Annotated in this window: 220 protein-coding genes and 1 pseudogene (2 of these 221 running past the window's edge); 97 read left to right on the top strand and 124 right to left on the bottom strand. The window is 64.8% G+C overall.

What is annotated here, in order from left to right:
- The 27 genes from rpsH to gatC form a co-directional block, all read right to left on the bottom strand.
- Nucleotides 1-30, bottom strand: the 5' end (the start) of a protein-coding gene (gene rpsH / locus FG486_RS13145; RefSeq protein ID WP_060979876.1) for a 30S ribosomal protein S8. It extends 366 nt beyond the left edge of the window; 30 of the gene's 396 nt are visible here — the first part of the coding sequence; it begins with the start codon at nt 28-30; the stop codon falls past the left edge of the window.
- Nucleotides 31-42: 12 nt separating this feature from the next.
- Nucleotides 43-348 carry a 30S ribosomal protein S14 gene (rpsN, locus tag FG486_RS13140; RefSeq protein WP_023837776.1) on the bottom strand — a complete coding sequence of 102 codons (306 nt, stop codon included), beginning with the start codon at nt 346-348 and terminating at the stop codon, nt 43-45.
- Between the two features lie 42 nt (nt 349-390).
- The gene (gene rplE, locus FG486_RS13135) at nt 391-972 is read right to left on the bottom strand and encodes a 50S ribosomal protein L5 (RefSeq protein WP_034515879.1); all 582 of its coding nucleotides are present in this window, start codon (nt 970-972) and stop codon (nt 391-393) included.
- Entirely contained in the window at nt 965-1,285 is a 321-nt protein-coding gene (gene rplX, locus FG486_RS13130) for a 50S ribosomal protein L24 (RefSeq protein WP_023837778.1), read from the bottom strand. Before rplX ends, rplE begins: the two co-directional genes overlap by 8 nt.
- A 2-nt stretch (nt 1,286-1,287) precedes the next feature.
- Nucleotides 1,288-1,656 (bottom strand): 50S ribosomal protein L14, encoded by a 369-nt coding sequence (gene rplN / locus FG486_RS13125; protein ID WP_023837779.1) that lies wholly within the window; start codon nt 1,654-1,656, stop codon nt 1,288-1,290.
- A 56-nt stretch (nt 1,657-1,712) separates the two neighbouring features.
- Complete coding sequence (rpsQ, locus tag FG486_RS13120) at nt 1,713-1,982, bottom strand: 30S ribosomal protein S17 (RefSeq protein ID WP_023837780.1); 270 nt, start codon at nt 1,980-1,982, stop codon at nt 1,713-1,715.
- A 10-nt stretch (nt 1,983-1,992) separates the two neighbouring features.
- Entirely contained in the window at nt 1,993-2,199 is a 207-nt protein-coding gene (gene rpmC, locus FG486_RS13115) for a 50S ribosomal protein L29 (RefSeq protein ID WP_023837781.1), read from the bottom strand.
- Entirely contained in the window at nt 2,199-2,633 is a 435-nt protein-coding gene (gene rplP / locus FG486_RS13110; RefSeq protein WP_031318020.1) for a 50S ribosomal protein L16, read from the bottom strand. Before rplP ends, rpmC begins: the two co-directional genes overlap by 1 nt.
- 30 nt (nt 2,634-2,663) lie before the next feature.
- Complete coding sequence (rpsC, locus tag FG486_RS13105) at nt 2,664-3,362, bottom strand: 30S ribosomal protein S3 (protein ID WP_023837783.1); 699 nt, start codon at nt 3,360-3,362, stop codon at nt 2,664-2,666.
- Nucleotides 3,363-3,365: 3 nt separating this feature from the next.
- The gene (rplV, locus tag FG486_RS13100) at nt 3,366-3,743 is read right to left on the bottom strand and encodes a 50S ribosomal protein L22 (RefSeq protein WP_060979874.1); all 378 of its coding nucleotides are present in this window, start codon (nt 3,741-3,743) and stop codon (nt 3,366-3,368) included.
- A complete protein-coding gene (gene rpsS / locus FG486_RS13095) occupies nt 3,743-4,018 on the bottom strand; it encodes a 30S ribosomal protein S19 (protein ID WP_023837785.1) in 276 nt (91 codons plus the stop codon). The genes rplV and rpsS overlap by 1 nt, the downstream gene beginning before the upstream one ends.
- A gap of 3 nt (nt 4,019-4,021) precedes the next feature.
- Nucleotides 4,022-4,858 (bottom strand): 50S ribosomal protein L2, encoded by an 837-nt coding sequence (gene rplB / locus FG486_RS13090; RefSeq protein ID WP_060979873.1) that lies wholly within the window; start codon nt 4,856-4,858, stop codon nt 4,022-4,024.
- A 30-nt stretch (nt 4,859-4,888) separates the two neighbouring features.
- Nucleotides 4,889-5,200, bottom strand: coding sequence for a 50S ribosomal protein L23 (locus FG486_RS13085; RefSeq protein WP_060979872.1), 312 nt, complete (start codon nt 5,198-5,200; stop codon nt 4,889-4,891).
- Nucleotides 5,193-5,819 (bottom strand): 50S ribosomal protein L4, encoded by a 627-nt coding sequence (rplD, locus tag FG486_RS13080; protein ID WP_066277227.1) that lies wholly within the window; start codon nt 5,817-5,819, stop codon nt 5,193-5,195. Before rplD ends, FG486_RS13085 begins: the two co-directional genes overlap by 8 nt.
- 6 nt (nt 5,820-5,825) lie before the next feature.
- A complete protein-coding gene (rplC, locus tag FG486_RS13075) occupies nt 5,826-6,584 on the bottom strand; it encodes a 50S ribosomal protein L3 (protein WP_066277313.1) in 759 nt (252 codons plus the stop codon).
- 252 nt (nt 6,585-6,836) lie between these two features.
- On the bottom strand, nt 6,837-7,148 hold the full coding sequence (rpsJ, locus tag FG486_RS13070; RefSeq protein WP_017670443.1) for a 30S ribosomal protein S10: 312 nt from the start codon (nt 7,146-7,148) through the stop codon (nt 6,837-6,839).
- A 139-nt stretch (nt 7,149-7,287) separates the two neighbouring features.
- On the bottom strand, nt 7,288-8,478 hold the full coding sequence (tuf, locus tag FG486_RS13065; RefSeq protein WP_060979870.1) for an elongation factor Tu: 1,191 nt from the start codon (nt 8,476-8,478) through the stop codon (nt 7,288-7,290).
- Between the two features lie 155 nt (nt 8,479-8,633).
- On the bottom strand, nt 8,634-10,709 hold the full coding sequence (gene fusA / locus FG486_RS13060; protein ID WP_181267813.1) for an elongation factor G: 2,076 nt from the start codon (nt 10,707-10,709) through the stop codon (nt 8,634-8,636).
- Nucleotides 10,710-10,969: 260 nt separating this feature from the next.
- Nucleotides 10,970-11,440 carry a 30S ribosomal protein S7 gene (gene rpsG / locus FG486_RS13055; protein WP_137775881.1) on the bottom strand — a complete coding sequence of 157 codons (471 nt, stop codon included), beginning with the start codon at nt 11,438-11,440 and terminating at the stop codon, nt 10,970-10,972.
- A 101-nt stretch (nt 11,441-11,541) separates the two neighbouring features.
- The gene (gene rpsL / locus FG486_RS13050; protein WP_017670439.1) at nt 11,542-11,913 is read right to left on the bottom strand and encodes a 30S ribosomal protein S12; all 372 of its coding nucleotides are present in this window, start codon (nt 11,911-11,913) and stop codon (nt 11,542-11,544) included.
- A 207-nt stretch (nt 11,914-12,120) separates the two neighbouring features.
- Nucleotides 12,121-13,389, bottom strand: coding sequence for a cyclic di-GMP phosphodiesterase (locus tag FG486_RS13045; RefSeq protein WP_082750958.1), 1,269 nt, complete (start codon nt 13,387-13,389; stop codon nt 12,121-12,123).
- A gap of 156 nt (nt 13,390-13,545) precedes the next feature.
- On the bottom strand, nt 13,546-14,175 hold the full coding sequence (locus FG486_RS13040; RefSeq protein WP_181267812.1) for a peptidylprolyl isomerase: 630 nt from the start codon (nt 14,173-14,175) through the stop codon (nt 13,546-13,548).
- Nucleotides 14,172-15,677 (bottom strand): Asp-tRNA(Asn)/Glu-tRNA(Gln) amidotransferase subunit GatB, encoded by a 1,506-nt coding sequence (gene gatB / locus FG486_RS13035; RefSeq protein WP_181267811.1) that lies wholly within the window; start codon nt 15,675-15,677, stop codon nt 14,172-14,174. Before gatB ends, FG486_RS13040 begins: the two co-directional genes overlap by 4 nt.
- Nucleotides 15,674-16,093, bottom strand: a complete 420-nt coding sequence (locus FG486_RS13030; RefSeq protein WP_181267810.1) for a type II toxin-antitoxin system VapC family toxin — start codon at nt 16,091-16,093, stop codon at nt 15,674-15,676. The genes gatB and FG486_RS13030 overlap by 4 nt, the downstream gene beginning before the upstream one ends.
- Entirely contained in the window at nt 16,090-16,383 is a 294-nt protein-coding gene (locus FG486_RS13025) for an AbrB/MazE/SpoVT family DNA-binding domain-containing protein (RefSeq protein ID WP_066277247.1), read from the bottom strand. The genes FG486_RS13030 and FG486_RS13025 overlap by 4 nt, the downstream gene beginning before the upstream one ends.
- A gap of 62 nt (nt 16,384-16,445) precedes the next feature.
- Nucleotides 16,446-17,930, bottom strand: coding sequence for an Asp-tRNA(Asn)/Glu-tRNA(Gln) amidotransferase subunit GatA (gene gatA / locus FG486_RS13020; RefSeq protein ID WP_181267809.1), 1,485 nt, complete (start codon nt 17,928-17,930; stop codon nt 16,446-16,448).
- 2 nt (nt 17,931-17,932) lie between these two features.
- A complete protein-coding gene (gatC, locus tag FG486_RS13015; RefSeq protein WP_066277326.1) occupies nt 17,933-18,220 on the bottom strand; it encodes an Asp-tRNA(Asn)/Glu-tRNA(Gln) amidotransferase subunit GatC in 288 nt (95 codons plus the stop codon).
- Nucleotides 18,221-18,385: 165 nt separating this feature from the next.
- Here gatC and FG486_RS13010 point away from each other — a divergent pair, with 165 nt between their 5' ends.
- Together FG486_RS13010 and ruvX are read left to right on the top strand one after the other, a co-directional pair.
- Nucleotides 18,386-19,498 carry a DUF3089 domain-containing protein gene (locus tag FG486_RS13010; RefSeq protein ID WP_181267808.1) on the top strand — a complete coding sequence of 371 codons (1,113 nt, stop codon included), beginning with the start codon at nt 18,386-18,388 and terminating at the stop codon, nt 19,496-19,498.
- Nucleotides 19,495-19,968, top strand: coding sequence for a Holliday junction resolvase RuvX (ruvX, locus tag FG486_RS13005; RefSeq protein ID WP_181267807.1), 474 nt, complete (start codon nt 19,495-19,497; stop codon nt 19,966-19,968). The genes FG486_RS13010 and ruvX overlap by 4 nt, the downstream gene beginning before the upstream one ends.
- Before the next feature lie 118 nt (nt 19,969-20,086).
- Here ruvX and FG486_RS13000 read toward each other — a convergent pair whose 3' ends face one another.
- Nucleotides 20,087-20,365 (bottom strand): ETC complex I subunit, encoded by a 279-nt coding sequence (locus FG486_RS13000; RefSeq protein WP_181267806.1) that lies wholly within the window; start codon nt 20,363-20,365, stop codon nt 20,087-20,089.
- A gap of 99 nt (nt 20,366-20,464) precedes the next feature.
- The gene (locus FG486_RS12995; RefSeq protein WP_181267805.1) at nt 20,465-21,271 is read right to left on the bottom strand and encodes an SDR family oxidoreductase; all 807 of its coding nucleotides are present in this window, start codon (nt 21,269-21,271) and stop codon (nt 20,465-20,467) included.
- Between the two features lie 198 nt (nt 21,272-21,469).
- Between FG486_RS12995 and FG486_RS12990 the strand changes: the two genes are divergently transcribed.
- From FG486_RS12990 to FG486_RS12980, 3 genes are all read left to right on the top strand, one after another.
- A complete protein-coding gene (locus FG486_RS12990; RefSeq protein ID WP_181267804.1) occupies nt 21,470-22,273 on the top strand; it encodes an ATP-binding cassette domain-containing protein in 804 nt (267 codons plus the stop codon).
- A gap of 195 nt (nt 22,274-22,468) precedes the next feature.
- The gene (locus FG486_RS12985) at nt 22,469-24,013 is read left to right on the top strand and encodes an ABC transporter permease/substrate-binding protein (protein WP_181267803.1); all 1,545 of its coding nucleotides are present in this window, start codon (nt 22,469-22,471) and stop codon (nt 24,011-24,013) included.
- Nucleotides 24,010-24,549 (top strand): aldo-keto reductase family protein, encoded by a 540-nt coding sequence (locus tag FG486_RS12980; RefSeq protein ID WP_066277281.1) that lies wholly within the window; start codon nt 24,010-24,012, stop codon nt 24,547-24,549. Before FG486_RS12985 ends, FG486_RS12980 begins: the two co-directional genes overlap by 4 nt.
- A gap of 3 nt (nt 24,550-24,552) precedes the next feature.
- Here FG486_RS12980 and FG486_RS12975 read toward each other — a convergent pair whose 3' ends face one another.
- A complete protein-coding gene (locus FG486_RS12975; protein WP_066277283.1) occupies nt 24,553-25,170 on the bottom strand; it encodes a DNA-3-methyladenine glycosylase family protein in 618 nt (205 codons plus the stop codon).
- Between the two features lie 105 nt (nt 25,171-25,275).
- Here FG486_RS12975 and FG486_RS12970 point away from each other — a divergent pair, with 105 nt between their 5' ends.
- The gene (locus tag FG486_RS12970) at nt 25,276-25,593 is read left to right on the top strand and encodes a 2Fe-2S iron-sulfur cluster-binding protein (RefSeq protein ID WP_023837808.1); all 318 of its coding nucleotides are present in this window, start codon (nt 25,276-25,278) and stop codon (nt 25,591-25,593) included.
- A gap of 14 nt (nt 25,594-25,607) precedes the next feature.
- Here FG486_RS12970 and FG486_RS12965 read toward each other — a convergent pair whose 3' ends face one another.
- Genes FG486_RS12965 through FG486_RS12955 form a run of 3 tightly spaced genes read right to left on the bottom strand, consistent with a single transcriptional unit; the run spans nt 25,608 to nt 27,068 of the window.
- Nucleotides 25,608-26,384, bottom strand: a complete 777-nt coding sequence (locus tag FG486_RS12965; protein ID WP_066277287.1) for a competence/damage-inducible protein A — start codon at nt 26,382-26,384, stop codon at nt 25,608-25,610.
- Between the two features lie 55 nt (nt 26,385-26,439).
- On the bottom strand, nt 26,440-26,835 hold the full coding sequence (locus tag FG486_RS12960; protein ID WP_181267802.1) for a type II toxin-antitoxin system VapC family toxin: 396 nt from the start codon (nt 26,833-26,835) through the stop codon (nt 26,440-26,442).
- On the bottom strand, nt 26,832-27,068 hold the full coding sequence (locus FG486_RS12955; protein ID WP_066277290.1) for a type II toxin-antitoxin system Phd/YefM family antitoxin: 237 nt from the start codon (nt 27,066-27,068) through the stop codon (nt 26,832-26,834). Before FG486_RS12955 ends, FG486_RS12960 begins: the two co-directional genes overlap by 4 nt.
- A 113-nt stretch (nt 27,069-27,181) precedes the next feature.
- Between FG486_RS12955 and map the strand changes: the two genes are divergently transcribed.
- A complete protein-coding gene (map, locus tag FG486_RS12950) occupies nt 27,182-28,006 on the top strand; it encodes a type I methionyl aminopeptidase (protein ID WP_181267801.1) in 825 nt (274 codons plus the stop codon).
- Here the strand turns inward: map and FG486_RS12945 are convergent.
- Together FG486_RS12945 and FG486_RS12940 are read right to left on the bottom strand one after the other, a co-directional pair.
- Nucleotides 28,000-28,299: a type II toxin-antitoxin system RelE/ParE family toxin gene (locus FG486_RS12945; protein WP_338401622.1), complete on the bottom strand. Its 300-nt coding sequence runs from the start codon at nt 28,297-28,299 to the stop codon at nt 28,000-28,002. The two genes, map and FG486_RS12945, sit on opposite strands and share 7 nt — an antisense overlap.
- A gap of 8 nt (nt 28,300-28,307) precedes the next feature.
- A complete protein-coding gene (locus FG486_RS12940; RefSeq protein WP_181267800.1) occupies nt 28,308-28,598 on the bottom strand; it encodes a type II toxin-antitoxin system ParD family antitoxin in 291 nt (96 codons plus the stop codon).
- 351 nt (nt 28,599-28,949) lie between these two features.
- Between FG486_RS12940 and FG486_RS12935 the strand changes: the two genes are divergently transcribed.
- Nucleotides 28,950-29,288: a P-II family nitrogen regulator gene (locus FG486_RS12935; RefSeq protein ID WP_060977474.1), complete on the top strand. Its 339-nt coding sequence runs from the start codon at nt 28,950-28,952 to the stop codon at nt 29,286-29,288.
- A 122-nt stretch (nt 29,289-29,410) separates the two neighbouring features.
- Nucleotides 29,411-30,823, top strand: coding sequence for a type I glutamate--ammonia ligase (gene glnA, locus FG486_RS12930; RefSeq protein WP_066277304.1), 1,413 nt, complete (start codon nt 29,411-29,413; stop codon nt 30,821-30,823).
- Between the two features lie 69 nt (nt 30,824-30,892).
- Here glnA and FG486_RS12925 read toward each other — a convergent pair whose 3' ends face one another.
- On the bottom strand, nt 30,893-31,315 hold the full coding sequence (locus FG486_RS12925) for a glycine zipper 2TM domain-containing protein (protein WP_082750961.1): 423 nt from the start codon (nt 31,313-31,315) through the stop codon (nt 30,893-30,895).
- A gap of 144 nt (nt 31,316-31,459) precedes the next feature.
- Here FG486_RS12925 and FG486_RS12920 point away from each other — a divergent pair, with 144 nt between their 5' ends.
- The 4 genes from FG486_RS12920 (at nt 31,460) to FG486_RS12905 (ending at nt 36,246) form a co-directional block, all read left to right on the top strand.
- The gene (locus tag FG486_RS12920) at nt 31,460-33,028 is read left to right on the top strand and encodes a peptide ABC transporter substrate-binding protein (protein ID WP_181267799.1); all 1,569 of its coding nucleotides are present in this window, start codon (nt 31,460-31,462) and stop codon (nt 33,026-33,028) included.
- Nucleotides 33,029-33,045: 17 nt separating this feature from the next.
- Nucleotides 33,046-34,509 carry an ABC transporter substrate-binding protein gene (locus tag FG486_RS12915; protein ID WP_181267798.1) on the top strand — a complete coding sequence of 488 codons (1,464 nt, stop codon included), beginning with the start codon at nt 33,046-33,048 and terminating at the stop codon, nt 34,507-34,509.
- 51 nt (nt 34,510-34,560) lie between these two features.
- Nucleotides 34,561-34,962 (top strand): DUF4112 domain-containing protein, encoded by a 402-nt coding sequence (locus FG486_RS12910; RefSeq protein WP_137775891.1) that lies wholly within the window; start codon nt 34,561-34,563, stop codon nt 34,960-34,962.
- A gap of 399 nt (nt 34,963-35,361) precedes the next feature.
- The gene (locus FG486_RS12905; protein WP_082751026.1) at nt 35,362-36,246 is read left to right on the top strand and encodes a LysR substrate-binding domain-containing protein; all 885 of its coding nucleotides are present in this window, start codon (nt 35,362-35,364) and stop codon (nt 36,244-36,246) included.
- A 163-nt stretch (nt 36,247-36,409) separates the two neighbouring features.
- Here FG486_RS12905 and FG486_RS12900 read toward each other — a convergent pair whose 3' ends face one another.
- Complete coding sequence (locus FG486_RS12900; RefSeq protein WP_060980099.1) at nt 36,410-36,862, bottom strand: peptidylprolyl isomerase; 453 nt, start codon at nt 36,860-36,862, stop codon at nt 36,410-36,412.
- 178 nt (nt 36,863-37,040) lie between these two features.
- On the opposite strand from FG486_RS12900, the gene mgtE reads away from it, so the two are divergent.
- Both mgtE and FG486_RS12890 read left to right on the top strand, forming a co-directional pair.
- Nucleotides 37,041-38,468, top strand: coding sequence for a magnesium transporter (gene mgtE / locus FG486_RS12895; RefSeq protein WP_181267797.1), 1,428 nt, complete (start codon nt 37,041-37,043; stop codon nt 38,466-38,468).
- On the top strand, nt 38,468-38,869 hold the full coding sequence (locus tag FG486_RS12890) for a DUF1489 family protein (protein ID WP_066278819.1): 402 nt from the start codon (nt 38,468-38,470) through the stop codon (nt 38,867-38,869). Before mgtE ends, FG486_RS12890 begins: the two co-directional genes overlap by 1 nt.
- A gap of 278 nt (nt 38,870-39,147) precedes the next feature.
- On the opposite strand, the gene FG486_RS12885 is transcribed toward FG486_RS12890, so the two are convergent.
- Both FG486_RS12885 and FG486_RS12880 read right to left on the bottom strand, forming a co-directional pair.
- On the bottom strand, nt 39,148-39,813 hold the full coding sequence (locus FG486_RS12885) for a DsbA family oxidoreductase (RefSeq protein ID WP_181267796.1): 666 nt from the start codon (nt 39,811-39,813) through the stop codon (nt 39,148-39,150).
- An 80-nt stretch (nt 39,814-39,893) separates the two neighbouring features.
- A complete protein-coding gene (locus tag FG486_RS12880) occupies nt 39,894-40,763 on the bottom strand; it encodes a 3-hydroxyacyl-CoA dehydrogenase NAD-binding domain-containing protein (RefSeq protein WP_181267795.1) in 870 nt (289 codons plus the stop codon).
- 88 nt (nt 40,764-40,851) lie between these two features.
- On the opposite strand from FG486_RS12880, the gene FG486_RS12875 reads away from it, so the two are divergent.
- Nucleotides 40,852-41,901, top strand: coding sequence for a DUF1176 domain-containing protein (locus tag FG486_RS12875; protein WP_181267794.1), 1,050 nt, complete (start codon nt 40,852-40,854; stop codon nt 41,899-41,901).
- A 3-nt stretch (nt 41,902-41,904) separates the two neighbouring features.
- Here the strand turns inward: FG486_RS12875 and FG486_RS12870 are convergent, their stop codons facing one another.
- Nucleotides 41,905-42,372: a GNAT family N-acetyltransferase gene (locus FG486_RS12870; protein WP_181267793.1), complete on the bottom strand. Its 468-nt coding sequence runs from the start codon at nt 42,370-42,372 to the stop codon at nt 41,905-41,907.
- Nucleotides 42,373-42,505: 133 nt separating this feature from the next.
- Here FG486_RS12870 and FG486_RS12865 point away from each other — a divergent pair, with 133 nt between their 5' ends.
- A complete protein-coding gene (locus FG486_RS12865; RefSeq protein ID WP_181267792.1) occupies nt 42,506-43,555 on the top strand; it encodes an isoaspartyl peptidase/L-asparaginase family protein in 1,050 nt (349 codons plus the stop codon).
- Nucleotides 43,556-43,584: 29 nt separating this feature from the next.
- Nucleotides 43,585-45,243 carry a thiamine pyrophosphate-binding protein gene (locus tag FG486_RS12860; RefSeq protein ID WP_181267791.1) on the top strand — a complete coding sequence of 553 codons (1,659 nt, stop codon included), beginning with the start codon at nt 43,585-43,587 and terminating at the stop codon, nt 45,241-45,243.
- Between the two features lie 169 nt (nt 45,244-45,412).
- On the opposite strand, the gene FG486_RS12855 is transcribed toward FG486_RS12860, so the two are convergent.
- Nucleotides 45,413-45,595: a CsbD family protein gene (locus FG486_RS12855; RefSeq protein WP_060980090.1), complete on the bottom strand. Its 183-nt coding sequence runs from the start codon at nt 45,593-45,595 to the stop codon at nt 45,413-45,415.
- Between the two features lie 58 nt (nt 45,596-45,653).
- A complete protein-coding gene (locus FG486_RS12850; protein ID WP_241695726.1) occupies nt 45,654-46,073 on the bottom strand; it encodes an EVE domain-containing protein in 420 nt (139 codons plus the stop codon).
- 72 nt (nt 46,074-46,145) lie between these two features.
- On the opposite strand from FG486_RS12850, the gene FG486_RS12845 reads away from it, so the two are divergent.
- Entirely contained in the window at nt 46,146-47,084 is a 939-nt protein-coding gene (locus FG486_RS12845; protein WP_181267790.1) for an isopenicillin N synthase family dioxygenase, read from the top strand.
- A 29-nt stretch (nt 47,085-47,113) separates the two neighbouring features.
- Here FG486_RS12845 and FG486_RS12840 read toward each other — a convergent pair whose 3' ends face one another.
- From FG486_RS12840 to FG486_RS12830, 3 genes are all read right to left on the bottom strand, one after another.
- The gene (locus FG486_RS12840; protein ID WP_181267789.1) at nt 47,114-48,007 is read right to left on the bottom strand and encodes a glycine-rich domain-containing protein; all 894 of its coding nucleotides are present in this window, start codon (nt 48,005-48,007) and stop codon (nt 47,114-47,116) included.
- Between the two features lie 171 nt (nt 48,008-48,178).
- Nucleotides 48,179-49,084, bottom strand: a complete 906-nt coding sequence (locus FG486_RS12835; RefSeq protein ID WP_181267788.1) for a hypothetical protein — start codon at nt 49,082-49,084, stop codon at nt 48,179-48,181.
- Nucleotides 49,085-49,174: 90 nt separating this feature from the next.
- Nucleotides 49,175-49,714, bottom strand: coding sequence for a hypothetical protein (locus FG486_RS12830; protein ID WP_181267787.1), 540 nt, complete (start codon nt 49,712-49,714; stop codon nt 49,175-49,177).
- Between the two features lie 275 nt (nt 49,715-49,989).
- Between FG486_RS12830 and rplU the strand changes: the two genes are divergently transcribed.
- The 3 genes from rplU (at nt 49,990) to FG486_RS12815 (ending at nt 51,483) form a co-directional block, all read left to right on the top strand.
- Nucleotides 49,990-50,454, top strand: coding sequence for a 50S ribosomal protein L21 (gene rplU / locus FG486_RS12825; protein ID WP_060980085.1), 465 nt, complete (start codon nt 49,990-49,992; stop codon nt 50,452-50,454).
- Nucleotides 50,455-50,483: 29 nt separating this feature from the next.
- Complete coding sequence (gene rpmA, locus FG486_RS12820; RefSeq protein ID WP_023839572.1) at nt 50,484-50,759, top strand: 50S ribosomal protein L27; 276 nt, start codon at nt 50,484-50,486, stop codon at nt 50,757-50,759.
- Between the two features lie 202 nt (nt 50,760-50,961).
- Entirely contained in the window at nt 50,962-51,483 is a 522-nt protein-coding gene (locus tag FG486_RS12815; protein WP_241695725.1) for a GNAT family N-acetyltransferase, read from the top strand.
- Nucleotides 51,484-51,668: 185 nt separating this feature from the next.
- On the opposite strand, the gene FG486_RS12810 is transcribed toward FG486_RS12815, so the two are convergent.
- The 4 genes from FG486_RS12810 to FG486_RS12795 all read right to left on the bottom strand — a co-directional run bounded on the left by FG486_RS12810 (nt 51,669) and on the right by FG486_RS12795 (nt 55,596).
- Nucleotides 51,669-52,154 carry a GIY-YIG nuclease family protein gene (locus tag FG486_RS12810; RefSeq protein ID WP_338401612.1) on the bottom strand — a complete coding sequence of 162 codons (486 nt, stop codon included), beginning with the start codon at nt 52,152-52,154 and terminating at the stop codon, nt 51,669-51,671.
- A 490-nt stretch (nt 52,155-52,644) separates the two neighbouring features.
- Nucleotides 52,645-54,099, bottom strand: a complete 1,455-nt coding sequence (locus tag FG486_RS12805; RefSeq protein WP_181267785.1) for an SPOR domain-containing protein — start codon at nt 54,097-54,099, stop codon at nt 52,645-52,647.
- Nucleotides 54,100-54,143: 44 nt separating this feature from the next.
- Nucleotides 54,144-54,851 (bottom strand): hypothetical protein, encoded by a 708-nt coding sequence (locus tag FG486_RS12800; RefSeq protein ID WP_181267784.1) that lies wholly within the window; start codon nt 54,849-54,851, stop codon nt 54,144-54,146.
- A 28-nt stretch (nt 54,852-54,879) separates the two neighbouring features.
- Complete coding sequence (locus tag FG486_RS12795) at nt 54,880-55,596, bottom strand: ParA family protein (protein WP_023839567.1); 717 nt, start codon at nt 55,594-55,596, stop codon at nt 54,880-54,882.
- Between the two features lie 277 nt (nt 55,597-55,873).
- Here FG486_RS12795 and FG486_RS12790 point away from each other — a divergent pair, with 277 nt between their 5' ends.
- A complete protein-coding gene (locus FG486_RS12790; protein ID WP_181267783.1) occupies nt 55,874-57,121 on the top strand; it encodes an SPOR domain-containing protein in 1,248 nt (415 codons plus the stop codon).
- A 36-nt stretch (nt 57,122-57,157) separates the two neighbouring features.
- Here the strand turns inward: FG486_RS12790 and FG486_RS12785 are convergent, their stop codons facing one another.
- The 3 genes from FG486_RS12785 to surE all read right to left on the bottom strand — a co-directional run bounded on the left by FG486_RS12785 (nt 57,158) and on the right by surE (nt 60,171).
- On the bottom strand, nt 57,158-58,207 hold the full coding sequence (locus tag FG486_RS12785; protein WP_181267782.1) for a potassium channel family protein: 1,050 nt from the start codon (nt 58,205-58,207) through the stop codon (nt 57,158-57,160).
- 9 nt (nt 58,208-58,216) lie between these two features.
- A complete protein-coding gene (locus FG486_RS12780; protein ID WP_241695723.1) occupies nt 58,217-59,314 on the bottom strand; it encodes a M23 family metallopeptidase in 1,098 nt (365 codons plus the stop codon).
- Between the two features lie 86 nt (nt 59,315-59,400).
- A complete protein-coding gene (surE, locus tag FG486_RS12775; protein WP_066277157.1) occupies nt 59,401-60,171 on the bottom strand; it encodes a 5'/3'-nucleotidase SurE in 771 nt (256 codons plus the stop codon).
- A gap of 267 nt (nt 60,172-60,438) precedes the next feature.
- Between surE and sseA the strand changes: the two genes are divergently transcribed.
- The 3 genes from sseA (at nt 60,439) to FG486_RS12760 (ending at nt 64,019) form a co-directional block, all read left to right on the top strand.
- Nucleotides 60,439-61,275, top strand: coding sequence for a 3-mercaptopyruvate sulfurtransferase (gene sseA / locus FG486_RS12770; protein ID WP_181267781.1), 837 nt, complete (start codon nt 60,439-60,441; stop codon nt 61,273-61,275).
- 186 nt (nt 61,276-61,461) lie between these two features.
- Nucleotides 61,462-62,694 (top strand): cystathionine beta-lyase, encoded by a 1,233-nt coding sequence (gene metC, locus FG486_RS12765; protein ID WP_181267780.1) that lies wholly within the window; start codon nt 61,462-61,464, stop codon nt 62,692-62,694.
- Nucleotides 62,691-64,019, top strand: a complete 1,329-nt coding sequence (locus tag FG486_RS12760) for a mechanosensitive ion channel family protein (RefSeq protein ID WP_181267779.1) — start codon at nt 62,691-62,693, stop codon at nt 64,017-64,019. Before metC ends, FG486_RS12760 begins: the two co-directional genes overlap by 4 nt.
- A 211-nt stretch (nt 64,020-64,230) precedes the next feature.
- Here FG486_RS12760 and FG486_RS12755 read toward each other — a convergent pair whose 3' ends face one another.
- From FG486_RS12755 to FG486_RS12735, 5 genes are all read right to left on the bottom strand, one after another.
- A complete protein-coding gene (locus FG486_RS12755) occupies nt 64,231-64,743 on the bottom strand; it encodes a tetratricopeptide repeat protein (protein ID WP_066282211.1) in 513 nt (170 codons plus the stop codon).
- Nucleotides 64,744-64,772: 29 nt separating this feature from the next.
- A complete protein-coding gene (locus FG486_RS12750; RefSeq protein WP_181267778.1) occupies nt 64,773-65,996 on the bottom strand; it encodes an RsmB/NOP family class I SAM-dependent RNA methyltransferase in 1,224 nt (407 codons plus the stop codon).
- Complete coding sequence (locus FG486_RS12745; protein ID WP_137776307.1) at nt 65,993-66,253, bottom strand: hypothetical protein; 261 nt, start codon at nt 66,251-66,253, stop codon at nt 65,993-65,995. The genes FG486_RS12750 and FG486_RS12745 overlap by 4 nt, the downstream gene beginning before the upstream one ends.
- Before the next feature lie 6 nt (nt 66,254-66,259).
- Complete coding sequence (gene guaB / locus FG486_RS12740) at nt 66,260-67,717, bottom strand: IMP dehydrogenase (protein ID WP_181267777.1); 1,458 nt, start codon at nt 67,715-67,717, stop codon at nt 66,260-66,262.
- 64 nt (nt 67,718-67,781) lie between these two features.
- Nucleotides 67,782-69,290 (bottom strand): M28 family peptidase, encoded by a 1,509-nt coding sequence (locus tag FG486_RS12735; RefSeq protein ID WP_181267776.1) that lies wholly within the window; start codon nt 69,288-69,290, stop codon nt 67,782-67,784.
- Nucleotides 69,291-69,372: 82 nt separating this feature from the next.
- On the opposite strand from FG486_RS12735, the gene FG486_RS12730 reads away from it, so the two are divergent.
- Nucleotides 69,373-69,549: a hypothetical protein gene (locus FG486_RS12730; protein ID WP_171007872.1), complete on the top strand. Its 177-nt coding sequence runs from the start codon at nt 69,373-69,375 to the stop codon at nt 69,547-69,549.
- 37 nt (nt 69,550-69,586) lie between these two features.
- On the opposite strand, the gene FG486_RS12725 is transcribed toward FG486_RS12730, so the two are convergent.
- From FG486_RS12725 to rpsM, 5 genes are all read right to left on the bottom strand, one after another.
- Nucleotides 69,587-71,719, bottom strand: coding sequence for a prolyl oligopeptidase family serine peptidase (locus FG486_RS12725; RefSeq protein ID WP_181267775.1), 2,133 nt, complete (start codon nt 71,717-71,719; stop codon nt 69,587-69,589).
- Nucleotides 71,720-71,815: 96 nt separating this feature from the next.
- Nucleotides 71,816-72,235: a 50S ribosomal protein L17 gene (gene rplQ / locus FG486_RS12720; RefSeq protein ID WP_066282224.1), complete on the bottom strand. Its 420-nt coding sequence runs from the start codon at nt 72,233-72,235 to the stop codon at nt 71,816-71,818.
- Between the two features lie 202 nt (nt 72,236-72,437).
- Nucleotides 72,438-73,490 (bottom strand): DNA-directed RNA polymerase subunit alpha, encoded by a 1,053-nt coding sequence (locus FG486_RS12715; RefSeq protein WP_023836213.1) that lies wholly within the window; start codon nt 73,488-73,490, stop codon nt 72,438-72,440.
- A 110-nt stretch (nt 73,491-73,600) separates the two neighbouring features.
- Nucleotides 73,601-73,990, bottom strand: a complete 390-nt coding sequence (rpsK, locus tag FG486_RS12710; RefSeq protein WP_023836212.1) for a 30S ribosomal protein S11 — start codon at nt 73,988-73,990, stop codon at nt 73,601-73,603.
- 73 nt (nt 73,991-74,063) lie between these two features.
- Nucleotides 74,064-74,432 carry a 30S ribosomal protein S13 gene (gene rpsM, locus FG486_RS12705; RefSeq protein WP_023836211.1) on the bottom strand — a complete coding sequence of 123 codons (369 nt, stop codon included), beginning with the start codon at nt 74,430-74,432 and terminating at the stop codon, nt 74,064-74,066.
- A 303-nt stretch (nt 74,433-74,735) separates the two neighbouring features.
- On the opposite strand from rpsM, the gene FG486_RS12700 reads away from it, so the two are divergent.
- Complete coding sequence (locus tag FG486_RS12700) at nt 74,736-75,809, top strand: succinylglutamate desuccinylase/aspartoacylase family protein (protein WP_181267774.1); 1,074 nt, start codon at nt 74,736-74,738, stop codon at nt 75,807-75,809.
- Between the two features lie 95 nt (nt 75,810-75,904).
- On the top strand, nt 75,905-76,987 hold the full coding sequence (locus tag FG486_RS12695) for a CBS domain-containing protein (RefSeq protein WP_181267773.1): 1,083 nt from the start codon (nt 75,905-75,907) through the stop codon (nt 76,985-76,987).
- A 674-nt stretch (nt 76,988-77,661) separates the two neighbouring features.
- Here the strand turns inward: FG486_RS12695 and FG486_RS12690 are convergent.
- The 6 genes from FG486_RS12690 to FG486_RS12665 all read right to left on the bottom strand — a co-directional run bounded on the left by FG486_RS12690 (nt 77,662) and on the right by FG486_RS12665 (nt 82,108).
- On the bottom strand, nt 77,662-77,982 hold the full coding sequence (locus FG486_RS12690) for a hypothetical protein (protein WP_181267772.1): 321 nt from the start codon (nt 77,980-77,982) through the stop codon (nt 77,662-77,664).
- Nucleotides 77,983-78,126: 144 nt separating this feature from the next.
- Nucleotides 78,127-78,717, bottom strand: coding sequence for a GNAT family N-acetyltransferase (locus FG486_RS12685; RefSeq protein WP_181267771.1), 591 nt, complete (start codon nt 78,715-78,717; stop codon nt 78,127-78,129).
- Nucleotides 78,718-78,756: 39 nt separating this feature from the next.
- Nucleotides 78,757-79,680 carry a PDZ domain-containing protein gene (locus FG486_RS12680; protein ID WP_181267770.1) on the bottom strand — a complete coding sequence of 308 codons (924 nt, stop codon included), beginning with the start codon at nt 79,678-79,680 and terminating at the stop codon, nt 78,757-78,759.
- Between the two features lie 146 nt (nt 79,681-79,826).
- Entirely contained in the window at nt 79,827-80,513 is a 687-nt protein-coding gene (locus tag FG486_RS12675) for a hypothetical protein (protein ID WP_181267768.1), read from the bottom strand.
- A 70-nt stretch (nt 80,514-80,583) separates the two neighbouring features.
- On the bottom strand, nt 80,584-80,967 hold the full coding sequence (locus FG486_RS12670) for a bactofilin family protein (RefSeq protein WP_137775418.1): 384 nt from the start codon (nt 80,965-80,967) through the stop codon (nt 80,584-80,586).
- Between the two features lie 28 nt (nt 80,968-80,995).
- Complete coding sequence (locus tag FG486_RS12665; RefSeq protein WP_241695720.1) at nt 80,996-82,108, bottom strand: M23 family metallopeptidase; 1,113 nt, start codon at nt 82,106-82,108, stop codon at nt 80,996-80,998.
- Nucleotides 82,109-82,444: 336 nt separating this feature from the next.
- On the opposite strand from FG486_RS12665, the gene FG486_RS12660 reads away from it, so the two are divergent.
- The 13 genes from FG486_RS12660 (at nt 82,445) to FG486_RS12600 (ending at nt 92,766) form a co-directional block, all read left to right on the top strand.
- Nucleotides 82,445-83,725, top strand: coding sequence for a glutamate-5-semialdehyde dehydrogenase (locus tag FG486_RS12660; RefSeq protein ID WP_181267766.1), 1,281 nt, complete (start codon nt 82,445-82,447; stop codon nt 83,723-83,725).
- Nucleotides 83,726-83,767: 42 nt separating this feature from the next.
- Nucleotides 83,768-84,070 (top strand): CopG family ribbon-helix-helix protein, encoded by a 303-nt coding sequence (locus FG486_RS12655; protein WP_181267765.1) that lies wholly within the window; start codon nt 83,768-83,770, stop codon nt 84,068-84,070.
- The gene (locus tag FG486_RS12650; RefSeq protein ID WP_241695806.1) at nt 84,070-84,354 is read left to right on the top strand and encodes a type II toxin-antitoxin system RelE/ParE family toxin; all 285 of its coding nucleotides are present in this window, start codon (nt 84,070-84,072) and stop codon (nt 84,352-84,354) included. The genes FG486_RS12655 and FG486_RS12650 overlap by 1 nt, the downstream gene beginning before the upstream one ends.
- Nucleotides 84,351-84,995 carry a nicotinate-nucleotide adenylyltransferase gene (locus tag FG486_RS12645; RefSeq protein WP_181267762.1) on the top strand — a complete coding sequence of 215 codons (645 nt, stop codon included), beginning with the start codon at nt 84,351-84,353 and terminating at the stop codon, nt 84,993-84,995. Before FG486_RS12650 ends, FG486_RS12645 begins: the two co-directional genes overlap by 4 nt.
- A 127-nt stretch (nt 84,996-85,122) precedes the next feature.
- The gene (gene rsfS / locus FG486_RS12640; protein ID WP_066279211.1) at nt 85,123-85,536 is read left to right on the top strand and encodes a ribosome silencing factor; all 414 of its coding nucleotides are present in this window, start codon (nt 85,123-85,125) and stop codon (nt 85,534-85,536) included.
- Nucleotides 85,537-85,566: 30 nt separating this feature from the next.
- The gene (locus FG486_RS12635; RefSeq protein ID WP_181267761.1) at nt 85,567-85,989 is read left to right on the top strand and encodes a 23S rRNA (pseudouridine(1915)-N(3))-methyltransferase RlmH; all 423 of its coding nucleotides are present in this window, start codon (nt 85,567-85,569) and stop codon (nt 85,987-85,989) included.
- Nucleotides 85,990-86,038: 49 nt separating this feature from the next.
- On the top strand, nt 86,039-87,205 hold the full coding sequence (locus tag FG486_RS12630) for a murein hydrolase activator EnvC family protein (protein WP_338401611.1): 1,167 nt from the start codon (nt 86,039-86,041) through the stop codon (nt 87,203-87,205).
- Nucleotides 87,206-87,444: 239 nt separating this feature from the next.
- Nucleotides 87,445-88,818, top strand: a complete 1,374-nt coding sequence (locus tag FG486_RS12625) for a S41 family peptidase (protein WP_422125055.1) — start codon at nt 87,445-87,447, stop codon at nt 88,816-88,818.
- A gap of 43 nt (nt 88,819-88,861) precedes the next feature.
- Nucleotides 88,862-89,368 carry a disulfide bond formation protein B gene (locus FG486_RS12620; protein ID WP_066279204.1) on the top strand — a complete coding sequence of 169 codons (507 nt, stop codon included), beginning with the start codon at nt 88,862-88,864 and terminating at the stop codon, nt 89,366-89,368.
- Nucleotides 89,365-89,913, top strand: a complete 549-nt coding sequence (locus FG486_RS12615) for a demethoxyubiquinone hydroxylase family protein (RefSeq protein WP_081097070.1) — start codon at nt 89,365-89,367, stop codon at nt 89,911-89,913. The genes FG486_RS12620 and FG486_RS12615 overlap by 4 nt, the downstream gene beginning before the upstream one ends.
- Nucleotides 89,914-89,985: 72 nt before the next feature.
- Entirely contained in the window at nt 89,986-90,582 is a 597-nt protein-coding gene (locus FG486_RS12610) for a hypothetical protein (protein ID WP_066279198.1), read from the top strand.
- Between the two features lie 103 nt (nt 90,583-90,685).
- Entirely contained in the window at nt 90,686-91,213 is a 528-nt protein-coding gene (locus tag FG486_RS12605) for a PH domain-containing protein (RefSeq protein ID WP_181267756.1), read from the top strand.
- The gene (locus FG486_RS12600; protein ID WP_181267754.1) at nt 91,210-92,766 is read left to right on the top strand and encodes a PH domain-containing protein; all 1,557 of its coding nucleotides are present in this window, start codon (nt 91,210-91,212) and stop codon (nt 92,764-92,766) included. Before FG486_RS12605 ends, FG486_RS12600 begins: the two co-directional genes overlap by 4 nt.
- On the opposite strand, the gene FG486_RS12595 is transcribed toward FG486_RS12600, so the two are convergent.
- The 8 genes from FG486_RS12595 to FG486_RS12560 all read right to left on the bottom strand — a co-directional run bounded on the left by FG486_RS12595 (nt 92,738) and on the right by FG486_RS12560 (nt 104,376).
- The gene (locus FG486_RS12595; RefSeq protein ID WP_241695719.1) at nt 92,738-94,678 is read right to left on the bottom strand and encodes a TonB-dependent siderophore receptor; all 1,941 of its coding nucleotides are present in this window, start codon (nt 94,676-94,678) and stop codon (nt 92,738-92,740) included. The two genes, FG486_RS12600 and FG486_RS12595, sit on opposite strands and share 29 nt — an antisense overlap.
- Nucleotides 94,623-95,876 (bottom strand): DUF3526 domain-containing protein, encoded by a 1,254-nt coding sequence (locus tag FG486_RS12590; RefSeq protein ID WP_181267751.1) that lies wholly within the window; start codon nt 95,874-95,876, stop codon nt 94,623-94,625. Before FG486_RS12590 ends, FG486_RS12595 begins: the two co-directional genes overlap by 56 nt.
- Nucleotides 95,873-97,321 (bottom strand): ABC transporter permease, encoded by a 1,449-nt coding sequence (locus FG486_RS12585; RefSeq protein ID WP_181267750.1) that lies wholly within the window; start codon nt 97,319-97,321, stop codon nt 95,873-95,875. The genes FG486_RS12590 and FG486_RS12585 overlap by 4 nt, the downstream gene beginning before the upstream one ends.
- Complete coding sequence (locus FG486_RS12580) at nt 97,318-98,037, bottom strand: ABC transporter ATP-binding protein (RefSeq protein ID WP_181267749.1); 720 nt, start codon at nt 98,035-98,037, stop codon at nt 97,318-97,320. The genes FG486_RS12585 and FG486_RS12580 overlap by 4 nt, the downstream gene beginning before the upstream one ends.
- 12 nt (nt 98,038-98,049) lie before the next feature.
- Complete coding sequence (locus FG486_RS12575) at nt 98,050-100,197, bottom strand: TonB-dependent siderophore receptor (protein WP_181267747.1); 2,148 nt, start codon at nt 100,195-100,197, stop codon at nt 98,050-98,052.
- 152 nt (nt 100,198-100,349) lie between these two features.
- Entirely contained in the window at nt 100,350-101,033 is a 684-nt protein-coding gene (locus FG486_RS12570) for a Fe2+-dependent dioxygenase (protein WP_181267746.1), read from the bottom strand.
- 9 nt (nt 101,034-101,042) lie between these two features.
- On the bottom strand, nt 101,043-101,822 hold the full coding sequence (locus FG486_RS12565; RefSeq protein ID WP_241695717.1) for an energy transducer TonB: 780 nt from the start codon (nt 101,820-101,822) through the stop codon (nt 101,043-101,045).
- A 154-nt stretch (nt 101,823-101,976) separates the two neighbouring features.
- Nucleotides 101,977-104,376, bottom strand: coding sequence for a TonB-dependent receptor (locus tag FG486_RS12560; RefSeq protein WP_181267745.1), 2,400 nt, complete (start codon nt 104,374-104,376; stop codon nt 101,977-101,979).
- A 381-nt stretch (nt 104,377-104,757) separates the two neighbouring features.
- Here FG486_RS12560 and FG486_RS12555 point away from each other — a divergent pair, with 381 nt between their 5' ends.
- From FG486_RS12555 to FG486_RS12540, 4 genes are read left to right on the top strand one after another with little or no spacing between them, the layout of a single operon-like run.
- Entirely contained in the window at nt 104,758-105,348 is a 591-nt protein-coding gene (locus FG486_RS12555; protein WP_241695716.1) for a PepSY-associated TM helix domain-containing protein, read from the top strand.
- A gap of 10 nt (nt 105,349-105,358) precedes the next feature.
- A complete protein-coding gene (locus tag FG486_RS12550) occupies nt 105,359-105,838 on the top strand; it encodes a DUF2271 domain-containing protein (RefSeq protein WP_181267743.1) in 480 nt (159 codons plus the stop codon).
- A 27-nt stretch (nt 105,839-105,865) separates the two neighbouring features.
- Nucleotides 105,866-106,807: a DUF4198 domain-containing protein gene (locus FG486_RS12545; protein WP_181267742.1), complete on the top strand. Its 942-nt coding sequence runs from the start codon at nt 105,866-105,868 to the stop codon at nt 106,805-106,807.
- Complete coding sequence (locus FG486_RS12540) at nt 106,804-107,805, top strand: FAD:protein FMN transferase (RefSeq protein WP_241695714.1); 1,002 nt, start codon at nt 106,804-106,806, stop codon at nt 107,803-107,805. The genes FG486_RS12545 and FG486_RS12540 overlap by 4 nt, the downstream gene beginning before the upstream one ends.
- Nucleotides 107,806-107,837: 32 nt before the next feature.
- Here FG486_RS12540 and FG486_RS12535 read toward each other — a convergent pair whose 3' ends face one another.
- Entirely contained in the window at nt 107,838-108,062 is a 225-nt protein-coding gene (locus tag FG486_RS12535; RefSeq protein WP_181267740.1) for a hypothetical protein, read from the bottom strand.
- Nucleotides 108,063-108,208: 146 nt separating this feature from the next.
- On the opposite strand from FG486_RS12535, the gene FG486_RS12530 reads away from it, so the two are divergent.
- Entirely contained in the window at nt 108,209-109,003 is a 795-nt protein-coding gene (locus tag FG486_RS12530) for a DUF1206 domain-containing protein (protein WP_181267738.1), read from the top strand.
- A 9-nt stretch (nt 109,004-109,012) separates the two neighbouring features.
- Here FG486_RS12530 and FG486_RS12525 read toward each other — a convergent pair whose 3' ends face one another.
- Nucleotides 109,013-109,804 carry a citryl-CoA lyase gene (locus FG486_RS12525; RefSeq protein WP_181267737.1) on the bottom strand — a complete coding sequence of 264 codons (792 nt, stop codon included), beginning with the start codon at nt 109,802-109,804 and terminating at the stop codon, nt 109,013-109,015.
- 113 nt (nt 109,805-109,917) lie between these two features.
- Between FG486_RS12525 and FG486_RS12520 the strand changes: the two genes are divergently transcribed.
- From FG486_RS12520 to FG486_RS12455, 15 genes and pseudogenes are all read left to right on the top strand, one after another.
- The gene (locus FG486_RS12520; RefSeq protein ID WP_181267736.1) at nt 109,918-111,069 is read left to right on the top strand and encodes a CaiB/BaiF CoA transferase family protein; all 1,152 of its coding nucleotides are present in this window, start codon (nt 109,918-109,920) and stop codon (nt 111,067-111,069) included.
- A gap of 65 nt (nt 111,070-111,134) precedes the next feature.
- Nucleotides 111,135-111,947 (top strand): IclR family transcriptional regulator, encoded by an 813-nt coding sequence (locus FG486_RS12515; RefSeq protein ID WP_060978367.1) that lies wholly within the window; start codon nt 111,135-111,137, stop codon nt 111,945-111,947.
- Nucleotides 111,948-112,187: 240 nt separating this feature from the next.
- Nucleotides 112,188-113,636, top strand: coding sequence for a TonB-dependent receptor (locus FG486_RS12510; protein WP_241695712.1), 1,449 nt, complete (start codon nt 112,188-112,190; stop codon nt 113,634-113,636).
- Nucleotides 113,637-113,648: 12 nt separating this feature from the next.
- Nucleotides 113,649-114,371 (top strand): annotated as a pseudogene (locus FG486_RS18205) (TonB-dependent receptor domain-containing protein); the annotation flags it as partial.
- A gap of 24 nt (nt 114,372-114,395) precedes the next feature.
- Nucleotides 114,396-114,998: an NAD(P)H:quinone oxidoreductase gene (wrbA, locus tag FG486_RS12505; protein WP_181267735.1), complete on the top strand. Its 603-nt coding sequence runs from the start codon at nt 114,396-114,398 to the stop codon at nt 114,996-114,998.
- 43 nt (nt 114,999-115,041) lie between these two features.
- The gene (locus FG486_RS12500; RefSeq protein WP_066280441.1) at nt 115,042-115,584 is read left to right on the top strand and encodes a VOC family protein; all 543 of its coding nucleotides are present in this window, start codon (nt 115,042-115,044) and stop codon (nt 115,582-115,584) included.
- A 3-nt stretch (nt 115,585-115,587) separates the two neighbouring features.
- Nucleotides 115,588-116,466 (top strand): alpha/beta fold hydrolase, encoded by an 879-nt coding sequence (locus FG486_RS12495; protein ID WP_181267734.1) that lies wholly within the window; start codon nt 115,588-115,590, stop codon nt 116,464-116,466.
- Between the two features lie 19 nt (nt 116,467-116,485).
- On the top strand, nt 116,486-117,622 hold the full coding sequence (locus tag FG486_RS12490; protein ID WP_181267733.1) for a cobalamin-independent methionine synthase II family protein: 1,137 nt from the start codon (nt 116,486-116,488) through the stop codon (nt 117,620-117,622).
- A gap of 99 nt (nt 117,623-117,721) precedes the next feature.
- Nucleotides 117,722-118,234 carry a (2Fe-2S)-binding protein gene (locus FG486_RS12485; RefSeq protein WP_181267732.1) on the top strand — a complete coding sequence of 171 codons (513 nt, stop codon included), beginning with the start codon at nt 117,722-117,724 and terminating at the stop codon, nt 118,232-118,234.
- Nucleotides 118,231-119,217 (top strand): FAD binding domain-containing protein, encoded by a 987-nt coding sequence (locus tag FG486_RS12480; protein WP_181267731.1) that lies wholly within the window; start codon nt 118,231-118,233, stop codon nt 119,215-119,217. Before FG486_RS12485 ends, FG486_RS12480 begins: the two co-directional genes overlap by 4 nt.
- Nucleotides 119,214-121,403, top strand: a complete 2,190-nt coding sequence (locus FG486_RS12475; protein ID WP_181267730.1) for a xanthine dehydrogenase family protein molybdopterin-binding subunit — start codon at nt 119,214-119,216, stop codon at nt 121,401-121,403. Before FG486_RS12480 ends, FG486_RS12475 begins: the two co-directional genes overlap by 4 nt.
- 95 nt (nt 121,404-121,498) lie before the next feature.
- Nucleotides 121,499-124,933 (top strand): response regulator, encoded by a 3,435-nt coding sequence (locus FG486_RS12470; RefSeq protein WP_181267729.1) that lies wholly within the window; start codon nt 121,499-121,501, stop codon nt 124,931-124,933.
- Complete coding sequence (locus tag FG486_RS12465) at nt 124,933-125,757, top strand: CheR family methyltransferase (RefSeq protein WP_181267728.1); 825 nt, start codon at nt 124,933-124,935, stop codon at nt 125,755-125,757. The genes FG486_RS12470 and FG486_RS12465 overlap by 1 nt, the downstream gene beginning before the upstream one ends.
- The gene (locus tag FG486_RS12460) at nt 125,754-126,320 is read left to right on the top strand and encodes a chemotaxis protein CheB (RefSeq protein ID WP_066278487.1); all 567 of its coding nucleotides are present in this window, start codon (nt 125,754-125,756) and stop codon (nt 126,318-126,320) included. The genes FG486_RS12465 and FG486_RS12460 overlap by 4 nt, the downstream gene beginning before the upstream one ends.
- On the top strand, nt 126,317-127,453 hold the full coding sequence (locus tag FG486_RS12455) for a hybrid sensor histidine kinase/response regulator (RefSeq protein ID WP_066278539.1): 1,137 nt from the start codon (nt 126,317-126,319) through the stop codon (nt 127,451-127,453). Before FG486_RS12460 ends, FG486_RS12455 begins: the two co-directional genes overlap by 4 nt.
- Nucleotides 127,454-127,468: 15 nt before the next feature.
- Here the strand turns inward: FG486_RS12455 and FG486_RS12450 are convergent, their stop codons facing one another.
- From FG486_RS12450 to FG486_RS12440, 3 genes are all read right to left on the bottom strand, one after another.
- Complete coding sequence (locus FG486_RS12450) at nt 127,469-129,121, bottom strand: DUF885 family protein (protein ID WP_181267727.1); 1,653 nt, start codon at nt 129,119-129,121, stop codon at nt 127,469-127,471.
- A gap of 27 nt (nt 129,122-129,148) precedes the next feature.
- A complete protein-coding gene (locus FG486_RS12445) occupies nt 129,149-130,318 on the bottom strand; it encodes a pyridoxal phosphate-dependent aminotransferase (RefSeq protein WP_181267726.1) in 1,170 nt (389 codons plus the stop codon).
- A 172-nt stretch (nt 130,319-130,490) separates the two neighbouring features.
- Nucleotides 130,491-131,813, bottom strand: coding sequence for a M24 family metallopeptidase (locus FG486_RS12440; RefSeq protein ID WP_066278542.1), 1,323 nt, complete (start codon nt 131,811-131,813; stop codon nt 130,491-130,493).
- Between the two features lie 348 nt (nt 131,814-132,161).
- Here FG486_RS12440 and FG486_RS12435 point away from each other — a divergent pair, with 348 nt between their 5' ends.
- A complete protein-coding gene (locus FG486_RS12435) occupies nt 132,162-132,683 on the top strand; it encodes a MarR family winged helix-turn-helix transcriptional regulator (protein WP_060978354.1) in 522 nt (173 codons plus the stop codon).
- A 201-nt stretch (nt 132,684-132,884) separates the two neighbouring features.
- Nucleotides 132,885-134,648 carry a tetratricopeptide repeat protein gene (locus FG486_RS12430; RefSeq protein ID WP_181267725.1) on the top strand — a complete coding sequence of 588 codons (1,764 nt, stop codon included), beginning with the start codon at nt 132,885-132,887 and terminating at the stop codon, nt 134,646-134,648.
- 7 nt (nt 134,649-134,655) lie between these two features.
- Here FG486_RS12430 and FG486_RS12425 read toward each other — a convergent pair whose 3' ends face one another.
- The 7 genes from FG486_RS12425 to FG486_RS12395 all read right to left on the bottom strand — a co-directional run bounded on the left by FG486_RS12425 (nt 134,656) and on the right by FG486_RS12395 (nt 146,090).
- Nucleotides 134,656-136,377, bottom strand: a complete 1,722-nt coding sequence (locus FG486_RS12425) for a DUF885 domain-containing protein (protein ID WP_181267724.1) — start codon at nt 136,375-136,377, stop codon at nt 134,656-134,658.
- A gap of 65 nt (nt 136,378-136,442) precedes the next feature.
- The gene (locus FG486_RS12420; RefSeq protein WP_181267723.1) at nt 136,443-137,744 is read right to left on the bottom strand and encodes an NAD(P)/FAD-dependent oxidoreductase; all 1,302 of its coding nucleotides are present in this window, start codon (nt 137,742-137,744) and stop codon (nt 136,443-136,445) included.
- 147 nt (nt 137,745-137,891) lie between these two features.
- The gene (locus tag FG486_RS12415; RefSeq protein ID WP_066278516.1) at nt 137,892-138,791 is read right to left on the bottom strand and encodes a bile acid:sodium symporter family protein; all 900 of its coding nucleotides are present in this window, start codon (nt 138,789-138,791) and stop codon (nt 137,892-137,894) included.
- 13 nt (nt 138,792-138,804) lie between these two features.
- The gene (locus FG486_RS12410; protein ID WP_181267722.1) at nt 138,805-139,284 is read right to left on the bottom strand and encodes a DUF3830 family protein; all 480 of its coding nucleotides are present in this window, start codon (nt 139,282-139,284) and stop codon (nt 138,805-138,807) included.
- 9 nt (nt 139,285-139,293) lie between these two features.
- Nucleotides 139,294-140,967 carry a DUF885 family protein gene (locus tag FG486_RS12405; RefSeq protein WP_181267721.1) on the bottom strand — a complete coding sequence of 558 codons (1,674 nt, stop codon included), beginning with the start codon at nt 140,965-140,967 and terminating at the stop codon, nt 139,294-139,296.
- 1 nt (nt 140,968) lies between these two features.
- Entirely contained in the window at nt 140,969-143,152 is a 2,184-nt protein-coding gene (locus FG486_RS12400; RefSeq protein WP_181267720.1) for a S9 family peptidase, read from the bottom strand.
- 139 nt (nt 143,153-143,291) lie between these two features.
- Nucleotides 143,292-146,090 (bottom strand): TonB-dependent receptor plug domain-containing protein, encoded by a 2,799-nt coding sequence (locus tag FG486_RS12395; RefSeq protein WP_181267719.1) that lies wholly within the window; start codon nt 146,088-146,090, stop codon nt 143,292-143,294.
- Nucleotides 146,091-146,612: 522 nt separating this feature from the next.
- Between FG486_RS12395 and FG486_RS12390 the strand changes: the two genes are divergently transcribed.
- Complete coding sequence (locus tag FG486_RS12390) at nt 146,613-148,337, top strand: DUF885 family protein (protein WP_181267718.1); 1,725 nt, start codon at nt 146,613-146,615, stop codon at nt 148,335-148,337.
- A 9-nt stretch (nt 148,338-148,346) separates the two neighbouring features.
- Here FG486_RS12390 and FG486_RS12385 read toward each other — a convergent pair whose 3' ends face one another.
- Both FG486_RS12385 and FG486_RS12380 read right to left on the bottom strand, forming a co-directional pair.
- On the bottom strand, nt 148,347-151,331 hold the full coding sequence (locus FG486_RS12385) for a sensor histidine kinase (protein ID WP_181267717.1): 2,985 nt from the start codon (nt 151,329-151,331) through the stop codon (nt 148,347-148,349).
- On the bottom strand, nt 151,321-151,956 hold the full coding sequence (locus tag FG486_RS12380) for a response regulator (protein ID WP_181267716.1): 636 nt from the start codon (nt 151,954-151,956) through the stop codon (nt 151,321-151,323). The genes FG486_RS12385 and FG486_RS12380 overlap by 11 nt, the downstream gene beginning before the upstream one ends.
- A gap of 303 nt (nt 151,957-152,259) precedes the next feature.
- Here FG486_RS12380 and FG486_RS12375 point away from each other — a divergent pair, with 303 nt between their 5' ends.
- The 7 genes from FG486_RS12375 (at nt 152,260) to FG486_RS12345 (ending at nt 158,585) form a co-directional block, all read left to right on the top strand.
- Nucleotides 152,260-153,090: an alpha/beta fold hydrolase gene (locus tag FG486_RS12375; RefSeq protein ID WP_181267990.1), complete on the top strand. Its 831-nt coding sequence runs from the start codon at nt 152,260-152,262 to the stop codon at nt 153,088-153,090.
- A gap of 4 nt (nt 153,091-153,094) precedes the next feature.
- Nucleotides 153,095-153,577 carry a DNA starvation/stationary phase protection protein Dps gene (dps, locus tag FG486_RS12370; protein ID WP_181267715.1) on the top strand — a complete coding sequence of 161 codons (483 nt, stop codon included), beginning with the start codon at nt 153,095-153,097 and terminating at the stop codon, nt 153,575-153,577.
- Nucleotides 153,578-153,602: 25 nt separating this feature from the next.
- Entirely contained in the window at nt 153,603-154,280 is a 678-nt protein-coding gene (locus FG486_RS12365; RefSeq protein ID WP_137775425.1) for a hydrolase, read from the top strand.
- 41 nt (nt 154,281-154,321) lie between these two features.
- Nucleotides 154,322-154,567, top strand: coding sequence for a DUF1427 family protein (locus tag FG486_RS12360; RefSeq protein ID WP_137775426.1), 246 nt, complete (start codon nt 154,322-154,324; stop codon nt 154,565-154,567).
- A 101-nt stretch (nt 154,568-154,668) separates the two neighbouring features.
- Complete coding sequence (locus tag FG486_RS12355) at nt 154,669-156,516, top strand: amidohydrolase (RefSeq protein WP_241695805.1); 1,848 nt, start codon at nt 154,669-154,671, stop codon at nt 156,514-156,516.
- 75 nt (nt 156,517-156,591) lie between these two features.
- Nucleotides 156,592-157,299 carry a YoaK family protein gene (locus FG486_RS12350; RefSeq protein ID WP_181267713.1) on the top strand — a complete coding sequence of 236 codons (708 nt, stop codon included), beginning with the start codon at nt 156,592-156,594 and terminating at the stop codon, nt 157,297-157,299.
- The gene (locus FG486_RS12345; RefSeq protein ID WP_181267712.1) at nt 157,296-158,585 is read left to right on the top strand and encodes an alginate export family protein; all 1,290 of its coding nucleotides are present in this window, start codon (nt 157,296-157,298) and stop codon (nt 158,583-158,585) included. Before FG486_RS12350 ends, FG486_RS12345 begins: the two co-directional genes overlap by 4 nt.
- A gap of 29 nt (nt 158,586-158,614) precedes the next feature.
- Here FG486_RS12345 and FG486_RS12340 read toward each other — a convergent pair whose 3' ends face one another.
- Nucleotides 158,615-159,034, bottom strand: a complete 420-nt coding sequence (locus FG486_RS12340) for a hypothetical protein (RefSeq protein ID WP_181267711.1) — start codon at nt 159,032-159,034, stop codon at nt 158,615-158,617.
- A 241-nt stretch (nt 159,035-159,275) separates the two neighbouring features.
- Here FG486_RS12340 and FG486_RS12335 point away from each other — a divergent pair, with 241 nt between their 5' ends.
- The 6 genes from FG486_RS12335 to FG486_RS12310 all read left to right on the top strand — a co-directional run bounded on the left by FG486_RS12335 (nt 159,276) and on the right by FG486_RS12310 (nt 168,193).
- Entirely contained in the window at nt 159,276-159,839 is a 564-nt protein-coding gene (locus tag FG486_RS12335; protein WP_181267989.1) for an RNA polymerase sigma factor, read from the top strand.
- A 36-nt stretch (nt 159,840-159,875) separates the two neighbouring features.
- Entirely contained in the window at nt 159,876-160,832 is a 957-nt protein-coding gene (locus tag FG486_RS12330; RefSeq protein WP_181267710.1) for a FecR family protein, read from the top strand.
- Nucleotides 160,819-163,242, top strand: a complete 2,424-nt coding sequence (locus FG486_RS12325) for a TonB-dependent receptor (protein ID WP_181267708.1) — start codon at nt 160,819-160,821, stop codon at nt 163,240-163,242. Before FG486_RS12330 ends, FG486_RS12325 begins: the two co-directional genes overlap by 14 nt.
- A gap of 117 nt (nt 163,243-163,359) precedes the next feature.
- Entirely contained in the window at nt 163,360-166,584 is a 3,225-nt protein-coding gene (locus FG486_RS12320; RefSeq protein ID WP_181267706.1) for an autotransporter outer membrane beta-barrel domain-containing protein, read from the top strand.
- 176 nt (nt 166,585-166,760) lie between these two features.
- Nucleotides 166,761-167,663: a beta-keto acid cleavage family enzyme gene (locus FG486_RS12315; RefSeq protein WP_181267702.1), complete on the top strand. Its 903-nt coding sequence runs from the start codon at nt 166,761-166,763 to the stop codon at nt 167,661-167,663.
- A gap of 191 nt (nt 167,664-167,854) precedes the next feature.
- Entirely contained in the window at nt 167,855-168,193 is a 339-nt protein-coding gene (locus FG486_RS12310; RefSeq protein ID WP_181267701.1) for a hypothetical protein, read from the top strand.
- A 21-nt stretch (nt 168,194-168,214) separates the two neighbouring features.
- Here FG486_RS12310 and FG486_RS12305 read toward each other — a convergent pair whose 3' ends face one another.
- Nucleotides 168,215-170,467, bottom strand: coding sequence for a TonB-dependent receptor (locus FG486_RS12305; protein ID WP_181267700.1), 2,253 nt, complete (start codon nt 170,465-170,467; stop codon nt 168,215-168,217).
- 167 nt (nt 170,468-170,634) lie between these two features.
- On the bottom strand, nt 170,635-171,777 hold the full coding sequence (locus tag FG486_RS12300) for an acyl-CoA dehydrogenase family protein (protein ID WP_338401610.1): 1,143 nt from the start codon (nt 171,775-171,777) through the stop codon (nt 170,635-170,637).
- A gap of 193 nt (nt 171,778-171,970) precedes the next feature.
- Here FG486_RS12300 and FG486_RS12295 point away from each other — a divergent pair, with 193 nt between their 5' ends.
- On the top strand, nt 171,971-172,594 hold the full coding sequence (locus tag FG486_RS12295; RefSeq protein WP_066274172.1) for a TetR/AcrR family transcriptional regulator: 624 nt from the start codon (nt 171,971-171,973) through the stop codon (nt 172,592-172,594).
- A 4-nt stretch (nt 172,595-172,598) separates the two neighbouring features.
- Here FG486_RS12295 and FG486_RS12290 read toward each other — a convergent pair whose 3' ends face one another.
- From FG486_RS12290 to FG486_RS12250, 9 genes are all read right to left on the bottom strand, one after another.
- Complete coding sequence (locus FG486_RS12290) at nt 172,599-173,738, bottom strand: CoA transferase (RefSeq protein ID WP_181267698.1); 1,140 nt, start codon at nt 173,736-173,738, stop codon at nt 172,599-172,601.
- Nucleotides 173,739-173,753: 15 nt separating this feature from the next.
- Complete coding sequence (locus tag FG486_RS12285) at nt 173,754-174,629, bottom strand: enoyl-CoA hydratase (protein WP_181267696.1); 876 nt, start codon at nt 174,627-174,629, stop codon at nt 173,754-173,756.
- A gap of 6 nt (nt 174,630-174,635) precedes the next feature.
- Entirely contained in the window at nt 174,636-175,100 is a 465-nt protein-coding gene (locus FG486_RS12280) for a VOC family protein (RefSeq protein WP_082750847.1), read from the bottom strand.
- Nucleotides 175,101-175,103: 3 nt separating this feature from the next.
- Nucleotides 175,104-176,069 carry an alpha/beta hydrolase fold domain-containing protein gene (locus tag FG486_RS12275; protein WP_181267695.1) on the bottom strand — a complete coding sequence of 322 codons (966 nt, stop codon included), beginning with the start codon at nt 176,067-176,069 and terminating at the stop codon, nt 175,104-175,106.
- Nucleotides 176,070-176,223: 154 nt separating this feature from the next.
- A complete protein-coding gene (locus FG486_RS12270; RefSeq protein WP_206678400.1) occupies nt 176,224-177,804 on the bottom strand; it encodes a long-chain fatty acid--CoA ligase in 1,581 nt (526 codons plus the stop codon).
- 232 nt (nt 177,805-178,036) lie between these two features.
- Nucleotides 178,037-178,966, bottom strand: a complete 930-nt coding sequence (locus FG486_RS12265; protein WP_137775454.1) for a YihY/virulence factor BrkB family protein — start codon at nt 178,964-178,966, stop codon at nt 178,037-178,039.
- 137 nt (nt 178,967-179,103) lie between these two features.
- A complete protein-coding gene (locus tag FG486_RS12260) occupies nt 179,104-179,343 on the bottom strand; it encodes a hypothetical protein (protein WP_066274187.1) in 240 nt (79 codons plus the stop codon).
- Entirely contained in the window at nt 179,343-183,587 is a 4,245-nt protein-coding gene (locus FG486_RS12255) for a translocation/assembly module TamB domain-containing protein (RefSeq protein WP_181267691.1), read from the bottom strand. Before FG486_RS12255 ends, FG486_RS12260 begins: the two co-directional genes overlap by 1 nt.
- Entirely contained in the window at nt 183,587-185,686 is a 2,100-nt protein-coding gene (locus tag FG486_RS12250; protein ID WP_241695710.1) for an autotransporter assembly complex protein TamA, read from the bottom strand. The genes FG486_RS12255 and FG486_RS12250 overlap by 1 nt, the downstream gene beginning before the upstream one ends.
- Nucleotides 185,687-185,984: 298 nt before the next feature.
- Here FG486_RS12250 and fdhD point away from each other — a divergent pair, with 298 nt between their 5' ends.
- The gene (gene fdhD, locus FG486_RS12245) at nt 185,985-186,800 is read left to right on the top strand and encodes a formate dehydrogenase accessory sulfurtransferase FdhD (protein WP_181267689.1); all 816 of its coding nucleotides are present in this window, start codon (nt 185,985-185,987) and stop codon (nt 186,798-186,800) included.
- Between the two features lie 64 nt (nt 186,801-186,864).
- Entirely contained in the window at nt 186,865-187,476 is a 612-nt protein-coding gene (locus tag FG486_RS12240) for a retropepsin-like aspartic protease family protein (protein WP_181267688.1), read from the top strand.
- Nucleotides 187,477-187,507: 31 nt separating this feature from the next.
- On the opposite strand, the gene FG486_RS12235 is transcribed toward FG486_RS12240, so the two are convergent.
- The 6 genes from FG486_RS12235 to FG486_RS12210 all read right to left on the bottom strand — a co-directional run bounded on the left by FG486_RS12235 (nt 187,508) and on the right by FG486_RS12210 (nt 193,212).
- Complete coding sequence (locus FG486_RS12235) at nt 187,508-189,796, bottom strand: FdhF/YdeP family oxidoreductase (RefSeq protein WP_181267687.1); 2,289 nt, start codon at nt 189,794-189,796, stop codon at nt 187,508-187,510.
- Between the two features lie 112 nt (nt 189,797-189,908).
- Nucleotides 189,909-190,409 (bottom strand): DUF3299 domain-containing protein, encoded by a 501-nt coding sequence (locus FG486_RS12230; RefSeq protein ID WP_066274199.1) that lies wholly within the window; start codon nt 190,407-190,409, stop codon nt 189,909-189,911.
- 10 nt (nt 190,410-190,419) lie between these two features.
- A complete protein-coding gene (locus tag FG486_RS12225) occupies nt 190,420-191,706 on the bottom strand; it encodes an ABC transporter permease (protein ID WP_181267686.1) in 1,287 nt (428 codons plus the stop codon).
- Nucleotides 191,703-192,359 carry an ABC transporter ATP-binding protein gene (locus FG486_RS12220; RefSeq protein ID WP_181267685.1) on the bottom strand — a complete coding sequence of 219 codons (657 nt, stop codon included), beginning with the start codon at nt 192,357-192,359 and terminating at the stop codon, nt 191,703-191,705. The genes FG486_RS12225 and FG486_RS12220 overlap by 4 nt, the downstream gene beginning before the upstream one ends.
- Nucleotides 192,360-192,375: 16 nt before the next feature.
- Nucleotides 192,376-192,699 (bottom strand): hypothetical protein, encoded by a 324-nt coding sequence (locus tag FG486_RS12215; protein ID WP_181267684.1) that lies wholly within the window; start codon nt 192,697-192,699, stop codon nt 192,376-192,378.
- A gap of 96 nt (nt 192,700-192,795) precedes the next feature.
- On the bottom strand, nt 192,796-193,212 hold the full coding sequence (locus FG486_RS12210; protein ID WP_181267683.1) for a MerC domain-containing protein: 417 nt from the start codon (nt 193,210-193,212) through the stop codon (nt 192,796-192,798).
- Nucleotides 193,213-193,292: 80 nt separating this feature from the next.
- Between FG486_RS12210 and FG486_RS12205 the strand changes: the two genes are divergently transcribed.
- The 4 genes from FG486_RS12205 (at nt 193,293) to FG486_RS12190 (ending at nt 196,310) form a co-directional block, all read left to right on the top strand.
- On the top strand, nt 193,293-194,528 hold the full coding sequence (locus FG486_RS12205) for a GTP-binding protein (protein WP_181267682.1): 1,236 nt from the start codon (nt 193,293-193,295) through the stop codon (nt 194,526-194,528).
- 3 nt (nt 194,529-194,531) lie between these two features.
- Nucleotides 194,532-195,098: a DUF1826 domain-containing protein gene (locus FG486_RS12200; RefSeq protein ID WP_181267681.1), complete on the top strand. Its 567-nt coding sequence runs from the start codon at nt 194,532-194,534 to the stop codon at nt 195,096-195,098.
- 103 nt (nt 195,099-195,201) lie between these two features.
- Nucleotides 195,202-195,906 carry an SDR family NAD(P)-dependent oxidoreductase gene (locus FG486_RS12195; RefSeq protein WP_338401609.1) on the top strand — a complete coding sequence of 235 codons (705 nt, stop codon included), beginning with the start codon at nt 195,202-195,204 and terminating at the stop codon, nt 195,904-195,906.
- On the top strand, nt 195,906-196,310 hold the full coding sequence (locus FG486_RS12190) for a VOC family protein (RefSeq protein WP_181267679.1): 405 nt from the start codon (nt 195,906-195,908) through the stop codon (nt 196,308-196,310). Before FG486_RS12195 ends, FG486_RS12190 begins: the two co-directional genes overlap by 1 nt.
- A 115-nt stretch (nt 196,311-196,425) precedes the next feature.
- Here FG486_RS12190 and FG486_RS18370 read toward each other — a convergent pair whose 3' ends face one another.
- The 7 genes from FG486_RS18370 to FG486_RS12145 all read right to left on the bottom strand — a co-directional run bounded on the left by FG486_RS18370 (nt 196,426) and on the right by FG486_RS12145 (nt 205,719).
- Nucleotides 196,426-198,243 carry an asparagine synthase-related protein gene (locus tag FG486_RS18370; protein WP_181267678.1) on the bottom strand — a complete coding sequence of 606 codons (1,818 nt, stop codon included), beginning with the start codon at nt 198,241-198,243 and terminating at the stop codon, nt 196,426-196,428.
- Entirely contained in the window at nt 198,244-198,906 is a 663-nt protein-coding gene (locus FG486_RS12180; RefSeq protein ID WP_181267677.1) for a lasso peptide biosynthesis B2 protein, read from the bottom strand. It abuts the gene before it with no gap.
- Nucleotides 198,907-199,234: 328 nt separating this feature from the next.
- On the bottom strand, nt 199,235-199,378 hold the full coding sequence (locus FG486_RS12175) for a hypothetical protein (protein WP_181267676.1): 144 nt from the start codon (nt 199,376-199,378) through the stop codon (nt 199,235-199,237).
- Between the two features lie 269 nt (nt 199,379-199,647).
- Nucleotides 199,648-202,758, bottom strand: coding sequence for a GAF domain-containing protein (locus tag FG486_RS18195; RefSeq protein WP_241695709.1), 3,111 nt, complete (start codon nt 202,756-202,758; stop codon nt 199,648-199,650).
- Nucleotides 202,759-202,931: 173 nt separating this feature from the next.
- The gene (locus tag FG486_RS12155) at nt 202,932-203,276 is read right to left on the bottom strand and encodes a hypothetical protein (RefSeq protein WP_181267675.1); all 345 of its coding nucleotides are present in this window, start codon (nt 203,274-203,276) and stop codon (nt 202,932-202,934) included.
- Nucleotides 203,277-203,511: 235 nt separating this feature from the next.
- Nucleotides 203,512-204,348 (bottom strand): hypothetical protein, encoded by an 837-nt coding sequence (locus FG486_RS12150; protein ID WP_181267674.1) that lies wholly within the window; start codon nt 204,346-204,348, stop codon nt 203,512-203,514.
- Nucleotides 204,349-204,447: 99 nt separating this feature from the next.
- Entirely contained in the window at nt 204,448-205,719 is a 1,272-nt protein-coding gene (locus tag FG486_RS12145; RefSeq protein WP_181267673.1) for a S8 family serine peptidase, read from the bottom strand.
- A gap of 127 nt (nt 205,720-205,846) precedes the next feature.
- On the opposite strand from FG486_RS12145, the gene FG486_RS12140 reads away from it, so the two are divergent.
- Together FG486_RS12140 and FG486_RS12135 are read left to right on the top strand one after the other, a co-directional pair.
- Nucleotides 205,847-206,290 (top strand): RNA polymerase sigma factor, encoded by a 444-nt coding sequence (locus FG486_RS12140; protein ID WP_241695708.1) that lies wholly within the window; start codon nt 205,847-205,849, stop codon nt 206,288-206,290.
- A complete protein-coding gene (locus FG486_RS12135; RefSeq protein WP_181267671.1) occupies nt 206,287-207,006 on the top strand; it encodes an anti-sigma factor in 720 nt (239 codons plus the stop codon). The genes FG486_RS12140 and FG486_RS12135 overlap by 4 nt, the downstream gene beginning before the upstream one ends.
- Here FG486_RS12135 and FG486_RS12130 read toward each other — a convergent pair.
- The gene (locus tag FG486_RS12130) at nt 206,993-207,628 is read right to left on the bottom strand and encodes a TetR/AcrR family transcriptional regulator (RefSeq protein WP_181267670.1); all 636 of its coding nucleotides are present in this window, start codon (nt 207,626-207,628) and stop codon (nt 206,993-206,995) included. The two genes, FG486_RS12135 and FG486_RS12130, sit on opposite strands and share 14 nt — an antisense overlap.
- Nucleotides 207,629-207,699: 71 nt before the next feature.
- Here FG486_RS12130 and FG486_RS12125 point away from each other — a divergent pair, with 71 nt between their 5' ends.
- Genes FG486_RS12125 through FG486_RS12110 form a run of 4 tightly spaced genes read left to right on the top strand, consistent with a single transcriptional unit; the run spans nt 207,700 to nt 211,780 of the window.
- Nucleotides 207,700-208,728 (top strand): phosphotransferase family protein, encoded by a 1,029-nt coding sequence (locus tag FG486_RS12125; protein ID WP_181267669.1) that lies wholly within the window; start codon nt 207,700-207,702, stop codon nt 208,726-208,728.
- Between the two features lie 11 nt (nt 208,729-208,739).
- On the top strand, nt 208,740-209,477 hold the full coding sequence (locus tag FG486_RS12120; RefSeq protein WP_181267668.1) for an SDR family NAD(P)-dependent oxidoreductase: 738 nt from the start codon (nt 208,740-208,742) through the stop codon (nt 209,475-209,477).
- 14 nt (nt 209,478-209,491) lie between these two features.
- Nucleotides 209,492-210,718: an acyl-CoA dehydrogenase family protein gene (locus FG486_RS12115; protein WP_181267667.1), complete on the top strand. Its 1,227-nt coding sequence runs from the start codon at nt 209,492-209,494 to the stop codon at nt 210,716-210,718.
- A 21-nt stretch (nt 210,719-210,739) separates the two neighbouring features.
- Nucleotides 210,740-211,780: an alcohol dehydrogenase family protein gene (locus FG486_RS12110; protein WP_181267666.1), complete on the top strand. Its 1,041-nt coding sequence runs from the start codon at nt 210,740-210,742 to the stop codon at nt 211,778-211,780.
- A 45-nt stretch (nt 211,781-211,825) separates the two neighbouring features.
- Here the strand turns inward: FG486_RS12110 and FG486_RS12105 are convergent, their stop codons facing one another.
- The 5 genes from FG486_RS12105 to FG486_RS12085 are packed head-to-tail and all read right to left on the bottom strand — an operon-like array spanning nt 211,826 to nt 218,122.
- Entirely contained in the window at nt 211,826-213,409 is a 1,584-nt protein-coding gene (locus FG486_RS12105) for a caspase family protein (protein WP_181267665.1), read from the bottom strand.
- 7 nt (nt 213,410-213,416) lie between these two features.
- Nucleotides 213,417-214,298: an OmpA family protein gene (locus tag FG486_RS12100; RefSeq protein WP_241695799.1), complete on the bottom strand. Its 882-nt coding sequence runs from the start codon at nt 214,296-214,298 to the stop codon at nt 213,417-213,419.
- Complete coding sequence (locus FG486_RS12095; RefSeq protein WP_181267663.1) at nt 214,298-215,779, bottom strand: trypsin-like serine protease; 1,482 nt, start codon at nt 215,777-215,779, stop codon at nt 214,298-214,300. Before FG486_RS12095 ends, FG486_RS12100 begins: the two co-directional genes overlap by 1 nt.
- Entirely contained in the window at nt 215,776-216,882 is a 1,107-nt protein-coding gene (locus tag FG486_RS12090) for a hypothetical protein (protein ID WP_181267662.1), read from the bottom strand. The genes FG486_RS12095 and FG486_RS12090 overlap by 4 nt, the downstream gene beginning before the upstream one ends.
- A 28-nt stretch (nt 216,883-216,910) precedes the next feature.
- Entirely contained in the window at nt 216,911-218,122 is a 1,212-nt protein-coding gene (locus FG486_RS12085) for a caspase family protein (RefSeq protein ID WP_206678389.1), read from the bottom strand.
- Nucleotides 218,123-218,339: 217 nt separating this feature from the next.
- Here FG486_RS12085 and FG486_RS12080 point away from each other — a divergent pair, with 217 nt between their 5' ends.
- Complete coding sequence (locus FG486_RS12080) at nt 218,340-218,969, top strand: OmpA family protein (RefSeq protein WP_277816981.1); 630 nt, start codon at nt 218,340-218,342, stop codon at nt 218,967-218,969.
- A 3-nt stretch (nt 218,970-218,972) separates the two neighbouring features.
- Here the strand turns inward: FG486_RS12080 and FG486_RS12075 are convergent, their stop codons facing one another.
- The 3 genes from FG486_RS12075 to FG486_RS12065 are packed head-to-tail and all read right to left on the bottom strand — an operon-like array spanning nt 218,973 to nt 221,468.
- The gene (locus FG486_RS12075) at nt 218,973-220,514 is read right to left on the bottom strand and encodes a DUF4384 domain-containing protein (protein ID WP_181267659.1); all 1,542 of its coding nucleotides are present in this window, start codon (nt 220,512-220,514) and stop codon (nt 218,973-218,975) included.
- A 24-nt stretch (nt 220,515-220,538) separates the two neighbouring features.
- Nucleotides 220,539-220,931 (bottom strand): hypothetical protein, encoded by a 393-nt coding sequence (locus tag FG486_RS12070; protein ID WP_181267658.1) that lies wholly within the window; start codon nt 220,929-220,931, stop codon nt 220,539-220,541.
- 36 nt (nt 220,932-220,967) lie between these two features.
- Nucleotides 220,968-221,468 (bottom strand): hypothetical protein, encoded by a 501-nt coding sequence (locus FG486_RS12065; protein WP_181267657.1) that lies wholly within the window; start codon nt 221,466-221,468, stop codon nt 220,968-220,970.
- Nucleotides 221,469-221,772: 304 nt separating this feature from the next.
- On the opposite strand from FG486_RS12065, the gene FG486_RS12060 reads away from it, so the two are divergent.
- The 5 genes from FG486_RS12060 to FG486_RS12040 form a co-directional block, all read left to right on the top strand.
- Nucleotides 221,773-222,090: a hypothetical protein gene (locus FG486_RS12060; protein ID WP_181267656.1), complete on the top strand. Its 318-nt coding sequence runs from the start codon at nt 221,773-221,775 to the stop codon at nt 222,088-222,090.
- 676 nt (nt 222,091-222,766) lie between these two features.
- A complete protein-coding gene (locus FG486_RS12055) occupies nt 222,767-223,645 on the top strand; it encodes a hypothetical protein (protein ID WP_206678388.1) in 879 nt (292 codons plus the stop codon).
- Nucleotides 223,621-224,220 carry a hypothetical protein gene (locus FG486_RS12050; protein WP_181267654.1) on the top strand — a complete coding sequence of 200 codons (600 nt, stop codon included), beginning with the start codon at nt 223,621-223,623 and terminating at the stop codon, nt 224,218-224,220. The genes FG486_RS12055 and FG486_RS12050 overlap by 25 nt, the downstream gene beginning before the upstream one ends.
- Nucleotides 224,221-224,231: 11 nt before the next feature.
- A complete protein-coding gene (locus FG486_RS12045; protein ID WP_181267653.1) occupies nt 224,232-225,338 on the top strand; it encodes a sel1 repeat family protein in 1,107 nt (368 codons plus the stop codon).
- 2 nt (nt 225,339-225,340) lie between these two features.
- Nucleotides 225,341-225,721: the 5' portion of a DUF4384 domain-containing protein gene (locus FG486_RS12040; RefSeq protein ID WP_181267652.1), read on the top strand. Its footprint extends 99 nt past the window's final position; 381 of the gene's 480 nt are visible here — the first part of the coding sequence; it begins with the start codon at nt 225,341-225,343; its stop codon lies beyond the right edge, outside the window.

Raw genomic sequence — 225,721 nt, 5'->3', positions numbered from 1 at the left:
CATATCGCCCAGAGGATCGGTCATTGCCATATCATCAAATCCTTACCAGCTGGACTTCGTAACGCCCGGGATCAGGCCCTTGTTGGCCAGATCACGCAGCTCGATACGGCAGAGCCCGAACTTGCGGTAATAAGCACGCGGGCGACCGGTGGTGTTGCAACGGTTGCGCACGCGCGTGGGGTTCGCGTTGCGGGGCAGCTCGGCCATCTTTAGCCGGGCGATCAGACGCTCGGTCTCATCCAGGCTGGTGTCTTCTGCCTTCGCACGGAGACGCGCATAACGGCCAGCATACTGCTTGACCATCTTCTTGCGACGCTCGTTCTTGTTGATGGAACTCAGTTTCGCCATGACTTAAGTTCTCGCCTTTCTAAAATGCGAGACGGAGGGCAATCAAGCCGCCGCCTTTTCCTGGGTTTCCTCAACCGGGAACGGGAAGCCGAAGAGGCGCAGCAGTTCGCGCGCTTCATCGTCCGTCTTGGCGGTCGTGGTCACGATGATGTCCATTCCACGCACAGCGTCGATCTGGTCGTAGCTGATTTCGGGGAAAATGATCTGCTCCTTCAGGCCCATGGCATAGTTGCCACGACCGTCGAAGCTCTTGGGGTTCAGGCCACGGAAGTCGCGGATGCGCGGCATCGCGATCGTCACCAGACGATCGAGAAACTCGTACATGCGCTCCTTGCGCAGGGTCACCTTGCAGCCGATCGGCATGCCTTCGCGCAGCTTGAACTGGGCGATCGACTTGCGCGCCTTGGTGATCACGGGCTTCTGGCCGGCAATCAGCTCCATTTCGGCAGCGGCGGTGGTCACCTTCTTCTTGTCCTGGCTGCCTTCGCCGACACCCATGTTGATGGTGATCTTTTCCAGCTTGGGAACCTGCATGGGGTTCTTGTAGCCGAACTTTTCCTGCATCGCCTTGGCGATGACGTCGTCATAGCGCTGACGCAGGCGGGGCACGTACTTATCAGCCATCGATCTTCTCCCCGGATTTCACGGCCACGCGGACCTTCTTGCCGTCGACCGTCTCGAAGCGAACGCGCGTGGGCGCACCGGTCTTCGGGTCGGCAACAGCGACCTTGGAAATGTGCAGCGGAGCCTCGACGCGGTCCAGGCCACCCTGGGGGTTTGCCTGGCTCGGCTTGCGATGGCGGACCATCACGTTCAGGCCCGAAACGACGACCTTGTCATCCTTCGGCATCACCTTGGTAACGGTGCCGTTGCGGCCCTTGTCCTTGCCGGACAGGACGACGACCTTGTCACCCTTTTTGATCTTAGCGCTCGCCATGATTACAGCACCTCCGGAGCCAGCGAGATGATCTTCATGTGTTTGCGCGCGCGCAGCTCACGGACCACCGGGCCAAAAATACGGGTGCCGATGGGCTCATCGTTCTTGTTGATGAGCACGGCAGCGTTGCTGTCGAAGCGGATGACGCTGCCGTCGGCGCGGCGCACGTCCTTGGCGGTGCGCACGATGACAGCGCGGTGCACGTCACCCTTCTTCACGCGGCCGCGCGGCGCGGCTTCCTTGACGGAGACGACGATGATGTCGCCCACGCCGGCGAAGCGACGCTTCGATCCGCCGAGAACCTTGATGCACTGGACGCGCTTCGCGCCACTGTTGTCAGCGACATCAAGATTGGATTGCATCTGGATCATGGATCCGTTTCCTTCTTGTCTGGCTTGCCGGAACCGGTCCGGCAGTTCCTAATGGCTTACGCTTCGCTCGAAGCTTCGGGCGCCTTGTGGGTGTTCACCCGATCCAGCACCTTCCAGGTCTTCAGCTTGGAAATCGGAGCCGTCTCCTCGATGCGGACGGTTTCGCCTTCCTTGAAGCTGTTGTTCTCGTCATGCGCGTGATACTTCTTCGAACGACGGATGATCTTCCCGTACAGCGGGTGCTTCACCTTGCGCTCGACATTCACCACCACGGTCTTGTCGCCCTTGTCGGAGACCACCGTTCCGGTCAGAACTCGTTTCGGCATATCGGCCTCCTTACTTTGCTGCAGTGCGAGCGCGCTCGCTCTGCAGGGTCTTGATGCGGGCAATCGTGCGACGCACTTCGCGGACGCGCGCGGGGCGCTCCAGCTGGTTGGTCGCGGCCTGGAAGCGCAGGTTGAACGCTTCCTTCTTCAGCGCACCCAGCTCAGCGGTCAGCTGATCGTCGGTCTTCTGCTGAAGGTCTTCGTAAATCTTGCTCATCACTCACCTCCCAGGTGCGACGTATCGCCCAGGCGCGCCACGACCTTGGTCTTGATCGGCAGCTTCATCGCAGCACGCTCGAACGCCACCGCGGCGATCGGACCAGGAACACCATCCAGTTCGAACAGGATGCGACCCGGCTTCACGCGGGCGGCCCAATATTCGACCGAACCCTTGCCCTTGCCCTGACGGACTTCGGCGGGCTTCTTGGTCACCGGCACGTCCGGGAACACGCGGATCCACAAACGTCCCTGACGCTTGATGTGACGCGTGATCGCACGACGGGCGGCTTCGATCTGGCGCGCGGTGATCCGCTCGGGCTCCAGCGCCTTCAGGCCGTACGACCCGAAATTGAGGCTCGTTCCGCCCGGCGCATTGCCGCTGATACGGCCCTTGAAAGCCTTGCGGAACTTCATTTTCTTCGGTTGCAGCATGATGCTCTACCTTGTCTGTCTGTTCTGGGCTCAGCGGGCCGGGCGGACGCCGGAAGTCTGCGCTTCCATCATCAGCCGGTCCTGCGCCATCGGATCGTGTCCAAGGATTTCGCCCTTGAAGATCCAGCACTTGATGCCGATGATGCCGTACGCGGTGAGCGCTTCGGCTTCGGCATAGTCGACATTGGCACGCAGCGTGTGCAGCGGAACGCGGCCTTCGCGATACTGCTCGGTGCGGGCGATTTCGGCGCCGCCGAGACGGCCGCCGCACATCACCTTGATGCCTTCTGCGCCCAGACGCATTGCCGACTGCATCGCGCGCTTCATCGCACGACGGAAGGCAACGCGGCGGATCAGCTGGTCGGCAATGCCCTGCGCGACGAGCTTGGCGTCGATTTCGGGCTTGCGGATCTCGACGATGTTGAGCTTGACCTCACCACCTTCGATCAGACCTTCCAGCGTCTTGCGCAGCTTCTCGATGTCCGCGCCCTTCTTGCCGATGATGACACCGGGACGGGCAGCATAGATCGAGACGCGGCACAGCTTGGCCGGGCGCTCGATGACCACCTTGGAGATCGCGGCCTGGGGCAGCGTCTTCATGATGTACTTGCGCAGCTCGATGTCTTCCTTGAGCAGACGCGCATAGTCGCGACCTTCGGCGAACCAGCGGCTGTCCCAGGTGCGGTTGATCTGCAGACGCAGGCCAATCGGATTGCTCTTGTGACCCATGGCTTACGCTTCCTCTTGTTCGCGCACGACGATGCGCAGGCGGCTGAACGGCTTCACGATGCGGCTGGAACGGCCACGAGCGCGGGTCATGAACCGCTTCATCGTGATCGCCTTGCCAACGCTCGCTTCAGCGACGACCAGCGCGTCGACATCGAGGTTGTGGTTGTTTTCCGCGTTAGCGATAGCCGACGCGAGGACCTTCTTGGCGTCGACAGCCATGGCCTTCTTCGAGAAGGACAGGATGTTCATCGCCTCTTCGGCCTTCTTGCCACGGATCAGGGCGGCCACGAGGTTGAGCTTCTGCGCCGAACCACGGATGGTGGTGCCGACGGCCAGCGCCTCATTTTCGCCCACGCGGCGCGGAGATTTTGCCTTGCCCATTAGCGCTTGCCCTTCTTGTCAGCAGCGTGGCCAGGGAAGGTGCGGGTCGGAGCGAATTCGCCCAGCTTGTGACCCACCATGTCTTCGTTGACCGCCACGGGAATGAATTTGTGGCCGTTGTACACGTTGAACGTCAGGCCGACGAACTGCGGCAGGATCGTCGAACGACGCGACCAGGTCTTGATCGGAGCACGGCCGCCAGCGTCCTGCGCCGCTTCTGCCTTCTTCAGCAGATACAGGTCGAAGAACGGCCCTTTTTTGATGGAGCGAGCCATGACTTACCTCTTCTTCTTCGCGTGACGCGACCGGATGATCATCTTGTCGGTCGACTTGTTCTTACGAGTGCGCATACCCTTGGTCGGCTTGCCCCACGGGGTCACCGGATGACGGCCACCCGAGGTGCGGCCTTCACCACCACCATGCGGGTGATCGACCGGGTTCTTGGCAACACCGCGCGTCAGCGGGCGCTTGCCCATCCAGCGCTTGCGACCGGCCTTGGCGAAGTTCTGGTTGCTGTTGTCGGGGTTCGAAACCGCGCCCACGGTGCCCATGCAGGCGCCGGGGATGTAACGCTGTTCGCCCGAGTTCAGACGGACCATCACCATGCCGCGGTCACGACCGACGACCTGTGCATAGGTGCCTGCCGAACGTGCGATCTGGCCCCCCTTGCCCGGCTTCATCTCCACATTGTGGATGATGGTGCCGACCGGCATCTGTGCCAGCTTCATGGCGTTGCCCGGCTTCACGTCGGTCTTTTCGCCGGCGATCACGGTATCGCCCACAGCCAGACGCTGCGGCGCCAGGATGTAGGCCAGTTCGCCGTCTTCGTACTTGATCAGCGCGATGAAGGCGGTGCGGTTGGGATCATATTCGATCCGCTCCACGGTGCCGGGGACGTCAAGCTTGCGACGCTTGAAGTCGACGATGCGGTAACGCTGCTTGTGACCGCCAGCGATGCCGCGCGAGGTCACGTGACCCTTGTTGTTGCGGCCACCGGTCTTGCGCTTGCCTTCGGTCAGCGCCTTGACCGGGCCACCCTTGTACAGGTCGCTGCGGTCGACAAGGATCAGACCGCGACGGCCCGGGCTTGTCGGATTATAGGATTTGAGTGCCATATCTGTATCCTGTCAGCTTGCCGACCGCGCTCAGACGCCGGTGGTGACGTCGATCGACTGGCCTTCGGCCAAACGAACAACGGCTTTCTTGATGTCGGTGCGGGTATAGGGACGACCCTTCCAGCGCTTGGTCTTGCCCTTCTGGACGAGGGTGTTGACACCCACGACCTTGACATCGAACAGCGCTTCGACCGCAGCCTTGATCTGCGGCTTGGTGGCGTCCTGGCTGACCTTGAAGACCACCGAGTTGCTTTCGCTGAGCAGCGTCGACTTTTCGGTGATGTGCGGGGCCACGATCACGTCGTAATGACGGGTATCGATGGTGTCGGATTTCTTAGCCATTGAACCGGGCCTCCAGCTTTTCAACAGCGGCGCGGGTCAGCACCAGCGTATCGTGTTTCAGGATGTCATAGACATTGGCACCGACGGCGGGCAGCACGTTCAGACCGATCAGGTTGGCCGAAGCCTTCTTGAAATTGTCGTTCACGGCATCGCCATCGATGAACAGGGCCTTCTTGCCCAGGCCGAGCTTGCCGAGCTGAGCGGCCAGCGCCTTGGTCTTGGCTTCGCCGAGATCCAGCGATTCCACGACGATCAGGCTTTCGCTGGCGACCTTCGAGGACAGAGCCATCTTCAGGCCGAGCGCGCGGACCTTCTTGTTCAGCGAGGGGTTGAAGTCACGGACGCGGGGACCGTGAGCCTTACCACCGCCGACGAAGATCGGGGCACGACGATCGCCGTGACGAGCGGTACCGCCGCCCTTCTGACGACCGAACTTCTTGCCGGTGCGCGCAACATCGCTGCGCTCGCGGGCCGCACGGGCAGTGCCGCGACGGTTTTCGAGCTGCCAGGTGATCACGCGGTGCAGAATGTCTGCACGCGGGGTCACGCCGAACACGTCATCGTTGAGTTCGATGTCGCCCTTGGCAGTGGCGTCGAGGGTTTGAACCTTGAGCTTCATGACCGATTAACCCTCCTGGCCGTCGGTTGCTTCCACAGCGGCCACGTCTTCAGCAGGCGTGTCGGCGGGAGCATTGTCGTTATTGCCCGCAGCAGAGCGGATCGCGGCGGGGTACGGAGCGTCGGCGTGGCGCGGAACCTTGACGGCATCGCGAACCATCAGCCAGCCGCCCTTCGAACCGGGGACCGAACCCTTGACGAAGATCAGGCCGCGCGCTTCGTCGGTGCGGACGACTTCCAGGTTCTGCTGGGTGCGCTGACGATCGCCCATGTGGCCGGCCATCTTCTTGTTCTTGAAGACCTTGCCCGGATCCTGACGCTGACCGGTCGAACCATGGGCACGGTGCGAGATCGACACGCCGTGCGAGGCGCGCATACCCCCGAAGCCCCAGCGCTTCATGGCGCCGGCAAAGCCCTTGCCCTGGGTGTGGCCGGTAATGTCGACCAGCTGACCGGGGATGAAGTGGTTGGCAGAAATGGTGGCACCCACGTCGAGGATCGCATCGTCGGCGACGCGGAACTCGGCCATCAGCATCTTGGGAGCGACTTCTGCCTTGGCAAAATGCTCGCGCTGCGGCTTGTTGACATTCTTGGGCTTGGCAGCTCCGGCACCCAGCTGGACCGCGACGTAACCGTCACGCTCCTGGTTCTTCACCGAAACCACCTGGCAATCTTCCAGCGACAGGACGGTGACGGGCACGTGCCGGCCATCTTCCTGAAACAGGCGGGTCATCCCGACTTTTTTCGCGATCACGCCAGTGCGCATGATCATTCTCCCAATAGAGGCCCGTCTGCGTGATTGCTCGCGGGCGTATCCAACGAAAAACCCCCAAGGCGTGAACCTTGAGGGCCAACCCGAATTTTGATGATCACCCCGTCCGGGTTGGCTTTTCCCCTCCTGCGAGCCGCGGGAGGAAAAAGACGGGGGACCAGAGCCGCAGCAATGGCTGCGCGGTATCCCTTAGGCCCCTGCCCTTTCGGGCAGAGATGCCCGGACCTGGGCCCGGGCGGACTGGCCTCAGGCCAGCTTGATCTCGACGTTGACGCCAGCGGCCAGTTCGAGCTTCATCAGAGCATCGACGGTGGCCGGGGTCGGCTGGACGATATCCAGCAGACGCTTGTAGGTGCGCACCTCGAACTGCTCGCGCGACTTCTTGTCGACATGCGGGCCGCGGTTCACGGTGAACTTCTCGATGCGCGTCGGCAGCGGAATGGGACCACGAATGAGAGCGCCGGTGCGGCGGGCGGTGTCGGCGATGTCGCCGGTCGCCTGATCGAGCACGCGATGATCAAATGCCTTGAGGCGAATACGGATATTCTGCGTTTCCATTACCACTTTACCGATGCGAAAGAGCGAAAAACAAACCGCCCCAGAAACCCGTTGATCCCTGGTGGGACCGAACGCCGGGGCGGCCTATAAAAATTCCATCTCCCGGACGAATCAGTTCCGTCCGGGAGATGGCCCTATATTACTTGGTGATCGTGCTGACAACCCCCGAACCGACGGTACGGCCACCTTCGCGAATTGCGAAGCGCAGACCCGGATCCATCGCGATCGGAGCGATCAGCTTCACGCCGATCGTCACGTTGTCGCCCGGCATCACCATCTCGGTGCCCTCGGGCAGGATCACTTCACCGGTCACGTCGGTGGTGCGGAAGTAGAACTGCGGACGATAGTTGGCGAAGAACGGCGTGTGACGGCCACCTTCGTCCTTCGACAACACGTAGACTTCTGCGTTGAACTCGGTGTGCGGCGTAACCGAACCGGGCTTGCAGAGAACCTGACCACGCTCAACTTCTTCACGGGCAACGCCGCGGACGAGAGCGCCGATGTTGTCGCCGGCTTCACCCTGGTCGAGCAGCTTGCGGAACATTTCGACGCCGGTCACGACGGTCTTGCGGGTGTCCTTCAGGCCGACGATTTCGACTTCTTCGCCAACTTTGACGATGCCGGTTTCGACGCGGCCGGTCACAACGGTACCACGACCCGAGATCGAGAACACGTCTTCCACGGGCATCAGGAACGGCTTGTCGACGGGGCGAGCCGGCTGCGGGATGTACGAGTCAACAGCAGCCATCAGCGCGTTGATCGAGTCCTTGCCGATATTGTCGTCGCGGCCTTCGAGAGCGGCCAGAGCCGAACCCTTGACGATCGGAATATCGTCGCCCGGGAAGTCGTACGAGCTGAGCAGTTCGCGAACTTCGAGTTCGACGAGCTCGAGGATTTCCTCGTCGTCGACCTGGTCGACCTTGTTCATGTACACGACCAGCGCGGGCACGCCGACCTGACGGGCAAGCAGGATGTGCTCGCGGGTCTGCGGCATCGGGCCGTCAGCAGCGTTCACCACCAGGATCGCGCCGTCCATCTGGGCGGCACCGGTGATCATGTTCTTCACATAGTCAGCGTGACCCGGGCAGTCGACGTGCGCATAGTGACGGGCTTCGGTTTCATATTCGACGTGTGCGGTCGAAATGGTGATGCCGCGCTCGCGCTCTTCGGGAGCCTTGTCGATGTTCGCATAATCGGTGAAGGTTGCGCCGCCGGTTTCAGCGAGCACCTTGGTGATGGCTGCGGTCAGCGTGGTCTTGCCATGGTCGACGTGACCGATGGTACCGATATTGCAGTGCGGCTTGGTCCGCTCAAATTTAGCCTTGGCCATTTTTTCCTACCTTCGTTCTTTACTATCTGTGGGATAGTCCGGGCCGCGCTCTGGCCGGACTGCCCAAAACTGTCAACACCCTAATGAAAGCCCGACGCGCCAGTCAGCGCGATTCGGCGGGCTAAGGTCGAGCGCCTATAGCGATTATGCCCGGCTTATGCCAGCTTCTCCTTGACCTCGGCCGCGACATTCGCCGGGACCTCGTCATAGTGAGAGAACTGCATCGTGTACTGCGCACGTCCCTGGGTGAAGGAACGCAGCTGGTTCACGTATCCGAACATGTTTGCGAGCGGCACGATCGCTTCCACCGCCTGCGCGTTGCCACGCGTGTCGGTGCCCTGGATCTGGCCGCGACGGCTGTTCAAGTCGCCGATGACGTCGCCCAGATAATCTTCCGGCGTCACCACCTCGACCTTCATGATCGGCTCGAGCGGCTTAATGCCGGCCTTCTGCGCAGCTTCGCGCATGGCGGCACGGCCTGCGATTTCGAACGCCAGCGCCGAGGAGTCGACGTCATGATACGCACCGTCATACAGGTCGATCTCGAAGTCGATGATCGGGAAGCCGACCAGCGAGCCCGAAGCCGCCGTCTCGCGCATGCCCTTCTCGACCGCGGGGATATATTCCTTCGGAATGTTACCGCCCTTGACCGAGTCGACGAACGTAATGCCCGATCCGCGCTCGCCCGGCGTCAGCTTGAACTTGACGCGGCCGAACTGACCCGAACCACCCGACTGCTTCTTGTGAGTATAGTCGATATCCACGGGCTTGGCGAGATATTCGCGGTACGCCACTTGCGGCGCACCCACGTTCGCTTCCACCTTGAATTCGCGCTTCATGCGGTCGACCAGGATTTCCAGGTGAAGTTCACCCATGCCCTTGATGATCGTCTGGCCGCTTTCGGCATCCGACGACACGCGGAACGACGGGTCTTCGCGGGCAAGGCGGTTGAGCGCCACGCCCATCTTCTCCTGGTCGGCCTTGGTCTTGGGCTCGACCGACAGTTCGATCACCGGTTCCGGGAATTCCATCCGCTCGAGGATGATCGGCGCGTTCGAAGCGCACAGCGTGTCCCCGGTGGTGGTTTCCTTCAGGCCCGCCAGAGCGACGATGTCACCGGCATAGGCTTCCGAAATGTCTTCGCGGCTGTTGGCATGCATCAGCAGCATGCGGCCAACCTTTTCCTTCTTGTCCTTGACCGAGTTGGTCACCGAGGTACCGGCTTCCAGCTTGCCCGAATAGATGCGGGCGAAGGTCAGGGTTCCGACGAACGGGTCGTTCATGATCTTGAACGCCAGCGCGCTGAACGGCGCATCGTCAGCCGGCGGACGGGTGTCCTTGGTCTCGCCGTCGAGCTTGACACCTTCCACATCGGGAATGTCGAGCGGCGAAGGCAGATAGTCGACCACGGCGTCGAGCAGCGGCTGCACGCCCTTGTTCTTGAACGCCGAACCACACAGCACGGGCACGAACGAGAAGTTCAGCGTACCCTTGCGGATCAGCTTCTTGATGGTGTCGGCGTCGGGCTCGTTGCCTTCGAGATACTGTTCCATCACCGCATCGTCCTGTTCGACGACGGTTTCGATCAGCTCGGCGCGCGCAGCTTCGGCGGCATCCTTCAGATCATCGGGGATGTCGGTATAGTCAAACTTCGCGCCCAGCGCTTCGTTCTGCCAGATGATCGCGCGGTTGTGCACCAGATCGACCAGGCCGATGAACGAGCTTTCGATGCCGATCGGGAGATACAGCACCAGCGGACGCGCGCCCAGACGGTCGCGGATCATGTCGACGCAGCGCTCGAAGCTCGCGCCGGTGCGGTCCAGCTTGTTGACGAAGCACATGCGCGGCACGCGGTACTTTTCCGCCTGGCGCCACACGGTTTCCGACTGCGGCTCAACGCCGGCCACGCCGTCGAAACAGGCGACCGCACCGTCGAGCACGCGCAGCGAACGTTCGACTTCGATGGTGAAGTCCACGTGGCCCGGGGTGTCAATGATGTTGATGCGGTGATCGTTCCAGAAACAGGTCGTCGCAGCCGACGTGATCGTGATGCCGCGCTCCTGCTCCTGCTCCATCCAGTCCATGGTCGCAGCGCCGTCGTGCACTTCACCGATCTTGTAGGACTTGCCGGTATAATAGAGAATCCGCTCGGTCGTGGTGGTCTTGCCCGCATCGATATGGGCCATGATGCCGATATTGCGGTACTTCTCCAGGGGATGGCTGCGTGCCATGATCTCAAACTCCAAGATTTGGGGGCGTAATTTGCCGCGCCCTATAATGAAGCCCCGGCGCTTTGACCAGCGCGAATTGGCTCATGACGGGATGCAGCTCACTCCCCTCTCCACCAACGGAAGAGGGCATCTCGAACAGGCCCGGACACGAACCTGCTCCTTAGTCAAAAGGGGGTGACGACACCGATATGGTGCGCCCTCCCCTTTTCGGCAACACACGGTTGCTGCGACCTCCCCCCCGTCAGGGGAGAGGGCACATATTACCAGCGATAGTGCGAGAAGGCACGGTTCGCTTCGGCCATGCGGTGCGTGTCTTCACGCTTCTTGACCGCATTGCCGCGATTGTTGGCGGCATCGAGCAGTTCGCCCGATAGACGCGCAGCCATCGTGGTTTCGCTGCGGTTGCGCGCAGCGGCGATGAGCCAGCGGATGGCGAGAGCCTGGGCGCGCTCGGGACGCACTTCGACGGGGACCTGGTAGGTCGCACCACCGACGCGGCGGCTGCGCACTTCGATGCCGGGCTTCACGTTGTTCAGCGCATCGTGGAACATCGGCAGCGGGTCGGCCTTGGCCTTGGTCTGCATGGTTTCCAGCGCACCATAGACGATGCGTTCGGCGACGGACTTCTTGCCGTCCAGCATCAGGTTGTTCATGAACTTCGAGAGCGTCAGATCCCCGAACTTGGGATCGGGAAGGATGACGCGCTTTTCCGGGCGACGACGACGAGACATAGGTAACTCCTGAAAAAGTTGGACCAATCAACAGGGGCAGATGGATCCCGGACAAGATCGCCTGTTGCGATCGTTCCGGGATGATCCGTCCCCCGGACGGATCACTTCGGACGCTTGGCGCCGTACTTCGAACGGCTCTGCTTGCGGTCCTTGACACCCTGGGTATCGAGGACGCCGCGCAGCACGTGATAGCGCACACCGGGAAGGTCGCGCACGCGGCCGCCGCGGATGAGCACAACCGAGTGCTCCTGCAGGTTGTGGCCTTCACCCGGAATGTAGGTGATGACTTCGCGGCTGTTGGTCAGACGGACCTTGGCCACCTTGCGCAGTGCCGAGTTCGGCTTTTTCGGGGTCGTCGTGTAGACGCGGGTGCAAACGCCACGCTTCTGCGGGTTTGCATCCATTGCGGGCACCTTGGACTTCGCCTTCTGGGGCACCCGGCCCTTGCGGACCAGCTGGTTGATCGTTGGCATGTTTCTCTTCACCTGGTTGGTAGAGTATGAGGTTACTCTGCCGCCCGATACGTGACCGTCATGCGATGGTGTCGCACGCCGATATGGTGGAGGCTCCGCCTGTTGCCCACCCGCACCTTGCGCCAGTGTTCTGCTTGGTTTCGGTCGATGCAGCCCTGAAGGCCCCGGCGATCGAAGCGCGGCCCTTAGCGGTGTTTGGCCGCGCGGTCAAGCCGCTGCGGAAAGGCCCTGCGCCTTGGCGAGCACCGAGGAGCGCAAGGCTGCCCAATCCTCGAAATGCCAGAAATCGGGGCGTTCGATGCCCAGAATCTGCGGCCCCTGGTCGGGCCGGACGATCAGCTCCTGCGGCTTGATCTCCTGCAGCCTCGACGTGCAATAGAAGGGCAGCACGCGGATCGCCATCAGTTCCTCGGGGCAATTGTCGACGATCAGCGCCAGGCGATGGTCGTTGAGCCTGACCAGCCCGCCAGCGGGATAGAGCCCCAGCGAATTGATGAACACGCCCATCAGCCGCTCGTCGAAATGGCCCTGCCACTGGCCCATCCGTCCCAGCGCCATCGCCGGGGTCCACGGGTCCTTGTAGGGGCGGTTGGAGGTCACCGCATCATAGACATCGCAGATCGCGCCCATGCGCGCGGCCATGCTGATCTCGTCGCCTGCCAGCCCGAACGGATAGCCGGTACCATCGATCTTTTCGTGATGATGCAGGCACACGTCGCGCGCCATGTCGGGCACTTCGGGATTGTCGCCGATCAGCGCATGGCCGCGTTCGGGATGCGTGCGGATGGTCGAGAATTCCTCGTCGGTCAGCCGCCCCGTCTTGTCGAGGATCATCTGCGGCACCGCCATCTTGCCCAGATCGTGGAGCAGCCCCGACATGCCCATATGGCGGATCGTGGTGTCGTCCAGGTCCAGCTTCCGCGCCATGTTGATCATCAGCGCGCATACCGCGACCGAATGCATATAGGTATATTCGTCCTTCGACTTCAGCCGGACGAGATTGGTCAACGCCTTGTTGTTGCGTTCCACCGACTCGCGGATCTCGTCGATCAGCGGCGCGACATCTTTGATCTTGATCGCCTGCCCCATGCGCGCGGCCTCGAACATCGCGCCGACCTGCTTCTTCGACTTCTCGACGATCCTGGCAGCGCGCTTGGCTTCCTGCTTGAAGCCGGTGCTCTTGGCCGCGACCGAAGGCGGGGTGTACCGCGCGGTCATGGGATTGGGCTGGGTCGCAAGACGACGGACCGGCTCGGGTTCCACCGGTGTCAGGCTAGGGCGATCGATCTTCGGGGCCGCGCCACGCTCGTCGTCGACGATCACGGCCTCCACCTTGCTCTGACGGATCTTGAGCAGGTCGTCCTCGTCTTCGAGCAGGAACTTCTTGCGCCAGAACGGGTGATCGAACCACGAGCCGACAAAGCCGTGGACGAACATCCCCAATTCTACCCGATCTGGCTTGATATGCTGAAGCATCCGCCCATCCGCCCCTGTGACAGCCCCCCTTGCAACAGGCCGGGCAAGCCGAGTTGCAAAGATTTCATCAGGTGTCTTGGCGGAAAAACATTAACCGAGAGTAATAGCCGGACGGCTCTGCGTGATTTTACACTCCCCGGTTTTGGGGGTGTTTCATTATGGAGCGGTGATGCGACGGGCGCTGGTGATGCGCACAGGGTTACCCGGCATCTCGCCGGCGAACACGCCGCTAACCGTCTTGGCCGGATCGATCGGCGTGTCGAGAATGCGCGTCAGCACCTCGCGCCCCTTCACCACCTTGGCAAAGGCTGCATAGCCGAGATTGTCGCCCGGCGCGGACGGATTGGCATCGAGTCCGGTCTGGGCGCCCAGCATGATCGTGAACTCGCCGCGCGCCGATCCTGGCTCAAACCGAGCGACGGACAGGACGCCATCGGTATGGCTGAGCCCGGTCTGGCTGGTCGGCTCGTGCGCGATCGGCGGCAGCATGCGCTTGGGATCGCCGAGACCGCCGAACTGGACGAAGCCGAAATCGTCAGCCGCCTTGACCACGCGATAGAAGACCACGCCGTCGAGCATCTTCTTGTCGACATAGGCGAGGAAGTTCTTGCCCGTGATCGGCGCGCGGCGCGTGTCCACCTCGACCGTCAGCGTGCCGACATCGGTGACGATCTCGACCAGCGGCAGTGGCGGCTGCGGCGCGGCATTGGCGGCGGGCGCATCCTGCGCGAACGCAGGCGCAAACAGCGCCAGCGCCGCCGCGATCAGCGCCAGCCAGCGCGTCACGCGCCCAGCGCCTTTTTCAGCTGCTCGTTGACCAGCTGCGGGTTGCCCTTGCCCTGCATCGCCTTCATCGTCTGTCCGACGAAGAAGCCGAACAGCGCTTCCTTGCCGCCCTTGTACTGCTCGACCTTGTCGGCATTGTCGGCGAGCACCTTGGCAATCGCAGCATCGATCGCGCCGGTATCCGAGGTCTGCTTGAGCCCGCGCTCCTCGACGATCTTGCCCGCCGGATCGCCGGTCTCGAGCATGATCTCGAACACCTGCTTGGCGATGGTGCCCGATATCGTGCCGCTGGCGACCAGCGCGAGCAGCTCTGCCCCCTCCGCCTGGCTGACCGGACTGTCCTCGATCGTCTTGCCCAGCCGGTTGAGCGCGCCGTAGAGCTCGGACAGCAGCCAGTTCGCCGCCGCCTTGGCGACGTCTGCCTCGGGCTTGTTCTGCGCCTTCGCGCATTCAGCGAGCAGCCCTTCGAACCAGCGCGCGGTTTCCGCCTCGGCGGTCAGCACCGCGGCATTATAGGCGGACAGGCCCAGCTCGCTCTCGTAGCGCTTGCGCTTGGCATCGGGCAGTTCGGGTAGCGAGGCCTTGCACTCGTCGAGAAACGCGTCGTCGAGTTCGAGCGGCAGCAGATCGGGATCGGGGAAATAGCGATAGTCGTGCGCGTCTTCCTTCGATCGCATCGAGCGCGTCTCGTTCTTGTCCGGATCGTAGAGCCGGGTTTCCTGCACGATCGTCCCTCCGCTTTCGAGCACGTCGACCTGGCGGTTCGCCTCATGCTCGATCGCCGCCATCACATAGCGCACCGAGTTGACGTTCTTGGTCTCGGTCCGCGTGCCGAATTCGTCGCCGGGCTTGCGCACCGAGACGTTGACATCGGCGCGCATCGAGCCTTCTTCCATATTGCCGTCGCAGCTGCCGACATAGCGCAGGATCGTGCGCAGCTTCTTGAGATACGCACCTGCCTCTGCCGGCGAACGCATGTCGGGGCGCGAGACGATCTCCATCAGCGCGACGCCCGAACGGTTGAGGTCGACATAGGACATGGTCGGGTGCTGATCGTGCATCAGCTTGCCCGCATCCTGCTCGACATGGATGCGCTCGATGCCGATCGTCTTGGTCGCGGCATCGGGGTTCTTCTCGTCGAGGCTGATCTCGACCGCGCCCTCGCCCACCAGCGGGTGATAGAGCTGGCTGATCTGATAACCCTGCGGCAGATCGGCATAGAAATAGTTCTTGCGGTCGAACCGCGACCAGCGGTTGATCTGCGCGCCGATCGCCATGCCGGTGCGCACCGCCTGGCGGATGCACTCCTTGTTGGGGACGGGCAGCATGCCGGGCATTGCGGCATCGACAAGGCTGACCTGCGCATTGGGCTCGGCGCCGAATGCGGTCGCTGCGCCCGAAAAGAGCTTGGCATTGCTGGTGACCTGCGCGTGCACCTCAAGGCCGATCACGACCTCCCATTCACCGGTGGCACCCTGGATACGATAGGTTGATTCAGTCATTCTGTGTCCGTTTCAGGCGTAATGAGAGGAACTGTAGGGAAATAGCTGCGATAGAAGCGCGGGTCACGCGTCAGGATGGTCGCGCCGATGGCTTGCGCGTGACCACCGATGAGGAAATCGGCGACGATGGCCTTGGGCATATCCGCCGGGCGAGCCCTGCGATAGGCCTGGAACGCTTGTCCGGCGATGAAGGCGGCTTGTGCGTCCAGCATTTCCACTCCAACCACCATCGCAATCAGCGCTTCCAGAAACGCCTCCAGTGAACCGAATTGCGGAGCCACCTCGGCTACCACTACCGGATTGACGACCACCTTTCCAACGCTGGCTGCTCGCTCAAGTTGGGCAAAAGACCAGTCGAACCAGTGGGGATCATGATCCAGGATATCGATCAGAACATTGGAGTCGATCAGGATCACGGCTCGTAGTCACCTCGCAGCTCGCGCATATACTCGTCTGTACTCAATCCGTCCGGATTGGGGTATTTGCCCGCAATCGCTCGCAAGCCTTCGCGCATCCGGCGACGCCGTTCTGCAGCGTCCTCGGGGCCAAAACCAAGCGGAGAGACGATGACCTGACCTGCCTCGTTCATGGCAACTTTATAGGGCTGACCGGGAACGAGTCCCACAGCGTCGCGCATTGCCTTGGGAATCAGGACCTGCCCCTTGCTGGTCATCGTGCCCGTTTCAATCTTGGTCTGTGCGTTCATCGCCTGCCTCCAGTGTTACCAAGGTAACACCTCGCATGACCATCATCAATCCTGCCGGGTCATCACCACCAGCGCTCGGGCCGCGCGGTGAACCCGGCGCGTTCCTCGATCGCAAGACCTGCATTGAGCACGCCCTGCTCGTCGAGCGGCTTGCCGATGATCTGCAGGCCCAGCGGCAAGCCCTGGCTGTCGAGACCGCCGGGCACCGACATCGCGGGCAGCCCCGCCAGCGAGGCGGGCACAGCGAACACGTCGTTCAGATACATGGCGATCGGATCGTCGCTGTTCTCGCCCAGACCGAACGCGGCGCTCGGCGCGGTCGGCGCGAGCAGCACGTCGCAATGCTCCCACACTTGCGCGAAATCGCGGGCGATCAGCGCGCGGACCTTTTGCGCCTGGGTATAATAGGCGTCGTAGAATCCAGCGGACAGCACATAGGTGCCGATCATGATGCGGCGCTTGACCTCGGGTCCGAAACCGGCGGCGCGGGTCGCGGCATACATGTCCTGCAGGCCTGCGCCATCGGGCAGGTTGCGCTGGCCGTAGCGCACGCCGTCATAGCGCGCGAGGTTGGACGAGGCTTCGGCCGGGGCGATGATATAATAAGCGGGCAGCGCATAGCGCGTGTGCGGCAGCGAGACCTCGACGATCTCCGCCCCGGCGTCGCGCAGCCATTCGGCGCCCTTGTCCCAGATCGCGGCGATCTCGGCATTCATGCCGTCCATGCGATATTCCTTGGGAATACCGACGCGCTTGCCCTTGAGATTGCTCGACAATGCGGCTTCCCATTGCGGCACCGGCAGGTCGAGCGAGGTCGAATCCTTGGGGTCGAAGCCGCTCATCGCCTCGAGCATGATCGCGCAGTCGCGCACGTCGCGCGCCATCGGGCCTGCCTGGTCGAGCGAGGAGGCAAAGGCGATCACGCCCCAGCGCGAGCAGCGGCCGTAAGTCGGCTTGATGCCGCTGATGCCGGTGAACGCGGCGGGCTGGCGGATCGAGCCACCGGTATCGGTCCCGGTCGCCGCCGGGCACAGCCGCGCGGAAATCGCCGCCGAGCTGCCGCCGGATGAACCACCGGGAGCCAGCGGTGCATTGCCGCCATCGTTGCGCCGCCAGGGCGAGATCACGTTGCCGAACGCGCTGGTCTCATTCGAGGATCCCATCGCGAACTGGTCCATGTTGAGCTTGCCCAGCATCCCTGCGCCCGCGTCCCACAGCTTCTGGCTGACGGTCGATTCATAGGTGGGCTTGAACCCGTTCAGGATCTCGCTCGCCGCGCGCGCCTCGACGCCCACGGTGCAGAACAGGTCCTTCATGCCGATCGGCACGCCGGCCATGATCGGCAGTTCCTCGCCTGCCGCGCGCTTCGCGTCGATCGCGTCGGCGGCCGCGAGCGCGTGTTCGGGCGTGTCGATCAGAAAGGCGTTGAGCGCCTTGGCCTCGGCGACATTGGCATTGAACGCGGTCGCGACTTCGCGCGCGCTGAAGGTTCCGGCGCGCACGCCGTTGCGGATATCGGCAACGCCGAGATCGGTAAGGTCGGTCATGGTTATTCGATCACCTTCGGAACGCCGAAAAAGCCGTGTTCGGCTGCAGGCGCATTGGCCAGCACCTTGTCGCGGATATTGCCGTCGGTGACGACATCCTCGCGCAGGCGCAGGGTGTTGGGAATGACGGCGGTCATCGGCTCGACGCCGGTGACATCGACTTCGCCCAATTGCTCTACCCAGCCCAATATGCCGTTGAATTCCGGCACCATGGCTTCGACCTCGGCGTCGGTCATCGCGATCCGCGCCAGGCTGGCGATCTTCTTGACGGTTTTGCTATCTACAGACATGCCCCAGCGGCTAGCACTGGCCCGCGCGGCCATCAAGCGGGCAAATGCTGCATTTGCGCAATCCGCGCGCGGGCAACACTTTGCTGGCAGTAACCGTAATCGGTTTCTATATGCGCCCCGAAGGCCCGCGTGTGCCCGCGCGCCTGCCCCGCCCCGGAGACTGTCTTGGCCCGCAAGTTCCTGTACCTGATCGCGACGATCATCTTCCTGATTGTCGCAGCTTTCGCTGCCTACCGCCTGTTTCCGCAGCAGATTTTTGCCGCAGCCTTCGTGCCCTCGGCTGAGTTCGTGAAGCCCGAGGCGGTCGAGACCAGCGCCTATGCCGATCCGAAGATGTGGTTCTCGCGCCCTGGCATCACCGGCGATGCCAATCCGGCGCTCTGGACCCCGGAAGGCGTCGAGGCAACCAAGACACCCAAGGTCGCGATCTTCTACATCCACCCGACATCGTACATGAAGCGCGCGCTGTGGAACGCACCGCTGAACGACAAGGAATCACAGGATCGCGCGCGCATCTTCCTGCGCAGCCAGGCGAGCGTGTTCAATGGCGTTGGCGAAATCTGGGCGCCGCGCTATCGCCAGGCCGCAATCGGCGCGTTCCTGACCACCCGGCCCGAAGCGCAAATGGCATTCGACGCCGCCTATTCGGACATTCTCGCCGCGTTCGACGAGTTCGTCGCCGAAATCCCCAAGGACATGCCGATCATCATCGCCGGGCACAGCCAGGGCGGCCTGCACCTGACCACGCTGATGCGCCAGCGCGTCGTCACCCGCCCGCTCGCCGACCGGATCGTCGCGGCCTATGTCATCGGCTGGCCCGTCTCGCTGACCACGGATCTGCTCGCGCTGGGCCTGCCGCCCTGCACCGACCCCGACCAGGCGAACTGCATGATCGGCTTCCAGAGCTTTGGCGAACCCGCCGAGCCGCAGCTGCTGCTCGATGCCTATGCCGCAAGCGTCGGCTTCGACGGAGAGCTGCGTGGCCAGAGCCCGATGCTGTGCGTCAATCCGATCACCGGGGTGCTCGGCGACGAGGCCCCGGCCGACCGCAACCTCGGCACGCTGGTGCCCAACGAGGAACTGACCGACGGCGTCATCACCCCTGCACTGGTCGGCGCGAAATGCGACGATCGCGGGCTGCTGCTGCTCGGCGGCGAACCGCAGCTTGGCCCCTATGTGCTGCCGGGTAACAACTATCACGTCTATGATTATCCGCTGTTCTGGGCGAACCTTCGCGCCGACGCGGAACGGAGGGTAGCCGCATTTCTGGCCAGGTGATCACCACGCACGCGGCGGATTTCCGCGCCGCGCTGCCCGCAGGCGGACGGCTCATCGGGCTCGATGTCGGCACCAAGACCATCGGCACCGCGTTCTGCGATGCCGGTTGGAGCTTTGCCACCGCTGCCAAGACGATCAAGCGCACCAAGTTCGGCGCGGACAAGGCGGCGATCGAGCAACTGGTGCGCGAGCAGGAAATTCGCGGGATCGTTATCGGCCTGCCGCTCAACATGGACGGGACGGACAGTCCGCGCACGCAGAGCACCCGCGCCTTTGCCCGCAACATCGCGGTGCTGGGACTGCCGGTGCTGCTCTGGGACGAGCGCTGGTCGACGCAAGCCGTCGAGCGCGCGATGATCGATGCGGACATGAGCCGCGCCAAGCGCGCCGAGCGCGTCGACAGCGCCGCGGCCGCGTTCATCCTGCAGGGTGCGATCGACGCAATGGCGGGCCAGAGTGATTTCGAGTGAAATGGAACATTTCACGGCTCGGAAATCACGGTAAACCAGGAATTCGGACCCTGTTCGCTGTTGATCCTTTCAAAAGCGAACAGGGTCTGAAATGCGCGCCCGCGTCGATCAACAAAAATCAGCGGAAATTGTCGGCATAGGCCTGGATCTTCAGGCGGCGTGGCGGCGTCTGCTCGATCCGCGCGGTAATGCCGTATTTCTCGGCATAGGCTTTCGCCGCCTCCAGATCGGGAAATTTCAGCACGACCTGCTGCTGCGTATCGCCAGAACCCGCCCATCCGGTGAGCGGATCGGGCTTCTTGGCTTCGGCGGGCTCGAATTCGAGCACCCAAAGATCGGTCAGCGCGCGGCCCGACTGCATGGCATTCTTGGGGCGCTGATAGATTCGTGCGGCCATTTTCTTGCTTCCGTCCCGGGAAAAAGGTGATGTGCGCGCCTTTGCTACACCGGGGCGGTGCGGGTCAAGGCCGAACGCCCTGCAGCGACGGCGCTCCTCTCATTCGCCGCGGCGCTGACGGGTCATGATGCCGCCGCGCTTGCGGATCGATCCGGGCATCCATTTCGCGGCAAAGGCCAGGCGCTTGGCGGTCGGGCCGACATAGCTGTGCACGTGCTTGGGATCGTGCACCGCGTTCCACGCGGCTTCGGCGACGATCGAGACCGGCGCGATCTCCAGCCCTGCCGCCGTCACGCTGTCGCGGCTCGACTGGTTGGTGCGCGCCACAGGCCCGTCGAGTAGCGGCGTGTCAATGAAGCTCGGCAACAGCGCGCGGACGCGGATATTGTCCGGCCCCCATTCGATGTCGAGCGCTTCGGAGAGCCCGCGCACCGCGAACTTGGTCGCCGAATAGACCGAAAGCCCCGCCGAGCCGTAGATTCCGCTCGCCGATGAGGTGTTCAGCAGGCACGATCCGGGCGTCGCCTTGAGGTACTTGTGCCCGATATGCGCGCCATAGACGACGCCCTTGAAGTTGATGTCGACAAGCTTCTCGATGTCATCCTCGCTATGCTCCTCGAGCAGCCCGCCAATGCCCACCCCGGCGTTGTTGAACAGCACGTGCAGCTTGCCGCCGCTCTTCTCGGTGAACGCCTCGAGCGCCTGGGTCCATTGCTCGCGGCTGCGCACGTCGAGGCTGTGGATCGACGCCATGCCCGCAGGCAGCATCGCGGCGGTCTCTTCCATGCCCTTCACGTTGACATCGGCCAAGCCCACGAACCAGCCGCGCGCCGCAAAATAGCGCGCCACCTCGCGCCCGATGCCCGAAGCGCCGCCGGTGATGAAAATGTACTTGGTGTCGGTCATGTAATTCAGGCTCCCCTCGCTCCCACTTTTCCGAGTTCCCGAGCGAAGTCGAGGGACGTATGCGCTAGCGATTGCGAGCACGTCCCTCGACTTCGCTCGGGACAGACGGAAAGCATTTATCACAGGACCTAAGCTCACCAATTCCCCCGCGCAAGTGGCTAGCCAGCGCCGCTTGCGCCCGCCTATAAGCGTACAGGCATGGCGACCTCCCCCTCCCCTTCCCGGCCGCAAGGCGCGCGCGGCCCTGCCGTAGCGTTCGAGGGAGTGCGCAAGGCCTATGGCGGCACGATCGCCATCGACCGGGTGAGCGCGCACATCCTGCCCGGTACATTCGTGGCGATCGTCGGAAGCTCCGGATCGGGCAAGTCGACACTGCTGAAAACCGTCAACCGGCTGATCGAACCCGATTCGGGCAAGGTGTGTATCGATGGCCTGGACGTCGGGACGCACGAGCCGCACCAGCTGCGCCGCTCGATCGGCTATGTCTTCCAGAATATCGGCCTGTTCCCGCACATGACCGTTGCGCAGAATATCGGCATCGGATCGCGGCTGGCGACACGAAGACGGCTCCCAGCCGCGCGTGTCGCCGAACTGCTCGATCTGGTCGACCTGCCCCGCGATTTCGCCTCGCGCCTGCCCGAGCAGCTTTCCGGCGGGCAGAAGCAGCGCGTCGGCGTCGCCCGGGCGCTGGCAGGCGAGCCGGGGCTGATGCTGATGGACGAACCGTTCGGCGCGCTCGACCCGGTGACGCGCGAGGCGCTGGGCGAACAATATCGCGCGCTGCACGACCGGCTGGGGCTCACAACGATCATGGTCACCCACGACATGGCCGAGGCGCTGCTGTTCGCCGATCGGGTGTGGGTGATGGCGAGCGGCCGGATCGTGGCGGATGCGAGCCCGGCCCAGCTGATCGCGGGCGGCTGCGGCGCGGAGGCCGAAGCGCTGGTCGCGGTGCCGCGCCTGCAGGCGGAGCGGATCACCGCGATGCGGGACGGGGTTTGAGCGTGGGGCTCGGGTTCGCGATCACGTCCCTCGACTTCGCTCGGGACAAACGGAGAGAGGTAGATCGGCCTTGCTTTCAAAGCTGGCGCACAAACTTTTCCGAGTTCCCGAGCCCTTCGGCTGGCTGGCAAGCCAGCCGCTCAGGGTGGACCAAGGTCGAGGGACCTATGCGCCACACGGTAGCGAGCTGATCCCATGCCGCTAGACTGGCCCCGTCTGATCGACCTTCTCGCGCAGCACGTGCAGCTCAGCTTTGCCGCGCTGGGGCTCGCGCTGCTGATCGCTCTCCCCCTCGCCATCTGGTCGGTACGCAACCGCACGGTCGCGAGCATCACCCTGGGTTTTGCCAGCCTCGTCCAGACCATCCCCGCGCTGGCCCTGCTGGCGCTGTTCTTTCCGCTGCTGCTCGCGCTCTCCACATTGTTCGGCGATGCGGTCTCGCCGCTCGGTTTTCTGCCCTCGCTGCTCGCGCTCACCCTCTATGCGCTGTTGCCGATCCTGCGCAATGCGGTGACCGGGCTGCGCTCGGTCGATCCCGCGATGATCGAGGCCGCCGATGGCGTGGGCATGACGAGCCTGCAGAAGTTGTGGCTGGTCGAGGCTCCGCTCGCCTCGACCACGATCATGGCGGGGGTGCGCACCGCCGCGGTGTGGACGATCGGCGCGGCGACGCTCTCCACCACGGTCGGCCAGCCGAGCCTGGGCGACCTGATCTTTGCCGGGTTGCAGACGCAGAACTGGTCGCTGGTGCTCGAAGGATGCCTCGCCGCTGCGGGGCTCGCGATCGCAGTCGACCTGCTGCTCGGGCTGATCGAGAGCGGCATCGCGCACCGCCGCCATGCGCGCATCTGGGGCGCCGGTATCGCCCTTGCGGTCGGCCTGGCGCTCGCGCTCTGGCCCGCGCCGCAGAGCGACAAGCCGGTGGTAACTATCGGCGCCAAGCGCTTCTCGGAGCAGTATATTCTCGCGCGGCTGATCGGGCGGCGGCTCGAGGCGGCCGGGTATGACGTGCGGTACCGCGAGGGCCTTGGCAGCGCGGTGGTCTATCGTGCACTCGCCAGCGACGAGGTGCAAGTCTATGTCGATTATGCTGGCACGATCTGGACCAACGAGATGCAGCGTCAGGACCCCGAGCCGCGCGCCGCGATGATCGCCGAGATCGCGCGCTGGGCGAAGGCGCAGCACGGCGTGCAACTGGTCGGGCCGCTGGGTTTCGAGAATACCTATGCGTTTGCGGTGCGCCCCGAGGATGCAAAGCGCCTGAATTTGGACAGCCTCGACGATGTCGTCCGCGTCGCGCCCGATTTCGTTTTCGGCACCGATGTCGAGTTTCTCGAACGCCCCGAATGGCAGATGGTGCAAAGAGCCTATCCGCTGCGCTTCAAGGGCCGCCGCGCGTTCGAGCCCACCTTCATGTACCGCGCGCTCTCGCTCGGCGAGGCGGACATCATCTCGGCGTTCAGCTCGGACGGGCGCATCGCCGCGAACGGCTTCTTGATCCTCAAGGACCCCAAGGGCGCGGTGCCGAGCTATGACGCGATCCTGCTCGCCAGCCGCTCCGCCGCTGCCGATCCGCGCCTCATCGCGGCGCTCCGGCCTCTGGTCGGCGCAATCCCGGTGGAAAAAATGCGTGAGGCCAATTATCGCGTCGACAGGGACAAGAACAAGCAAAGCCCCGCCGATTCGGCTGCCTGGCTCGACCGAGCCATTTCCGCGAAGACCGAGGACCAAAATCCATGATGATCAAGCGCCTGCTGCTGACTCTTTTCATCGCGCCGATGCTGATGTGCGCGAATGCGGCGCATGCTGCGGTGACCATCACCTTCTACAGCCACGAACTGGGCAGCCAGTTCCCGCACGCCTTTGCGACGCTCAAGGGCAAGGTGGATTCGACCGGAGAGGTGGTCGACACCAATGTCGGCTTTACCGCGACCAGCACCGGCCCCAGCATCCTGTTCGGCTGGGTCGAGGGCCGGGTGAGCGTGGTGAAGCCCAAATATATCGAGAGCAGCGCGCCGCATTTCAGCTATGAGCTCACCGATGCCGAATATCGCGCGGTGATGGCCGTTGCCGACAAATGGCGCAAGAAGCCGCAGAAGAACTACAATCTCAACAAGGCTAATTGCGTGCATTTCATCGGCGAGATCGCCACGGCGGCGGGCCTCAAGATCAACCCGAGCAGCAAGTTCTTCAAGAAGCCGACCAGCTTCCTCAAGGAGGTGACCGCGCTCAGCCGTGGCCGCCTGGCGAGCGGACGCATCCTTTACAAGGGGTGAGCGCTACAGCGCGGCGTTGTTGTAGCAATGCCAGGTGAGGATCGCGACCGCGCCGCGATGCGGTGACCAGGGGTCGGCGAGCAGCCGGGTTTCCTTTTCGGACGGGCGCGTTTCCAGACCCAGGATGCGGCCGATGCCCGCCTGCACCGCCAGATCGCCTGCGGGCCAGATATCGGGGCGGCCTTCGGCGAACAGCAGATAGATTTCCGCCGACCAGCGGCCGATGCCCTTGATCTTCACCAGATCGGCAATCGCCGCCTCGTCGTCCTCCGGCAGGTTGTCGAGATCGAGCCCGCCGCTCACCACCAGCTCGGCAAGCGAGCGGGCATAGCCCTGTTTCTGCCGCGACAGGCCGCAGGCGCGTAAGGACTCGAAATCCGCCGCGATCAGCGCATCGGGCGCGCAGCCGGCACCCAGCGCGGCTTCGAGCTTGTTCCACACCGAGGCCGCCGCCGCGACGCTGACCTGCTGGCCGACGATGGTACGCAGCAGCGTCGCATAGCCGCGATCGCGGATGCGGGTTTCAGGATAGCCGGCGATTTGGAGCGCGCGGGCGATCGCCGGTTCGCGCGCGGCAACGGCATCCAACCCTCCGGTCAGCTGCTCTGCGGTCAATCCCATAACTGCATCCTCATCCATTCTGCCGCTTGCAATCGCGCTTGGCGTTGATCATAGCAACCGCGTTCGGGGGGCCAATGCCCGTTTTCACTCTATTGGGGAGTTTCCATGCCAAAGCTGACCGTCATCAATCGCGCGGGCGAAGAGAGCACCATCGATGCCGATACCGGCCTGTCGGTGATGGAAGCGATCCGCGACAACGGCTTTGACGAACTTCTGGCGCTGTGCGGCGGCTGCTGCTCATGCGCGACCTGCCATGTCCATGTCGATGCCGCCTGGGTCGACAAGCTGCCCGCGATCAGCGCCGACGAGGACGACCTGCTCGACAGCTCGGACCACCGCAACGAGACCTCGCGCCTGTCGTGCCAGATCCAGCTTACCGACGCGCTCGACGGCCTGAAGGTCGCGATCGCGCCCGAGGATTGATCCGGGCGAATTGATCAGATGCCGCCGGGCGTGACCTCGCGCCCGGCCGCCTCCAGCGAGGCGGTCAGCTCTGCCGCGCAGGCATCGAGCGCGGCCTGGTCGACCGAGCGGATGACGAAATTCGCGCCGACCCGGCCTTCGCGGAAGAACGGATAGCTGCCGATCTGGCACTGATCGTGCGCGCGTTCGGTCGCGCCCAGCATGTCCGCCACTTCGCTTTCCGCAACCCAGCAGCCCAATGTCGCCGACAGCACCGGCAGACCGCCTTCGAGCGTGCCGGTGAGCGCATCGAGCATGCCGGCGGTGATGTGCGGCACGCCCGCCATCAGGAACAGGTTGCCGATGCGGATGCCCGGCGCGCCCGACATGCGGTTCTCGATCAGCTCCGCGCCATCGGGCACGCGCGCCATGCGCAGACGGCCTTCGGTAAGACCGCCGCGGGTTTCGTAATAGCGCTCCAGCACCGCCCGCGCGACCGGATGGATCACCACCTCGACGCCCAGCGCCCGGGCGATGGCATCGACGGTGATGTCGTCATGCGTGGGGCCGATGCCGCCGGTGGTGAACAGATAGTCGTTGCGGCTGCGCAGGATGTTCACCGCCTCGATGATCGCCTCCATGTCGTCGGCGACGACGCGCACCTCCTTCAGCCTTATGCCCTGCACGTTCAGCCAGGTCGCGACCTGCGCGACATTCTTGTCCTGGGTGCGGCCGGAAAGGATTTCATCGCCGATCACGATCAGCGCGGCGGTCCAGATGCGGGGGGTGGTAGCGGTGGCGTCAGCTGTCATGCGCCGGTGTTTAGCGCGTGCGCAAACCGGCGCAAGCGGTTCGTGCGCGCCGCCGTCATTCGCTCCAGAAGGTGCGGCAGCCGAGCGCCGCGAGCGCCGGATCGCGGGTGATGACGGTCAGATCATCGTGGATCGCCTGCGCCGCGATCATCCGGTCGAACGGATCGCGATGTTCGCCCGGAAGCGATCCGGCGAGCAGGCCATTCGACACGCTGACGCCAAGTTCAAGAAAGCCGTCTGCTCGCGCCAGATACTCGAATTTCTCGTATACCGGAATGGCGGCATCCCATTTGTCGATGCGGCATTTGGTCGCAACTTCCCAAGCAGACACAGCGCTCACGAAAATGGTGTTGCGTTCGTCCCCGATTTCCTCGGCCACCGGCTGTGGCAACGCCTTATCCCCAACCCACCACCAGACCAGAGCATGGGTGTCGAATAGATAATCGGTCATTCCCAGGCCCGGAGCTCTTCTTCGGGCAGAGGATCGAAGAAAAAGCTGTCCGGGATCGGCTGTGACAGCTTCAGCCGCCCCGGCCGCCGCTCCACCTTCACCTTTTCGAGCGGCACCAGCCGGGCATAGGGTTTGCCCGCCTTGGCAAGGATGATCTCCTCGCCGGCATGTGCACGGTCGAGCAGCTTGGAGAAATGCGTTTTCGCGTCATGGACGTTGACGATGCTGGTCATGACAGACGGTTAGTCCATTGATCGGACTAAGTCAATGGACTAAGCCCAGGCCCAACCCGCAGGAACGCGCAAGGGGTCGCCAAATCGCCGCCCCTGCCCTATATGGAACCACCATGAACCAGTATGTCCACGTTACCAATGCCGACACGCCGATGCGCGATGGCACGATCAAGCTGCACGGCCCCGAGGGCTTCGAGGGGATGCGCAAGGCGGGCCAGCTCGCCGCGCATGTGCTCGACGAGCTGACGAGCTTCGTCACCGAAGGAGTGACGACCGAAGAGATCGACGCCAAGGCACGCGAGCTGATGCTCGCTGGTGGCGGCATTCCGGCGACACTCGGCTATCGCGGTTTCACCCACAGCTGCTGCACCTCGATCAACCATGTCGTGTGTCACGGCATTCCGGGTGACCGCAAGCTCAAGGAAGGCGATATCGTCAATATCGACGTCACCCCGATCGTCGATGGCTGGCATGGCGATACCAGCCGCATGTTCCTGATCGGCGATGTCGGCGTGAAGGCGCGGCGGCTGGTCGATGTGACCTATGAGTGCCTGATGCTGGGCATTGAGCAGGCGCGCCCCGGCAACACGATGGGCGATGTCGCGCACGCGATCCAGTCCTATGCCGAAAAGCACCGTTATGGCGTGGTCCGCGATTTCTGCGGCCATGGCCTGGGCAAGCTGTTCCACGATGCGCCCGAAGTGGTGCATGTGGGTCGTCCCGGCACCGGGCCCGAGCTCAAGCCCGGCATGTTCTTCACCATCGAGCCGATGATCAATATCGGCAAGCACGCGGTTAAGATGCTCGAGGATGGCTGGACGGCCGTCACCCGCGACCGCTCGCTCTCGGCGCAGTTCGAACATTCGATCGGGATTACGGAGACCGGCTGCGAGATCTTCACCAAGAGCGCCAGGGGCCTCGATCGCCCGCCTTATTGATCGGGGATCGTGTCCAGCTCGGCAAATAGGGATGCTTGATCGCGCGCGCCATGCGCAACGCGAACAATAATCAGGTCGTCGGCACTGACCTGGTAATGGATCAGATATCTACCGACACCCCGACTACGCATACCTTCGACCAGATCATAGCGTGGCGCTCCAATCCCGGGCATTTCTGCTAGCTTGGCGAACAGCGATTGAAAGCGGTCTGTTTGCCGGTCCGCCGCGTCAGGATTGAACTCCGCCACATAGTCGTAGGCGTCGTCGATATCCTGGCTGGCTGCTTCGGAAATGACGATGTTCAGGCGCGTTGGGATAGCTCGCTCCTCTTGGCTTCCAGGCGAGCACGCCCACGCGCTTTCACGGCCTCAGGGTCCCACTCGAGGACCCGCCCCGCCTCAATATCGTCGATACCCTTCTGGATTTCGCGGCGCAGATGCTCCAGCTCGGCCTGCTGCATCTGGCGTTCGAGTTCCCAGCCCCGCAGGGCATCGCGGATCGCCTCGCTGATACTCGCGTATTCGCCTGCTTCGACGGCTGCATGCAGCAGCTTGTGATGCGCGTCGGTCAGGGTGATACTGGCCTTTTCCATGACAGTCCTTTCACTTTGGTACGATTATATCCTACCAGCGCGGCCGGAGGCAAGCCACACTCATTCCCCAAGCGCATGCCCAAAATTTGGGCATCGCCAAGCCCGCCTGCCCGCAATTCCATCACGGCCCGCAATAATATTGCACCGCACACAAGCTTTTGTGGCGGAATGCGTCTTGGCACGTTAATTGTTTGGTAGCAGTCAATGGGGGACTCGGGGGACCGCGCCGCGTGCAGGTTCTCAAAGCCTCATACAGCCATATCATGACGCAGCGGTTCGCCGCTGTGTTGCTTCCCACAACCGCCCTGCCCTTGCGGGCCAGGCGGAAGACGACAGGATGATCAGGGACTTATGAAGAAGATCGAGGCGATCATCAAACCGTTCAAGCTCGATGAGGTGAAGGAGGCGCTGCACGAAGTCGGCGTTTCGGGCATCACCGTGACCGAGGCCAAGGGCTTCGGCCGCCAGAAAGGCCATACCGAGCTTTACCGGGGCGCCGAATATATCGTCGATTTCCTCCCCAAGGTGAAGCTTGAGGTCGTGGTCGACGATGCGCTGGCCGAGCGCGTGGTCGAGGCGATCGCCGCCGCCGCGCAGACCGGCCGGATCGGCGACGGCAAGATTTTCGTGATCCCTGTGGAAACCGCACTGCGCATCCGCACGGGTGAACGGGATAACGACGCGGTCTGATCAACAGAACGCGCGCAACTCCAGGAGAGGCCTGCCCCGGCAAGGCCGCAACAATCAGATCAGTTCCACCCGAGGGGGGTCGCAAGGCCCGGATCGCAGATAGACGAAGAGGGAAAGCAACAATGGCAAAAACCGCCGCAGATATTCTGGCAATGATCAAGGAAAACGAGATCGAGTGGGTCGATGTCCGCTTCACCGATCCCAAGGGCAAGTGGCAGCACCTGACGATGTGCGCCGGCGTCATCGGCGAAGACGAGCTGGAAGACGGCCTGATGTTCGACGGTTCGTCGATCGAAGGCTGGAAGGCGATCAACGAATCCGACATGATCCTGCGTCCCGATCTGGACGCCGCCTATATCGATCCGTTCTCGGCCGACCCGATGCTGATCCTGTTCTGCGACATTGTCGAGCCGGGCACGGGCGAACTGTATTCGCGCGACCCGCGCAGCACCGCCAAGCGCGCCGAGGCGTATCTCAAGTCCACCGGCATCGGCGACACCGTCTATGTCGGTCCCGAAGCCGAATTCTTCATGTTCGACGATGTGCGCTTCTCGGACGGCTATAACGGCTCGATGTTCGCGATTGACGATATCGAACTGCCGACCAACACCGGCCGCAGCTATGACAGCGGCAATCTGGGCCACCGTCCACGCGCCAAGGGCGGCTATTTCCCGGTCGCGCCGGTCGACAGCATGACCGATGTGCGCGCCGAGATGGTCAGCACCATGCTCGAAATGGGCCTGCCCTGCGACAAGCACCACCATGAAGTGGCCGCCGCGCAGCACGAACTGGGCCTGACCTTCGGCACGCTGACCCAGACCGCCGACCGCATGCAGATCTACAAGTACGTCGTGCACATGGTCGCGCAGGCCTATGGCAAGACCGCGACCTTCATGCCCAAGCCGATCAAGAACGACAACGGATCGGGCATGCACACGCACATCTCGATCTGGAAGGAAGGCAAGCCGCTGTTCGCGGGCAATGGCTATGCCGGCCTGTCGGAAATGTGCCTGTACTTCATCGGCGGCGTTATCAAGCACGCCAAGGCACTGAACGCCTTCACCAACCCGACCACCAACAGCTACAAGCGCCTGGTGCCGGGCTTCGAAGCACCGGTGCTGCTCGCCTATTCGAGCCGCAACCGCTCGGCCTCGTGCCGCATTCCGTACGGCACAGGCGAAAAGGCCAAGCGCGTGGAATTCCGCTTCCCCGACGCGATGGCAAACCCCTATCTGTGCTATTCGGCGCTGCTGATGGCAGGTCTGGACGGCATCCAGAACAAGATCCATCCGGGCGAAGCCATGGACAAGAACCTGTACGACCTGCCGCCCGAAGAGCTGAAGGAAGTGCCGACCGTCTGCGGAAGCTTGCGCGAAGCACTCGACGCGCTGGCCGCCGATCACGACTTCCTGCTCAAGGGCGACGTGTTCCTGAAGGACCAGATCGAAGCCTATATCGAGCTGAAGTGGGACGATGTGATCCGCTGGGAAACGACCCCAAGCCCGGTCGAATTCGACATGTATTACAGCTACTAAGTTCGCGTAGCTGTCAGAGCCACGAAAGGCGCTCCGGGATCACCCGGGGCGCCTTTTGCTTTACTGCAATCAGCGGCAGCGCGCGCCGTTGCGGTCGATCGCCCGGCCAGCGGCAGCACCGCCCGCCGCGCCCAAGATCGTTCCCAGCGTGCGCGAATCGCCCGGCGCGATGATGTTGCCGAGAATGCCGCCCGCGATGCCGCCGACGATCAATCCGGTCGTCCCGTCCGGCCGGCGGCAGTAATAGCGTCCATCCTGCCCGCGATAGATGCGGTCGTTGCGCCCGAGGCGGCGCTCGCGATAGCGTCGGTCGTCGCGGTAGTAGCGTCCCGCGTCATAGCCACCGTAGCTCGGATCGGGCCGGTTCCAGTCGTACTGACGATACGATCCAAAGCCGCGATCATTATAGCCGGTCCCGGCACAGCCGCTTACCACGGTCGCCGCGATGAGCGCGGCGCCCAGCGACAGGCTCTTCCTGTTCAGCATGGTCATGATTTCCCTTGTGATGCGAATGAACAGGGGACGCGTCAGCGCGGCGATCCGTTCCCGCCCATGCGGCGAGCCGAGCGGACGCCAGTGCATGATCCGGTGCATTCGCGCTTCCCCCTGGCGCGCTTAGGCGGCAAACAGGCGGGAATGCGCGTGCTCCTCATCCTGCTGCTGTCTGCCCTGCTCGCGGCCTGTTCGGGTGCCAGGGCTCCGCAGGCCGCCGCGCCCGGGCCGGACCGCCTGGTCCGGCTCGCCGATGCCGAGATTCGCGGGCTCGACCCGCAGGTCTATTCGGACCTCGCCTCGCTGCGCATCGCGGCAGACCAGTTCGAAGGGCTGACCCGGTTCGACGGGACGGGCCAGACGGTGCCGGGGCTCGCGAGCGGCTGGCAGGTCTCGCCCGACGGGCTGATCTGGCGCTTTTCCTTGAGGCCGCGCCTGCGCTACTCCGATGGCTCACCGATCACTGCGAGGGTGTTCGCGCGCGGTTGGCAGCGGCTCAACGACAAGGCGACCGGATCGCCGCACACCGCCTTGTTCGACGCGATCCGATCCGTGGAGGCCGAGGGCGATGCGACGGTCGTCGTGACTCTCGCCGCCCCCTTCCCCCAGCTCCCCACGCTGCTCGCGCACCCGGCGATGGCAGCGCTGCCGCTCCACCGGGCACGGCCAGGCGCGGACTGGACCGCCGAGCGCCCGCTGGTGACCTCCGGCCCCTATCGCACCCGCGATTGGCGGTTGAACGACCGGCTGGTGCTCGAGCGCAATCCGAACTGGCATGGCGGCCGCGCCCCGATCGGCAGCGTGATCTGGAAACCGGTCGACGATCCTCTTGCGGGCATGCGGCTGTTCCTGGCGGGCGAAGCCGATATTTCGGGCGATTATCCGCAAAGCCGCCATGATTGGCTCAAGCAGCAGCGCCCCGGCGCGGTGCGCACCGGCGATTATCTGGGCAGCTATTATTTCACGATGAACACGCGCAAGCCGCCCTTCGACGACGCGCGCGTTCGCCGCGCGCTCGGCATGGCGGTGGACCGAGAATGGCTGGCGCGCGCGCTGCTGCCGATGGGTAATGCGCCCGCCTATGGCATCGTCCCGCCCACGCTGCAGGGCGGCGCGGCCGTACGGCCCGACTGGGCTCGGCTGCCGCTGCAGCGCCGCCAGGCCGAAGCCAGGCGGCTGCTCGCCGCCGCGGGCTTTGGCCCTTCGCGTCCGCTGCGCTTCGAAATCCGCATCAACTCGTCCGCCGAGCATCGCCGCATGGCGGTGGCGCTCGCGGCGATGTGGAAGCCGCTCGGCGTCGAGGCGAGCGTGCTCAACAGCGAGCCCGCGCTGCATTTCGCAGCGATGCGGCGCGGCGATTTCCAGATGGCACGCTCGGGCTGGATCGCCGACCTCCCCGCGCCCGAGAATTTCCTCGCGGTGCACCGGTCGGATGCGGGCGAGGTCAACTATTCGGGCTTTGACGATCCCCGCTATGATGCGCTGCTCGACCGCGCGATGGCCGAGCCCGCCCCTGCGCGCCGTGTCACCGCGATGCGCGCCGCCGAGGCGCGGTTGCTCGATGCCATGCCGATCATTCCGCTATGGTTCTATCGCAGCGGCGCGTTGGTCGCCCCGCGGGTCCGCGGCTGGATCGACAATCCAGGCAACATCCATCCGAGCGCGGCGTTGTCCCTGGCTCCGGCCCCTGCTATCGCGGCCAGGGGCAAGTGAGCGACGCGAGGCGAGGCATGACCGGCGCATGGAAAAAGGCCATTCGGGGTCTGATGGCTGCGGCGACGCTGGCGCTTGCGGCCTGCAGCAGCTCGGACAGTTCGCCGCTCGGCATCTCGATCATCGATCCGGCCAGCCGCAACAATCTCGATGCTGCCGTGCTGGAGCCCGGCTCGGCCTATGTGCGCGCGGCGACCTCGCAGGGCCTGGTCCGTCTCGATGCGCTGGGCAACATCGTGCCCGGGCTCGCCGAGCGCTGGATCGTCACCGATGACGGGCTCAGCTATATCTTCCGGCTGCGCAATGCCCGCTGGGAGAATGGCGACCCGGTGACCTCCGAGCATGTCGCCGCCGCGCTCAAGCGGCGTCTGCAGATCGAGGCAAAGAGCGCGCTCGGGGCCGACACGGCGGAGGTGCGCGACATCCGTTCGATGACTGGGCGGGTGATCGAGATCCGGCTGCTCGCGCCCCAGCCTGAATTGCTGCGCATCCTGGCGCAACCCGAGCTCGGCATCCGCCGCAACGGCAGCGGCACCGGGCCGCTGGCCGCGGATCGCCAGACCTATTGGACATTGCTGACCGAGCGTGTCGACGACTCCATGGGGCCGGATTCACGGCGCATGGTCCGCCCGCTCGAGGTCCGCACCGAACGCGCTGCCAGGGCGATCGCGCGCTTTGCCATGGGCGAGAGCGCGATGGTGCTCGGCGGGCGGTTCGAGCATCTGCCCTATCTCAGCGCAGCGGGCATTTCCGACAATGACGTGCGCGCCGATCCGGTCATCGGGCTGTTCGGGCTGCTCGTGGTCAACGGCAAGGGTTTTCTGGGTGACCCCGCCAATCGCGAGGCGATTGCGCTGGCGATTGATCGCGAGGCGCTGATGACGCCGCTGGGCATCGGCCAGTGGCAGGTGACCGCACGGATCGTGCCGCTGGGGCTCGAACGCTATCAGCCGCTGATCGGCGACCGCTGGACCGACCTCACCATCGAGGCGCGGCGCGATCTAGCGCGCGGGCGCATCGTGCGCTGGCGGCAGGCCAATGAAACGCTGCCGGTGCTGCGTATCGCCATGCCGCGCGGCCCGGGGTCGCGGCTGGTGTTCGGCCGCATCCGGCGCGACCTTCAGACGATCGGGCTCGATGCGCGGCTGGTGGCGCCAGACGCGGCGGCCGATCTGCGGCTGATCGACGAGGTTGCGCATTATCGCCAGCCCGGCTGGTTCCTCAACCAGCTCGCCTGCGCGGTGCGCCCGCTGTGCAACGAGGAAGGCGATGTGCTGCTCGCCCAGGCCCGGCGGGCGGTCGATCCTGCGGTGCGCATGGCCAAGATGGCCGAAGCCGAGGTCGCGATCACCTCGGCCAATATCTTCATCCCACTGGGCACGCCGATCCGCTATTCGCTGGTGCGCGGCAATGTCCCCGGCTTTGCCATCACCGCCGATGGCTGGCACGCCTTGCCGGACATGGTCGTCATCCCCAGATAACAGGCGCAAGGGGTGCGGAGGTGAAAGATGAAGACGATCCGGCCTGAACAGATGGAACAGCTGCGCGCGGCGATGCCCGCGCTGTCGAACGATCCGCAGGCGATCCGCCAGCGCGTCGAGATGCTGGAAATGATGCTGGAGCGCAGCTTCACGCTGCCCGGCGTCAATCGCAAGGTGGGGCTCGATTTCGTGCTCGGCCTCGTCCCTGTGCTCGGCGACGTGATCACCGGCGCGATGGGGCTGTACATCGTCTGGGAAGCGCGCAACCTGGGCATGTCGAAATTCCAGCTCGCGCGGATGGCGGCCAATGTCGGTTTCGACAGCCTGATCGGCGCGGTACCGCTGGTGGGTGATGCGTTCGACTTCTTCTGGCGTTCGAACACGCGCAACCTGAAGATCATCCGCAAACATCTCGACAAGCACCATCCGGCGACGCGCACCATCACCTTGTGATTCGCGAATCGTGATTCGGATACCATGGGCGTCACTTGCCGGTCAGCGCATATGACACCGCTTACCTAGAGCGACTGCAATCCTTTGCGGCGCCATCTCTTCGCAACTGCAAAAAAACCCCCGGAAATCAAAGGATTTGCCAAGCCCGATCGGCTGGGTTAGAGGCTGCGGCCACAGGCCATCCAGACACAAAAAAAGGGCCAGCCCGAAGGCTGACCCGATAAAGTTTTTAGGAGAGGATGCCTGAAAGGCATGATCAATATGGGTCAGGAGCCCTTATTGTGCAAGTGCGAAAAGATTGATTTGAGTTGCAAAGGATGCAACTGAGGTCGCGTAAAACCGCAGTCCGTCCATATTTGCAATTGCACATTTCCGCTGCACTGCAATAATGCGCGACACATGGCCATGCGACGTCTCCCTCCCCTGCGTTCCCTAGAAGCATTTCTGCGCGTGGCGCGGCTTGGCTCGGCCAAGGCGGCGGCGAGCGAGCTCGCACTTTCGCCTTCCGCGCTCAGCCGCCGCATCGGCGGGCTGGAGGATTTCGTCGGCAAGAAGCTGTTCAAGCGCCACAACCAGCAGCTGAAGCTCAACGAGGCTGGCGAAGCGCTCTATGCAAGTGTCGCGCCCGCGATCGACGCGCTGGCCGATGCCGTCGCCGCGCATATGGACGACAGCCGGGTTCTCAGGCTGCGGCTGGGCATGCTGCCGCTGTTCGGAAGCCAGCGGCTTGTTCCCCGGCTGGGCGAATTGCGGCGGCTCTATCCGATGCTGCATATCGACGTGGACACATCGGGCCATGCCGAAGCGCGGCTGGGCGACACGCTCGACGCGGCGATCATCCTGGCCGAACATCCCGATCCTGCGCTGCATTCGGTACGGCTCGACCGCAACTATGTCTACGCCATTGCCTCGCGCGAGCTGGTCGAAAGCATCGGCCCGCGCCCCGATCTGGCAACGCTCAACCGCCAGACCATCCTCGTGCACAACGAGATGGCGCATTCGTTCGATGCGTGGAAACAGGCGCTTGGCCTTACGGACCTGCACCCGCAATCGATCGACCATATCGACAGCGGCCCGCTGATGCTCGAAGCCGCCGCACAGGGGCTGGGCATTGCGATCATGCACGACGACCACCTCACCCGTTCGGGCGATGAACGCCTCACCAAGCTGTTCGACGTCCGTGTCGAGAGCCCGTACAGCTACTGGTTCGTCTGCAAGCCCCGCGCGCTCGAGACGCGCGCCGTGCGGCTGTTCCACGACTGGCTGGTCGAAGCGAATATCTGAAGCGGAAGTCCTCCCCTGCAAGGGGAGGGGGACCGCCCGCGAAGCGGGTGGTGGAGGGGAAGCGTAATCACATTCCTGCTCAAGGCATTCGCCCGAACGCTTCCCCTCCGTCAGCGCTGCGCGCTGCCACCTCCCCCGTGGGGGAGGATTTAGTAGTATGAGATCAGGCCACCGTCGCCGAGGCGATCACGCCGGGCTTGGCGGGCGGTTCGCCCTTGGGCAGAGCGTGGACATGCTCCATGCCTTCGATCACCTGGCCCCAGACGGTGTACTGGCGATCGAGGAAGCGCGCATCGTCGAGGCAGATGAAGAACTGGCTGTTGGCGCTGTTCGGATCCATCGTGCGCGCCATAGAGCACACGCCCTCGACATGCGGCTCGTCGTTGAATTCCTGTTTGAGGTCGGGCTTCTTCGAACCGCCAGTGCCGGTGCCGTTGGGGCAGCCGCCCTGCGCCATGAAGCCGGCGATGACGCGGTGGAACTTCACGCCGTCGTAAAAGCCTTCCTGCGCCAGTTCGACGATGCGCGCGACATGGTTGGGCGCCAGGTCGGGGCGCAGCTTGATGACGATGTCGCCGCCATCCTGGATGTGAAAGGTAAGCGTTTCGGCGGTCATGATAGGTCCTTTGCGGCCGGAGAAATGGGTGCCGCCGATATAGCGGCCGCCATGCGAATGTCACCCCTTGGCCGACGCGCCCGATCGGGATTGCTTTTGCAGGTGCGAAGCGCCAAACACGCGAAACGTTGCGGCGTCCCCGCGCGTTCCCCATCCACCCCGCAGACAGGAGCAGGCCATGACCGACCCGACCGACGCGCCTCTCCGTGAGCCCGACCTCGCTGAACCGGCTGACGCCAGCACCAGCCTGGACGAGGACAACCGCCTGCTGCCCGGCTTTGTCGACCAGGTGTGCGAAGCGCTCGACGCGGGCGATGACGAGGCGGCCTATGACCTGGTCGAGCCGCTCCACCCCGCCGACATTGCCGACCTTTTCGAGCTGGTCGAGCGCGACTATCGCGGCCCCCTCGCCCGCGCGATCACCGACCTGCTCGGCGCGGACGTGCTCACCGAGCTCAACGACTATGTCCGCGATGATGTGATCGACGCGCTGCCCGCCGCGCAGGTGGCGGAGCTCGCCGGCCAGCTCGAGACCGACGATGCCGTCGCGATCATCGAGGAGATGGAGGAGGAGGACCAGCGCGCGGTTCTGGCCGAGCTGGAACCCGCGGATCGCGCCGCGATCGTCGATGCGCTCTCCTTCCCCGAGGAATCCGCCGGCCGCCTGATGCAGCGCGATCTGGTCGCTGTCCCTGAGCACATGAATGTCGGCCAGCTGATCGATTATCTGCGCGAAAACAGCGACCTCACCACCGAGTTCTGGGAAATCTTCATCGTCGATCCGCAGCATCGCCCGGTCGGCACCTGCCAGCTGAGCTGGATCCTGCGCACCCCGCGCCATATCGCGCTTGCCGATGTGATGAAGCGCGACCAGACGCTGATCCCGACCGACATGGACCAGGAAGAGGTCGCGCTGCGCTTCCAGAAATATGCGCTGATCTCCGCCGCCGTGGTCGATGGCGCTGGTCGGCTGGTCGGCCAGATCACCGTCGACGACATCATCCACATCGTCCAGGAAGAGGCGGGCGAGGACATTTTCCGCCTGTCGGGCGCGGGCGACGGCGACATCAACGAGCCGGTGCGCGAGACCTACAGGACGCGCGTGCGCTGGCTGATCGCGAATCTGGGCACCGCGCTGGTCGCTTCGAGCGTCATCGGCTTTTTCGGCGGCGCGATCGAGCAGATGGTGGCGCTCGCGGTGCTGATGCCGATCGTCGCGGGCGTCGGCGGCAATGCGGGCACGCAGACGCTGGCGGTGACCGTGCGCGCACTCGCCACCAACCAGCTCACCGAATCGAACACCCGCCGCGCGATCCTGCGCGAGATGCGCATCGCCATGCTCAACGGCGCGACCATCGCGCTGATCGCCGGCACCGCGACCGCCTTGTGGTTCCATGACGCGCATCTGGGGCTGGTCATCGCTGCCGCGATGCAGACCAACATCCTGCTCGCGGGGCTCGCCGGGGTGGTCATCCCGGTGGTGCTGGAAAAGCTCGATCAGGACCCGGCAGTGGCAAGCTCGATCTTCGTTACCATGACCACCGATTCGATGGGCTTTCTCGCGTTTCTGGGCCTCGCCGTCGCGAGTGGCCTTGTGAGCCTGTAATGCCGCTGTCGATGACCAAGATCGCGTTCGGCGCGACCAGCGTGGGCTCGCTGCGCCAGTGGATCGAGAGCCATGCGTCGATCGGCGAGGCGCGGCTGACCACGCGCTATCTGCCCAAAAGGCACGAGGAAATGGTCGGGGGCTCGCTCTACTGGATTCACAACCGCGCGATCGTCGGCCGCAGCCCGCTGATCGGGTTCATGGACAATGGCCAGGGCCGCATCTGGATCCGCATCGAACCGCGGCTGATCGCGGTGCAATCCATCCCCCGCCGCGCGCACCAGGGCTGGCGCTATCTCGAAGCCGCCGACGCGCCTGCGGACCTCGGCGAGGGCATGAGCGAGGCCGAGGCGATGCCAGCGGAAATGCTCGGCGAACTGGCGCGGCTGGGGCTCGTCTAGGGGCTGCGAAGCTCTGCATTTCCCGTCACCCCCGCGTACGCGGGGGTCCCGCTTTAACTGGCAAAAGCCCAAGTAACGCGGGATTCCCGCATTCGCGGGAATGACGTGAAATGATGCGCAAACGAAAAGCCCTCCCCCTTGATGGGGGAGGGTTGGGTGGGGGTGGCGTTTCCGGATCATGCTCAGGTGCCAGAACGCACCAACACCCTCACCGCTGCGACTAGCCAGCAAGCTGGCAAGTCTCACTGCCTCTCCCATCGAAGGAGAGGCGGAATGTATCACGCCAGCGCCTTCTCCCGGACCTTGCGGATCACGTTGACGAAGGTTTCGGCCTCCTGCGCGCCGGGAACCAGGTACTTGCCGTCGAAGATGATCGCTGGCACGCCGCTGATACCCTGTTCGATCCAGTGGTCGAGATGCGCGCGGACCTCCGCCTCGTTGTCGGGATCGTTGAGCACCGCGCGGCCCTCGTCCGCATCGAGCCCCGCTTCGGCGACGATCGACAGCAGCACCTCCTCGTCGCTGACATCGCGGTTCGCCTGGAAATAGGCTGAAAACAGCGCCAGCTTGAGCCGGGTCTGCGCCGCGCTGCCATAGGTGTCGCCCGCCCAGGTGAGCAGCTGGTGCGCCTTGAACGTGTTGTAGATGCGCATGTCCGGGCCATAATGAAAGCCGAAGCCCAGCCGGTCGCCCAGATCGGTCAGCCGCTGGCGGTTGCTCGCGCTCTGCTGCGGCGTCGCGCCGTACTTGCGCGCGACATGCTCGGAAATCGCCTCGCCCTCGGGCGCCATCTTGGGGTTGAGCTCGAACGGGTGCCAGGTGATCTCCGCCTCGACCTCGTCGCCCACAAGGTCCAGCGCCTTTTCGAGCTGCTTGTAGCCGATGATGCACCAGGGACAGACCACGTCCGACACGATATCGATCTTGAGCTTGTGGGCGGTCATCAAAGGTCTCCGGGTTCTTGCAGCTGGCCTCCAGCCCCAATGTACCGCAAAGCGGCGGGGCTGTCAGCAAATGTTGACAGTCAGCGTGTCGGAACCGGGGTCTCGCCCGAATAGTCGTAGAAGCCGCGCTTCGTCTTGCGGCCCAGCCAGCCGGCCTCGACATATTTGACCAGCAGCGGCGCGGGGCGGAACTTGGGATCGCCGGTGGTGCTGTGCAGCACCTGAGTGATGCTGAGGCAGGTGTCGAGCCCGATGAAATCGGCCAGCGTCAGCGGCCCCATCGGGTGGTTGAGCCCCAGCTGCACCGCCGCGTCGATGTCCTCAATCGTCGCCACGCCCTCGCCCAGCGCGAAGCACGCCTCGTTGAGCATCGGCAGCAGGATGCGGTTGACGATGAAGCCCGGCGCATCATTGGCCTGGACCACGCGCTTGCCGATCCGCTCCGCATAGCCGCGCACCGCATCGACCGTGGCGTCCGAAGTAGCCAGCCCGCGGATCAGCTCGATCAGCCCCATGACAGGTACCGGGTTGAAGAAATGCACGCCGACAAAGCGCGCCGCATCGGGGCTGGCGGCGGCCATGCGGGTGATCGGGATCGACGAGGTGTTGCTCGCCAGGATCGCTTGCGGGCCGAGCACCTTGCCGACGGCCTCGAAGATCGCGCGCTTGATGTCCTCGCGCTCGGTCGCCGCCTCGATGACAAGGCCTGCCTCGGCCATCGGGGCATAATCGCCAACCGGCTGGATGCGGCCCAGCACCGCGTCGGCTTCGGCAGCGTCGAGCTTGCCCTTGTCGACCGCACGCGCCAGCTGCTTGCCGATGCCCGCCTTGCCCTTTTCCGCCAGATCGAGCGACACATCGGAGAGAAACACATGGTAGCCCGCCTGGGCGCTGACCTGCGCAATCCCTGCGCCCATCTGGCCTGCGCCGATGACTGCCACTTTATCCATGTTGCGCCTCTTTCTGCTGTTGCCGGAATCGGATAGGCGGGGCGCATAACCGAAGACCGCGAGTCTTGCTAGGAGCGATAATTCCAAGATGTTCAGCCCGTTTCTGCTGCTTGCCGCCGCCGCCGCCGCCGCCTCCCCCACTGGTCCCGTTCCCGGCGAGGTGAAGATCTTCAAGGACTGGTATGTCGCCTGCGACAATATCTGGTCATGCGAAGCGGGAACGCTGTCCGACGATGCATCCGAGCTGTTCACGGCGCAGGTCGTGCGCATCCGCCGCGAGGGCGGCCCAGATGCACCGTTCCGCATCGAGCTCACCCCGCACGAAGAGCAGGCCAAAGGGCCGGCTCGGCTGGTAATCGATGACGGCAAGCCGCACTCGGGCACGCCCGACAGCGAAGGCGACACCTGGCTCGACGAGGCGCAGTCGATGGCGATTGCGCGCGGCCTCGCCAATGGCAAGAGCGCCAGGGTGGTGCTCTCGGACGGCTCCGCGATCCCGATCTCGCTCGCCGGATCGTCGGCAGCGCTGCGCTATATCGATGCGATTCAGCAGCGCGCCGGCACTTCGGGCGCGATCGTCGCCACTGGCGCGAAGCCCGATACCGCGCAGCCGCCCGAAACGCCGCAATTGACCGCGCGCGCCGCGACCAGCCTGATCGAGCTGCCCGATCTCAAGGCCTATCCCAAGGTGGTCGCCGATAGCGGCTGCGAGTTCCGGATGGAGGGTGCCGAGGACAGCGTCGAGCCGCTCGGCCAGCATAACGGCAAGGATCTGGCGCTGGTGCTGATCGCCTGCGATTCGGGTGCATATAATTTCGGATCGGTGGTGATGATCGCCGAGCGCCCGATGGAAGACCCCGATGCCCGCTGGACCTTCCGCAACGCGAAGTTCGACGGCGAAACCGGCTGGGGCGACGAGGAACAGGTCGCACAGGTGGTCAATGCCAGTTTCGATCCCGCGACCGGCACCCTCTCCGAATTCGCCAAGGGTCGCGGCCTCGGCGATTGCGGCACGGCGAACAGCTATGCCTGGGACGGCGAGCAGTTCAGGCTATCCGAGCGCCATGAAATGGACGATTGCCGCGGCGCATGGGACTGGCCGCGCGTCTGGGTCGCGGAAGTCTCTGTCGTCCGGTGATGGTCACAGCGTGCGCGTCATGCACATGCTGAACGGGTCCTCGGTATAATCGCCAAAGGGCGGGCATTCGGCAAAGCCGTGCTTGCGATAAAGCGCGTGCGCCGCATGGAACGGCTCGGGACGCCCGGTCTCCAGGCTGAGCCGCGTGTATCCCCTCGCCCGCGCCTCGGCTATCAGATGCAGCAGCATCGCCTCGCCCAGCCCGCGCCGCAGAAACGCGGGATCGGTACGCATCGATTTCAGCTCGCCATGGCGCGCGTCGATCTGCTTGAGCGCCCCGCACGCCGCGAGCTGACCATCGACGCGCAGCGCATAGAAGGTCACGTCGGGCGCGCGCAGCCGTTCGACCGGAAAGGCATGGACCGAACAGATCGGCGAATGCTGGCGCATCTGATCGAGATGGTAGCGCAGCAGCGCGACGATATCCGCGCCGGTCAGATCGTCTTCCTCGATGGTGATTGTCTGCTGCATGCCTATCCCCCGGAACCATTCTCCCTGCCCGGACATTGCGATGGAAACCGCGCGCAATCCACAGAAAGTTGCGCGCCTCGCCAAAGCCGCCTAATCGCGGCAGCTCAATTCCCGCCTGATCCGGAGCCTCCCCATGTCGCATCCCTCGACTGAAACCACCGGCCACAGCGGCTGGTCGCTCGTCATCCATGGCGGATCGGGCCAGTTCGAGCGCGGCCGCCTGAGCGCAGAGGCCGATGCCGGTGCACGCTCCGGTCTCGACCGCGCGCTCGCCGCCGGGTCTCGGGTGCTTGCCGCTGGCGGCAGCGCGCTCGATGCGGTGCAGGCGGCGATCATCGTGCTCGAGGACGACCCACATTTCAACGCCGGGCACGGATCGGTCTATACCTATGAGGGCAAGATCGAGCTCGACGCGGCAGTGATGAACGGGGCTGACCGTGCCGCCGGCGCCATCGCCCGCGCACACCATACGAAGAACCCGATCCTGCTCGCACGCAAGGTGCTCGAGGACAGCCCGCACGTGATGCTCTCGGGCGAGGGCGCGGACCGCTTTTCGGCGGAATCGGGGCTGGTGCAGGTCGACAACGCCTATTTCGGCACGCCCGAGCGCAAGCGCCAGCTCGAGGAGATGAAGGCGAAGACCAGCGGCTGGTTCGATATCGACATGAAATACGGCACCGTCGGCGCGGTCGCGCGTGACGTGAACGGCCATGTCGCGGCGGGCACCTCGACTGGAGGGCTCACCGGCAAGCGCTATGGCCGGATCGGCGACTCGCCGCTGATCGGCGCGGGCACCTATGCCGACGACCGTTCGTGCGCCATCTCCGCCACCGGCGCGGGCGAATATTTCATCCGCGTCGGCGTGGCGCACGAAATCTGCACCCGCATCCGCCTGAAGGCCGAGGCGCGCGCCGATTTCCTCGCGCAAGAGGCCGAGCGCGGCGGCACGATCCTCGACGAAGCAGCGCGCGCCAGGCTGCTCGCCACCGCCTTGACGGCGGACGAGGTGCAGGAGATCGTCGACGCGGTGATGGCCGAGATGGTGGGCCTGGGCGGCACGGGCGGGCTGATCTATCTCACCCCCTGGGGCCATCAGGGCTATGCTTTCCGCACGCCCGGCATGTATCGTGGGATGGCCAGCAGCGACGGCGCGCGCAGCGTCGCGGTCTATGGCGACGAATGAGCAACGATAGCAGCAAGGCGAGGAACTTCATGACTGGCATTTCCCCCCGCACCGGCGGGCGCATTCTTGTCGACCAGCTGGTGGCGCAGGGCTGCGACCGCATCTTCACCGTGCCGGGCGAGAGCTTCCTCGCGGTGCTCGACGCGCTGCACGACGTGCCCGAAATCGACACTGTGGTCTGCCGCCAGGAAGGCGGCGTCACCTTCATGGCCTGTGCCGATGGCGCGATGACGGGACGGCCCGGCGTCGCCTTCGTCACGCGCGGCCCGGGCGCGACCAATGCCAGTATCGGCGTGCACGTCGCCATGCAGGACAGCAAGCCGATGGTGCTGTTCATCGGCGATGTCGACCGGGGGATGAGGGATCGGGAAGGCTTTCAGGAGGTCGATTTCCAGGCGATGTTCGCGCCGCTGTGCAAATGGGCGGCGCGGATCGACGATGCGGCGCGCATCCCCGAATATGTCGCGCGCGCCTTTTCGGTGGCGATCTCGGGACGCCCCGGCCCGGTTGTGCTCGCGCTGCCCGAGGACATGCTCAAGGACGTGGTCGAGGTCGCCGATCGCCCGCGCGTCACCCGCCCCGCCCAGCCGGTCTGCCCCAATGGCTTTGCGGTGCTGATGGAGATGCTCGCCGGCGCGAAGTCCCCGATTGCGATCATCGGCGGCGCCGACTGGAGCCCCTCGGCGCGCGCGAACTTTCAGATCTTCGCCGAGCGCATCGGCCTTCCGGTGGCCTGCGCCTTCCGCCAGCAGGACGCGTTCGACAACGCCTCGCCGGTCTGGGCGGGCAATCTCGGCTATGGGCCGAATCCCAAGCTGGTGGCGCGGGTGAAGGCCGCGGACCTAATCCTCGCGGTCGGCGCTCGGCTCGGTGAGGCTACGACCGACGGCTATACGCTGATCACGACCGAACATCCCGGCCAGGCGCTGGTGCATGTCCATCCCGATCCGGGCGAGCTCGGCCGCGTCTATCGCACCGACTTGCCGCTGTGCGCCGACATGGACGAGTTTGCCGAAGCCGCCGCGTTGTGGGATGAGGACGATGTGCATTTCGCAAGCGGCGCCGAGGCGCATGCCGAATGGCTCGCCTTTTCCGACCCGCAACCGACCGGCGCTGCGCTCGACCTCGGCCAGTGCGTCAAGGCGATGCGCGCCGCGATGCCCGCCGATACCGTCATCTGCAACGGCGCGGGCAATTTCTCGGGCTGGTGGCACCGCTACTGGCCTTATGGCGAAAAGCCCAGCCAGCTCGCCCCTACCGCGGGCGCGATGGGCTATGGCGTGCCCGCCGCCGTCGCGGCGGCGCTGCGGCTCAAGCACCGCAAGGTCGTGGCGCTGGCGGGCGATGGCGATTTCCTGATGAACGGTCAGGAACTGGCGACCGCGGTGCAATATGGCGCTGACCTGCTGGTGCTGGTGATCGACAATGGCGCGTACGGCACGATCCGCATGCACCAGGAGCGCGAATATCCCGCGCGGCTCTCCGCCACGACGCTGCACAACCCTGATTTCGCGATGCTCGCGCGCGCCTATGGCGGTTGGGCGGCAACGGTCGAGCGGACGGAGCAGTTCGCGCCCGCGCTGGCCGAGGCGCTAGCGCAGCCGGGGCTGAAGCTGCTACATCTCAAGACCGATATCGAGAATATCGCGGCGAGCGGCGCGACGGTGTCGGGACTGCGTGGGCGCTGACCCCAAGCGCCGCCCCCCCTCTCCCAGCTGCGGCTAGGCTCGCTAACGCTCGCCAAGCCTGCGCGACCCTCTCCCTCCCGGGGAGAGCGGAACAGCGCACAAAAAACCGGCTCTCCTGCTAGCGGAAGAGAGCCGGTCCTTTTGAATTCAGCGAGGCTGGATCAGAAGATCACACCTTGTCGCCGAATGCACCCTTGACGTCGCCGGCAAGCTTCTGGGTCTTGCCCTTGAGCTGCTGCGCTTCGCCTTCGGCTTCGAGTTCGGGGTTGTTGGTGGCAGCGCCGATGCCTTCCTTGACCTTGCCGGCCAGATCATTTGCGGTGCCTGCGGCCTTGTCCTTGAGTTCACCCATGATATTGCTCCTTCACTTGGCAAGACGGGGAGGCTTGCCTTCGGAGTACTTACGCAGGTTAGGAAGACGCGTTCCCCGCGAGGCGCAGGATTTCCCTCCATTCGTCGCATGTTACGCCAGCGACCGACAGGCGCGACTGGCGCAGGATCGCCATATCGGCCAGCTTCGGATTCGCCTTGAGCGCCTTGAGCGACACCGCGCGCTTCAGCGGCTCGACCGGCTGCACCTTCACCGCGACCCAGCGCCCGCTCTCGTCCTTGGGGTCGGTAAACGCAGGTTCGCTCACCCGCATGATCCCGACGACCTCCAGCCCGGTGCGCGAATGGTAGAACAGCGCCAGATCGCCCTCGCGCATGGCCTTCAGGTTGTTCGAGGCCTGCGCATTGCGCACCCCGTCCCACGTCCCCTCACCGTCGCGCACCAGATCGTGCCAGCCATATTCTTCGGGTTCGGACTTCATCAGCCAATATTGGGTCATGATTTTTCCCGCCTGAGCGCCTAAGTGAGCGCATCGCTCGACATTCGAGACTCAGCTATTGCGGACCGCATCATGATACAACTGCCCATTCTCTCGCTCACCGACGAACCTGCCGCGCTCGCGCAGAAGCTCGGCGACAGTTTCTCCACCTATGGCTTTGCGATGATCAAGGATCATGGCCTCGATCCCGCGCTGGTGCGCCAGGGCTGGGACAAGACCGCGGAATTCTTCGCGCTGCCCACCGAGGAGAAGCGCCGCTATTACGACAGCGAGGCCGGCGGCCAGCGCGGCTATACGCCGTTCGGCACCGAGATTGCCAAGGATGCCAAGGCGCATGACCTGAAGGAATTCTGGCATGTCGGGCGCGAGATCGATCCAGCCAGCCCGATCGCGCACACCATGCCGAAGAACGTCTGGCCCGAACGCCCTGAAGGCTTCCGCGAGACCTTCGAGCCGCTGTTCGCCGAGTTCGACCGGGTGGGCAACATCATCCTGTCGCGCATCGCGGTATATCTCGGGCTCGATGCGAACTGGTTCGAACCGGCGGTGCACGAGGGCAATTCGATCCTGCGCCTGCTCCACTATCCGCCCATGGGCGTCGGCACCGGCGAGGAAGGCGCGATCCGCGCCGGCGCCCACGAGGATATCAACCTCATCACGCTGCTGCTCGGGGCCGAGGAAGGCGGGCTCGAGATCCTGGCCAAGGATGGCTCGTGGATCGACATGCGCCCGCCCGAAGGCGCGCTGGTCGTCAATGTTGGCGACATGCTGCAGCGGCTGACCAACCATGTGCTGCCCTCGACCACGCACCGCGTGCGCAACCCTGCGGGCGACCGCGCGCGCTACAGCCGCTATTCGATGCCCTTCTTCCTGCACCTACGATCGGACTTCCCGATCCGCACGCTCGAAACCTGCATCACCGCCGAGCGCCCCAATCGCTACCCGGACGCGATCCTGGCCGACGATTATCTGCACGAGCGGCTGGTCGAGATCGGCCTGGTCAAGGCCTGAGCCTTTTTGACACTGCGCGCGGCGGGGATTCAGTCTCCGCCGCCGCATCCTCCGCAACCGCTGCTGCAGCCGCTGTCGCCGCCTGAGTCGCTCGCCGAGTCCCCGTCCCAGCTCGCCTCCGCGCCGCCGCCGCCGAAATCGCCGCCGCCCGCGACGAACGCCGCGCCGCCCGCTGCTGCAGCTGCGCCGCCTGCATCTGACCAGCCCTCGAACGACAAGCCGCTCGAGCTGTCCGAACTGTCATCGCCGCGCTTGCGACGATCCGCCTGCGCCTTGGGCACCATCAGGCGCCGCGCCGATCGCCACGACCAGCGCAGCAGCAATACCAGCACCAGGGCTGCGACCAGCAGGATGACGATCCCGATAAGGGCATCGAACGACTGGCTCGAACTGCTGGTGCGTGTGACTTCGCTGACCTTGCTGGCAGCGAGCGCGGTGCACGCCGCGAGCAGCGCCGCGCCGCCCGCCATCCCCGCTATCGACACCGCCCTGCGCGGCAGCAGATAGTGGCGGGTGCGGTCGACCCATTGATAGCGCGTGCCGAAGCGGATGTCCGACGGCGGCCAGATGTCGCGCGGCGGCTCCTCGCCGAACGTGTCGCGATAGCGCTGCAGCGTTTCGGCATAGAGCGCGCGATACTTGCGCCCCTCGGACGCGCCGCCGGCGGTCGGGCCGTGGTGCAGCGGCCGACCGATGATCCGCGCGCACAGCTCTTCCCAGTAATGCCGGGTATAGGCCAGGTGCAGATGCCAGGCCTGGTCGACCTGATCCGACGGGGTGACCTCGGTCGTGCCGGTCGCGGCGAGATAGAGAAAGCGGCGATATTCGGTCATCACCGCTTCCGCATGGCCGCGCGACCAGCCATTCTCGCGGGCCAGTCGCCGGGTGAACCCGAGCGCCGCGCCCGGGGGCTCGATACGCATCTGGGCAAGCGCCTGCCATATCGGATCCTCGACCATCACCGCCCTCCCCGCCGCTTTGGTGGGGCAAGGCTATCGAGTCCGGATCGCTGCGGCAATCATCAAATGTAAAACAAAAAGGAGGGCATCGCGCAGGCGATGCCCTCCCAGTTGGAGAGAGATGTAAACGAACGATCAGCGGCGAACGCGCGCGCGCGTCTCCAGATCGCCCAGACGACGGTCGAGATAGGCGCGCTCGTCGGCGCTGGGGTTGAGCCGCGCATAGGCGGCTTCCAGACGCGTCAGGTCCTCGTGCTCGACGCGAAGCTGCGCCTGGGCGCTGGCGGACAGGCCGCTCGCGGGCAGCGCGCGGGCGATGGCATCCAGACGCACACGCGGGGTCTGCATCGTGCTGCCGCCACCGGTCGAGGCCATGTCGCCGACCCGCGCATCGAGCGCTTCCAGCCGGGTATAAAGATCGTCGCGCTCCTGGTCGGTGATGCGGCCATCGCGCAGATAGCTCGCCTCCGTGCGCACCAGCGCCGCATAATCGGTCTTCAGCCGCGCGCCTTCGACACGGGTGATCCGGCGCGCGGAAACCTGCGCATCGACGCGCTGGTTGAACTCGGCCTGGCCGTCGGCAACCGAGATGCCGATGTCCGATTCATACTCGTCGCCATAGGCGCCATCGGCGATCACCTGGGTCAGGCGCGCATAGCGCTCGGCCAGGTCCTCGCGCTCCTGCACGGTGAAGCGGCGGTCGGCGCCATAGCGCGCCTCGAGCTGGACAAGATCATAATAGTCGCTCTTCAGCCGGTCGCCGGTGCGGCGGTCGATCTGGCCCGAGCGGATATCGGCATCGACCCGCGCCTCGAACTGCGCGCGCTGCGTGGCAAGCGGGGTGCGCCCGAACTGCCATTGCGCCTCGATCGACTGGGTCGAACCCGTGCGGTCACCGAACAATGCGCCGAAGATCGAGTTCAGTCGCTCCTGCTGGCGCGAGCGCTGCTGCTCCTGCGCGCCGGTATCACTCTGCGCGAACGCGGCGGTGCCGGTGAGCATAAGCGCTGCAGCGGCGGTGGCGGTATAAAGGGATTTCATGACTCTATTTCCTCGGTGAACGATGCACGCACTACGTGCCGCTTCACCGAGGGTTGCGACGAACCGAGCCCTCGCCCCTGTAAAATGCTGTCAGCTGGCGAGGCTGGCCTTGAGGTTGCCGATCACCTGATCCTGGCTTTCGAGCAGCGCCAGCACGTGCTGGCGCGCCTGTTCGATCTGGTCGCTGCCGCCCGGCTTCACCTCGCCTGCCGCCTCCTTCTGCAGCCGCGCGACATAAAGCTCTTCCAGATCGCCCAGGATCTGCGCGAGCTCGCGCCGCGGCGCATCGAGCGCGCTGATCCGCGTCTGCGCGACCGACCAGCTCTCGCTGCCCACCTCCTTGCCGCGCGCCGCGCCTGCCGCCTGCTGCGCTGCCGAGCGCGCCACGGCAAAATCCGCCTCGGCCTTGTCGGCACGCGCCAGCATGGCGGTCAGATCGCGCGCCAGCGCGGGGTCGGCGATGCTCTCGATCGGCGGCGGCGGCGCCTTGGCCTCGGCCGCGCGATCGCGCAGCTCGACCTCGCGCCGCTCGAGCGAGGGCAGCTCGGCCATGGGCTGCAGGCAGCCGGCGAGCAGCATGGGCCATGCAAGGACGAGCGAACGGACGAGCTTTGCCGGGGTGACTTTCATGGCCCAAGGCTCTAGGACAGCACGCAATCGCGGGCAACCGGCTTGCGGCGCGGTGCAGCCATCATCGGCGCGATCGGCCAAAAAAGCCGCTGCAGCGGTTGACAGGACCGGCGCTTTCACCTAACGGGCATGGCTTTCCGGCGCGGGACATCCCGTCGCAGGGCAGTGGTTTTCACTCTGCCGATTCGGGTCTGGCAACAGACAGGATGAAACAGATGATCGCCGCAAATTGCGTGCCCGGAACCCGATTGAAGCTAACAGAAACGAGACAACCCATGTTCGCTATCGTGCGCACAGGCGGCAAGCAGTATCGCGTTGCAGCCGGAGACAAAATCGCAGTGGAAAAGCTGGCCGGCGAGGCTGGCGACGTCATTGCGCTGAACGACGTTCTGCTCGCCGGTGACGGCGGCGAGGTCAAGGATGTGGCCGGTGTGGTCGTCTCCGCCGAGATCATCGCGCAGGCGAAGGCAGAAAAGGTGGTGATCTTCAAGAAGAAGCGCCGCCACAACTATCGCCGCAAGCTCGGCCATCGTCAGCAGCACACGATCCTGCGCATCGTCGCCGTGGGCGAGGAAGCCAAGAAGGCTGCGCCGAAGAAGGCCGCTGCCGCCAAGACCGAAGCTCCGGTCGAAGCTGCTGCCGAAACCCCCGCTGCCGAGGCTGCACCCAAAAAGGCTCCGGCCAAGAAGGCTGCCACCAAGAAGGCCGCTGACACCGATTCGTCGGCTGACAACGCCTGATCGCGCGCGAACCCAAGGAGTTTTGAGAAATGGCACATAAGAAAGCAGGCGGTTCGTCGCGCAACGGTCGTGATTCCGCAGGTCGTCGTCTTGGCGTGAAGAAGTTCGGTGGCGAGCCCGTCATCGGCGGCAACATTATCATCCGCCAGCGCGGAACCAAGGTCTATGCCGGTGCCAATGTCGGCATGGGCAAGGACCATACGCTGTTTGCGCTCACCGAAGGCCGCGTGAAGTTCCACGAAGGTCGCCTTGGCCGCAAATACGTATCGGTAGTCGCCCCGGCGATGGCGGAAGCCGCCGAATAACGGACGATCGATGACGGGTCGTCCTCTCACAGGGATGACCCCGGCCGGTGAAACACCCGGACCAGATGACAGGGAGATGGGGTCCGTCCCGTCTCCCTTTCTTTTTGTCTCCCTGTCACCGCGCTGACTCCAGCCTGTCATGTTTGGCTGGCATGGGCGCGGGTAACACAGGAGAGACATAATGTTTGCAAGAACGCAAAGATTGTTGCTGCGGCCGGTCTGGCCCGAAGATGCCGAGGCGCTGTTCGCGGCCATCAACGACGAGCGCATCGTGTGCAATCTTGCCCGCGCGCCCTGGCCCTATACCCCTGAAGACGCCCGCGAATTCGCCGCGCGCGCGCAGGACCCGTTCTGCCCGCATTATCTGCTCACCCTGCCGGGCGATGCCGGGCAGACGCTGATCGGCAGCTGCGGCCTCGGCCGTACCGATCGCGGCGAGGTCGAGATCGGCTACTGGATCGCGCGCGACCATTGGGGCCGGGGCTATGCCACCGAGGCCGCACGCGCGGTAATCGCCAATGCCTGGACGCTGGGGCACCGCAGACTGGTCGCCAGCCACTATATCGACAACCCGGCCTCGGGCGCGGTGCTGCGGCGGCTGGGCTTCGTCCCCACCGGCACCACCCGCCCCCGCTTCAGCGCCGGACGCGGCTATGAAGCGATGGCGCAGGAATATGCGCTGGAGAGCGACATGGCGGAGGTAGAACGACCGCTTGCCGCGTGAGGGGCGGGCGGTGAGTGGTGGGCGGCGAGCAGCGCCGCCCCGAACCCCGCCCCTGCCCCTGCTCCGTCACCCCCGCGAAAGCGGGCGCGCGCGCTGTGGGAGCGGGCTGGATAGAATCGGGTGGGTGCATGAACGACAGTTCAACCTGAGCCTGTCTCCGAGTTAAGCCACCCGCACACGCCCGCTCAGCCTGAGCTTGTCGAAGGCCCCGCGCCATCATCAGCGAAATTGCGCAACCCCCTTGAAAGCCTTGAAATCAAATCCCAATCCCCAGCAATCAGCGCCTCTTTCTTGGCTCGCGACCAGCCCTTGATCTGCCGCTCCACCCAGAACGCATCCTCGCGCGAGGGAAAATCCTCCGACCAGACCAGGTCAACAGGGCGTCTTTTCGCGGTATAGCCCCCGCAGGCACCGCTGGCGTGCTGGGACATCCGGTGTTCGAGATCATCAGTATGCCCGGCATAATAGCTGCCGTCGCTGCATCGCAAAAGATACGCGTAAAAGGCCATAGCCCAGAATAACGGTTTCGCGGGGCCTTCGACAAGCTCAGGCTGAGCGGAGATGGGGTGACTTTGGGACGGCGGAAGACAAAACTTGCCGTTCAGCAAATAAACCCATTGCGGACATTCACGCTCCGTGTTCAGATGGCTGATGGGCCGTTCGATACCCACCGTCTGCGGTATAGTGTTGGCTGCTTGCGTAATGCTTGCGGTTCTTTGGCTGCGCGCTGAAAGTCACCTAAGTCAGCTACAACAAGAAGTTCGTTACCCGCTTGATGCGCCGTTAGAGCGCAGAGCTTATCAAGCGAAAGCTCGTTCCGAACGTAGCAGTGTGAGTGAGATCGAAGCCCATCTTTTTCCTGTGACCGTTTCTTTCCCAGATCGTGATTGTGTGGAGTTGAGACCGCGCTGGGGCGTTAAGGGTGGCACGAGCATTTCATGCTTCTCGAACGAAACGGGTAAACTCCTTAGCCACGACAATATTGGTGAATGAACGGCAGCTGATTACCGAATTGCAGCCATCTCAACCTGCTGCACTGCGCCCCTCAACCGGACGTTGACAGCCGTCTAAAACCGTCCGCACGGCCTCAGCCCTCATTCGCCACACAAGCGGGATTCCCGCTTTCGCGGGGATGACGTGGGTTTGGCTGGCCCCCTCGCCTCAGCGGCGGGCGGCGATCTGGGTGCCGGCGGGCTTGGTGGACGTCGCGCGGGCGATGATGCATTCGCCGCCGCCCGAGCGGACCTGGGCGCACATCGCGCGGGCGCTCTTCTCGTCGGCAAAGCCGTTTGCGGTCAGGCGGTGCAGCGTGCGCGCGCCGACGGTGGTGGGCACGGCGACCTTGGAAAAGGCCGCGAGATCCTTGTGCTTGGCGCTATAGCCGACCCAGGCGCGGTTGGCATTGGCCGCGCTCGAGAATACGCCGAGCTGCACCGCGAACGCGCCATTGCTGACCGGCGAGAAGCTGGCCTTCTGGAAGACGGCGGGCGCAGGCGCGGCCTTGGCGGGCGCGGGCTTGGGAGCAGGCTTCGGCGCGGGGGCCGCGGCAACCTGAACCTTTTCCTGCTCGACGATCATCTGGCGCTTCGCGACCATTTCGCGGCGCAGCTTGCGCACCGCCTTGCGGCGATAGCTGGCGGGCAGCGGCTGGACGATCTCGCGCGCGGTGAGCAGCGGCGCGACGATCGCGCCCGAAGGTGCAGCGGCGACCGCAGGCGCGGCTTCGGCCATCACCGGCGCGGGCTCGGAGGCCGGAACCGACACCGACTCGACCCCGGCGAGTTCCATCGGCTTGTCTTCGACCGGCGGCAGCTCGATCGGACCGGCAGCGGGCGCCATCGCCTGCTGGCCGATTTGCGTCGCGACCTCGCCCATCGACGGGGTCGCCGACAGCGCAAGCATCACCGGCTGGCCTGGATCCATGGCTGCAGGCGTGACGCCCAGCACCGATGCAACGCGCTGGGCATGGGCGTCGGGATGCGCGATGCGCGCCCATTCGGCGATGCGCTGCTGCGCGACCTGCGGATCGAGATCCTGCCCGGCCATGATCTGCGCCTCGCGCCAGCGCCCGTCGAGCGCATAGGCAAAAGCGAGGTTCTGCCGTACCTTGGGGGCGTTATCTCCAGAGCGGATGAGTTGTGCGAGCACCTCCACGCCGGTCTTGGTGTCACCGGCCAGAGCCAGTGCCAGACCATAATCGCTCGCCGGAATGGTGTCGCGATGCTGCTCCAGCAGCGCCTGCGCGGCGTTGGTGCGGCCCTCGGCAACGTGCATCAGCGCCAGGCTGATCACCGTGCGCGCGCTCGCATCGCCGAGCGCCAGCGCATCGTCGAGCGACTGGCGCGCGGACGCGAAACGGCCATTGGCCAGATAGGCCTGGGCCAGCGTCTTGCGCAGCTCGGCATTGCGCGGGTCGAGCGCGACCGCGGCTTCGGCCTTTTCCAGTGCCTTGTCGGTCTTGCCCGCAGCCAGCGCCTTTTGCGACGAGGACGAAAGGCTTTGCGGACGGCCACCACCGCCATGCGCCGAACAGCTCACCAGCACGCTGCCGACCAGGATGGTCGATGCCGCCAGCTTGAGCGCCAGCGCCCGGTTGATCTTGGATCCGCTTGCCATAGCCCTGTTCCCTCTTCGTCGGCCCCGACCTGCCTGCGTTCGCCTCAAAGCGTCGCCGATCGCGTCACGCGACCCGCCAGGTCCTCTATTTCGGTCATTTTGGTTAACAATTCGTCAAGCGCCGCCGTGACCAGCTGCTGCGCGGACTGTCCGCTGACCGCGCTGGCCAATCGAAGCTTGAGATGACGGTCGGCATCGAGCCGCAGCGTGAAGGCCGCGCGGCGGGCCGAGGACTGGACCGCGGCGGCCACGACTTCCTGCATCACCGCCTGCTTGCGCTTGCGCTGGCGGACCGCAGGGACCGGCGCTGCGACCGGCTCGGCTACCGCGATCGCGGCCACGGGCTCGGGCACGGGCGCGATCTCGGGCTGGAGGTCCAGCTCGGGTGCGGCGACCGGTTCGGGGGCCGCAACGGGCTCGGCCAGGCGCTCGGCAATCTCGGCCTGCTGGCGCACCACATCGGGCACGACGGGCGCCATTTCAGGCACCGGCTCGCCGGGCACTGCATCGGGGATCGCGCCTGCAAGCAGGTTGCCATAATGCGGCGCGCGCTCCTCGTGCGCGGGATCGACATCATAGCCCATGTCGTTCCAGCCCAGATCGTCCTGCAGGCCATGCACGCCGGGCGTCAGCCCTGCGGTGCCGAGCGTGCCGAGACCGTCCATGCCCTGGCGGCGCATCGCGGGGCGCGCGGCCCCCTTGCGCGCGAGCAGGCCGGACGAGAGCGATGCCATTGGTTTGGGTTCGGCCATAAAGCTCATCCTTGCCCCCGTAACTGCATCACGATCCGGCCACGCGGCGACCGAAGCCGCCCATCGGGCGGATGGCGCCAGGCGCGACGGGCGCATTGGGCACGGCAAAGACGGTGCGGCGGAAATTCTTTTCCAGCCGGTCCGAGATATAGGTCCACAAGGCGCGCACCTCTCCGGCCGACTTGCCATTGGGGTCGACCTCCATGACCGTGCGGCCATCGATCATCGAGGCGGCAAAGTCCGTGCGGTGGTGCAGCGTCGTCGGCGCGACTGTCCCATGCTGGGACAGGGCGACCGCGGCTTCGGAGGTGATCCGCGCCTTGGGCGTGGCGGCGTTGACGACGAAGATCAGCGGCTTGCCCGCGCGCTCGCACAGGTCGACCGTCGCGCCGACCGCGCGCAGATCGTGCGGGCTCGGACGGGTCGGCACCACGATCAGCTCGGCGACCGAGATCACCGACTGGATCGCCATGGTGATCGCAGGGGGGGTATCGATGACGGCGAGCTTGAACCCCTGCTGGCGCAGGATCGCAAGGTCAGCAGGAAGCCGGGCGACCGTGGTCTGCGCAAAAGCTGGATATTCGGGCTCGCGCTCGTTCCACCAGTCGGCGAGCGAGCCTTGCGGATCGATGTCGATCAGCACCACCGGGCCATCGCCTGCCAGCTGCGCCTGCACGGCCAGATGACCCGAAAGGGTCGTCTTGCCCGATCCTCCTTTTTGAGATGCCAAAGCGAGTACGCGCACTCCAAACCCCCTGTCCGGTTCATTCGGTTAAGGGGAAAATGCGCGGAGGCAGCTAATTTTGAGTTAACACGGACCTTGCCATGGCGTCGGCAGGCCGGGATTTCGGGGCTTTGGAGCAGTCTTCAACCCGTCTTGATGCAGGCGTAAACGCTTTGCTAACGTGTCGGTAACTATAGCGGTTTACGCCAGCAAGGCCCGGTGCGCCCGGTTTGCAGCGGCATTTCCGCCCGATAAGGTCGGCACACGGTTTTACCATATGCGATGGAGCAAGACCCGCATGGCACGTTCGACAAAATTTTCCCGCAATTTCGCTGTCTTGGCTGCAGCAGCGGCGACTATCGCGCTGTCCAGCCCGGCGCTGGCCGATGTCAAGGCCGGGGTCGATGCCTGGGAACGCGGCGAATTCGCCAAGGCCGTCGAGGAATGGCGTGACCCTGCGGCCAAGGGCGATGCCGATGCGCAGTTCAATCTCGGCCAGGCCTACAAGCTGGGCCGCGGCGTGCCGATGGACCTCAAGCAGGCCGAAGCCTGGTACAAGAAGGCCGCCGATCGCGGTCATGTCCAGGCGGCGGACAATTACGGTCTGGTGCTGTTCCAGGACAATCGCCGCGAAGAGGCGATGCCCTATATCCGCGCCTCGGCCGACCGGGGCGAGCCGCGCGCGCAATATGTGCTGGGCACCGCGATGTTCAACGGCGACATCGCCGAGAAGGACTGGGTGCGCGCCTATGCGCTGATGACCCGTGCCTCGGCGCAGGGCCTTCCCCAGGCCTCGCGCAGCCTGGCGACGATGGACAAGTACATCCCGCTCGCCGAGCGGACCAAGGGCACGCAGCTTGCCGCGCAGCTCGAGCGCGACGCCGTGTCCGAACGCCAGAAGCTCGCGGGCGCCGCTGCTGGCCTGAAGGTCACCGATACCGCGACCGGCGCCACCGCGCCCGCCAAGCCGGTCGTCACCGCCGCCGCCAAGCCGGCACCGGCGATCGCCCGCCCCGCGACCGGATCGACGATCCAGACCACCGACCTTCCGCCTTCGCGTGCCACGGGCACGGTGATTCCCACCCTGCCCTCCAGCCCCAACAGCACCGCAGCGAGCGCAGGCGTCGATTTCGCGACGATGGGCACGCCCTCGGCGTCGACCCCGGCCCCGGCGCCCAAGCCTGCGCCTGCAACCGTCGCTGCGGCGCCCAAGCCCGCGCCTGCTCCCGTCGCCTCGGCCCCCAAGCCCGCCGCGCCGGTGGCGGCAGCTCCGGTTGCCGCCGCTGCGAGCACCGCGCCTGCCGTGGCCGCCTCCGGCGACTGGCGCATCCAGCTGGGTGCGTTCAGCGAAGAGGGCCGCGCGCGCACCCTGTGGAGCGGGCTCGAGCGCCAGAACCAGGCGCTTGCGGGGCTGCAACCCTATCTGGTCAAGGCGGGCCCGATCACCAAGCTGCAGGCAGGTCCTTTCGCCAGCCAGGCGGCGGCCAAGCAGGCGTGCGACAGCGTCGCGCGCAGCGGCCAGGCCTGTTTCGCGTTGAAGAAATGATGCGCCCTGCGGGTGCGGGCCGCGCGGTCCGGCCCGCTATTCGCCCGCCATGGTCACCGGCGGGCGGCCATCGCCTTGGGTGATGACGACGATCAGGTCGCCCGCACGCAGGCTGGCGCTTTCGTCGTCGAAAAAGCCATAGGGCTTGCCGCCGCGATAGATGCGCACGCCGATGCCGTCCTTGATGTCCTTCAGCGGGATGCCGATTTCCTCGGTCCGCACCGCGCGCTCGATCAGCACCACCCGCCCGCTCGACGAGGCCAGATCGGCGAGATAGCTGCTGATATGCGGCCCGCTGCACGATCCGGCGAGCAGCAGCCCGGCAAAGCTCACCGGATTGATCACCGTGCTCGCCCCGGCCTGACGCGCGAGCAGTTCGTTGTCGCCGGCGCGGATCACCACGCTGATCGGCACGTCCGGCGCGAGATGGCGGATGGTCAGCACGATCAGGATCGAGGTGTCATCGCGCCCCGCCGAGACGATCGCCGAACACGCCCGGTCGATATGCACGTCCTTCAGCGTCTCGTCGCGTGTCGCATCGGCATTCAGCACGTTGCAGCCCATCGTCTCGGCCTTGGCCAGCGATTCCTCCGACTGGTCGACCACGACGATGCACGAGGGATCGGTACCGCGCGCCACCAGTTCGCGCACCGCTTCCGACCCGCTGGTGCCGAAGCCCAGCACCACGATATGCCCCTTCAGGCGCTGCTGGATCCTGCTCATCTGCCATTTTTCCCATGTGCGCTTGATGACGAAACTATAGGCGGTGCCGACGAAGATGAAGATCACCGCGACGCGCACCGGCGTCACCAGCACCGATTCGATCAGCCGCGACCGGTCCGACACCGGGGCGATGTCGCCAAAGCCGGTGGTGGTGACCGAGATCATCGTGAAATAGACGACATCCAGAAAGCTAATATGATCGTCGTAATTGTCCTTGAGGCCTGCGCGATCGAGCCAGTGGATCAGGATGACGAACGCGATCAGGAAGAAGGCGACGCTCAGCCGCAGGGTGACGTCCGCCCAGACCGGCAGGCGCGCCGCGCGTTTCAGCAGCGCGCGTGGCTTGATCTCGGAATCGCCCATCCCTGTGGCTCAGCCGCGCGGCAGATATTGCAGAGGGTCGACCGGCTTGCGGTCCTTGCGCAGCTCGAAATGCAGCTTGGGCGTCTCGGCAAAGCCGCTCTGGCCCGCCGCGCCCAGCACCTGGCCAGCCTTCACCGCCTGGCCGCGCGTCACGTCGATCCGCTCGGCATGGCCATAGGCGCTGACCCAGCCGCCGCCATGGCTGATCAGGATCAGCCCGCCATAGATCGCGACCTCGCTGCCGGCATAGCTGACCACGCCGTCGGCCGCCGCGCGGAACGGCTGGCCGCGCGTCGCGCTGATATCGATACCGTTGCTGATCTGCCCCTTGCCGACCGGCCCGTAGCGCGTGAGCAGCGAGCCGCTGAGCGGCCAGACGAACTTGCCCGAAAAGCCCTTGGGCACATCGACGGGCACGCTGGCGGCCACCGGCGCGCGCGCGGGCTTGGCGGGCGGAACGGCCGTGCCTTCGGCGATTGCGGGCTGGCTGCCGGTGACGACATCGTCGATATTGACCACCAGCGCGCCGATGCGGCTGGGCTGCGTACCGGGTTTGGCGGGGGCCCTCGCGGCGGGTGCGGCAGCGGCAAGCTGCGCGCCCGCAGGAAGCTTGAGCCGCTGGCCGATACGCAGGATATAGGGTTCTTCAAGCCCATTCAGCGCGACGATGTCGCTCCACGCGACCTTGTACGCCTGGGCGATGGCGATGCCCGTCTCGCCGCTCGCCACCATGTGATAGCGCCCGCCGGGGATGGTGAGCTGCTGTCCTGGCCGCAGGATATAGGGCGCAGTGAGCCCATTGGCCGCCGCGATCGCTTCCGATCCTGCCCCGGTGCGGTTGCCGATGCCGCGCAGCGTATCGCCGGGCTGGACGGTATAGGTGGTGCCGATCACGTCTGCAGCATTGGGCGCAACGCTACGGCTTTCCCAGACCGGCGCATCGCTGCCGGCAACCGGCTCGGCCAGCGGCGGCGCAGCCGGCTGGCCGGCCTCGGTGATCTCGGGTTCCATCGATGTCGGCGTCATCCCACCCGGAATGCAACCTGCGAGGCCCAGCGCCGCCAGCAAGGCGAGCCGCGTTTCGATCTTTCCGTGTCCCCACACCATGCGGCCGTGTCTAGCATGGTTTGCCCGCTTTGCCACCGGGCAACGCAGGATTTACACCGGGCACGTCTGCCAAGGCGTTTCGCGCGTTACTCCGCCGCAAAGGTCTGGGTCAGCGCGGCGATCGACTGGTGATGCGTCAGATCGAGATGCAGCGGCGTCACCGCGATATAGCCGTCGGCCACCGCTTCCAGATCGGTGCTGTGCGCGGGGCTCGCTTCGGCTGCGCCCAGGCCGAACCAGTGATATTCGAACCCGCGCGGGTCGGTGTTGGTGACGATCTTCAGCCGCCCGTAGTCGCGAAAGCCCTGGTTGACGACCTTCACGCCCCGCACCCGATCGGCGGGCAGCGCGGGGAAGTTGACATTGACCAGCGTGCGCGGCGGCATCGGCTGGCTGATGAGCTTGCGCACCACGCGCTCGCCCCAGTGGGTCGCGGCGTCGAACGAGACGTCGAGCCCGGCGCCCTCGCGCGCATAGACCTGGCTCAATGCGATCGACGGAATGCCCGCAAGCGCGCCCTCCATCGCGGCGGAAACGGTGCCCGAATAGGTCACGTCCTCGCCCAGGTTCGCGCCGCGATTGACGCCCGACAGGATCAGGTCGGGGGGCGTGTCCTGCATCAGCCGCGCCACTGCCATCATCACCGCGTCGGTGGGCGTGCCAGTGACCGAAAAGTGCTTCTCGCCATGCTGGTGGACGCGCAAGGGACGGGTGATAGTCAGCGAATGGCCAGCGCCCGACTGCTCTTCCGAAGGCGCGACGATCCAGACATCGTCAGAGATCGCCCGCGCGATCCCGGCCAGCACGGCAAGGCCCGGCGCATGGACGCCATCGTCATTGGTCAGCAGGATGCGCATGAGGGGAGGTCTCCGGATTGCAGGGCTTCCCCCCCTAGCCCGAAGCGATCGGCTGCACCACCGCCTGATTCACGCGGATGCAACATATGCGAAAAATCGCACATACGCTTTCCGTTGCGACTCGACGTGTTCGCAGCAACGCGATAATGTCGATGGTGCAGCGCAAAAAACAGGCAATCCCGGCCGGGCAACCAGCCGGGTTTCACGTCTAAAAAGCCGGGAAATGCCGATAATCGGGCGCGCATTCGCAGAGGGAGAATATCCAAGATGGATTCGCTGGTTTCAACCGAATGGCTCGCCAACGAGATGGGCGCTTCGGATCTCCGCATCGTCGATGCGACCAAGTTCCTGCCCGATCATGGCCGCAACGCGCTCGCCGAATATGAAGCAGGCCACATCCCCGGCGCGGTATTCATGGACCTGGAAGAGCTGGTCGACAGCAACGCCGCAGTCGAGAACACCCTTCCTCCGGCCGAAAAGTTCGCCAGCCGCATGCAGTCGCTGGGCCTCGGCGATGGCAGCCGCATCGTGCTCTACGACGACAGCCCGCTGAAGTCCTCGGCGCGCGCCTGGTTCATGCTGACCATGTTCGGCGCGCACGCGGTCGCGATCCTCGACGGCGGCATCGCCAAGTGGAAGGCCGAGGGCCGCCCGCTCAAATCGGGCAAGGAAACGCTGCGTCATCGCCATTTCACCGTGTGGGAAGACCGCAAGAACGTCCGCACCAAGGCGGACATGCTCGCCAACCTGCACAGCAAGGCCGAACAGGTCGTCGACGCCCGCCCGACCGCGCGCTTCACCGGCGCAGAGGCCGATCCGCGTCCCGGCATCGCCTCGGGCCATATCCCCGGCTCGGTCAACCTGCCGCACAGCGCGCTGTTCAACGCCGATGGCACCTGGAAGACCGGCGATGCGCTCAAGGCCGCGTTCGAAGGCGCCGGCATCGATATCGAAAAGCCGATGGTCACCACCTGCGGATCGGGCATGACCGCCAGCGTCGTCGCCTTCGGCGCGCACCTGCTCGGCAAGACCGACGTGTCGCTTTATGACGGCAGCTGGGCCGAATGGGGCGCCGATGCCGATGCGCCCAAGGTGACGGGATAATCTTTCCGCCTCTCCCCTTCAGGGGAGAGGGCAACGAGACTTGGTGAGCGGCACGCGAACCTAGTCGCAGTGGGAGAGGGGCAAGCGTCGGCATCCAGCCGCCGCCCCTCTCCAACTCCGCCTAGCATGCTGCGCATGCAAGGCTGCGTATCCTCTCCCCTGAAGGGGCGAGGACAGGACCGACAGATGCCCAAGCCTCCTTCCTCCCCGCAATCGCCCACCACCCGCCTTGTCACCGGTGGCCGCCGCGTCGAGTGGACGGGGACCGCGGAGCAGCCGGGCGCGGTGGTCAATCCGCCGGTGTGGCGCGCAAGCACCCATCTCTATCCCGATACAGCCGCTCTCAACTCCGGTCCGCAAACCAATGAGGATGGACGCTTTTTCTACGGTCGCAGGGGTGCGCCGACGCAATGGGCATTGGCGGAGGCGCTGACCCAGCTCGAGCCGCAAGCGTATGGCACGATGCTCTACCCCTCGGGCGTCGCCGCGATCACCGGCGCGCTGCTCAGCGTGCTGTCGCCGGGCGACGTGCTGCTGATGACCGACAGCGCCTATGACCCTTCGCGCAGCTTTGCCGACGGGTTGCTGAAGCGCTTCGGCATCGAGACACGCTATTACGATCCGCTCATAGGCTCCGGAATTTCCAGCCTTGTCTGCGAACGCACCCGCGCGATCCTGATGGAAAGCCCGGGCAGCCTGACCTTCGAGGTGCAGGACGTGCCCGCGATCTGCGCGGCGGCGCGCGCGGCCAATCCGGACATCGCGCTGCTGATCGACAATACTTGGGCGACGGGGCTGTTCCTGCCCGCGCTGGAGCTCGGCGCGGACATGAGCATCATGGCCTGCACCAAATATATTGTCGGCCATTCGGACGTGATGCTGGGCTCGGTCAGCGCGACCGAACGCTGGTATCCGCGCCTTCGCCAGACCGCACAGGCGCTCGGCCATGTCGTTTCGCCCGACGATGCCTGGCTCGCGCTGCGTGGCCTGCGCACGCTCGACGTGCGGCTGCGCCAGCACCAGGCCTCGGCGCTGCGCATCGCGCACTGGCTGGCCGAGCAGCCGCAGGTCGCGCGCGTGCTGCACCCCGCGTTCCCCTCCTGCCCAGGCCACGCCATCTGGCAGCGCGATTTCAAGGGGTCGAGCGGGCTTTTCTCCTTCGTGCTGGAAGGCGGCACCGACATGGCGCGTGCGGCGCTGATCGACACGCTGGAGCTGTTCGGCATCGGTTACAGCTGGGGCGGGTTCGAGAGCCTGGCGATCCCGGTCGACCCCGCGCGTTGCCGCAGTGCGACGTCCTGGCCGCCCGCCGGTGACCGCAATGCGCTCGCCGTGCGGCTGCATATCGGGCTGGAAGACCCGGACGATCTGATCGCCGACCTTGCCAAGGGATTGCAGGCCTTTACCATGGCCGCATGACTGCAGGGATCAACGCACTGTTCATGCGCTGGGGCTGGATCGAGCGCCCCGACGACCTGCAATATATCGAGGGCATCCTGGCCGCGATGGTGGCGACCGCCGCGCTGGTCATCGGTTGGGCGCTCAGCCGCCTGATCTATCTGCGCCTTGCCGCCATCTGGGAGCGCCGCGCCGGCTATGAAAGTCAGCTCGCGCGCCGCCGCATCCGCGATATGGTGCGCCGCTTCACCACCGCGATGCTGATCGGCATGGCGCTCAACCTGTACGACTGGAGCCTGATCGCCTCGGTCGTGTTCGGGCTGACGCTGGCGATCTCGCTCGCGCTGTTCGTCAACGATCTTGTGCGCGGCGTGCGCATGCCCGACTGGCTGGGCACCTTCCTCGGCCTCGCCACGCTGATCTCGATCCTGGCGAGCATGTTCGGCGGATTGGACCCGATCACCACCGCGATGGACCGGGTGGGCTTCAACCTGGGCGCCAAGCGGTTCTCGCTGCTGTGGGTGGTGACGATCGCGATCACCATCCTGGTGCTCTACACCGCCGCACGCGTGGTCAACCGCATCGCCGGGCACATCATCGGCAGCAGCGACGGTCTGGACCCGACGCAGAAGCTGCTCGGGCAGAAGATCGCGGGCGTCGTCGTCATCGTGCTCGCCTTCTTCATCGGCATCGACACGCTGGGCATCGATCTGACCGCGCTCAGCTTCTTCTCGGGCGCATTCGGGCTCGCCATCGGCTTCGGGCTGCAGAAGACGATCGGCAACCTGTTTGCGGGCATCATCCTGCTGCTCGACCGTTCGATCAAGCCGGGCGACGTCATCGCGGTGGGCGACAGCTTCGGCTGGGTGAACAAGATCGGCGTGCGCGCGGTCTCGGTCATCACCCGCGACGGCAAGGAGCATCTGATCCCGAACGAGGACCTGATGACCACGCCGGTCGAGAACTGGTCCTATTCGGACCGCAACGTGCGCATGCGCATCCCGCTCGGCGTCAGCTATTCGAGCGACATGCAGCTGGTGCAGGAGCTGCTCTACCGCGCGGTGGACGAGGCCCCGCGCGTGCTCAAGGACCCCGCCCCGCGCATCTGGATGACCGAGTTTGCCGACAACAGCGTCAACTGGGAAATCCGCGCCTGGATCGCCGATCCCGAGGGCGGCATGGGCAATATCCGCGGCGACGTGCTGATGCGCGTGTGGACGCTGTTCAAGGAACACGGCATCGAGATCCCGTTCCCGCAGCGCGACTTGTATATCAAGGAGATGCCGGGCATGGCCAAGGCCGCGCCAGAAGACGCAGCGCCTCCACACATCCCCCGCTCAGCCTGAGCCGGTCGAAGGCTGCGCGCTGCCACCCGTCCCAATATTCACGTCATCCTGAACTTGTTTCAGGATCCATCGTGCAGCAAAAAGCCGAAGCCGCTTGGTGACAAATGGACCCTGAAACAAGTTCAGGGTGACGGTATAGGTCGTCAGGAAGGTTGGGCGCGGAGCCTTCGACAAGCTCAGGCCGAGCGGACGTGGGCCGGTATCCGGAAGATCAAGGCTGCTCGGTCACCGTGGGGGTCGAGGCCACCGCTTCGGCAGACAGTACGGGCTTGGCCGCGGCCTTGTCGATCGCGGCGAGCAGGCGGCCGGCTTCGGTGCAGGTGCTGGTGCACAGCGCCTCGATGCGCACCAGGTTGCGCCGCGCCTTTTCGACCGCGCCGCGCTGGATCATCGCTTCGCCCTGGCCGGCCAGCGCGGCGATATCGTTCGGATCGAGCCGCAGCGCCTCGCGATAATAGCGGATCGCCTTGCCCGGCAGGTTCTGCGCACTCGCCACCTGCGCCAGTGCGATATAGGCGGCGCGGTTGCCCGGATCGACCGCGAGCGCAGCTTCATAGAGGCTGTTGGCGTCGTCGAGCTTGCCGGCAGCCTGCACCTTCGCGCCTTCATCGACCAGCAGCTGCGACGCCGGATTGACCGCATAGCGGACCGGCTGGCCGATCCCGGTGCTCGAAACGGTCGCGAGAACGAGCGACAGGGCAATGGCGGCGGGCGCAAAACGCATGATAGTCTCCCAGGCAGAGCGTAAGGCTATCATGACCGCCGGGCTCTTGTGAAGAAAAAGCCATCGGTGCCGTCATGACGCGGGGTGAGCAGTCGGCCGGCGGCAGGCGCAGGGTCTGATGCGTCGCAAAGCCGTCCATCGGCTCCGATCAGGCGGCCAATCTGCATATCGGGATTGACGATAGTCCAGCCCTCCCGATCGCACAAGCCGCGCTCGGCCTGGCGTGGCCCCTCGTCGGGCAGCAGCGAACATACCGCATAGACCAAAGCCCCGCCGGGCCGCACCAGCCGCTGGGCGATCTCGATCAGCCGGGCCTGTTCGGCCGCCACGCGCGCGAGCCGGTCGGGGGTGAGCCGCCAGCGCGTTTCGGGATTGCGCCGCCACGTGCCCGATCCGCTGCACGGCGCATCGACCAGCACCAGATCGGCCTGGCCTTCGAACGGAGCGAGCCGCTCCCATTCGCGCTTCGGATCGAGCAGCAGCGGCTCGATCCGGTCGCGCCCGGCGCGCTTCCGGCGCGGCTCCATCGCCTGCAAGCGGTCGCGGCTGGTGTCCGATGCGATGATCCGTGCCTCGGGCAGCAGCGCGGACAGCGCCAGCGTCTTGCCGCCCGCGCCCGCGCACAGGTCGATCACCAGCGCCGGGGCCTGCTCGCCGAGGCACGTCTGGACGATTGCCTGGCTGCCCCAGTCCTGCACGTCGATCGCACCCGCTTGCCAGGGCGCGCTGTCGTCGACAGGCGTGTTGCCCGGCAGCCGCGCGGCACGCGGCAGCGCATCGCTGAATTCGATCTCCGGCCATATGGCGCGAAGTGCATCCGGATCGGTCCGCGCGGGATCGTAGCGCAAGTCAAGCGGCGCGCGGTCGAGCAACGCGGCCTTTTCCGCCTCATCGAACAGCGGCGGCAGCAGCGCCTCGATCCATGCGGGAATAACGCCACCAGAGGCCACCGGCTCATTCTCGGCGAGCGCCGCAGGCCCGTAGGTCGAACCATCGAACAGCTCGGCCAGCGCCGCATCCTCGCGCGCCAGCCCGGCCAGCGCAGCGCGGCCGTTCTGGGGCAACTCGCCGAAGCGCCGCACCGCGCGCCAGGCCAAGTCGCGCACCGCGCGCCGGTCGCCCGATCCCATATAGCGCCGCTCGCGGAAGAAATTGCGCGCCAGCGTGTCGGCGCTCGCCCCCTGGCCGCGTGCGGCACCGAGGATCGCATCGACCAGATCGATCGCCGCCTGGACGCGGGCCGCCGGGGTCATTCCCCCGCCTCTCGCCGCGCCTTCTCGGCCTCGGCATCGAGCTGGCGGAACAGCGTGTCGAACTCTTCGGAGCCCGGCACCGGCATGCAGATATGCGTTACGCCGTCGCGCCGGAGCGAGGCGACAAAGCCCGTCGCCGCGCGCTCGCATTGCTCGGCGTCGGCGAACAGCTGGTTGACCCGTTCGACCTCGACCCTGCCGGGCTGGCCCGGTACCGACCAGGCCAGGATCAGCATATAGGGGATGAGCTCGATCATCGCCCGTCAGCGGGTCGGATAGTTCGGGGCCTCGCGGGTGATCGTCACATCATGGACGTGGCTTTCGCGCAGGCCCGCATTGGTGATCCGCACGAACTCGGCATTGCGGCGCAGCGCCTCGATCGTGGGCGATCCGGTATAGCCCATCGCCGCCTTGATGCCGCCGACCAGCTGGTGGACGACGTCGCGCGCCGGGCCCTTGAACGGCACCTGGCCCTCGATGCCCTCGGGGACGAGCTTCAATTGGTCCTTGATGTCCTGCTGGAAATAGCGGTCGGCGCTGCCGCGCGCCATCGCGCCGACGCTGCCCATGCCGCGATAGCTCTTATAGGCGCGGCCCTGGTACAGGAAGGTCTCGCCCGGCGCTTCTTCGGTGCCTGCGAGCATCGACCCGATCATGATCGTCGACGCGCCGGCGGCGAGCGCCTTGGCCGCGTCGCCCGAGGTGCGCAGGCCACCATCGGCGACGATCGGAATGCCCGACTTGTCGGCCTCTTCCGCCGATTCCATGATCGCGGTGAGCTGTGGCACGCCAACACCCGCGACGACGCGCGTGGTGCAGATCGATCCCGGACCGATGCCGACCTTGACGCCGTCCGCCCCCGCATCGATCAGTGCGCGCGTGGCCCCGGCGGTCGCGACATTGCCCGCGATCACCTGGACATGGTTCGAATATTTCTTGATCGCCTCGACCGCGACCGCGACCATCTTGCTATGGCCATGCGCGGTATCGACCACGATCAGGTCGCATTCGGCATCGATCAGCGCCTTGCTGCGCTCGAGACCCGCCTCGCCCACGGTCGACGCCGCCGCGACGCGCAGTCGGCCTGCTGCATCCTTGGTCGCATCGGGGTTCATCACCGCCTTTTCGATATCCTTGACCGTGATCAGGCCGATGCAGCGATAGTCCTTGTCGACCACCAGCAGCTTCTCGATCCGGCGCTGGTGCAGCAGGCGGCGCGCCTCGTCCTGGCCGACATCGGCATGGACGGTGGCGAGATTTTCCGACGTCATCAGCTCGCGCACCGGCTGGGCCGGGTTCTCGGCAAAGCGCACGTCGCGGTTGGTGAGGATGCCGGCGAGCTTGCCCGAGGCTTCCACCACCGGAATGCCCGAGATCGCGTGCTGGCGCATCAGCGCCTGTGCCTCGGCGAGCGGGGCATCGGGGGTGATGGTGATCGGGTTGACCACCATGCCGCTTTCGAAGCGCTTGACCTGGCGCACCGCCGCGATCTGCTCCTCGATGCTCAGGTTGCGGTGGAGCACGCCGATGCCGCCCAGCTGTGCCATGACGATCGCCATGCTCGCTTCGGTCACCGTGTCCATTGCCGAGGACAGCACGGGGATGTTGAGGCGGATGCTGTTGGTCAGCCGTGTGGTCGTGTCCGCCTGGCTGGGCACGATTTCCGACGCTGCCGGGCGCAGCAGAACGTCATCGAAGGTCAGGCCAAGGGGGATGTCCATGCGGGTGCCACTTTCTTTCAGCGAATCTGGTTTCTGGTGGCGGCCCATGTAACCAAGCCGCGCGTCAATCGCCAGTGGTTGCGGGCTTATATTTCGATTCATCGGCAAAATGCCGGGTGAGCTCGACATGCAGATTGGCATCGTCCGCCGCGCCGCCCAGCGGCACCTTGTCGGTCAGCTCGTCATCGGGCTGGTGATAGACGGTGGTGAGGAACGCCTGGAGCAGCGCCATGTCGCTGAACGAGCCCCCCGCCATGATCGATTTGACGCCCTTGGCGCCCAGTGCCCAGCCGTCCTGGCGGCGGATGAAGGCATTGGCTTCCTTGTCGGAATCGACCTTGCGGCCAAGATCGGTCGCGATCCTGTCGACAATCTCGTCGAGCCCGTTCTCGCCGCGCCCGACCAGCGCCACCGGCGCCCCTGCAGGAGCGATCGCGACGGTATCGACATTGAGCGCGACCACGATGTCCTTCAAGGGCACCACCGGATGATCGGCGAAATAATAGGCGCCCAGCAGGCCGCGCTCCTCGGCAGTGGTGCCCATGAAATAGACGTCACGCTCCATCGGCGCGCCCCGCGCGAGCCGCTCGGCAACGGTGAGCAGCACCGCCATACCGCTGGCATTGTCGACCGCGCCGTTGCAGATGCGGTCCTCGGCCTCCTCGCTGCGGCAGATGCCGAAATGGTCCCAATGGCCGAGCAGCAGCACCGCGCCCGATCCGGGCTTGGCTCCGGGGATCTTGCCGATGACATTGTGGCTCTCGAACGCGCGCACCGTTGTGCTGGTGGCAAGGTCGAGCGTCACCGGCAGCGTCACGGGGGCAAAGTCTGGGCGGGCGGCATCGGCAGCGGTCACCCTGCCTGCGCGCAGCAAGGGTTCGCTGACATCGCTGCGCAGCACGCCACCGATCGGCGCGCTGACGTCGTCGCTGGCGAGCCGCATCGATCCGTTGGCGAGCTGGGCGCGCAGCCCGGCCCAGGGTGCACCATCGGGCGCGGTGATCAGCACCGCCGCAGCGCCTGCCTGGGCGAGCAGCTTCTGGCGATCGCGCAGCCCCGGCAGCTTGACCGCGCCCTCGAACTTGGGTTCGGCCGACAGCATCAGCACGATCCGCCCCTTCACATCGGCATTGAGCTTGCCGTCCGCGCCGACGCCATAGCCGACGAACAGCGGCTCTCCGGTCGCCCGGTCGGTCGGGTTGCGCCCCGAAAGCGCCACGCCGTCCTCGGCAAGCTTGAGCGGCTTGCCGCGCACGGTGGCGCTCACCGCCTGGGCATAGGGCTTGCGCTCGACCAGCGGCACCGGCTGGAACCAGGGATGCGTCGCATCATTGGTGCCCGAAACCAGGCCATAGCTCGCCCAGGTCTTCGCGAGATAATCGAGCGTCTTCGTCTCGCCCGCCGAACCGGGGCCGCGCCCTTCGAATTCGTCGCTGGCGAGCACCGCGATATGCGCGCGGACCTCACTCTCGCTGATCGGTGCGGGCTTGTCCTGAGCCTGGGCAGCGATGGGAAGGATCGAAGCCGCAAGGGCAAGGGCGGTCAGGGCGCGGTGCCGGAAGGTCTTTGTCATCCGCGGGTCATGGCGCAAAGCGCGCGGCTCGTGCAATATGGCCGCACACCGCCCCCGCATAATCCGGACGCCTGTTGCAAAAATGCCCCGCACCCGCCTGTCGATCTGCCAGCGCAAGCAGCGCTTTGCGAGCGAGGAAGAGGCCATGCGCGCGGCGATCGCAGCGACGATCGATCTCAGGCCCTATCGATGCGATCGCTGCGGGCGCTATCACCTGACCAGCAGGCTTAAGGGCAAGCGCCGCCTGCCCTTGGCGTAAAGGCGGGGGCCGGCGCCCGGCCAGCCCCCTGCCCCGTTCATTCGCCTGCGATCTTGAGCCCGGTGAAATGCGCCAGGAACGCGTAGATGTCCGACGATTCCTCGATAATCTTGTCGGTCGGCTTGCCCGAACCATGGCCCGCACGCGTCTCGATGCGGATCAGGTGCGGCTTGTCGCCGGCTTCGGTCGCCTGCAGCTTCGCGGTGTACTTGAAGCTGTGCCCCGGCACCACGCGGTCGTCGGTATCCGCCGTCGAGACGATCACTGCCGGATAATCGGCTTTGCGGATCGTGTGATAGGGCGAATATTTGATCAGCGTCCTGAAGTCCGCTTCCTTCGACGGATAGCCATAATCATCGACCCAGTAGCGCCCGGCGGTGAAGCGGTCGAAGCGCAGCATGTCCATCACGCCGACCGCCGCATTGGCCGCGGCAAACAGATCGGGCCGCTGGTTGACCACTGCGCCGACCAGCAGGCCGCCGTTCGATCCGCCCTGGATGGCAAGCTGATCCTTGCCGGTCACGCCTTCCTTGATCAGGAATTCACCCGCCGCGATGAAATCGTCGAACACATTCTGCTTGTTGGCGAGGCGACCGGCATCGTGCCAGGCCTTGCCATATTCGCCACCGCCGCGAATGTTCGCCTGCACGAACACGCCGCCCTGTTCTAGCCAGGCGAGCCGGGTCGGCGAGAAGCCCGGCGTCAGCGAGATGTTGAATCCGCCATAGCCATAGAGCAGCGTCGGCGCGGGACCGGTCACGCTCTTCTTCTTCACGATGAACATCGGCACCTTGGTGCCGTCCTTGCTGGCGTAGAAGCGCTGCTCGACGACATAATCATCGGGGTTGAACGCCAGCTTCGGCTCGGCCCAGGGCGTCACCGCGCCCGAGACCAGGTCATAGCGATAGATGGTCGTCGGGCGGTTGAAGCTCGAATAGGAGAAGAAGGTCTCCTTTGAATCCAGATCGCCCTGAAAGCCGCCGACCGAACCGATGCCGGGCAGCGGCAGATCGCCCGCCGGTTTTCCAGTGAGGTCGAACAGCTTCACGACATCGTGCGCGTCCTTGAGATAGTTGACCAGCAGCTTGCCGCCGATGACCGACGCGCCGTCGATCACCGCCTCGCCTTCAGGCACTACGGTCTGGATGCTGCTTTCATCGCCCGTCACCGGCATGGCCACCAGCTTGAGCCGCGGCGCATCCTTGTTGGTGACGAAATAGATCTTGTCGCCCGCCATGCCGGCCATCTGCCAGTCGTTCTTGAGCTCGGGCACCAGCACGCGGCGCTTGGCCGGGTTGGCGACATCGATCATCGTGAGGCGATAGCGCTCGTCGGTGCCCGAGGACGAGGTGACGAGCAGGAAGCTGCCGTCATCCGACAGTTCGGCGACATGGTTGAGCTTGGGCTCGTCTGGCGTCGCATAGATCAGCGGATCGGCGCTCTGCGGCGTGCCGAGCGCGTGATAGCGGATTTCCTGGTTGGTGTTGAGCGACTGGAACTCGCCTGCCTTGTCCGGCTCGGGGAAGCGAGAATAATAGAAGCCCTTGCCTGCCTTGTCCCATTCGAGGCTGGAGAATTTCACCCATTTGACCTCGTCCTCGAGCACCTTGCCGGTGGCGACATCGAGCACCCTGACCGTGCGCCAGTCGCTGCCGCCGTCCTGGATCGAGTAGATCAGCTTGCTGCCATCGTCGCTCGGCACCCAGGCGTCGAGCGCGGTGGCGCCATCCTTGGCCCAGGCATTGGGATCGATCAGGACGCGCTCGGCAGCGGTGGCGCTGTCCTTGACGTACAGCACCGACTGGTTCTGCAGCCCCGAATTGCGCGTGAAGAAATAGCGACCGCCCTTCTCGCGCGGCACGCCGGTGCGCGCGAAATCATAGAGCGCGCGCATCCGCTTGGCGAGCGCGGCGCGGCCCGGCAGCGTCTCGAGATAGGCATCGGTGACCTTGTTCTGCGCCTCGACCCAGGCGGCGACCTTGGGGTCGACGCGGACATCGTTCTCGAGCCAGCGATAGGGGTCTTCCACCTTCACGCCGAACTGCTCTTCCACCGTGTCGACCTTTTCGGTCACCGGATAGGCGATGGGCGCGTCCTTGGCGGAGGCGGGCACGGCAAGGGTCATGGCGACGGTTCCCAGCAAGGCAGCAAATATGGCGCGGTTGCGCATGTGGCGATCCTCTTAGATTGTTGATTGGACAAACGAAAACAGGCCGCGAACTTAGCATTCGCGGCCTGTCTGGCAATCCGGTTTCGTGTGATACTGTTACGCGTCGGCGTAATCGTCCTCGGTCATGACCGGGCCCGAATCCTGACCCTTGGCGCTGGTGTCGCGGTCGACCAGTTCGATGATCGCCATCGGCGCGGCGTCAGAGGCGCGGAAACCGGCCTTGAGCACACGGGTATAGCCACCGGCGCGGTCGGCATAGCGGGGTGCCAGCGTGTCGAACAGCTTGACCAGCTGGGCATCGTCCATCAGGCGAGCCATGGCGAGACGACGGTTGGAAAGGCCGCCGCGCTTGGCCAGCGTGATCAGCTTTTCGACATAGGGACGCAGTTCACGCGCCTTGGGCAGCGTGGTCTTGATCTGCTCGTGCTTGATCAGCGAGGCTGCCATGTTGCGCAGCATCGCGATACGATGGGCGCTGGTCCGCTGCAGCTTGCGCTTGCCTACTCCGTGACGCATTTCTTTTACTCCGTTCGTAAGGGGGCCGTTTCAGGTACCCCGGTCCTGGCAAATCAGGGTCTTGCCTTTAACCCATAAGCCCTCTCCCCTTCAGGGGGCGAGGGAGGAGCCGCAACGCGGCGGAGGAAGGGGGGAAATCGCCAACGCTGGCGCAGGCCCCTCTCCCAACCCTCTCCCCTGACGGGGAGAGGGCGATATCGGCTTAGCCCAGCAGTTCCTGTTCCAGCTTCTTGGCCATTTCCTCGATATTCTCGGGCGGCCAGCCGGGAATGTCCATGCCGAGGCGCAGACCCATGCTGGAGAGCACTTCCTTGATTTCGTTCAGCGACTTGCGACCGAAATTCGGGGTGCGCAGCATCTCGGCTTCGGTCTTCTGGACCAGATCGCCGATATAGATGATGTTGTCGTTCTTGAGGCAGTTGGCCGAACGCACCGACAGTTCCAGCTCGTCCACCTTCTTGAGAAGATAGCGGTTGATCTGGTTGGCATCGCCTTCTTCCGGAGCGGCCTGGCTGACCGAACCGGTAGTAGCGGTGGCAATGCTGTCCTCGAAATGGACGAACAGCGCCAACTGGTCCTGCAGGATGCGCGCGGCATAGGCGACGGCATCTTCGGGCGTCACGGTGCCGTCGGTCTCGATGGTCAGCGACAGGCGATCATAGTCCAGTTCCTGGCCGACGCGGGTGTTTTCCACCTTGTACGACACCTGGCGGATCGGCGAGAACAGCGAGTCGACCGGGATCAGGCCGATCGGCGCATCGACCGGACGGTTGGCGACGGCAGGGACATAGCCCTTGCCGGTGTCGCAGGTCAGTTCGATGTTCAGCGTCGCGCCGTCATCCAGGTGACAGATCACCAGATCCTTGTTCATCACCTCGATATCGCCCGAAACGGCGATGTCGCCCGCCTTCACCTGGGCAGGACCGGTGGCCGAAAGCTGGAGGCGCTTGGGGCCTTCACCTTCCATCTTCAGCGCGATCTGCTTCACGTTGAGGACGATGTCGGTCACGTCCTCGCGCACGCCGGCGAGCGAGGAGAACTCGTGCAGCGCGTTTTCGATCTTGATCGAGGTGATCGCGGCGCCCTGCAGCGACGACAGCAGCACGCGGCGCAGCGCGTTGCCCAGCGTCAGGCCGAAGCCGCGCTCGAGAGGTTCTGCAACAAAGGTTGCCTTGCGCTTGGGATCGCCGCCGCTCTTGACTTCAAGACCGTTCGGCTTCTTCAGTTCCTGCCAGTTCTTGATGTTGACAGTCATGGACTTCCCCTGAGTGTTGGGCGGGGGCGACGCTCATATGTCGCGCTTGGGAGCCCCGGCCGGAAATTGTTTGGGTGGCGCGTCCGCCACCCCGAACGACAGCCTGGGTGTCAGACGCGACGCCGCTTGGACGGACGAACCCCATTGTGGGGGATCGGCGTCACATCGCGGATCGAGGTGATGGTGAAGCCCACCGCCTGCAGCGCACGAAGCGCCGATTCACGGCCCGAACCGGGGCCCTTGACTTCGACTTCGAGCGTGCGGACGCCGTGCTCGGCTGCCTTGCGGCCCGCGTCTTCCGCACAGACCTGTGCGGCATACGGGGTCGACTTGCGGCTGCCCTTGAAGCCCATCATGCCGGCCGAGGACCAGCTGATCGCATTGCCCTGGGCGTCGGTGATGGTGATCATGGTGTTGTTGAAGCTGGCGTTGACATGAGCAATGCCGGCCGAAATGTTCTTGCGCTCGCGCTTTTTGAGCCTCTGCGGTTCGCGTGCCATATGTAATATCCTGGAATAAGGGGATTGCGGGAAAAGAAAACAAGGGCGGGACGCTTAAGGCGCCCCGGCGGCCTTATTTCTTCTTGCCGGCGATCGGCTTGGCCTTGCCCTTGCGGGTGCGCGCATTGGTGTGCGTGCGCTGGCCACGAACCGGCAGGCCCTTGCGATGACGCAGGCCGCGATAGCAGGCCAGGTCCATCAGACGCTTGATGTTCATCGCGGTCTGGCGACGCAGGTCACCTTCCACGGTGTGATCGGCGTCGATCGTTTCGCGGATCTGCAGCACCTCGGCGTCGCTCAGGTCCTGAACGCGGCGGGTGTGGTCGATGCCCAGCTTGTCGGCGATTTCCAGTGCCTTGGCGGGGCCAATTCCATGGATATAGGTCAGCGCAATGATAACGCGCTTGTTGGTGGGGATGTTCACCCCGGCGATACGTGCCACTTATTAAGTCTCCTGCTCCACAGGGCGCGGCACCTGCCGCAAGCCCCATCTCAACGCTTCAAAACCACAAAGCGCAAAAATCGCAGGCCTCGCATTTGGAACGATGCAAAGCCTGTTTTTAAGCCGCTCAATGAAAATGAAAGCCGCGCATAGGCGGAGTCGCCCATGCTGTCAAGCACGCGACAAGACAAAAGCGGAGCAAGGCGCGACAAAGTGTTTGCGCCTGCTGTCACACCGGCGTCATACTCACTGCCGGGGCTGCGCGCAAGCGGCACGCGGCATCTGCAGGACTAGGGGGGCTGCATGACCGACGAGACGCCACAACCGACCGCCGCGGCCACCGCGACGCCTTTCACCCTGGCGGGCGTGACGATCGACCCCGGCACCTCGGCGACCATCGCCATCCCGGTCAGCAACACCGCGACCGGGCTGCCGGCGAGCCTCTATGTCCGCGTGCTGCACGGCAGCAGGCCTGGCCCGTGCATCTTCGTCTCCGCCGCGATCCATGGCGACGAGATCATCGGCACCGCGGTAATCCAGCGCGTGCTCGCCAAGCTGGATCCGGCGACCATGGCGGGCACGGTGCTGTTCCTGCCGGTGGTCAACATCTTCGGCTTCCAGCAGCACAGCCGCTATCTGCCCGACCGGCGCGATCTCAACCGCTCCTTCCCCGGCAGCGCCAAGGGATCGCTCGCCGCGCAGCTCGCCAACAAGTTCCTGAAAGAGGTGATCTGCCATTGCTCGCTCGGCATCGACATCCACAGCGCCGCCGTCCACCGCTACAACCTGCCGCAGATCCGCATCGCACCCGATAACGAGAAGCTGCGCGAGCTCGCGATGCTGTTCGGCGCGCATGCGGTGATCGAGAGCCCGCTGCGCCCCGGCAGCTTGCGCGACATCGCGCGCGGCGAAGGCGTGGACATGCTGCTGATGGAGGCGGGCGAGGCGCTGCGCTTCGACGAGCTGTCGGTGCGCAGCGGCGTCAACGGCGTGCTCAACGTGATGGCGCATCTGGGCATGATCCAGCCGCACCCGGAGGCGACGACCGTCACCCTCCCCGCCCGCTGCCGCCGCGCCATCTGGGTCCGCGCACCCCGGGGCGGGCTGTGCACGCTCCAGCAGAAATCGGGCGACGCGGTGAAGAAGGGCGAGGTCATCGGCCGCGTCTCGGGCATATTCGGCGACGACGCCATGGAGTTCCGCGCCCCGATCGACGGCATCATCATCGGCCACGCGGTACTGCCCGTCGTCAACCAGGGCGACGCGCTGGTGCACATCGCGGAAGTGATGCGCTTTGGCGATGTCGAGCAGAGGGTGGATCAGATTACCGAGGCGCTGCTGAACGACCGGCTGCTGGATGAGGATGAGTTGATTTGAATTGAAATTAAAAAAATCTAATATAACAAGCATTATCGGTTCAGTCGTGAAACTCAGATACCGTTACCCGGAAATTCTTTAACTGGGATTTAAACATGATTCCGAAAGAGCTAAAATTGGTCAGCGAGTCGTTAAAAAAGGGACAGGCCGTAAATCCTGTAACGGTTCGTGAATTTTTGGCGTGGTTTGAAATGCAACGTCGGGGCGCAGCGAATGTTGAACGGATCAGATCTTTATTACGGCAGCTGGGGCTCTATACAATTCCTGACTTCAATGAGACATGGCTAGATGAACAAATCAGCTTTGCTAAATTAGAGATTGTTTCTGCAAAGGGATTATCAAAAGGGAGTAGTGCCGTTTTGGGCTGCGGCGATGCCGTTTCAATGGACACTACAAATGCTTTGCCAATGCAGTGGGAGCACAGAGAAGCTGGATATCGACTATCTCGGCTTGAAGCAGCTCATAAGGATGTAGTAAAAGCAAAACCTGAAGACGACATTGCAGCTATCATTACCAAAATGATGGTTCACGATTTCTCTCAAATCCCAGTCATGATTGGCAAAGAATTAAAAGGCGTAGTTACTTGGCCCACAATCGGATCGCGAGCTATACTTTATAAAATCGAGGGTCGCGCTGCAGATTTCATGCAACCTCCAAGTGTAATTGATGAGGACCGATCTATATTTGAAGCTATTTCTGCTGTTGTGAAAAGTGACTACGTCCTGGTGCGATCAAAGAACAAAGATATATCAGGAATTATAACAGCCGCCGATTTAAGTCTTCAGTTTAGAGTCCTTAGCGAACCTTTCCTATTAATTAGTCAGATTGAGACCCATTTGCGAAATATGATTGGTAGGACTTTCACTCACAGCGAGTTGCAAAACGACAAGGCCCCTAATTCGTCAAAGGCGATTAATGGCCCGGCCGATTTGTCATTTGGAGATTACGTGAGTATTCTTGATCGACCAACGAATTGGGAGAAATTTGGAATTAGATTAGACCGATCAGTTTTTTGCGAACAATTAAAGGCTGTGAATAAGATTCGCAATCAAGTGATGCATTTTGATACAGATGGACTTGAATTAGGTCATCTAGAAACACTGCGAGATTTTTCCAATTTTTTAGATCGAATCGAATCAATTGCACCTCATCAGCGGAAGGCTACCGAGAACCAATAAAATCCGCTAGTCGGAGATGGCATATCCGTGAACATTGATGGATTGCATCTTATCTGTTACTCGCCGCTTGTTCCTCTCGATAGTCCTTCAGAGCCTACGGGAAGGTTAGACGCGCTTGACATTTAAAACCAAATAGGCTACAAATCACCCCGTCCCCGCACCAAATCTGCCTGGTGTGGGATCACGGCACAGGTTCCTCGCATTTGCCGGGGGTTGGCGGGTCGGGGGATGGGGGCTTTCGCGAGGCATCCGTCCAGGGACCGAACCGAAGAGGCAGTCGGTCAGCGCGCGGGGCGCCTTCCTCCCCCGTGATATGCCGCCGAAAGCGCAAGATGGAAGGCAGTGTCTGGCGGAGCGAGGCTGTGAATCGACCGCCGCATGAGCCGCCGCTCATCCCTCCGGCCCCAGGCCGGACCACCCGGCCCGCCCCCCTTGCGCGCATTCCGCCCGCAGAGCGCCGGATTGTATCTGCAAATCCAACATTGTGTAACGGCTGAGGTCCGCGCGGGGCCTTCGACAGGCTCAGGCTGAGCTGGGGTGGGTGCGGCTTGCCGCGCGATGGAAATGGTGCAGGTAAACTCTGGCAAATCCTCCCCCAGCAAGCTGGGGGAGGAATTGATGCAGGCTGGCCCCAGCAAGCTGAGGGAGGATTTTTGCAGCACGGGGCCGTTAAATCACCGCTCGATCACGTCCATCGGATCGTCATCCCCCTCGTCCGCGAGTTCGCCGAGCGGGCTTTCCTCGTCGTCGTCGTTGCGCTCACCGGCGAAGGCGTCGGTGTCGATCCGGCCCGAGCTCACCATCTGTTCCATGCGGTCGACCAGATCGGGTTCATCGAGCGGCATGACGCTGATGCCGCTCGCCACCTTCTCGCTGTCCTCGCTGGGGTCGTCCTCGCGGCGCAGCGCCTGTTCGGCAACATCGTTCGCCTGCGGCTTGTCGCGCTGCGATTCGTTGATCGTGCCGAAACCGTTGTCATCGGGGATATGGGCCATGGGGAAATTCCTTCGTGCTGGGTCTGCCCAAGACTACCCGCGCGGGGGAAGAAGCGTTCCGGTGGAGGCGGGCTCGATGCAAAAGCCCTCCCCCTCGATGGGGGAGGGAATGGTGCGCTCTGCCCCTCCCCGTAGGAAGGACGTTCACCCGATCAGCGGCACGTGCGGGGCGCAATCCTTCGGGATCAGCCCGGTCAGACGCGGGTCGTCGAGCAGTTCGATCTCGCGCGCCGTGGCCGTGAACCCCTGCGCAATATAGAAGCCGAGCGCGCGCGGATCGTCGAGCGTGCAGGTGTGTACCCGGACGCGCTCGATCCCCGCGCGCCAGGCAAGGCCGAGCGCCTGGCCCATCAGCCAGCTGCCGAAGCCCTGTCCTGTGAGCTGCGGGATCAGGCCGAAGAACGCGATCTCGCACTGGCTAGGCTGACGGAAATCGAGCTCGAGCAGCCCGATCTCGATGCCCTTGGGATCGAGCACCGCGAAGATCTCGACCGCCGGGTCGGTGAGGATCGCCGCCAGCGCGGCATCGGCCATCACCAGGCGCGAGAACCACAGCCAGGGCTCGCCGACGCGGCGATAGAGCGTGCGATACTTGTCATTGTCCGGTGCCTTCCAGCGCTTCAGGCGCAGCGGAACCGGCCGCACCGGGCGCGGCCCCGGCCGGTTGCGCATTTCCAGATGCGTGACGATCGTGGCGATCTGCCCACGCTCGACGGGAAGGAAGCGCGAGCTCATGCCCGGCCCGCCTGGCACGCAGGCGGGCCGGAAAACGGATCAGAGCTCGGGCTCTTCATCGCCGCCCGAATCGTCTTCCTCGGGCTCATCCTCGGGCTCGTCCTCGGGCTCGTCCTCGGGTTCATCGGCTTCCTCTTCCTCAGGTTCGTCCGCCTCATCCTGGGCCTCGTCGGCCTCATCGGCTTCGTCTTCTGCCTCATCGGCCTGTTCTTCGGATTCCTCGGATTCCTCCGCCGACTCCTCTTCGGACGATTCCTCGCTGGCTTCCTCTGAGCTTTCCTCGGACGATTCCTCGGTCACCTCTTCGGAGGTCTCCTCGTAGCTCGACTCTTCCGACGTGATTTCGCTGACATAGCTCTCGGACGTCACCGTTTCCTCGATGATCGTCTCGCTATAGGTATATTCCTCGACAATGACCGTGCTGTATTCCTCGTAATAGCTGGCATAGCTGAAGGTCGGGGTCGAATAGCTGCTCCACGCGGCGATGGTCGCCAGGTCGATGGCCGCTTCGAACAGGTCGAGCGTGATCTGCGCGGCAGAGCTGTAGCGCTGGCCGCCGCGGTTGCCGCCGAACTGGAAGGCGCTGTCGCCTTTTTTCAGGAAATAGAGCACGTGCGTGTCGACATCGATCGGCTTGAGCACCCGCTTGCCGCGCACGTCGGTGATGATGTCTCCGGGCACGATCTTGTTCTTGGCGGCAATGCCCTTGGGATCAGTCGAGATGACGAGCACGCCATTGACCTTGGGCTTGATGCCGAACTGCGAGCGCACCGCCGGGGTCAGCTCCATCAGCGTTGCGTCGATGGCGCGCGAGACATAGGGCTTGGGCAGCTTGGCCGCCTGGGCAGCGGCAGGCGGTGCGGCTGCCACCGATATCACCGGCGCACCAAGCGCGAGCACGGCAAGGCCTACGCCGCACAGCAGCGTCTTGCGCGAAAAGCCGCGCGATCCAGACTTTTTCATGAATTCCCCCAATCAGGACCGGCGATGCGGGGGGTCGATTTTCCGGACCCGCAGCCCCCTGCGAATCGGCCCCGCGCCGGTGCGCCGACGTTGCACCAATGCCGCGTCCGAATCCAGCGGGAGTGCGTGCATTGCTGACAGGATTGTCAGCGGAAGACGCAGTTCACGCCCGACCAGAGGTTGGTCACTTTCGCCTTGGCGCCGGTGCCGTCGAGAATGCCTGAAAGGCCCGCGGCATTGAATTCGGTGCCAAGCGTGGTCTGCTCGATCTTCGCGTCATAGACATCGAGCAGTTGCGCGCGGGTCGAACCGATGCCGATGCCGCTGATCGTGGTGAGCTTGGGCACGGGCTTGCCGTCCTTGCCCTTCGCCGCAGGACTGTCCGCCGCATCGAGCGCCCAGCCGGCAAAGAGCCCGTCGAGCGCATAGAGCGTCAGCCCGTCCTTCCAGCTGAGATAGGCGAGCGGCCCTGCCCCGCATTCCGCGGCGCGGCCGGCCTCGGCGGGACCCTTGAGCTTTTCGGTCACCAGCTTGAGCTGATCGAGCGGCACGCCGAACGCAAGCGGACGGGTCGCGCCGCTATCGGGATCGACCAGGCGCAGCCCCTCGCCATCGAGGCTCATCACCGGCGGATGCTGCGCAGCCCCCGCCTCTGCAGCGATACCGCCCTGAGACAGGTCGATCTGCGGATGGCCCGGCGGCAGCTCGATCCCGGCATGCGGGTCGCCCTCGGCCGGTTTCTCCGCCGGTTGCTGGCACGCGGCAAGCAGGGCAGTGACAAGAAGGACGGTGGCGAGGCGTTGCGGCCTGAGGCTGCGGATGGGCTTGGTCATGGCCGCGATGATTACGCCAGCCATCGCCCAGCGCAAGGCGGCATTTGCGCCGCCCGCGTCCGGATGGTCCTCAGCCGCTGGAGAGCATCAAGGCCGGCTTGTCGTCGCCGCTCGCGATCTTTGGCGCGATGACCTTGCTCTTGTGGCGGAACTGGCCGTCGACATGACCTCCCTGTTCGATCGTGATCGTCTCGTAGCTGACATCGCCGGTGACATTGGCGGTGGCGGTGATGACCAGGTCGCGCGCGTCGACCGATCCGTCGACAGTGCCCGCCAGCCGCGCGGATTCAGCGGTGATCGCGCCATGGATGCTGCTGGCTTCGCCCTGGACCAGCGAGGCGCAGGATATGTCGCCTTCCACCCGGCCATCGACATGCAGATCGACCTTGGCCGAGATATTGCCGGTGATCACGACATCCGCGCCGATGACCGAGAAGGTGGAATGTCCGACCATGCTGCTTCCTGACCTGTTCGAGCGGGGGTTAGCGGGCGGCGTCGTCGGTCCGCTGTTCGGCGACGGCTTGGATCTTGAGAACATCGCGATTGGCCTCCAGAAACGGGCGCGGGTTCATGGCGCGGTCATTGTGGCGCACCTCGAAATGCAGGTGCGTGCCGGTGGAACGACCGGTGCTGCCCATGCCGCCCAGCCGCTCGCCCTTGTCGACCTTCTGGCCGACCCGCACGCCGATCGACGACATGTGCGCATAGCGGGTGACCAGGCCGTTGCCGTGCGCCACTTCGACGCAATTGCCATAGCCCGATTTCACGCCCGCGAAAACGATCTTGCCCTGCGCCGCGGCGAGAATCGGCGATCCGGGCGCGCCCTTGAAATCGATGCCGCTGTGCAAGGCGGCGGCGCCGGTGAACGGGTCACGGCGATAGCCGAAACCGCTGGTGATCGCGGGGGCCACAGCGGGCGTGCCCGACGGGATGGCGACGAGGCCGCGCTCCAGCGCGTCCATCCGCGCTAGCGTCTGGCCCAGAGTGGTGAAGCGCGGATCGAGCCGGGCATTGCCCGACCCCTTGAACGGAATGAACGGACCACCCTGTGCGCTGGCGCTGGCCCGGGCGACGGTCTCGGGATTGAGGCCGAACTTGCGGATCGCCTGTTCGGCATTGCGCGCGCGGACCGTGGCGGCGCGGGTAAGCTGTTCGACGAACGCGATCTGGCGCGCTTCCATCCGGGCGAGCCCGGCAGCTTCGGGCACCATCGCGCTGATCTTGCGCGCGGTCTGGGCAGCTTCATCGCTGCTGCCCTTGTCCATCGCACCCACCACCGCGCTGGCATCCTCGCCGGCGGCCTGTTCGCCGATATAGCTGGTGACGATATCCTCCAAAAACGCCTGGCGCTTTTCGAGGTCCTTGGCGACATCCTCGACCGAGGAGCGATAGGCCTTGACCCGGCTCGCCGAGCTTTCGATCTCCGCCTGGCGCTGCACCAGTGCCATGCGCTCCATGCTGATGCTGTACTGGCTTACCAGCATCGCGAGCGTGACGACCAGCCACAACAGCAACGCTGCGACAACGGCCCCGGCGACCGTCATCTGCAGGCGTGCAGAGACCTTGACGAATTTGATCTGTCCCTGTGACCGCATGAAAAATTCGCGATCAGGGAACCATAGCGCAAGCGCGTCCGTTACGCGCTTGCGCATCGTTAGAATGCGCATGCGACCCGTTCGACCCTTAAATTTAACCCCGCAGCGCCGCTAGCAAAGGGTCTGACGGATAGCGAATCGACTCCTCCGGCTTTGCCACGAATCGGACGAGTCGTGCGATGAGTTGCAACCTGGCGTGATTTTTCCGCAATTTTCCTGTCATTCCCCGTGCCAGAATCGTCTCAGCAAACGGTTGCGAGTCGTTTTTTTCCTATATTTGCGACGAACCGAGTCGCGGCTTGGAACCTTTTGCCCTGGCTGTTACACGCCGCAGCCATGATTCAAGCCGTTGCCAGCACCGCCAGCCCCTCGCCTCAGGACGTGATCGCCGCCTGCTGCTCCGCCGCGCGTGATGCCGCAAAGCAGCTGCGCAGCCTGCCGGACCCTGCCAAGGCCGATGCGCTGCGCGCCGCCGCAGCCGCGCTGCGCGAAGACGCCGCCGACATCCTCGCCGCCAATGCGCGCGACATGGCAGCGGGCGAAGCGCGCGGGCTTTCAGGCGCGATGCTCGACCGGCTGAAGCTCGACGAGGCGAGGCTCGCGGCGATTGCGAACAGCGTCGAGGCGGTCGCCGCCCTGCCCGATCCGGTCGGCGAGGAGATCGACCGGCGCACCGCGCCTGCCGGCATGACGCTGCGCCGGGTGCGCGTACCCATCGGCGTGATCGGCATCATCTATGAAAGCCGCCCCAATGTGACCGTCGATGCTGCGGTGCTGTGCGTGCGATCGGGCAATGCCGCGATCCTGCGCGGCGGCAGCGAGGCGATGCACAGCAACCGCGCGCTGCACGCCAGCCTGGCGCGTGGCCTTGCCTCGGCGGGCCTGCCCGAAGGCGCGGTACAGCTGGTGCCGACCCAGGACCGCGAGGCTGTCGGCGCGATGCTCGCTGCGGCGGGCGGAATCGACCTCATCATCCCGCGCGGCGGCAAGTCGCTGGTGGCGCGCGTCCAGGCCGATGCGCGCGTTCCCGTGCTCGCGCACCTCGACGGCATCTGCCACAGCTTCGTCCATGCCAGCGCCGACCCCGAGATGGCCCAATCGATCGCGCTCAACGCCAAGCTGCGCCGCACCGGGGTGTGCGGGGCGATGGAGACGCTGCTGATCGATCAGGACTATCCGCATGCCGCCCCTCTTCTTGCCGCGCTTGCCGATGCCGCATGCGAATTGCGCGGCGACGACATGACGATGGAGCTGGAACCACGCGCGGTCTCGGCGAGCGACGAGGACTGGGATACCGAATATCTCGACGCGATCCTGTCGGTCGCGTTCGTCGAGGGGCTGGACGGCGCGCTGGAGCATATCGCGCGGCACAGCTCGGGCCATACCGATGCGATCATCGCCAGCGACATGGCCGCCGCCAAGCGCTTCCAGGCCGAGGTCGATAGTGCGATCGTGATGGTCAACGCCTCGAGCCAGTTTGCCGATGGCGGCGAATTCGGCCTGGGCGCAGAAATCGGCATTGCCACCGGGCGGCTGCATGCGCGCGGCCCGGTCGCGCTTGAGGGGCTGACCACGTACAAATGGCTGGTCGATGGCGAAGGCCATATCCGCGCCTGAGACGCGGTTGCTGCAGCGACGTATACAACGTATACATGCGCAATGAGCAAGTCGCAGATCATCACCGCCCGGATCGATCCCGAGGTCATGGACCTGGTGGATCGTGTTGCGAAAGCGCGGGGCCGCAGCCGCTCGTGGCTCGCCGCGCGCGCGATCGAGAAGATGGTGCGCGCCGAGGTGGCCATGATGGACTTCATCCAGCAGGGCGAGGACGATATCGCCGCCGGCCGCTTCCTCACGCAGGAGCAGATGGAAGAGTGGGTCGCCAACTTGCGCTCCGAAGCCAAGGCCAAGATTGCCGAGCAGGACGCCAAAGCCCAGCAAGAGCAAGATACAGCTGCGTGATGCGCGTCACCTGGTCGCTGCGCGCGCAGGACGACTTCAACATCATCTATCGGCAGGCGCTCGACGATGACGCCCGATATGCGCTGAATTTGGTTAGCGCGCTTGAAAAGGCCATCGCCCGCTTGCCCGAATTCCCTCAAATCGGCGCGCCGGTCGGATCGGCCGATCACCGCAAATGGCGTCTGGGACGAACGCCGTTCCTGATCATTTATCGCGCAGGCGATCATGGCTTGCACATCCTGCGCGTCCTTCACGAGCGCCAGGACTGGAGTATCGAAGCATGAAGGGCCGTCCTGTCCGCACCGGCCTGATGGGCGGATCGTTCAACCCGGCGCATCGCGGGCACCGGGCGATCAGCCTGTTCGCGATGGAGGCCTTGGGGCTCGACGAAATCTGGTGGCTGGTGAGCCCGGGCAATCCGCTCAAGGACGGTGCGGCCGACATGGCGCCGTTCAAGGCGCGGCTCGCCTCGGCGCGCGGCATGACGCGGCGCTCCCGGATTCGCGCGACCGGAATCGAGACCGAACTGGGCACGCGCTACACCGTCGAGACGCTCGAAAAGATCACGGCGCGCTATCCGAAACGTGACTTTGTCTGGATCATGGGCGCGGACAATCTGGCGGGATTCCACCGCTGGAAGCACTGGCGCGGCATCGCCCGGCAAATGCCGATTGCAGTTGTCGCCCGTCCGGGATATGATGGCGCCGCCATTTCGGGCCCCGCAATGGCCTGGTTCGGGCATCGTGTCCGTCCCCGCAGCCAGGCAAGAGACTGGACACGATGGAGTTTGCCAGCGCTTGTGCTGATGCGCTTTCGTCCTGATCCGCGATCTGCCACGGCCCTGCGCCGTCAGGATCCCGACTGGTTTCTGGATTACGCCGACACAATCGTGCGCGATGCAGTAACCCGGCAGGTCTTTGCGTGACAGCCGGTCCAGCCACTCCGCCCGTCCTTCAGGACGTTTCCTTCAACCCGCCCCTTTCCCCCGTGCGCCATCGCAATTTTTGCGGTGCCGCATCCGTTTTACAGATGCCTGTGTGCAAGGAGTTCCATTGACCAACCTCTCTCAAGCCCAACAATCGGTCGCCAGCCCGCCCCCGTCGGCCACCGATCTGCAACTGGCCGAAGCCAGCAAGCTGCACGCGCTGGTGATGCAGTCGCTCGACGACGATCAGGCGCAGGAGGTGGTTTCGATCCCGCTCGCCGGGAAGAGCAACATCGCCGATTTCATGGTGATCGCCTCGGGCCGTTCGACCCGCCAGGTCGCCTCGATGGCGCAGAAGCTGGCCGAGCGGATCAAGGAAGCCGGGGGCAGCGCGCGGATCGAAGGGCTGACCAATGCCGATTGGGTGCTGATCGACGCGGGCGATGTCATCGTCCATCTGTTCCGTCCCGAGGTTCGCAGCTTCTACAATCTGGAACGCATGTGGGCCTTTGGCGACGCGCCCGAGGCTCCGAACGCCTGAGCCTGTAACAGGCCGGGGGGCTGAGCCAGCATGCGCCTGCACATCATCGCGCGCGGCAAGATCGGCCGGTCGCCCGAGGCCGAGCTGGTGCAGCGCTATGCCAAGCGCATCCAGTGGCCGCTCAGCATCACCGAACTGCCCGATCGCGGCGGCAGCGTGCCGCCCGCTCCGCAGGGTAGCCGCACGGTGATGCTCGACGAACTCGGCAAGCAGCTGACCTCGATGGAAATCGCCGAAAGGCTGGGCCGCTGGCGTGACGATGGCGTGCGCGAAACGCGCTTCCTTATCGGGGCCGCCGACGGCTTCGATGATGCCGAACGTGCCAATGCAGACCTGCTGATCGCGTTCGGCAAGGCGACCTGGCCACACATGATGGCGCGCGCCATGCTCGCCGAACAGCTCTACCGCGCGACCAGCATCCTGGCCGGCCATCCTTATCATCGCGAGGGCTGACGCTGTGCGGATGCGTCCCCTTGTCCTCGCAATGGTGGCAGGAGCCGCGGTGATTGCATCGCTGCCCGGCAGCGCCGCTGCCCCTGCCCGACCCGTCAATCTGCTCGAACAGGAGCGCACCGCACTCGCCCGCGCGCTCGCCGATGCGAAAGCCGCCGCCCGGCGCAGTGCCACGCTGGAAAAACAGGCCGACAGCGCCGTGGCCGAGGCAGACCAGGCACGCGCCGAAGCGCGTGTCGTCGCCTCGCGGGTGCAGCAAGCCGAAGCCGAGATTGCCGCCGCCGAGGCGCGGGTGAAGATCATCGCGACCTTGCAGCGCGCGCAACGGGCCAGGCTCGCCGCGCGCCAGCAGCCGCTCGCCCGGCTGACCGCTGCGCTGCAATCCATGGCGCGGCGGCCCACCATGCTCGCCCTGGTTCAGCCCGGGTCGATCGATGACCTGGTGCGCGTCCGTGCGGTGCTCGCCACCACGCTGCCCCGGGTCGAGGCGGAAACCGCCGCGCTCCGCAAGGACATCGCCCGCTCGCGCGATCTCGCGCGCCAGGCAAACCGCGCCGCCGCGCTGCAGCGCGAGGGTCGCCAGCAGCTGGCCTATCGCCGCGCCGAGCTTGTCCGGCTCGAGGCGCGCGCGCGCAACCGGTCGCGCGAGTTGGCGAGCACCTCGCGGCTCGAGGAAGAACGCGCGCTGGGCCTGAGCGAACGCGCGCGCGATCTCGACAGCCTGGTGGGCGATCTCGAGGCGAGCGCGGCATTGCGCCAGCAACTGGCGGCGCTGGAAGGCCCGGTGCTCCGACCGCCGCGTCCGCAAGCATCCGAAGTGATCGAGAACGCACCAGCGCCCGCGAGCAACGCCCGCCCTGCCTATCGGCTGCCTGCCGCGGGCGCGATCGTCACCGGCTTCGGCGAGGTCGCCGCCACGGGCGTGCGCTCGCGCGGGCTCACCCTCGCCACCCGGCCCGGTGCGCAGCTGATCGCCCCGGCGGATGGCCGCATCGCCTTTGCCGGAGCCTATCGCGGCTTCGGCCAGATCGTCATCATCGAACATGTCGGTGGCTGGACCAGCCTCATCACCGGCCTCGCACGGACGAAGCTCAAGGTGGGTGAGCGCATCGCGCAGGGCGATCCGCTCGGCCGCGCTGCCGACAACCGTCCGCGCATCACCGTCGAGCTACGCCGCAACGGGCGCCCGATCGACATTGCCGCCCTCCTCTCCTGACAGCGTCCGTTCACCGCGCAGCAAGCTTTCGCACGCACAACAGGCGTTGGTCGAAGCGCATCCGGTGCCGGTGGCAAAGCATCTGGCAATTGGGCGCGCGCAGGACTAGATTGCACATGCCGCGCCAGGGGTAAGCGCGAAGCACCTGCCTGGGGAATGCCGCTGCCGTCATCGATGGCCAGAATCGGCACGATCCGGGCCCGACATAGCCGGTTCAAGAACAAGGTTGCCATTCGATGATGAAATCCCGCCTCGCCCGAGCCTCTGCCATCGCGCTTGCGGTGGCCCTGGTGCCGATCACCACCTCGGCCATTTCGCAGGTCGAATCCGACACCCAGGCGGAGATCGCGAAATTCGTCGACATTTTCGAGCGGGTGAAGACCGATTATGTCGAGCCGGTCGATGACGACAAGCTGGTGCGTGGCGCGATCGACGGCATGCTCGCCGCGCTCGACCCGCATTCGAGCTATCTCGACGCGCGCGACTTCGCCAATCTGCGCACCCAGACCGAAGGCATGTACGGCGGTCTCGGCCTGTCGGTGACGATGCAGGACGGAGCGGTCAAGGTGATCGCCCCCACCCGCGAGACCCCCGCCGACAAGGCCGGGATCAAGGCCGGCGACTATATCACGCATCTCGACGGCAAGCTGATCTATGGCGGCACGCTCGACGATGCGGTCGACCAGATGCGCGGCGAGCCGGGCACCTCGATCAAGCTGACCATCGTGCGCGAAGGCCGCGACAAGCCGTTCGACGTGACCATCACCCGCGCGATCATCGACCTGAAGCCCGTGACCTGGGAGGTCAAGGACGATATCGGCATCATCACGATCGCCAGCTTCACCTCGAGCGTCGGCGAGGATGTGAACCAGGCGATCGCGGATATCGAGGCGAAGCTGGGCCGCAAGCCGGTCGGCTATGTGCTCGACATGCGCTCCAACCCCGGCGGGCTGCTCGACGAGGCGGTCGCGGTGTCCGACGTGTTCCTGCAAAAGGGCGAGATCGTTTCGCAGCGCGGCCGTCACAAGGGCGATATCGAGCGCTATTACGCCCGTCCCGGCGACAGCACCGGCGGCCTGCCGCTGATCGTGCTGGTCGATTCCGGCTCGGCCTCGGCCTCGGAAATCGTCGCAGGCGCGCTGCAGGATCATCGCCGCGCGCTGGTCATGGGCGAACGCAGCTTCGGCAAGGGATCGGTGCAGACGCTGCTGCCGCTGTCGCGCACCTCGGCGCTTAAGCTCACCACCGCGCGGTATTTCACCCCCTCGGGCAAGTCGGTGCAGGAAGGCGGAATCGAACCCGATATCGCGGTGCCGCAGATTTCCGACCCCGATTACAAGACGCGGATGAAGCTGCGCGAATCCGATCTGCGCGGTCATCTGATCAACGAGATCGGGCTGGACGACAAGGATCTGGAGGTCGACAAGCTCGACGATCCGCGCTTCTCGATGACGCCCGAGCAGCTCAAGGAAAAGGGCATCGAGGACTTCCAGCTCTATTATGCGCTCGCCACGCTGCAGCGCACGACGCTGGCCAGTTCGCGCCTTTCGGCAACCCGCCCGATCGCCGCGCGTTCTGCTGTCGGTGGACGTCCCGCAACGCGCCGGTACTGACCTCGCATCCTTTGCTGCACACCAATTTCGGGGGCTTGCTGACATGACTTCGCGCGCGCCGCGTATCGCCGCATGGCTGGCGTTCCTTCTGCCCGCATCGCTGCTGGGCGGAGCGCTGATCAGCCAATATGTGTTCGGGCTCTACCCGTGCGAGATGTGCTATTGGCAGCGCTGGCCCCATTGGGCGGCGCTGGCACTGGGCGGCATCGCGGTGCTCGCGGTCAAGCGGGTCGAGGGCCTGGGCGTTGCCATGGCGTCGCTCGCCGCGATCGCCATCGCGGTCAGCGGGCTGATCGGCGGCTTCCATGCCGGGGTCGAATATGGCTGGTGGGAGGGCCTGACCCGCTGCGCCACCGCCGCGCCGGTCGGCGCCACCACCGAGGACGTGCTCAATTCGATCATGGCCAATCCCCTCGTCCGCTGCGACACCGCACCTTGGTCGCTGTTCGGCATCTCGCTGGCGGGCTATAATTTCCTCTTGTCGCTGGCCGGGGCGAGCGCCATCTATCTGCTGCTGCGCCGCAGAAAGACCGGGACGATTGCCGCATGACACATGAGAACGAGCCGCTCCAGCCTGTCCGCAAGGAGCTTGACCTGTCGGAGATGATCCGGGTCAACCAGGCGGGCGAATATGGCGCGACGCGCATCTATGCCGGGCAGCGCGCGGTGATGGGCGATCATGTGCCCGAAGCGCGCGCCATCGCTGGCATGGCCGAGCAGGAAGAGGTGCACCGCGCGTTCTTCGACAAGCTGATGGCCGAACGCGGCGTCCGCCCGACGGCGCTGCAGCCCTTCTGGAATGTTGCCGGTTTCGGGCTGGGCGCGGTCACGGCATTGATCGGACCCAAGGCCGCCATGGCCTGCACCGTCGCAGTGGAAACCGAGATCGACCGTCATTATGCCGAACAGCTCGAGGAGCTGGGCGACAGCGACCCCGAGCTCAGCGCGGCCATCGCCAAGTTCCGCGACGAGGAACTGGAGCACAAGGATCGTGCGCTCGCCGAGGGCGCAGAGCAGGCCTTTGGCTATCCGGTGATGAGCGCGGTGATCCGCATGGGCTGCCGTGCGGCGATTGCGCTTTCGAAGCGCATCTGACCCCATGATCACGCGCCGTTCATCCGGCGGCGGCTATTGGCCGAACAAGACAGAATTCAAGTGGAGGACGACATGACGAAGACCGGCACCCTGGCAGCCCTGCTGCTGATCGGAACGGCCTTCGCCGCGCCCGCCGCCGCGCAGGACAATGCGGGCGACAAGGTCGTCCAGAAGATCGTTTATGGCGATGACGCTTGCGAACCCTCGAGCGACCCGAACGAGATCGTCGTGTGCATGCGCATGGACGAGCAGGAGCGCTATCGCATCCCCGAAAAGCTGCGCAGCGACCCCAATTCGATCGCCAATACCAGCTGGACCGAGCGCGTGCGCTCGATGGAGACCGTCGGCAATTTCGGCACCGACAGCTGCTCTCCGGTCGGCGCGGGTGGCTTTACCGGTTGCACCCAGTCGCTGGTCCAGGCCGCGCGCGCCGAAAAGAAGCAAGGTGAAGAGGCGATTGCCGGTCGTCTGATCGAGGAAGAGCGCCAGCGTCGCTTGTCGAACATCGACCGCGATGCCGCAGCGGTCGAGGCGCGACAGAAGGAGATCGAGGCACAGCTCGACGCGCGCAAGGCCGAGCGCGAGGCTGCGGCCGCCGCGATGCGCGCGCAGGCCAATGGCGAGGAAGTGCCGCCGCGCCCCGAACCCGAAACCCCTTCGCCCGAGTGATCGCGCGAGCGACCGCCGCAACCGACTTGCATGACTAATACACCTGCTCCATAATGGCGCGAGCGACGGCAGCTTGCCGCGCCAGCTGGGAGCATTTCAATTCATGTCGGCAGGTTTTGCAGATGAGCTGGTGTTTGCAGCTCCATCCCCGGATGGCCTGAGCGCAGGCCTTCGGCCACTCGACCGGCGCTATGTCCATGTGATCCGCCTGATGACCGCTCTTGTGGTACTGCCGGTGTTGATTTCCGCGACGGTCACCGAATTTGCGCTGGTCGGCAAGGGCGTGGGCGAGCACGGCATGATCACCGCACCGGTGCTTGCGCTGTGCGCGTTCATCCTCGTCTTCCTGCCGCAACGCAAATGGAAGCGCTGGGGCTATGCCGCTGGCGACGAACAGCTGCGCGTCGCGCGCGGCTGGATGTTCCGCACCGATACCATCGTGCCGTTCAAGCGCATCCAGCATATCGACCTGGGCGAAGGTCCGATCGAGCGGATGTTCGGCCTCGCCAGCCTGACGGTGCACACCGCCGGCACGCACAACAGCATCGTCACCCTGCCCGGCCTCGCGCGCGGTTCCGCCGAGGCGATGCGCGATGCGATGCGGCTGCACATCCGCCGCGAGGCCGAATGAGCGACGCTCTCAGCGCTGATCCGCGCGGCGCGCTGGCTGCTGCGGACGCTGGCAGCGATCGGCGCCTCCACCCGCTGACCCTGATGCTCAACCTGGTCCGGCAGGTACCCCAAGCCATTCTGGGGCTGATCGCGCTGCGCTTTTCGGGGCCCGACGAACTCAAGCCCTGGGTAGGGCTCTTCGCCTTGCTGGCGCTGCTGGCGATGGTCGGGTTCGAATTCTACCGCTGGTGGCGCTTTTCGTACCGGCTCGATCCGGAGGAACTGCGCATTGCCAGCGGCGTGTTCAGCCGCAACGTCCGCTCGATCCCCTATGAACGCATCCAGGACGTCAACCTCGAACAGGGTCCGCTCGCAAGGCTGGTCGGCCTCGCCAAGGTCCGGCTGGAGACCGGCAGCAGCGGCAGCGGCGACGAAGGCGCGCTCGATTCGGTCGACCTCGCCGAAGCCGAGCGGCTGCGCGACGTCATCCGCCTGCGCAAGGCCCAGCAGGCCGATGGCGCGCCCTCGGGCGAAAGCGATGCCGGTACCGAGGCGACGCCCCTGCCCCAGACCGAGGCGCCGTTGCTGTTCGGCATGGATATGAAGCGCATCCTGACCGCAGGTGTCTTCAATTTTTCGCTCGTGTTCTTCGCGGTGGTCGGCGCGGTGGTCAACAATCTCGACTTCCTGATGCCCGATGACTTCTGGAACCCGCGTCGCTTGCTCGATTTCCTGGGGCTCGAAGATCTGTTCGCCGCGCTCGATCTCGCCGCGCGCATCGCATCGGTGATTGCGGCGCTGATCGGGCTGGTGGTGGTCGGGCTGGTCGGCGGGATCATCCGCACGGTGTTGCGTGAATATGGCTTCCGGCTCGAACGCACCGAGACCGGCTTTCGCCGCCGCCGCGGGCTGCTGACGCTGACCGATGTCGTGATGCCGCTGCACCGCATTCAGGCCGCCGTCATCGCCACCGGCCCGATCCGTCGCCGCTTCGGCTGGTACGAGCTCAAAGTGCAGAGCCTGGCCAGCGACAGCGACAAGGAAAGCGATCACAGCATCGCCCCGCTCGCCACCGCTGACGAGCTGCGCCACGTGCTGGGCGAGACACGGATTGCCTGGGAGACCGACTATCCGGCGATGCGCGCGGTCGATCCGGCGATGTGGTGGGTGCCGCTGGTCTTCGCGCTGCCCGTGCCGATCCTTGGCCTCGGCATCTCTGCCTATCTGGCCAGTCCCTTTATCGCGCTTGCCTATCTGCTGCTGCCGCTGGTCCCGCTGATCAGCTGGCTGCACTGGCGTGCGCATCGCTATGCGCTGCTGGGCGACCAGCTCTATGTCCGCGACGGCTTCTGGAACCAGCAGCTGACCCTGCTGCCGCTGCGCAGGGTGCAGAGCGTCGATATCAGGCAGAGCTTTGTCGGTCGGTTCATCGGCCTGGCCGAGATCGCGATCGGGGTTGCGGGCCGGTCCGGCGCGGTCACGATACAGGCGATCCCGATCGGCGACGCGATCGCGCTGCGCGAACAGCTGCTCGGCGTAGCGGTCAGAAATCGACCGTCAGGAACATCGTGACCTGGCGCGGCGCGTTGACCTGATAGCTGCCGCTACCGACCAAAGCGAGGTCATAGGTGTTCATGACATTGAGCATCGTCACGCGCAGCAGCGCCGGATTGTCGCCCAGGTCGAACCGCCAGCGGAAGCCCGCATCGATGATCGTCCGCGCAGGCAGGAAGACAAGGTTGCGCGTATCTGCGGCGCGGGTACCGCGATGCGTGACGTTGAGCGTCAGCTGCACGCCATCGAGACCCGGCACCTCATATTGCGTCGCCAGCGTCAGGATGCGCGAGGGCTGGCCGAGCGGCCTGCGCCCGACGCGCCCCTGCTCGACCGCCTCGCCGGTGACGCGCGGTTTCATCAGCACCGCGCCAGCCACCACCGTGAGCCGGGGCACGAGCGTCCCGGTCGCCGACAGCTCGACCCCGCGATGGCGGACATCGCCAAGCTCGCGAAAGACATTGGCATTGTCGGCGGCGAAATAGGGTTTGCGCACGTCGAACACACCTGCGACCAGGCTCATCCCGCCCGGGATCTTCCAGCGCAGCCCGGCATCGACCTGGCTGGTGAGGATCGCAGGCAGCGCCTCGGTGCGGTTGGCGGCATTGTCGGGCGCGATGCCGCTTTCCTCGAGTCCCCTGGTATAGCCGCCATAAAAGGCGAGCCGCTTCGTCGCCTCGATCGAGGCGGTGACATTGGGCAGCCAGGCCTCGTCGTCGGTGCGCGCCAGCGCTGCGCCGGGCCGGTCGACGCGCTTGCGATACCAGGTGTGCTGCAGGCCGACGCTCAGGCCGCCGACGCCCTGCCAGCGCCCGTCATAGGCGATCCCCGCAATCGCCTGGCGCACCGTCTCGTCGGTCTGCGGGTTGAAGCGAAAATCGGGTTCGGGCGCATCGAGCAGCTGCTCGACCGGCGCGCGCGCATAGCTGACCGAGGCACCCCCGCCATAGCGGCTCACCCGCTCGCGCCCGCGCAGCGCCGCGTGCAGCGTGTGGCGGCGCGGACCTTCGGTGAAGGACTTGCTGATCCGAAGCTCGCCGCTGGTTCCGGCGAGCGACAGCGGCGGGTCGCTGGTGATGCGGCGGACGGCGGTGCCATCGGGGCGCAAGGCGGTGAAGTTGGTCGCGAAATTGGTCGCGCTGTCCGATGTCGAGCGGAACAGGCCCGCCGCGAAGTCCCAGCCTCCGCCCAGCCGCGCCTTGGTCAGCGCGCCATAATGCTGCACCGTGTTGCGCTGGTCCGCCCATTCGGGCCCGGGGAACTTGCGGCGCTCGATGCGCGGCGGCAGGAACGCGCCCTCGGGCGTGTAGAGCGGCGCGGCCTCTCGATTGTACAGGTCGATGCGGCTCCAGAACGGGATCACTTCGATATTCCGCCCCGGCTTCCACCGCGCGGCGAGCGCATAGGAGCCGAAGAACGACTGGTTGCCGGGCGCGAGCTCGTCGACGAACCCGGCGACGCCTGCGACCAGGCTCAGCCGGTCCTTCACCACCGGTATCTGCGTGTCGATTTCCAGCCTGCCGCCGCCCCAGCTGTTGAGGCCGAGCATGGTGCTCACCACCAGATCGTTGCCTGCAGGGCGGATCTTGTAATCGACGATGCCGGTGGGTGCCGGGAAGAGATAGTTCTGCGCGGTCAGGCCGACGCGCACGACATTGCTCTGCACCAGCCGGTCGGTGAACGCGGCGGGCCGATCGAAATACAGGCCCTCGAGCCGGATATTGTTGGCGGTGACGGGGGAAAAGCCGCGCACGTCGTTTCCGCTATACAGCCCCACCCGCTCGTTGCCGATGCTGGTACCGAACGCGTCCTCGGCCCCGGCAGCGGCATTGTCGGTCACGCGCTGCGCCTGCGCCGCCGGTGCCAGAACCAGGCTAGCTGCCGATAGCAGGATCGAAGCGCGGAACGCGTCGCAGATCGTCCGGGCCAAAGGGTTTCTCGCTGAACAGATAATCATAATAGAACTCACGCAAGCGCTGGTGGTAAGCGCGAATGCGCATCTGATAGTCAAGCTGCGCAGCGACATCGGTGCGCGCGAGCGCGGTCATCGCCTGGGCAAGACCCGCGGGCGGCAGCAGCCATCCCGCAGTTCTGGCAAGCTCTGCCCGGCGGGCGATCCCGTCGCGATAGGCCGCAGATTGCTCCGCCACATGCAAGTCGCCCAGGTGCTGGAAGGCGAAATACCATTTCCAGCTGAAGGTCGGCGGAATCGCCGCGCCGGGCGCGAGCTGCGGATAGAGCTTGAGGAAATCGCGCATCGTCCCGTCTTTCGGACGATCCCATCCGGCATGGACATATTCGCGGTTCTCACGCGCCAGCGCCGCGCCATCGGGCACGGGCACGGCAGCGTTGATCGCCAGATTCGCCCCGGCAGGCGCAACCAGCGTCAGCGCGAACCAGATCGCCGCGAGCGATGCCGCATGCACCGCCGAGCGCGCACCCCGCCTAGCAACGAGCAGGATGATCGCGGTCCACAGCAACGCGACGAGCACGATCAGTCCGGCAAAGCCCAGCGCGCGCAACGGGGCCGTCCCGGCGATCAGCGCGCCGACCGCAAAGGGCAGCAGCAGCGCTGCCAGCACCCCGCCCAGACGCACCAGCACGCGCGCGCTCCAGAGGCGTCGGTTCGCGCCGGGCAAGGCGGCGAGCGCATGATAGCGTCCCGCCTCGCGCTCACCCGACCACAGGTCGTGCAGCAGCGCGATCAGCACCAGCGGCGCAAGATAGATCACGACAAAGGCGAGGTCGAACCGCCCCGGCAGCGACAGCTCGGGATTGGCAGCCTCGTTCTCGTAGATCTGCGCCTCGAGCGCCAGCGCGCGGACGCGCAGCAAGGCGGGCGCGATGTCGCGGCTGCCGAGCGCGGCAAAGGCCAGGTCCGATGGCGCATCCCAGGTCGGCTGGAACCCGTAATAGGCGCCCGAGCCGGCATCCTCGACGAACGCCGCCAGCGCACGCTCCTCGGCGACCTGCCCTGCCAGCATCCTGTCTATCGTGGCCCGGTCGCGCGCGACGCTGGCCAGGCCAAGGGCGACCGCCGCGCTGGCACAGATCGCGAGCAGCGCCAGCGCCAGCAGCGCCGATTTGCTGCGCAGCATGAACCCGAATTCACGCGCCAGGTTGCTCATAGCCCTGCCCTTTCGAGCCGCCGGCGCGCAAAGGCGAACAGGCCGATCGCCAGCGCAACCCACAGCCCCAGAACCGCCAGCGGCATCACCATCGCGCCTGCACGCTCAGCCGGGCTAGGCGCGGAGAAATCGAAATCGGGGATCGTCTTCCAGAAATCGGCGGAGATGCGCGTGCGACGGTCGGCAATCGGGTCCTTGCTGCGCGCGGCATCGTCGGCGCTGGCGACGGCGCTCGCCTGCAGCCCGTTGAGCTTCTGCACCATGTCGTAGCGATAGGCCTCGGCCGCCGCGAGAAACGCCAGATGCGTGCCGAGATCGGTCGCGGCCCCGGTCATCGAGGCGCGGCGCACCGCAAGCGCCGGGCTGATGATCCCCAAGGCCGTGAGCGTGTCGGTCTGTGCGTTCTGGATCGCGGCGGCACGCGCGGCATAGTCCTTGAACAGCTGCGAGGTCAGCCGCTCGCCTTCCTGCGCCAGCACGCCGCGATAGTTGAACGGCAGGTCTTCGACCCTGGTCACGCCATAGCGCTTGAGCAGCTTGGCCTTGAACGCGGAAAAATGGGGGTCGTTGGGATTATGGCTGTCGCCGATGCGGCGAAGGTCTGCGGCGATGGCGAACTCGGTATCGACGCGGCTGGGCAGAGGTTCTGCGACCCCGACCCAGGCCGCCGCCGCGCGCGGCACCAGCACCACCACAATCGCCCAGGCCGCGATCAGCGTCACGAGCGCGCCCTGCGCACTGGCCGCGAGCGCCGAGACCGCGGTGATGACCAGCACCCAGACGAGCAGATAGCCGCTATAGGACAAGGCCGTGAGCGCCGCGATGCCTGCCTCGCCCGGCTGCTGCACGGCGGCCCAGGCGAGCGCGGCAAAGGCCGGTGCCATCGCCAGCACCGCCGCCACGCCGAGCGCCAGCGCCTTGCCGCCCAGGATCGACCAGGCCCCTGCGCCATAAGCCGCAAGCGCGCGCAGACTGCCGTGCTCGCGCTCGCGGGCGATGCTCGCAAAGCCCAGAAACACCAGCAGCAGCGGTGCGAGCGTCTGCAGCACGAAGGCGGGGGTCAGCTGACCGAAGCGGACAAGATCCGAAGACTCCCGCGCCGCGCCGAAAGTGGCGCTGTTCTGTCGGTGCCCCTCGAGGAATAGCAAGGTTCCGGTAAACGCATCGACCCCCGGATCGAACGCGGCGAGCGGGCCCACCGGGCGCAGCGCATAAGTGCCATAATGCACCATGCGGTGCGGATGCCGGTCGGGCTGCGCCTTGAACTGCGCATCGGTCGCCGCCTGCGCCTCGGCGCGCATCTTCGCTGCCGCCGCCATCTGCGTCGCCGATGTCACTGCCGCGATGGCCGACAGCAGCAGCAGCGTCGCGATACCGACCAGCGCCAGCCGCGAACGCAGCATCAGGCGCAGCTCGGCGCCCGCGATCGTCAGCGCCTGGTTCATCGCACCCTCGCGAAGCCATCGTGCAGGGCGTTGAGGTCGAAGCGCGGTTCGGCGCTCCCCGCCGACCATTCGCTGGCGATCCTGCCTTCGGAGATCAGCCCGATCCGGTCCGCAGTGTCCGCTGCACCAAGCAGGTCGTGCGTGACCATCAGCACCGCCACGCCACGCGCCGCGAGCGTTTCGAGCAGCGCGTGGAAATCGGCCGAAGCTGCAGGGTCGAGCCCCGATGTCGGCTCGTCGAGCAGAAGCAGCGGAGTATCGCGCAGCATGGCAAGCGCGATTGCAGTCTTCTGCCGCATGCCCTTTGAAAAGCTCCCCGCGCGCTGGTCCCAGGCGCGGGCGGCCAGACCCACCGACTGGAACGCGGCCTCGATCTCGTCCCGGCTGCGGCGGCAGTCGGCGATCTTGAGCAGATAGTCGACATTCTCTCGCGCAGTCAGATGGTCATAGAGCGCCACGTTTTCCGGTAGATAGGCGATCTGCGCACGTACCGCGTCGATGGCATTGGCCGGGTCCTGTCCGCCGATGGTGAGCACGCCGCCCGAGCGGGCGAGAAAGCCGAGGATGGCAAACAGCGTCGTCGACTTGCCCGCGCCGTTCCCCCCGAGCAGCGCATAGATTTCGCCTGCCGCCAGAGTCAGGGAAAGACCGTTGACGATGCGCCTTCCGCCACGCTCGACGACGAGCTGGTCGATCACCAGTACGGGGTTGGACATGGAAACTACCCTTTAGAACGACAATCTCAGCGCCACCGACGCTGCTCGCGGCGTCCCAGGCTGGACCCAGAGCTGAGCGAAGCTGTTGGTATAGTATACTGTATCAAACAAATTCGTGACGTCAGCGAAAATTTCCACATTTTCAATGACCTTCCACGCAGCGAACAGGCGGACCAGCGTGTAATCGGGCAATTCGAACGCTGTGCCGGTCTCGCCCAGACGCGTTCCGACATGCTGCACGCCGCCACCGACCGTCAGTTTCGTGTCGCCGATATCGAAGGCGCGCGACGCTTGCAGGCTGACCGTGTGGCGCGGAATGTTGATCAGGCGGTCGCCACGCCGGATGGGCAGGCCGAAATTGAGATCGGCAACATCCTCCCGCGCTTCGGCATCGACATAGGCATAAGAGAACCACAGATCGATATCGCCGGGCAGCTTGCCCATCAGATCGACTTCGAGGCCACGGCTGCGTGCCTTGCCGATCGGTAGCGAGAAGCCGGGATTGGCCGGATCCGCCGCGAGCACGTTCGACTTGGAAAGCGTGAACAGCGAGACCGTGCCCTGCAGCGCATCGTCGAAAAGTCCGAATTTCGCGCCGATTTCTGCCGACTTGCTGGTTTCCGGATCGAACAACGTGCCTGCCGCCGTCGCGCCCAGATTGGCGCGGAAGCCCTCGCCATAGGCGGCGTAGAACGAGACGGCCGACGATGCGGTATAGACGATCCCCGCCTGCGGGCTGAACCGGTTGTAGCTGCGGCTGGCAGCAGTGTTGTTCGCCCGGTTGAGGCTCTCCACGGTAATGTCGTCGAAACGCCCGCCCAGGCGAATCTGCAGCGAATCGGTGATGCTGATCTGGTCCTGCACATAGGCGCCAACCGCGCGCTGCTGATCGAGCCGGTTGGTCTGCGGCCCCGGTGCGGGCAGCGGGAAGCGGCCATAGACCGGGTTGAACACATCGATATCGTTGCTCGCCAGCGCAGTGGTCGCAGCGCCGATCGAGGGCGGACGGAAGCGGAGGAAAAGCTGGCTGTTGTCGAACTCGTCATAATCGACGCCCAGCAGAACACGATGCGTCAGGCCGTCCGTCGCGAAGCGTCCAGCGATCTCACCGCGCACCACGAAATGCTCGCCCTCGTACAGGCGGAAGCGGCGCTGGCGCGAGAGCGAGCGGCCGTCGCGGAAGAGCCGCTGGCGGCCGGTGGCAAGCTCGGCCTCGGTCGAAAAGCCCTCGAGCCGGGTCTCGCGATACTGGGTGCCGATCAGCAGGCTCCAGTCCTCGCTGAACTTGTGGTCGAGCTGCACCTGATGCCCGGTCGCATCCGCCTCGATCGGCCCATCGCCCGGTTCGCCGAAAAAGTCGCGGCGCGACACCCGGCCCAGCACGCCGCCAATCGCCACGGTGCCGCGATCAAAATCGGCCTCTTGGCGGGTCAGTTCCAGATCGTAGCTGACGGTCGTATTCTCGCCAAGCTTGAGCAGGAACGAGGGCAGGAAGCCGACCCGCTCCGATCCCACGGTGCGGCGGAAGCTGTCCGACTTCTCGTAAAAACCGATCAGGCGCACCGCCGCCACGTCGCCGACCGCGATGTTGACATCGGCATCGGCCCGGCGGCGATCGAAGCTGCCCGCCTGGACGTTGATCCGGCCACGATTATCGAAATCAGCGCGCTTGGTGACGATATTGACCGTACCGCCCGGCTCACCGCGGCCGAACAAGGCCGCATTGGGGCCCTTCAGGATCTCGATCCGCTCGACGCCCGCGACATCGCGCGTCCCGCCAAAGCCGCGCCCCCCGTTGAACCCGTTGACCAGATAGCCCGAGGGCAAGTTCTCGTCCCCGGCAAAGCCGCGCACGGCATAGGCATCCCACAGCCCGCCGAAATTGTTCTGCCGCGCGACCGAGGCCGAAAGATCGAGTGCATCGGTGAGCCGCGTCAGATTGTTGGCGTCGATCTGCTCCTGCCCGATCTGGGTGATCGCCTGCGGGGTCTCGCGCAGCGTGAAATCGCCACGATAGGCCTGGCGCTGGCCGGTGACGATGATGTTGCCCTCGGCTTCGAGCGCATCGCCGGGCTGTTCTTCATCGGCCCAGGCGGTGCCGGGCAGGCTCGCGGTTCCCGCCAGCAGCAGCGAAACCAGGCCAAAAGCGAAACGTGACATGACGGTGCGTACCCCCAACAGAACGCCGCATCCCCCCCGGGAGCGGCAAATTGGAGCGCGTGATATATTATATCATATTCAGGTCAAGTGCGTTTTGCTGCACCTGCTCAGCTGGCGATCACATACGGCATCGGGGCCTAAGCTGGCCGCTCTCAGACGTCGGTCCAGCGGCGCAGCAGATTGTGATACAGGCCGGTCAGCTTGATCAACCCAGCATGGCCCTCGCCGAGATCGCCCGAAAGCTGCTGGATCGACTGGTCGAGATCGAGCAGCGCCGAGCGCGCCTCATGATCGCGCACCATCGACTGGATCCAGAAGAAGCTCGCCAGCCTGCGCCCGCGCGTGACCGGCTCCACCCGATGCAGCGAGCCTGCCGGGTAGAGCACGGCATCCCCCGCCCCCAGCTTCACCTGCTGCACGCCGAATGCCGTCTCGATGGTGAGTTCCCCGCCATCATAGCGATCCGGTTGTTCGAGGAAGACTGTCATCGACAGGTCGCAGCGCACGCTGGTTCCCCCGCGCGGCAGCGGACGCACGGCATTGTCGACATGCAGCCCCAGCGCCTGGCCGCCGGCATAGCTGTTGAACAGTGGCGGATAGATCTTCACCGGCAGCGCTGCGGCGATGAACCCGGCATGGCGTGCGAGCGCGGCGAGCACGATCTGTCCGCCCTGCTGCGCCTCGGGGCTGTCCTCGGGCAATTGCAGATTGTTCTTCACCAGCCTGGCCTGATGGCCGCTCGTGGCATTGCCATCGACCCAGTCGGCCTGCTCGATCAGCGCGCGCAGCCGGGCGACCTCCTCCTGCGATAGCAGGGCGTGAAGCGGAAGCAGCATCGAAGTCTTTCACAAATTGTTGAGGACGAAGGGAATTTCGACCGTTCCGCGCACCTTGACCGGTGCGCCGTCACGCAGCGTGGGCGCCCAGCGCCAGCGGCGTACCGCCTCGAGCGCGGCCTGATCGAGCCGGGCAAATCCGCTGCTGCTGGCGATCGAAATGGTCTCGACCCTGCCGTCGAGCCCCAGCACCAGCGCCAGTTCGACCGTGCCCTGTTCCTTCTTGCGGCGGCTTTCGACCGGATAGCGCGGCGGCGCGCCCGAGATCATTCTGGTGCCCAGCGCATCCGATGTCACGGTGGCGGGAGGAGCCGGCGGCGCGGGTGCCGGGGCCGATACCAGCGCGGGCGGGGCCGCGATCGCCATGACCGGGACCGACGGTGCAGAAGTCGGCACCATGGCAACGACAGGGCGCGGGACCGGAGCGGGAACCGTCACAGGCGCCGGCTGGACGCTGGTCTGCAACGTCTGGCTTTCGGGCGGGGCCGGCTTGGAGGGACTGGGCGGCGGTGGTGGCGGGGCCAGGTTGACAGCGATGAGGCTGTCCTCCCGGGTCTTGACCACACGATAGCCAAGCCCTGCCAGCGCCATCGCGAGCAGCGCGTGCACCGCGATCGCGATGAGAATGGCTGGCAGCCGGGATTGCCGCCCCTCGCCATAGCGCCCCGCCGGAACATATGCGGGCTCAGTCGGTGCGGCGCGGCTTGCGTGCCCGGGCTCAGTCCAAGTTGCAGCCAGCGCACATGCGCCTGCACTCGTCGTCGAAGAAAAGCTCTGGGCTTCCAGCATCGAACCGCCCCATCCCCTGGCTAGGCCACGTAATCTTGAAACTGACTCGCAATATACGATCAAGCATGCGATTGCCAGCCCCAAGCGCGCCTTCGAACGTCAATAGCGCCCGGGCTGCACCGACCCTTAGCTCGGCGCAGCCCGGGATGCAGGGTCAGAAGCTGTAGCTCAGACTGAACACCGCCTGGCGGGTCGGTCCAGGCTGGGCCCAGCTACCCCCCAGCTGGTTGCGCACCGTCGTGAGATATTTCTCGTTGGTGAAATTCTGCACGTTGACCTGTGCCATCAGGCGATCGGTGATCGGGTAGGACGCCATGAACCGGTGGATGGTATAGCTCGGCACGAAATAGGGCGTGTAGGTGTTGGCTGTAAGTTCGGCCACGGTCGGGAAGCTCAGCAGGAACTTGCCCTGATAGTTGATGCCATAGCCGAGCTCGAGACCGAAATCGAAGCGGTAGCTGGTGAACACGCTGCCCGAATGGCGCGGCGTGTTCTGCAGCTGCGATCCGCGGCTCGGGTCCGGAAAGGCGGCGCTGTTGCCGCAATTCGCCGCCCCCGGGTTGGCGAGGCAGAAATCGGACACGCCCTGCAGAACCTCCGACTCGAGATACATGTAATTGGCGGAAATGGTCCAGTTCTCTGTGATATTGCCCGACGCGCCGAACGATATGCCCTGCACCCGCTGCCGCCCGTCAAGCCTCTGCTCGGGGAAGATCGGATCGTTCGAATTGAGCCGGATGCTGTTGCGGTCGTTGCGGAACAGCGCGATGCTCACCAGCAGCTTCTTGTCGAACAGATCGGCCTTCGCCCCAATCTCGTAGTTCTTCGTGGTTTCGGGCGCGAGATTGCAATTGTTGGCGGTGCAAGCCCCGTCGACGGCCGCCTGCGAAGGGTTTTTCGAATTGCCCGTCGCGATGTACAGGCTGGTATTCTCGCTCGGCTTGAACACCGCGCCGATGCGATAGCTGAACAGATTGTCCTCGTTGACGAACGGACCCGTCGCCGCGCTGATCTGGCCCAGCGTCGCACCCGAGGTGACGTAGGAAAGCGTGGTGTTCGATCCGCGCGCATTCTCGTAGCGAAGGCCGCCGTTGATCTCGAACATCTCGCCGAACTTGACCGTGTCGAACAGATAGCCCGCGATCACCCGGCGGTCGCCGCGGTTTTGCGCGGTGAGGATATAGTTGACCGGGCCGGTATAGACGTTGCTGCCATAGGTGAAGCCCGCAGGCCCCTGCACCACCTGACCCGGATTGGCGATGTTGACCAGCGCGAAGGCCGGCGTGCTGCCATCGGGATTGCGCGGCAGGACACCGTTGGTCTGGCGATAGTCCTCCTGCAGATAGGATCCGCCGACGACGAGCGAATGCTCGATGCCGCCGGTGCTGAACTCGGCACTGAAATCGAGCTGGTTGTAGAAGGTGTCGTTGATGATGTGGCGCTGCACGCCGCGCCCGCCGGTGGGCAGGTAATAGCCGCGCGGGACGTTGGCAGGACATGCGGCCTGGATCGAGGGAACCGCGAACGTGCCCGGCTGCAACCCGGTCGAAGCGAGGCAGAAGGTGCCCGTCGGCTGGCTGGTGACGGTGTCCTGATTGACCCGCTCGTAGCGCGTGAGATTGCGCACCGAGACGCCGTCCGAAAACTGGTGGCTGAAGATCGCCTGCAGCGCGTCGGTCTTGGCATTCTGCCGATCGAGATTGGCAAAGCCGTAATAGCCCGAACGGTCGAAATCGTCGAGAAATCCGCCGAGATTGGCGTAATAGCGCAGGCCGTATTGCGGCATACCCTTGTCGTCGAGATGCTCGGCCTGCAGCGTCAGACTGGTGGGGCTATCGACACCGATGGTGATGGCGGGCGCGATACCCCAACGCTTGTAGAATTCGACATCGCGGCCCGGCACGTCATTCTCGTGATAGACCGCGTTGAGGCGCACCGCGACCAGGTCCGACAGGCGCTGGTTCATGTCGACCGTCGCGCGATAGTAGTTGTCGGTGCCGATCCCGGCCTGGACCACGGTCTGGTCGGTGCCCAGCGGCTTCTTGGTGACGAGGTTGATATTGCCCGCAACCGATCCGCCGCCGCTGAACACGCTGTTGGCGCCGTTGGTGACCTCGATCTGCTCGATATTATAGGTCTCGTTGCGGTTCTGGAACGCGGAGCTGCGCACGCCGTCAATGGTGACGTCGTTCTTCGCATCCTGACCGCGCAGGATGATGCGATCGCCATAGCCGAAGCCGCCTTCGCCCGCGCCGAAGGTCACGCCGGGCACGTTCTGCAACACCTCGCGCAGGGTCAGCAGGTTCTGCTGCTGGATGCTCTTGGACGAGATCACGGTGATCGTCTGCGGCGTGTCGAGCAGCGGCGCGGTATATTTGGGAGAATCCGCCTTCTCGACCTTCACCTCGCTCTCCTCGATCGCGCTGTCGGTCACCGTCATGCCGCCGAGTCGCTGGCCTTGCTGAGCATCCTGCGCCCAGGCAGGCCCGGCAAAGGCGATCGCGCCGACGCAGCTGAGCGCCAACAGGGGTGGAGTGGTTTTCGCAGAAGTCATCGGTTTCTCCCCCGAGAGAATGGAATGGAGCGCCGCCGCTATTGCGACTCGTTCTCAGAGTCAATCGACTTGTGGCGATTTGCCTCAAATTGTATCAATTGATTCTCATTCGCATTAAAACGTTTGACAGCACAGGCCTGTTTGCGCAGTTGCTGGGGTCGAAAGCCCGCTCGGGGGGCGTATCAGCTTCGGGAAAGATCAATGTCGTTGGGGACGTCCGGTTCAGCGCCGCATGACACAGCTGTCGAACAGCAGGCTGGCGATGCAGCGACTGCACGGTCAGAGTCGGCTGTCGTGTCTGACCCGCGCAATGCTGCCCTCCGCCCTGCTCCGCTCCGATCGAAAGCCGCGCAAAACCCCAAAAAGGCGAAGCAGTTCTGGTTGAAGCAACTGCACAGCTGGCACTGGATCAGCGCGGCCATCTCGCTCGCGGGCATGTTCGTGTTCGCGATCACCGGGATCACGCTCAACCATGCGTCGAGCATTGCAGCCGAGCCGATCGTCGTCACCCAATCCGCACAGCTCCCCGGATCGCTGATCGAGCGCCTGCGCGAGGCACCGGTATCGGGCAACACTCCCCTGCCCGAAAGCCTGCGCGCCGAGCTCGATGATACCGTCGGCATCGATGCAGGAACGGCGCCTGCCGAATGGAGCGAGGCCGAGGTCTATGTCGCGGTGCCCGGCCCCGGCAGAGATGCCTGGATCAGCATCGACAGGGCCAGCGGCAAAATCGAGGCCGAGCGCACCGACCGCGGCTGGGTGTCGTTCTTCAACGATCTGCACAAGGGCCGCAACACCGGCACCGCCTGGTTCTGGCTGATCGACATTCTCGCGGTCGCCTGCGTCGTCTTCACCTTTACCGGACTGCTGCTGCTGCAGTTGCACGCGCGCCATCGCCCGTCGACCTGGCCGCTGGTCGGGCTCGGCACGGCGCTCCCGCTGATCATCATCCTGTTTTTCATGCACCTGTGAGGCCAAGCCCATGAAAAAGACCATTGCCATCGCCGTCAGCATGGCCGCTACCCCCGCGATTGCCGGCACCGTGACCGTGACCATTCCGCGCATCAACGTCGCCGAATATCATATGCCCTATGTCGCGGTGTGGATCGAGCCAAAGGCCGGCGGTCCGGCACGAACGCTGGCGCTATGGTACGATGTCGACAAACGCGGCGCCGAACCCGGCACCAAATGGCTCGCCGATCTGCGCACCTGGTGGCGCAAGGGCGGACGCAGTCTCAACCTGCCCGCAGATGGCGTCAGCGGCGCAACCCGCGCCCCGGGCGCACACCGCATCGCTATCCCCGCCAGCGTCAAGCCCGGCTCGTACACCCTGTTCGTCGAGGCCGCGCGTGAGGATGGCGGACGCGAGCTGGTCTCGCTGCCGCTCGACATCCCCACACGCGCCGCTGCCAAGGCCTCGGGCAAGACCGAACTCGGCGCCGTCTCCCTCTCCCCCCGCTGACCCCGTCTGGCAGAAAGGACCTTTGTCATGATCCGCAAATCCCTGTTGTTCACTGTCGCCGTTTGCGGGCTCAGCCTGCCCGCTTTCGCGCACAACGCCTGGTTCCTGCCCTCGACCACCGTGCTGTCGGACACGCAGCAGAGTGTGACCGTCGATGCCGGGACCTCGACCGCGCCGTTCGAACCCAATCATAACGCGATGAACATCGATGGCGTGAAAGTCTGGGCGCCCGACGGCAGCATGGGCACGCCCGAGAACCCGGCGAAGGGGCGCTATCGCTCGACCTTCGACGTGAAGATCGACAAGCCCGGCACCTGGCGCATCGGCATGGAGAATGTCGGCATCTCGGGCAGCTTCAAGGTCGATGGCGAGCCCTGGATGGTGGGTCGTCGTCGCGGCCCGCCGCCGGGTGCCGGTGGTCCGGGTGCTGCAGCACCGGGCGCGGGCGGGCCGCCGATGGGAGGACCAGGTGCAGGCGGACCGGGCGCCAGCGCGCCGGGCGGCCGACCGCGCATCGATCCCAGCCATATCGTCGCCAGCGTGGACGAGATCCCGACCAACGCGACCGATATCGACCTCACCGAAACCATGGGCCGCAACGAGTTCTTCGTGACCGCGGGCGAGCCGAGCGAAACGCTGTTCAAGCCGAGCGGCAAGGGGCTGGAATTCGTTCCCGTCACCCTGCCCACCGATCTGGTATCGAACGAACCGGCGCAGTTCCGCTTCCTGGTCGATGGCCAACCCGCCGCCGGGCTCGAGGTCGAGCTGATCCCGGGCGGTCGTCGGTACCGTGAAGCCGATGGCACGCAGAAGCTGGTCACCGATGGCGACGGCGTGCTGACCGTCACCTGGCCGATGGCCGGGATGTACTGGCTCAACACCAGCCTTACCGATTCGAAGCCGGGCAATCCGAAGGCAAGCAAGCGGCGGATGAGCTATACTGCGACGCTCGAGGTGCTCGCCCCATGACAGGTCCGCAACCGGCACCGCGCATCGCGGTGCCGGACGCCATCGATCCGGCGGCCCTGATCGGGTTCGATCCGCAAGCACCGGTGGTGCAGTTTGGCGGCGCGACCATGGGCACGACGTGGCAGGTGCGCGCAGCGCTGCCGGCTGCACTGGGGCTCGATACGGCAAGGCTGAGAATGCTCGTCCAGGCGCGGCTCGATGGCATCGTGCAGGACATGAGCCATTGGGAGCCGCAGTCCAACCTCTCGCGCTTCAACCGCGCGCATGCTGGGAGCGTCTGCGCCTTGTCTCCTGACATGGTCCGCGTCATGGCTGAAGCGCTGTCCGTCGCTCAGGCCACAGATGGGGCCTTCGATCCGGCAATCGGAAGGCTCACCGATCTTTGGGGATTGGGACCCAACACTGTCTCGGCCCCGCCCACGCCCGGAGACATAGGCCATGCGCTGAGGGGAAGCGGCTGGACGAGGCTGCAATTCGACCCCCTGCGCTCCACGCTTCGCCAACCCGGCGGACTCTGGCTCGACCTGTCGGGAATTGCCAAGGGGTTCGCCGTCGATGCGGTTGCCGACCTGCTTGGGCAGCAGGGGCTGAATCATTGTTTGGTGGAGATCGGGGGCGAATGCGTCGGGCGCGGAATGCGCCCTGACGGGGATCCGTGGTGGGTGGATGTCGAGAACCCTGAAGGGCTGCCCCTGCCCCGGTTGCGGGTAGCGTTGCACGGCCTCGCCATCGCGACCTCTGGCGATTATCTTCGCGGCGCGCACACGCTCGATCCGCGCACCGGATATCCCGCCATTCATCCGATCACGGCGGTTAGCGTCGTGCATCCGGACTGCATGTCGGCGGATGCCTGGGCCACCGCTTTGAGTGTGATGGGCCTTTCGGCGGCGCAGCGATGCGCCGTGCGCGAGCACGTTGCCGTCCGCATCGTCTCTCGCGACGGCGGCGAATGGCTCAGCCCCGCGCTCACCTCCATGATGGATCTTGAACCCGCCTGAAGCCTTGGCGCGTCTGGCGGGTTCCGATGCTGTCAGGGGCGCGGATATTTGCCCGCCTGCTTTTTGTCCTGGTGGCGCTTGACCAGATATCCGCCCGCGCCGAGCAGCAGCATCGACGGCAGGCTCATCCGCGAAAGGATGAACGGGATGGCGGAAGCGGCAATCGCGCCGGTGGTGGCACCGGCAGCGCTGTCCGCCTTGGGTGACTTGCCTGCAATCTTCGCGCCCAGATAGGCGCCGACAATATTCTTGATCATGATGTTGCTCCTTTTGACCCCGATTACCGGGCACGCTCGTAAAGGTTCCCTGCGCCGGGCTCGCATCACGAAAATCGGGAGCGGAACTCCCCCCAGGTCGCGGCGTAAGCCCTGCCAGACGGGAGCAGGATGCCATGATCGACAGAATGACAAAGCTACAGACCTTTGCGCGGGCAGGATGGTTCGCGCGCGGCGTGGTCTATTGCCTGCTTGGCGTGCTCGCCCTGACCGGCACCGGCGCTTCGGATGCCAGCCCGCAAGGCGTCTTCCGTTCGGTGCAGGACATGCCCGGCGGGCCATGGCTGCTGGGTCTGCTCGCGCTGGGCCTGGCGCTTTACGGCGCCTACCGGCTCTACAGCGCCGCTTTCGACAGCGAAGACAAGGGCGACGACACCAAGGGCGCCGCGATCCGCATCGGCTATGCCGCCAGCGGGCTGGCGCATTTCTTCCTGGCCTATGCCGCCGCGCGCCTTGCTCTCGGCAAGCAATCCAGTGGCGACGGCGGGACCGAGCAGCGCGCGGCCGACATGGTACTCGACATACCCCTGGGTGAAGCCTTGATCGGCGCCCTCGGGCTGGCGTTCCTCGCCGCGGCTGCACACCAGGCGATCAAGGCATGGACCACCGAATTCATGGCGGACACCGGCCCCGGCGCACCACGCTGGGTCGTGCCGATCGGCCGTGCGGGACTGGTTGCGCGCGCGGTCGTGTTCGCAGTCATCGGCCTGTCTCTGGTCAGCGCAGGCTGGTTCGGCTCTGCCGGCGAGGTCAAGGGTCTCGGCGATGCGCTGTCATCGCTCGCCGACCACCCGGAGCTTTACGCGCTGGTGGGCGTAGGGCTGTTCCTGTTCGGCGTGCACAGCTTTGTCGACGCTCGCTGGCGCCGCGTTCGGAACGACGATGTCGTGAACGTGCTCAAGTCCAGAGCGCGGGCGCGCTGACGATGTCGGTCAGGCGGCACCAGGCCCGTCATAGGTGATCGCCTGGGCCGCAGCCCCGGACATAACGAAGCCGATCGGGCGGTCGATTTCCTCCTGAAGATGGCCGATCAGGCTGGCGGTGCGCGCGAGCAGTGAAATGCCCTTGAGCGCGCCGACAGGGAAACCGACATCCAGCATCACCGCCGGGATCGCACCGTTGACATTGATCGGCAGTGCACGACCCAGCGTTTCGGGCAGGCAATCGCGCAGCGCGTAGAGCATGCCGATGTGCTCGCCGACAATCCCGTGCTCTTCTGCCATGTCGAGCAGCAGCAGCGCGCGGGGGTCGCCGGCGGAATGCTGCGGATGGCCGAAGCCGGGGATGGCCTGTTTGCTGGCACGCAGCGTGCGGACGCCCTCGGCGGCAATCGCGGCAGGCGCGCCTGCCCCGTCGCGGACCTTCGCGACCAGATCGGCATAGAAGCGGCCCGCAACCTCGGCACTGCCCAGCACCACTGACCCGCACCCCAGCAGCCCCGCCGCGACCGCACCGTGAAACGCCTCAGGCGCGGCAGCGTAGGTCATGCGGGCGGCGACGACGCTCGGCACCAGCCCATGCTCGGCAATCGCCGCGAGCACCGCATTGGCGAAGAACTTCTGGACATCGGTCGGCTCCTCGCCGGTGACCAGCAGCCAGAAGTAGCTGGTGAAGTCCATCTTGCCGATGATGTCGCCGCACAGGTCGCGCCCGCGCACGGTGATGCTGGTCGCATCCGAGGTGCAGATCGAAGTGAACGGGGCGTCCTGCTTGCCGATGCGCATATGGGCTCCTGTGCTGGCCGGGCGGGCGCGTAGACACCGCCAGAATGTTTCGATTTACGAAGTTGATTTCGTATATCGAATTTTCTATGAGTGGCGATCAGGGAGATGTCAATATGGCCAAGCCGCTCGCCAATGTCACCGTGCTCGAAATGGGCACCTTCATCACCGGTCCTTGCGCCGGAATGATGCTCGCCGATCTGGGCGCTGACGTGATCAAGGTGGAAAGGCCCGATGGCGGCGATCCGTTCCGCGCATTTCGCGGCGGTTTCTACAGCCCGCATTTCCAGACCTATAACCGCAACAAGCGCTCGATCACGCTCGACACGCGCGGCGGCCCCGATCTCGAGGCGTTCGATCGCATGGTCGCTTCTGCCGATGTGTTCATCCAGAATTTCCGCCCTGGCGTGGCCGACAAGCTGAAGGTCGATCCCGAGCGGCTGCGCGCGATCAATCCGCGGCTGATCTACCTCTCGATCTCGGGCTTCGGCGCGACCGGGCCCGACCGCGACCGCCCCGCCTTCGACACCGTCGCCCAGGCCGCCAGCGGCTTTTTGCGGCTGTTGGTCAACCCTGCCAATCCGCGCGTCGTCGGCCCCGCGCTGGCCGATGCGATTACCGGCTTCTATGGCGCGCAGGGCGTGCTGGCCGCGCTGCACGAACGCGCGACGACCGGCAAGGGCCGGCTGGTCGAGGTCTCGATGTTCGAGGCGATGGCGCATTTCAACCTCGACGATTTCACCCATTATTTCTCCGACGATCAGGTGATGGGGCCGTATAGCAGGCCCAATGTCTCGCAATCCTATGTCTTCCAGTGCCAGGGCGGCGAATGGATCGCGCTGCACATGTCTTCGCCGCCCAAATTCTGGGAAAATCTGGCGATCGCCGTGGGCCAGCCCGGCATGCTGGAGCGGCCCGAATTCACGAGCCGCGACGCGCGCATCGCCAATTACGAGAAAGTCGCGGCATTCCTGGCCCCGCTTTTCGCGGCGAAGCCCCGCGCTGAATGGTGCGCGACGCTCGAGCAGCTCGAGGTCCCGCATTCGCCGGTCTACAGCGCGCCAGAAGTGATCGAGACACCCCAGGCGCAGCATCTGGGGCTGGTGGTCGAGGATCCGAATGGTCCGCACGGGCCTTTCCGCACCATCCGCTCGCCGCTCAGCTTCGATGGCGAGCGCGCGACCAGCGTCACGGCCCCGCCGGTGCTGGGGCAGCATAATGACGAATTGCTGGGCGCGGATACGGCGGCATCCGCCGCAGCGGAGTGAGCGCGCTTCGCCAATGGGGCGACATCGCCTTGCCTGAAACGCGGCAAGCGGCTAGCGCTCCGACCATGGACGAACCCGCCAAGCCCGGCAAGGACAGCGAATATCTCTCGACGCTCGAGCGCGGGCTCAAGGTGTTGCGCGCGTTCGACGCGACGCATCCCGAAATGCAGCTGAGCGAAGTGGCGCAGGTTACCGGGCTCAGCCCTGCGGTCGCGCGGCGTTGCCTCAACACGCTGGTGCAACTGGGCTATATCGCGCAGTTCGGGCGCAAGTTCCTGCTGCGGCCCGAGGTGCTGAGCTTCGGTACGGCCTATCTCTCGTCGATGAATGTCGAGCAGGTGGTGCTGCCGCCGCTGCAGAAACTGCGCGACGATACCGGCGACAGCTCGTCCATGGCGGTGCTGTCGGGCACCGATATCCTCTATGTCGCGCATGTCTCGACCAACCGGCGTATCCGGCTGGGCGCGAATGTCGGCACGCGCTTTCCCGTTCATGCGACTTCGCTCGGCAAGGTGCTGCTCGCCTTTCAGCCCGAGCCGGTAATCGCGCGCTACAAGGCGGCGGTCAGCCTGCAGCGCTTCACCGAGCGGACGGTGACGACCCCAGAGGGACTGGAGCAGCGCCTGCAGAGCGCGCGCGAGACCGGCTATGATTCGGCGCTCGACGAGCTCGATTACGGCATCGTCTCGGTCGCGGTGCCGGTGTTCGATGCGCAGCGCAATGCGATCGCATCGATCAACTGCTCGACATCGACCACGCGCATCTCGCAGGACGAGCTTGTCCGCACCCGTCTGCCCATGCTGCGCGAAGCGGCCGCCGAGATCGGCAGCGCGCTTCAGCGCTGGCCGACGCTGATGCACTCGCTGCAGCAGAACTAATCCCCTGCCCGCGAGGGCACTCTATCTCCCCAGCCCGTCCATCACGCATGGCACACGCCTTGTGGCCAGCAGCCCATGGCCGCCTGCACGCGCCCGCTTCGCTTGCCGCATTCAAACTTCGCATATCGAACTTGACTTCGTTTTACGAACAATTTACCCGAAGCATAACCTGCCCGCACAAGCCTACGAGGCTCATGACAATACAGCGGCGGGATCCACTGGATGAGGGGAGCAGGTGCAATGCCCGCGATTTGGAACAAGCTGCTGCTGACAGGTTCGGTTTCCGCGCTCGCGCTGCTGGGATCGACACCCGGCTTCGCGCAGGATCAGGTGACCGAGGAGGCTGGTGAAGGCGAAATCGTGGTCACCGCGCTCCGCCGCGATTCCACGCTGCAGGACACGCCTGCCGCGATCACCGCGTTCAACGCGGAAGCGATCGAGAATGCCGGCATCGACAAGGCCGCCGACTTTATCGGCCTCACCTCCAACGTCCAGCTCATCGAGACGCAGAACGCGGGCAACGCGTTCGTCATCATTCGCGGGATCACCCAGAACCGAAATTCCGAGCCCTCGGTCGCCGTGGTGGTTGACGGAGTGCAGCAGGTCAATGCTGCCCAGTTCAGCCAGGAACTGTTCGATATCGAGCAGATCGAAATCCTCAAAGGGCCCCAAGGCGGTCTCTACGGACGCAACGCTATCGGCGGGGCGATCATCATCAACACCAAGCAGCCCAGCGACCAGTTCGAGGGGCGGGTGTTTGCCGGGGTCGACAATGGCTTTGGCTATACGCTCCGCGCCGGGATTTCCGGGCCCATCAGCGACACGCTGAAATTCCGCCTCTCGGGCTCCTATCGCGACACCAACGGCTATATCCCGAACACCTTCCTCGGCGAGGATGCCGATCCGCTCGAGGATATCTCGCTGCGCGGCAAGCTGCTGTGGACGCCGACCGACCAGCTGACCGTCGATCTGCGCGCCTCGATGTCGCTGCTGCGCACCCAGGCGCTCTATTACAATATCGTCGCCGATGTGAACGACACCAGCCTGCCGGTGCGCGTCAACAACGCCGGACAGAACGACCGCGACATCTACAACGTCTCGGCCAAGATCGATTACAAGGCGGACTGGGGTTCGATCACCTCGGTGACATCCTATGACACGCTGTCCGAAATCCTCACCGGTGACGCGTTCAACTTCCTCCCGATCCGCGAATCGCTGTTCTTCGCGCTGTTCGGCTTCGATCTCAACCAGAGCCAGTTCCTCGATGTCGAGGCGATCAGCCAGGATCTGCGTATCCAGTCGAACGACGACAATGCGTTCACCTGGTCGCTCGGCGGCTATTTCATCGACACCAACCGCTACATCTCGACCGGCAACATGGTCGATACGGGGCAAGGCGTGTTCCCGGTGTTCCGCACGCCCAGCACCGATCCGCGCAACCCGCAGGCGACATTCCTCGCGGATTCGCAGAACAACTTCGCCTGGGCGGTCTATGCCAATATCGGCTACGAGTTTTCCGAGGCGTTCCGCGTCGATGCGTCGCTGCGTTACGACAAGGACCGCCGCCGCAACCGCACGCTGACCCCGACGGCGTTCATCCCCGTCGTCCCGGGCTTCCCCACCGGGCGCACCGGCGAGGTCCGCCGCGAGACCTTCGACGAATGGCAGCCCAAGTTCACGCTGACCTAAAAGCCTGCCGAGAACGTCACCATCTATGGCGGATATAGCCGCGGCTTCCGTTCGGGTGGCTTCAACCAGACCGGCGTGGGCGCCGTGGCAGCGGGTACCGGGGTAGTCGGTGTCGCAGACATCTATGAGGCAGAGGTTGCCGACACGTTCGAGCTAGGCGTGAAGACCAACCTGTTCGACCGGATGCTGACGCTCAACGCCAGCGCCTATACCACCAAGTCCGAGAACGGCTATTTCTTCGTCTTCCTCGCCGCCAACTCGACGCAGAATCTGGGCAATGTTCCCGAGGTGCGGCTGCAGGGTTTCGAAATCGATGGCACGCTGCGTCCGGCGCGCGGATGGGACATCAATTTCGGGCTCGGTGTCACCTATAGCGAGATCAAGGAATTTCCCGATCCGACCGTGATCGGCAACGAGGCGCCGTTCATTTCGCGCTATACGATCAATCTGGGCACGCAATACGAGACCAATCTGGGCGACAGCGACCTCAAGGGCCGCATCCGGCTGGATTACAACCGCACCGGCAAGACCTGGTTCGACGTGCCGAATTCGACCGTGCGCCGCCCGGTCGACCTGGTCAACGCACGGCTCACGCTTGATGGCGGCGCATGGTCGCTCACCGGCTTTGCCGACAATCTGTTCAACGAGAGATACAATGCCGAATTCTCGCCCGGCGGCTTCGTGTTCAAGGGCCGCCCGCGCGTCTTCGGCATCGAGGCGCTCTACAAATTCTGACCTAGCAACGACGGGAAAGCATCCATGGCACGCATCCTCATCCTCTATTATTCGGGCTATGGGCATACCGAGATCATGGCAGGCGCCGTGGCGGCAGGGGTGAATGCGGTCGAGGGCTGCGAGGCGGTAGTCAAACGCGTGCCCGAACTGGTGCCCGACGAAGTTGCGGCGGGATCGGGCATGAAGGTCGATCAGGCCGCGCCGTTCGCCAGCCCGGACGAGCTCGCCGATTATGACGGCATCATCTTCGGCACCCCCACGCGCTTCGGCAACATGGCCGCGCAGATGCGTAACTTTCTCGACCAGACCGGGGGCCTCTGGGCCAGGGGCGCGCTGATCGGCAAGCCGGGCAGCGTGTTCGTCTCGACCGCCAGCCAGCATGGCGGGCAGGAAACCACGATCACCTCGTTCCACACCACCCTGCTGCACCATGGCATGATCGTCATCGGCCTGCCCTACAGCTTTGCCGGCAACACCATCATGTCCGAGATCAGCGGCGGCACACCCTATGGTGCGAGCACGATCGCGGGGGGCGACGGGTCGCGCCTGCCGTCCGAAAACGAACTTGCAGGCGCCCGCTTTCAGGGCGAGCATGTTGCGCGCATCACGCGGAAACTGTCGGCCTGAGGGGGCTGCTGACCCGGCGTGGACACAAGATGAGGAGGAAGCCATGAGCCAGCTAGTCAATCGCCTGCACCACACCGCCTACACCACCCGCGATCTCGAGGCGACGCGCGCCTTCTATGAGGACGTGCTGGGTTTTCCGCTGGTCGCGACCTATTGCGAGAAGGACGAGCTGTTCGGCAAGGAGCGCACCTATTGCCACTGCTTCTTCGCGATGAAGGACGGCAGCGCGCTGGCCTTCTTCCAGTTCGCCAACGAGGACGACCAGGCCGAATTCAGCCCGCCCATTCCGGAATCGCCCTTCCATCACATCGCGCTGCATGTCGATCCCGACGCGCAGGCCGAGCTCGAGCGCCGCATCGCCGCAGCCGGGATCGTCGAGCCGCAGACCTATATTCTCGAGCACGGCTATTGCCGGTCGGTCTATGTCAAGGATCCCAATGGCATGATCATCGAGTTCACCTGCGACGCGCCCGAGGCGCTGGCGATCGAGGATCAGGTCCGTGCCAAGGCGCGCAGCGAACTGGCGCGCTGGCTGGCGGGCGATCACAGCAACAACAACACCTTCCGCAGCGCAGAGGCGGCCTGATCGATGCACGGCCCGGTTTGTCGGCTGGGCCCGAGCCATGCCAGGACGCCGCCCGAACCGAGGCTGGGCGGCAAGACGCTCTGGCTGGAGGTCTGTGACGGGCACCTGGCCGTCGAACGGGTCGGCCAGGGCCCAACGGTCGTGCTGCTGCATGGCTGGACGCTCGACCGGCGGATTTGGACCATGCAGGCGCGCGCGCTGGCCAACCGCTTTACCCTGGTCGCGATCGACCGTCGCGGCTTCGGGCAATCGACAGCCCCCCCGGACCGGATTCGCGAAACCGACGATATCGCCCGGCTGACCGATCATCTGGACCTTGCCGCTTGCCACCTTGTCGGCATGTCACAGGCGGGCGCCACCGCCATCGCCTATGCCCAGCAGTATCGAGACCGGGTCATAACGCTGGTGCTGCAAGGCATTTCACTGGCCGGAATCCCCGATCAGGCCAACGCGTCAGACCGCATACCGCTATCGGAATATGCCGAGCTGGTCAGGCAGGGCATGCTCGCATCGATGAAACGGCACTGGGCACAGCATCCGCTCATGGCCGGGCTGTCGGGCGAAGCCGAACGGATCGGCGCGGCCATGCTTGCCGATTATGACGGCCGCGACCTCGCCGCCGGTCCTGCCGGTCCGTCGGCGCGGCTCGATGCGATGGCAGCGCTGTGCATGCCGGTTCTTGGCGTGACGGGGTGCCAGGACACCCCGTGGCGCCGCGACGTGACCCGCGCCGTCGCCCGCGCCGCACCGCTGGGCCAGGCGCGCTTCATCCGCGAGGCCGGGCATCTTTGCAATCTGTCGCACCCGGTGGAGTATAACACTGCGCTCGCGGCCTTTCTGAACCGGCCCCTGCAGCCGGTTCCCGATGCCATCAACGACTGATCTGCCGGAGTCCCCTTCCATGACCGCACCCGACCGCTTTCGCACCACCCATGTCGGCAGCTTGCCAAGACCCGAAGCCCTGCTCGATCTGGTCTTCGCCCGCGAGGGCGGCGAGACGGTTACCGAAGCCGATTTCGACGCCGCGGTCGAGCAGGCGACGGCCTATGTCATCAAGCGCCAGATCGAGGCGGGGGTGAGCATCGTCAACGATGGCGAGCAGTCCAAGCCCAGCTATGCCACCTATATTAAGCACCGGCTTTCAGGCTTCGGTGGCGAAGCGGGCCAGTATGAGTTTGCCGATCTGGAGGCCTTTCCCGGCGCGAAGGCCCAGGTGTTCGGCAACAAGGGCCGCGCCAAGCGCTCCGCCCCGGCTTGCACCGCGCCGATCACGGTGATCGACATGGAAGCGCCGCGCATCGATGCCGAGCGGCTGAGGCGGCTCGCCAACGGCCACGCCACCTTCATGTCCGCTGCTTCGCCCGGCGTCACCGCGCTGTTCTTTCCCAACCAATATTATGCCAGCGACGAGGACTATGTCTTCGCGCTCGCCGAAGGGCTGCGCCACGAATACGAGACCATCGCCGCCGCCGGGATCACCCTGCAGGTCGATTGCCCTGACCTTGCCATGGGCCGGCACGTGCAGTTCACCCATCTGAGCCTTGAGGATTTCCGCAAGCGCATCGGCATGAACGTCGCGGCGCTCAACCATGCGTTGCAGAACATCCCGGCTGAGCAGCTGCGCATGCATCTGTGCTGGGGCAATTATCCTGGCCCCCACCATTGTGACGTGGCGCTGGGCGAGATTGCCGACATCGTCTGGAGCGCGAAGCCGCAAACCGTGCTGCTCGAAGGCGCAAACCCGCGCCATGCGCACGAGTTCGCGTTCTTCGAAGAGCATCCGCTGCCCGAGGGCAAGATCCTTTGCCCCGGCATGGTCGAGCCGCAAAGCCCCTATATCGAGCACCCGGAGCTCATCGCGCAGCGCATCGGGCGCTATGCCGATCTGCTTGGCCGCGAGAGGGTGATGGCCGGGGTCGATTGCGGCTTTTCGGTCCATGCCGGGAGCAACAGCCTCGATCCCGAGATCGTCTGGGCCAAGCTGGCCGCATTGTCCGAGGGGGCCGCGATCGCGAGCCGGAAATACTGGTCGGCCTGAAGCCGATCGGTAAGCCCACCAGCGCCGACAGCAATCAATTCCGCCATCGCAGGGAACCATCGCGGCGTTCAGGGCTTGGGATTTCGCAAGGAGTCCTGAATGCCCGATGAACTGATCGTCAACGGAACGCCCTACCCGTTGCCCGAAGACCCGCGTGTCACGCTGCTCGATTTTCTGCGCCACGATCTGGGGCTGACCGGCACCAAAAAGGGTTGCGACCACGCCCAGTGCGGCGCGTGCACCGTGATCCTCAACGGCCTGCGCATCAACAGTTGCCTGACGCTCGCGGCGATGCACGAGGGCCATCAGGTCACGACGATCGAGGGCCTGGGCATTGCGGACGAGCCTTCGCCGCTGCAGCGCGCCTTTGTCGAGCATGACGGCTTCCAGTGCGGCTATTGCACGCCGGGGCAGATCTGTTCGGCGACCGCGATGCTCGACGAGATCGCGAATGGCTGGCCGAGCGATGCTAGCGAGACGCTCGACGGCCCCTTCGAGGCTAGCGGTGAGGAAATTCGGGAACGCATGAGCGGCAATCTGTGCCGTTGCGGAGCCTATGCCAATATCGTCGCCGCGATCCGCGACGTCGCCGAATCGGAGCCTGCGGCATGAGGCCGTTCCAGTACCAGCGCGCGCATTCGATCAGCGATGCCTCGACGATCGCGGCGCTGCCCGAGGCGATGCTGATCGCGGGCGGCACCAACCTGCTCGACATGATGAAGCTTCAAGTGGCGACGCCATCGCAGCTGAGCGATATCGGGCGGATCGGGCTCGACGGCATCCAGGACACGCCCGATGGCGGCCTGCGGATCGGCGCTCTCGCAACCAACACCGCAACCGCAGTAAACCCGCGCGTGCGCGCCGATTATCCGGTGCTCGCGCGCGCGATCCTGGCCGGCGCGACGCAGCAGCTGCGCAACAAGGCGACAACCGGCGGCAATCTGTGCCAGCGCACGCGCTGCTATTATTTCATGAACGTCGACCAGCCCTGCAACAAGCGCGATCCGGGCAGCGGCTGCGGCGCGATTGGCGGGGTGAACAAGCTGCACGCGGTGCTCGGCACCAGCGACCAGTGCATCGCGACCTATCCCGGCGACATGGCTGTTGCGATGACAGCCCTGGGTGCCACGGTCGTGATCGCAACCGGCAAGGGAACGGAGCGGACGGTCCCGGTCAGCGATTTTCATCGCCTGCCCGGCGACACCCCGTGGCGCGACAATGTGCTGGAGGCAGGCGAGGTGATCGTCGCGGTCACGCTGCCCCCGCCGGTGCAAGCCACGCAGCTGTACCGCAAGGTGCGCGAGCGGTCGTCCTATGCCTTTGCCCTGGTGTCGATTGCCGCCGTGATCGCGATGGACGGCGGCAAGTTCACGCGCGCCGATTTCGCCTTTGGTGGCCTCGCGCACAAGCCGTGGCACGAACCGCGCATCGGCGAACTGCTCGTTGGCGCGCCCCCCTCGCCCGAGCTGTTCGACCAAGCTGCCGACCTCCTGCTCGAAGGGGCAGAAGGCCATGGCGACAATGATTTCAAGATTCCGCTCGCCCGCCGCACGTTGAACGCGGTGCTGGCCGAAGCGGTGGAGAAGGCGGCATGACCGTGCATGTGAAGCAGGACAAGCCGGCGACCGAGAACCGGCTCGACACGATGCGCCAGGGCGTGATCGGCAAGCCGGTCTCGCGGATCGAGGGGCTGGCCAAGGTCACCGGCACCGCGCCCTATGCTGCAGAATATCCGGTCGAGGGCTGCGCCGAGGGCGTGCTGGTAACGGCGACCATCACGCGGGGCAGTGTCGTGCGGATCGATGCCGAAAGCGCGCTTGCCATGCCCGGCGTGATCGCGGTGATCGATGACGAGCGACTGACCACGCGCCCCGCCCAGGGCACCGCCAACGAGGCACCGCAACAAAAGCCGCGCACGATCTGCTATTGGGGGCAGCCGCTGGCGCTGGTCGTCGCGGAGAGCTTCGAGCAGGCGCGCGATGCGGCCAGGCTTCTGGTCGTCGAATACCAGCCCGACGAGGCCGCGCCCGTCGAAGCCGACCCGAGCATTGCAGAGGAACAGGAAGACGAGACCGTCCGTGAGGGCAATCTCGACAAGGCGATGTCCGATGCCGCCCATGCCGTCGATCTCACCTACACGACCAAGGGCCATGCGTCTGCCGCGATGGAGCCGCACGCCGCGATCGCGCAATGGGACGGCGAACGCCTGACCGTCCACGCCTCGCTGCAGATGCTCAACTACAACATCACCGAGCTGTCCGATGCGCTCGACCTGCCCGAGGACAGGATCCGCCTGATCTCGCGCTATGTCGGCGGCGGGTTCGGGTCGAAGCTCGGGATCAGTGAGGAAGTCGTCGCGGCCTCTATCGCCGCGATGCAGCTCGAACGCCCCGTGCGCGTCGTGATGTCGCGACAGCAGGTCTTCCAGAGCATCATCCGCCGGTCGGAAACGACGCAGCGGCTCCGCCTGGCCTGCGATACCGATGGTAGGCTGACCGGCTTCGGGCACGAGGCGCTGGTCTCCAACCTTCCCGGCGAGGAATTTGCCGAACCGGTGCTGCAATCCTCGCACTTCCTCTATCCGGGCGAGAATCGCGAGCTGGTGCTGAAACTCGCCCGCATCCACCGCATGACCGCAGGCTCGGTCCGCGCGCCGGGTGAGGCCGTGGGCATGCCCGCGCTCGAGGCGGCAATGGACGTACTCGCCGAGCGGGCGGAGATCGATCCGGTCGAGCTGCGCTTGCGCAATATTCCCGACAAGGACCCCGAACAGGGCCTGCCCTTCTCGTCGCACAAGCTCGCCGAATGCCTGCGCCAGGGGGCCGAAGCGTTCGGATGGGACAGCGGCCCGCGCAAGCCCCGCATGCGCCGCGAAGGTGAATGGTGGATCGGCACCGGCATGGCGAGCGCCGCGCGCGTGCACAATGTCGCCGAAGCCAAAGCCCGCGTCACGCTCAAGGCGGATGGCACCGCGCTGGTCGAAACCGACATGACCGATATCGGGACCGGCACCTACACCATCGTCGCGCAGATTGCGGGCGAAATGCTGGGCTTGCGCCCTGACCAGGTGCTTGTCGATCTCGGAGACTCTGACCATCCGCGCGGCCCTGGATCGGGCGGCAGCTGGGGGGCGCCGTCGATCGGCTCTGCCGTCTATGTCGCATGCATGGCGATCCGCGAGGCGCTGGCCGACACGCTCGACATTGACGAGGCCGCTCTGGCGCTCGCCGATGCCAAAGCGGGCAACGGTACGCCGCTGACCGAACTGCTCGGCGGCAAGGATCTGGTGCGCGAAGGCCATTACGAGCCGGGCAAGATCACCGACGATTATCTCGCTTCGGGCTTCGGCGCGTTCTTCGCCGAGGTGCGGGTCAACCATTATACCGGCGAGACGCGCGTAAACCGGATGCTCGGCGCGTTCGGCTTTGGCCGCGTGCTCAACGCCAAGACCGCGCGCTCGCAATGCCTGGGCGGCATCACCTGGAGCATCGGCATGGCGCTGACCGAGGCGCTCGAATTCGATCCGCGCGACGGGCATCTCGTCAACCGCGATCTGGCCGAATATCACGTTCCGGTGCATCGCGACGTGCCCGATCTCGACGTGGTGCTGGTCGAGGAGCGCGATGCCGCCGCGAGCATCATCCAGGCCAAGGGCATTGGCGAGCTGGGCATGTGCGGCGGTGCGGCGGCGATCGCCAACGCGATCTACAATGCCTGCGGCGCGCGCGTGTTCGATTATCCGATGACGCCCGACCGGGTACTGGCGGCCATGCCCGACTGATCGCAACCCACGTTTGCCGGTGGCGCTTTTGGACAAAGCAATTTCAATACGCTAGACCCTGGCCACTGCCTTTCCCTGCGAGATACCCTGCCGTCATGACCAACCGGAACGTTCCCCGCGCCAGTGGCCCCGCGAACCGCTGGGCGGTCGCCGGCCTGATGGCAGGCATCGTCTTTTTCGTGCTCAGCGCGGCTATTGCCTATTTCAACATCGCCAACATGCGCGCCAGCGACAATGCGATCCGCAAGACGCACACGGTGCTCAATGCACTCGACGACATGATGTCCGCAACGCTCGACGCAGAAACCGGTCAGCGCGGCTATCTGCTCACCGGGCGCGAGGCCTATCTGGAGCCCTATGTCGAGGGTGCTGCACTGGCCCGAACCAAGCTGGAAGAGCTGCAGACGACCATGCGCGGCGATCCCGTGCAGGAGGACAATGTCGCGCAGCTCGAACGCAATGTCGAACAGAAACTGCGCGAGCTCGATGCGACGATCCGGCTGCGGCGCGCCGAGGGTTTTGCTGCGGCATTGGCGGCAGTGGATTCGGACCGCGGCAAGGCGGCGATGGACGCGATCCGCGCCCAGATCGCCAGCATGTCGCGGGAGGAGCTTCGCAAGCGCCAATCCAATATCGATCAGATGGCCGCTGCCTCGAACACCGCCGTCATCAGCGCGGTGGTGACAAGCGCGAGCGGCATCGCGCTGACCATCGCCATCTTCCTGCTGATGGCACGCAGCATGCGCCAGCGCGCGCGCCAGCAATGGCTGCAGCAGGCGCAGGTCGACCTCTCCGCTGCGATGATGGGGGACAAGTCGATCGAAGACCTTGCCGCTGCCATTCTTGCCTTCCTTTCCGACAAGACCGGAAGCAGGGCGGGTGCGCTGTTCAAGGGCGAAGGCGGAAGCTTCAATCGTGCCAGCATGCTCGGCGTCGCACAGGGAGCGGATGTTCCGGTTAGCTTTGCGCTGAACGAGGGCCTGCTCGGCAAGGCGGCGGTCGATGGTCAGTTGATCGTGCTGAACGATATTCCGCAGGGCTATCTCTCGATCGGTTCGGCACTTGGCAGCGACGTGCCGCGCCACCTGGTGATCGCCCCGACCAAGGCCGACGACCGGGTCAACGGCGTCATCGAGCTCGGCTTTTTCGAGCCCGTCGACGAACTGGTGCTCGAACTGCTCGAACAGTCGAGCGGATCGATCGGTATTGCCCTGCGCTCTGCTCGGTTCCGCACCCGGTTGCAGGATGCGCTGGAAGAGACGCAACGCCAGGCGGGTGAGCTGCAGGCGCAGAGCGAGGAGCTGCGCGTTTCGAACGAGGAGCTCGAGGAACAGGGCAATGCGCTGCGCGAAACGCAGGCACGACTCGAACTGCAGCAGGTCGAGCTCGAACAGACCAACAGCCAGCTCGAGGAACAGGCGCAGGCGCTGGAAACGCAGCGCGACGATCTGGAACGCGCCTCGGCGGCGCTGCAGCTGAAGGCGCGCGAGCTCGAACAGGCAAGCCAGTACAAGTCCGATTTCCTTGCGAACATGAGCCACGAGCTGCGCACGCCGCTCAACTCGCTGCTGATCCTGTCGAAGCTGCTCGCCGACAATCCCGACGAGCGGCTTTCCGACGAGCAGGTCAAGTTCGCGCGCACCATCTATTCGGCGGGCAACGACCTGCTGGTGCTGATCAATGACATTCTCGACCTGTCCAAGATCGAGGCAGGGCATATCGAGATCCAACCTGCGCCCGTGCTGACCGAGCGGCTGGCGAGCGACATGCAGAAGGTCTTCCAGCCCATTGCCGACGAGCGGGGTCTGGCGCTCGAGATCGAGCGCGATGCGAATTGCCCTGTAACGATCGAGACCGACCGGATGCGGCTCGAACAGGTGATCAAGAACCTGCTGTCGAACGCGCTGAAGTTCACCGAGCGCGGCAGCGTGCGGCTGAGCTTCTCCCCCGTCGGCGAGGACCGGTTGGCGATCAAGGTCGCCGATACCGGCATCGGTATCGCCAAGGAGCAGCAGGCCAGCATTTTCGAGGCCTTCCAGCAGGCAGATGGCACGATCAGCCGCAAATATGGCGGCACAGGGCTGGGTCTCTCCATTTCGCGCGAACTGGCGCGGTTGCTCGGCGGCAAGATCAGCCTGGAAAGCAAGGTCGGCGAAGGCAGCTGCTTCACACTCACCATTCCCGTCATCTACGACGCCGCGATGGTGCCCGCACGACAGCTCGCACCCGTCGCAGCGCCCGCCCTGCCCTCGCCCGCCCCCGCTCCGAAGCCGCGCGCAGCAAGGCCCGCCGCCGCAGTCCCGAGCCTCGCTGCCGATGACCGCGCCGCGCTGACCGAAGGCAAGCAGCTGCTGCTGGTGATCGAGGACGATGCGACCTTTGCCGGCATCGTCTGCGACCTGTCGCGCGAGATGGGCTTTCAGTGCATCGTCGCCAGCACCGCGCAGGACGCGATCGCACTCGCCGGCGAATATCGCCCGCACGCGATCGTGCTCGATATCGGCCTGCCCGACCAGTCAGGCCTTACCGTGCTCGACCAGCTCAAGCATCGGGACGAAACGCGGCACATCCCGATCCATGTCATCTCGGGTGCGGATCAGGGCCCGACGGCGCTGGCGCTGGGCGCGGTCGGCTTTCTCGGCAAGCCCGCGCGGCGCGACGAGCTGGCCGAAGTGCTGGCAACGCTTCAGGCCAAGCTTGCCTCGCGCATGCGCCGCGTGCTGATCGTCGAGGATGACGCCGTGCAACGCGAAGCAGTCGGCCAGCTGCTCAAGTCGCAGGATGTCGAGACCGTAGGCGTCGGCACAGCGGCCGATTGCCTCGAGCGGCTGCGCAACGAGACGTTCGATTGCGTCGTGCTCGACCTTTCATTGCCCGATGCCTCGGGCTTTGCCGTGCTCGAGGAACTGAGCGCCGACGACGCCCATGCCTTCCCGCCGGTGATCGTCTATACCGGGCGCGAGCTGACCGCCGACGAGGAACAGCGGCTGCGGCGCTATTCGAGTTCGATCATCATCAAGGGGGCGAAATCGCCCGAGCGGCTGCTCGACGAGGTGTCGCTGTTCCTGCACCAGGTTGTCGCCGATCTGCCGCCCGAACAGCGCAAGATGATCGAGAAGGCGCGCCACCGCGACGCCGCGCTCGAAGGCCGCCGCATCCTCATCGTCGAGGACGATGTGCGCAACGTCTATTCGTTGACCAGCGTGCTCGAGCCGCGCGGTGTGGTGACCCAGATCGCACGCAACGGCCAGGAGGCGATCACCGCGCTGGAAGCGGCGGGCGAGGATCCTGAAAAGGCGATCGACCTGGTGCTGATGGATGTGATGATGCCGGTGATGGACGGGCTGACCGCCGCGCGCACCATCCGCAGCGAAGCGAAATGGGCGAAGCTGCCGATCATCATGCTCACCGCCAAGGCGATGCCGGACGACCAGCAGAACTGTCTCGACGCCGGTGCGAATGATTATATGGCCAAGCCCATCGACGTCGACAAGCTGCTGTCGCTGGTGCGCGTGTGGATGCCGCGCTGATGACCGAGAATATCGAGGATATCGAGATCGAGCTGCTGCTCGAGGCGATGTACCAGCATTATCACTATGACTTCCGCAACTATGCGCGCGCCTCGCTGAAACGCCGGTTGCTGCATGCGCGCAAGCAACTGGGCTATGACAGCATATCGGCAATGCAGTCCGATGTGCTGCACGACCGGACCATGCTGCCGCGCCTGCTGAACTATCTCACCGTGCAGGTCAGCGAGATGTTCCGCGACCCCTCCTATTTCCGCGCGCTGCGCGAAAAGGTGATCCCGCACCTGCGCACCTATGCTTCGCTCAAGGTCTGGGTGGCCGGATGCAGCAATGGCGAGGAACTGTATTCGCTGTCGATCCTGTTTCGCGAGGAAGGCCTTGCGCACAAGACGATGTTCTATGCGACCGACATCAACCCCAATGCGCTGAAGGCCGCCGAGGCCGGCGTCTATCCGCTCGAACATATCCGGCTGTTCACCGAGAATCACCAGAAGGCGGGCGGCCTGACCTCGCTGTCCGATTATTACACCGCCGATTATGGCCGCGCGGTGTTCGACAAGTCGCTGCGCAATCAGGTCGTCTTTTCTGATCACAGCCTGGTCACCGACAGCGTGTTCGGCGAGATGCACCTGATTTCGTGTCGCAACGTGCTGATCTATTTCAACCGCGAGCTGCAGAACCGGGCGATCGGATTGTTCAAGGACTCGCTCGCCCGGCGCGGATTCCTCGGGCTGGGCTCGAAGGAGAGCCTACGGTTCAGCGCGCATGCCGGTGCATTCAGCGAGTTCGTTGCGGAAGAGAAGATCTACCAGCGGGGCCTGACATGACCGGCAAGGCGGTGGTGATCGGTGCATCGGCGGGAGGCGTGCAGGCGCTATCGCAGATTCTTCCGGCCCTGCCCGGAAACTTTCCCTGCCCCATTTTCGTTGTCGTTCATGTCCCGCCCCGCCGGGACAATGCCCTGGTCCAGCTGCTGGCCGCCAAATGCGCACTTCAGGTCAAGGAAGCCGAGGACAAGGAAATGGCGATGGGGGGCACGATCTATTTCGCACCTGCGGATTATCACCTGCTGGTCGAGGAAGGCGGAACGCTTGCGCTGTCTTCGGAGGAACCGGTCAACCATTCGCGCCCGGCCATCGATGTCCTGTTCGAATCCGCCGCCGATGCCTATGGCCCGGCGCTGACAGGTATCGTTCTGACCGGCGCGAACCATGACGGTGCCGACGGCCTGAGGGCGGTCGGCGCGGCGGGAGGGATCGCACTGGTCGAAAACCCTGTGACCGCCGAGGTATCGACCATGCCGTCCGCCGCGCTCGCCGCCTGCCCCTCGGCCCGGGCGATGAGCTTTGCGGACATCGTCAGCCAGTTGCGCGATTGGGCCGCGGCATGACCGGCAGCTTCGACCCCATCAAATGCCTGCTGGTCGATGACCTGCCGGAAAATCTTGTCGCGCTCGAAGCGTTGCTCAAATCCGATGGTCTGGAGTGCCACAAGGCATCGAGCGGCGAAGAGGCGCTCGAACTGCTGCTGGTCCACGATTATGCGTTGGCGCTGCTCGACGTGCAGATGCCCGGCATGGACGGGTTCGAACTGGCCGAGCTCATGCGCGGCAGCGAGCGCTCGCGCCACGTGCCGATCATCTTCGTCACCGCCGGCAGCGGCGATACCGCGCGCCGGTTTCGCGGTTATGAGGCGGGCGCGGTCGACTTCATCCAGAAGCCGATCGAACCCGATATCCTGCGCTCCAAGGCCAACGTCTTCTTCGAGCTCTATAACCAGCGGCGCCAGATCGCGAAGCAGCGCGACAGCCTGGCCGCGATGGGGCTCGAGCTGCAGGCGGCCGACGCACAGAAGAACCGCTTTCTCGCGGTGCTGGCGCATGAACTTCGCAACCCGATCATGGCGCTGGTCGCGGGGCTGAGGCTGCTCGAGCGGCGCGAAGGCACCGACGCGGTTCCCGAGATCCGCAGCGCGATGAACCGCAGTCTCAGCCACATGACCCGGCTGGTCGAGGACCTGCTCGACATCTCGCGCATCGAGCAGGGCAAGATCTCGCTGCGGCACGAGGAACTGCTGCTGCAGGACGTTATCGGCTTTGCCATCGAGACGGTGCAGCCGATCATCGATTCGGCGGGGCACCGCCTGCACCTTGCACTGCCCGATGACCCGGTCAGGCTGCGCGGCGACCATGCGCGCGTCACCCAGATCGTCGGCAATCTGATCAGCAACGCCGCGCGCTACACCCCCAATGGCGGTGATATTCGCGTCAGCTTGAGGTCAGAGGATCGGTGGGCCAAGATCGAGATCGCCGATAACGGCATCGGTATCGCACCCGAACAGCAGGGACGGATTTTCGACATTTTCGCGCAGGTCGCACCCGATGGCCGGATGAACCAGGAAGGCCTCGGTATCGGCCTGGCGCTCGTCAAGCAGCTCGTCGAACTCCATGGCGGGCGCATCCTGCTCACGCGCAGCGCGCCGGGCGAAGGCAGCAGCTTCGAGGTCTGGCTGCCGCTGGCCTGACCGGGACGCGGTGCGTCAGCGCATCGTCCGAACCTCGTCGTCCCGGCCCGTCATCTCCCAGCGGATCAGCGAGATCGGGATCGATCCCGCAGCGCGAAAACGGTCGTGAAAGGCCTTGATGTCGAAGGCCTCGCCCTGCTGCATCGCAACCTCGGCCAGCAGCTTTTCCAGCTCGACCTTGCCCATGTAATAGCCGATGCCATAGCCGGGCTGGCGCAGGTACAGCTCGATATCGAACTGCGCCACCGCATCGCCCGGCTTCATCCATTTGGGCGTGCGCGCGATCAGCGATTCATTCGCCTGTTTCCAGGTCCATTCATTCGCCTGCATGCGGATTTCAGGAACGACACGCGCCGCGCGCTTGGCGCCGAGGATATAGTCGATCTCGCGCGTCTTGGGCCGATCCTCGAGCATGCCCGCCTGCAGGATCATCTCTTCCAGATAGAAGGCCCAGCCCTCGTTGCGCAACCCATTGACGAAGAAGAGCCGGGGTTTGCCGCGAATGGGACGCGTATCGCGCGCCGCCTGAAGGCCATCGAACATGTGGCCTGGCAGATTGTGCGCGCGCAGCGGCAGGCCATCGCGAAACTCGGCCTGGAAGAAGAAATGCAGGTTGAGCGGCGGGTCGAACAGGCCGGGCTTGGAAGGATCGCGCTCGAACGGGAACACATAGGGCCCCTCTTCGGGATCGTGCTGCACATAATCGGGAATGGTCACCCACTGGCCTTCGCGCAATTGCTTGAGCAGGTGCTCGTCCTCGGCCTTGCGCTTGGTATCGAACTCGGCGCGGGTCTTCACCGGTTCGGGCATCGGGATCGCACGGTTGCGATGCTCCTCGATCTTGAGAAACGCGACCTGGCGCTGATATTCGCGCTCGCCGATCGTCTCGACCTCTTCGGGCGTATAGGGCAGCAGCAGGACGTTCTTGAGATACCAGGCGTAATTTTCCTTGCCGACCCCGCCATGCGCCGGAAGCCCCGCCTCGATCGATTCCAGCCAGGCCTTGAATTCCGCTGCCGCCGCCTGCGCCCGCTTCGCCGGCTGCACCAGATCGGGCTGCACCTGGGCCGCGCGCGCGGCCAGCTCGGCAAAGACGTTGATCTCGACCTGTTTCTGCACGATCGCCAGCCGGGCGAGGTCCCCACGCGGATCGGTGAGGTTTATGCGCGCCTGGCGCAGCGCCGCAGGCACCGCGTCAAGGCTGGCCTTGAACCGCGTCAGTGCGTCGCCCTTGAGCGGAAGCGCGGGAATGCCGAACGCCCCGTGCATCTTCGGGCCGAAGCCCAGATTGGTCGTGCTGTAAAAGGCCGGATCGCGCTTCCACGGCTGCATGACGCGGTGCTGGAATTCGAGCCCGCGCATTTCCGCCAGCACGACCATGTAATCGACCCGCTCGGAGATCGGCCAGGCGCTGTCGTCGATGGCGCGCAGCCGCTGCTGCAAGCCCGCCAGGCGCTCGGCCTGGCGCTGCATCGCAGCGGGCGTGTAGTCGGGCACGCCGCGCACCATTTCGGGCACCGTCAGCGCGCGGAACTCGTCATAGAGCGCCAGCAGCGCGGCATAGCCCGATGCCGGCTGCTCGGTCTGCGCGGCGACCGGCTGCGCGGCAAGCGGAGCAAGGAGCGGGAGCGCCAGCAGCGCAGCCCAGTGACGCCAGTTCCGCTTCATGCTGTCTCTCCCTGATATGTCGCTGACTTAAAGTGCGTTGAAGAAGCGGCCCAGGCGCTCCATCGCCTCGACGATACGCGCCTCGGATTCGGACCCGAAGCAGACGCGGAGATGCCCTTCCCCGCCGGGTCCGTAAAAGCTTCCCGCCTCGACCACGACATGCGCTTCCTGCAGGATCGCCATCGCGATATCCTGCGAGCTGCGGCCCGTGCCGCTGATATCGGGAAAGGCGTAGATGGTGGCCTCAGGCGCGGCGCAGGTAACGCCGGGCATCTGGTTCAGCGCCTGCACGACGATGTCGCGCTTGCGCCGATCGGCCTCGACCATCGCAAGCATCGGCTCCTGCGGCCCTTCGACAGCCGCACGCGCGCCTTCCTGCACGAACACGTTGACATGGGTGACGTCGGTCATCGCGATGGTCAGGATCGCGGGCATCAGCCGCGCGTCGGCGGTCACATAGCCCACGCGCCAGCCATCCATCGAATAAGCCTTGGTGAAGGCGAAGCAGGTGATGGTCCGCTCGCGCATGCCCGGCAGGCTGGCGATGCTGATATGCTCCGCCCCGTCATAGGTGATATACTCGTACACCTCGTCCGAGAGTACGAGCAGGTCGTGCTCGATCGCCAGATCGGCGATATGCTGAAGCTCTGCCCGCGTATAGACGCGCCCCGTGGGATTGGCCGGGTTGATCAGCACGATCATCCGCGTCCTGTCGGTGATCTTGGCTGCGATCGCCTCTTTCGTAATGGCAAAGCCGTTGGCCTTGTCGAGATGCGCGATCACCACCTTGCCCCCGGCAAGCTGGGTCTTGCCGATATGCTGCGGATAATAGGGGTCGAGCAGGATCACCTCGTCGCCCGGATCGATCGCGGCCATGAACGCCGCAAACGAGGCATGGGTCAGCCCGTTGGTCACCAGCACCTCATCGACGCCGTAATCGAGCTTGTTGAAATCGCGCAATTTCTTCACCAGCGCCTGGCGAAAGGAGAGCGTGCCGCGAAAATCACCATAATGGACTATGCCAGCGTCGAGCGCGGCCTTGGTCGCCAGCTTGATGTGGTCGGGCGTATCGGCATGCGGCCGCCCGAATTCCAGATGGATGAGATCAACCCCCGCAGCGTCGAGTTTCGCAGCCTCGTCGTACATGCCGAAACTCTTCTTCGATCCCGATGCGAGGCGCTGTGCCGGCCATTTCATTATTGCTCTCCGCTGCTGTACAGACATATGCATAATTGCGTGATATGTAACATTTCAAGCTCTAACTTCGTTGGAGCCGATATTCCTGTCCGGCGGCCCGCAAGCCGCATGCGATCATGCCCGCATCATGCTGGCACGCATATGGCCGCAAAGCTGCGCGGGCGCTGCCGGATCACTTGACCAACAGGATGCGATTGTTCGGCGGGGCGGTCCATTCGAAGCCGCGCTGGGTCACCACGCCATTGTCCTCGAGCGGAATCTTGATCTTGCGCGTACCCCATTCGGGAACGGGCGTGTAGAGGAACAGCTCGATCGACAGGAAATTGCCGGGGCGCAGCGTGTAGGTCATGCGCAGCGGATTGAATTCGGCCATCGACGGTCCAGACCCGTGCCCCAGATCGCCCACCGAGTGGCTGCCGATCACGACATCGGACACCTTGGGATCGGCCACAGGATCGTCATATCTACCGAGCGCCAGCCCAGGGGTCTCGGCCACGCGACGGTTCACTGCGGCCAGCGCATCGCCTGCGGTAACGCCGGGGCGGATCACCTCGAGGATCATCTGGCGGATCTCGCGCGCCTTGTCGAAGGCGCGCTGGACGCCTGGCGGCGGCGCATTCTCGCCGGGCTTCAGCACATAGGCCATGCGCTTCATGTCGGTATAGGCGGTAAGGAAATTCACGCCCCAGTCCATCGTGATCAGGTCGCCGTGCTGGATGACATGATCGCCCGACACGGGCCCGCGCGGACCGGGACCAAGAATGTAGATGCTGGGGATGCCGAAGCTGTTGCCCAAGCCCTGCTTGTGCAGTTCCTCCATCATCCACCAGGCGACCTCGCCCGTGGTGGTCTTGCCCGGCGTGATCACCTCGTTCGAGAGCGCGCGCTCGGCGATGGTGCGCGAGAATTCGCCCGCGCGGGCAAAGGCAGCGATTTCGCTGGCAGCATGGCGCGAGCGGAAATCGGACACGAGCTTTTCCGCCGGGACGAGCCGCTGCGCCAATTCCGGCCCCAGCGTTTCGACCAACTTCTGGTGAAGCGAATGGCTGAGACCGTCCGCCGTACCGATTTCGGAGGCGATATTGACGCCGATCCGCTTCGGATTGCGCTCGGCGATGAATGCCTTGAGGTCTGCGGGCGACCTGCGCAGGTCATAGAGCGGACACTGATCGAACGCCGCACCGCCAATGCCGAACGCGGCCCGCTCGATCCGCCCCTCGCCGCGATCGGTGAACACATAATAACCGATATCGCCAACATAGCCGCCGCCCAGCAGCATCGCATTGGGATCGTCATGTCCTTCGCGCGACGCGACGATCCACATGTCGATTCGGTTTTCGCGCATCGCTTCGGGCAGAATCAGGTCGAGCTTGTCCTTGCGAATCTGGCACAGCTGTTCCCAGCGCTGGCGGGCTTCCTGCGCGGTTGCAGGCGTCGCCGCAGCCAGCAGCACCGCCGCAGCGCCAAAACCCAGTCCCCACCGTCCGAACGCCATGCGCATCTCCTCCAGCCTCCGGGATCAGAACCTGTCGCCTGCCCCGTACTTCACCGCAGATATATTCAACTTCACACGATTTTTGTCAATTTTATTGCGCGGCCTCATGCCGCCGGTACCGATAGGGAATTCAAGGGTTCACGCTCGCCCGGGCCCGAGGCGCGTGAACGGCTTGCAGCATTGGGGCCGCAGGCCCCCTGCCAGCAACAAAACTATTGGCAGCGACAGGCATTTTCTTCCACACGGCTGTCATAACTCAGTGCAAATACACATGTATTCGGCTAGTTCGATCCCCTTGGCGGTCCATTGCGATGGAACCGCTTGATCAATCGAGGCTTTTGAGAAAACATGAACGCAAGCTCGGCAGCAGCAACGGTACGTCAGGAAGGGGAGCAGGTGGAAAATCGCGGCGAATATGACCCGAGCAACCCGACATTCCGCCTGGAAAACTCGCCTTTCTATCTGATGGCGCATGCCGATTTCAAATATCACGAAGACATGGACAAGGTGCTGCACAAGCATGGCGTGTCCAAGCCGATTTATCGTGTGATGACGGTATTGCGCGAACAGCAGCCCGCCAGCATCGGTGCGATTGCCGAGGCGGCGCTCACCAAAAGATCGACGATCAGCCGGATCATCGACCGCATGGTCGAACAGGGGCTCGTATCGACCGAGCCCAACCCCGAAGACAACCGGATCACCGAAGTCACCCTGACCCCCGCCGGCCAGCAGACGCTGCGCAAGTTGACCCCGATCGTAGGACGCCAATTCTCGCGCGCGATGGTGGGCATCAGCAACCGCGACATCGCGCACCTGCTTCGGACGCTCAAGAAGATCAGCGACAATCTCAGCAAGCTGCCGATCGAATAGTCTCTGCGCGGTTCGGCCGCGACGCTGACCGTCCGAATCATGTGCATTTGCATGTGATTCTTGCTGTGAAGCCGTTGACCGGCGCGATCAAAGCTGCTGTTCCTGCTCGCACGGCCCCAGATGCCAGGACAAGCAGCGGCGGAAACGAGTTTGCAACAGACACGATCATCGCGCGCCGACCCTAACGCGCTTGCTCGGGCCATGGCATCGGCGCGGTCCGGCAGGCTCGACGAGGCGCAGGCGCTTCTCGAGCATCTGCGCACGACAGCGCCTCGCGACCCCGACGTGCTGCAACTGCTCGGCATGCTGGCGCGCCAGCGGGGCGACCAGCCTGCGGCGATCGCCTTGTTCCGGCAATCGCTGGCCAACGAGCCGCGCCAGCCCCATGTTCTCAACAATCTGGGCAACGCTTGTGCGGCGACGGGCCAGCAGGAGCAGGCGCTGGAGGCCTATGGCAAGGCGCTAGCGCTCAAGCCCGATTATGCCGATGCCGATATCAACCGCGCGCTCGCGCTGATCGCGCTCGGCAGGGCATCGCAAGCGGCGGAGCATATGGCCGCCCTGGTGCGCGCGCAGCCTGGTTCGGCCCGCGCTTGGGCCGTGCTGGGTCAGGCACTTGCTGCAATGGGCGATCAGGCGCAGGCGGTCATGGCCTATGGCAAGGCCCTGACGCTTCAACCGGATCACGGCCCGTGGTTGCACAATCTGGCCGTCGCGCTGCGGCTCGCGGGGCGTCCCGAAGAGGCTTTGCCGCTGTTCGATCGCAGCGCCGCACTTTCCCCCGATGACCCACGCATCCACTATAATCGCGGCCATTGCCTGCAGGATCTGGGCCGGATGGAAGAGGCGGCTGCGGCCTATCGGCGCGCCATCGCGCTTGCGCCCAGCGATGTCGATCTGCACGATTCGCTCAGCCGCCTGCTCTGGCAGCAAGGCGACCGCGATGGCCATGTTGCCAGCTACCGCGATGCTTTGGTGGAGGCCCCGGACGACGCCGGGTTGCTGTGTGGGCTGGCAGAGCGGCTCACGCTGGCCGGGGAGGCTCGAGCGGCGGCGGCGCTGTTGGCCGATGCGGCCGCGCGGGGCGTCGGGGGTGCCGACCTGCGCTTTCGGCTCGGCCAGGCATGCTGGTCTTGCGGCGAACCCGATCGTGCCTTTGCGGCCTTCGAGGCGGCGCTGGAGATCGAGCCGCGCCACCCGCCGACGCTGCGCGAATCGGCTCGCTGTCTGATCATCACCGACCGGATCGGCGAGGCGATGTCGCGCATCGTCACCCGGCTCGACGATGACGCTCATGACCAGCAGGCGCTGGCGCTGCAAGGCCTGAGCTGGCGGCTGACCGGAGACGCGCGATTCCACTGGCTGATCGATCCCAGGCTGATCGGCACCGCGATGCTGACGCCGCCCGGTGGCGACGGACCTGGTTTCAACCGCGCGCTCGATGTGGCGCTGGGCACGCTGCACACGGCCCGCACCGCGCCGCTCGAACAGACGCTGCGCGGCGGCACGCAGACCACCGACGACCTTTTCGCGCGCGAACTGCCCGAGATCGTGACGGTGCACGCAATGATCCGCCAGGCGGTGGAGCGCCATATTGCCGCGCTGCCCGACGATGCGAGCCATCCGTTCCTGGCCCGCAAATCCGCCGGCTTTGCCTTTTCAGGCTCCTGGTCGGTGCGGCTGTCGAGCGGAGGTCATCACAGCAACCATATCCATCCCGAAGGCTGGATCAGCGCGGTCTATTATGTCGCGGTACCGCCCGCGGTCGGCGACGGGCAGAGTGGCTGGCTCAAGTTCGGCGAGACCGGACTGAACCTGGGCGACCGCGAACAGATCCTGCACATGGTCCGCCCCCAACCGGGCCTGCTGGTACTGTTCCCGTCCTATTTCTATCACGGCACCGTGCCCTTTGCGGACACCCAGCACCGCACCACCATCGCCTTCGATATCGTGCCGTCCGGCTGAGGGCGGATCAGCGACCGGCAACCTGCTGAGCGATCCAGCGATCGACCGTCTGTTCGAGCAGGGTCATCGGCAACTGGCCTTGCGCAAGGATGAGGTCGTGGAATGCGCGGATGTCGAACCGCGCCCCCAGCGCCTTTTCCGCCCGCGCGCGCATTGCGATGATGCGCAACTCGCCGACCTTGTAGGCCACCGCCCCGGCGGGAGCACCGATATAGCGCGCGAGCTCGCTGTCGATATTGATATCGGCGAGCGCGGTATTCTCCTCGAAGCATCGGCGCGCGCGGGCATAGTCCCAGCCCATGACATGGATGCCGGTATCGACCACCATCCGGCAGGCGCGCCACATCTCGGTCGACAGGCTGCCGAACGCCTCATAGCCGTCGCGATATACCCCCATTTCGTGCCCCAGGCGCTCGGCATAGAGCGCCCAGCCCTCGCGAAAGGCGAGCAGATCGCGGGAGCGGCGAAACGAGGGCAGCGCCGGGTTCTCGTTGGTCAACGCGCCATGGGTGTGATGGCCAGGGGCCGCCTCGTGCAGGCTGAGCGCCGGGACCTCGTAGAGCGGGCGCTGATCGAGATGCGAGGTGTTGACGACGAAAGTTCCGGCAAAACCCTTGGCGAAATCACCGCCGCCGCCGCCGCGCGCGGTGGTATAGCCCTCTTCGAGCTCTGGCGGGACCGGCACGATGGTGAACGGCTGGCGCGGCAGGATCGAAAAATAGCGCGGCAGCACGCCATCGATCCGCTTCGAGGCCGCCGCATATTTCTCGATCAGCCCTTCGCGACTGGTCGCATAGAAGCGCGGATCGGTGCGCAGGAAATGCAGCCATTCGGCAAAGCTCCCGGTAAAGCCGGTAGCGGCGATGACCTTGTCCATCTCGCCGCGAATGCGCTCAACTTCGGACAGGCCAAGTGCGTGAATCTGTTCGGCCGAAAGATCGGTCGTCGTGTAATAGCGCAGCAGGAAATCATAATAGGCCCGCCCGCCCGGCACCGCTGCGATGCCCAGCTCCTTGCGTGCCGCCGCCCGATAGGGCCCGTCGATATAGGCGAGCATCGCGACCTGCGCCGGACGGATATCGCTGCTGATCAGCGCCTGCGCCTCGGCGAGGAGCGCGGGATAGGCCTTGAGCGCGCCGAGCATCGGATCGTCGGCGATTGGCACGGCGATCTGCTTGCGCAGGATGGCGACCGCGACATCGATCACCGGGGCCGGATTGGTCCAGCCCGTGGCCACGCCGCGCTCGAGATTGGCACGTTGCTCGGCGAAATAGCGGGTTATGCCGCGCATCCGCTGTACCCAAGCGCGTGCATCGGCTTGCGATCGGATGTCTAGCCCGCGTGCCACCGCATAGGGCGTGTTGTAGAAGCCTTCGTGCGCGACAAAGGCGAAGCGGCGCTCGTCGGAATCGATGCCCTCGATCCGCCAACCGATCAGCGCGCGCAGATAGCGACGGTCGGTCCGTTCGGCCTCGGTCAGCGCGGCGTCATCCAGCCTGTCGAGTTGCTCGGCCAGGTCCAGCAGCGCGGCGCGCCGCCGGGCCATGCCCTCGAGCGTCTCGTCGGGCCAGCCTGCGCGCGCGCGCGCAGGGTCCGATCGCCCGGCCTCCATCGGATGATCGGCGGAAAAGCGCTCGTACTGCGCGACGATCTCGGCGATTGCCGACTGTGCCGACACCGATCCGCAGGCCAGCCAGGCGGCGCCTGCGATGGCCAGGGCGCGGGCCAATCGACCTGCCCGCGCCCCGACCGGCCATGGCCTTCCATCAAGGGAGGGTGAAAGGCGCATGGAACTCAATTGGTGAGATAGGCCATCGACATCAGCAACCTGGGCAGCAGCGATGCACCGGCATGGAACCGCACCGGAACAGGCGCGCGCGGACGAACCGACAGCGCATCCGCGTCACCGGTCGCGAGCATGGTGGCGACTTCCGATCCGATCACCGTGTTGGTCGCGAGCCCGCGCCCATTGCATGCCTGGATCGCTATGGCATCATCGCCCAGATCGTAGATTTCGGGCAGGAACGAGGTGTTGACCCAGGCAAGACCATGCCAGAGATAATCGATCTGCGGATCGGGCATGGCCGGGAAATACTGTTTCAACCGCCTCTTGGCCTCGCGATACAGGGCCTTCTCGCCATTGACCGCATAGGACATCGGAAAGGCCGAGACGAGGTGGCCGAGGCCGTCGAGCCGGGCCGTGAAGAGATAGGGCATCTTGTCGGTAAACGCCCCGCCCCGCGGCAGGATCACCTGGCGCTGCGCGGGATCGAGCGGCATCGAGGCGAACTGGAAGACATTGAGCGGCAGCGAGGTCCGGCGCATCGCCGGGTGCAGCGCGGCATTGCCGCCGTTGGCTGCCAGCACAACACGCCGCGCACGCAGGGTGCCGCTGGCGGTATAGCAGAGCCACTGGCCCTGCTTGCGCTCGAGCTGCCGCACGGGGCTGTTCGCATAGAGCTTGGCGCCGCGCCGGATCGCGACATGCGCGAGCCCGCGCACAAAGGCCAGGGGGTTGAGCCCGCCGCCATCCTCGAAGCGCAGCGCGCCGCAATAGCGGTCGGTGCCGAACAGGGCCCGGGTCTGGCTGCCATCGACAAAGCTGACCCGGTGGCCCCGCGCCTGCCACTGCCGCGCCATGTCGCGCTGCTGCTGGGCCAGCGCCTCGGTATGCGCAGGCGTGTAGAACCCGTCCTGGCGCATGTCGCACTCGATCTCGTTCTGCCGGATCAGATCGAAGACATGCGCGCCCGATCGGCCGATCATGTCGGTCAGCCGCTCGCCTGCCGCCTCGCCCAGCACCTCGCCGATCGTCTCGGGAGTATGGCGGATGTAATCGGGTGCGATGATGCCGCCGCTCTGGCCGGTGGCCCCGTCGCCGAACTGTCCGGCCTCGACCAGGGCGACATCGACATTACGCTCGGCCAGATGCAGCGCCGTCGTCATTCCGGCAATGCCGCCGCCGATGACGAGCACATCGACATCGTGCACACCGACCAGGCTGTCGACCTGCGGCGCGGGCGCGGCATTGGCGGTCCAGACAGCGTTGGTCAGGCCTTTCGGGCGTCGGCGCGGGGAAATGGGCTGATATTGCATCACAGCCATTCCGACAGCTTGGCGGCAGAGTGGATCACGGCAGGCGCGGACAAGCGAATGTCCCGCTTCAAGCCTGCCGATGGGATCAGGTTCATGGTGGCAACTATCCTGTTCGCCCAGTCGAGGGCGGTGAAAAGGTCGAAACGGTCAGACGGTGGCAGGTTGTCGTTCGGGGCCGGGGCCAACGCGCCGCGCGACGGCGACAAAGGCGAGCACGACGCACAGCGCGACCGGCGTGTTCATGATCATCGGCAGCGACATCTCGTTATTGCCGACAATCGATACGGCGATGAAGATCGCGGTGCCTTCCTGGCGCATCAGATGCTCGATGCCGATCGCGACATTCTCGCGATGGGTGAAGCCGGCAAAGCGCACGATGGTCATCACCACCGCGACCATCAGCACGTTGAGCGCGACGGTGATCCAGAACAGCGCGCCCAGATTTTCGCGCAGCACCGGCACCTGATCGTAGAGGATGACCGCGAACGAGCTGAACAGCACGATCGTCGCGACGTTCTTCAGATAGCGCTTGAACCACAGGGCAAAGCCGGGCTGCCAGGCGCGCACCGCAAAGCCCGTGGCAGCAGGCAGCACGGTAATCGAGAATATGTCCCAGAAGAAAGAGGCGAGCGGCACATTCACATCGGCTTCGAGCCCCATGAAATGCAGCAGCGCGAAATGCGCGTAGAAAGGCACGACGAAGATGTAGATCATGCTGAGGATCAGCGTCATCGACATCGACAATGCCAGATCGCCCTTCGCCATGTCGGTGAACAAGTTCGACAGCATACCGCCCGGCGTGGTCGCGAGCAGCACGAAGCCGACCGCGAGCGCGGCCGTCGGCGCGACAGTGAGCGCCAGGGTCAGGCCGATCGCGGGCGGCACGATCAGCATCGAGCACACCCCGAAGATCAGCGCGCGGCGGTTGCGGAACACCTGGCGGAAATCGTCTGCCGTCAGCGACAGGCCCATCGAGGCCATGATCGCGATCAGCGATCCGGGAAGCAGCCAGTTGCCCAGAAGGGCCATGAGATCGGCATAGGTCATGGGCGCGCTGTCCTCAGGCGGTTTCGAGCGACAGCGTGCACGCGCCATTGCGGCGGATGGTGCGGCAATCGGCCTGCGCCTTGGCGAGATCTTCGTCGAGGATGCGCGCGCAGACATTGGCCTGGATCCAGCCAAAGGGCATCAGCAGCCGACCGCCCTGCCCGTAGAACAGGCCGATGTCATAGAAATCGCCCGGCGGCAGTCCCTTGGTGCTGCCGGCGGCCAGATAGGCCAGGACGATGTCGCCTGCCTCCGGATAGGAAGTGGCGTTCTCCGCCGGTATGGCGGGCTGCGCCATGCCCTGTGGCAGCGTGCTCGCCGGCATCGGCACCGAGATTTCGGGGCCGGTCCAGATCGCGTGCATCGCCTCGAACCCGGCCTTGCGTTCCGCCAGGTCCCAGAGGAAAGCAGCCGAAACCGGCGCAGCGTCGTCGAGTAACCGGCAGCGGGCGGACAGGCCCGATTGCGGCTCGACCAGTTTGATGATGCGCATATCGCTCCCCTATTGTCCGGCGACCATGGCCAGATATTCTTCCTTCTGCAGCGCGATCGGCACATTGCCGTTCAGCCACAGAAAGTCGTGAAACCGCTTGAGATCGAACGCCTTGCCCTCGCGCACCCGCGCCTCGGCGAGGAACTCGGTCGTCTGGATCTTGCCGATCTGATAGCTGATCGCCTGGCCGGGCGCGGCGGCAAAGAAGGTCGCTTCCTCCTCCGCGGTCTCGCGGTCCATCGGCACCATCGCCCGCAGATAGTCTGCGGCCTGAGCGATGGTGAATTCCCCGGTGGCGAGCTTCACGTCGACCTCGACGCGGAGCGCGCGCAGGCGGGCGAAATTGTAGATGATCTCGCGCGTCTTGGGCGCATTGTCCCAGAGCCCCGCCTGCAGCATCATCTCTTCGGCATAGAAGCCCGTGCCTTCGTTCGCCCCGCTGTCATAATAATGGCGGCGCAGCGGATTGGGGTGCTTCCACCCAAGGGTCAGCTGAAAGAAATGCCCCGGCACGCCTTCATGCACGATGATCGGCCTGGGGTCGCGCGCGATCGAAAGGTTGAAATAGCCAAGATTGGGCGACGGATCGGGCAGGTAGACCGTCGCGTTCTGGCCGACACGCGTACGGTCGGTGAGATCGAAGGTGCGCCCCAACCACCCGATCGGCGCAAGATAGGCCGGAAACGGCAGCGCGTTGTAATGCCCGGCCCAGTCGGGGACGGTCAGCAGCCGCTTGTCCTTCAGAAACGCACGAATGTCGCGCTCGTCCGAAGCGAGCTTGGCCACCACGGCATCGATCGAAGCGCCGATCGGCAGCTCTGCCATGCCCGCATTGCGGTTGCGCTCGAGCTCCTCGAACAGCACCGAACGGGTCCATTCCTGTCGCCCCATCTGGGCAAGCTGTTCGGGGGTATAGGGGTAGAGAGCTACGTTGCTCAGGAAAAAGCGATAGCTCTCTCCCCCCACCGCCGTCTGGCTGGGCAATGCCTCGCGACGATTCTTGAGAAAGGTTTCGAATGCGGCGAACGCCTTGATCGACTTGTCTACGGCCGCATCCAGCCGCTTGCGCTGGGCAGCATCTGCATGGGGCGCAAGGCCGCTCGCCATGCCTTTCAGGCTGTCCGGGACGATCGCGATCTGCGCCAGCGCCGCATCGACAAAGGGTCCGCGCATGTCGTCGAGATTGGCCTGGCCCGCTGCCAGCACCGCAGGCGCATTGTCGAGCAGCCGGATGACCTGCTCGACCCGCGCGGCCTCGACCGGCGGCGGCGGCAGCAGAATCTCGAACACCGGGCCCAGCGCCTGTGCGACATAGAAATGCGGCTGGCGTCTCCACGCGGCGACATGGTCGAGCTCCCAGTGGACGCGCGACAGCGCCGAACCGACAAGCCGGTAATCGACCTTCTCGCTGACGGTCTGCGGCTTGTCCGCCAGTGCCCTCCACTTGGCCTCGAAATTCGCGAGCGCCTTGCGCTGCTCTGCCACGGCGCGGGGCGACCAGTCGGGCGTCCAGCCTTCGGGCCGCACGATGCGCGGAATGTCGTCGCTGGTCGCGGGCTGGGTGGTCGCGCGCCAGGCCCAGAAATCGGCCCCCAGCTGCTGCACCTCGGCCTGCGCCAGCGCTGCCGGAGCCGCTGCAAGCATCGCGCCTGCCAGAACCGCAGAAACGAACGTCTTCAGCATCTTATTTCCTGTTCCTGACATTGCGGTCAAAGAACTCGGCCATCTTCTTGAAGGCAAAGCGCGCCTGGCGAAGATTGTCGCTGGCCCAGGCATGGTTGCCGCCGGGCAGCGTCACCAGCTCGAACATCTGCTCGCGGTCGATCATCTGCTCGGCCAGCGCGATCGTGTCCGAATAGAGCACCACCGGGTCGCGCGTACCGTGAATGATCATCAGCGGATCCTTGATCCCCTTGGCCTGATAGAGCGCCGATTGCGCCTCGTAGCGCGCGGGCATGTCCGGTCCATCGGGCGGTCCCATGATCCACATCTGCGCCGGATAGGCATGCCAGACATTGGTCGCAGGCGCACCCGCAATTCCCGCCGCATAGACGCCAGGCTTCTTGGACAGCGACATGATCGTCATCAGCCCGCCATAGCTAGACCCCCACAGTCCGATGCGCTTCGGGTCGGCATAGCCCTTCTCGATCAGGAAGCGGACGCCGCTTTCCAGATCGTTGATATCGGTCTCGCCATAGCTGTGCAGCTGGGTCTGGTTGTGGTCGCGCCCCTGCCCCCATGACCCGCGCACATTGACGTTCAGGACGATATAGCCCTGCGAGACGAAATACTGGTCCAGCCCCCAGGTCGGGTGCGCGCGCCTGCCGCCCCATTGGTTGCGCACCGCATCCGAATAGACCGAGCCGACGATGACCGGATATTTCTTCGCGGGATCGTAATTGGCCGGCAGGCTGATCCGCGCGACCAGGTTCACCCCGTCGACATGGCTGGGGAATTCGGCATAGCCGATATTCGCCCAGGTCTGCCTGTAGAATTCGGGCTGGGGCGACTTGGTCACCTGAACGGGCTTGGCGGGCTTCGCGGTATCGATGACGAACAGCTCGGGCGGCGTGCTGTCATTGCTGTACCAGTCGGCGATATGGCGGAAGCCGGGCGCATAGACCGGCTCGTGCGTTCCCGCTGCCGAACCGCTCACCTGCTGGACCGCGCCGCCGGCCACCGGCACGCGATAGATCTGGCGATCCGACAGATAGGATTTGTTGGCGGTGAAATAGATTTGGCCGCGCGCCGCATCGACCTCGAAATTGGCGATTTCCCATTTGCCGCTGGTGATCTGACGCGGAGCCTGTCCGGCGGCGCGCTGATGATAGAGATGCAGCCAGCCATCGCGATCGGTCAGGATGATCAGGCCATCATCGCCCGGCGCCCAGGCCACCTGCCAGTCGGGGCGCAGATGCTTGTCCTCGCGCAGCTGGTAGAAGGTCTCGCGCGCACCGCTCGCCACGTCATAGACATAGATGGTGTGCTCCTTGGCCTCCATGTCCGAACCGCTGACGAAAAGCCTCTTTCCATTCCCGGACAGGCCGAAGCCCCAGATATGGTGCTTCGCATCGGGGCGCTCGAACATGCGGACGTGGCCCGATGCCAGATCGACATGGCCGACGCTTGCCTTGGTCGTCTCGTCGCCGGGAAAGGCGCGGATGACGCGATTGTTCTGCTGCTCGCCCTTGGCGTGGTAGAAGATATCACGCTCGGGCATCGCGCGGTCATCGGCCTGCTGAAAGGCGATCGCCTTGCCGTCGTCCGACCAGTGATAGTCCTCGATATAGACCTTGGGGTCATCCGACCCGGCGACGCGGCGAGCGGCCTTGTCCTCGGTTGCGGCACTCGGGCGCACCCAGAGCACCCCGCCGATGGTGACGCGATTGCGCGCGTCGGAAGGATTGCCCGCGATAAAGGCCAGGCTCTTGCCATCGGGCGAGAGGACGAGCTTGCGGATCGCCTGCTTGTCGCTTTCGATCTTGGTGATGGTGCCATCAGCGGACCGGATATGCAGCTGTCCGCCCATCGTGAAGGCAACGCGGCCATCGTCGAGCATCACCGCCTGGGAGATACCCTTGGCTTCAGCCTCGGGCTTGCTGTCACGGCCCAGAAAGGTCAGCCGCGTCTTCTTGCCGGTGCGCGGCGAATAGGACCAGATGTCGCGGAAGCTGTAGCCCTCGTCGTTCCACAGGAACAGCACGGTGCCGCCATCGCGCGACCAGCTATAGCCTTCGGGCGAAGTACCGATCAGGCTCTTCGGCTGATAGAGCTCGTCGATCGACAGCGAGGTTCCGGCGACTTCCGCCCCACCATGCACAGGAGCATGCGGCCAGGGCCGATCCTGCGCCATTGCCGTCGACGCCATCAGCAAGGCCGCCATTGCCATGGCCGACCGCAACGCACCCATCCGCTTCATCAACCCAACCCCAGTCTGGATCTGCCGCCTAACAAGGCGGCCCATAGGCCGCAGCGACATGATGCCGCTGCGGCCCTTGCGCTAGCAATCAGAAGTTGGCGGTGAAGCCAACCGTGAAACGCCGTCCGATCGCGTCGAACGTCTCACGCTCGAACAGATAGAAGGGCGGATCGCGATCGAGCAGATTGTCGATCGAGGCATAGAAACGGAACTTCTCGGTCACGTTGAGATTGGCGCTGAGGTCGAAATAATGGACGTCACCCGTCTCGGGTCGCGCCAGCAGCGGAGCCGGCGTGCCCGACGCGATCGCCCCAGCAATGCGCCCATCCTTGGTCGACTGCAGGAAGCGGTGACGCAGCGAGATCTGGAAATTGTCCACATCCCAGGTCAGACGCTGCGTGATGCGCCAGGTCGGGTTGGCCGTGGTGCAGCTGCCGCCGCCGATATAGCCGGCACAGTCGACCGGTGCGGCCACCGGACTGCCCTGCGTGATCGCCTCGATCAGATAGCTGCCCGCAATGAAATAGTTGAGGCTGCTGCCTTCCCGCAGCTGATAGCGATAGTCGAGACGGAAATCGACGCCCGAGGTCTCGAGCTTGGCGATATTGGCGTTGAGCAGCGGCACGTCGATCAGCTGGCCGTCGGGCGTGCGGTTGCGCAGCGGCTGGCAGAAGATGTTGGTCAGCGACAGGTTGGCGTTGCACGCGTTGATCACCGACTGCAGGCCACCACCGAACGATCCGATCGCGTCGTCAATCTTGATGTTGTAATAATCGATCGTGAGCTGGAGGCCGGGGATGAATTCGGGGCGGATGACCGCGCCGACCGACCAGGTGTCCGACGTTTCTTCCTGCAGGTTCGGGTTGCCGCCGGTGACAGCGCGGATCTGCTGGTTTTCCTGCTGGAAGACGTTGATCACGCTGGCCGGAACACCGAGCGAATTGACGCAGAAGTCGCGCTCCGCCTGGGTGCGTCCCGCATCCGCATTACAGAAGTCGACCGCCTGCGGCGCGGTGTTGGTCGCGCCCGAGAACAGCTCGACCACGTTCGGCGCACGTACTGCACGCTGGTAGAGACCGCGGAACTTGAGGCCGCGGAACGGCGACCATTCACCGCCCATCTTGTACGAATAGACCTTGCCCGCGGTCGAATAGTCGGAGAAGCGCGCGCCGCCTTCGAACGCCAGCAGCTCGAAGCCGGGGGTGTCGGCAAGGATCGGCACATAGACTTCGCCGTATAGCTCGGCGACATCGAACGAGCCGCCGGTCGGGCTGAGACCTGCCGAACGCGACAGCGCCTTGCCCTGGACATAAAGCTGGTCGGGATCGAACTGCGAACTTTCCTTGCGGTACTCTGCGCCGACCGAGATGCCGACATCGCCCGCCGGCAGCGAGAACAGCGTGCCGGTAACGCTACCACCGATCTGCCTCTGCTTGAGGTTGGTGATATTGGTCAGGTCGGTCGAGATATAGGCCAGCATCTCGGGCGTCAGCGACCCGAAGCCGAACGGATTGATGGTGACGCAGCGCGGATCCGCCACGGCGCAATCGAACGGATTGGCCGGGTTGGTCAGGAAGCTGTTCGCGAAATTGTCGATCAGCACGCCGCCGCCCTGCTTGTCGACGATCTTGTTCTCGCCCTGGTTGTAGAAGACTTCCCAGTTGAGGCGATCGGTCAGCGCGCCCTTCAGCCCCAGCACGATGCGATAGAAATCGCGCGTCTGGTCGCTGGTGCGGTTGCCGCCGTCGAGCAGGCGGCGGTTGATGTTGACCGGCACCAGATTGTTGCCGTCCTGATCGAGGTTCACCCGCAGGAATTCGCGCAGGCTGGGGTCGAGATAGGGGTTGCGCAGATCGAGCTGGAAACCGGGGATGAAGCCCGAGCTGCTCATCGGCACCGCACCCAGGGTCGAGTTGATCTTGTTCTGGACGTACGAACCTTCCCAGAACGCGGTAACCGAATCGTTGATGTCGTAATGGCCCAGAACCGACGCCTGCAAGCGCTTCATCGGCATCTGCAGGTTGGTGAACACGCGGTCGTTGAAGCCGTCCGACGTGCGATAGGCGCGCCAGCCTTCGGGCGCGAAGAAGATGCCTGCGGTACCGATCGCCGTGCCCGCGCGGTCGCGCAGACCCACCAGCTGGGGCGAGAAGATCGTGCCCTGCGGCGTCACGCCATTGCCCGCCGGCACCAGTGTCGGCTGGCCGTTGACGACGGCATCGGCGAGAAACACGATCGCATGGTCGCGCTTGGCACCGACCAGCTGCGCACGGTCGAAATAGCTGCCGTGAAAGACGATATTGCCCCGGCCATCGGCGAAGTTGCCGCCGGCGGTGAATTCCAGATTGTAGCGCGCGGCATCGCCCTCATCGCTGATGCCGTAGAAGCCGCCGACCTCGAAGCCCTCGAAATCGTCCTTCATCACGAAGTTGACGACACCGGCCATCGCGTCCGAACCATAGACCGCCGATGCACCGCCGGTCACAACCTCGACGCGCGACACCAGCGAGGGCGGGATCAGGTTCAAGTCGACCACGCCGTCCTGCGACGCACCGACGATGCGGCGGCCGTTCTGCAGCACCAGCGTGCGTACCGCGCCCAGACCGCGCAGGTTGACGGTCGCCGAAAGGTTGCCCGAGTTCGACTGCGCACCCTGCCCGGCCACGGCCTGCGGCAGCGCATTGAGCAGCTGCTCGCTTTCGACGGTGACCGAAAGCTTGATTTCCTCTTCGCCGATGACATTGACCGGGCTGTTCGATTCGACATCGGGGCGCGGAATGCGCGAACCGGTGACGACGATCGAATCGGTCGCCTCGCCATCGGCCTGCTCCTGATCCGCCGCCTGATCCTGCGCGAAAGCCGCGCTCGTCGCTGCCAGAGTGAGCATCAGTGCCGATCCGCACTTCAATGCCGCTCGCTGAATTCCAACCCGCTTCATGACCATTTTGAACTCCCTGATATGAACGCTCGCCTGCGAACGTCACGACCGCCGATCTGATGATCGATCATTCCCGTGAACAGTTGCGTGATTTTGAGCATATTGTCGCAAAGCCGTCAATCGCCCTGGAAGAAAAATATCTTTCAGGGCCAGTTTGCATAATTTTCGGTTGCGAGCCCCTCCCGCGCCGAGGGGAGCAGCGCTGTACGGTTCAATCAGCATGATATTGTTAAAAGTAGGATTTTTTTCGACGAACGGTCTCATCGCAGTGGATCACGAGCGATTCCGGCGGCGTGCCTCCACTGTTGCGCCAGGCCCTTGCAACCGTTGCCTCGAAAGCATCAATTCAGCGCTTGACGAGCTCGGGCGACCGCCACACTATACCCATATTCACGCTTTTTTCGTTCTAAGCGATCGATGCCGCGCAACGGCCAGAGCGCCGTGCCGGCAATGGGGAAAGGAGACCGTCCCATGCGCCTGACATCTCTTGCGACTCTTGCGATTCTGCTCGCCGCGCCCGGCAGCGTCGCGCTGGCCCAGACGGCGCCTGCCGCAGCGGCACCGCAACCTGCAGGTCCGCCCAATGGCACCGGATTCTATGCCGATTTCGAAACACTCTTCGCTCGCTTCAACGCGTGGAAAACGCCCAAGGCGGTGAACGGCATTGTCGATTACAGCCCTCAGACCGTCGCCAGGCGCCGCGCCGAACTGGCTGAATTCCAGGCCCAGTTGCCCGGCTTTGCGGTCGCCCGCTGGGACCGGCATCAGCAGGTCGATTATCTTGCCGTTCGCGCGCAGATGGACCTTGCCGATTTCACGCTGAACATCACCAAGCCCTGGGCGCGCGATCCGGGCATGTATGTCGATGAACTGCAGCGGCTGGCTTATACCGACCTGCCGCTCAAGCCTGACCAGAGCGAGGCGTTCAAGGCGCGCATCCGCGCAATCCCGGCCTATCTGGCCCAGGCGCGAATCAACCTCGATTCGGTTGCGGCGGATTATGCCGATCTTGCCATTCACAGCCTTTCGAACGGCGACGGGGTCGGCCATGGCATGCCCTATCGCGCGGTCGAGCCGGCAGGGCTGATCGGCTGGTTCGCCGATCTGCGCGCGCGCGCCGCGACGCAGCAGCCCGATCTGCTGCCCGATATCGATGCGGCTCAGGCCGCGATCGCGGGCTTTCGCGACTGGCTGGTGGCCGGGCGGCCGAAGATGACGGCAGCGGCGGGCGTCGGCAAGCCCGCCTATGACTGGTTCCTCCACCATGTCAGGCTGATGCCCTATGATTCGGACGAGATCGTCACCCTGGCCGAGCGCGAGCTCGAGCGGCACTGGTCCAACTATGCGACCGAGCGTCATCGCAACCGCAAGCTGCCCGAACTCCAGCTGCCGACCAGTGGCGAGGAATATGAGGCCCAGCTCGCGGGCACCGACGCCAAGATTCGCGCCTGGCTGCGCGATGAGGACATCATCACGATCCCCGATTACATTCCAGGCACCTATCAGGCGGTCGGCTTCAATGCTCCCTGGGTCGTGCGACCCAAGGGCCCGATGTTCTGGGAGCAGGTGCAGTTCCGCGACGCCTCGCCCGACCATCTTCACGCGACCTTTCCCGGCCATCGCTTCGACGGGATGACCGGCGCGCGGGTGACGCACCCGATCCGCCGCCATATCAGCGACAGCGGGCGCACCGAAGGCTGGGGCTTCTATCTGGAGGAACAGGCGCTGCAACTGGGGCTGTTCGACGACCGCCCGCGCACCCGCGAGCTGATCTACATTTTCGGCCTTTTCCGCGCCGCGCGCACGATCGGCGACGTGAAGATGCAGCGCAACGAGATGACGGTCGGTGAGGCCATGGCCTTCTGGAAGGAGTGGACGCCCTATCTCGACGACGATGTCGCGCGGGTCGATGCGGGCATCTATATCCGTCGTCCCCCGGGCTATGGCATGACCTACACGATCGGCGCGATGCAGCTGCAGAAAATGCTGGTCGACCGGCGTCGGCAGCTGGGCGATGCGTTCCGGATCAAGGACTTTCACGATTATCTGATGAACACGGGCCGCCTTCCGGTATCGCTGCTGCGCTATGACCTGACCGGGCTGGACGACGAGGTCGGCAAATTGTGGGCCCATGTTCCGCTCGCCAAGGCCATGGCCACGGACGGTAGCGGGGGTACGGCTCGTTCTGCGCGCTGACGAGCGGGATCAGGCATAGGCGACGCGCGCGGGGATCTGCAGTTCGACCACCGTGCCGAAGCCGTTCGCACTCTCGACGATCAGCTTGCCGCCGATCGCCTCGATCCGCTCCTTCATGCCGAGCAGCCCGAAATGGCCCGGGCGCCCGCCATCGGAGATGATCGTTTCGTGCATCCCGATGCCGTTATCGCGGACATAGGCACCGAAGGTCCATCGGCCGAAACGCACGCCGAGCTCGATCCGGCTCGCCTGCGAGTGCGCCACGGCATTGTTTAGCGCCTCGCCCAGCACCGCCAGCAGGTCGTCGATGATCTCGGGCGCGATCGGACGCGGGATCTGGGTCAGTTGGATCGGCGCGATCCGGTCCTGCGGATACATGCCGTTGCCCAGCAGCCGGGCCAGTTCCTCGCAGAAATCGCGCAACCGCGGTGTGCGCAGCCCCGTGACGCGATCGCGGCCTTCGACCAGCACCTCTTCGGCGCGTTCAAGCGCCGGCTGCAGGATCGCCTGGGCCTCGGGATCATGCGCAAAACGGTCTGCAACAGCCTGAAAACGCAGGATCAGTCCCTGCACACCCTGAATCATCGTATCGTGCAGCTCGCGCGCGATCCGTTCGCGCTCGCTGGTGCGCACGAGCATCCGCACGCGCACCCGGCTGCTGACCTGCTGCAGGCGCAGGGTGTAGAGCAGATAAAGCAAGCCCAGAAGCGCGAGCAGCGCAAGCGAGCGGAACCACCATGTCTGGTGGATGGCATGCGCGATGGTGAATTCGAGCACGGCAGGTTCGCGGCTCCACACCCCATCCTCGTTCGCGGCCATGAGTTCGAAGCGATAGTCGCCGGGGCCCAAGTCCGAAAAGGTTGCCGTCCGGCGCGGCCCGGCATCGATCCATTGATCCTGCTGTCCGATCAGCCGGTAACGGAAGCGCGCACGGTCGGGCGCTGCAAGCACCGTGGCGGTATATTCGATGGCGAGCGCGGTGACATTGGCGTCCAGGCGGATGCCTGGCCGCGCCATCACCGTCTGCTGGCCAACCGTCAGTGCGCGGATCATCTTGTCGGGCGGGCGGTCGTTGCGGACGAAGGTCGCAGGGTCGACGGTTTCGATCGTGTCGCGGGTGGCAAACCAGATGCGTCCGTCTCTTCCCGAGACGATCTGCGCGCCGGACGATTTCTGGGCGAAGCTGCCCAGGCCCTCACGAAAGTCGAACAGCCGATAGGGCACAACAGCACCGGGCCGGGCGAACGCGCGGTCGAGATCGGCGGTTCTCAGCCGCACCACGCCCAGGTCGCCGATGGTCCAGGTGTCCCCTGCCTCGGTCTGCACCATACCGTTGATCGAGCTCGCCCAGGGATAGCGACCGGAATCGAGCAGCGGTTTGCCCGGCAGCAGCGGCGCAGCCAGCCCTGCCGCACCGCTGGTAAAGAGGGTGCGCCTGCCCGGCAGCAGCCCTTCGATGCCATCGCTGGCCACCGCCTTGTCGTCCAGCGCCACGAACGGCAACGCGCTATTGCCCACCGGTGCTTCTCCCCGGAAATGGATGGCAGCGCGCCCATCGGCCATGATCGCGACATTGCCGGGAATATGCGTCTTGCCGACCACCCCCGGCCAGGCACGCGCCCTGTCCCGTTCGAGCACGAACAGCCCCTTTTGCAGCGCGGGCAGCCAGAGCCGCCGGTCCGCATCCTCACCGCACGAATTGGCAGCGAAGCTGTCAGGCAGCGGCGAGGTTGCACCGATCCTTCCGCCCACCCAGCGCATGGCCTTGCCGCGCAGTACGATCCAGATGCCCTCGCCCCGCGCCGCACAGATCGCCTCGATCACGGTCGGCGAGGTGAAAATCGCCCTGGCCTGCTCGCCGGGTCGGATTTCGAACAGCGTCGTGTCGTTGGCGGCATAGACATGGCCGGCGCTGTCCGTGGCCAGCATGCGGTTGGTCGCAGGGTCGCTGGGCACGCCCAGCGCAGGGCTGATCGGCACCTTGCGGACCATGTTCAGCCCCATCTCGCCGCCGATCCAGACATTGCCCTCGCGATCCTCGAACACCGCACGCACCGGATCAGACAGCAGCCCGTTGCGCGTCGTGAGATGCGCCAAGGTCCGGGTCGGGCTGGCGGGCGTGCGGACCCGGAACACGCCGTCGCTCCAGGTGGCAATCCACAGATCGCCCTGTCGGTCGAACACGGTGCGGATGCCGAAGGGAATGGCAAAACCGGAGCTGTCGCGGATCACCTGGCCGTTCCTGGCAATCGGGCGTGTGCGCGTCTTTTCGGTCAGCCAGATCGTTCCATCGGGTGCCTCGGCCAGCGTCGCGCGCGGCTCGGTGGTGATCCCGGTGGGCACGAACCGATCGGCATTCGCGGCCTTGCGATAGACAGCGTCCTCGATCGTCAGCCACAATGTCCCGTCGCGCGCGAACAGCGGGTTCCAGGCGGGCTTTTCGGGCAGGCCAGAGCGCGTGTCGAACTCGGTCCAGCGCCCTTTATGCCAGCGCGCGAGCGACTGGGTCCCGCGCCCACCACGGGTGACCCAGATCGCCCCATCGGGCCCTTGCGCAATATCGCTTACCTCGCGCGAGGGGTTGGGCATGCCGGCATCGGCGAGCCTGCCATTGTGCCAGACCATCATGCCTTTGCGGCGCGCGAGGCCGATCCACAGCGTCCCGTCGCGCGCCGCGAGCAGCCGTGCGACCACGATGCGGTCGGGATCGGTCGGGCGCGGGCCAATGCGTTCGAAGCGGATGCCGTCGAACCGGAACAGGCCGTCGACGCCCCCTATCCACAAAAAGCCGTCGCGCGACTGGGCGATCGCGTTGATCCGACTCGGCGAGCCTTCCTCAAGCGACCAGTGGTGCAGCTTGTAGCCCGGCAGCGGCAGCGACGGGTCGGCCTCTGCCGCCATCGGCTGCGCGCCGCAGAGCGGGGCGAGCACGGCGAGCAGCAGCAATGCCAGGCCAGCGCGCAGCCCTTTCAGCCGGAGGCCGTCAAAGCTCAATCATGCCCCGCTTGGCCGCCGTGGTGACCGCATGAGTGCGGTCGCGGACCTGAAGCTTGCCGAAAATGCTCTTGATGTTCGACTTGACCGTTTCTTCGGCCAGGCCGAGTTTCCAGGCGATCTGCTTGTTGGGATGGCCCCCGGCGATCAGCTGCAGCACCTCGATCTCGCGAGGTGTCAGCGGCTCCTGGATCGCGTGCAAAGCGATGTCCTGCGCGACATCGGGGTGCAGGTGGCGCTGCCCGCGATGCACCGATCGGATCGCGCCGAGCAGTTCGCGGCGCAGGCTGCTCTTGAGCAGGAAACCCGCAGCGCCCGCGCGCAGCGCCGCCATCGCCATCGCATCGCCCGAATAGGTGGTCAGCACCAGGATGCGCGCGTCGGGCCTGATTGCGCGGATCGCCTGCATCGCCTCGACTCCGCCCATTTCCGGCATGCGCAGGTCCATCAGCACGACATCGGGCAGCAGCACCCTGAACTGCTCGATCGCTGTCACACCGCATGTCGCCTCGCCTGCCACCTCCAGGTCGGGCTGCGGCTCGATGATCGCCCGCACGCCTTCGCGCAGGATCGGGTGATCGTCGACGATCAGGATGCGGATCGGGGCTGCATCGGCAGCGGTCATCGGGGAAAATCCTGCCTCTTGGAAGGTACCTGGCAGCCTCGCCGGGCCGCCCTCCGTGAGTATCACGACTGGGGCGGGTTTCGAAGCACCCAAAATCGGGGCGAGACTTCACCCGATCGGGTGTAGCGGCGCGCGCGGGTTCCGATCATCCTCCTGGACGCAACAAGGGGACAAGCCATGACCGGCGCTTCCATCCGTCTCGACCGCCGCCAGTTCATCGTCGCAGGTTCGGCCGCAACGGCGCTCGGCGCTGCCCCTTCGCTTGCCCTTTCCCCACGCAACCCGGCTTCAGGAGAACGCCACATGGGCACGATCACCACCAAGGACGGCACCACGATCTTTTACAAGGACTGGGGCCCGAAGGACGCGCAGGCCATCGTCTTCCATCACGGCTGGCCGCTCAGCGCGGACGACTGGGACAACCAGATGATGTTCTTCCTGCTCAAGGGCTATCGTGTCATCGCGCACGACCGGCGCGGGCATGGACGTTCCAGCCAGACCGATAGCGGCAACGAGATGGACACCTATGCCGCCGATGTCGCCGCGCTGACCGACCATCTCGATCTCAAGGGTGCGGTGCATATTGGCCATTCGACCGGCGGTGGCGAGGTGGCCCGCTATGTCGCGCGCGCCCGTCCGGGCCGTGTGGCCAAGGCGGTGCTGATCGGTGCGGTCCCCCCGATCATGCTCAAGACCGAGGCCTATCCCGGCGGCCTGCCGATAGAGGTGTTCGACGGCTTCCGTGCCGCGCTCGTCGCCAACCGGGCACAGTTCTTCCGAGACGTGCCGAGCGGTCCGTTCTACGGCTTCAACCGCCCCGGCGCGACCGTCAGCCAGGGGCTCATCGACAACTGGTGGCGTCAGGGCATGATGGGCGGTGCCAAGGCGCATTACGATTGCATCAAGGCTTTCTCGGAGACCGACTTTACCGAGGACCTCAAGGCGATCGAGGTGCCGGTGCTGATCCTGCACGGCGAGGACGACCAGATCGTGCCGATCGCCAATTCGGCCGAGCTGGCGATCAAGCTGGTCAAGCGCGGTACGCTGATCACCTATCCGGGACTACCGCACGGCATGGCCTCGACCCATGCCGACGTGATCAACGCCGATCTGCTCAAGTTCATCAAGGGCTGATGCGATGACCTATACAAGCCGCATCGACCTTTCCGACCATGTCCGCAAACAGGCGTGCGCACTGTTGCAGGCGCGCCTGTCCGACGCGCTCGACCTGGAGGCGCAGGCCAAGCAGGCGCACTGGAACGTCAAGGGCCCGCATTTCCTGCAGCTGCACCAGCTGTTCGACAGCGTTCATGACGAGATCGAGCAGTTCGTCGACCTGCTCGCCGAGCGCATCACCACTTTGGGCCATGTCGCCGATGGGCGCATCACCACCACCGCATCGGCAACCACGCTCTATGGCTATCCGCTGGAGGCGACCGGCGGCGAGGCACATCTGAAGGCGCTGGCCGGCAGCCTGGGCGCATTCGGCAAGGCGGTGCGCGTTGGCATCGATCAGGCCGGGACCATCGGCGATGCCGACACCGCCGACCTGTTCACCCAGATCTCGCGCGAAACCGACAAGCAGCTCTGGTTCCTCGAAGCGCATCTCCAGGCGCATTGAACACCATCCCCAAGGAGAAAACCCCATGACCTTCCGATCGCAGAAGCTGATCAACGCCGACGACACGCTGTTCATCTTCATCGACCATCAGCCGCAAATGGCCTTTGGCGTCACCAGCATCGACCGCCAGCTGCTCAAGAACAACACCGTGGCATTGGCCAAGGCAGCCAAGCTGTTCGGGGTGCCAATCATCCTGACCGCAGTCGAGACCGAGTCCTTCTCCGGCTATATCTGGCCCGAACTGCTCGACGTGGTGCAGCAGAAGCCGATCGAGCGCACCTCGATGAACTCGTGGGATTCGGAGGAACTGGTCGCGACGGTCAAGGCAAGCGGCCGGAAGAAGCTGGTCATCTGCGCGCTGTGGACCGAGGCCTGCCTGCTCTTCCCGACGCTTTGCGCCATCGAGGACGGGTTCGAGATCTATTTCGTCACCGACGCCTCGGGCGGCACCTCGCTCGAGGCGCATGAAGCGGCCATCCGCCGCATGGAGCAGGCCGGCGCGCACCCGCTGACCACGATCAACGCGATGCTCGAGCTCCAGCGCGACTGGGCGAACCGCGACACCTATGACGGCATCATGAATATCGTGCGCGAGCATATGGGCGCGTACGGCATGGGCGTCGATTATGCCTATACCATGGTGCACAAGGCTCCGCAGCGCGGCAGCTTCGCGCACGAAGCCCCGCACCCCCAGGGTCACTGATCAGCCCGGCCCCAACCCCGAAGACGGGAGCCTCCTGCCCCATGAAACCCTATCTCGTCGCGCTTGGCATCGGCCTTCTGGTGGGCGCACTGTACAGCCTTCTCGGCACACGATCGCCCGCCCCCCCTGCCATCGCGCTGCTGGGACTGCTCGGCATGCTGTTGGGCGAGCAGGCGGTGCCGCTGGCGAGGCAGGCGCTCAAGGGGCAGGAGGTCATCGCCTTCTGGAAGGCAAATTGCGCTGCCCGCGTCACCGGGGTGCCACCCACAACGGACGACCCGTCATGACCGCGACACGCCGTGAGACGCTGACCGGAGCGCTCGCCGCGTCCGCCCTGTCGCTGCTTCCGGGCACCGCCGCTGCCCGATCGACCAGAAGGCCAGATGCCATGCCTGACGACCTGATCATCGTGAATGCGCTCGTGGCGACGCTCGACCGCGACAATCCGCGAGCCGAGGCCGTGGCGATCCGCGACGGACGCTTTCTGGCGGTCGGGTCCGAGGCGGAGATCCGCGCCGCCGCACCCGAGGCCAGGGTGATCGATGCGGGCGGGCGGCGGCTTATCCCCGGACTTATCGACAGCCATATGCACATCATCCGCGGCGGGCTGAACTACAATATGGAGCTGCGCTGGGACGGCGTGCCGACGCTTGCCGATGCGATGGCGATGCTCAAGCGCCAGGTCGATCGCACCCCTGCGCCGCAATGGGTTCGCGTCGTCGGCGGCTTTACCGAGCACCAGTTCGCCGAAAAGCGCCTGCCGACGCTCGACGAGATCAACGCCATCGCCCCCGACACCCCGGTGTTCATCCTGCACCTCTACGACCGCGCGCTGCTCAACGCGGCGGCCTTGCGTGTGGTAGGCTATGGCAAGGACACGCCCGACCCGCCCGGCGGCGAGATCGCGCGCGACTCACGTGGCAACCCCACCGGCCTGCTGCTTGCCCAGCCCAATGCGACGATCCTCTATTCGACCCTGGCCAAGGGTCCCAAGCTGCCCGAGGACTATCAGATCAACTCGACGCGCCATTTCATGCGCGAGGTCAATTCGCTCGGCGTAACCAGCGTGATCGACGCGGGCGGCGGCTTCCAGAACTATCCCGACGATTATCGCGTGATCGAGAAGCTGCACGACGAAGGCCAGCTCACCGTGCGGATCAGCTACAACCTGTTCACGCAAAAGCCGAAAGAGGAGCTGGCCGACTTTTCCGGATGGGTGAAACAGGTCAAGCCCGGCCAGGGCGACGACAGCTATCGCCACAATGGCGCGGGCGAGATGCTGGTCTATTCGGCCGCCGATTTCGAGGATTTCCGCGTCGCCCGCCCGGACATGCCGCCGTCGATGGAGGGCGATCTGGAGCCGGTGATCCGCCTGCTCGCCGAACATCGCTGGCCGTGGCGGCTGCACGCGACCTATGACGAGACGATCGGTCGCGCGCTTTCCGTGTTCGAGAAGGTCAATCGCGATATTCCGCTCACCGGCATTCCCTGGTTCTTCGACCATGCCGAGACGATCAGCGAGCGCAATATCGACCGGATCGCGGCGCTGGGCGGCGGCATCGCGGTGCAGCACCGCATGGCCTTTCAGGGCGAATATTTCGTCGAACGCTATGGCGCGGCTGCCGCCGAGCGCACCCCGCCGATCGCGCGGATGATCGCGGCGGGCATCCCCGTCGGCGCGGGCACCGATGCGACGCGCGTCGCGAGCTACAACCCCTGGGTGTCGCTGTCCTGGCTGGTGACCGGGCGCACCGTGGGCGGGCTGGCGCTCTATCCCGATGCCAACCGCGTCGCCCGAGAAAAGGCGCTGGCGATGTGGACGCATGAAAACACCTGGTTTTCGAGCGAGACCGGCAAGAAGGGGCAGATCAAGCGCGGCCAGCTCGCCGATTGCGCCCTGCTCTCGGCGGACTATTTCTCCGTGCCGGAGCCCGAGATCGCGCATATCCGATCGGTACTGACGCTGCTCGGCGGCGCGGTGGTGCATGGCGAGGGCGGTTTTGCGCCGCTGGCGCCCGACCTTCCCCCGGCCATGCCCGACTGGTCGCCGGTCCGAGTGTTCGGCGGCCATTATCGTCCCCCCGCCGAGACGGCTGCACTGGCGAGCGTGTGCGGCTGCGCATCGACCTGCCAGATTCACGGGCACGACCATGCAGCCGCCTTGGGCGCGGATATTCCCGCGAGCGACGTGCAGACCTTCTGGGGCACGCTCGGCTGCGGCTGCTGGGCGGTCTGAGCGATGCGCGCCCCGACGCCATCGCCAGATGCCTGACCAGCATCGATCCGACATATAAGGCGAGAGCGCGATGCCATGAGCCAGTCCCTGCCCCTGCAAACGCCATCGCCGCTGGTCCGGCTGCTGCTGGTCCTGTCGGCCACCACCGGAATGGTCGATGCTGCGAGCATTCTGGGGATGGACAAGGTCTTCACCGCCAACATGACCGGCAATGTCGTCTTTGCCGGTTTTGCCGCGGTCGGGACGCAGGGCTTTCATGCCCCTTATTATATCGTCGCGCTGGCTGCGTTCATGGCAGGCGCGGTGATCGCCGGGCGCATCTGGCGGATGGGTGCCAAGGGCCGGCTGAGCCGCTGGCTGGTGATCGCTGCGATGGTCGAAAGCACGATGCTGGTCCTGGCAGGCGGACTTGCGCTGCTGTTCGAGCGGACCGTCGCCACCGCGCCCGCCACGCTGCCGGTGCTGATCGCGCTGACCGCCGGAGCGATGGGGTTCCGCAACGCGGTGGTGCGCCAGCTCAAGGTCCCCGACCTGTCGACCACGGTGCTGACGCTGACGATCACCGGCCTTGCATCGGATTCGCGGCTCGCGGCGGGCGACGGCGCGAACCAGCGGACACGGCTGGCGGCGGTCGCGATGATCTTTGCCGGAGCCGTGCTGGGCGCGGTGGTGGTGCTGCACGGGGGTCTTGGCCCCGCCCTGTTGCTTGCAGGCGGTATCGTCCTGGGCAGCACGCTGGTCTTCGCCCGCCACCCGCAAATGGCCGAGCTCGACCGGGGATGAGCCGCAGCCGCTTGCCGTGGCGGGTCGCGACGGCGCTGGTGGCCTGGATGGCGGCACCCGGACCCTTGCCTGCCCTCGCGCAGGATGGGCCGGAAGCGGTTTCGACCAGCGTCACCGGCGAGGCGCGGCTGCGCCATGAGGCCTATGCCCGTCCCGAATGGGGCAACGCGCCCGATGACGGCTATCTGTGGTTGCGCGTCATCCCCATGGTCAAGGCCGAGGCAGGACCGGTGGGCGTCGTCGTGCAGCCGATCCTCGCCTATGCTAGAGGTGTCGCGGGAGGCGCGGGGCCGGTTGATCGTACCGGCATCGATCTGGCGCAGGCCTATGCCGATCTGACCCTGCCGCTGGACGACCGGACGCGTTTCGGCGTGCGGGGCGGTCGCGCCCTTATCGCGCTGGGGTCCGAGCGCCTGGTCGGCAAGCGCTATGGCCCCAACGTTCCCCAGCCCTTCGACGGCCTGCAGGTGAACCTCGCGCGCGGAGCCGCGCGGCTCGACCTCCTTCATGTCTGGGCGACCGAGATCGGGCCAGGCGATTTCGATGATGGCTCGGTGCGCCGCCGCCGGTTGCGCAGCGCCTATCTGACGATGGAGCCCGCACCGAACGTGCATTTCGACTTCTACTGGATCGGCTATGCCGACAGGGCCGCGCGCTTCGGCGGCATCGGCGGACGCGAGGAGCGCGACACCTTCGGGCTCAGGATGTCCGGCCAGCGTGGAAGGCTGGCATGGAACTGGGAAACGATGATCCAGCGCGGCCACTTCGCCGGCCAGGGCGTCCGCGCCTGGTCGCAGGCCACCGAAACCTCGGTCCGCTTTCCGCAAACCCCGCTCTCCCCGCAGCTCCGACTGCGCGCCAATATCGCCAGCGGCGATCGCTCACCGACCGACCGCCGTTTGGGATCGTTCAACGCGATGTTTCCCAAGGGCCGCTATTTCGGCGAACTCACCCCGCTTGGCCCGCGCAATATCGTCAACGTCAATCCCGGTATCGTCCTAGATCCCGGTAGCGGTGTTCAGGTCGAGATCAACCTTGCCGCGTTCTGGCGCGCATCGCGCTTCGACGGGATTTACGATCTGTCTGGCCGCGAACTGCGTGAGCCCGGGACGGCGCGCGCCCGGCATATCGGCAACCTGGCCGAAATCGGCCTTTCCGTCGATCTTCCGCGCGGGCTGTCTTTCGCCGCTTCGGCGGGAGCGTTCACGGCTGGCCCTTTCATCGAACAGACCGGAAGCTCCGGCACCATCTGGATGGCCGGAACCGAAATGACCTGGCGGTTCTGAGCTGCACGAACACTTGCCCTTTCGTGCAGCTAATGGCGCTGGCCGAGCCCACCGTCATAGCGCTCGAACTTGCCCAGCCCGACAAAGCGCACGCTTGCCCCCGTCAGCCCATCGAGCAGGTAGACGATATCCCCCGCGCACAGCATCGAACCGCTTGTGCGGACATGCAGGATCTGCCCCTCCTTCAGCATATCGGCGTCGCCGCGAACGCGGTTGATGAACTGGCGGCGGCTGGATATCTGGTAGACGATACCCGTGCCGGCGATGATCCGGGTCGCGCGCACCTGCGCGAGCGCGAGGCATTCGGCTGTCGCGGGAAGGCTGACCGGCTGATCCTCGGGCACGGGCGGCACGAATATCAGGTCTGCGCTGGGGACGAGGTCCGCGCCTGTCTGTCCAGGCATCACGGCCTGAAGTGCAGCAGCGATCAGGATCAGCACGCGCGACAACAGGGCACTCCAACCTCCCACCCCAGCAGGGAAATGCACCTTGAGGGAACGGCTAGCACAACGCTTCCCTCAAGGTGCACCAGGTCCAGGGGGCATGTGGACCGCGTCAAGCCAGCCGGGGGTTATGGCCGCTTGCAGAGGGAAGACGTCACCCACCGCGCGATCCCGCATCGATTTTCCATTCGCCGAATAAAAATGGCATCTCGCTTACGGTTTGGTATCGGGCGTGACGTCTGCCAGCATGTGCGCCACCCCAAATGTCAGCCTAGCCTTGCCTGAATCCGGAACATCGCCGCCCTCGCAGGGTCTCCAAGCTTTGCTGCTGGCAGAGCGGGAGGGCTTTCTGCGTTTTTTGAGGGCGCGCGGCGCAGGCGATGCCGCCGAGGACATCTTCCAGGATACCTGGCTGCGGCTGGCGGCAGCGCAGACCAACCCGATCGCCGAGCCGCGCAACTATCTGTTTCGCGCGCTCAACAATGTGATGCACGATCGCTATCGCTCGGCGCAGCGTGCGCGCAGGCGCGACGGCGAATGGATCGAGATCAACAGCAGCAATGCCGAAGCCTCGGACGCGCCGCTGCCCGACCGCGCGCTCGCGGCGCGACAGGCGCTGGCACAGGCAGAGGCGGTGCTGCGCGCCGAGGGCGAACGGGTGCTCGACATCTTCCGGCTGTTCCGGATCGAGGGCCTGGGCCAGCGTGCGATTGCCGAGCATCTCGGGCTCAGCCTCAGCACCGTCGAGAAGGACCTGCAAAAGGCCTATCGCGCGCTGATCCGCCTGAAGGAGACTCAGGATGCGGAATGACCCCGGCGGCGACGTCCACCTTGCAGGATGGCCAGCATGACAGACACGAACGAACAGATCCGCCAGGAAGCGCTCGAATGGGCGCTCGCCTCGCAGGAAGCCGATTTTGCCGGATGGGACGCGCTGACCGGCTGGCTGGAGGCCGATGCGCGCCACAACCAGGCCTATGATGCCGCGATGGCCGCCGGGAGCTGGATGGCCGATCTGGTCGCGGCTGTCCCTGCCCTGCCGCAACCTGCGAACGACGGGCAACCCCTGCCGCCAGCCAACGCGCGGAGCTGGCGGCGCGGTTTTCTGGCGCTGGCGGCCGCGATCGTCGCGATCCTGCTGATCCCGCTCTGGCAGATGCGACCGCAGCCCTACAGCGTCATCACCCCGAACGGCCAGACGAGGACGATCGCGCTCGAGGATGGCAGCCGCATCCTCGTCAACGGCGGCACCCGCCTCATGCTCGACCGGAACGAGCCGCGTTTCGCCAGGCTGGAACGCGGCGAGGCGATGTTCATCGTCCGGCACGATGAAGCCGATCCATTCGTCGTCGAGGCGGGCGATGTGCGTCTGGTCGATGCAGGCACCGCCTTCAACGTGGTGCGCAGTGGCGCCGGGCTGGACGTCGCGGTGTCGGAAGGCGCAGTGATCGTCAACCCGGATGGCGAGAATGTCCGGCTGAACCCCGGGCGGCGTGCCCAGATCGATGGCGCGAGCGGGCGCATCCTCGTGTCGGACATCGCGGCCAGCCATATAGGCGGTTGGCGATCGGGCCAGATCGCCTTTGCCGATGCTCCGCTGGGCGAGGTGGCGCAGGCCATCGAACGCACATTGGGCGCGAACGTGACCGTCTCGCCCGACCTTGCGGGAGCACGGTTCAGCGGCATCCTGCAGGTTGCCGGGCGAACGCCCGATGCCCTGCCGCAGATCGCCCCGGTATTGGGCGCACGTGCGGTGCGACGCGGACAGGGTTGGGAATTGGTGAGCATCGATGCACAGCCGTGACGGCCCGCTAAAGGCCCGGTATCTGCTGCCCGCATTGTGCGTGCTGGCGGCACCGGTCGAGGCACATGCTGAAGCCCGGGCGCAGATCGATATCGCCGCCGGACGGCTCGACAGCGCGATTGTCGCGCTGGGGCGCCAGGCAGGGATCAGCATCGGCCTTACCGATCGACAGCTCGGCGCGCAGCGGGTGCGGAGGCTGCGCGGGGTGATGTCCGCCGAGGAAGCGCTGCGGCGGCTGCTCGACGACAGTAACGCGCGTGCGGTGCGGCTTTCGGCGCGCGACTGGCGGATCGTGCGCGCCGCCCCCTCGGCACGCGCGAGCGGAACCCCGCTGCGCCTGGCCGTCGCTGCGCCTGCCGACCTGTCGCCGCCGGTCGCAGAGATCGTGGTTACGGGCGTGCGAGCGGCTGCCGAAATCAGCGCCGCGCGCGAGCAAGGCCTGATCGCGCTCGACGGCCAGTTCGCGATCGACGCGCACAATCGCGGGTCCGATGCGCTCGCCGAGCGCGTGCCGGGGCTCGGATCGACGCAGCTCGGACCGGGGCGCAACCGGCTGTTCCTGCGCGCGATTGCCGATACCAGCTTCAACGGCCCCACCCAGGCGGTGGTCGGCCAATATCTCGGCACCGCGCGGCTCAACTACAACGCGCCCGATCCCGATCTCCGATTGATCGACCTCAATCTCATCGAGATCCGCCAGGGACCGCAGGGCACGCTCTACGGAGCAGGAACGCTGGGCGGGGTCATCCGGCTGCTGCCCAACATGCCCGACGCCCGGAACTGGGAGGCGGCGCAGTCCGGCTCGGTTGCCGCGACCTGGCATGGCGAACCCTCGTTCGATGCAAGCGCGATGCTCAACGTGCCGGTGATCGAGGGCAAGCTCGGCCTGCGCGCGGTGGTCTATGCCGGGCGCGACGGAGGTTATATCGACGACCGGCTCCGGCAGAAGAACGACATCAACCGGGTGCACACCACCGGCGGACGGATCATCGCCCGGCTGGAGCCCGGCGACGGCTGGACGATCGATCTGGTCGGCGCAGCGCAGGACATTGACGGGCGCGACAGCCAATATGCAGACCGGTTGGGCGACCGCCTGGATCGCGCAAGCCCCTTTGCCCAGCCCTTTCGCAACCGCTTCCGGCTGGGCCAGGCGTCGATCGGCAAAGCCTGGGACACGTTCGAGCTGCTCACCACGACCACGATCACCGGGCTGGATCTCGACGAGACGTTCGATGCAAGCGAGCCGGGCCAGGCCCCCAGCCTGTTCCGCCAGCGGGGGGAAACCCGGCTGATCGCCAACGAGACCCGGCTTTCGGGGATGACCGATGGCGGGCTCACCTGGCTGGTCGGCGGCCAGCTGCTCGGCAACCGCTACCGCATCCGCCGCGCGCGGGGAGAGCTCGCGCGCGTCTCGACGATTTCGGGGATCGAGAACCGGGTCGAGGAGGCAACCGGCTTTGCCGATCTCGCCCTGCCCCTGACCGGGCGGCTGGTTCTGATGGCGGGCGGACGGCTGACCCATGCGCGGCTTTCGGGCGAGGCGCTCGAACAGCCGCTGACGCTCGAGGCCTTCCGCGTCGCGCGCAGCCGCAGCCAGACCGCGTTCCTGCCGAGCGCGGGGCTGCGCTATCGCTTTTCCGACGCGCTGTCGGGCCATGTCCGCTATCAGGAGGGCTTCCGTCCCGGCGGCATCAGCGTGCGCGACGATATGATCCGGCGCTTCCTGCCCGACAATGTCTCGGCGATCGAGGCCGGGCTGGCGCTGAACAGCGGCAATTTCAGCGCCGATGCGACCTTCGCGCACACCCGCTGGCGAAACATCCAGGCCGATCTGATCGACAGCGACGGATTGCCGACGACCGAGAATATCGGCAACGGGCGCATTATCACGCTCGACGCCAATATGGCATGGCAGCCATTGCCTGGCTTCACCATCGAGGCATCGGGCGTGTGGGCCGACAGCCGCCTGACCCAGCCCTCGGCGCGCATCTTCCTCGTGACCGCCCAGCGTGGCAGCGCCGTCGGCACGGCCGTGCCCGAGGGTGCCGTTATTGTCGACAGCGACGACCTGCCCAATGTCGCGCGCCTCTCGGGGCGATTGGGCGCGAGCTGGAAGACCGAGACCCGGGCAGGCGAGACGCTCACCCTGGGCGGGTCGCTGCGCTATGTCGGCAGCTCGCGGCTGGGCATCGGCCCTGTCCTGGGCGTGCGCCAGGGCGATGTGCTCGACACCAGCCTTTCAGCGGAGCTGGCGTGGCAAGGGCGCTCGTTCTGGATCCGCGCGTCGAACCTGCTCGACAGCCGCAGCAACCGCTTTGCCATGGGATCGCCGTTCACACTCGCGCAGGGCGATCAGATCACGCCCTTGCGGCCACGCACCATCGCCATCGGCGCCGATTTCTCCTTCTGAAATCCGGATGCCCACAAATATTGCTACTGACTGACATTTGCATTGCGGGTTTCGCGTCCCGGCATCGTCTGAGGGAGAGAACACACTCCCCGCTTCCGAAAAGCTGAAAGGACGATCATGCGCCTCTTGCTGGCCTGCACCTGTTTGACTCCCGTTGCCCTGCTCCTCCCTCTGCAAGGCGCCCTTGCCGAGACCACGGTCACCACCGCGCGCACCACCCCGATCGCCACCGGCAGCGCCAACAATGGTGGCGCGGACAGCATCAAGATTACTTCTGCCGGGTCGATCAAGCCGACATCGGGCGTCGCGGTGACGATCAATTCCAACCATGCGGTGATCAACGAAGGCACCATCCAGCTGACCGATGCCAACAATGCGGCGGGCATCATCGCCAATGCCGGGGTGACCGCCAATATCACCAACAGCGGCACGATCACGCTCGACGAGACCTACAAGGCCACCGACAGCGACAAGGACGGCGATCTCGACGGGCCGCTGGCGCAGGGGCAGAACCGCTTCGGCATCCGCACGCTCGGCGCACTCACCGGATCGGTGGTCAACACCGGCAGCATCACCGTGGGAGGCAATGCGAGCGCAGGCATCAGCCTGGAAGGACCGCTCACTGGATCGCTGACGCACAGCGGCGCAATCACGGTGGTGGGCGACAACAGCACCGGCATCCGCGCCGGCGCGGTCACCGGCAATGTCGCGCTGACGGGCGGCGTATCGGCAACGGGAGCCAATGCGGTCGCGATCGATCTTGCCGGTCCGATCGGAGGCGTGCTCACCATCCAGGGGGCGGTGACCGCCACCGGCTATCGCAGCACCACGGCGCCTGCCGATACCAGCAAGCTCGATGCCGACGATCTGCTTCAGGGCGGCCCGGCGCTGCGCATCGCGGGATCGGTCGCAGGCGGCATCCTGTTCGACGTTCCGCCCAAGGACCTGAAGCCCGACGACAAGGACGAGGACAAGGATGGCGTCGAGGATGCCAAGGAGGGCAGCGCGAGCGTGATCTCCTATGGGTCCGCGCCTGCCGTCCGGATCGGATCAGCGACGCAGGAAGTCGCCATTGGCGCGGTCGCGGGCACTCCCGCAGCGGGCCATGGCATCGTCAACAACGGACGGATCGAGGGCAATGGCGTCTACAAGGACGTCGCTGCGACCGGCATGGCGATCGGCGGACTGGGCCAGAAGACCATGATCGCGGGCGGCATCCTCAACAACGGCACGATCGCGGCCAAGTCTAATGGCGGCAATGCCACCGCGCTGCATATCGGTGCGCAGGCGAGCGTTCCCGCGCTGCAGAACAGCGGCACGATCGAGGCGACCGGCGGCTCTGCCGCGACCACCCAGGCGCGCGCGCTGGTCATCGAGAGCACCGGATCGATGGCGCGGCTGACCAATAGCGGCCGCATCGCCGCCACCGCCGCCACCGACGGCGCGGCAGCGGCGATCATCGATCTGTCGGGCACGCTGGCGACACTCGACAATAGCGGCACGATTGCCGCGACCGCCGTCAAGCCCGGCGAAGGCAAGGCGGTGGCCATCGACCTTTCGGCCAATGCCAGCGGCGTGACCATCCGGCAGACGGCGGCGAGCGCGGGTGCCAAGCCGTCAATCACCGGCGACATTCGCCTAGGGGCGGGCAATGATCTGATCGATATTTCCGCAGGCACCGTCACCGGCGCGATGCGCTTCGGCAATGGCAACAACCGGCTGCTCGCCAGCGGCGACGCCGCACTGGTCGGCAATGCGACGTTCGGCAGCGGCGCGGACACCGTCCAGCTTGCGGGCAAGGCGAGCCTGGTCGGCGCGCTCGATCTGGGCGGAGGCGCGGACACGCTCTCGCTCGGCGGCACCTCACTGTTCCGTGGTACGCTGGCCAATGCCAGCCAGGCCGCGGTCACGATCGCAGGCGGCACGCTGCAGCTGACCGCGCCCACCACTGTATCGCTGGCGTCGCTGGCGGTGAGCGACAAGGGCACGCTGGGCGTGTCAATCGACGGCAAGACCGGCACCGCAACGCGCATCGTGGTGGCGGGCAGCGCGACCATTGCCACAGGATCGAAGCTCGCGGTCACCCTTACCAGCATCGGCAAGTCGGCGGGCACGTACCAGATTCTCAGCGCAGGCCAGCTGACCGGCAGCGGCAATCTGACGAGCGCTGATGTCGTGCTTCCCTATCTGTTCACCTCGACGGTGACCGGCAGCGACGCGGCAGGCACCGTGAGCATCGCGATCAAGCCCAAGGCGGCCAGCGAGCTTGCCTTCACGCGGTCGCAGGCGCGCGCCTACGATGCGGTGTTCAAGGCGGTCGACAGCGACGTCGATGTCGCTGCGAGCCTGCTTGCCACCACCACTGCGGAGCAGGCGCGGGCGGTGATGCAGCAGATGCTGCCCGACCATGCCGGCGGCACCTTCGCGACGGTAACCCAGGGCTCGCGCGCCACCGCGCGCTTCCTCACCGATCCGGCTGCTGCCTATAGCGATCAGGGCAATTGGGGCTTCTGGCTGCAGCAGACCGTCTGGGGCAGCGACAAGGACCGCGGCCAGACCGCATCGTTCGACACCTCGGGATGGGGTGCGACCGGCGGGGCAGAACTCAAGGCGGGCGATTTCGGCGCCATCGGCCTGTCGATCGCCTATCTCAACGGGCGAAACGACAACAAGCAGACCGGCGGCGAAATCCGCGCGAACCAGTATGAGCTCGCGGCACATTGGCGCGGGCAATGGGGCCCGGTGCGCGCTTTCGTGCGCGGGTCGGCCGCTAGAATCGACTTCGGCGGAACGCGCCGCTTCGCGCAGATGCTGAATGGCAAGCTGGTCGAGCGCAGCGCCGAGGGCGATTGGTCGGGCGATCTCTACAGCGCGTCGGCTGGGCTCGGCTATGAGGCACGCATCGGCAAGCGCCTGATCCTGCGGCCAACGGCGGTGATCGACTATTACAAGCTGGACGAGAATGGCTATGCGGAGACCGGCGGCGGCAATGCCTTCAACCTGATCGTGGACGAGCGCAGCAGCGACGAGCTGGCAGTCAACGGCACGCTGGTGGCGGGATATGAGTTCGGTAGCCTGCGACCTGACGATGTCTGGATCCGTGCCGAGATCGAAGGCGGTCGCCGCCAGATCATCGGCGGTTCGCTCGGCGAGACCACCGCCCGCTTCAAGGACGGTGCGGCCTTCACGCTGCTGCCCGACGCGCGGAGCGATGGCTGGATCGGCTGGCTGCGGCTGGTCGGCGGGCAGCAGGGCTTTGCGCTGGCCGGGGAAGTCGGCGCCGAAGAGCAGTTCGGCAATCTCGCGCTCAACGCCCGCGTTTCGCTCAGGATCGGTTTCTGACCGCGCTGTTCGACCCCGGCCTCCATGCACGCCGGGCCGGGGCCGAACCGTTTCGACAGCACGACAGGCTTGGCGCGATGCATCAGCGATGAAAACTCAATTGACTCGTGGCATATTTATTTTACCATTCGTCAAACATCCTTCGCGATGGGAAACAGAGAGGATCATTGCCGGTCATGAGCCAAGCCGTCGTTGTCACCTGCGCCATCACTGGCTCGCACCAGGATTTCCACAAGCACCCTGATTATCCGATCACCCCGGCGCAGATTGCGCGCGATTGCATCGCGGCATCGAAGGCGGGCGCAGCGGTCGCGCATGTCCACGCGCGCGATCCCGAAACCGGCTGGCCGTCAATGGATACCGGACTGTATCGAGAGATCATCGACCGGGTGCGCAGCGCGGACTGCGACATCATCCTCAACCTGACGGCGGGCGAAGGCGCGGTGTTCGAACCGCGCCCGGACGACCCCAATCGCAATACCGACCGCGGCAATCTCGCTTCGCCTGCCGCACGCGTGGCGCATATCGAGGCGTTGCAGCCCGAAATCTGCACGATCGATGTTGCCACGATGAACTTCGGCGAATTCGCCTTCATCAACATGGCGCGCGACCTTCGCATGATGGCCGATCGGATGATCGCAGCGGGGACCCAGCCCGAGATCGAAGTGTTCGATATCGGGCATGTCGTGCTCGCCAATCGCCTGATCGAAGAGGGCCATCTGCGCGCGCCGTTCCTGTTTCAGCTGTGCCTTGGCATTGCCTATGGCGCGCCTGCGACGCCGCAGGCCATGGCGCTGATGGCATCGATGCTGCCCGAAGGCGCGGTGTGGAGCGCGTTCGGCGTCGGCCCCAAGGAGTTCGACATCGTGGCCAATGCGGTGACGATGGGCGGAAATGTCCGGGTCGGTCTGGAAGACAACATGTATCTGTCGCGCGGCCGGTTCGCGACCAATGCCGAGCTGGTCGACCGCGCGGTGAACATCGTCGGCATGCTCAACCGCAATGTCGCCACGGCCGACCAGGCGCGCGAGATCATGGGCATCAATGCGCGGCGTGGAGGATTGGCGAACGCGGCCTGAAGTCGCCCATAAGCGCATTCGGGGCGACTATGCGTTGTGCTTCCCGGCCGACGGCAAGCTCAGGATCGCCGTCACGCAGCGCGGGAGCGGGGACGCGCGCATTTCGCGCATCATCCTTACCGCAGCTTGACCACCCGCCCCTGGGCCTTGCATCATTTGGCGCATCCCGCCGAGAAAGGCATGAAATGCCCGTGCGCTTGAGTATCAATGCCGTCACCAGCGCCGAGCGTCAGCGCGTGATCGACGCGATCGCCGCTGCCGTCAGCGAACTCGGCGGCTGGATCGATGACGTGCACCTATTCTCGAATATCTCGGTGGCAATTCGCAGCTTCCTGCCGCCGGACCGGGTCCAGCCATTTGGCGAGCGGCTGGCAGCGCTGGGGCTGAAATTGTCAGACTCCGCCCAGCGCGACCTGGCTGCATGCGCCGCCGTACCTGGCTCGGCTGCGGAGCTGTTCTGTACGGTGCAGATCACCTTTTTCCACGACGAGCCCGATCTCAGGCGGCACGTCCCCAGCGTCCCGGGCTGAGCGCGGCTATCGCGCCAGCGCTCAGTAGCGGACGCTGAACTCGATCCCATAGGTGCGCGGCGCGGCGTAAAAGGCCGAGGCGATGCCGTTGGGGCCTTCGTTGACCGTTTCGAAATAGGCCTTGTCCCCCAGATTGCGGCCATAGAGCGCCAGGCTCCACGCGCCTTCGTCCGGCGCAATCGTGAGGCGCGCATTCCATAGCGAGAAGGCGCGCTGCGCGGTGAGATCGCGTTCGAACTCGCTGAAGAACATCTTGCTGCGGTGCACGAACTCCACCCTGGGCGTTACGGTGACGGTGCCGACCTCAGCCGCATATTGCGCAGCGAGATTGATCGTGTGCCTTGGCGAGCGCGGCAGCGTGTTGCCGTCGAGGACGATCGTCGGCGGCGCCAGCGCGTTCTGGAAGCTGTCAGTATTGGTAAACCGGTCATAGGTCGCGTCGAGATAGGCATAGGAAGCACTCAGCTCCAGCGCGGGAACCGGCTGCGCCAGCAGCTCGGCCTCGAACCCCTTGACTGTCGCCGCAGCCGCATTCTGGAACCCGGCGGAAAGGCCGCCATTGCCGGTCGAGATCACGCCGAAGGCCTGCAGGTCGGTATAGTCGTAGTAGAAGCCGACCAGGTTGAACTGGGCGCGATTGTCGAAGGCACGCGCCTTGAGCCCCGCCTCATAGGCCCAGATGAACTCGGGCCGCACCGGTCTCTGGCCGAAGGTGAGGTTGGAGTTGCCGGGCTTGAACCCGCGCGTGACCGAAGCATAGATCATCGTGCGATCGGCCAGGTCATATTCGAGCGCCAGCTTGGGGGTGAAGGCATCCCAGCTGTTGTCGACCGTAGCGATGCCACCGATCGGTATCACGCCCAATATCCCGCCGATATCGAACAGCGAGCTGTTGTCGAGCCCCTGCCCTTCCTTCTCGTCCCGCGTATAGCGCGCGCCCGCAACCACGCGAAATCGGTCAGTCAGCGAATAGGTCGCCTGGCCGAACACCGCATAGGACGTGCTGCGGATGTCCTGAGTGAGCGTCTGGCGGAACTGGATGGGGCCGGTCGAAAAGCCGGGGAACAGCTGGAAACTTTCTGCGGTGATCGTCCGCAGGTCGTAATTGCCAATGGCGTGCTCGCGATAATAATAGGCCCCGACCACCCATTTGAGCCGCCCCTGATCGTCGCTGAGCAGCTGGATTTCCTGGCTGAACTGGTTGGCGGTCTCGTTCGTCCGCGTGAACGAGCGCGGATCGCTCGAAGCACTGAGCGAGTTGAGCGCGCGCCAGCTGTTCTCGCGATAGCCGGTGATCGTGCGTAGCGTCAGCTCGCCGATGGGAATTTCCATGTTGTACGTGAGCCCCCAGGATTCTCGGTCGGAGCGATTGGGCACGCCTTGTGCCACCCGGTCGGGATCGGTGGTGAAGATGGTGCCGGGAGGCGCACTGGGCGAGACCGAGTTTGCCCCCAGGAAATTCTGCGGCAGCTGCCCTGCTGAGGTGAAGGTCTGGTAATCGGCGATCAGGCGCAGCACCAGATCGGAGCCATCGGGCTGATATTGCAGCGTCCCGCGAATGCCGTTCAGCTCCTCGCCCGGAATGCGCGGCCCGTTCGCGACAATGTTTCGGCGATAGGGATCGTGCTTGTCGACGATTCCGGCGACGCGCGCGGAAAAGCCGCCGCCCAGCCCGCCGCTGGCAAAGGCCTCGAGCTTGATGCGGTCGTAATTGCCAAAGCCCATGATAGCGCCGACCGAGAGATCCTGGGTCGGCCTGGCCGAATTGATGTTGATGGCGCCACCGGTGGCATTGCGTCCGTAAAGCGTGCCCTGCGGACCGCGCAGAACCTCGACGCTTTCAAGGTCGTAATAGGCCTGCACCGCCGAGGCGCGGCCGATATAGACCGAATCGATATTGGTCGCGACGCCCGATTCCACCGCGGATCCGGGCTGTGATGTTCCCACCCCGCGCAAGGTGGTGAAGGCAGCGCCGTTCTGGCTGAACACCAGCCCCGGCGCATAGAATTGCAGATCGGCCACCGTCGCGATGCCGCTGCGCGCCAGATCCTTGGCATCGATCTTGGTGACGGCGAGCGAGACCTTCTGCGAATCCTCGGCGCGGCGATTGGCGGTCACCACGATTTCCTTGAGGCCGCCATCACCGGCTTCCTGACTATCGCGCGGCGCCGGCTCCTGCGCCTGGGCCTGGGCCTGGGCCTGGGCCTGCCCCGACGTCGCCAGCGCGACCAGACACGCCCCTGCCAGCCAATATGCTGCCTTGGAAATCCGCATAGCCCTCTCCCCTCACATTGCATGCGCCGCTTGCTGCACCGCTGCGTTTTGCGAAGGTCTAACGGGTTATCGCCCCATCGGTCAATACTACTTGACGCTTGGCAAGCAAATTATTTTGCCCATCAGGCAGCAGCAAATCCGGCGGCCAGACGGCGCTCTAACGCTTGCTAGAGCGAGCGGGCGATCATCAGTTTCATGATCTCGTTGGTGCCGCCGTAGATTTTCTGGATGCGGCTGTCGCGGTACATCCGGGCGATCGGATATTCGAGCATATAGCCATAGCCGCCATGCAGCTGCAGGCATTCGTCGACGATGCGGCACTGCGCCTCGCTCACCCAGTATTTCGCCATGGACGCGGTGGCGGCATCGAGCCGGCCCTGCAGATGCCGCACGATGCAATGCTCGACAAACGCCTTGGCAACGGTTGCCTCGGTCTTGCATTCGGCAAGCTTGAACTGGGTGTTCTGGAACTCGCCGATCGGTTTGCCGAACGCGGTTCGATCACGGGTATAGGCGATGGTTTCCTTAAGCGCGCGGTCGATCGTACCCAAGCCCTGGATGGCGATCAGCAGGCGCTCCTGCGGCAGCTTGTCCATCAGTTGATAGAAGCCCTGCCCCTCGCGTTCGCCCAGCAGATTGGCGGCAGGCACGGCGACATTGTCGAAGAACAGCTCGGACGTATCGGCCGCTTCGAGCCCCAGCTTGTCGAGATTGCGACCGCGCCGGAAGCCCTCGACCCGGTCTGTTTCCACCACCAGCAGCGAGATGCCCCCTGCCCTTGCGCCCGGATCCGTCTTGCAGACCACGACGATCAGATTGGCGGTCTGCCCGCTGCTGATGAAAGTCTTCTGCCCGTTGAGAATGTAATGGTCGCCTTGTCGGATCGCGGTGGTCGCGATGCCTTGCAGGTCCGATCCCGCGCCCGGCTCGGTCATCGCGATCGCGGTCAACAGGTCGCCCGAAACCAGCCCGGGCAGCCATCGCCGTTTCTGTTCGGCGGTCGCGTAATCAATCAGATAGGGCGCCACCATGGCATTGTGCAGCGGCAGCGCAAAGGCATCGAGACCGTGGAGATAGATCTCATAGGCCAGCAGCGCCTCGTAGCGAAAATCAGCACCCAGCCCGCCATGGTCCGGATCGACCGACAGGCCAAGCAGGCCAGCCTCTGCCGCGGCCCTCCAGAAGCTGCGCGGTATGACCCCCGCCTCGCGCCACTCTTCCATTGCGGCCGATGAAGCATGGCGCGCCAGGAACCGGCGGACCGTTGCCCGCATCTGTTCGAGTTCGCCATCCAGCTCCGAAAAATCCACACCGCCTCCCGCCTGTCGGACAGATTGACGATCCTATGAATTTTTTTACCCATCGTCAAATACTGACGATCGCATGGAAATCATCGTCAATACTGATCACCAAGTCCCTTGCTTGCCGGTAATTTTCATTGCTCGCCTGCCGCGAACGTGTCACCAAGCCGACAAGACACCGGTAGACTGGGGACTTTGCAGCGTGGACGCATATATCAAGGGTTGGGAAGCAGCAGATCAGGAGCGCGCGCAATCGCGAGCGCGGCAGCGCGATCTGAAGCTGCAGACCCTTGTCCGGCTGGCATCGGTGATGCTCAACAAATCCGGCTATGAGGGGCTCTCGCTCGCCGAGATCGCCAATGTCCTCGGCATCACCAAGCAAGCGCTCTATTATTACACCAAGAGCAAGGAAGACCTGCTCTTCAAATGCTATACCCGCGCGCTCGACCTGGCCGAACAGGCCTATGACCATAGCGATGCCCAGGGCGGAACCGGGTTCGACAAGATCGCGAGCTTCGTACGCTTTCACCTCAACCCGGACGCCGAACCCTATGCCATTCTCGACAATCTGGGTGCGCTGACCGAAGAGCACCGCCAGGCGATCAGCGGTCGCGCCAAGGCGCTGGAACAGCGGATGCGAGGCTTCATCCGCGAGGGTGTGGAAGATGGCAGCATCAACCCGATCGATCCGAAATTCGCCGAATTCTGGATTCTGGGATCGCTGTCGTGGATGCCCAAATGGTTCAAGCCCGACGGCGAGGTGTCGGCCACCGAAGTGGCCGATTCCTTCATCCAGCTGATCGGCGACGGGCTGCGCCCCCGCTAAACCTTCAGCAAACCGACCCACTAGCCCGCATCGCGGCGATCGCGCCCTGGTCATAGCCAAGTTCGGTGAGGATCGCTTCGGTCGAGGCCTCATCCGCCATCATTTGCTCGGAAGTGCGCGCGGGCGTCGTGCCGATGCGTGGCGATGGCGCCGGTTGCAGCCCATCCGCGCCTCCAAACACGCCACGCGCGCGGTTGTGCGGGTGATGCACAGCCTCTTCCAGCGACAGCACGGGCGTCACACAGGCATCGCTGCCATCGAACAGCGCGCACCATTCGTCGCGCGTGCGACCGATCAGCACCTGGGCCAGGCGCTGCTTCTGCGCCGGCCAGTCCGATCGGCTGTGCTGCCGGGCAAAGAGTGGATCGTCGGCAAGCCCCATGCGCTCGAGCAGTTGCGCATAGAATTGCGGTTCGACCGCACCCACCGCGAGATATTTGCCGTCGCGTGTTTCATAGGTGTCGTAAAAGGGCGCACCGCCATCGATCAGATTAGATTCGCGGCGGTTCGACCACTGGCCCTGGGCGAAAAGCGAATAGATCATCGTCATCAGTGTGGCGCTGCCGTCTACCATCGCGCAATCGATGACCTGCCCCCTGCCCGTCCGTGCTGCCGCATGCAGCGCCGCCAGCAGGCCGAAGGCGAGCATCAGGCCGCCACCACCGAAATCGCCGATCAGATTGAGCGGGGGGACCGGACGCGCGCCGCGCCGACCGATCGCATGCAGCGCGCCCGATAACGCGACATAATTGATGTCGTGCCCCGCCGTCGAGGCCAAAGGCCCGTCCTGGCCCCATCCCGTCATGCGGCCATAGACCAGACGCGGGTTGTCACGCATCAGCTCGTCCGGTCCCAGCCCAATCCGCTCCATTACTCCCGGCCTGAAACCCTCGATCAGCGCATCGCTCCGTCGGCACAGCGCTTTTGCGACGTCCAGGCCATCGGGCGACTTGAGATCGATGGCGATGCTGCGGCGCGACCGGAGCAGGAAATCGCGCTCGTCCGACCCCGCGATGGCGGCCTGGCCGGGGCGGCTGATGCGGATCACCTCCGCGCCATGGTCTGCCAGCATCATCGCGCAGAAAGGCGCAGGGCCGATCCCGGCGAATTCGACGACGCGAAGCCCCTGCAATGACCCGGTCACGTGCGAACTGCCGGATCAGCGCTTGCGATCGAGCGCGGCGAAATAATCGTGAATCCCCTCGCGCAAGCCATCGGGAAGGCCGGTGGGATCGACGGGAATGCCGTGGATGTTGCGCCAGTGGCTGTGGCACAGCTGATGGATCGAGAAGGATTGCAGCATCGCCGTGCGGCGTCCGCAGGCATCCTGGCTCTGGTTCAGCGCCTCCTTCGCCATCTTGAGCGCGAAGCTCGATTTGAGCGCGATGCGTTCGGCGAGCAGCCCCGTCTGCTCGGCCAAGGCATCATCAGCGAAGACCCGCGCGACCATGCCGATCGCGCGCGCCTCTTCGGCACCCAGCCAGTCCGAGGTGAACAGCCAATCCTTGGCGCGGCGCACGCCCAGTTCGAACGGGTGCATGAAGAATTCCGAGCCGCACATGCCGAAGGCCAGCACCGGGTCCTGGAACTGCGTGCTTTCCCCGGCCACGATCAGATCGCATACCCAGGCGAGCATCAGGCCGCCAGCTATGCACTTGCCCTGCACCTGCGCGATCGTCGGCTTGGGAAGCGCGCGCCAGCGTTCGCAAAGGCCGAGATAGATTTCCCATTCGCGCGCCATCATGCCTTCCTGGCCGGGGGCGCTGAAATCGGCCCAGAGCCCGACCAGCGGAAAATCCTCGGGCCGCTTGCCCGAATCCCCCTTCAGATCATGCCCGGACGAGAAGGTGTCGCCCGCCGCGTCGAGGATGATGACCCGCACGTCGCTGTCCTGCGCGGCGCGACGGAACGCATCATCGAGCGCATAGAGCATCGCCACGTCCTGCGCGTTCTTGCGCTCGGGGCGGTTGAGCGTGATGCGGACGACCCCGTTTGCGGGCGCGCCATACAGGACGGGATCGGTGCCCTCGCTCATCGCGGATCAGGCCGGCAGAGGCCGCTGGACAAGCTCCAGCACATTGCCATCGGGATCGCGGAAGCACACGAAGAACGGCGCCCTGGTCCCGTCGGGCAGCGTCCGATAGACCGGATCGGACAGGAAGCTCACCCCCATCTCGCGCAGCACGGCGATATCGGCTTCGAAATCGGTGGTGGACAGCGCGATCCGGACCATGCCCGGGTCGGTCAGCGTCAGCGGCGACGGCTCCTGGTTGCGCGGGCGGATCCACTCAAGCAGATCGAGCCGGGTCGCGCCATGGTCCGATCCCAGGCGGAGCAGCGCGCCCTTGACCCAGTGGTCGCCGACCGCCAGCCCTTCGCTCACCATCGGATTGCCCGCTTCGGGAAAGGGCATTTCCACGACAAAGCCGAGCTTTTGATAGAAGGCGAGCGATACGTCGAAATCGCGGCAGTTGATGTTGATATGGTACATGCTGGTAATGTGCATGGGTCAGGATCCTTTCGCGTGCGCACCGTTCAGCCCGCCCGCAAAGGCAAAGCGCATGACGGCGCAGACTTCCTCGAAGGCGATGCGCGCCTGGAGAATCTGAGGAAACATCGAGAAGAAGCCGTGGATCTGCCCGTCATGGTGGCGGTGGGTGACGGGAACGCCTTCGCTGCGGAGCCGGGCGACATAGGCAATGCCCTCGTCGCGCAGCGGGTCGAGCCCGGCGGTGATGACATAGGCGGGCGCCACGCCCGCGAGCGTCTCGGCCCGCAGCGGCGAGGCACGGCGCGGCGGGCGCGCGTCGCCGAAATACTGGCGCGATCCGAAACGGATGTCGCGCTTGGCCAGCATGTAACGGAATTCGTTGAGCGACGGTGTTTCCGCCTCATGGTCGAGCAGCGGCTCGGCCAGCACCTGCATCAGGGGCTGGCGCAGCCCTGTCTCGCGCGCTTCCAGACAGACCGAAGCTGCCAGCGTCGCGCCCGAGCTCTCGCCGTGCAGGATGATCCGCTGCGGATCACCGCCCCATTGGCCTGCATGCTCGGTCAGCCAGCGATAGACGGCAAGCGCATCGTCATAGGCTGCCGGATACGGGTGCTCGGGCGGCACGCGGTGCAATGGCACGACCACCAGACACCCCACCTGCATCGCCATCGCGGTTGGTGGCGGCCCGAGATGATCGAGCGAGGTCGCAACGAACGTCCCGCCCAGATAATGGACGATAACGGGCAGATTGCCTTTCGAGTCCCAGGGACGAAAAATCCGGCATTCGATGTCGCCGCCGGGCCCGGGGATCACCTTGCGCTCATCGACACAGCCTTCGGGCACGGGCGCTGCCATCAGCGGCCCGTTGCGGTTGTAGAGCGCGCGGATCTCCTCGAGGTTCAGCTCCGAATAGTCGCCGAACTGCGCTGCCAGCATGTCCAGGATCGGGCGCACCTCCGGATCGACATAGTGACTGTCAAACACCCATCCCTCCCCCAATTCGGCGCGGCTCCGCGCTTGATTGCCAATCGGTAAAACGTAGATTGCCGATCGTCAAACAAAATCGAATGCAGGGAGTAAGATCCCGGCAGCAGCGTTACTGGCCAAGCCCGATCACGGCGCACGAGCCTTGCTGTCGTCAGAGAAAATAGCCGTCGTACCGCGCGCGCAGCTGCTTCTTGTCGATCTTGCCGGTGGCCGTCAGCGGGACCTCGGCAATCTCGATGGCGTCGGGCAACCACCAGCGCGCGACATGCTGCTGCAGCCGATCCATCACCGCCCTGCGGTCTATTTCCGCGCCATCGTGCGGTTCGATCACCAGCAGCGGCCGCTCGTCCCATTTGGGGTGTGCCAGTCCCACCACCGCAGCCACCTTGACGCCCGGCGCCCCGGCAGCGGCATTTTCCAGATCGATCGAGCTGATCCATTCGCCGCCGGACTTGATGACATCCTTGGCGCGGTCGGTGATCCGCATGAATCCATCCTGGTCGAGCGTGGCGACATCGCCAGTGTCGAACCAGCCCTCGGCATCGACCGCAGATCTGTCCGCCCCGAAATAGCGCTCGACGACCCAGGGACCGCGCACCAGCAGCGCGCCCGATGTTTCCCCATCGGGTGGCACGGCGTTCCCGCTGTCGTCGACGATCTTCAGCTCGATACCGAACTGCAACCGGCCCTGGCGGGTCCAGATCGTCTCCCACATCGCATCCTCGCCCCGCTCGGCGAGCTGCGGTGTCGGTGTCGCCACCACGCCCAGCGGGCAGGTTTCGGTCATGCCCCAGATTTGCAGAACATCGACCTGATGCTTGTGGCGAAAGGCCTCGGCCATCGACACGGGAACTGCAGAGCCACCGATGACCACCCGCTTCAGGCTCGCGGGGCTTTGCTGCGTCCGATCGAGCCAGTCGAGATAGGCAGTCCAGATCGTCGGCACACCGCCGGTAAAGGTGACATGTTCGCCCGCGATCAGCTCGTGCAGCGACGCCGGGTCCATCTTCTCGGCAGGCAGCACGAAGCTTGCCCCCGCCATCGCCGCCACAAACGGCAATCCCCATGCGGTGGCGTGATAGAGCGACGAACAGGGCATCACGACATCGAATGCACTGAGCCCGAAGGCCGAGGGCAGACCCGCCGCCATGGCGTGGAGCACGATCGCGCGATGGCTGTAAAGCACGCCCTTGGGATCGCCAGTGGTGCCCGAAGTATAGCAGAGGATGGCCCCGGCATTTTCGTCGAACTGCGGCCAGGCCAGATCGTCGGAAGCGCTGGCTATTAATGCCTCATAATGCAGCCCCGGCGCGTTCGAGGAAAGCGCGACGAAATGCTCCACCCGCGGCAAACGGTCGCGGATGTCCGCGACCAGGCTCTCAAAACTGCTGTCATAGAACAGGACGCGGCTTGCGGCATGGTTGATGGTATAGACCAGCTGATCGACGTGCAGCCTGGGATTGGCAGTATGCAGCACCGCCCCGATGCCCGGCACCGCGAAGAACAGCTCCATGTGACGATGCGTGTTCCAGGCGAGCGAGGAAACGCGATCGCCCGAGGCAATTCCCATCGCCTGAAGCGCCCGGGCCATCTGCCGGGCGCGGCGCACCATCGCGGCGTAATCATAGCGCCACAACGGTTCGTCGTGCAGCCTGGAGATGATCGCACGCGCCCCGTGCGCGCGTTCGGCATGCTCGGCGATCGAAGCGACCATCAGCGGCCTTGGCTGCATCAAACCTGAAATCAATTCTCGCGCCTTTCTGAACGTTGCCGTGCCGATCGCGGGTTCGAACGGCTCCGGAAGCAGGTTGCATCTGTACAGCCTCGGTCAGGCTACGGGTGAGCGCGGCCTTTTCGGTCATGCCGCCTATGGGCATCCGTCTCGATAGCGCAGAGGCTAGGGAGTGCGCTTGACGACTGTCAAGCCGAATTTGCCAAGCACCCGGCAATGAAGGATGCGCCGTTCAAGTCGCGTTTCGGCGCTGCTGTTTTTCCAGAATCGCACGCTCGGCCTCGTCCAGCGCGGCGGTATCCGCCAGCACCGCGCCGCGCTGCCCCATCGGCCTGTCGGGGCCCACCGTGGAATCGCGAAAGGTCTGCCGCTCGGTCTCGGCATTGATTTCCGCGCCGATCAACACCGCATAGGCAGACAGGAACAGCCACATCAGGAAGATAACGATCGCGGCGAGCGAGCCATAGGTAGCGTTGTAATCGCTTAGGTTCGCGGCATAGAAGCCGAAGCCCAGCGTGATGGCCAGCCACAGCACTGTCGATGCCACTGACCCCAGCGACAGCCAGCGCCATTTGGCTGCGCGCCGGTCGGGCGCATAGCGAAAGAAGATGGCGAAGGTTGCGCTGACCAGCAACGCGGCGACCGCCCAGGTAAGCACCTGGATCAACAGCAATGCCCCGCCCCCCAGAAACGGAGCCAGAAAGTTGCGAATATAGCCGAACAGCGAAATGGCGATCAGCCCGATCACGGCAACGGCCGCCATGCCCAGGGTGATGAGCACAGCGACGCCTGTGGTGCGCAGGAACCCCCTGGTTTCGTGCTCCTCGTAGATGATGTTGAGCGCCCCCATGATCGCGGTCGCCGCGCGCATCGCGCCATAGGTCGACAGGAGCAGCGCCAGCACCAGCCCCAGCCCCTGCCGGGTCGCGCTGGTAGTCACGATCTGGATCAACTGTTCGCGCAGGATGACAAGCACTTCAGGCGGCACGACATCGACCAGCAGGTCGAGGCTCGCCGCGACGGTCGAGGGATCGGCGATCAGGCCATAAAGCAGCACCACCACCGCGATCAGCGGGACGAAGGCGAGAAAGGCGAAAAACGCGACGCCTGCAGCGAGCAGCGAAAGATTGTGCACGCCGTTCATGAGATAGACGCGCTTCATTATAGCGAACCAAGCGCTGCGCGGCATCTGCAAGGGGGAATCGGACAGTGCACCAGGCATCCGTTGCGCCATGGCCTCGACGTCATCGCCTGACTGGTGCGTCATGGTCGCTCGGTCGGCCGGGGTGGAAGCCATAATCAGTCAGCCGAGACTGCAGCGGGCATAGCTGCACTCTGCGACTGGTCCATTTCGGCAGCAGCCTGTTCAGCCTCGCGCGCCGCATCGAGCTGCGCCTTGGTCTCTGCCTCGATCTTGCGCGCCTTGGCGCTCAATTCGCGCGATTGCCGCTCGAACTTCTCGTCGAAACTCGGCTCGCGCTGACAGGCCGAGACCAGCGCCAGGCTTGCCACCGCTGCAAGAGTGAGGCGGACGCGCATCAATAGTCCTTCCGATACTGCACATTGACGTTCGACCCGCCGAAACTGCCGACTTGGCTAAGCACCGACAAGGCCTTGCTCAGGCTGATCTCGATCTGCGTCGCGGTAAAGCCGCGCGTGTCGGTGATGATTTCGACATAGACGTCGTTCGAGATATACTGGCCGACGGCGAGCGACGTGCCGCGTCCCGTCTCCTCATCCGCGCCCAGGATCCGCAGCCGGTCCACGCCCGACGCCGATTGCAGCACGCCCAACGGATTGAGCCCGCCGCTGCCCCCGCGCAGGCTGTTGAGCGAGGCCGCCAGCTGCACCGCCTGGATCGGGGTGAGCTCGCCGATCGAGTTGCCGAACAGGATGCGCGCCATCACCTCGTCCTGCGGCAGCGATGGCGTCGACGAGAAGGCGATGTCCGGGTTCTCTCCGGTACCTGACACGACGATGTTCACCGTCACGTCGCCCGCCTCGCCGCTCGCGCGGAGGTTGAGCTCGGGGTTGGTCGCGCTGCCGCCGTTGAAGCGCAGCCGGCCTTCTTCCAGGTCGAACGAACGCCCGGCAAAGCCCAGAGTGCCGCGCACCAGGTCGATCCCGCCCGTAATGCGCGGATTGCCCGTTGTGCCGGTGATCCGGATATCGGCCGCCCATTCGGAATCGAGTCCCATGCCCGAGACATAGATCTGGTTGTCGGCGACCACCTTCACATCGAGCTTCCAGTTGCTGGGCACGCCTGAGATCGGTTCGGGATCGCCCGTGATCCGCGCGCGCCCGAGCGCCGGCTTGCGCCGAACACCGGTGAGCTTCGCGACCCGCGCCGAGCCCTGGCGGACGATGCGATAGCGCGTCTCGGGCAGGCTGATCGTGCCCGAGATGACCGCGCCCTGCGCGGCGCTGTTGATGATGCGGAGTTGGCCGGTGGCGGTTGCCGCGAGATCGTTCCCCTGCGCGAGGCGCGCCTTGTCGAGATCGAGCGCGAGCTGGACCGGGAAGCCCTGGGCCGAACTCAGCGAGACAAAGCCTTCGCCGCGGATTGTGCCCTCGCCGGCGCGCGCGGTCAGCTCCTCGACCTGCAGCCGGTCGCCGGTGAAGCTGCCGCGCAGCCGCATGTTGGTCAGCCGCGTGCCATATTGCTCGTTCTCGTAGGTCAGGCTATTCGCCCGCACGATACCCCGCAGCTGCGGCTGCTGGACACGTCCGGTGAAATCGGCCGCCACCCCGATCGGCCCGGTCAGGCTCTGGTCGGGCAAGGCCGCGAGCGAGAAGAGCGTGTCGGCAGGGCCATTATAGCGCAGGCCTCCGCTCAATGGGGCAGCGAGCAGCCGCGTCGTCCAGCTCCCGGCGCCCGGTGGCAGCGGATTGAGCCTGACATGCATCCGCCCGATGATCGCACCGCGCCGCCGGATGATCGCATTGGCCGAGCCGCCATCGGGCTGCAGGCGCCCGACCACGCTCATGTCCACCGGTTGCGACACCGATGCCAGGCTGGTGCGAGTGAAGTCCTCGATGCGCAGGCGTGCGTCTGCCGAGGGGAAGCTGGTCGCGCTCGCCTGAGCGAAATCGAGGCTGCCCGATGCGGTTCCGCCCAGGCCCAGGCCGGGCATGATCGGGTTGATCAGCGCGAGATCGACATCGCTCAGCCGCGCCTCGACATTCATGCCCGCGCCGTAGCTGCCGGCAAGCTGGATGGTGCCGCGCGACAGGTCGATGGTCGTCGGCATGAGCCGATATTGCGCGTTCTGCGGGAGGATACGGGCGGGGTTGCGGGTCTTGAAATCGATGCCGTTGGCGCGCCCATCGAGCGCGATCCGCCAGAGGTCCGGCTGCAAGGCGGCGTTGGCGGCGATGCGGAACGGAAAGCCGTTGCGCCCTTCGGCCATGACCCGGGCGCTTCCCCGGCCGCCGCGATAGTCCACCTTGGCGCGCGCGGCGACGATCTGCAGCTGGTTCATCCGGGCACCGGCGATCTGGATGTCCGCGACGACCTGCGGGGTCTCGGCCAGGACCATGTCGGCCGAGACAATCGCGCGGCCGATAACCAGTCCTGCCGGCCCAGGCAGCCGCGCGTCGCGCGCCGTCAGCGCCAGCACCGCGCGCTGATAGGCACCAGTGGCAGATAGGCTGACATTGCCCGAGACGCCTGCGCCATCGGCAGCCAATTCGCCTGCAAACGGTCCGGCGGACGTCTGGCGCACGCGCCCGGTGATGCCGATATCGGCAAAGCGGGTGCCTGGGTTGACCGCGATCTCGAGCGGGCCTCGGTTCGTGAAGATGTCGACATCTGCGGTGAATGGACCGTAATCGGTGTCGCCCGATCCCTCGACCACATAGCTCTCGCCATTGCCGCGCAAGGTCGCGACGACATTCGACATGCCGACGCCGAGGCCGGGCCGTGCCGCCCTGACGGTCGCGACGGGGCGGGTTACCGTGCCGGTCACCGCGACGGCGAGCGGCCCGTATTGGTTGGAGCTGCCACTGGCATTGAAGCGGATTTGGCCATCCGCGCCATAGGACCCGCTGCCCTGCGACAGGCGGAATGCGGGCGCTGCGACGGTCAGACGCGTCACGCGGCCGATGCCATCGCTGCCATAGCTGACATTGGCGTTGATCAGCGAATTGCCGCCGAGAAACTCGCGCAGCCCATCGTTGAAGATCTGGCTCGAGCGCGCGCGAACGGTGCCCGCGAGACGGAATCCACCATTGCCCGTCGTCTCGAGGTCGATATCGGTCGCGACATTGAAGACGCCGACGCTCTCGATCCGATAGCCGTTGACGCGGCCATTGAGCGCGCCGGTGTATAGCCCGGTGTTGAGATCGGCGAGGAGCACGGCGGTCGCATCAATCCGGCTCGAGCGGATGCGCATATTGTCCGACATCAGCCGGGCGTTCGAATAGGCGAGATCGCCGTCGAGCCGCACATTCTCGAGCAGCCCGCCCGCCGCAGCGTTCAGCCCTGCGATCCGGCTTGCACGCGCGCTAACCGGCATGATCCAGGCGTCGCGATCGAGCCGGGCCGCGCCGCTGGCGCGCAATCCGAGGATCGCCATGTCGTTGAAACCGAGCCGTGCGGCGTTGACTTCATAGGCGATTCGGGGGGCAGCAAAGGCTCCGTCGAGCGTAAGATTGGCGACGATCCCGGCGCCATTGAGGTTTTCCGCAATGGTGCCCGGTTGCAGCAGGCGGAAGCCGATAGCCAGATCGCGCATCCGGCTTTCACCCAGATCGACCAGGCCCTTGGCGTCCAGCGCGAAATTCTCGTTTCCGATCCGCGCGGCGAGATCGAACCGGCGCTCGTTCGCGGTGTTCGTGATGTCGATCGCGGTCTCGGGTGCCAGCAGCGTGCCCGGCTGGCTCTTCAGCAGCAAGGCCGGACGCATCGTGCCGCGCGCAGCGAAGGTGCCATTGCGCGCGGTCAGCGCGATGTTGCCGAGCGACTGATCTCCGAGAGTGCCCTTGAGCGCGCCATTCCAGGCTGTCCAGTCGCCCTTGCCGCTGAGATCGACCCGCATCGGCTGGGCGATACCGGTCAGGCCGGCGATCAGGCCCTCCGCCGGCGCATCGAGCCGGAAGGTCAGGTCGAGCGTGTTGGTTTCGGGCACCGCGCGCAGATCGATGACCGCGCTTTCGCCGCCCGCAAATCCCGCGCCGGCGGTGGTGGCCGCGCGCGCGCTGACCACGGCGGTCCGGTCGGCGATATGCACCTTGCCGGTCAGCGAGGCACGATGCCGCTGCCCGGTGACGGGCGCATCGATATCGATCCGGCGAAGCTGCAGATTGGCGATATCGATGTCGAGATCGGGCAGCAACGGCTCGTTGGTCGGTGGGGTTTCGTTGAACGTGGGCAGTCGCCGCAGGCGCATCTGCGGCACGATCAGCGAGCGGATATCGACATGGCTTCCGATAAAGGCAAACGGCCGCCAGTCGAGCTCGACCAATGGTGAGGATGCGAACACGCCCTTTGGATCGCGCAGGGTCAGGTCACGAATGCGCATTTCGCCATAGAGCGACCCTTCGATCGCGCCGATGCCGATGCTCATCCCGTTTTCGAACTCCATGCCCTCGATCTGCTTGGCGACGAAGCGCTTGCCGCTGCTGCTGTCCAGCCAGACATAGGCGATGGCGAGCAGCGCGAGGATCGTGCCGAGCAGCACCGCAAGGCCGATGGCGATCCGGCGCAGCCAGGATGCGTGCGCCGGGCGCGCCACGGCCTGCTCCTGGACGGGGATGGCGACGCTGTCCTCGGTTTCGGCCATCAGAACGCCTGCCCGATCGAGATATAGATCGCGACGCGAGATTCTCCGGGGCGGCGGCCCAGCGGCGTGGCGACATCGAGCCGCATTGGGCCGAAATTGGTATAGAAGCGCCCGCCTATGCCGACGCCATAGCGCAGGTCGTCAAAGCCGGGCGTCGAGCGGGTCGACACCTGACCTGCATCGATAAAACCGACGATCCCGTAATTGCCGAAGCGATAGCGCACTTCCGCCGCCGCCTCGACCAGGCTGCGTCCGCCGATGGGCCGGTTGTCGGGGTCCTTGGGCCCCAGCTCCTGATAGCCGAAGCCGCGCACCGAGCCGCCTCCGCCAGCATAGAAGCGCCGCGACGGGGCTATGTCCGCGCGATCCGCGCCATAGATCGAACCCACGCGCGCGCGCCCGGCGATGACGATATTGTCGCCGACCGGATAATAGCCGGTCGCCTCGAACAGCCCGCGCCCATAGAATTGCGTGCCGCTGCCGAGCGATGCCTCGGGCGAGATCTGGGCCGACAGGCGGAAGCCGCTGGTCGGGTCTAGCAGGTCATTCGATCGGTCCCAGGTGATCTGCCCGGGCAATGCTGCGACATAATAGGTCCGGCGGTCGCGCTGGCCGGTGGTGAAATTGAAATCCTGCTCGTTGGTGCCGAGCAGTTCAAAGCCATAGCTGTAGGTGATCGGCTTCTGCCAGATGGGGGTGCTGTAATAGGAGACACGCCCCGCGAGGCGACCGGTAAAGGCCTCATAGGCGGCAAAGTCGCTGCGCAGCGCGGACAGACTCAATTCGACCGCGCGGTCACGGCGGCCCGCATTGGATCGGCGGAAGGTGACCGACGCCCCCTGTTCCTGCGTGCCCCCGGTGGCGCTGACGATCAGCGCGCCTTCGGGCGGGAACAGGTTGCGGTGCGTCCAGCTACCCTGCGCGCGGATGCCCTGACCGGTGCCGTAACCGGCATTAGCCGCCAGCGTCCGCGCCGGGCCTGCTTCCTGATCCACCGCGAGATCTGCATATTGCGTGCCGCCGGGCGCCTCGACGCCCGTCGGCTGCGGTTGCACCGCTACCGTGGAGTAAAGCCCGGTCGCAACCAGTGCCTTGCGCAGATCGTCGACCAGCCGGCTGTCGTAAAGCTCGCCCTTCTTGAAGCGCGCTAGCTTCGTGATGTGGTCGGAATCGAACACGGTCGACCCGCGCGTGAGAATGTCGCCGAAGCTGCTGCGCGGCCCCGGCGTCACGGGAAGCGTGTAATCGCCGGTCTCGGTTTCGGGATCGAGAAGCACGTCGCGCTGGCCGACCTGCGCAAAGGGATAGCCCGACTGGGGCAGCGCCACGGCAATGTTCGCCTCGGCCGCGAGCACCCGCTCGGCATCGATCGGCTGGCCCGGCTTGGGCACGAAATTGCGCGAGATAAGGTCCTCGGGCTCGACCGGCGGAGCGTCGAAGGTAATTGAGCCAAACCGGTAGCAGGGTCCCGGCGAAGCGGTCAGCACGACCACCAGCGGCCCGGTTCCGGCTTCCGGAAACTCGATCGCGCCGTTGACCGTGGCGTCGTGGAAGCATTCGCCGATCAGCAGGTCGGCAAGAAGCTGCTGGTCCTCCAGCATTCGGGCGGAGACCATCGCGCCATTGCTCGCCTTGCCATCGCCGTCGTCGAGCGCCGAAAGCCCCTCGAACCTGGACCGGATCGCGCCCGCGCCATCGGGGCTGGGATCGGAACCCGCAGCCGCTGCCCCAAGCAAATCGAGCCCTTCGATACGATAGCTGTAGCGCACCATCTTCGACACGCTGTCGTCCGCCTCGGTATACCGGCTCTCGTCGAAGGGCTCGACGTCGAAGCTCTCGATCGGGCCCAGCGGGGCGTCGATCTCGGGTTCGTCTGGCAGGCGCGGAAGCATCGGATCGTTGGACAGTGACGGATCGCGCGCGGGCCGCGCCTGCGCTTCAAGTTCAGTCTGTTCGGCATCCCAATCCTCGACCGTGCCCAGCGGGGCATCCGGATCGATCGCAGGGATGGTGGCATCGAACTCCTCGTCGTCGATGATCGCAGGCTCAGCGGAATTTGGAGCCGGTTGCGCAGGGATACTCTGATCCGCCGGCTGCATGGCCTGGGCGGCAGGGCTGGCACATAAGGCGGGCAAAACAACGCAACAGACCGAACGAAGGCGCAAAGACATCGAAAATCCTGGTTTCCAGGGCGCCTGGCTGAACGTCCCCCGCCGCATTACGCGCCATCCAGCCAATTGGTTCACGCACATGGGTTAGAATGATGGGCTCAAGCGGCCGAGGCGCTCCATCACCTGCAGGCTGACCCGTCAGGGATCGCATCTCCCTTTGAACGGTATTGCAATCGGCCAGACGAAATTCCTTGCCTTGCGATGCCGGGACCCGAAGGACAGATGCATGACGACATCCATTGCATCGCCTGCCCTGCGCAGCATCTCGCTCGATCGGGTCGGTTACGATGACACGCCCGCAGACCGCGTCGACCGCAGCGTACCGGTCGAAGCGCCAATCGCGATCGAATATAACGGCATCGGCTATGCGGTGATGATGGGCACGCCGACCGATCTCGCAGACTTCGTCACGGGCTTCACGCTCAGCGAAGGGCTCGCGCATGCCGACGAACTGTCCGAGCCGCAGGTCGTGCCTGTGGAGGGCGGATGGGTCGCGAGGCTCAATCTGCCGCCGCGTTCGCTGCCGCGGATCCTGGAACGTGCGCGCAGCCGCGTTTCGGAAAGCGGGTGCGGCATCTGCGGTATCGACAGCATTGCAGCTGCCCTTGCACCGCTGCCAAAGGTCATCGCGCGTATCGAGGTTGCACGCGAAGCGATAGCCCACGCGCTGAAGGCGCTCAGCGATCGCCAGCTGCTTGGCCAGGCGACGGGAGCCACCCATGCCGCAGCCTTTTGTGCGCCCACGGGCGAGATACTGGCGGTCCGCGAGGATGTCGGACGGCACAACGCGCTCGACAAGCTGGTCGGAACGCTCGCCCGGTCGGGTGTTTCGCCCGCGACGGGCTTTGTCGTTCTCTCAGCCCGGTGCAGCCAGGAACTGGTCGAGAAATGCGTTCGGGCAGGCTTTCCTTTGCTGATCACGATCAGCGCGCCGACCAGCCTGGCGATCGACCGCGCGCGCGAAGCCGGACTCGCGCTCGGCGTGCTGGCGCGCCACGACACGATGCTGATAGCGAACGACCCGCATAAGTTGATTGCCTGAGCGCGGGCGCTGGGGACACGCGCAAACAGGGATCGAATTGCACGGCTGCGGGTAGGACCGGGATATGTCCGTTTCCACCATTCCCGAATGGCAGCAGCTCGCACTCTATGCAGTCGGAGCAGCGCTGGCGCTGGTCGTGCTGTTCAACATCCCGTTCCTGGGGCGCATCATCCGCAGCCTGTTTTCGGTCGCAATCCTGGCGTTCATGGTCTTCGTGCTGCTGCAACAGGCACCTTATGACCCGACCTTGTCGCGCTGGACCGAGCGTCTGGGGCTGAGCACACAGCAGGTCGTCGGTGACGAGGTACGGATCAGGCTGGCATCCGACGGACATTTCTGGGCGCGCGTGACGATCAACGGCACCGAGCAGCGCATGATGATCGACAGCGGGGCCACGATCACCGCGCTGTCGGCAGAGACGGCGCGGCAGGCGGGCGTCGGCAAAGAACTGGCCATCGCGCCGGTGATGCTGCGGACCGCCAACGGGGTGGTGCGGGCTGACACCGGAACGGTCGAGCGGCTGCAGATCGAGGGCATCGAGGCGCGCAACCTCAAGGTCGTCATATCCCCCGCGTTCGGCGGAACCAGCGTGCTGGGGATGAACTTCCTGTCGCAACTCGCATCCTGGCGGGTTGAGAAGGACACGCTCGTCCTGGTCCCTGCCGAGGCGCGCTGAACGCCCCCATCCCGCCTTTGGACCCCCTCGTTCAGGCCTGCGCGAGGATGCGTACGGGGACCGCCTTGCTGGCTGGCGTCTTCGATTCCTGGTCATGGTGCGAAAGCGCGATCAGCGGATTGAGTTCGGGATAATAGCCGGCAATCGTGCCCGACGGCAGGTCGAAGGCAACGACTTCCAGCCCGCCGATCCGGCGGTCGATGCCATCATCGGCATCGCCCACCAACGCGATGCGCTGTCCGGGCTTCAGACCGGCAGCGGCGATGTCTGCGGGCGACATCAGCACGACGTCGCGCTTGCCTTCGATGCCGCGCAGCCGGTCGCTATAGCCATAGATGGTGGTGTTGAACTGGTCGTTCGATCGCAAGGTCACCAGCCGGTACCGGCCATGACCATCGGGGATGTTGGTCGCCGCGAGCATTTCGGGCGCGGTGAACTGCGCCTTGCCGCTATCGGTCTTCCACACCCGCTCGCGTGCACTGTTGCCGCGATAGAAACCGCCCGGCTCGAACATGCGCGCGTTCATGTCATGAAACTCGTCGGGATAGGTCTGGGCGATGAGATCACGCACTAGGCTGTAGTTGCCGGTCCAGTCATCCCATCGGACGTTCGGATTGGGCGGCAGGCTGTGCTTGGCCATGCCCGCCACGATTGCGAGCTCTGACTTGAGATGCGGGCTGGCGGGCGTGCGGTGGCCGAGCGAGCCATGAATATGGCTGAAGCTGTCTTCGATCGTGACGGTCTGCGGCCCGGTCGCCTGGCTGTCCTCTTCGCTGCGGCCCAGGCACGGCAGCAGGAACGAGACGCGACCGTTGAACAGATGGCTGCGGTTGAGCTTGGTTGCGATCTGCACGGTCAGCTGCAGCTTTTCCCATTGCTGTTCGACGCGGGTCTGGTCGGGGACGGCGCGGAGGAAATTGCCGCCGAGCCCGACGAAAGCCTGGGCGCTGCCATCGAGCACTGCTTCGCAGACCTCCACCGTGGTCATGCCGGTATCACGCGGCGGATCGAAGCCGAACATCTCCGCCAGCCGGTCGAGCGGCACGAGTTCGGGCTTCTCCGAGATTCCCACGGTACGCTGGCCCTGGACATTCGAATGACCGCGCACCGGGCAGATCCCGGCGCCGGGCCTGCCGATATTTCCGCGCATCAGCAGCAGATTGAGCAGCATCGCGATATTCTCGAAGCCGTGGACATGCTGGGTCAGGCCCATGCCGTACACGCCGATCACGCGTTCTGACGAGACATAGACCTCGCCTGCCCTTTCCAGATCGGCGCGGCTGAGCCCCGATTCACGCTCGATATCCTCCCAGGACGTCGCCTCGGCCTGGTCGCGGAACGCCTCGAATCCGGTGCAATGCTCGGCGACAAAGGCCCGGTCGATCAGCGTCCCGCCGCGCAGTGCGTCCTGCTCGAACACATATTTGCACAGCCCCATGATCGCCGCGATGTCGCCGCCTGCGCGCACCTGCAGATACTGGCAGCTCAACTCGGTATCGCTGCCCGTCAGCATCTGCGCGGGACTTTGCGGATTGGTGAAGCTGAGCAGACCCTTTTCGCGGATCGGGTTGAACGTGACGATCCTGCAGCCGCGCTGCGCAGCCTTCTGCAAAGGATGCAGAAAGCGCTGGCTGTTGGTCCCGGTATTCTGACCAAAGAAGAACAGCGCATCGCAATGTTCGAAATCGTCGAGCGTGCAGGTGCCCACCGGAGAGCCGATCAGCTTTTTCAGCGTCACCGATGTGGTCTCATGGCACATGTTCGAACTGTCGGGCAGATTGTTATGGCCATAAAGCCGCGCGAACAGCGCATAGAGATAGGATGTTTCCAAGCTGGCGCGGCCCGACGCGTAGAACACCGCCTTTTTCGGATCGATCGACTTCAGCTGCACCCCGATCTCGGCAAAGGCCTCGTCCCAATCACAGGCGACATAACGGTCGGTCGCAGCGTCATAGCGCATCGGGTGCGTCAGTCGCCCGACGCTCTCGAGCGCATGGTCGGTCCATCCGCGCAATTCGGTGACGCTGTGACTGGCAAAGAAATCGGGCGTGCAGCGATGCGTGGTCAGCTCCCAGAGTGTCGCCTTTGCACCGTTTTCGCAGAATTCGAAGGCGTGCGGGTGCTTGGGTTTGCCCCATGCGCAGCTGGTGCACATGAACCCGCCGGGCTTGTTCTGCGTCCGCAACGTGGCCAGCGCACCAGGCGAGGGTCTTTCCCGCACCACCGTTTCGGCCATTCCACGAACCGACCCCCAGCCACCTGCAGGTCCGGAATAGCTGGCCGTTCCAGCATCCGTGTCATCGCCGTGTTCTTCCGCCATCGGGGCTCCAATGCTCTGTCCTCTCCCAGATAAGCGATGGCAGCCATTGGAGTTCCCTGGCTCGGGAAATGTCAGTGCATGGCCGCAGAGCCTCGCGCTGTAGCAAGGAACATCAGGCCGGGCTGGAAGCCTTCATGCGATAGAAAATGCCGCTTTCGTCCTGGCCGGTCAGCTCCAGCACGCCGCTGACCACGATCATCTTGGTCTCGTTTGTCGGAAACGGGATATCCGCATAGACCTCGATGAACTGGTTGGGGACTGCATGGAAGTGGAAGGGGCAGCCGGGGGGATAGGCGAGCAGCACGAAATGCTTCTGGCGCCCCCCGGTCTCGAGCGGCTTCATCCAGCCCGCCACCTTGATCCTCTTGCCCGCCAGCGCCTTGACCGCCGGTGTGAACAGCGGCTTGGAATAGAGATAGCCGTCCTTGCCAGTGCGGGTCTGTTCCTTGGTTGCCTCTAGCACGGCCCAGGACACGCCGCCCTTGGGGGTGGCGGCGGGCTTCCAGACATCCTCCACGGGCGCCTTCTTGCCCTGCTGCATTGCGGCCTGGCCTGCGGTCTGCGGCAAGGCGATGAGGCTCAATATGGCAAGAGCGAGAAGGGGCAGGCGCATGTCGTCTTCCTCAGCTGTAGCGGGCAAGCGTGGTGGCAAGGTCGACCCGGAAGATCCGGATCGCGGGGATCAAGGCGGCGACGAGACCGATGGCGAGCGCGGCAACCAGAATGCCGCCCTCGCCGGGAAGGAAGCGCATGGCGGACAGGCCCAGTTCGTCGAGCGTCGGGAAGCTCGCGCTAGCCAGCGCGATCAGGCCATGCGCTGCTGCAATTCCGCCCAGCGCACCGATCGCGGCGATCAGCAAGCCCTCGATCAGGATCGTGCCGAATACGGTTGAAGGCCGCGCCCCCATCACGCGCAGCAGCGCCAGGTCGCCCTCGCGGGCACGCGTCGCATTCCACAGCGCCACGAACAGGCTGAGCCCCGCAGACAGCGCCAGCAGCCAGCCAAACAGCCGCGCACCTTCGATGATCGATCCGAACAGCCCCAGCAGCCGCGCCGCCTCGGCGGCGGGGGCCGCAGCCTGAAGCGCGCTCTGGCGGTTGATCTGGCTAGGCAGCCGCATCGCAGCCGAAGCGTTGCGATAGCGCACCAGCAGAGCGGTGATCTCTGGCTCGATGCCCGGCATCGCGGCATCTTCATGATGCTCGTCATGCTGAGCGGAATCGGCATCGTGATCGTGCCCGACATGCTTTTCATCGTGATCATGCCCGGCCTCGTCATGATCCTCGTGCTCGATGCCATGCACGTCCCACACCGATTCGACCGAGGTCAGGATCAGCCGGTCCAGCACCGTGCCGCTCGGGGCCAGAATGCCGACGGTCTCGAACGGCGCATGGTCGTGCCCCTGCCCGTCTTCCTCGCCCGTCACCAGCCCGTGACTGCCGATGAACTTCTGCCCCAGCCTGGCTCCGGTGCGCCGGGCCACCTCTGCGCCGAGCACGGCCTCGGCCGGTCGGGCAAAGCTGCGTCCTTGGGCCACACGTGCTCCATAGAGCGGCAGCAATCGGTCGTCGCTGCCGACGATCCGGAAGCCCTGGAAATTGTCGCCCAGCGCGAGAGGGACCACCTGGGCGACACCGGGGTCGTCGCGCAGGCGTTCAAGTTCGCCGAGCGGGATGTTTCCGGTCGGAACATCGATATGATAGACGCTCGAAAGCACCAGCTGCAGCGGCGAGCCCTTGGCACCGACGACCAGATCGATCCCGCGCGCGTCGCGCTCGAATCGCTCTCCGGCCTGCTCGGCAAATTGCAGCAGCAGCACCAGCGTCGCGACCGCAATGCCGAGCAGCAGCGCGTTGAGCGCCACGCCGAGCGGTCGATCGCGCATATAGGCAAGCGCCAAGCGGATCATGCCGCAGCCTCTGCCGACAAGGCCCTGATATGCCGCACCGAGGCGACATGATCGCGCAGGCGGTCGTCATGCGTGACGATCAGCAGACTGGCTCCGACCTCGGCTGCGCATTCGCGCAGCAGCGCCGCCACCTTTTCCATATTGGCATGGTCGAGCGCGGACGTCGGTTCGTCCGCGATGATCAGATCGGGCCGACCGATCAGCGCGCGCGCAATCGCGGCACGCTGCGCCTCGCCCTGGCTCAGCTGGCGCGGGTGGGCATGTGCGCGATGTGCCAGACCCAGCCGCTCGATCAGCATCGGCACACGCTCGGCTTCGGTCGCGTGCCCGCTGAGCCGCTGAGCCAGCCGCAGATTGGCGGTAAGATCGAGTGCCGAGACGAGCTTCAGCGTCTGGAAGACCAGTCCGATGCGTCGGCGGCGCAGGTCGTCGCGCTGGCTGGGGCCGATGCCGGTCATGCTTTCGCCAGCGATGGAGATCGTCCCCGCATCCGGGCTCAGCAGCCCGCAGATAAGATTGACCAGCGTAGACTTTCCGCTGCCCGAGGCGCCGATCAGCAGGCTCTGTTCGCCTGCCGCCATGTCGAAGCTGAAATCATCGAGTATCTGTCGCCCTCCGTAACGGAAGGCGAGATTGCGGATCGTGAGGCTCATGATCGCAGCGGTGCCGTCAATCCTTGGTCGCTGTGAATCGCTGTGACTGCGCGGCGGCAGCGTCAGCCGACACGGGGGTGAAGCCCTGTTGCGACGCGACCGAGCGGGACGCATCGGCGCTCGCCTGCTCCTTCTGGTCGGTGGACGATGGGCTCTGCGCCTGCTGCTGCGGCTTGGCTTGCGACGCCTGCTGATCGGCGGGGACATTCCAGGCGGCGTGCTGGGCGAAGGGGTTGACCCGGGTATAGCCGCCAAAGCCCTCCATATCGCAGGCTGCCGCCGGCGTTGCCGTCGCCAGAACCCCACCAAGACCGACCAATGCTGCTGCCGCAAACCGCATGTGAACACCCCTTCTCTGAAGAAGGGTGGATGTTACAACATATCCGCAACGATTGGCAAAGGCTTTGTGCGTGCAAGGACCGGCCAGGCGGCGGCCCTAACTGTGCACCAGCAACCTGGGATGCCGCGCCAGCCAGTTGGCGATGTGCGTGAATGCAAGCGAAAGGCTGCCGATGCTGCTGATCACGATTTCCTGGCGCTCGGTGACAGGCAGAACCAGCGCGGCCATGAGCAGCGAGAGGCCGCAGAGCCCCAGCAGCAATATGCCGTGACGTCGCTGCCACGCCGCCCGAATCAATATCCACAGGCTGACGGGGCCGGCCAGCAGCACGATCCACAGATGCAGGTCAAAGGGCAGTGCCAGGCTCTGGCTGAGCGCGGGAGCCGAGGCGAGCAGCAAAGGCAGAACCAGGCAATGCGCCAGACACAGCAGCGACGCGGTGATGGTGGCCCCTTCCGCCACGTCCGCCGCCTTTGGCGCGTGGCTGGGGGTTACCCTTCGGCTTTCGGACATGAGCACATTTCTCCACTTGTGCAGCTCGGTCCTCCTCTATAATGATATAACGTATCATAACAACCCCGGAAAGGTCCCCGATGCCCCTCGCCTCCTCGATCCGCAAACTGCCTGTCACGGTGCTGTCGGGTTTCCTAGGTGCGGGCAAGACGACCCTGCTCAATCATATCCTTGCCAATGTTGAAGGTCTGCGCGTCGCGGTGATCGTCAACGACATGTCCGAGATCAATATCGACGCCGCCCTGGTGCGCGGCGGCGAGGCGGCGCTGTCGCGCGCCAGCGAGGAACTGGTCGAGATGACCAATGGCTGCATCTGCTGCACGCTGCGCGACGACCTGCTCAAGGAGGTGCGCGCGCTGGCCGAGGCGGGGCGGTTCGACTATCTGGTGATCGAGAGCACGGGCATTTCGGAGCCACTGCCGGTAGCCGCGACCTTCAGCTTCCGCGACGAGGCGGGCGCGTGCCTCGGCGATGTTGCGACGCTCGATACGATGGTTACGGTGGTCGATGCGGTCAATCTGCTCAACGACTATTCCAGCCATGAATTCCTCGCCGATCGCGGCGAATCGCTGGGCGAGGACGACACGCGCAGTCTGGTCGGCCTGATGGTCGAGCAGATCGAATTTGCCGATGTCATCATCATCAACAAGGCATCCGATGTCAGCGCGGAGCACCTGGCCATCGTCACCAAACTGTGCGCCTCGCTCAACGCCGACGCGCGGATCATCACCGCCGATCGATCGAAGGTCGCGCTGGACCAGATCCTCGGCACCGGGCTGTTCGACGACGATCGCGCCGCCGAACATCCGCTCTGGGCCAAGGAGCTCTACGGCTATGCCAGCCATCGCCCCGAGAGCGAGGAATATGGCATCGAAAGCTTCGTTTATCGCGCGCGCCAGCCGTTCGCGCCGCAGCCCTTCTACGATTTTCTGACCGGCAACGGCCTGGAGGGCGTCGTGCGCGCCAAGGGCTTTTTCTGGCTGGCGACGCGGCCCGCCTGGGTCGGCGAGCTGGCGGTGGCCGGATCGCAGACGATGACCGCGCGGCTCGGCCGGTGGTGGGCTTCGGTCCCCAAGAACCAGTGGCCGCACGACAACCAGTTCGAGGATTTCGTCGCGCACAACTGGGACAGGATCTGGGGCGACCGGCGGCAGGAGCTGGTGTTCATCGGTATCGACATGGACGAGACGCGGCTGCGTGCAGCGCTCGACGCATGCCTGGTCGACGCCGATGGCTACACGCCCGAGAGCTGGCAGACCCTGCCCGATCCGTTTCCCGAATGGGGCGAGCATGCCCGCATCCTGGAAAGTGCCTGAGCCATGGCAGCGCTGAACCTTCTCGAACCCTGCGCCCCTGCCCACCAGCGCTGGGACGCGATCCACCATCCCCAAACCCGGATCGTGATCGACGAGGATGCGGTGCTGCTGCCGCGGGGCGATATCGAGCCGCTGCTGGATATCGCCCCCTTTGGCTACCGTGCGGCCGGAAGGCCCGACGCGCTGCTGGCCGACCTGCCAGCGCTGCCCGACAGTATCGCACGATGCATCGAGGATCTTGCCAGCCGCTTCGCCTCGCTCATGCAATGCGAGACGGTTCGCGTCCGGCTCGAGGGCGTTACCGGCAATGCCTGTCGCAAGGTGCATGCGGATTACACCGATCTCAGGCTCATCTGCACCCTGGCGGGACCGGGTACCGACTATACGCTCGAAGACGATCCCGACGGACCGCTGCAGCGCATTCCGGCAGGATTGGTGGCGCTGTTCAAGGGGCACGAGTTCGGCGCGGGCCACAAGCCGTGCCTGCACCGCTCGCCACCGATCGAGGACAGTGGGGAACGCAGGCTGGTGCTGGTCATCGACACCCCGGCGCGCCACGGCGCGGGCTGATCAGCGCCCAGCTGGCTCGCGCAGCGTCAGCTGCCGACCAGGCGCGCCGCATCTCGCTGTGCCGGCCACCCCGAGCCTGCGGCTGGACGGGCGGCGGGCTGTCGTGACGGGCGCGGGTCGCGGCATCGGGCTTGCCTGCGCCGCTGCCTTTGCCGCTGCAGGAGCACATGTCTGTCTCATCGCGCGTTCGGCCAGCCAGATCGAAGCGGCCGCGGCGCAGATCGGCAACAATGCCGTCGCGCATGTTCTGGACGTGTCCGATCTAACAGCGGTTCGCGCGTTCTTTGCCGAACAGGATCCGTTCCATATCCTGCTGAACAACGCCGGGACAAACCGCCCGATGCCCTTATGGGATGTCGAAGAGCCAGATTTTGATGCGGTCGTCGATCTCAACCTGAAGGCCGCCTTTTTCGTGGCCCAGGCCTGTGCCAGACGGATGATCGAAACCTCTACCCAAGGAAGTTTCATCCATGTCTCCAGCCAGATGGGGCATGTCGGTGGCGCCTCGCGGTCGATCTATTGCGCCTCGAAATGGGGGCTCGAAGGCATGAGCAAGGCGATGGCCCTCGACCTGGCCCCGCATGGCATCCGGTCGAACACGTTATGCCCTACCTTCATCGAGACGGCGATGACCAGGCCGTTCTTTGAAGACCGAGCGTTTCTGGAGAGCGTGCTTGCCAAGATACCCCTTGGTCGGCTTGGCCAGATCGAGGATCTGATGGGGGCCGCGCTATTCCTCGCGTCAGATGCATCCGCCATGATGACCGGAACACACATGATCGTCGACGGCGGCTGGACAGCCTCGTGATGCGCGAGGACCTTTCATTCCATCATTTCGCCCTGTCGGTCCCGGATATCGATGCAGCGGCTGATTGGTATTCAACGATGCTGGACTTTTTGATCGAACGCCGTTTCGACCTGCCCGGAAACATCAAGGCGATGTTCCTGCAGCGGGGCGCCCTGCGCATCGAGCTGTTCCAGGTACCCGCCCCCAAGCCGCTGCCGGACGAACGCCGCGATCCCCGCCGGGACCTGGAGACTCTGGGCAACAAGCATCTCAGCTTTCAGACGCGCCATTACGATCGGCTTCGCAAGAGACTGGAGGATCATGATGTCCGGATCATCCTCGACATCGGAGAGAACGCCGAGCAGGGCTTTTTCTTCCATGACAATAACGACAACGTCATCGAGGTTCTTCGCAGCCCTGGCTGAAGCTGCACCAGCCAAGCCTCGCATCGTACTCGTTTCCAGCCAATCACGGTGACGCGCGTGTGATGGGAAGCCGCGAACTGGCGGCAGTCGATCGCCAGCCGTGCCCGATGGGCATTCACGAGGCCGACCAACGGTCGGCCCAGATCTCCCAATCGTAAAGCTGGAGTATCGTCGAGAGCGACGAGACGGACAGAGCATCTGCGCTGTGCAGTGCGTCTTCCAGATACGTCCTGTTCACTATCGCATTGCTGACAAGGCGCCCGTCCATAAGCCGCGCGCTGATCATGTCCCGGTTGCGAATGAACACCTGGTCGTAAATGCCCTCGGGAACGCTTTTGCTGACTCTTCCGACAATGTGATCCGGCAGGAGGTCCCTGAACGCAGATCGCGCCAGGCTCCGGTCGATCCCGCCGTCAATCTGCTGCCAGGTCGGCAACCTGTAGCAGAGCTCGAGAAAGGGCTGGGCAAGCAAAGGACACAGCCGGTCGATTTCGCGCTGGCCCTGCACCGAGAGATGATAGTCGATGTTGAGATAGGCGGAAGTTGCGATCTGCAGATATTTGCCCTTGGGGAAATCCGCCGGCGCCACCAAGGTCGGGTGGATCCTCGCGATGGCGTCATCGAGTTTTGCCACGTCCGGGTTCAGAAAGGGCATCCTGGGCATGGGAGGTATCAGGTTGAGAACATAGCAGGTGCAGTCGGCTGGCGCGGCCATCTCTGAAAAGAGCCGGAAGACTGTCTCTCGCATCGACCAGCCGCTGCATTGGGCTGCATCGAGCAGTATCCGTGGAAGCCTGGCGAAGGGCTGCTTCTGGGCGACATAATCAAGCGCCGGATAGACGCCGGGCATATTGTACAGGACGATGTCGCCGCCAAACCCATAAGTGAAAGCGTCGACGTCGCGCTCGGCCGCTATGCCATGAAGATTTCCGGCCATTTGCAGGCAATCGAACACACTCGACGGAGACGCGCCCAATTCCTGTCGATCCAGCGATGGCAGATCGACGCGAGCAGGATCGAGCCGGGTTTCGATCAATTCGGCACCCGCATGCGCCGCCATGGCCCGGGTATAATGTCGCTCATCGCCGCGGAACGAGTCACTGAAGTGCGTGACGCAGGTCAGCGCATCTCCAGGCCGGCTCACCTGCAGACAAGCCAGCAGAATGGAGGAATCCAGTCCGCCCAGATTGTGCAGGATCTTGGCATAAGGTCGTGCCAGGGCGCCGGTTACCCCGATCAGTGTGTCTCGCAGCATGGCTGCCGCCTCGCTGCGGCCGATCACCAGACGATCCCCGGCCAGCTGCACCGGATTCCACATATATTGGCGTTCGCGGTCGGCCCCGAACGTCGACAACTCGCCCGGCAGGACGGTCCCTATTTCAAGGATGCCGGTCGATGACTTGCAAATGTTGGGAAGAAGGGCTGCAGCTGCGACAGAGCCGAAATCCACCGTGAACGTCTGGCCGGGAAAGGTCCGGAACAGATCGGCGTTGGACGAAAATACGTCCATGTTCTTCCAGCGGATATGGTGACAAGGCAGGCCACCGCTCGGGTCACGCAAAAGGCTCAGGCTATGATCGACCGGATTGCATTCGATGGCGACATAGGCCCCCCATATGTTCTCGAACAGCCATCTTGCCTGAGCCCGCAATCCTGAAACGCCCGAAACGTCACAAATGGAGCGCGCGCGCCATTCGGGATAGCCGCCTGAACGGCTGATGACTCGCCCGAGGATGAAGACCCCCGGCTCGAACAGCGACGTGCGGAACGCCCCCGAGGGGTCCCCCGTATCCCAGATCGATATGGTCCGATCGGTATAGCGATTGTGCCAGGTGGCGGCGCTGCGGGCGCCAAGCCGGTCCATGATCTCGGCGATGTCGGATTCTGGCAAGGTTTCGCCGCCGCGGCTCGAAAACACGAGGTATCGGTACACCTATACCTCCATGATGACTTCATAGTCATGGACCGTAGCTGCCTCATCATCGAGCAGAGCATTGTCCCGTTCGAGCCAGGCATGCGCCCGGAAGGGACGAAGCCTGACACCAAATCTCCATGATATTTCCGATAGATGGTCCTTGAAGAACAGGATCATGCAGAGCGTGTCGAACAGGCAATTGCCACCCTTCCGGTAGATCAGCGGGCGGATACGCTTGTAGAGTTCCAGCTGGTCCACAAATCGGGGCCAGTCGGCGCAAGGCGGAGCCTCTCGCTTCCATCGCCCGACCCGCGCGATGATCGCGTCGAGGGTAAGTGCCTTCAACATCGCCTTGGCCGCAGTCGCGCACCAGAGCAGGCGCAGAACATCGCGGCAGGCAAGAAGATCAGATCGCGGGCCTATGCGCCTGGGCAGTTCCTTGAGAGGCTGTGTGTAAAGCCATCTTTGGCAGCGTTTGCCGCCGAGCCCTGCAACCAGCAGCCCCTGTGCTTCAAGATCGGCAGCAACGGCAAGTGCTTCTGCGGGCGCGGGCGTCGGTGTGGGTGGGAATAATCCAGCGATCGGACCGTCCTGCTCGATCGCGATGAGCGGCATGATCAGCTCGGCGTCTTCACTCGACAGGAAGGAATATCGGTCGGCTGTCGCATCGAAGAAAATCATGCAGCGGTCACAAAATGCCAGGTGGACATTTGCTGGTAGAGTGAAGCAGGCCTGCAATGCCTGTGCTCCTTAGAATTTCATGAAATGCTGTCGCATGGCAGAAGCGATGACTGCGCCATGGTTGAATTCTTGATCCACGACAGGTGCAAGGCCAGAAGCGGATGCGTGGCAGATGGTCTGCTCCGCGCCCCTTGAGAAGGACAGGCAATCGACATCCACTACGGATCCTCCCGCCATCAGGAAGCAGGACGTTGCTGGCTTCGATAAAATGCCGCCTTCTCGACGCGACCCTTGACGCAAACGATAGCCAAGAAGGCGGCAACTGGCATTACCTCCAGTCGGTCGAGCCTAGGAACGTCCAGCCTTCAAGCGCCCATCCGAAACCGCCCTTGGTCAGCTTGCTGGCGCGGCCAAGATCCACGACGCGGCTCGATGCCTTCGATCCGGCTTTAATATTAGTCTTCTTAAACATCTCTGAACTCCATTTTGCGAATCGGGCTTAAACCCGATTGCAAAAGCTGTCTCTTACTCAATAGCTTGTCAACACCATGAATATTATAGCCATTTTGGATGGATTTTTATTCAAGATTTGTCGCAAACAGATCAGAATGCCCTCGGGAACCGCGCACCCCGATGCTTGCGGCGCATGGTCGCAATAAATAAATTGCAGATCGATACTCGTCGCCCAATCAGAGCCGATTTTTGGGGCGAATTTCGCAAACCCGCGACGCGTTGCGTCGATCAATCTCCATTGACCCTCAGGATCTCGCGAATCTTGACCGCGAGCGCGTCCAGCTGGAATGGTTTGGTCATGATCGACATGTCCCGATCGAGCTGGCCCTGGCGGATCGCCGAATTTTCCGCATAGCCGGTGATAAACAGCACCTTGAGCTCGGGTCGCAGGATGCGCGCTGCGTCGGCCACCTGGCGACCATTGAGCCCGCCGGGCAAGCCCACGTCGGTGATCAACAGGTCGATCCGCGTATCGGATTCGAGAATGCGCAGACCCGACGGCCCGTCCGATGCCTCGATGGTGGAATAGCCGCCTTCGGCCAGCACCTCGCCCACCAGCATCCGCACCGTCGGCTCGTCATCGATGACCAGCACCGTCTCCCCCAGGCTCGCCGGCAGCGCCGGTCCAGGTTCGGGCTTCGTCAACTCGGCATCCAGATCTGCATGATGGCGAGGCAGGTACAGGCACATCGTGGTGCCTTGTCCGATCTCCGAATAGACTCGCACCTGACCGCCCGACTGGCGGACAAAGCCATAGATCATCGACAGCCCCAGTCCGGTCCCCTGCCCCAGGGGCTTGGTCGTGAAGAACGGGTCGAACGCTTTGGCGATCACGTCGCGCGTCATTCCCGTGCCGGTATCGGTGACACATAGCGAGATATACTGACCCGGTTTCAAGTCCTGTTCTGCAGCCGACCGATCATCGAACCACTTGTTCGCGGTCTCGATGGTCAGCCGACCACCCTCGGGCATGGCATCGCGCGCATTGATGCACAGGTTGAGCAGCGCATTTTCGAGCTGGTGCGCATCGATATGGGTCGTCCACAGGCTGCTGGCCTCGACAATCTCGAGCTGCACCTGCGGGCCGACGGTGCGCCGCACCAGCTCTTCCATGCCGGACACCAGCCGGTTGACGTCGACGGTCCGGGGATCGAGCGTCTGACGCCGCGAAAACGCGAGCAGCCTGTGGGTCAGGGCCGCGGCCCGCTTTACCGCGCCCTGCGCCGCATGGGCATAGCGATCGAGGGTATCGAGCCGCCCCTGGGCGATGCGCGCCTGAATCATTTCAAGGCTGCCGCCGATCGCCGCGAGCAGATTGTTGAAGTCGTGCGCCAGCCCGCCGGTCAGCTGGCCCACGGCTTCCATCTTCTGCGCCTGACGCAGCGCCTCCTCGGTCCGCAGCAACTGCCCGGTACGCTCTTCCACCCGCGCCTCGAGCGTGACGTTGAGATCGCGAAGCTCGGCTTCGGCGCGGGCGCGCTCGATATGGGCCCATGACCGGTCGGCAACGTCGCGGATCAGCGCGAGATCGTCCTCGCTCCACGCGCGCGGCGCCCCGTCATGGATGGCCATCAGTGCGACCAGCCGCCCCTCGCGGATCAGCGGCGTGCAGATGGTCGCGCCGATCCCGATCTGCTGAAAGGTCGCGGCTTCCTCAGGCGCAAGCTCGGCCACGATGTCCTGGATGACCAGAGGGCGCCCGGCGCGCAGGTCCTGCACGGCTCGTTTGCCGAACAGGGCAAGGCTGTAGCGACCGACGATGCTGTCCCTGCCCTGCGCCGCCCAGTCACCACGAATGGTGAACCCGTCCTGGTCGTCGTCCATGTCCGCATAGGCGCAGCTGGTAACGCCCATGTGCTCGCCCACCATGCGGGTGGTGATCGCCATGACCGCATCCGCGTCACCTGCTTCCGTGGCTGCCCTTCCGACCGAATCGAGAAAGGTCAGCCTTTGATTGGCGACCCGCAGCGCCAGCTCCGCCCGTCGCCGCTCGACGGCAATGCGCGTGCGATCGGCGACCTCACGGACGAAATCGATCTCGTCTTCGCGCCAGCAGCGCGGCGTGCCGTGGTTCAGATAGAAGAGCGCGACCATCACGCCCTGTTCCATCACCGGCATGTTGACGACTGCCTGAGCGGTGATCGCCTTCAGCGCGTCGGCGGTGGCGATGGTGCGCGGATCGGTCTCCGCATTCTCGAACCAGACCGTCTCGCCCCTGACCAGGTCGTCGATATAGCTGCCATAGTCGCGAAAATTGAGCGTACCTGCGAGGCTGGTGACGCCCGGCGCGTTCCAGTCCTTCTCTATGGTGATCGTTTCGGCGATAGGATCGACCGTGCCATAACCGGCGCGATCGACATCCAGCGTCTCGCCCAGAATCTGGGCCGCCGCGAACGAGATATCGGCACCGTTGTCGAGGTCGCGAAACGCGTCCGACAGCGCGATCAGGCCCTGGCGCATCCGTTCGGCACGCACCCTGTCGGTGATGTCGAGCGAAATGCCGGTGAGCTTTGCGTACCGGCCATCGGAATGAACGGTCGGCCTACCGCGCAAGGCCACCCGGCGGATCTCGCCCTGCGGCGTCTGAACCTTGCACTCGATATCGCAATCCATGCGGCGCTCGATGCTGGAGGCCAGGCTCTGGCGCACGAACTCGCGGTCATCGGCATGCACCGCGGCCAGAAGATCGTCATAGCTGAGCGGCTGATCATCGCGGAATCCGAAATTGACGCGGCAGGCTGGCGAGGTCTCCAGTGTCATTTCGGGCGATGTCAGGCTCCAGGCGCCGAACCTGCCCGCTTCCAGCGTGAAGCGCAGTTCGGCGTCACTCGCCCTCTGCTCGCGCAGGCGGCCCGCGAGTTCGGAGACCAGCGCCGCATTGCTGCTTTCAAGATTGGCCAGCCGCTCGCGTTCGAGCGTCACGTCGAGCTGGCTGGCGAAGAAATAGGCAAGCTCGCCGGCGGCATCCCTGACCGGCGCAATCAGCAAACGGTTCCAGAACGGCTCGCCGTCCTTGCGATAGTTGAGCAGATCGAGTTCGATCGGCCGAACGGCTTCGAGCGCTTCGCGCAGCCTTGCGACGGCCTCGCGGTCGGTGTTCGGACCCTGCAGAAAGCGGCAATTGCGACCGAGAATCTCGTCCCGGTCATAGCCGGCCAGCCGGCAGAACGCATCGTTGACGAACACGATCGGGTTGTCGGGCTGGCGAGGGTCGGTGATGACCATGGGCATGCGCGTGGCACGTACAGCGGCGATGAACGGGTCGGTATTGGCATCGCTTCCGTCGATCGCGGCGGCAATGCGGGCGGCGTCGAGTTGCGCCTGTTCGGCATGCGTCATTGGCTGATCATGCAGGTGAGCGATCGCAGGGAGATAAGGGGCACGCCTGAATTCCGTAAGTGAAAGAAATATCTCCAGCCAACTCGGAAGCGGTCGATCAGTTCCTCATTCCGGCCCAAGGCGGCAAAGGGAAGGGATCGCCACCATGCTCGATCCCTCCCCGCTGCAAACCATTAATCGACGATGATCGCGTTGCCCATGCGATAGCCGCGTTCGGCCATTTCCTCGATATAGTGCACCCGTTCGTGCTTCAGCTCGACGGCATATTCTTCCCAGGCGTCGCGGCGATCCTCGATATCGGTCGCCCGGCGCAGGTCGCTGCCCAGCTCCTTCTGCGCCTCGGTGACGTTGATGCGATAATCGAACCACAGCCGGTTCTCGATCCCCGCGATCGGTAAGGTGATGATACGCGCTTCCTCGGCGCGGGCGACCTGTTCCTCGTGCAGCATCGGGACCGCTGCCGTGGCTGCGGCAGCGAAGCCCAGAAAGGCGATCGACGTCGTGACAAATTTGATCATGCTATTCTCCCTTTGCTGAGTGCCGCCATGGCAAGCGGTCAAAAGGAAAACGATCGGCAGATCCGGTTTAATCCGTCGATGGTGCAGATTCTTTCGGCCGCGCACCGAGCGGCGGCCGGTCAGAAAAAGGAAGGCGGACGCCGGGAGAGCGTCCGCCTCGAGGAGGCAGCGGTGCGCGGCCCGTACAGGCAGCGAGCAGCACACCGCAGCTGGGTTCGGCTTCAGGACAAGCCGATCATTCCGAAGGCTCCGCCGCTTCTGGCGCAGCCGCTGTGCTGCCGGTCTCGGCCAGAACCAGCGCATTTCCAGAGGCCGAGAACATGCCGGCCGGCAGCGAGCGTGTGACATTGCCCTGTTTCACCACGATCTGCTCGACCTCGCCCCGGCTGTTCGCGACGACTTCCTTAACCTTGCCGAGCGATGATCCGTCGGCCAGCGTGACCGGCATGCCGCGGCTGACCATGGCAGCACCGTCGCCAGCCGCTGCAGCGCTGCCCGCAACGGCCAGCGGACTGGCCAGCAGTGATCCGCTTGCAGAGCCAGCGCCGCTTCCCGCCGCGGTCGCTCCGGCAGGCATTGTCACCCCCCGCACGCTTGAAACAGCCTCGCCAGCGCGGGCGCGCGTTCCCTGTGCGATGGGGGCAACCGCGCCGGTCAGGGCGTCCGTGCCGATCAGCCGGGCCTGCGCGCTGCCCTGGCCGCTCGCCGTGCCGGAGCCTTGCGCCTCGGTCATCGTGCCGGCGGGCGGCACCACGATATCGGCCAGGCTGGCGGTCGAGGCCAGGACCGAGCCGTTCGCGCTGCGCTGAGCCGAGACGGTACCGCGCCGCGCATCGACCGATTGCGTGCCGCTGGTCGAGCCATTGGCCTCGGCCGAACCGCGTACGGTGCGCGTGGTCCGCTCGAGCGAGCCGCCGACCGGGCGTTCGATCCCTCCCCCGAGCGTACCGCCCAACGTACCGCCCAGAGTTCCACCCAATGCGCCGCCAAGTCCGCCACCGCCGAGCAGTTGCGCCTGGGCGGCAGCCGGGATCAACGCGACCGTCGCGGCGGCAATCAGAATCTTCTTCATGATGGGTTCCTTTCAGCTTGAACGCGGGCATCACTGCCTGCCCGTCTGAAAGGACAACGGATCACCTGGCCTGTTTAATTCACGGCCTAGCCTGAAAGTTCACGGCTTGCGGGCGCATTGTTCGCACAAAAGGCCGCGCCCGAAACGTCTGTCTTCACCCCTGGGCCCCAGATCGCGCGCTTCCCGATCCAGCCTCGCCTGCCAGTCGCCGCCCCTGGCCAGCGCATCGGCAAGTCTGATGGCGACCAGCGGCGTGGCGAACGATGTGCCGCGCAGGATGACCGGCCTGCCCCGGGCATTCATCGCGTGAACCTCTGCCCCGGGCGCGGCATAATCGACATGCAGCGCCCGCCCCGCCTCGATCAGCGCGCGTCCCTTCCGGTCCACCCCGGTCACCGCCACGACAGCGTCATAGGATGCGGGATAGGCAGGCGGCGCAGCCGGCCCGTCATTGCCCACCGCTGCAACGATGACGATGCCGCTTCGCTGCGCCTGCCGGATCGCGCGTTCGAGCACGGCATTGCGCGGGCCGACCAGGCTGATCGTGACCAGCTTGCAGCCACTGCTCGCCAGCCAGCCGAGTGCCCGGACGATGGCCAGCGCGTTGCCCCCGGCGGGGTCGCTGCCATAGACATCCGCCACCCATATCCGGCCTGCGCCTTCATTGCGCAGCAGGCTGACGATCGCGCTACCATGATCGGAGGCCAGCGGGGCCCCATTGGCAAAGCCCTTGATGGCCATCGGACGAAAGGATGGCCCCGGTGCACCATCGATGATGCCGATGGGCGTATCGACCGGTGATCCTGCGGTTGCCGCCAGCAGCGCGAAGCTGGGCAGAGCCGAGCTCTCCCGGCCGAGCGAACCCGATTGCCAGTGCAGATTGTCCACCGCGATCTCGGCCCCGGGCGCGGCCTTGCGCGCCAGCGCTTCGGCCCTGGCGAGGCTGAGACCAGCCGGAACGCGCAGCCGCACGATCGCGAGATCGAGGCCCTCGATCTGTTCCTCGGCGATCACCGAAAAACCCGCGCGCCGGAGGGCATCCATCGCGCCTTCGGTCGGAGCGGTGACCAGGATCTCGCCGCGCCGCGCCAGATCGCCGCGCATGTCACGTTCGATCAGATCGCGGTTCTGCCGCAGCAGCTGGGTCAATCGCCGGTCGCGCAACTGCAGCAGCCGGTCAGCCTCGCGCTGGGCCAGCCTGCCCAGTCCGTCGACCCCATTTTCGGCCGTGTCGAGAAGGTCGCCGACCCCGCGCCCGATGCCAGGCAACCCGACATTGCCCAGCGGCGTTTGCAACTGCGCAAACAGCGGTGTTGCCGCAAGCAGCGCGCCGCCGGTCAGCATGCTCAGGATCATGGCGGGGATGCGCATTTCGTTTCCGTCCGATTTTTTCGCTTAACCATGGATGAAACGCACGAGGCCAGCCGTTTCATCCATCAGAAAGGCCTGGACCCTGACACAAACGTTCGAGACCCTGCTCGTCGACCTGCTGCCGCGAATGCGGCGGTTCGCCTATGGCCTTACCGGGGCATCGGCGGATGCCGACGATCTGTGCCAGATGGCGATCGAACGGGCGCTGGCGCGTCGCGACCAGTGGCAGCCGGGAACGCGCCTCGATAGCTGGATATACAAGATCATGCGCAACCTGTTCATCGACGAAATCCGCGCCACCCGGCGCCGCCGCGAAACCTTCGTGCCCGACGAGGCAGGGCTCGCGATCGGTGCCGAAGGCGGCCAGGAGGCGACGGTCGAACTCGCGATGATCGACCGGGCCATGCTGCGCCTTCCCGACGAACAACGTGAAGCGGTCCTGCTGGTGATGGTCGAAGGCTGTTCCTACAAGGAGGCGGCCAAGATTGTCGGCTGTCCTGTCGGCACGCTCAACTCGCGCCTGGTGCGCGGTCGCGACGCGCTGATGGACCTGCTGGAGGATGCGGCATGACCGTGACGCCCGAAATGATCGCCGCCTTTGCCGATGGCGAGCTAGGCGCAGACGAGAGGCGTCGGGTGGAAGCCGCGATCGCGGCCGATCCCGAACTGGCAGCGCAGCTCGAGCGGCATCGCAGGCTCAAGGGCCTGCTGGCGGCCCGCTATGCGCCCATCGCCGCAGAACCGGTCCCCGATCGGCTGCTGACCCTGATCGCGCAATCCGCGCATGCCGAGACAGGCTCGGGCGAGGTCGTGAGCATGGCGCAGGCGCGCGCCAGACGCAGTCTTGCCCCGATGGTGCGGCGCTGGTTGCCGGTGGCAGGCCCCGCCCTGGCGGCATCGCTGGTGCTCGCGATCTGGCAGCCATGGCAGAGTGCACAGCCATCAGGTTATGCGGATAGCGCGCTCGCGACCGTGCTCGAGTCCCGGCTCGTGGCGGAGCAGCCGACCAACGCCGATCCGCGCATTCTGCTCAGTTTCCAGGCCAGAGATGGTTCGGTCTGTCGCGCATGGCGCAGCACCGCCGATGGCGGCATCGCCTGTCGTGACGGAATGGGCTGGAAAGTGACCAGGCGTTTCGCCGGGTCGCCGGAAGCGGACCGCGAATACCGGCAGGCGGGCAGCGACGCGGACATTCTTGCCGTCGCGCAGGAGATGGCGAAAGACGGAGCGATGGATGCGCAGGCGGAGCGAAGTGCGCGCGCCGCTGGCTGGCTCAACCTTCGATGATCGATGCCAGCGCCCGCGCGACGCGGGGCAGTGTCTCGGGATGCGACCACATCGGGTGTTCGCGCGAGCGATCTGACAGCTCGGTTTCGCGCCCCGCCAATATTCCGCCGATCGCCCCGCCCATGAAGACGAGGCGCTGGTTGAGCAGGTCGCTTGGGCAATGCGCCATCAGCCGCCGAACCTCTTCCAGACAGCGCTGATAGCCCGAGTTCCAGCGCCCCTCGAGCGCGTCCATGAACAATGCGCGGTTCGAGAGCTGGAGCCCAACCACGAAGCGGTTGTAGCATTCTCCCCAGGACGGAGGGTCGGGGTCGATCGACGTCTCGACCAGAATCTCCATCACCTCGAGCACGCTGTGCGGGCCGCCCGCGGCCTTGGCACGATCCAGCGCGGCATTGCGGCGCGCATCGATCGCCTGCGCGCCATCGACGACAAGCTGCCGGATCAGCGCCTCTTTCGACCCGAAATGATAGGTGATCGCGGCATGGTTCTTCTGCCCTGCCGCCTCGGCAATCTGCCGCACGGTGACGCCATCGATCCCGCGTTCGGCAAAAAGCTTGAGCGCCACCGCCTTCAGATGCTGCGGCGCCGGAGATTGCGCGGTCGACGGGTCACGGGCCATGCCCTGCATTTGCCATTGACAGCTTGATGCGTCAAATGCATTTATCCATATGGATAACGGAGAGGTAGCGGATGATCGAGGGCATAAACCTCGCGGCGCTGGAAGGCTGGATGGACGCCCAAGGCGTCGGGACCGGGCCGATCGCCGAAGCGCGGCTGCTGTCGGGCGGGACGCAGAACATCCTGATGCGTTTTCGCCGGGGTGACGCGGCCTATGTACTGCGAAGGCCTCCGCCGGTGCCTCGCGCCAATTCGAACGACACGATGCGGCGCGAGGCGCGCGTGCTCGCGGCGCTTGATGGCAGTGCGGTGCCGCATCCGCGATTGATCGCGGCCTGTAGCGACGAGGAGGTGCTGGGCGTCGCCTTCTATCTGATGGAGCCAGTCGAGGGGTTCAATCCGACCGTGGGCCTGCCGGAATTGCACGCGAACGACGCCGATGCGCGCCACCGGATCGGGCTGTCGATGGTCGAGGCGATCGCCGCGCTCGGCGCGATCGACTATCGCGCGGTCGGGCTCGACGGCTTCGGCAAGCCCGACAACTATCTCGAACGACAGGTCGGGCGCTGGAGGGCGCAGCTTGCCGGCTATGCCGATCTTCCCGGCTGGCCCGGCCCCGGCGCGATCCCCGGCGTCGATCGCGTCGCGAGTTGGCTCGATGCCCATCGACCTGCGGATTTCCACCCCGGCATCATCCATGGCGATTTTCACCTGGCCAATGTGATGTTGCGTCCCGACAGCGGTAACCTGGCGGCAGTGGTCGACTGGGAATTGAGCACGATCGGCGATCCGCTGCTCGATCTGGGCTGGCTGCTCGCGACCTGGCCCGAGGACGATGCGCCGCGCGCCACCGATGTCGCCATCACGCCCTGGGAGGGGTTTGCGAGCCCAGACGAACTGGTGGCGCATTATGCCGAGACGAGCGGGCGCGATCTGTCGGCACTCGACTGGTACGTCGTGCTCGCCTGCTTCAAGCTCGGGATCATCCTCGAGGGCACGCACGCGCGCGCCTGCGCAGGCAAGGCGCCGAAAGAAACCGGCGATCGCCTGCACGCGCACACGCTCGACCTGTTCGAACGCGCGCTGCGCCGCATCAGATGAAGGGAAAAGCCATGATAGACGATACCGATTTCACGGGCCGGAAGGTGCTGGTCGTCGGCGGCTCGAGCGGCATCGGCAACGGCATCGCGCAAGCCTTTCGCGCGCGCGGCGCCGAGGTGCATGTCTGGGGTACCCGCGCGTCGGCGAGCGACTATGATCCGGCGGACGGATCCGATCTCGCCGGACTTGGCTATAGCTGTGTCGATGTCGGTAATCCCGATGCGATCGAGGCGGCGGATCTGCCATTCGATAGCCTCGATGTGCTGATCATGTGCCAGGGCACCGTGGTCTATCGCCGCGGCGAATTCGAGCGCGAAGGCTGGGACCGGGTGATGGCGGTCAATCTCGACAGCCTGATGCACATATCGCGCAAGTTCCGCGCACAGTTGTCGCAGGCGAACGGATCGATCGTCATCGTCAGCTCGATTTCGGGGCTGAAGGCCAATATCGGCAATCCCGCCTATGCCGCATCCAAGGCGGGGGCGATCAGCCTCACCAAGACACTCGGCCAGGCCTTCGCCGCCGATGGCATCCGCGTCAACGGACTCGCCCCCGGGCTGGTCGATACCAAGCTGACCAAGGTCACCACACAGAATGCCGAGCGGCTGCAAGGCGCGCTCGCGCAGATCCCGCAAAGGCGAATGGGCACGCCTAAGGACATGGCGGGCGCCGCGATCTTCCTCGCCTCGCCGCTCGCTTCCTATGTCACCGGCCACACGCTCATCGTCGATGGCGGGCTCTCCCTGTAACGAAAGGCAGACAGATGAACTTCGAATATAGCGACAAGGTCGCCGGGCTGATCGCGCAGATCGAGGCTTTCATGGACGAGCATGTCTATCCGAACGAGCAGGCCTATTACGACTTCGTCCACGACCAGAACAACCGTTGGCAGGAATGGCCGGGGATGGAGGCGCTGAAGGACAAGGCCCGCGCGCAGGGGCTGTGGAACCTGTTCCTGCCGCACGAATATGGCGAATTCTCCCCGGGCCTCACCAATCTCGAATATGCGCCGCTCGCCGAGCTGATGGGCCGCGTTCCCTGGTCGAGCCAGGTGTTCAACTGCTCCGCGCCCGATACCGGCAACATGGAGGTGCTCGCCAAGTTCGGCTCGCCCGGGCAGCAGGAGAAATGGCTGAAGCCGCTGCTCAACGGCGAGATCCGCTCGGCCTATGTCATGACCGAGCCGCAGGTCGCCTCGTCCGACGCCACCAATCTCGAACTGTCGATCATCCCCGATGGCGACGACTATGTCATCAATGGCCGCAAATGGTGGATATCGAACGCGATGCACCCGCGCTGCGAGATCTTCATCGTGATGGGCAAGACCGATTTCGACGCGCCGCGCCATGCGCAGCATTCGCAGATCCTCGTCCCGCGCGACACGCCCGGCGTGACGGTCGTCCGCCACCAGACCGTCTTCGGCTCGTACAATTCGCCGGGCGGCGAATCCGAGCTCCGCTTCGACAATGTCCGCGTGCCGAAGGAGAATCTGATCCTGGGCGAAGGCCGCGGGTTCGAGATCGCGCAGGGACGCCTGGGTCCCGGCCGCATCCATCATTGCATGCGCTCGATCGGCCAGGCGCAGCGCGCGCTCGAACACATGGCATGCCGCGTCGACAGCCGCGTTGCCTTCGGAAGGAAACTCGCTGATCAGAGCAGCATCCGGCAGGACGTGGCGAGGAGCTTCTGCGAGATCGAGATGGCGCGGCTGCTGACGCTGAAGGCGGCCGACGCCATGGACCGCTATGGCAACAAGCAGGCGAAGGACCTGATCGCCGCGATCAAGGTGGTCGCGCCGACCATGGCCCAGACCGTCGCCGACCGCGCGATCCAGGCGCATGGCGGCATGGGCGTCAGCGAGGACACGCCGATCGCGTATTTCTTCACGCTCAACCGCTATGTCCGGATTACCGACGGACCCGAAGAGGTGCACATGTCGCAGCTCGGCAAGCAGAAGATCGCCGAATATGTCGCCGCGAACCGGCGCTGAACACCAGGGGGAGGCAAGCTTATGAAGGCCCTACGCTATTACGGCGCGCACGACATCCGCTACGAGAGCATGGACGATCCGGTGCCGCAATCGGAACGCGATGCGATCGTGAAGGTCTCGGCCTGCGCGATCTGCGGCAGCGATCTCCACATCTATCACGGCCACGGTTTTTCCGAGGATATCGGCTTCTGTGTCGGGCATGAAGCGGTGGGCGAGGTCGTCGAAACCGGACGCGGCGTGTCGCGGCTCAAGGTGGGGGACAAGGTGATGATCCCTGCCGCCGTCGGCTGCGGATCGTGCCGCCATTGCCTCGCCGGGGTTGTCAACCTATGCGAGTACGGCATGGGCTCGTGCTATGGCCTGTCGGCAAAGCTGCAGGGCTCGCAGGCCGAGGCTGTGCGCGTGCCCGCCGCCGACGTCAACGCGGTGCTGATCCCCGAGGGCGTGTCGGAGGAACAGGCGCTGCTGATGACCGACGCGCTCGCGACCGCCTGGTTCGGCGCGCGCAATGCCGATATCGTGCCGGGCAGCAGCGTCGCGGTGATCGGGCTGGGGCCGATCGGCCTGATGGCGGTCGAAAGCGCCTTTGTCATGGGCGCGCATGTCGTATACGCCATCGATCCCATCGCCGAGCGCCGCGCTCTGGCCGAGGCGGCAGGGGCCATTGCGCTGTCCCCCGACATGGCGATCGACACCATCCGCGAGGCCACAAAGGGCCGCAAGCTCGATTGCGCGATCGAGGTCGTCGGACGCGACGAGACGGTCGATCTGGCGCTGCGCCTCGTCCGCGCGCGCGGCACCGTATCGGTCATAGGCGTGCAACAGTCGCGGCGCTATGCCTTTCCGCTCGAACGCTTTTTCGCGGCGGGCCTGACCTTCCGTGCGGGCACCTGCTCAGTGCCCGAGGAACTGCCGACGCTGTTCCCGCTGGTCCAGTCGGGGCGCCTCAGGCCGGAAAAATATATCAGCCACCGCCTGCCCTTGAGCGCTGGGTCCGAGGCCTATGCCCTGTTCGACGCGCGCGACGCCGGCGCGCTGAAGATGGTGCTGACGCCCGACTAGACGGCGATGCACACGGTGGCGTCTGCACGAAGATCGACGCGCCCCTCAAGGCAGCGGGCCGGTATAAAGACCTGCAATTCCAAGCGCGTAATCCGATCCCGACAGGCTCGCCTGAACCATCGCCAGGGCTTCACCTGCCGCACGCTTGCCCTCCAGTGTCGCCAGCCGCTGGCGCAGCTGATCGGGACGCGCGGCGGTGGCGATCGCGATGATATGGTCTGCGCCGAACGGCGGCTGAACGCCAGCCTCCATCTGCACGACGAAGTCCGGCGACAACGCCTCGCCCTCGGCCGGACGGGACCGTCTGGGAAACAGCGACTGGATGGTGCCGTCGCCTGCGATATTGAATGCGGTGAGATATTTGAGCGTATCGGACCTGTTGCCACCGAATCCGATTGGCACGCGGCCGCTGGCATAGCGCTTCTGCGCACCGTCCTGCCCTATCGTGACCGCGAGCGGATGCGAGGTCGCCAGCGCCCTGAAACCCGGCAGCGCCCGCCACTTGTCCGTGACACCGGCAATGAAAACTGCATCGCCAGTTCTGGCGTCCTTCTCGGCGACCTGGTCTCCCAGACCGTTGGCGACGACCTGGCCGCGCGCGACGTCCCAGATCAGCATCGCTTGCTGGCGGTCTTGCACCAGCTTGACCCCGGCGGGCGCAACCCCATCGCCGATGATCGCCAATGTCAGCTCTGCCGGCACCACGCGCGCCGCAGCTTCGGTCGATTTCGGGCGTGTGGCAAAGACCCAGGGCTCGCCTCCCCTGCCGGGAAGGAAATTGACACTCGCGCCCTGGCGCTGCTCGTTGGCCATGTCTGCGGCGAGTACCAGCATTTGCCGAAACTCTGCCATTGTCGAGGCGCCCCTTCCGTTGCCATCGATGTCGCCGAGGATTGACCGAGAGAGGAAATAGCTGACAGCGCCATGCGGAACGCCGTCGATGAACACCTCTTGCACGGCCTCGCTGTCCTTGGCTCCGGCAACGAAGATCACGTGCTCCAGCTCGGTCGTCTCCATTCCTTTGGTGGCGACCGGCAGTGGAGGCAGCGCATCATTTTCGATCGGGCCGTAATTGGCAAACCGTCGCGATAGCAGACCCGCCCGGGGATCAGCATCGCGGGTCATGGTGCCGCTATGGCAGGAATCCGCGACGAACAGGACGTTCACGCCCTTGGGAACCGCCGACAGCAGCGCAAATATCTCGTTATCGACGATCCGCTGCCCGCTTTGCTTGCCTTTGGTATTGAAGCCCGAAAGCAGGAAAACCTCATCGAGGCCGTCTTCCTCGTCGCCGGCTATGCGTTCGGTCTCCTGGCCGCCATGCCCGGCATAGGTCATGATCAGCCATCCCGATTGCCTTGCCGCGGCCTCAGCCAGGCGCCTCGCTTCCGCAAATATGCGTTCGCGCGTGGCCGCGCCATCGAGCAGCAGCACGACCTCGTCAGCATTTCTCTTGTTCAAAGCCTCGGCAATGATGCGAGCGTCGTTGACGGCGCCATTCAAGTCGCTGAGGGTGTCATACTGGTCTATACCGATGACAAGCGCGTGAACGGTTTTGGCACGCGCTGGCTGGCTGGTGGCGAGCGCGGCGAGAACCGGCGTCAGCGCAAGCAGCAGAAGGCGGGTCATCTGCACGCTATCTGCGGATCAGTTCGACACGACGCGACATCTGATCGCGCTCGGCTTCGGAATAGGCGCTCTTGTCATCGGGCTCATAGGGCTGCTCTTCACCACGCCCCTCGGCACGAATGGTGCCGCGATAACCGTTCCTCAGCAGATATTCCTTCACGACCATGGCGCGGCTCTGCGACAATCGAAGATTATAGTCGGCGTCACCCTTGGCATCGGTGTGACCGACAAGGATGATCTCGCGCCCCTTAGCGGAGTCGTTCGCAAGCAATGACACCAGATCCACGAGAGCGTCCTGCCCCTTTGTGGTCAATTCGGTGCTGTCGAAGACGAACTGAACCGGCAGCGCGGCAGGCCTGAACGTCACGCCCCGCAGCGAGTCGGCAGACAGTCCGACCTGCTGGCCCGATCGCATCCGCGCGCTTTTGACATAGGTGGGAGACAGGAGCGCCGCCTCCTCCGCCTTGGATCGCAGCGCCACCAAAATGGCGTCGCCAGGCCTTCTGGGCGTTGCGACCTCATCTGCGATTTCGATCAGCGCGTCCTGATAGCGCGCAGCCGCTTTGGCAAAGTCGCGCCGACCTGCCGCAATATCGCCCAGCGTGGCCAGCGTCTGCCAGGGCCGCCCATAGCGGAGCGACTGCTCCAGCGCCGCCTCGTCGACCGGGGAGCCTTTCATGGCCCGGTTGTACATCGCCGCAGCCAGGCGCTGCCCGATCCATGTCTTGAGCGCCGGATCGCACCGGTCGGCAGCCGCATAAGTTGCAGTCAGCGCCGCTTCATCGAGAGCCGTCGCCGCGATGCGTGCCTGATCGCCGATCGCCGTGCAGTCCTGAGCCTGTACGGGCGTTGCCATCAGCATGGCGGTCAAGGCACAGGAACGGAACATCACCTCACCTCATAATCGGCAAATCCCAGCGCCCATTCGCCGCCCTGGCCCTGGGCGCCTCGCGCGCCGCCATCGCCGATTGGAGCTCCCAGCCGCGCGAGCAGGCCATCGAGCGAACGCATGGTTGCAGCGGGATCGGATTGCGGAGCCATGTCCGCCCGCACCTGTGCATCGACAAAGGCCTCGAGGTCGCTGGCCACGACTGCCAGCAGCCTGCCGCGGCCCCTGGGTTCGCTCGCGACAAGCTCGAACCCGTAAGTGGCGTCCGGAATGCGCAGCGGGGCATTGGCGCGGATCAGCCCCGACTTGTTGCTGACTTTCGAGCGGGGATTGGGAAATATGAGGATCAGGTCGTTATTGGCGGTCATATCGAACAGCAGAAGCTGCCCGCCGATCGGACTCGAGATGGTCAGGTCGAAGCTTTCGCCCAGACGCAAATCGCGTTTCGACATCGCGATACGAATGGCGAGATTGTTCTTGCCCGCTTCCTTCACGATGGTCGGTGCAGCGCCGAGCGCGCCCGGCGTGACGGGTGCCGGGGCCGGTGGCCTTGCTGCGACTGCATCGGCCTGGTTCGTCTGCCCCATCGCGCGCGCGATCCACGGCTGGAATGCAGCCACGCGCGTGTACACGCCGTAATGCCCGGGCTTTCCGCACTCTTCGTGACCATAGCTGACGATCCCGACCTGCACCCAGCGGGTGCCGTCGAGCCTCAGCAGAAGCGGTCCGCCGGAATCGCCGTTGCAGGAATCCACGCCACCTTCGGAAAGGCCGGCACAGATGCGCCGGTCATCGATCGGCCCGGCCAGATACGCCATCGATGCATTGCACGTCGCATTGTCGACGATCGGAACTTCGGCCTTCTGCAGCGCCTGGGCGACCTTCACAACGGATTGGGAGCCGACCATGTCGCCCCACCCGGCCACCGTAGCCCAGGGGGATGCGGTCACCTGCAAGACCCGCTGCGGAATCCCCGTTCCGGGTTCCAATGTTACGGCAGGCAGGGAAACGGGGGATGTCAGCCGGACCAGCGCAATGTCGTTTTCCAGCGTCGATCGGTTGTACCGCTCATGCGCGATGACTTGCCGCGCACCGACGACCGTTCCTTTCTGGTCGCGATAGACCGAGCCAAGACGAATCCGGATCGCGTCGGGAGCTGCCACCGCGCCCGTCCGCTGATTGACGACACAATGCGCTGCGGTGATCACCCAGTCAGCGCTGACCAGGGTACCGCCGCAGCTGCAGATGCCATCCTGCCTCCCTATCGAAAGGCAGGCCTGGAACTGCAGCTCACCCTCGGGTGCGGGCACACCGCCAACGATGCGCGCCCCGAGCTGCGCCAGCGCAGGACCCGATCCCCATCCCGAACAGAACGCCGCAATGGTGAGCAAGGCGACCAGAAATCTGCGGCCGCTCGCCCAGCTCCAGGCGTGTTGGGTGCGGGTGCGCCCCGATCCGGCAAGCGTGCAATGCAGGATCATGGCACCTTGCGTTCGTTCAGCGACTGGCTTTGTCCGATCATCGCCTTGGTGCGTGTATAGGCCTCGGAAATCAGCGTGTCCGGCTTTTGCAGCAACTGGTCGGCGCGGGCGTAATATTCGAACGCCGCGCTGGGCTCGTCGGGCAACAGGGCCTCCTGGCAGACCCCCATATTGTACAGCAGGTCGACATTCGCCTGGTTGTTCCCGGCGTACATCGTTTCGAAGATACTGCAGGCGCGATCGATCCGCCCCGCCTTGGCAAAGGCCACGGCATTTTCGAACTGCTGTTGCCCCGCCTTGTCCAGATTGCGGCCCTTGGGCTTGAGCTTCACCTCTATCGTGCGGTTATAAGGTGCGACGTGACGGCGAATGATCTGTGCCGCGTCCGACCGGAGCTTGCTCAGCAATCCCTCGGGCGTTGAAACAGGCGGCGGCGAGGCCTCCCCCTTTTTCGATCCGCCGAAAATCGAATTGAACACGGACCCCAGACTGACATTGGGATCTTCGACCTGGCCATTGCAGATCGTGTATTCGTCCTGCACGGCCACCGCTTCGGCATAGATCACCGCGCCTGTAGACACCTTCACCGCGCGCGGCGAGACAGTGTACTGACCGATCGTGGTGCTGCATGGCACCTTCTGCGTGACCGTCTGGTCGCACTTGAACAGACCGCTGCTCTTCGCGCAGGTGCTCTCCGACCGCGTGAAATTGTTCGTCCTGATTGCCGCAGTGGTGACGGTACCGGTAAAGATGACATTGACGCCGAGCTTGCGGCCCAATTGCAGGGTCTTGGCAACCTCCGCGTTGGAGATGGTGTTGTCTGCCGTGTAGTTCATGCTGTCCATCGTGCGGACAGAGAACACCTGCTTCTGGTCGATAGCGGCGGACTGCAGCTCGGAAATCAGGATGGAGGAGAACTCCGCGCCATCCTGACCGTTGAAATTGATGACGCCGATCGACTGCTCGGCGGCAATCTGCGGGTATTTTGCCTCGAACCTGGCTTCATAGCGAACGGCCTGCTGTGCGGATGCCTCGCCCGCCAGAAGCATCAGACAAGCCAGACCGCAAACCAACGAAAACTTCCCCTGCCCCACCATGATCATCCCTTGCGTGTTGACTGTGTTGACGACATCAGCGGCGCAGGACCACCAGCGTGCTGCTCGGCCCCCGAGACACCAGAAGCTTGATGCGCCCCGCTGCAAAGGCCGAGGCAAGCTGCGACGATGCCGAAGCGCTCGCCTCCAGCGCCGAGGAATTGATCGCGGTGATGACATCGCCGACCAGCAACTGACCGAATGCCGGTCCCGACTGCTGGACTCCGAGAACGCGGATGCCCCTGCGATCGTCCGTCAAAGCCACCGTCAGCCCTAGCTCGGTGACCGCTTCGCTCTGGACAGCGGCCAGCGGCGATGGTGCTGCGCCGACCTTTGCCTGCAGGTCGCTGCGCTTCGCCGCTGCCAGACCGGCAAACCGACCCTGCGGATAGCTTGCGAGATAGGTCGAGCATGGACCATCCGAACGCGCATCCCGGCACAGCGCCCAGGCCTCTGCCTCAATATCCACCGAGCCCTGCGCAATCCGCGGCGGCGGCGCGACGAAATAGAATTCCTGGCTTGAGAGCGATCCGTAGGTGAACGGTTCCTGGACGCCAGCAGTCAGATCGAGCACATCATCGCGAACCTGACGCAGCAGCATGTTGATCTCGCGGCCGGGCTCGGGCAGCCGTTTGGCAAGCGACTGGGCAAAGGGGCTGTACCTGCCGCTGCCGTCGGTTGCGGTCGTGCCAGCCTTGGCGCTGTAGATCACCAGGCTGTCTCGCGCCGGCTCTATCGGGGCCAGTCCGCGGGGAATGCTGCGCGAGCTGGCGGAGCGACGCATCCCGGCTGGTGGCACCCGGCACGCGTCCAGCACGATGATGCGCATGCGTTGCGCGCCGCTGCTGAGGTCGACGACTGTGGACAGCTTGACCGCTTCGAGCTCAAGGTCGCGGTCGTTTGCCAGCCGCGCATCGACCGGAATCAGGTAATTTTCGCCATTATATTCAATGCCGTGCCCTGCAAAATAGACAAGGGCCACATCGGCTGAGTCCGACAATTCGGCAAAATCGCGCAACGCCCGCTCCATCCCGATCCGATCCTGATCCTTCAGGAAACTGATCTTGTCGAATCCTGCCTGCCGGAGCGCATCATGAATTAGCGTTCCATCAGCCTGCGGGTTTGCCAGTTGCGGTGCACTCGCATAATTGGTGTTGGCAATGATGAGGGCAACGCGCTGCTGCGCCAGTGCTGGCTGACAAAATGCTGAAGCGATAAGCGACCCCACCAATACCGAACGCCAGCCCATGGCAATCAGATTTCGGACCTTCGTTGTCGCAGCACGCCGAATCATCATTCACCGTTCCTCCGACATAACTTATCAAGCGCTAACCAGAGATTCCAGACTTGTCGCTCTTTGTCAGGAACTGTATGAAAGAAAAATACGAAATACTTTAAAATGACTGTAATTTTGGCCTGATGGTCCGTCACAGACCGCTGGTCAGGACATGTTGGGGATTGAAACCATGGCCCGGATGAAGGTTCTGGCAATGCTGGGTTTTGGGCTTGCCTGCTGCACGGCAGCGGTTGCCCAGGACATGGATCCTGAGACCCTGCGCGCGAAAATCCGCGAACAGATCAAGGCTCTGGACGCAGGCGCGCAACCTGCTGCCAACGGCAGAAGCCTGTTCCTGAACAACGCGCAGGATATCCAGCAGCCGCTCTATCCATCGGCGCCGGCGCAGCAGGTGGTACCGCCAAGGCCTGCGCAGCAGCCGGGCCAGACATCGGCCCAACCTCCCGCCGCCACAGCCAGCGCATCGGCGATCGACCTGGAAGTGCCGTTCGAGCACGGATCTGACGTGATCGCACGGCAATATCTGCCGGCTCTGGTGCGCTATGCGGATATCATCGCCTCCCCCGAATTTGCAGGGCGGTTGATCGGGATTATCGGCCACACCAACGCGATCGGGGATGCGGCCTATAACCAGCAACTCTCTGAACGCCGTGCCGCAAGTGTCGTGAGGGAACTGGTGCAGAGCGGCGTTCCCGGCGACCGGCTGTTCGCGCAGGGTGCTGGCGAGACGATGCTGAAACCGGATATTCCGTCAGTATCCGAAAAGAATCGCAGGGTGGAAGTCAGAGTGCTGCGCTGACCGTCAGCATGGTCCGATCTTGTCCTTGCCCGGCGCCAGACAGCCCAAGCGGAAGGTCAGGGTATCGTATGACAGGTCTGGTGGGCCGTAATGCCGCATCATCTCCAGCAGGTCATCAGGCCCTTTCACCGGTATCTGCGGGTTGGCTGATGTGAAATCGGTCAGCAGAGACGCGGGCAAAACGCCTTCAAACGGTGTTGCAGAGGCAAAGCACGACACATACTCATAGGCCCCCAGCACCTCCGGCTTGATCACGAAAATATCCTGAGGGCCAGGAATGACGAGAGTTTCCCCTTGCCGAAGCTTGGCGCTCGGCCTTTGGAGGTTAGGCAAAACCTTGGTGGTGCGGTTCTGTGCGTCGGTATAATAGCACAGGAGATGGGCATCGCGGGCTGCACTGACGGCGAAGCTCGCACGGCTGTTATTCTGCAACAATGCCACCGAATCACCCAGTTTTTTACTGGGTATGCTTATAAACCCTGGTCCATAGGCACTGACCTTGATCGCAAGGCCGTTGCTGGAATTCAGCACCGGCTGCAAGGGCTGGCCGACCGCACCGAATTGAGCTCCGTACAACGCGAAATAGACCTCGAATGTCGGCAGGCCCAGCGCCGGCAACTGCTGCTGCGTCTGAAAACTGGAGATGGCGGCCCGCAGTTCGGGGGTCAACTCAGATGGCGGCAACCCTGCATACAGGCCGCGCTCAGCCAGCCCCGCAGCGATCAGACTGATTTGCTTCTTTGGCTTGAGCTTTTTGAAGGCCTTGCTCGCGGCGCGAATTGCGCCAGTATCGGTTTGTGACAGCGTCATGCACCGCTGGTAAGGTACCTGCGCCCAGGATCCGACCGCCTGGATCAGCGCAACATCGATCAGCGCGCGTACAGCCTGCTGGACCCCCTCGTTGCTGTCGAAGCTGACATCCAGAAATCCACCGATGACCCCGATGCTGCCGCCGACATCGGCGCCCTTGTTGCGCTTTTTCAGGGCCATCGACAGACTTTGGGTTGTCAGCGGAACAACATAGCCCGTCTTGTCCTGAAAGTAGATGGTGATCGTCAACAGGGCCTCGCCCGACTGATCGCGAAACCCCAGCCCGACCGGACCGAGCGAAACGCCCGCGCCAGCCCCCTTGCCCGAGATGTTCTCTTCAAATCCGGTCACCGAACCTGAGACGATCAGAGCGTTGCGGTCGATACCCTGCTCGTCCTGCGCTTCGAAATCGGTGCGGATGTTGAATATCCGGCTTTTCTCCGATATTCGCGCCAGCGAAGCAATGACCAGATCGCGGGTCATAGCTCCTGACGTCGCCACTTCGGAAAGGGGCGAGGCATAGATGATCTGATTGCCCGGCACTGCTGCACGCGAAAGCAGGTCATCCATGCACCGCAGCGATGCATCGAAATTGGTCGTTGCGCGCTCCGGCAAGCCCTGCGGCCTGGCATTGATGGCTGCCGATGAATTCTGGGCGCTTAGCGGAACCACGCTCAGCGAGCCCGATAATGCCAAAAAGAGTAATCTTGCACCGATCTTGATGAAATGCTGCATGGCTACTCCCAACCCTACCTGCACTCATCGACCCCTTGCAGCACCAAGACATGGCCGAGTCTCGATTACTTCAAGACGCTCGACATAAACACTCCCGTTTTGCCTTGTCAATGCGGGCATATTATTTTCGTTGCCACCAATATGCAGGTCCGTCTGGCACGGAACACCTGCAATGCGCTGATCATTCGAATTCGGATTGAGAATGGTTTGGGGGATATACTGTGCGCCGCCGCCTTGGGAGCGGGTTCGGGCAATACCTGCCCCGTCGCGAGCAGGAATGAGGGTCGAGACCAGGGCACCGTTGCTGATCTGCTTTTTGGAAGGATCGGGCCTATACACCTTTGCAGGTCCTGCGAGAGCAGGCGTGCCGGATGTGGCCAGAACGACGATGAGCAGCGCGGTAATCACAGATTTCATTGACTTTCTCCTGATGAATGATTGATCGTAACGGCGTCAGCACACCTGACCCGAGGTTCCCACGCGAACCCTTGTCCTGCGGAAGAGACCGAAGTCATACACCATGGCTGAGCCCACATGTCCGGAGCCTCGACTGCCGCCGCGACCGACGCTTCCCACCGCAAGGCATGTCGAGCTGCCCGGCGCAAACGAGAGTGCTGTTGCGGAGCGGGCACTGCCATTGGCGCTGGCCGATCCGCGGGTATTGGCATTGGCGATCGTCCCGATCGACGTTCGCGCTCTGGATCCGAAACCGACGGCGACCGCCGTCTGATTGCGGCTGGAGCCGCGCGCATGCGCATTGCCGCGCACCCGGCTCGAGATCAGCGATCCCGCATCATTGGTGGCGCGGGTGCCATAGCCAACGGCGACGGCAGTGCTGTTTCCCGTGTTCGCTTCCAGATAGACATTGCCGTCGACATCTATCGCCTGAGCCTGTGCATCCTGGCTGCATGCGGCGCCAGCGATGAAAACCAGTGTTGTGATGACCTTTTGCATGAGCGTAACCTCTCTTGTCGGTTACGATGCTCTTGGAGGGGTCATTGCTCCAGTTGTGCAATGACCGCTGCAATTAATCTAGATGATGGCGGGCACTGTCGGTTCCGCCGCGCGGGGCCAAGCGCCAGGCACCATGGCGGAGCCGACCTGGCTTTGCCTGGATCACGCCTGCTGAGGCAGAAATCCGCCATCCGCGAATTTTCTTTCGGGCCTTTCTGCACAAACGCTCCGGCTCCCTCCCAATGGTGAAGTGTCGGCAGCGCCCAATCGGGGGCAGCGCCGCAGATCGAAAGGAATCAACGTTATGCGTACTTCCATTGCCATGTTCGCAGCTGCTCTGCTCGCCACGACGACCGCTGTCGAAGCATCTGCCCAGGCGATCGATATCGATGGCGACGTCACGCTGGCTGCCGACGTCGACGGAAATCAGATCGTTGCCGGGATCGGCGAAGATGTCACCGTATCGAACCACAACGCCTCGATTATCGGTCAGGTGACGGTGCGTGGCGATGTCCGGTCAACGGCGCGCGTCCGTGGCAACCAGGTCGTTGTCGGGATCGGTAGCAACGTGTGCGCCAGCAACTCCAACGCAACCATGAGCAGCTACGCCCCCTGCCGCTGAGGCGCTGTCCGCCCCCGCCCCGCCAGGACATCTGGCGGGGCATTTTTTCGGCGGCGGGCGGGCGAGTATCTCCCCTCCAGGTGGCTTCAGCCAATGTGCGCGTCATCCGCCATCCGCCATCCGCAACCCGATCCGATGAGGAAACCATCATGCCCCAGGCAAACATATTCCGGCTCTGCCACCTGACATGGGCGGCGATCGCCCTTGGCGCGACATCTCCGGCGGTCTGTGCCAAGCCCGCAATCGGATTGGACGGAGCGCCCGCCATCGTCGACAGCGACTGCGGCCCAGAGCACCGCGACCTCAAGCCGCGCCTCGAAACGCCGGCCTCACTCGGCATCCCCAGCAAGGAACTGGATATGCTCGAACAGCGCATGTGCCTCGACCAAGGGGTCTTGAACATTCCGGGTCAATCGCCGTCGCGCCAGTGCCGACCAAATAACAGCGGATGGCCGACAATTCGCACAGGCCCGGCAATTGGGCAAACGATAGGATGGTAGCCTGCAGGCCAAGCAGTGTTTCTTCCATCAACGACTATTGGTGCAGGCTTTTTGCTTGTTCCGATGACAAAAGACATTGCTGTCGGCTTGCGCAGTCCCCCATTTTGCGTATCCCATGGCCATATCCATCTGGATGGGGGCATTCTGTGCTGACAGATAGTGATGATTCGCGGTGGTTGACCGTGGAATGGCGGCGCACGCGGGAATTGATGCGGGCAAGGATCGTCGCTTTGGGAGGCGAGATATTTGCCGATATCGCCGATCACGGAACGGTAACTGATGCAGCATGGACCGGTTTCATCGAGCGGGTGGCAAAACAGTTGATGCAGCGGCCGGGTCCCGCTTCGGACTGTGCGCTGAGCTTGCTCGGCGACAGTCGGCCGCTGCGTCAGGCGCTCGAAGCCAGCGGGGCACGACTGATGGGCGAGGATGCACCGGCGTTCCGCGTCGTAGCGGTCCGTCGCGGGCTGACCCGGATGCGCAACGCCGCGATCGGGGGCAGCGAACACCGGGCCAAGACATGGGGTCGCCTGGACCAGATCAGCCGGTCGGTTGCCGGACCCGATGCAACGAACCGTTGCACCATCGCCCATTTCCGCCTGCTCGCCGAGCATCTGCGCGAACATCATGCAAGCGATCGCAACCTGCCCAGGACGATCATCACGATAGAGGAATATTTTGCCGAATTCTGCGCGGACTGTGGACCCAGCGCGCTGGACAGCGACGCGGAAGTCGAGCGCCCGTTCTTGCCGGTGGAAGCCGATCTGCCCGAGCTCGCCCGGTCAGGGCGCTTTTTGGAAGAGTGCCTGAGTCAGCTTGAGGATGAGCCGGGCACGTTCGTCCGCGTTCATTTCAAGATGACCGATCCGGTGGAATTCAGCACCTCAGGCTATTGCCAGAGACAGAATATCGACCGGCGGCGTTTCTATCGGGTGCTGGAGGACGCGCTGTCCGCCCTGAGCACATGCCTTACAACGAAGGCGGAAGGGCTTTTCGAGCACCTTACCGGCTTCCAGTCGGGAAGCGAGCAATGGTCTCGCAACCCTGGAAACTAGACCAGATTGAGCGAGAACGAGCGATGACTTCAAGCCGCAAATCAAGCAATCTGCTTGCCCATGTGCTCGATCGACAGATCGAACCGGAGCAGGAATTTGACGACCTGTGGTTCGTCGATGCGGTGAGCGATCACCTGCACGGCGATGCTGCGCTGCCCGACGAGGTGGTGCGGCTGATCTGGACGTCGCCGTCTGCCCGCTCACTTTACCAGCGGATGCGCGCAGAACTCGCACGCGAGGCGACACAGAAATGGCGTCGGCACGGACACGCACTGGAGTTCGAGCGGCGCGCCGCCGACAGCTTGCAGGATTCCGACCGCTTTTCCGCGTCGGGCGTCACCATAAGGCTGCTCTACAGCCAGGCGACCGAGCGCTGGATGATCAGCCTGCAATTGAGCCGTGAAGCATATGAAGATCTGCCTCCCGGCCTCAATGTGCGCGTGACCGATGGCGGCGGGATGGTATGGCTGGAAGGCGCGCTTGATCGGCATGGCGGTCTGGACGGAAGCTGGACATCCGACGAAAGCCCGCAAGATCGATTGCGGGATCATCCGCTGTCCATCGACTTCTTCTAGACGGGCTGCAGATGTCCGCTCCTGCCATTGCCCGGGCGAAGTTTCCCACCACGGGTCCCAGCGGTCCGGCGCTGGAAACCATCGTGGTGGAACGCCTGCCCATACTTGATCGGCAGCCGCGTTTTGCCATCGCCCCGGAAACGGACGACGCCATCGACATCCTGATGAGCGCAAGAGCAGGAGACGACCCGGCCAGGCGGCTCGACGGCGTTTCCATCGGCATCAGCAGTCGGCAATTTGGCGGCAAGAGCTTCGGGCTTGCCCTGGCGATTGCCGATCGCAGAGCCAGGGCGCCGAGCCATGACGACACGGTCGTTGTGGCGACAGGATGCGTGCTTCCCAACGAGCCGGGCAAGGTCGGTCCGGTTGATAGCTTCCCGCAGAAGGCGCTTCATGTGCTTGAGTTTGCCTTGCAGCAGCCCCAGGCACCGATTTTCGCGTTTCCGGCCGTGAACTGGGATGCAGCGCCGGACGAGATCAAGGAACCGCTGCAATCCGCCGCGCGCGACCGGAAGCTGACATTGTGCCCCTGCACGACGGTTGAAGATGCCAGCATCTGCTGGACGGCTTCACCCGCGCCGCGCCGCCGGTTCGCCATCATGGCTGCCAGTGCCGTAACACTGATCGCTATCCTGGGCGGCTGGGGATATTCGCTCCATGCGGCCAGGGCACCGCTGCGCGAATGCGAAGCGGGTGTGGAAGCATTTGGCGGCTCCGCCGCGGCATCCGGCATCGCCGCAACCGTGCGGGCATGCATGGCCGCAACAGCGACCGCCCCCGACGACGGCAGGCCCCATTTTCTTCTGGGGCAAGCGCACGCCATGAACGGAAGCCAGCCACTCGCGTCACGCGCCTGGCATCGGGCTGCGCAGCTCGGCGATATCGACGGCATGGCAGCCTATGGCCGATATCTCTGGCTTTCGGATACCGGCAGTGCAGAAGCGGCGAAACGGGCCTTGTCATGGCTGGAACGTGCCGGGGAGGCAGGTTCTGCGGCCGCTGCCGAAGATGCAGGGTTCATCTATTTCGAAGGCGAAGCCATCCCCCGAGACGAGGTCGCAGCGCAGCGCTGGATGGCAAGGGCAAAGGCTCTGCGGCGCCGGAAGCAGGGAGGTTGAGGATGCCACCATCCAGTCGGAATCGTCATTATTGGCGCGCCCTGGCCGCAGCTGGGCTCCTGTCGGCCTGCCTGCCGCTGTTCGATCTGCGCATGGATGCATCGGCGCAGGATGCGGCACAGCCGATCGGGCTTCGGGCAAGGTTCGACCGTCCGGAACCCGTGTTCGCGGTGGGCGAAACCCTGGCGCTCACCGTGACGACCGACCGCCCCGCATCCATCGAGGTCATCGAGATATCGCCTGCGGGCGATATCACGCGGGTTTTGCCGGTTCCGGGCAGCTCGCTGCTGACCGAGCCTGGCCGCCCCCTGCATCTGCCCCCGCCGGGCACGACGCTCAGGGCCGGTCCGCCTCCAGGGTCGAGCGAGCTGCGGATCATCGCG

The organism is Blastomonas ursincola, from assembly GCF_013607875.1.
Classification (GTDB): domain Bacteria; phylum Pseudomonadota; class Alphaproteobacteria; order Sphingomonadales; family Sphingomonadaceae; genus Blastomonas; species Blastomonas ursincola.
The sequence above is the reverse complement of the archived record's forward strand: the minus strand, read 5'-3'. Positions and strand labels throughout refer to the sequence as shown.

Bases quoted from the DNA above. Each gene is read 5' to 3' on its own strand.
- FG486_RS12970 (WP_023837808.1), top strand. From the start codon at position 25,276: ATGCCAAAGCTGACCGTCATCAATCGCGCGGGCGAAGAGAGCACCATC.
- FG486_RS12280 (WP_082750847.1), bottom strand. From the start codon at position 175,100: ATGCACATTACCAGCATGTACCATATCAACATCAACTGCCGCGATTTC.
- FG486_RS12605 (WP_181267756.1), top strand. From the start codon at position 90,686: ATGTCGGCAGGTTTTGCAGATGAGCTGGTGTTTGCAGCTCCATCCCCG.
- FG486_RS13045 (WP_082750958.1), bottom strand. From the start codon at position 13,389: ATGCTTCAGCATATCAAGCCAGATCGGGTAGAATTGGGGATGTTCGTC.
- gatA (WP_181267809.1), bottom strand. From the start codon at position 17,930: ATGACCGACCTTACCGATCTCGGCGTTGCCGATATCCGCAACGGCGTG.
- FG486_RS12670 (WP_137775418.1), bottom strand. From the start codon at position 80,967: ATGGTCGGACATTCCACCTTCTCGGTCATCGGCGCGGATGTCGTGATC.
- FG486_RS12800 (WP_181267784.1), bottom strand. From the start codon at position 54,851: ATGGCCGAACCCAAACCAATGGCATCGCTCTCGTCCGGCCTGCTCGCG.
- FG486_RS12580 (WP_181267749.1), bottom strand. From the start codon at position 98,037: ATGTCCAACCCCGTACTGGTGATCGACCAGCTCGTCGTCGAGCGTGGC.
- FG486_RS12050 (WP_181267654.1), top strand. From the start codon at position 223,621: ATGGTCTCGCAACCCTGGAAACTAGACCAGATTGAGCGAGAACGAGCG.
- rplC (WP_066277313.1), bottom strand. From the start codon at position 6,584: ATGCGCACTGGCGTGATCGCGAAAAAAGTCGGGATGACCCGCCTGTTT.
- FG486_RS12355 (WP_241695805.1), top strand. From the start codon at position 154,669: ATGCCTGACGACCTGATCATCGTGAATGCGCTCGTGGCGACGCTCGAC.
- FG486_RS12450 (WP_181267727.1), bottom strand. From the start codon at position 129,121: ATGAAGCGGAACTGGCGTCACTGGGCTGCGCTGCTGGCGCTCCCGCTC.
- FG486_RS12985 (WP_181267803.1), top strand. From the start codon at position 22,469: ATGCCGCTAGACTGGCCCCGTCTGATCGACCTTCTCGCGCAGCACGTG.
- FG486_RS12875 (WP_181267794.1), top strand. From the start codon at position 40,852: ATGTTCAGCCCGTTTCTGCTGCTTGCCGCCGCCGCCGCCGCCGCCTCC.
- FG486_RS12870 (WP_181267793.1), bottom strand. From the start codon at position 42,372: ATGCAGCAGACAATCACCATCGAGGAAGACGATCTGACCGGCGCGGAT.
- FG486_RS12475 (WP_181267730.1), top strand. From the start codon at position 119,214: ATGACCGTGCATGTGAAGCAGGACAAGCCGGCGACCGAGAACCGGCTC.
- FG486_RS12415 (WP_066278516.1), bottom strand. From the start codon at position 138,791: ATGACCTATGCCGATCTCATGGCCCTTCTGGGCAACTGGCTGCTTCCC.
- FG486_RS12675 (WP_181267768.1), bottom strand. From the start codon at position 80,513: ATGACCAAGCCCATCCGCAGCCTCAGGCCGCAACGCCTCGCCACCGTC.
- FG486_RS12155 (WP_181267675.1), bottom strand. From the start codon at position 203,276: ATGATCAAATTTGTCACGACGTCGATCGCCTTTCTGGGCTTCGCTGCC.
- FG486_RS12920 (WP_181267799.1), top strand. From the start codon at position 31,460: ATGCGCGTGCTCCTCATCCTGCTGCTGTCTGCCCTGCTCGCGGCCTGT.
- FG486_RS12790 (WP_181267783.1), top strand. From the start codon at position 55,874: ATGGCACGTTCGACAAAATTTTCCCGCAATTTCGCTGTCTTGGCTGCA.
- FG486_RS12700 (WP_181267774.1), top strand. From the start codon at position 74,736: ATGACCGACGAGACGCCACAACCGACCGCCGCGGCCACCGCGACGCCT.
- FG486_RS12350 (WP_181267713.1), top strand. From the start codon at position 156,592: ATGAGCCAGTCCCTGCCCCTGCAAACGCCATCGCCGCTGGTCCGGCTG.
- FG486_RS12735 (WP_181267776.1), bottom strand. From the start codon at position 69,290: ATGACAAAGACCTTCCGGCACCGCGCCCTGACCGCCCTTGCCCTTGCG.
- FG486_RS12745 (WP_137776307.1), bottom strand. From the start codon at position 66,253: ATGATCGAGCTCATCCCCTATATGCTGATCCTGGCCTGGTCGGTACCG.
- FG486_RS12090 (WP_181267662.1), bottom strand. From the start codon at position 216,882: ATGATCATGGTGGGGCAGGGGAAGTTTTCGTTGGTTTGCGGTCTGGCT.
- FG486_RS12625 (WP_422125055.1), top strand. From the start codon at position 87,445: ATGAAATCCCGCCTCGCCCGAGCCTCTGCCATCGCGCTTGCGGTGGCC.
- glnA (WP_066277304.1), top strand. From the start codon at position 29,411: ATGGCAAAAACCGCCGCAGATATTCTGGCAATGATCAAGGAAAACGAG.
- FG486_RS12305 (WP_181267700.1), bottom strand. From the start codon at position 170,467: ATGCGGATTTCCAAGGCAGCATATTGGCTGGCAGGGGCGTGTCTGGTC.
- FG486_RS12140 (WP_241695708.1), top strand. From the start codon at position 205,847: ATGCGGCGGTTCGCCTATGGCCTTACCGGGGCATCGGCGGATGCCGAC.
- FG486_RS12115 (WP_181267667.1), top strand. From the start codon at position 209,492: ATGAACTTCGAATATAGCGACAAGGTCGCCGGGCTGATCGCGCAGATC.
- FG486_RS12925 (WP_082750961.1), bottom strand. From the start codon at position 31,315: ATGACCATGCTGAACAGGAAGAGCCTGTCGCTGGGCGCCGCGCTCATC.
- FG486_RS12135 (WP_181267671.1), top strand. From the start codon at position 206,287: ATGACCGTGACGCCCGAAATGATCGCCGCCTTTGCCGATGGCGAGCTA.
- FG486_RS12410 (WP_181267722.1), bottom strand. From the start codon at position 139,284: ATGCGCATCATCAAACTGGTCGAGCCGCAATCGGGCCTGTCCGCCCGC.
- FG486_RS12785 (WP_181267782.1), bottom strand. From the start codon at position 58,207: ATGGGCGATTCCGAGATCAAGCCACGCGCGCTGCTGAAACGCGCGGCG.
- tuf (WP_060979870.1), bottom strand. From the start codon at position 8,478: ATGGCCAAGGCTAAATTTGAGCGGACCAAGCCGCACTGCAATATCGGT.
- FG486_RS12125 (WP_181267669.1), top strand. From the start codon at position 207,700: ATGATCGAGGGCATAAACCTCGCGGCGCTGGAAGGCTGGATGGACGCC.
- FG486_RS12250 (WP_241695710.1), bottom strand. From the start codon at position 185,686: ATGCAGCCGGCGGATCAGAGTATCCCTGCGCAACCGGCTCCAAATTCC.
- FG486_RS12865 (WP_181267792.1), top strand. From the start codon at position 42,506: ATGTCGCATCCCTCGACTGAAACCACCGGCCACAGCGGCTGGTCGCTC.
- FG486_RS12490 (WP_181267733.1), top strand. From the start codon at position 116,486: ATGACCGCACCCGACCGCTTTCGCACCACCCATGTCGGCAGCTTGCCA.
- FG486_RS12520 (WP_181267736.1), top strand. From the start codon at position 109,918: ATGGCCAAGCCGCTCGCCAATGTCACCGTGCTCGAAATGGGCACCTTC.
- FG486_RS12390 (WP_181267718.1), top strand. From the start codon at position 146,613: ATGCGCCTGACATCTCTTGCGACTCTTGCGATTCTGCTCGCCGCGCCC.
- FG486_RS12480 (WP_181267731.1), top strand. From the start codon at position 118,231: ATGAGGCCGTTCCAGTACCAGCGCGCGCATTCGATCAGCGATGCCTCG.
- FG486_RS12270 (WP_206678400.1), bottom strand. From the start codon at position 177,804: ATGCAGCCAAGGCCGCTGATGGTCGCTTCGATCGCCGAGCATGCCGAA.
- FG486_RS12600 (WP_181267754.1), top strand. From the start codon at position 91,210: ATGAGCGACGCTCTCAGCGCTGATCCGCGCGGCGCGCTGGCTGCTGCG.
- FG486_RS12530 (WP_181267738.1), top strand. From the start codon at position 108,209: ATGACAAAGCTACAGACCTTTGCGCGGGCAGGATGGTTCGCGCGCGGC.
- mgtE (WP_181267797.1), top strand. From the start codon at position 37,041: ATGACCGACCCGACCGACGCGCCTCTCCGTGAGCCCGACCTCGCTGAA.
- FG486_RS12525 (WP_181267737.1), bottom strand. From the start codon at position 109,804: ATGCGCATCGGCAAGCAGGACGCCCCGTTCACTTCGATCTGCACCTCG.
- FG486_RS12955 (WP_066277290.1), bottom strand. From the start codon at position 27,068: ATGACCAGCATCGTCAACGTCCATGACGCGAAAACGCATTTCTCCAAG.
- FG486_RS12570 (WP_181267746.1), bottom strand. From the start codon at position 101,033: ATGCTGCTTCCGCTTCACGCCCTGCTATCGCAGGAGGAGGTCGCCCGG.
- FG486_RS12260 (WP_066274187.1), bottom strand. From the start codon at position 179,343: ATGCGCGTCCGCCTCACTCTTGCAGCGGTGGCAAGCCTGGCGCTGGTC.
- FG486_RS12805 (WP_181267785.1), bottom strand. From the start codon at position 54,099: ATGGCAAGCGGATCCAAGATCAACCGGGCGCTGGCGCTCAAGCTGGCG.
- FG486_RS12145 (WP_181267673.1), bottom strand. From the start codon at position 205,719: ATGCGCATCCCCGCCATGATCCTGAGCATGCTGACCGGCGGCGCGCTG.
- FG486_RS12660 (WP_181267766.1), top strand. From the start codon at position 82,445: ATGATTCAAGCCGTTGCCAGCACCGCCAGCCCCTCGCCTCAGGACGTG.
- FG486_RS12105 (WP_181267665.1), bottom strand. From the start codon at position 213,409: ATGACCCGCCTTCTGCTGCTTGCGCTGACGCCGGTTCTCGCCGCGCTC.
- FG486_RS12065 (WP_181267657.1), bottom strand. From the start codon at position 221,468: ATGCAAAAGGTCATCACAACACTGGTTTTCATCGCTGGCGCCGCATGC.
- FG486_RS12995 (WP_181267805.1), bottom strand. From the start codon at position 21,271: ATGACCGACACCAAGTACATTTTCATCACCGGCGGCGCTTCGGGCATC.
- FG486_RS12665 (WP_241695720.1), bottom strand. From the start codon at position 82,108: ATGCGGTCACAGGGACAGATCAAATTCGTCAAGGTCTCTGCACGCCTG.
- FG486_RS12175 (WP_181267676.1), bottom strand. From the start codon at position 199,378: ATGTTTAAGAAGACTAATATTAAAGCCGGATCGAAGGCATCGAGCCGC.
- FG486_RS12100 (WP_241695799.1), bottom strand. From the start codon at position 214,298: ATGTTCCGTTCCTGTGCCTTGACCGCCATGCTGATGGCAACGCCCGTA.
- FG486_RS12980 (WP_066277281.1), top strand. From the start codon at position 24,010: ATGATGATCAAGCGCCTGCTGCTGACTCTTTTCATCGCGCCGATGCTG.
- FG486_RS12180 (WP_181267677.1), bottom strand. From the start codon at position 198,906: ATGATTTTCTTCGATGCGACAGCCGACCGATATTCCTTCCTGTCGAGT.
- rpsC (WP_023837783.1), bottom strand. From the start codon at position 3,362: ATGGGTCACAAGAGCAATCCGATTGGCCTGCGTCTGCAGATCAACCGC.
- map (WP_181267801.1), top strand. From the start codon at position 27,182: ATGAACCAGTATGTCCACGTTACCAATGCCGACACGCCGATGCGCGAT.
- FG486_RS12265 (WP_137775454.1), bottom strand. From the start codon at position 178,966: ATGAAGCGCGTCTATCTCATGAACGGCGTGCACAATCTTTCGCTGCTC.
- FG486_RS12360 (WP_137775426.1), top strand. From the start codon at position 154,322: ATGAAACCCTATCTCGTCGCGCTTGGCATCGGCCTTCTGGTGGGCGCA.
- FG486_RS12330 (WP_181267710.1), top strand. From the start codon at position 159,876: ATGACAGACACGAACGAACAGATCCGCCAGGAAGCGCTCGAATGGGCG.
- FG486_RS12220 (WP_181267685.1), bottom strand. From the start codon at position 192,359: ATGAGCCTCACGATCCGCAATCTCGCCTTCCGTTACGGAGGGCGACAG.
- FG486_RS12430 (WP_181267725.1), top strand. From the start codon at position 132,885: ATGGCATCGGCGCGGTCCGGCAGGCTCGACGAGGCGCAGGCGCTTCTC.
- FG486_RS12455 (WP_066278539.1), top strand. From the start codon at position 126,317: ATGACCGGCAGCTTCGACCCCATCAAATGCCTGCTGGTCGATGACCTG.
- gatB (WP_181267811.1), bottom strand. From the start codon at position 15,677: ATGACTGAATCAACCTATCGTATCCAGGGTGCCACCGGTGAATGGGAG.
- FG486_RS12375 (WP_181267990.1), top strand. From the start codon at position 152,260: ATGGGCACGATCACCACCAAGGACGGCACCACGATCTTTTACAAGGAC.
- rpsJ (WP_017670443.1), bottom strand. From the start codon at position 7,148: ATGGAAACGCAGAATATCCGTATTCGCCTCAAGGCATTTGATCATCGC.
- FG486_RS12085 (WP_206678389.1), bottom strand. From the start codon at position 218,122: ATGGGCTGGCGTTCGGTATTGGTGGGGTCGCTTATCGCTTCAGCATTT.
- FG486_RS12915 (WP_181267798.1), top strand. From the start codon at position 33,046: ATGACCGGCGCATGGAAAAAGGCCATTCGGGGTCTGATGGCTGCGGCG.
- fusA (WP_181267813.1), bottom strand. From the start codon at position 10,709: ATGGCACGCAGCCATCCCCTGGAGAAGTACCGCAATATCGGCATCATG.
- FG486_RS12780 (WP_241695723.1), bottom strand. From the start codon at position 59,314: ATGGTGTGGGGACACGGAAAGATCGAAACGCGGCTCGCCTTGCTGGCG.
- rplD (WP_066277227.1), bottom strand. From the start codon at position 5,819: ATGAAGCTCAAGGTTCAAACCCTCGACGCCACTGCCAAGGGCGACATC.
- FG486_RS12960 (WP_181267802.1), bottom strand. From the start codon at position 26,835: ATGACCGATTATCTATTCGACACCCATGCTCTGGTCTGGTGGTGGGTT.
- FG486_RS12510 (WP_241695712.1), top strand. From the start codon at position 112,188: ATGCCCGCGATTTGGAACAAGCTGCTGCTGACAGGTTCGGTTTCCGCG.
- FG486_RS12235 (WP_181267687.1), bottom strand. From the start codon at position 189,796: ATGGCGGAAGAACACGGCGATGACACGGATGCTGGAACGGCCAGCTAT.
- rpsG (WP_137775881.1), bottom strand. From the start codon at position 11,440: ATGTCTCGTCGTCGTCGCCCGGAAAAGCGCGTCATCCTTCCCGATCCC.
- rplV (WP_060979874.1), bottom strand. From the start codon at position 3,743: ATGGGCAAGGCAAAATCTCCGCGCCGCGTGGGCGAAAATGAGGCGCTG.
- gatC (WP_066277326.1), bottom strand. From the start codon at position 18,220: ATGTCTGTAGATAGCAAAACCGTCAAGAAGATCGCCAGCCTGGCGCGG.
- FG486_RS12515 (WP_060978367.1), top strand. From the start codon at position 111,135: ATGGACGAACCCGCCAAGCCCGGCAAGGACAGCGAATATCTCTCGACG.
- FG486_RS12395 (WP_181267719.1), bottom strand. From the start codon at position 146,090: ATGCTCACTCTGGCAGCGACGAGCGCGGCTTTCGCGCAGGATCAGGCG.
- FG486_RS12285 (WP_181267696.1), bottom strand. From the start codon at position 174,629: ATGAGCGAGGGCACCGATCCCGTCCTGTATGGCGCGCCCGCAAACGGG.
- FG486_RS12860 (WP_181267791.1), top strand. From the start codon at position 43,585: ATGACTGGCATTTCCCCCCGCACCGGCGGGCGCATTCTTGTCGACCAG.
- FG486_RS12205 (WP_181267682.1), top strand. From the start codon at position 193,293: ATGCCCCTCGCCTCCTCGATCCGCAAACTGCCTGTCACGGTGCTGTCG.
- FG486_RS12685 (WP_181267771.1), bottom strand. From the start codon at position 78,717: ATGAGCTCGCGCTTCCTTCCCGTCGAGCGTGGGCAGATCGCCACGATC.
- fdhD (WP_181267689.1), top strand. From the start codon at position 185,985: ATGACGACATCCATTGCATCGCCTGCCCTGCGCAGCATCTCGCTCGAT.
- FG486_RS12325 (WP_181267708.1), top strand. From the start codon at position 160,819: ATGCACAGCCGTGACGGCCCGCTAAAGGCCCGGTATCTGCTGCCCGCA.
- FG486_RS12230 (WP_066274199.1), bottom strand. From the start codon at position 190,409: ATGCGCCTGCCCCTTCTCGCTCTTGCCATATTGAGCCTCATCGCCTTG.
- FG486_RS12420 (WP_181267723.1), bottom strand. From the start codon at position 137,744: ATGCAATATCAGCCCATTTCCCCGCGCCGACGCCCGAAAGGCCTGACC.
- FG486_RS12460 (WP_066278487.1), top strand. From the start codon at position 125,754: ATGACCGGCAAGGCGGTGGTGATCGGTGCATCGGCGGGAGGCGTGCAG.
- FG486_RS12655 (WP_181267765.1), top strand. From the start codon at position 83,768: ATGAGCAAGTCGCAGATCATCACCGCCCGGATCGATCCCGAGGTCATG.
- FG486_RS12940 (WP_181267800.1), bottom strand. From the start codon at position 28,598: ATGGAAAAGGCCAGTATCACCCTGACCGACGCGCATCACAAGCTGCTG.
- FG486_RS12535 (WP_181267740.1), bottom strand. From the start codon at position 108,062: ATGATCAAGAATATTGTCGGCGCCTATCTGGGCGCGAAGATTGCAGGC.
- FG486_RS12690 (WP_181267772.1), bottom strand. From the start codon at position 77,982: ATGGCCCATATCCCCGATGACAACGGTTTCGGCACGATCAACGAATCG.
- FG486_RS12830 (WP_181267787.1), bottom strand. From the start codon at position 49,714: ATGAAAGTCACCCCGGCAAAGCTCGTCCGTTCGCTCGTCCTTGCATGG.
- FG486_RS13025 (WP_066277247.1), bottom strand. From the start codon at position 16,383: ATGAACGCACAGACCAAGATTGAAACGGGCACGATGACCAGCAAGGGG.
- FG486_RS12345 (WP_181267712.1), top strand. From the start codon at position 157,296: ATGAGCCGCAGCCGCTTGCCGTGGCGGGTCGCGACGGCGCTGGTGGCC.
- FG486_RS12120 (WP_181267668.1), top strand. From the start codon at position 208,740: ATGATAGACGATACCGATTTCACGGGCCGGAAGGTGCTGGTCGTCGGC.
- rpsN (WP_023837776.1), bottom strand. From the start codon at position 348: ATGGCGAAACTGAGTTCCATCAACAAGAACGAGCGTCGCAAGAAGATG.
- rplN (WP_023837779.1), bottom strand. From the start codon at position 1,656: ATGATCCAGATGCAATCCAATCTTGATGTCGCTGACAACAGTGGCGCG.
- FG486_RS12080 (WP_277816981.1), top strand. From the start codon at position 218,340: ATGGCCCGGATGAAGGTTCTGGCAATGCTGGGTTTTGGGCTTGCCTGC.
- FG486_RS12405 (WP_181267721.1), bottom strand. From the start codon at position 140,967: ATGCTGAAGACGTTCGTTTCTGCGGTTCTGGCAGGCGCGATGCTTGCA.
- FG486_RS12485 (WP_181267732.1), top strand. From the start codon at position 117,722: ATGCCCGATGAACTGATCGTCAACGGAACGCCCTACCCGTTGCCCGAA.
- FG486_RS12885 (WP_181267796.1), bottom strand. From the start codon at position 39,813: ATGACCGCCCACAAGCTCAAGATCGATATCGTGTCGGACGTGGTCTGT.
- FG486_RS12190 (WP_181267679.1), top strand. From the start codon at position 195,906: ATGCGCGAGGACCTTTCATTCCATCATTTCGCCCTGTCGGTCCCGGAT.
- FG486_RS18195 (WP_241695709.1), bottom strand. From the start codon at position 202,758: ATGACGCATGCCGAACAGGCGCAACTCGACGCCGCCCGCATTGCCGCC.
- FG486_RS12445 (WP_181267726.1), bottom strand. From the start codon at position 130,318: ATGAAATGGCCGGCACAGCGCCTCGCATCGGGATCGAAGAAGAGTTTC.
- FG486_RS12900 (WP_060980099.1), bottom strand. From the start codon at position 36,862: ATGACCGCCGAAACGCTTACCTTTCACATCCAGGATGGCGGCGACATC.
- FG486_RS12110 (WP_181267666.1), top strand. From the start codon at position 210,740: ATGAAGGCCCTACGCTATTACGGCGCGCACGACATCCGCTACGAGAGC.
- FG486_RS12840 (WP_181267789.1), bottom strand. From the start codon at position 48,007: ATGCGTATCGAGCCCCCGGGCGCGGCGCTCGGGTTCACCCGGCGACTG.
- FG486_RS12975 (WP_066277283.1), bottom strand. From the start codon at position 25,170: ATGGGATTGACCGCAGAGCAGCTGACCGGAGGGTTGGATGCCGTTGCC.
- FG486_RS12965 (WP_066277287.1), bottom strand. From the start codon at position 26,384: ATGACAGCTGACGCCACCGCTACCACCCCCCGCATCTGGACCGCCGCG.
- FG486_RS12060 (WP_181267656.1), top strand. From the start codon at position 221,773: ATGCGTACTTCCATTGCCATGTTCGCAGCTGCTCTGCTCGCCACGACG.
- rplB (WP_060979873.1), bottom strand. From the start codon at position 4,858: ATGGCACTCAAATCCTATAATCCGACAAGCCCGGGCCGTCGCGGTCTG.
- FG486_RS12070 (WP_181267658.1), bottom strand. From the start codon at position 220,931: ATGAAATCTGTGATTACCGCGCTGCTCATCGTCGTTCTGGCCACATCC.
- metC (WP_181267780.1), top strand. From the start codon at position 61,462: ATGCCCAAGCCTCCTTCCTCCCCGCAATCGCCCACCACCCGCCTTGTC.
- rplX (WP_023837778.1), bottom strand. From the start codon at position 1,285: ATGGCGAGCGCTAAGATCAAAAAGGGTGACAAGGTCGTCGTCCTGTCC.
- FG486_RS12320 (WP_181267706.1), top strand. From the start codon at position 163,360: ATGCGCCTCTTGCTGGCCTGCACCTGTTTGACTCCCGTTGCCCTGCTC.
- rplP (WP_031318020.1), bottom strand. From the start codon at position 2,633: ATGCTGCAACCGAAGAAAATGAAGTTCCGCAAGGCTTTCAAGGGCCGT.
- FG486_RS12855 (WP_060980090.1), bottom strand. From the start codon at position 45,595: ATGGGTGAACTCAAGGACAAGGCCGCAGGCACCGCAAATGATCTGGCC.
- rpmA (WP_023839572.1), top strand. From the start codon at position 50,484: ATGGCACATAAGAAAGCAGGCGGTTCGTCGCGCAACGGTCGTGATTCC.
- FG486_RS12905 (WP_082751026.1), top strand. From the start codon at position 35,362: ATGGCCATGCGACGTCTCCCTCCCCTGCGTTCCCTAGAAGCATTTCTG.
- dps (WP_181267715.1), top strand. From the start codon at position 153,095: ATGACCTATACAAGCCGCATCGACCTTTCCGACCATGTCCGCAAACAG.
- FG486_RS12560 (WP_181267745.1), bottom strand. From the start codon at position 104,376: ATGACTTCTGCGAAAACCACTCCACCCCTGTTGGCGCTCAGCTGCGTC.
- FG486_RS12585 (WP_181267750.1), bottom strand. From the start codon at position 97,321: ATGAACCAGGCGCTGACGATCGCGGGCGCCGAGCTGCGCCTGATGCTG.
- FG486_RS12440 (WP_066278542.1), bottom strand. From the start codon at position 131,813: ATGGCGTTCGGACGGTGGGGACTGGGTTTTGGCGCTGCGGCGGTGCTG.
- FG486_RS12590 (WP_181267751.1), bottom strand. From the start codon at position 95,876: ATGAGCAACCTGGCGCGTGAATTCGGGTTCATGCTGCGCAGCAAATCG.
- FG486_RS12650 (WP_241695806.1), top strand. From the start codon at position 84,070: ATGCGCGTCACCTGGTCGCTGCGCGCGCAGGACGACTTCAACATCATC.
- rpsL (WP_017670439.1), bottom strand. From the start codon at position 11,913: ATGCCAACGATCAACCAGCTGGTCCGCAAGGGCCGGGTGCCCCAGAAG.
- FG486_RS12095 (WP_181267663.1), bottom strand. From the start codon at position 215,779: ATGATCCTGCATTGCACGCTTGCCGGATCGGGGCGCACCCGCACCCAA.
- FG486_RS12215 (WP_181267684.1), bottom strand. From the start codon at position 192,699: ATGCGGTTTGCGGCAGCAGCATTGGTCGGTCTTGGTGGGGTTCTGGCG.
- FG486_RS12880 (WP_181267795.1), bottom strand. From the start codon at position 40,763: ATGGATAAAGTGGCAGTCATCGGCGCAGGCCAGATGGGCGCAGGGATT.
- FG486_RS12210 (WP_181267683.1), bottom strand. From the start codon at position 193,212: ATGTCCGAAAGCCGAAGGGTAACCCCCAGCCACGCGCCAAAGGCGGCG.
- FG486_RS12725 (WP_181267775.1), bottom strand. From the start codon at position 71,719: ATGCGCAACCGCGCCATATTTGCTGCCTTGCTGGGAACCGTCGCCATG.
- FG486_RS12890 (WP_066278819.1), top strand. From the start codon at position 38,468: ATGCCGCTGTCGATGACCAAGATCGCGTTCGGCGCGACCAGCGTGGGC.
- rplQ (WP_066282224.1), bottom strand. From the start codon at position 72,235: ATGCGTCACGGAGTAGGCAAGCGCAAGCTGCAGCGGACCAGCGCCCAT.
- FG486_RS12150 (WP_181267674.1), bottom strand. From the start codon at position 204,348: ATGAAGAAGATTCTGATTGCCGCCGCGACGGTCGCGTTGATCCCGGCT.
- FG486_RS12615 (WP_081097070.1), top strand. From the start codon at position 89,365: ATGACACATGAGAACGAGCCGCTCCAGCCTGTCCGCAAGGAGCTTGAC.
- FG486_RS12200 (WP_181267681.1), top strand. From the start codon at position 194,532: ATGGCAGCGCTGAACCTTCTCGAACCCTGCGCCCCTGCCCACCAGCGC.
- rplU (WP_060980085.1), top strand. From the start codon at position 49,990: ATGTTCGCTATCGTGCGCACAGGCGGCAAGCAGTATCGCGTTGCAGCC.
- FG486_RS12755 (WP_066282211.1), bottom strand. From the start codon at position 64,743: ATGCGTTTTGCGCCCGCCGCCATTGCCCTGTCGCTCGTTCTCGCGACC.
- FG486_RS12990 (WP_181267804.1), top strand. From the start codon at position 21,470: ATGGCGACCTCCCCCTCCCCTTCCCGGCCGCAAGGCGCGCGCGGCCCT.
- sseA (WP_181267781.1), top strand. From the start codon at position 60,439: ATGGATTCGCTGGTTTCAACCGAATGGCTCGCCAACGAGATGGGCGCT.
- FG486_RS12910 (WP_137775891.1), top strand. From the start codon at position 34,561: ATGGAACAGCTGCGCGCGGCGATGCCCGCGCTGTCGAACGATCCGCAG.
- FG486_RS12845 (WP_181267790.1), top strand. From the start codon at position 46,146: ATGATACAACTGCCCATTCTCTCGCTCACCGACGAACCTGCCGCGCTC.
- FG486_RS12715 (WP_023836213.1), bottom strand. From the start codon at position 73,490: ATGACTGTCAACATCAAGAACTGGCAGGAACTGAAGAAGCCGAACGGT.
- rplE (WP_034515879.1), bottom strand. From the start codon at position 972: ATGGCTGATAAGTACGTGCCCCGCCTGCGTCAGCGCTATGACGACGTC.
- FG486_RS12365 (WP_137775425.1), top strand. From the start codon at position 153,603: ATGACCTTCCGATCGCAGAAGCTGATCAACGCCGACGACACGCTGTTC.
- FG486_RS12620 (WP_066279204.1), top strand. From the start codon at position 88,862: ATGACTTCGCGCGCGCCGCGTATCGCCGCATGGCTGGCGTTCCTTCTG.
- rpsS (WP_023837785.1), bottom strand. From the start codon at position 4,018: ATGGCTCGCTCCATCAAAAAAGGGCCGTTCTTCGACCTGTATCTGCTG.
- FG486_RS12610 (WP_066279198.1), top strand. From the start codon at position 89,986: ATGACGAAGACCGGCACCCTGGCAGCCCTGCTGCTGATCGGAACGGCC.
- FG486_RS12075 (WP_181267659.1), bottom strand. From the start codon at position 220,514: ATGCAGCATTTCATCAAGATCGGTGCAAGATTACTCTTTTTGGCATTA.
- FG486_RS12565 (WP_241695717.1), bottom strand. From the start codon at position 101,822: ATGCTGGAAGCCCAGAGCTTTTCTTCGACGACGAGTGCAGGCGCATGT.
- FG486_RS13000 (WP_181267806.1), bottom strand. From the start codon at position 20,365: ATGGCCGCACGAATCTATCAGCGCCCCAAGAATGCCATGCAGTCGGGC.
- FG486_RS12045 (WP_181267653.1), top strand. From the start codon at position 224,232: ATGTCCGCTCCTGCCATTGCCCGGGCGAAGTTTCCCACCACGGGTCCC.
- FG486_RS12315 (WP_181267702.1), top strand. From the start codon at position 166,761: ATGAGCCAAGCCGTCGTTGTCACCTGCGCCATCACTGGCTCGCACCAG.
- FG486_RS12500 (WP_066280441.1), top strand. From the start codon at position 115,042: ATGAGCCAGCTAGTCAATCGCCTGCACCACACCGCCTACACCACCCGC.
- FG486_RS12380 (WP_181267716.1), bottom strand. From the start codon at position 151,956: ATGACCGCTGCCGATGCAGCCCCGATCCGCATCCTGATCGTCGACGAT.
- wrbA (WP_181267735.1), top strand. From the start codon at position 114,396: ATGGCACGCATCCTCATCCTCTATTATTCGGGCTATGGGCATACCGAG.
- FG486_RS12635 (WP_181267761.1), top strand. From the start codon at position 85,567: ATGCGCCTGCACATCATCGCGCGCGGCAAGATCGGCCGGTCGCCCGAG.
- FG486_RS12680 (WP_181267770.1), bottom strand. From the start codon at position 79,680: ATGAAAAAGTCTGGATCGCGCGGCTTTTCGCGCAAGACGCTGCTGTGC.
- FG486_RS12470 (WP_181267729.1), top strand. From the start codon at position 121,499: ATGACCAACCGGAACGTTCCCCGCGCCAGTGGCCCCGCGAACCGCTGG.
- FG486_RS12695 (WP_181267773.1), top strand. From the start codon at position 75,905: ATGATTCCGAAAGAGCTAAAATTGGTCAGCGAGTCGTTAAAAAAGGGA.
- rpsQ (WP_023837780.1), bottom strand. From the start codon at position 1,982: ATGCCGAAACGAGTTCTGACCGGAACGGTGGTCTCCGACAAGGGCGAC.
- FG486_RS12750 (WP_181267778.1), bottom strand. From the start codon at position 65,996: ATGACCCCGGCGGCCCGCGTCCAGGCGGCGATCGATCTGGTCGATGCG.
- FG486_RS12835 (WP_181267788.1), bottom strand. From the start codon at position 49,084: ATGAAATCCCTTTATACCGCCACCGCCGCTGCAGCGCTTATGCTCACC.
- FG486_RS12400 (WP_181267720.1), bottom strand. From the start codon at position 143,152: ATGGCGTCGACGGCAATGGCGCAGGATCGGCCCTGGCCGCATGCTCCT.
- FG486_RS12240 (WP_181267688.1), top strand. From the start codon at position 186,865: ATGTCCGTTTCCACCATTCCCGAATGGCAGCAGCTCGCACTCTATGCA.
- FG486_RS12465 (WP_181267728.1), top strand. From the start codon at position 124,933: ATGACCGAGAATATCGAGGATATCGAGATCGAGCTGCTGCTCGAGGCG.
- rpmC (WP_023837781.1), bottom strand. From the start codon at position 2,199: ATGAGCAAGATTTACGAAGACCTTCAGCAGAAGACCGACGATCAGCTG.
- FG486_RS12730 (WP_171007872.1), top strand. From the start codon at position 69,373: ATGCCCCGCACCCGCCTGTCGATCTGCCAGCGCAAGCAGCGCTTTGCG.
- FG486_RS12850 (WP_241695726.1), bottom strand. From the start codon at position 46,073: ATGACCCAATATTGGCTGATGAAGTCCGAACCCGAAGAATATGGCTGG.
- rpsK (WP_023836212.1), bottom strand. From the start codon at position 73,990: ATGGCACGCGAACCGCAGAGGCTCAAAAAGCGCGAGCGCAAGAACATT.
- FG486_RS12130 (WP_181267670.1), bottom strand. From the start codon at position 207,628: ATGGCCCGTGACCCGTCGACCGCGCAATCTCCGGCGCCGCAGCATCTG.
- FG486_RS12645 (WP_181267762.1), top strand. From the start codon at position 84,351: ATGAAGGGCCGTCCTGTCCGCACCGGCCTGATGGGCGGATCGTTCAAC.
- FG486_RS12545 (WP_181267742.1), top strand. From the start codon at position 105,866: ATGATCCGCAAATCCCTGTTGTTCACTGTCGCCGTTTGCGGGCTCAGC.
- FG486_RS12540 (WP_241695714.1), top strand. From the start codon at position 106,804: ATGACAGGTCCGCAACCGGCACCGCGCATCGCGGTGCCGGACGCCATC.
- FG486_RS12760 (WP_181267779.1), top strand. From the start codon at position 62,691: ATGACTGCAGGGATCAACGCACTGTTCATGCGCTGGGGCTGGATCGAG.
- FG486_RS12255 (WP_181267691.1), bottom strand. From the start codon at position 183,587: ATGGCCGAAACCGAGGACAGCGTCGCCATCCCCGTCCAGGAGCAGGCC.
- FG486_RS12935 (WP_060977474.1), top strand. From the start codon at position 28,950: ATGAAGAAGATCGAGGCGATCATCAAACCGTTCAAGCTCGATGAGGTG.
- FG486_RS12550 (WP_181267743.1), top strand. From the start codon at position 105,359: ATGAAAAAGACCATTGCCATCGCCGTCAGCATGGCCGCTACCCCCGCG.
- FG486_RS12575 (WP_181267747.1), bottom strand. From the start codon at position 100,197: ATGTCACGTTTCGCTTTTGGCCTGGTTTCGCTGCTGCTGGCGGGAACC.
- FG486_RS13085 (WP_060979872.1), bottom strand. From the start codon at position 5,200: ATGGCTAAGAAATCCGACACCATCGATACCCGTCATTACGACGTGATC.
- guaB (WP_181267777.1), bottom strand. From the start codon at position 67,717: ATGGACATCCCCCTTGGCCTGACCTTCGATGACGTTCTGCTGCGCCCG.
- FG486_RS12335 (WP_181267989.1), top strand. From the start codon at position 159,276: ATGTGCGCCACCCCAAATGTCAGCCTAGCCTTGCCTGAATCCGGAACA.
- FG486_RS12495 (WP_181267734.1), top strand. From the start codon at position 115,588: ATGCACGGCCCGGTTTGTCGGCTGGGCCCGAGCCATGCCAGGACGCCG.
- FG486_RS12225 (WP_181267686.1), bottom strand. From the start codon at position 191,706: ATGATCCGCTTGGCGCTTGCCTATATGCGCGATCGACCGCTCGGCGTG.
- surE (WP_066277157.1), bottom strand. From the start codon at position 60,171: ATGCGCATCCTGCTGACCAATGACGATGGCGTCCATGCGCCGGGCCTT.
- FG486_RS12435 (WP_060978354.1), top strand. From the start codon at position 132,162: ATGAACGCAAGCTCGGCAGCAGCAACGGTACGTCAGGAAGGGGAGCAG.